The following is a 230,686-nucleotide window of genomic DNA, read 5'->3' as shown; positions in this document are numbered from 1 at the left end:
TCGAGGGCAAGGCCTGGCTCGAGGTCGGCAACAACACCACCTACGGCAAGACCCGTGCGGTGGTGAACTTCGGGACGGTCACCTCCGCCATCCCGGCCGGCTCCACGATTCTGGACGCCAAGCTGGGCCTGTGGAAGGCGCACTACGAGGGCACCGCCGCTCAGCTCAACGCCCACGCCTTGAGCAAGACCATCGTCGAGTCGACGACGACCTGGCAGCGGGCGAGCACGGCCACTGCCTGGACCACGCCGGGCGGTGACTTCGGTGCGTCGCTCGACTACGTGCCGGCCGGCAACATGGGGCCTGACCCGACCTGGCACTGGTGGCAGGCGAAAACCGCGGTGCAGAGCTGGGTGAATTCGCCGGGCACCGAGAACGGCTTCCTGGTGAAGCAGGCCACCGAGACCACCTCCGGGCACGCGTTGTTCCTCAGCGCCGAGGCCGCCGAGCCGCTGCTGCGCCCGATGCTCAAGGTGACGTACCTGGCCAAGACGCCGGATTCGGCGTACCACGCGCCGAAGACTCCGCAGCGCCAGGAGCCGGCGGCGACGTACCCGGTGGACGTCACGGTCACCAACACGCAGGCCTTTGCGCTGAAGGCGACCGACTACGCCCTGTCGTACCACTGGGCCCTGCCCGACGGGACCGAGGTGACGTCGGCGGCCAACCGGCTCGACACCGCGCTGCCGGCCGACCTCGCCCCGGGGGCGGCGGTCAAGGTGAGCGCGCAGGTGAAGAGCCCGGTCGCGGCCGACCCCAGCAACAAGCGCGAGGACTTCGTCCTGCAGTGGGACCTGCGCAACAAGGTGACCGGAGCCTGGTTGTCGAAGACGACCGGTGGCGTCGGGGCGCTCGCCCAGAACGCGGCCGTCGAGGACCCCACGTCGGACCAGCTCGGGCTGGAGAAGTTCTACCAGTACGCCGGGAAGAACACCGGCTCCGGATCGTCGGCGATGGTGAACCTCGCCACCGGCAACGTTGCCTTCGGCTACAACGCGCTGACCAACCCGAGCCGGGGCGCGTCGACGTTCGTCCGGATGACGTACAACAGCCTCGACACCTCCGCCTCGTCGATGGGCTACGGCTGGTCGCTGTCCACCTCGACGCTGAACCGGCTCGGCTCGGCTCGGCGCTCGACTTCCACCCGCGCGGCCAGCGGTGGCCGACCGACATCACGCTGACCGACGGGGACGGCACCAGCCACACGTTCGCGCTGAACAAGCACGGCACGACCGACGAGACCAAGTGGGACTACGACCACCCCAAGGGTGTGCACCTGTACCTGCAGAAGGTCGCCGATCCGCCGGACAACAAGACCTCGGTGAACCGCGCGTGGATGCTGACCCGGCCGGACCGGACCCAGTTCTTCTTCGACGACCAGGGCTTCCAGTCGGTGATCCGGGACAAGAACGGCAACGAGATGCTGTTCACCTACGAAGAGCGCAAGAGCGCCAACAAGCCGGTCAAGTTCCTCGACTACATCACCGACGCGGCCGGGCGCCGGACGCTGACGCTGGACTACTTCGAGAAGGGCCAGGCGTACAGCTACATCAACGACGCCGGCGTGAAGACGGCGGCGACGAACCTGACCAACCCGAAGATCATCGACCAGGTCGAGTCGATCACCGACATCTCCGGCCGGAAGGTGACGTTCACCTACTCCGACAAGGGCCTGATGGCCGAAATGGTGGACGGCGCCGGGGCGACCGGGGCGAAAACGTTCAAGTTCGTCTACGACGCGACCAACACGAACAAGAACACCAAGCTGGTCCGGATCACCGATCCGCGCGGCAAGTCGACGGACCTGTCGTACTTCGCGGCGACCACCGACCCGAAGGACAAGTGGAAGCTCGAGAAGCTGACCGACCGGCTCGGCAAGACGACGACGTTCGGCTACGTCCCGGGCACCGGCACGGGCGAGACGACGGTCACCGACGCCACGCCGCGGGCCACGAAGTACGTGACCGACAGCTTCGGCCGGCCGGTGCAGACGACCAACGCCAAGAACGAGACCACCAAGCTGGGCTGGGACACCGACCACAACGTCACCCGGCTGGAAGAGCCCAACGGCGCTGTCAGCACCTGGACGTACGACCCGAAAACCGGTTTCCCGCTGACCATCAAGGACGCCGAGGCGAACGCCAACGGCACTCCCGCGACCGTGCTGAGCTACAACGTCAGCGCGAACGGCTTCTACGGTGAGATCGGCCGCAAGGTCAGCCCGGAGGGGCGCACCTGGACCTTCGGTTACGACCCGCTCGGCAACCTCACGTCGGTCACGGACCCGAAGGGCAACGCGACCGCGACGGCCGGCGACTACACGACCAAGTACACCTACGACGCGTTGGGGCAGCTCAAGACCTCGACCGACGCGAACAACAACACCACGACCTACCCGGCGTACGACGCCACGGGCTATCCCACGCGGATCACCGACGCACTGACGAAGTCGACCGACTTCGACTACGACGTGCGCGGCAACGTGCTGAGCGTCACCGACGCGAAGTCGAAGACCAGCACGTACACGTACGACGTGTTCGGCCGCCCGCTGACCAGCAAGGTGCCGAAGGACCAGACCGCGAACCTGTTCGTCACCACGCCGGCCCCGGTGTACGACGGCAACGACAACGTCACGCAGGCGACCGCTCCGAACGGTGCCGTGTCCGTCAACGCCTACGACGACGCCGACCAGCTGATCTCCTCGAAGGCGCCGAAGGACGTCGCGACCGATCCCGACCGGGAGACCAAGTACGAGTACGACGTGGTCGGCAACCTTTCTCGGCAGATCGAGCCGAAGGGTGTCCTGACCCCGGACCCGGCGGACTTCGTCACGTCGTACGCCTACGACGCGGTCTACCAGCTGCTGTCGGTCACCAACGCGCAGAACGACAAGATCAGCTACGAGTACGACAACGTCGGCAACGTGATCACCGTGGTGGACCCGCGCAAGTCGAAGTCCGCCGACCCGGCCGACTACACCACGAAGACGACGTACGACAAGGCGCACCGGCCGAAGACGGCCACCGACGCGGCCGGCAAGTCGACCTCGCAGGACTACGACCGCGACGGCAACGTGATCGCCACGACGGATGCCGACGGCAACAAGACGCTGATCACGCTGGACGAGCGCGGCAAGACCGTGCAGGTCAAGGTCCCGCACACCAAGGACGGCGCCGGCAACCCGGTCTACCGGACCACGCAGGTCGAGTACGACCAGGTCGGCAACCAGACCAAGGTGATCAGCCCGCGCGGCGTCGAGACCGCCGACGACCCCGACGACTTCGCCCAGGTCACCGTGTACGACGCGCTGAACCGGCCGAAGGAGAAGGTGGCGCCGTACGACAAGGACGACGCGCGCTACAACACGCCGGACAAGACGGTGATGACGTACGACGAGATCGGCAACGTGACGAAGGTCAGCGCGCCGGCCTCGGAGGGCCAGACGGTCCGCAACGACACGTCGTACTCGTACTTCGACAACGGCTGGGTGAAGTCGAGCACGGACCCGTGGGAGATCGCGGCGACGTACGGCTACAACGACCTCGGCCAGCAGACCGCGCGGACGCTGACGAGCGCGGGTGGGTCGTCGTCGCGGACGATGACCTGGGACTTCTTCCCGGACGGCAAGCTGAAGTCGCGCAGTGACGACGGTGTGCCGGTCGGCCTGCACGTCTCCCTGGTGGACAACTCCGACACGGGTGATGTGTCGGTCGCGGGGACCTGGCCGCTGTCGGCTACCGGGACCGGTTACCAGGGCACCAACTACCGCACGCACGCGGCGGCGACTGGGAGCACGGACAAGCACACCTGGAATCTGAACGTGCCGGCGGACGGCAAGTACACCGTCTACGTGCGCTACCCGTCCGTGGCCGGCGCGTCGACCGCGGCGCCGTACGCGGTGAGCACGGGTGCGGCGGGCTCGACGCCGGTTGCGAAGCCGGTCAACCAGACGACCGGCGCCGGCACCTGGGTCAGCCTCGGGGAGTTCACGTTCACGGAGGCCACGACCGGCTCGGTGACGCTGTCTCCCGCCGCTGTTGGCACTGTCGCCGCCGACGCGGTGAAGGTCGTGCGCGACAACACCGGTGAGGCGGACACGGAGAAGAAGGACTTCACCTACCGCTACGACACCAACGGCAACCTGCTGCAGATCACCGATACCCAGCCGGGCGCCAAGGTCAGCGACTACGTCGTCGGCTACAACGGCCTCAACCAGGTCGCGAAGGTCGAGGAGAAGAAGGGCACCACGCTCCTCAAGACCACGACGTACACCTACAACGAGAACGGCGCGCCCGTCACCCGCACCTTCGACGACGCGGCCGACAAGGACGACCAGTTCTCGGCGTACACCTACGACGCGCGGGACCTCGTCGAACAGGTCAAGAACGCCAAGTCGGCCACCGACACGGCACCGAAAACGTCGGCCTACACCTACACCGCCCGCGGCGAAACCGACGTGGAAACCAAGGCCAACGGCAACACCGTCGACTTCGACTACTACCTCGACGGCCTGGTCGCGTCCCAAATCGAGAAGAAGTCCAACGGCACGCTGGTCTCGCAACACGCGATGGAGTACTCCGCCAACGGCGACCGGGTGAAGGACACCGCGAAGGTCCAGAACGCCGACAACCACGCGGCGTACCTGGAGAACGTGTTCGCGTACACGTTCGACCCGCTCGACCGCGTCGCCAAGGTGGAGAAGAAGGACGCCGCCGGGACGACGGTGCAGTCGACGGAGACGTACACGCATGATGCCGCGGGCAACGTGGTGTCGCAGGTGGTGAAGAACGCCGCGACGACGTACACGTACGACCGCAACCGGCTGCTCACCGCCACCAGCGACGGCACGTCGGCGTCGTACACCTACGACCCGTTCGGCCGGCTCTCGCAGGTCTCGGCCGCAGGCAAGGTGATCGAGCGCAACACCTACGACGGCTACGACCGCATCATCAAGCACCGCAAGCTGCAGACCGACGGCACCACCAAGACGACCGACACGTCGTACGACGCCCTCGACCGCACCAGCTCCAAGGTCGAAGGCGCGAAGACCACCAACTTCAGCTACCTCGGTCTGTCGGGCGAGGTGCTGTCCGAAGAGGTCGCCGGCAAGGTCACCGAGTCGTACCAGTACTCGCCCTGGGGTTCCCGCCTTTCCCAGGTCAAGTTCAAGGCCGACGGAACCACCGAAGACTCCTACTACGGCTACAACCCACACTCCGACGTGGAGACGCTGACCACGGAGGGCGGCGACACCCGCTCGACGTACGGCTACACGGCCTACGGCAAGAACGACGAGGACCGCTTCACCGGTGTCGACAAGCCCGACGCCCAGAACCCGGGCAAGGAGCCGTACAACGTCTACCGCTTCAACGCCAAGCGCTGGGACCAGTCCTCGGAGTCCTACGACATGGGATTCCGTGACTATTCGCCGGGGCTGAACCGCTTCCTGACCAGGGACTCCTACAACGGCGCCCTGGGAGACCTCAATCTCTCCACCGACCCGTGGAACTCCAACCGCTACGCCTTCGCCGGCGGCAACCCGATCAGCCGGGTCGAGATCGACGGCCACATCAACGAGTCGATGGCCGACGGCGGGATCTTGGAAGACGCGGTCGAGACCACCATCGGCAACCGCGAGGTGGTCGCGGAGAAGGAGACGTACGAGAAGGCCTACGCGGCCGTGAAGTCGAAGCGAGTCGGCAGCGGCGGCGGTCAGGGGCCCGAGTATGCGGTCGGCTGCAATGACGGCTACACGCACGTCAGCACGAGCGACGGCGACCACACCTGCGGCGGATCGGACGTCCAGTTCTCGAAGCACTTCGCCGAAGATCTGTGCCAGCAGTCTGGAATCATTTGCGGTCCCTACAGCCCGGCCGAAGTACCCGGCGCAGAACTCGGCCACGACGGCGGTGGTATCCGGATCGGTGGTGGACCGGAGACGGTCCCGGGCGGCATCGGGACTCGTGCTGGTGGAGGCGCTTGCAGTTTTAGTGGCGAGACGCTGGTCGAGATGGCCGACGGGTCGCGCAAACCGATCTCGCAGGTGGAAGAAGGCGACGAGGTCCTCGCCACCGACCCGGAAACTGGCGAGCGTGGTCCCCGCCTGGTGACGAAGCTTTGGGTCCACACGGACACGCTCTTGGAGTTGGATACCGACAGCGGAACCCTCACCACCACCGAGGACCACCCGTTCTGGAACGCCACCGACGGCGAGTTCCAGCGAGCCGACGAACTCGAGCCTGGCGACCAACTCATCGCCGCTGACGGGCGCGACGTGCGCGTGGTCGGTTTTCGCCCGGGGTCGCAACGAGTGGCCACCGCCTACAACCTCACCGTTGACGACATCCACACCTACTATGTGGTGGCTGGCGAGACGCCGGTTCTCGTGCACAACACCGGGCCGTGCAAGAATCCACTGACCCCGGATCAGCAGAAGAACATCGCGAGTTGGTACAAGGGTATGACCAAGGTCAAAGGCAACTACGGCAAGGGGACGGTGTACGAGCTCAGGAAGCCCGGTCCAGGACTGCCGCGCTATTACAGCCCTGACATCGACCAGCACACCGGCGGAATCTTCAAGGGTGCGAACCGAATCGAAGACCTGTGGAGCGATAAGACTCGCTCAGGAACCTATGGCCTTGATATCGATGACGCCGGTGTGGTAATTGGCCTCGTCAGGACGGGTAAATGAAGTGATCTATCACTGGTGGAGGGTTTCCGCTGCTGGCGGTCGACTGTCGGAAGAGATGACCGTTGTACTAGGGCGTCTCTTCGGGTCCCGCGCGGATTCGTATGTCGCCGTGCGCGAGCCGGAGGTCTGGAGTAGGGCCGGGCGTTGGCCGGCGTCCGAGTACTATGACGGGCGTCTTCTCACGGGAGCCGAAGCCGTCGTTCTGAGCAAAACGATGCTCGCTGGTGCCGAATTCTGGTGTCGCCTCGTCACCGACATCATTGAGGTGCACGTGGCGGAAGAGGCAATCTATGTAGGCACGGCCGAGCCGGAACTGGGGAACTTGCTCTCGCTGGTTGCGGAACGGGTTGATTCATCGCCTTATGTTATTGACCGAAGGAATTTCCCGTATTACATGCCGGCCGACGAGACGTTCTGGAGCGAACTGCGACGAGGCCTAAGCTCCGGAATGCAGGAAATGCTCATCCTTCAGCAGTGGGCGGCCGGGCCGGCCGGCGAGCGCTGGTACCGGGTTGTTTCGACCGGCGATTTGGAGACCGTACGGCGGAACGTAATCCCCAGAGCCGTTTACGCGGTCTTCCGAAGCCCTGGGCTGGTCCGCCGGCGGGAAGCCTTGAATCAGCCGGCATCGACGGTTGTCGCCGAGGAAGCGTTACTGGCCAATGTACGGATCTTCCACGACCTGAGCGAGTCGCCGCTGATGGTGGACAACGTCGCGAACGAAGCGGAGTTGGAGCACATCTGGGGATCGCTGGATGATCGTGGTGCGCTCTTCCTCTGGACTGACGACGCCGTGGTCTCCTACGCTGCCCAGCCCGACGCTGACGGCCAAGTCCGGGCTGCAGTCTCCTTCCAGTGAGGGCCAGCAGTGGCAATGAGGTGGCTAGCTGTTAGGGATGGCTCGTCGGGTGAGTGCCGGAGGATCTCCGCGTCGTACATCACGCTCGACAAGGCGCTGAACGACAACGGGATCAAGCTGCCGGAAGCCGCGGATGGGGATCGGTTCGGTGTGTACCTCGGACAGAGTGAAAGTTTCCATCTCGTGTTCGATACCGACTGGGGCTCGGTGCCCCGCTCCTCGAGGACGGTTCGATGAGGAGCCGACTCGAGCGTTCGGTGTTGCTTCCGTCGCTGGTGCGGACCGCTGGTCACGAACATGATTGGAACATCGAGAGCTTCCGCGGGCATCGAGGGCGATCGCTGTTGGTGCGGGTGACGGATCTGCCTGCGTTTCTGGTCGACCTCTTTCCGAAGTCACGGAAGGAGGCTGCTCGGATCCGCGGGGATTACTGGGACACTCCGGGCATCGCGGCGTACGCGTATGTGTCGGAGGCGTTCTGGTCGCGGGCGTTCCAGCCTACGTTGGCGTCAGGCGATGAGGTGTCCATCGCGAAGTGCTTCGACGCGTTGGAGCGAATGCTGGAGTGCCCGGATCAGACTGTTCGGAATGCGGCTGGCATTCACATCACGCCGTACTTGCTCGGGCTCCCATTGGAGATGGTGCGGAAGTTCGCGGGGCCTGGTCACCTTGATGGACCTACGACGGGCCGCCGGGCCGTGATTTTCCGGGTGCTTTCGTTGCCTAAGCAACAAGGTGGCGAGGTGTCAGGGAGAGACCGGCGAAGGTGCCGTGCTGACCTTCGGGAGTGTCTCGGAGTGCTCTTGGTGGGGTGTCTTCGAGCCAGCGCTTCGTGGGCATGACGTAGACCTGATAGAGCGCTGCTTGCAGCCACCGAACGCCTCCTCGGTGAAGGCGACCAGGTGATCCAGGATGCCTTGTCGGCAAGAGCTCTGGATTACTTGCTCGTCCGTTCTGGCAAGGAGTTGTCCGACGATACTCCGGCCCCGAACCGCGAAGAATCCTCACCGGCCCCAACTCTTCGTGAGCTTACTCCGGCAGCGACCTTAGCTCGCGACCGGCTGACCTGCTCTCTGATCGTTGAGTGGATGCTGGTCCATCCGGCGGTCGGTTCCTCGTCAGGTGACCTTAAATGCCTTGAGCAACAAGGTGAAGAGGTGGTCGGGGGCGGTTGCGGTGGGGTCCAGGGCCTGGGTGATCAGGGACTGGTCGGTGGGGAGGGTGGCTGAGGTTGCCCAGTCGGTGAAGGTCGGGAATTCGGGCGGCCAGGACGGGGTGGTCGGTGGCGGCGGCGAGGCATCGAGCGCCGAGCAGGGGGTTGTCGTTGGCGCCGGCAACCCAGGCTTGTTGCCAGCCGTTCGCCAGAAGTTTCACCTCGACGTACTCCTCGCCGAAGGCGGACAGTCCGGCGCGAGGCTGGTCAGAACAAAAGGGCACATGAGGTATTGCCAGCGCTACTAACGGTCGCTTACCTTTCTCCTGCGGCTGGGGGGTCGCCCACTGCGCACCTAGGGGGGAGCGCGGGCCCGGGGCCGCGGGGGTGAAGTGATGGGTCTACTGCGTCCTGCCCAGGTACTGGTCCGCGCTCGGTTGACGGCGGTGTTCACCGCTTTCTCGTTGCTGATCGGTCTGCTTGTCTACTCGCCGATGCCGGCGCGGGCTGCCGACAACGGTGTGAACCAGTTGCTCGGGTTCCTCGGAGCCGGCGGTGAGGCGGACAGCCTCTCGGCCTGGACGACGGGGCTCGCCTCCGTCGACAAGTTGAAAGAACCGCTGCCGCTGGTCGGGGCCAGTCCAGGGGGACTGCTCGGGCTCGACGACCTGTTCCTGGAGGCGGTGGCCAAGCAGTTGCAGTCGGCCACGGACTTCGGGGACCTCGAGGTCGACAAGGACATCACCGTCGCGGGTGGGCGGACCGGGCATCTGAAGACCTCGGTCAGCGACCTGGGTGACGGCAAGAAGCTCGACATCGTCGTGACGGTCGACAAGACCGTGACCGGGCAGGACCTGCGGCTGACCAACGCCAGCCCGAAGGTGGAGCTGTCGGTCGCCGACGGCGCCACCGTCGCGCTGAAGGCGCGCCTCGGGCTGAGCGCGGTGTGGACCGGTGCCGGCGACAACAAGGTTTACCTCGTGCACGACGCGGCCACCCCGCGCGTGGACGTCGACGCCCACGCGAGCATCGACAACGCGACCGCCAAGGCGGCCATCGGCATCCTCGGGGTTTCGCTGACCGGCTCCTCGCTCGACGTCGACGCGCACTTCGCGGGCAAGCTCAACGACCCCAACAACGACGGCAAGCTGTTCTTCGGCGCCACCGGCGAGCTCGGTCAGCCGGGTTCGCTCGATGGTCTGCTGAGCGTCGGCCTGGACGCCGAGGGCTCGCTGCCCACCGACAACACCGACCCGAACAGCCGGGGCTCGGTGCACGGCACGTTCCAGCTCGGCGCCGCGGCGTCCGGCGTACCGGGGCTTTCGCTGCCGGGCGGCATCAGTACGACGATCAAGGTCGACTGGGACGACATCGGCACCGGTACGCCGACCGTCAGCGCGCCCGACCTGGCCGCGACCGTCGGCAAGTTCCAGAACATGAGCCTGCAGGACCTCGCCGAGGGCCTGGCCCAGGTGATCGCCACGCTGACCGCCGTGCAGAAGGCGAAGTTCGACCCGGACGGCGACGGGCCGCTGCAGCCGGTCGGCGACCTGGACCTGCCGTTCATGAAGGGCACGCTGGCCGACGCGATCCAGGTCAACGAGGTGCTGAAGAAGTTCCTCGCCGACAACACCGTCGCCGCGCCCGGCCAGCCGGGTTACGTCCCGGGCACCGACCCGGCGCAGTACGGCAAGCCGAAGTTCGCTTCGCTGCAGGAGCTGATCGCCCTGCTGGAGCAGGCGTCCGACATGGATCTCGGCGACCTCGTCTGGGACGCCGGCAACAGCAAGCTCGTGCTCCCGCTCAGCATGTCGAAGACCGCCCCGGCCGACCCGGTCGAGCTCGACCCGGTCAGCATCGAGGCCTCGGGCAAGGTCGCCGACTACGAGGCGAAGACCCTGACCGTCGTCGGCGCCGGCTGGCAGCCGAACCAGTGGCTCGGCCGGCGCGTGGTCGCCGGTACGTCGGCCGGCGAGGTGGTCGGCAACGACGCCAAGACCATCACGCTCAAGCAGGACTGGATCGGCGGTGTGCCGACCGACAACACGCCGTACGTGATCGCCGGGCCCGAGCCGCACGTCGGCGCGGTCACCTTCGCCAACAAGATCGACTCCGACGGCCACGGCATCGTGAACGCGAACGCCGACCAGACCTTCGCCAAGGTCAAGCCGTCGTTCTCGGCCGCGCTGACGCTCGTGCTCGACCTGCAGGACCCGAAGACCGGCGACGCCTGCATCGGCTTCCTGGGCAACACGCAGGCCTGCCCGTTCACCCAGCACAACGGCCCGCTCGACACGGTCGTGCCGTCGCTGCCGCTGAACACCGACCGGGTGCTGATCCGCACCGGCTCCAACCTGTTCTCGGCCGACTTCCCGGTCGAGACCGGCATCGACCTGACCGCGAACGCCGGCTTCTTCAAGGTGAAGCTGGCCGGCCAGCTCAAGGTCTGCCACTCCGGCCTCGGCGACACCTGCGCAGCCGGTACGCCGTCCGGACACATGGTGTCCGTCGGTCTCAAGCAGCAGGGTGACGCCCAGCACGACCTGCGGTTGTCCCAGCTGTTCAAGCAGCTGGTGGACGCCCCGGCCCAGTTGCTCGACGTCGACGTGAACGTCCGCGCGTACGCCGACGCCACGGTCAGCATCCCGGACGCCGAGCAGTTCCTCCCGGCCGGCGCGACGACCAAGTTCACCGCGAAGTGGACCGACCTGACCGATCCGGACACCGTCCAGCTGGACACCGGCGACCTGGCCGAGATCTTCAAGCTCGACTTCGACGCCGACGACCCGAAGGCGCTGTTCACCGCGCTGATCAAAACCCTGCAGACGCTGTCGAAGCAGCTCGCGCAGGCCGACACCTCGGCCGGCTCCGGCGTGTTCGACAAGGACGTGCCGGGCCTCGGCAAGTCGCTGCGTGACCTGCTGGTCAGCGACGAGTCCAACAGCGGCAAGGACGTCAGCTACGGCGCGAACACCGTCGTCGACGGGACACGGGCCGAAGGCAACTTGTTCACCGACGCGCTGATCGGCCGAACCGTTGTCGTCGGCACCCAGGTCGGGATCGTCAAGGACGCGTCCGACGACGGCAAGACGCTGACCCTGACCCAGCCGTGGGCCTCACCACCAGCACCCGGTACGGCGTACAGCATGCGCTCGGCGCTCGACGACGCCACCGACCGGCTGCTCGCCAACACCCCGGACAGCCTGCAGGACGCGGTGGAGCTGCTGAACGATGCGCTCGGCACCGACAGCGTGAAGTTCCGCTACCTGGACAAGGACGGCAAGCCGAACCTCGTGCTGGCCGTGGACTGGAAGCGCGACTATCGCACCGCCGCGCCGATCAAGCTCTCGCTGGGCAGCCTGAACGGCGGCGACCAGAGCTTCGCCGGCGCGCAGGCGACGGGCCAGGCGCAGGTCGATGTCACCGGCCAGGTGAAGGTCGGCCTGGTGATCCCGCTGGAGGCCGGCGACGGCCCGGCGGACGCGACGGCACTGAAGGTGCTCGAGGACTCCTCGATCAGCGTCGGCGCCAAGGCCAAGCTCGAGAACGGCGTCGTGCAGGGTGTCGTCGGCCCGCTGTCGGTGTCGCTCGGCAACCCGGCCGCGGACGCTCCGGCCGCGGAGAAGGCCCAGGCGCGGGCGGACCTGAGCATCGCTCTGGCCAAGTCCGGCGCGGCGGCCGACACCCCGGTGTCGTTCAGCGACTTCCTCGGCGCGGTCGGCGTGAACTTCAACGCCACGAACGGCACGGTGACCTGCGGCGAGACGCTGGAGACCCCGCTGATGATCTGCGGCAACCTGCCGATCTACCTCAACAACACCGGGACCGACGCCGGGTGGGCGCCGATCGGCACGATCGCGCTGCGGGTGCCCGATTCCACCAACCCGGCCGACCTGGCTGACCTCGACGACAACCTTCCGGCTCCGGACGCGGCGAAGAAGGAGCTGCAACTGCCCGACAACCTGGGCACCAAGCTGGCCGAGGCGCTGCTCGACTTCGGCAACTTCGGCGACGGCCTGGAGAGCTACCTCGCGCAGATCGAGCAGGCGTTCCGTACGGCGAGTCTGGGCGGCAAGCTGCCCCTGGTCGGCGAGGACCTGCAGCAGGGCGCGGACTTCATCGGCGACCTGCGGACCCAGTTGCGGAACTCGATCTGGAACGAGCTGCCTGGCGCGGGCCGGCCGGCCAACTCCCAAGAGTTCGCCGACTTCATCAACGGCAAGCTCGCCACCGAGCTGGCGAAGGTGAAGATCGCCGCGACCGACGTGAAGGTCGAGTTCGACTGCACCGCGACGCTGGCCAAGGCGGCCGCGCCGACCGTGACGGCCAACCCGGCCGACGCGGGCACGGCGACATACGAGTACAAGGTGGTCGCGTACCAGGGCTCGGGCGAGGGGACCAGTGGGGACACGATCCCCAGCGATCCCGGCCAGACCACGAAGGGCGCCGCCACACTCGGCGGCGAGAACTTCAACAAGCTGACCTGGACCCCGGTCGACAAGGCGGCGGGCTACAAGATCCTGCGCAAGGGACCCGGCGAGACCGAGTTCCAGCTGGTCAAGAAGCTGCCGGGCAACACGCTGAGCCACGAAGACCACGGCGACACCGGTACGGCGTACGTGGCGGTGGAGCAGGAGCCCGACCTGGCGCTGTGCCCGCTCGACCAGATCGCCGGCGCGTACCTCGACTTCACCGCGCAGCGCGGCAAGGTCAGCATCGACAAGGGCTGTGAGAGCGCGGGTGCGCCGCAGGCCTGCTTCACCAAGGATCTTCCGCTCGACATCGGCATCCCCGGCCTCGCGCTGCGTGGGGTGCAGAAGGACGAGGGGCAGTCCAAGGCGAAGGGCGTCTCGGTCGCGGCCGGGTTCGCGCTGCACTTCCGGCTCGGTCTGACCAAGGCGGACGGCTTCTTCGTCAACACGCGGGACGGCTGGGGCCCCGACGACAAGGCCCTGCCCGAGCTGCAGGTGGGCCTCGCGTTCGACCTGCAGCAGAACACGAAGCTGCTGGCCGAACTGGCCTTCATCAAGGTCGACATCACCAAGGCGACCGGGACCGGGCACACGCCCGAGGTGCCGCTGTTCCACGGCGCGTTCCAGATCGACTTGAAGGCACCGGGGCAGACCGAGAGCTGCTTCAAGGGCACCGAGGAGGTCTGTCAGAAGGACGACAACGCCAAGGTGACCTTCGCCGAGCTCGGGGACGCCGGCAACCTCTTCGGCGTCTCGCTGGCCGGCGGCTTCCACCTGGACTGGAACCTGGAGGCCAAGGTCGACTCGGCCTTCCCGGGCGTCCGGGCGAACTTCCAGCTGAAGTGGGACTTCGACAACAACGCGCCGGACGCGGCGGGTGCGCCGTACATCGCGTTCAAGGACGTCGGGATCAGTGCGGGCAGCTTCTTCGAGGGGCTGCTCGGGGACGCGGTCAAGGAGATCAAGCGGGTCACCGGTCCGCTGCAGCCGGTCGTCGACACCTTGTACGCGCCGATTCCGGTGCTGTCCGACCTGAGCCGGATGGCCGGTGGTGACGACGTCACGCTGATGACGCTGGCCAAGTCGTTCAGCACGCTGACCGACGGACCCCAGCTGGAGTTCGTGGACAAGATCAAGGCGGTCATCGAGTTCATCAACCGGCTGCCCAGTTGCAGTCCGGACGCGGAGAACGACTGCTACGTACCGCTCGGCAGCTTCGAGCTGTCGGGGGAGAAGGCGCTGGCGACCAGCAACTCGCCGACCACCGCGGACTCGATGTACAGCAAGGTCCTCGACAAGGACGGCGGCGAGCTGACCGAGGCCGACGGCGACGCGGTCAAGGCGGCGCTGAACGACGCGAACGAGACCGGTGGCGACGCCGCGAAGGACGTCTTCGGCACCGGCAACGGGCTGGCCGAGAACAAGGGCGACGCGGAGAAGTCCGGGTTCAGCTTCCCGATCCTCGACAACCCGGCGAACGCGTTCAACCTGCTGATGGGCGGCGACGTCACACTGGTCGAGTTCGACTCCGGCCCGCTGACGCTGGGCTTCAGTTGGCGGCAGTCCTTCGGCCCGGTCTACGCGCCGCCGCCGGTGTTCGTGACGCTGGCCGGCTCGGCTTCGGTGAGCCTGCGGATGGTCGCGGGCCTGGACACCTACGGCATCCGCAAGGCGGTCGAGGCAGTGCAGAACGGCGGCCCGGTCACGGCGATCGACGTACTGGACGGGTTGTTCTTCAAGACCGTCGACAAGAACGGCGCGCCGCTGCCGGTGGTGCAGCTGACCGGTGAGATCGCGGCCGGTGCCGCGGTCAGCGCGGTGATCATCACCGTCGGCATCGAGGGCGGGTTGCGGCTGACGATCAACTTCAGCTGGAACGATCCGAACGACGACGGCAAGTTCCGGGTCAGCGAGTTCCTGCACGCGGCGCTGAACAACCCGCTGTGCCTGTTCACCACCAGCGGCCGGCTGTCGCTGTTCCTGCGGGTCTACATCACCATCGGGGTGAGCATCTTCTCGGTGTCGTTCAGCTTCACGCTGGCCGACGTGACCCTGCTCGACTTCGAGCTGGCACCGGACTGCTCGCCGCCACCGCCGAAACTCGGCGGCACGGTGGACGACACGCTCGTGGTGTTCGCGGGCAAGTTCGGCAAGACCGCGCAGCGCGGTGATCCGTGGAGCAACGACGAGGCGGCGGTCGAGAAGGACACCGTCAAGGTGATCTCGCTGCACTACGCGCAGACCAAGGACGACCCGGCCGGTGACAACGGCGGCTTCGACGGCTTCGCGGTCGAGATGCTCGGCGAACGGCGCGAGTACCACGACCCGAACCTGAAGCGGGTGGTCGTGGACGGCGAGGGCTACAGCAAGCCGATGGCGATCACGTTCACCGGTGACGGCAAGAAGACCACCGGCGACGACGCGGGCGACACTCCGGCCGAGTTCGACAAGGACGCGGTGGTGATCGGTGGCAAGGGCAACGACGTGATCACCACCGGCCGCGGGCTGTCGTACGTCGACGGACGCGAGGGCGACGACATCATCGCGACCGGCGACACCGGGGGTGCGGCGTCCAAGGCGACCGTGGCCGGCGGCCCGGGCACCGACACCATCACGGTCGGCAACGGTGACGCCAAGGTGGCCGGTGACGCCTCGCTCGGGGCGGACCGCGATGCCCAGGTGGTGACGCACAACCCGCAGGACTCCGAGGACGGCGACAAGACCACGGAGCTGAGCGGCGTCTTCAACTGGAAGTCGATCCCGGATCCGACCGGTCTGGCCGACGGCCCGGCGCCGGGTGACGACACGATCAGCCTGGGTCTGGGCACCAACACGGCGGTCGGCAACGCGGGCAACGACAAGCTCGCGGTGGCCGCGGACGTGCCGGACGGTTCGAAGAAGGCCGGCGTCAACACGCTGGTCGGCAACGGCGGCAGCGACCGGATCACCGGCGGCACCAACGCCGACCGGATCTTCACCGCGGCGGCCGACGAGTTCGGTGTCGACGCGGCCGGCCCGGCCGACAGCGACCCGAGCGCCGACGAGGGCGTCGCCACGAACGTGGTCGACACCGGCACCGGTAGCGACCAGGTCTGGGGCAGCACCGGCATCGAGGCGGTCACCAGCCACTCGCAGGGCGACCAGGGAGCGACCATCCGCGGTGGTGGCGCGAACGACGTCCTCACCGGTGGGTACGGAACCGACGCGGTGTACGGCGGCCCCGGCGACGACTACGTGATCGCCGAGCCGGCCGAGGTCGGTCCGGTCAAGGGCGTCGACAAGCCGGGCACGGTGTCCTACGGACCGCTTCGGGACGTGGTCAAGCTGGCACTGCCCGCGGGAGTTCCGTCGAACGCCAAGACGCTGGTCGGTGGCCTCGGCAACGACCACGTCGTCGGCGGCGACGGCCCGGCCACCGTGTTCGGTGACCAGCGGATCGACGCGGAGAAGTGCGTCACCGGTACGCCGGTGACGTCGGACCCGGTCGGCGAGAGCACCAGCCAGGCGACCGGCGACGGCAACGACCGCATCACCGGCGGCGCCGGTGTCGACACGGTCTCGGCCGGTGGCGCGAGCGACCTGGCTGAACTTGCCGGAGGCAATGACCTGGTCTGCGGCCAGGAAGGGGTCGACACCCTGCGCGGTGGCGGCGACGCGGACAAGGTCTTCGGCGGCTCCGACGGCGACGTCCTGTACGGCGACGCCGGCCTGGACCAGGTCTTCGGCAACACCGGGGACGACGTCGGCTACGGCGGCAGCGAGGCCGACGTCGTCGAGGGCAACAACGGCAAGGACTGGATCACCGGTGGCGTCGGCAACGACCTGATCTACGGCGGAACCCGCGCCGCGGATCGTGCGGACAACGGTGACGACGACCTGTCCGGTGACCTCGGCGACGACCGGCTGATCGGCGACAACGGCACCGTGGACGACCCGGCCAACCCGGGCGACCCGGTCGCCGTACCGCTCGACCTCGACGGTGCCACGCCGACGGCCGGTGCGGGTGACCGGATCAACGGCGGCGACGACCAGGACACGGCCTACGGCGGTCTTGGCGCCGACCTGGTCAACGGCAACGGCGGCGACGACCACCTGGAGGGCAACAACGCCGCGGACGTCGTACACGGCAACGACGGCGAGGACGCGATCGCCGGTGGCTCGTTCGAGCAGGCTGCGGCCGGCGTCGGACGGCCGGACACCGGAGACCAGTTGTTCGGCGACGCCGGGCCCGACCTGCTGACCGGCGACAACGCCGTACTGACGCTGACGACCGATCCGGCGGCGACCACGCCGGTGACGAGGCAGCGTGGGTTCGCCCACGGGCACACGGTCGCGCTGCTCGACCTGGGCGCGGCTCCGGTCGCCAACACGTCCGGCAACGACCAGATGTCCGGTGGCGACGGGCAGGACGTGCTGTACGGCCAGGGCGGCGAGGACCGCGCCAAGGGTGACGGTGACGACGACTACGTCGAGGGTGGTCAGGCGAGCGACTGGGTCGAGGGTGACCTGGCCGACGACGACCTGGTCGGCGGCAGCTCGACTCCGCTGAGCGGGACCGGCGCGGACACCGCCGGGCAGCCGGACACCGCGGACGCGATCTTCGGTGGACCGGGTGACGACGTGGTGGCCGGTGACAACGGTCGTGTACTGCGGCCCGCGGCCGGGCAGACGCCGACCCGGGTGACGGTCCGGCTGGGCACTGAGCCCGGTGTGCCGATGGCCACCCGGATCGTCGACCGGTACGACCTCGGCAGCAACCGGCTGGCGGTTCCGCCGGCTGACAGGTTCGGCGCTGACCGGGTGTCCGGTGGCGACGGCGTGGACGTGATCTACGGCCAGGACGGCACCGACTACCTGTCCGGTGGCGCCCGGGCGGACTACGTCGAGGGCAACGGCGGCGCGGACGTGCTCCGCGGCGACCTGTCGCTCGGCGGCGACTCACCGCTCACCACCGTGCAGCCGCTGGCCGACCCGGGCTGGCCCGGTACGCCGAGCGCGGCTGCCGTGCTGGAGGGCCCAACCGGTCCGGATGGTCAGGACGACCTGATCGGCGGCAGCTCGGCCAAGGGGTTCCGCGACACCGGTGACACGATCGAGGCCGACGGAGCCGACGACGTGGTGCTCGGTGACAACGGCTCACTGGTCCGGACCGTCACCGGCCAGACCGAGCGGGTGTACGCCGACCGCTACCCGAACGGCACCCCGCCGGCCGGTGCGACGGTGGCCCGCACACACGACCCGGACCTCGGCGAGCCGAGCACCCGGTTCTGCACCGAGGCCCAGGCGACGTGTGAGGTGGCCGGTGCGTTCGGCGCCGACACCCTCTACGGCGAGGCCGGCGACGACGGAGTCTGGGGCCAGGACGGCAACGACACGATCCTGGGCGGCTCCGACGACGACGACCTGTACGGCGAGCTCGGTGACGACACCGTGTCCGGCGAGACGGGCGAGGACGCGATCCTCGGCGACCGCGGCGGCGTGGTGAACCAGCACCTCGACACCGGCGACGCCCCGGCGCAGTTCAGCGTCTCGCTGAACTCGCCACCGGCCGAGACCTACGTCGGGTTCCGGCGCGGCGGCTACGACCGCCGGGTCGACCTCGAGCACGACGTGGACGGCGACCAGTGGATCGGCACCTCGACCGGCGCGGAGATGCCGCACGACGGCATCGCCGAGGGTGGCCGGGACCGGCTGCGCGGCGGCCCGGGCGCGGACAACCTGCACGCCGGCTTCGGCGACGACCTGGCCAACGGCGACAGCGGCGGCGACCAGGTCTTCGGGGCCGACGGTGAGGACGTGCTGTGGGGCGGCCGGGGCTGTGACCCGGTGCTCGACGCGGCCACGGCCGACTGCCTGACCAACGGCGCCTTCGACGCCGACGCGCGGGGCACGAACGACCGGTTCGTGGACCACGTGTTCGGCGGGGTGGGCGAGTCCGACCCGGCCAAGCAGGACGTCATCGGGTCCGACCTGCTCGACTTCAACCCGCGCGGCACCTTCCCGGGCAACTGCGCACCGGGCGACTGGCCGGTGACCACCAACGGGGTGACGGTCGACCCGTGCCTGTGGTTCGAGCTGACCGGCAAGGACGACGACAGCGCGGCACCGGCGTCGCTGGCCAACAACCAGCACCACCACGGCACCGACTGGATCTACGGCGGCTGGGACCGCGACGTGATGCAGGCCGACGTCGCCCAGAACGGCCCGAACACCGGTGACCGGCTGATGGACTGGAACGGTGCTTACAACCTGTACAGCCACTGCAACGCGGCGTACGGCGGGTTCAACGACATCCGGCAGCACTCTCCGGCGATGCACACCTTCCTCACGTCGGTCGCGTGGGGATCGGGGGCCGGCCGGGCCGTGACGGATGTCACCACCGCGGGCACCTCGGCGTACCGGGAACTGGCGTTCGCGTACAACCCGGACTACAACACCCACGCGGTCGGCCCGGCGTACCCGGGCACTCCGGGGCATTTCGAGGACCCGGTGGCCTGCGCGGACTGAGCTGGTCAGGAGCGGGCCGCCGGCCGGCGGCCCGCTCCGCCGGGTGAATTCTGAGTGCCGGAACACGCCGTCGTTCTCTGTCGACGTGTGGTGGTGGGTACCTTCGTCGAGTGCAGAAATGGCCTGGTCGTCCCTATCCCCTCGGAGCCACGTACGACGGCTCCGGTACGAACTTCGCGCTGTTCTCGGAGGTTGCCGAACAAGTTGACCTGGCATTGATCGCTGACGACGGATCGGAGCAGCTGATCCAGCTGACCGAAGTGGACGGGTTCGTCTGGCACGCGTTCCTGCCCTCGGTGCAGCCGGGGCAGCGCTACGGCTACCGGGTGCACGGACCGTACGACCCGGCCGCCGGGCACCGGTGCAACCCGTCCAAGCTGCTGCTGGACCCGTACGCGAAAGCCATCGACGGGCAGATCGACGCCGACGAGTCGCTGTTCAGCTACCGGTTCGCCAAACCCGACGAGCTGAACACGATGGACAACCGCGAGCACACCATGCTCTCGGTGGTCACCAACCCGTTCTTCGACTGGGGCAACGACCGTCCGCCGGGGCACGCCTACCACGAGACCGTGATCTACGAGGCCCATGTCAAGGGCCTGACCAAGACCCATCCGGCGCTGCCGGAGGAGATTCGCGGCACCTACGCCGGGATGGCGCACCCGGCCATCATCGAGCACCTCAAGGGACTCGGGGTGACCGCGGTCGAGCTGATGCCGGTGCACCAGTTCGCCCAGGACGGGCACCTGCAGGAGCGTGGCCTGTCCAACTACTGGGGCTACAACACCATCGGCTTCTTCGCCCCGCACAACGCCTACTCCTCGACCGGGACCCGCGGGCAGCAGGTGACCGAGTTCAAGACGATGGTCCAGGCGCTGCACGAGGCGAACATCGAGGTGATCCTCGACGTGGTCTACAACCACACCGCCGAGGGCAACGAGATGGGCCCGACCCTGTCGTTCAAGGGCATCGACAACGCGGCGTACTACCGGCTGGTGGACGAGGACAAGCGGCACTACTACGACACCACCGGCACCGGGAACAGCCTGCTGATGCGGCACCCGCACGTGCTGCAGCTGATCATGGACTCGCTGCGCTACTGGGTCACCGAGATGCACGTGGACGGGTTCCGGTTCGACCTGGCCGCCACGCTGGCCCGCCAGTTCCACGAGGTGGACCGGCTGTCGGCGTTCTTCGACCTGGTCCAGCAGGACCCGGTGGTCAGCCAGGTGAAGCTGATCGCCGAGCCGTGGGACGTGGGCGACGGCGGCTACCAGGTGGGCAACTTCCCGCCGCTGTGGACGGAGTGGAACGGCAAGTACCGCGACACCGTCCGGGACTTCTGGCGGGGCGAGAAGTACACGCTGGCCGAGTTCGCCTCCCGGCTGACCGGCTCGTCGGACCTGTACCAGGACGACAGCCGCCGCCCGCTGGCCAGCATCAACTTCGTCACCGCGCACGACGGCTTCACGTTGCGTGACCTGGTCTCGTACAACGACAAGCACAACGACGCCAACGGCGAAGGCGGCAACGACGGCGAGAGCCACAACCGGTCCTGGAACTGCGGCGTGGAGGGTGAGACCGACGAGCCCGCCGTGCGGGTGCTGCGGGCCAAGCAGCAGCGCAACTTCCTGACCACGCTGCTGATCTCACAGGGCGTGCCGATGCTCGCGCACGGCGACGAGCTGGGCCGCAGTCAGCAGGGCAACAACAACGTCTACTGCCAGGACAACGAGCTCGCCTGGGTGAACTGGGAGCTCACCGAGGAGCAGGAGGACCTGCTGGAGTTCACGCGCGACCTCGTCCGGCTGCGCAACGAGCACCCGGTACTGCGCCGCCGGCGCTTCTTCCACGGCGACCAGGGCATCGACGGGCTGGGCGACCTGGTCTGGTTCACCCCCGAAGGCCGCGAGATGCAGGACGGCGACTGGAGCCGGGACGACGCCCGCGCGGTAGCCGTGTTCCTCAACGGCGACGCGATCTCCGAGCCGGACCCGCGGGGCGAGCCGGTGGTCGACGACTCGTTCCTGATCCTGCTGAACAGCAACCACGAGCCGCAGGAGTTCCTCCTGCCCGGCAAGGAGTACGGCGACATCTGGTCGGTCGTGGTGGACACCATCCGGCCCACCGGCCGCGCCGAAGAGGGCGAGCACCCGGCCGGGAGCACGATCCGGATCGAGGCCCACGGCACGATCGTCCTGACCCGCCCCCGGCAGGCCAACGGATGACGGCCGTTCCGCAGTCGACGTACCGGCTGCAGATCAACGCGGGGTTCGGGTTCGACGCGGCCGCCGAGGTCGTCGGGTACCTGCACGACCTGGGCGTTTCGCACGCCTACCTGTCGCCGATCCTGCAGGCCGCGCCCGGCTCGATGCACGGGTACGACGTGGTCGACCACAGCCGGGTGTCGGAGCCGGCCGGTGGGCGCGCGGCGTTCGACCGGCTGACGGACAAGCTGACCGAGTACCGGATGGGCGCGATCGCGGACGTCGTACCGAACCATGTCGCCGTGCCGACGCCCGCGCGGCTCAACAAGGCGCTCTGGTCGGTGCTGCGGGACGGGCCCGGTTCGCCGTACGCGGACTGGTTCGACGTGGACTGGGGGTCGGGGAACCAGCCGCTGCTGATGGCCGTGCTCGGCAACCGGATCGGCAAGGTGCTGGCCGACGACGAGCTGTCGGTCGACCGGAGCGGTGACGAGCCGGTGCTGCGCTACTACGAGCACGAGTACCCGCTGCGGCCCGGGACCGAGCACCTGCCGATCGACGAGCTGGTCACCGCGCAGTGGTACCGGCTGGCGCACTGGCGGGTCGCCGACGAGGAGCTGAACTACCGGCGCTTCTTCGACGTCGACACCCTGGCGGCTGTCCGGGTGGAGACGCAGGAGGTCTTCGAGGCCACCCACGAGCTCCTGTTCGCCCTGCTGCACGAGGGCAGGCTGCACGGCTTCCGGATCGACCACCCGGACGGTCTGGCCGATCCCCGTGGCTACCTGCGGCGCCTGGCCGAGCGGACCGGCGGTGCGTGGGTCGTGGTGGAGAAGATCCTCGAGGGCGACGAGGAGCTGCCCAGCGACTGGCCCTGCGCCGGTACGACGGGGTACGACGCGTTGCTGCGGGTCGGCGGGCTGTTCGTCGACCCGGCCGGCGCCGCGCCGCTCGCGGCGTACCACTCCGAACTGACCGGTCAGCCGGCCGACTTCGGGCCGGTGGTGGAGGAGGCCAAGCGGGAGATCGTCGAGCACGGCCAGTACGCCGAGGTGCACCGGCTGGTCGAGCTGCTGGCCCGGATCTGCCAGGACGACGTCCGGCTGCGCGACCACACCCGCCGGGCCTTCCACGAGGTCGTCGTCGAGCTGCTGGTGAACTTCGACCGGTACCGCGCGTACGTCGTACCGGGGGAGCGGGCGCCGGCCGAGGCGGTCGAGGTGCTGGAGCACGTGGCCGAGCTGGCCCGGCGCAACCTGGACGAGGAGCAGCAGGAGACGCTCGACCTGGTCCGCGACCTGCTGCTCGGCCGGGAGGCCGGGACCGCGAGCCGGATCGACGAGCAGGCCCGGCACGAGCTGATCGTGCGGTTCCAGCAGACCTGCGGGCCGGTGATGGCCAAGGGCGTCGAGGACACCGCGTTCTACCGCTGGTTCCGGCTCAGCTCGCTGAACGAGGTCGGCGGCGACCCGGAGCACTTCGGCGTCTCGCCGGAGGAGTTCCACGCCTACGCCGGCCGCGCGAACGAGAACTGGCCGCGCACGATGACCACGCTGTCGACGCACGACACGAAGCGGTCCGAGGACGTCCGGGCCCGACTGAGCGTGCTGTCCGAGCAGCCCACCGCCTGGATCGAGGCGGTCCGGTCGTGGCGGACCAAAACCGAGGACCACCGGGGACCGCTGCTCGACGGCAGCACGGAGTACTTGATCTGGCAGACCCTGCTCGGCACCTGGGACGACGGGCCGCTGGCCGAGGACCGGCTGCAGGCCTACCTGCAGAAGGCGATCCGCGAGGGCAAGCGGCACACCAGCTGGACGTCGCCCGACGGCGAGTACGAGGAGGCCGTGGCTGCCTTCGCGACCGCCGTCCTGGCCGACGACGCAGTGCTGGAGTCCGTACGCCGGTTCGCCGACGCGCAGGCGCCGTACGTGCGGGCGGCGACGCTCGGGCAGAAGCTGGTCCAGCTGACGATGCCCGGCGTACCGGATGTGTACCAGGGCAGCGAGCTGGTCGACCTGTCGCTCGTCGACCCGGACAACCGGCGTCCGGTCGACTACCAGGAGCGGATCCAGCGGCTGGCCCGGCTGGACGACGGCAAGCAGCCGGCCGACCTGGCGGACGAGAAGCTGCTGGTCACCTCCCGGGCGCTGCGGCTGCGCAGGCAGAACCCGGAGGCCTTCGCGGGCAGCTACACCCCGCTGCCGACGTCCAACGGGCATGCGGTGGCCTTCGCCCGTGGGGACGCGGTGATCACCCTGGCAACCCGGTTGCCGGTCGCGCTGCACCGGCTGGGGGGCTGGGGCGACTCAACTGTCGTCCTGCCGTCCGGGGAGTGGAAGGACGTGTTGACCGGCCGGACGCTGGGTAGTGGGGCGGCCCGGATCGACGAGCTGCTGGCTGACCTGCCAGTGGCCCTGCTCGCGAGGAGCTGAGATGCACACCTTCACCGTCTGGGCGCCTGACGCCTCCACCGTCTCCCTGGTGCTGTCCACCGAGTCGGTGGAGCTGACCCGCGCCGACGACGGCTGGTGGTCGGCGGCGGTGGAGGACGCCGGCCACGGGACCGACTACGCCTTCTCGGTCGACGGCAGCGACCCGATGCCCGACCCGCGCAGCGCCTGGCAGCCGTTCGGCGTCCACGGGACCAGCAGGGTGTTCGACGCGTCCCGCTTCGAGTGGGGCGACACCGAATGGGCTGGGCGGGACGTGCGCGGTGCGGTGTTCTACGAGCTGCACCTGGGGACCTTCACGCCAGAGGGCACCCTGGACGCGGCTGCAGAACACCTGGACTACCTGGTGGCGCTCGGCGTCCAGGTGGTGTCGCTGCTGCCGGTGGCGGCGTTCCCCGGCAAGCACGGCTGGGGCTACGACGGTGTCGACCTGTACGCCGTCCACGAGCCGTACGGCGGGCCGGAAGCGCTGCAGCGGTTCGTCGACCGGTGTCACGCCGTCGGGCTGGCGGTCTGCCTGGACGTCGTCTACAACCACCTCGGACCGTCCGGCAACTACCTCGACTCCTTCGGCCCGTACTTCACCGACAAGCACTCGACCCCTTGGGGTCCGGCGGTCAACCTGGACGACAAGGGGTCGGTCGAGGTCCGGCGGTGGATCTGCGACAACGCGCTGCGCTGGTTCCGCGACTTCCACCTGGACGCGCTGCGCCTGGACGCCGTACACGCCCTGCAGGACGACAGCCCGCAGCACGTGCTCGCCCAGCTCTCCGAGGAGACCGCAGCGCTCTCGGCGGAGCTCGGACGGCCGCTGGGGCTGGTGGCCGAGTCCGACCTCAACGACCCGCGCATGGTCGAGCCGGTGGCCGAGGGCGGGCTGGGCATGACCGCGCAGTGGAGCGACGACTTCCACCACGCGCTGCACACCCTGCTGACCGGTGAGAGCGCCGGGTACTACGAGGACTTCGCCAAGCCCGGGGTGTTCGAGAAGACGCTCACCCAGGTGTTCCTGCACGACGGGTCGTACTCGTCGTTCCGGGGCAAGGACTGGGGGCGGCCGGTCGATCCGGCCCGGCACCGCGGCTCGGCGTTCCTGGCCTACACCTCCAACCACGACCAGGTCGGCAACCGCGCGCTGGGCGACCGGCCGGCGCTCACGCCGGGCCAGCTGGCGATCGGGGCCGCACTGGTGATCACTTCGCCGTACACGCCGATGCTGTTCATGGGCGAGGAGTGGGGCGCGTCGACGCCGTGGCGGTTCTTCACCGACCACGAGGAGCCGGAACTGGCCGAAGCGGTCCGGAACGGGCGCCGGGAGGAGTTCGGCGCGCACGGGTGGACCGCGTCGGAGATCCCCGATCCGCAGGACCCGGAGACGTGGCGGTCGTCGGTGCTGGACTGGACCGAGGTGGACCAGCCGCCGCATCGCGAGCTGCTCGCCTGGTACCGCGACCTGCTGGCGCTCCGGGCCCGCAGCGACGACCTGCGCGACGACCGGCTCGGCTCGGTCTCGGTGACGTCCGACGTGGATGGCGACTGGCTGGTTGTCGGCCGGGGTGCGCTGCGGGTCGTGGTGAACCTGAGCGAGGCCGAGCGGGTCGTGCCGGTGGGCGGGCGGCCGTCGTACGAGGTGATGGCTTTCGGTGCGGCCGAAGTGGTGGAAGACGGGGTGCGCCTGGCCGGGCACTCGGTGGCGGTCTACGCGATCTGAGATCTCCCGGAGACCGCACTGTCGCACTCTTGACGCCGAAACAGGTCTGGACAAAGTCGGGCAAATCTGGCGTCGGAGTCCGGATCCCGGTAGCTCCGGCCCGAATCCCTTGTGCTGTTGGGGTCTGGTGACCGACTGTGGACTGTACCGGCCTGTTGAGCAGCAGCAGGAGGGGGGTCACCGGGGGGTGACAGGGAGGACAGTTGTGACCGTTGGAGGAGTTGACACCTACTACGACTACGACGACAAGCAGTGGAAGAGCAGGAGACTGGGCGGCGGTCCGATCCGTCGTGGCCCGGTCTGCCCGGCGCCACGGACCGTCGACCACCAGCCGGCCGAGCGGCGTACCGCCGGCCGGGAGTACAAAGCCCGGGACGAGACGGCCAAGCCGGTCCTGAGCTGATCCACCACCCACCGGCCGGCTCCGCCAGATCCTGCCGGTAGTTCTGACCGACACATCCAGCCGTCGGCGCCCTCGGCGCCGGCGGCTTCGGTCTGCCTCCGGGCCGCTGCACGTGGTCGTCGCTGAAAGGATGACAGAAGGACTTGTCATCTTTACGATGACGCGGTAGAACAGTAGTGCGTGTTGACACCGAAGCAACTGTCGACGCCAGGAGGTGGAAAACGATGTTGATGCGCACCGATCCCTTCCGTGAGCTGGACAGGCTGACCCAGCAGTTGCTCGGCGGGCCGTCGTCCGGCACCTGGTCCCGGCCCGCGTCGCTGCCGATGGACGCCTTCCGCAGCGGCGACGAGTACGTCATCGCCTTCGATCTTCCGGGCGTCACGCCCGACGCGATCGAGCTGAACGTCGAGCGCAACGTCCTGACGGTCAAGGCCGAACGGCGCCCCGTGCAGACGCCCGAGGGCGTCGAGCTGCAGATCGCGGAACGGCCGCTGGGGGTCTTCTCCCGCCAGCTGTTCCTGGGCGACTCGCTCGACACCGACCGGATCCAGGCGGCCTACGCCGACGGCGTGCTGACGCTGAAGATCCCGGTCGCCGAACAGGCCAAACCGCGCAAGATCGAGATCGGTGCCGCCGAGGGCCACAAGCAGCTGAACAGCTGACGGCCTGTCCCGGCCCCGGTCGCCGGAAGGTGGTGATGCCCTGAGAGTCGGTCGAGTTCCACGTTCCACGAAGACCAGGACGGCTGCCCGGCGGCGACGAGGCGGTGCACGACGGCACCGCAGCCGCACCCGGGCGAACGGGCTGCCGCCGGCAGCCGTCCGTTCTCCTCCGTCGTAGTTTCGTCACACCAGGAAGGATGTTTTGCACCCCGTGACCGTCGCCCCGCCACCCCGGACGCTGCCGACTCCGATGCTGGCGCGGGCCTTCCATCCGATGTTCGCCCTGTACGCCGGTGTGCTGGCCGGCGCGGCCCTGATCTTCGACCTGCTCTACCTGATGGTCGGTGGCGGTGTCTTGATGGCCGCCCTCTACACGTTGCCGGTGACGGCCGGTCTGGTCGCCTGCCTGGTCGCCGCGGCGGACGAGCTGCGGCTCGACCGGACCGCCGTGCGCGCCGCCGTACTGCTGGCCGGCGGAGCAGGACTGACCAACGCTCTGTACCTGGGCGCGATCGGCAGCATGCGAGCGACGGACCCGTCCAACTGGGCCATGGGTGCCGCCTCGGTCGTGCTGAGCTGCGTCGCTGTGCTCTCCGCCGCCCTGACCCTCCAGCAGACCCGCCGCGTGGTCGCGCTGGCCACTCCGGCGCCGCCTACCGTGCCTACCGATCCGCTGGCTCCCGCGCTGACCTGGACCGCCTCGGTTGCGCCGGCCACGCGCCCGGCGTACGTCGAGCGGGTCAATCCAGGCCTCGCCGCGCTGGTCAACCAGACCTTGGTCGACCAACCCGCGGCCGAACAAACCCTGGTCGACCCCGTCGGCCAGACCCTGGTCCTGACCGCCGACCGACCGGCGGCCGCCTGAACTTCCGTCCCGGTGGAACCCCCCCGGCCAGTATTTGCCGCCACCGAAGAGGCAGCGATCTGCTGCGCTGCCTGGCGACCCGGGCACCTGCCCCTGACCCCCTCGACCCCGGTGCCCGGGTCGCCGCCCCCTGTTCAGGGGCCTTCGGCCACCGCCTGGAGGCCGCAGGCTGAGAGCACGTCGTCGGCGAGCAGGCAACGGAGTTCCTGCGTGGTGGGCATCCGGCCGAGGGTCCGCAGACGCTGGGACTGCGCCTTGCGCATCCCTTCGACCAACCGGCGGGCCTCGCGGGCGTTGCCGAAGTTCGCACCGTGGGCGATCCGGTGGTAGTACGCCGTGAGTGGTCCGGTGGCCGCCGGGTCGAGCAGGTAGTCCCCGCCGATCACCATCCGCTCGGTGATCAGGACGAGCTGATCGGCGGAGTAGTTCTCGAACTCGACGGTCTTGCCGAAGCGGGACGCCAGACCGGGGTTGGCGGCCAGGAAGTCGTTCATCTCGCCGGTGTAGCCGGCCACGATGATCGCGATCTCGTCGCGGTGGTCCTCCATCAGCTTCACCAGCGCGTCGATCGCCTCCTGGCCGAAGTCGCCGCCGCTGCCGGCCGAGCGGGACAGCGTGTAGGCCTCGTCGATGAACAGCACCCCACCGAGGGACTTCTCGAACACCGTCGCGGTCTTCTCGGCGGTGTGGCCGATGTACTGGCCGACCAGGTCACGGCGCGACACCTCGGTGAACTCGCCGTGCGGAAGGACGCCGAGCGCCTTCAGCAGCTTGCCGTACAAGCGCGCGACGGTCGTCTTCCCGGTACCCGGCGCCCCGGCGAAGATCAGGTGCTGGCCGGCCGCGCCGACCGACAGGCCGGCCGCCCGCCGCCATTCGTTCACCTGGATCTCGTCGACCAGCGCGTGCACCTCCGCCTTCACGCCGGGCAGCCCGACCATCTCGTCCAGGTCGTCGAGCAACTGCTCCAGCGGGCCGCCGTTGCCGGCCGGCCGGACGGCAGCCTCGGCAGTCACCTCGACCTCGGCGCCTTCGGCCACCAGGATTCCGGCCAGTCCGGTGTTGCCGGTCCGGCAGCCTTCGACCGTGCCGCCGCAGTCCGAGGTGAACGCGATCCCCGCTCCGCGAGTGTCCTCGACGGTCACCCGGCGGATCGCCGGAGCGCTGCCGTGCGCGACAGCGATCCCGTCGGCGCCGGTGCGGGACACCGCCGTGTCGGTCAGTTCGGGCCGGCTGTACTGGTACACGTAGATCCCGCGCCCGCCGCAGCCGGACACCGTGCAGCCGCGGATCAGCGGATCGGAGCCCAGGGCAACGACCATCCCGTCGCCGGAGACGTCGCGGACCGTGGTGTCGAGGATCTGGCCGCCCGCCCCCTCGACCACGATCCCGGTCTCGGCGCCGGTGATCGTGCACCGGTCGAGGGTGAACGCCGTACTGGCGTGCAGGCTGATCGCCGGCCGGGTGCGGCCGCGGACCTCGCACTGCTCGAGCGTGAGCACGGTGCGCTCGACCGACACGGCCAGGTTGTCGCCGGCCCGGATGTCCAGGCCGCGCACCGTCAGCTCGCCGTCGACCGCGCGCAGTGCCGGCCGGTCCGCACCGGCAGCGTCCAGTACGACGGTCCCGCCGGCCTCGGCCTGCAGGGTGATCGACCGTCCGCTCAGCTCGAGCGTCTCCGCGTACGTCCCGGTGGCGATCGCGACCACGGCGCCGTCGGGCGCCTCGAGCAGCGCGGAGCCGATGGTCGGGTACGCGCCGGGACGGTCCGCGGCGACGGTCAGAACCCGCATCAGCTGGCCCGGTCCAGCAGCCAGCCCCGGTCGGCGGCCTTCACACCGGCCTGGAACCGGCTGCGCGCGCCCAGCCGGCCCATGATCTGCGCGACCATCCGGCGCACGGTCCGCACCGAGACGCCGAGCTGGGCCGCCGCGACCTCGTCGGTGACCCCGAGCGCGAGCAGCCGCAGGATCTCCAGGTTCCGCTCGTCCAGATCGGCGTCGCCCGGGAGGTCTGACCCGGTCAGTGGGACGGCGCCGGGCCAGACCCGCTCGAACAGTTCCGTCGTGCTGGTCACGACGCTGCTCAGCCGCAGTACGGCGACACTGCCGTGGGACGTGTCCGCGGGCAGCACCGCGACGGCGCCGTCGATGATCAGTGCGTTCAGCGGGACCTGTGGCACGGTCCGGACCGCCACACCGGCGGCGGACATCGCCACGAGGTGACGGCACGACGCCGGCGCGGTCCGCGCGGTGTCGGGGTAGATCGCCCGGTAGCGCAGCCCGGGACGGACGTCGCGCGGTCCGAAGGCCGGTCCGGTCGGCGTCAGGTCGCTCATCGCGATCACCTCGTCGCGGGCGTTCGCCAGGAGGGCGGCGACGCCGTCGTGGGCGGGCACGTGGTGGAAGCCGGTGGGACGGTTCAGCACGGTGACAGTCATCGAACCTCCTGGTCTGGACTGAGGAGTGGACAAAGCGATGCGACTGGAGCGACGAGGGAAGACCAGGAGTTCAAGCTCCATGGCCCGCCGAGCCGGCGGCGAGGCATGAGTACAGTCATGAGAGAGGGACCCCCAGAGGTAGCGTGGCGGCGACACCAGCGGTGTGCCGCCCGTCGAGGCGTTCCGGCTCCACTCCGAAGGAGCGGGCCAGTGAGGTGAGAACGGTGGTCGCCGCGTCGAGCGTGGCCGGATGCGAAGCGGCCACCCTCAGGACGGCGTCGTGCCGGGCGGGTTCAGGGCCGTCGGCCGGAGCCGTGACGGTGATGGCGAGGGTTTGGGCGCCGCCGGTCGCCGTACCGAGCAGGGTCTCGACCAGGGACTGCGCGAGCGGGTCCGGCAGGGCGGCGTACCCGGTGAGCCGGATGCAGACCTGCAGGACCGGTCCGGCGGCCCAGGTGGACCAGCGCTCGCGGAGCTGACCACGGCCGGCGTTCGCGTGCGCCAGCGCTCCGATCGAGGCCAGTACGCCGGACTCGTCCAGCGGCATGCAGTCGACGTACTCGCGGTCGAACCGGCGTACCAGGCGGCGGACGGTGTTGGTGAGGACCTGGTTGACCTGCTCGTCGGTGGCGATCTCCGACGTCCGCTGGGCGGCAACGGCGATCCAGGTCCGCGGCGGCCTGCTCTGCTTGATCCCGGTGTGCAGGACGAGCTGGAGCGAGACGGCGACGGGCTGCTCGTCGGCGGACTCGGTCAGCGTGGGTAGGCGACGCAGCAGCTCGTGCGCGTCAGCACCGACCCGAAGAGCGAGCAGGACTCCACCAGGATGACTCAGTACGCCGTACTGCTGGTCGCGGATGGGCAGAGTGCTCACGGTCGTCCGGCCGAGGAAGGCGCTCGTGAGGTCGAGCGCGGTGTCGCCTGTCAGCTCGAACCGGCGGCGGCGCAGCAGAAACGTGAGCAGGACGCCGGCCCAGCGGTACAGCCAGAGTCCGCGCACGCGCACGGCAGTCAGGAGGACCAGCGTCACAGCGGCGAGACTGGTGGCGACGAGCATCAGTCGGGAGCCCGCGGTGGCCGCGCCGACGGCGACCACGGCGAACTGCCAGCACATGACCTGACCGACCCGGAGCCCTCGCTCGGACATCTCCACCCGGTGGACCACCGGCGTCGGTGCGGGCGGCCGGTCGACCAGGTAGGAGCGGTTGGCCGCCGGAGCGGCCGTCAGGGTCGTCTGTACGGCGACGCGTTGCGGCGCGGGGTGCTGCGGAGCCGTGCCGACGCGGGCGATCGGCGTACCGACGGAGGTTGCTTGAGGGACGGCTGGTGCGGTCCGCGGGTGGACGGTCTGCTGCTGGGGAACGGCGGCGGCCGCTGCGGACCTCATGCGACCCTCGGGCCGTCAGGAGCGACCAGTTCCAGCTCGGCGCGGCCGCTGATCCGTTGCGTAGCGGAGACCAGCTCGTCGGGCGAATCGGTGGCGATCAGCAGCCCGTGGGCGTGGTCGCGGACGACCGGGTGCAGGCTGAGGCAGCCGGGCGCGGGTTCGGTGACGAGGTGCTGGTCGAGCAACTCGTCGATCATCGGGTCCACCTCCTGCTGCGTGACACCGAGCAGCCGGGCCGCCCGACGTCCGTCGAACCGAGGCGTCAACCCGAGCAGGCGGTAGAGCCGGCGAACCGGTGCCGGCAGCAACTGGTACGTCGCGTCGATCCGCTCGTGCAGACCCGCGAGAACGCGCCGACGGGTCGACTCGTCGTCCAGCCGGTGGGCCAGCCTCGCAGCGGTCCACGGCTCCCGAGCGGCCAGGAACTCGGTGAACCTGCGCAGGGCTTCGGGATGACCGGCGCTCCAGCGCAACACCTGCTCGCAGGTGGTCAGCTGCTCCGCCTCGTCGGGGCGCAGCGGGCCGAGCGCGATGCGGACGTCGCAGTCGAGCCCGAAGAGACGGTGGCGGCTGGTCACGATCACCAGCGAGCCAGGGGCGTTCGGCAGCAGCTGCCGGACCTGCTCCGCGTCAGCCACGTCGTCCAGAATCAGGAGGACCGGCCGGCCGGCCGAGCGCCACAGCGCGGTTCGCCGAACGGTTGCCGTGGGCAATGAAGCTTCCGATCGGGCGGCCTGGACCAGCGCCCCGAGTCCGTCGAAGACACTGACCGCACCGTCCCGGTGGGCCCTCAGATCGACCTGGTGACGCCAGTCGAACGCCGCGACCGCAGCGGCGGCCTCCACCGCGAAGGCGGTCTTGCCGATCCCTGGCATCCCCTCGACCGCCACGACGGTCACCCGCTCGGAGCTCACCGCCGCCCGAACGGCAGCGATCTCGGCGGCCCGGCCGACGAAACCGGTGGTGCGTGGCGGAAGGTCGCAGTACGCGGGCGTCCGGACGGCCTCTTCCGCGGGGGCGTCCTCCTGCCCAACCGTTGCCCGCGCAGCGTCCGCTGTCAGGATCTGCTGGTGCAAGGCGGTGAGCTCGGCGCCCGGCTCGATACCGAGGTCGCGGATCAGCACGCTTCGCGCCCGCTGGTACGCCGCCAGCGCGTCGTGCCGGCGACCGGTCTGCCACAGAGCGGTCATCAGCCGCGTCCAGGCCAGCTCGCGTAGCGGGTCCTCGTCGGTCAGCTCGCGCAGCAGAGCGATCGCGTCGGCCGAGCGGCCCAGCGCCAGCTGGGCATCGGCCAGGTCCTCTCGCAGCGCACGGTGCAGCTCGGTCAACCGGTCGACGGCGGAGGAGGCGTCGACGGTCAGTCCGTCGTACGGGCAACCGCGCCACAACCCGAGTGCCCGCTCCACCAGCTCGGCCGCCTGCGCTGCCGCCTGCTCGGAGCACGGGCGGTCCGAGACCAGCAGCTTGTGAGCGGCGTCGGCCGACTCGGCCGCCTCGTCGGCGTCGAGCTCACCGGGCAGCACGCGCACGCGGTAAGCACCGGGACGGCTGTCGATCCGCTCCTCCGGCAGGACCCGGCGCAGCTGCCAGACGTAGGTCTTCAGGTTCCGCCGCGCGGACGCGGGGGCGTCGCGGCCGGACCAGACCGCGTCGATCAGCTGGTCGGTGCTGACCCAGGCGTTGCGGTGCAGCAGCAGGAGCGTCAGCACCGTCGCGGGCTTGCCGCCGCACAGGTCGAGCGGCTGCCCATCGGGGCCGTCCACCTCCAGCGGACCGAGCACGCGGAACGCGAGCCGGGCCGGTGTGTGCGTTGAGTGACCGTTCATGACACATACGATCCGTAGGCGACGATGACATTTCGATGACACGTGAGGCCCCGAGTGCGCGTACTGGTGGTAGAGGACGACGAGGACCTGCGGATCGCGGTCTCGGCCGGGCTCCGGTCGGCCGCGCTGGCGGTGGACAGCGCCGGTGACATCGCGACCGCGGACGAGGCGTTGTTCGTGAACTCCTACGACTGCGTGGTGTTCGACCGGATGCTGCCGGACGGCGATTCGGTCGGCTACGTGCGGACCCGGCGGCGCGAGGGCTGGGCGGTGCCTGTCCTGTTCCTGACCGCGCGGGACACGCTGGCCGACCGGGTGGAAGGCTTCGAGCACGGCGGTGACGACTACCTGGTCAAGCCGTTCGCGGTGGCCGAACTGACCGCCCGGGTGCTCAGCCTGTGCCGCCGGGCCGGTACCGGACGACCGCCGGTTCTGCGGTACGACGACGTGGAGCTGGACACCGGGCGCCGGGAGGTCCGCCGGGCCGGAGTGCTGCTGACCCTGACAGCGAAGGAGTTCTCGGTGCTGGAGTATCTGATCAGCCGGGCCGAGCAGGTGGTCTCCCGGACCGACCTGATCGAGCACTGCTGGGACTCGGCGGCCGACCCGATGTCCAACGTCGTGGACGTGACGATCAAGCGGTTGCGGACCAAGCTGCGCCGGCCCGAGCTGGTGCACGCCGTCCGCGGCCAGGGGTACCGGCTGGTCAGGACCGCGGAGTGAAGGGCCGGTCGGTCGAGCGGCTGCGCCGCCTGCGCTGGCGGCTGACCGTGCTCTTCACCGTGATGAACACCCTCGGCCTGGTGGTGCTGGCACCGCTGCTGATCGTGCTGGACGGCACGCGGACCGACGACCGGGTCAACCACGACCTCGAGGTGGTCACCGAGTCGATGGTCCGGCTGATCCGGGACGATCGAGCGCTCGGACTCAACCTGTTGCCGAACGATCCGCGCTTCGGCCTGTGCCCCTCGTTCGCCGTCCTGCCCGGTGGCGCGCCGCACTTCCAGGCCGTCCGCAGCGGCAAGGTCTGTGCCCCGGTCGATCAGGCCGTGCTGGACCAGGCGGCCACCGACGCGGTCTCCTCAGGCGTCCGCGTCGGCGGCGACCGCGAGGGGAGCGACGGCCGCACCGTGCGGGTGCTCGCGCTGCCGTTCAAGGACGCCAGCGGCCGGTACGCCGGTGCGGTGGTCGCCTGGGACGGCACCTTCGACGAGGAGAAGCGGCACCGCAACCTCGTGCTCACCGTGACGGCCAGTTGTGCCGTCCTGATCGCCGCCGCGGCGTTGCTCGGCTACTGGCTGTCGGGCAGGGCGATCCGGCCGGCCATGGCCGCGCTGGAGCAGCAGGAAATCCTGCTGGCCGAAACCGCACACGACCTCCGTACGCCGGTCGCGGCGCTCCGGGCGCTGGCCGAGACAGCGGCGCAGAACCCGGACCAGCGGGCCGAGCTGCTGCCTCGCACGGTCCGGCTGGCCGGGCGGATGGGCGACATCATCGACGGCCTGCTGGTCCGGGCCCGGCTGGCCGCCGGAGTCGAGCAGCTGTCCATGCAGCTGATCTGGCTGGACCAGCTGGTGGCCGGAGTCGTCGAGGACACCCCCGCCGGGTCGGCCCAGGTTTCGGTGGTGACCGTGCCGACGATGGTGCGAGCCGACCCGACGCTGGTGATGCGCGCGATCGGGAACCTGCTCAGCAACGCCCTGCGGCACGGCCGCGGGCCGAACGGACAGGCCGTCGTGACGGTGACGGTCGCCGACGGCCGGGTCACGGTGGCCGATCAAGGGCCAGGGGTGGACCCCTCGCTGAGCGACGAGCTGTTCGAGCGGTTCCACAGCCCCGGCGGCTCGTCCGGCCTCGGGCTCTCGATCGTGCGGTGGGTCGCGCTGTCCCACGGCGGCGACCTGAAGGTCTACAACGGCGACGAGGGCGGGGCGATCTTCGAGTTCTCCCTGCCGGTCACCCAGCCGGAGGCGTAACCGATCGCTGAGACTGGACCGGATCTGGATTGGCCCTGGACTAGGCCTCGCCTAGCCTTCGGTGTGTGAAGCCGCTCACGGAGATGCGCCGACGCCTCACCCAGCGTGAGAACGGCGAGCAGCGAGCCCGGGCCGAGGTGTGGCGGCCGCGGGCCGCGCTGGCCGCGGTCGTGGCCGGCTGCGTGGCCGTGACCGGCATCGCGGTGGCCGGCGCGGGCAGCGCCGCGCCCGGCGTCCAGTTCAACCAGTCCGGCCGCTACGTCTACAACGCCACCCTGGGCAAGATCTTCCACGTCAACGGCGGGACCAAGCACGTCGACCAGCAGATCCCCCTGCCGGACGCCGGTCCGGGCACCCGGGTGGTCGAGTCCGACCAGAACGGCTACGTCCTGGCGCAGGGCCGGACGTGGGAGTTCGGCAAGTCGACGCTGGAGGTCGCCGACCCACAGCCCGCTGGGGTGAACGAGCTGCCGGTCGGCCTGGAGGGCGGCGGCGCGGCGTTCGCGGTCTACCAGAAGGCCGGCCGGATCGTGCGGTTCGACCGGACCCCCGTGGTGGCGGTGGCCGGCGTACCGCTCGGGACGCCTGTGGTGACGTCGAGCGGCACGGTCTGGGTGCACCGCCCGGACAACGGTCAGCTCTGCCTGCTGCCGCTGGACGCGGACCGGTTGGCCTGTCCCGCGCAGGTGCCGGTCGGGCACAGCGGCGCGCTGACGGTGGTCGGTGACGACCAAGTGGCCTTCGTGGACACGACCGCGCGTGAGGTGGTCGCTGTCGACGACGGTGGGCTCGGTCGTCAGGTGCCGCTCCCGGTCACCGACCTTCCGAGCAGCGCGATCGTGGCGGCGAACGACGTGGACGGACGACTGGCCATCGTCGACCCGCAGCGCAATCTGCTGCACCTGGTCGGAACCAGCGAGCTGACCACCGGAACGCCGGACACCGAGCCGGTGCGCCAGTCGCTGCGCAAGGGCCGGTACGAGCGGATCGTTTCGTCCGGCAGGAGCCTGGCCCTGGTCGACGAGAGCAACAACACCCTGGTCACGCTGGACCGTGACGGGCGAGAACGGTCCGTCCGCCAGATCCCGCCACCGTCCAAGCCGGCCAAGGCCGACCCGTTGGCCCGGACCGAGATCTACCGCGGCGGCGACGCGCGGCTGTACGTCGTGGGGCGTACCGGCGAGCAGGTGATGGTCGTCGACGACACCGGTGACGTGACCGCGGTCGACACCAACGCCACCGACCTGCCGGTCAAGCCGGGCGACGATCCCACTCCCGGCGACCGGCCGTCGTCCAAGCCGACGCACCGCCCGAGCCCGCCACCGGACAAGCCGACCCCACCGGTCAAGCCGACTCCACCGGTCTCCACGTCCGAGCGCCCGACCGGCCGGCCCGAGGACCCCAGGACAAATCGACCGGGCGACGAACGCACCACGCAACGGCCGGAGCCGCCCGCCACCAAGCCCACGCCTCCGCCGGACAAGCCCGCGGTCCGGGCCGGCCGTCCGGGCGCGCCCCGATCGGTGTCGGGCACGACCGGCGACGGCACTGCCCGCATCAGCTGGGAAGCCGCACCGGCCAACGGCGCCGCGGTCACGCAGTACCGGGTGACCTGGGCGGGTGGCAGCAAGACCCTGCCCGCCTCAGCCCGCCGGTACGACGTCACCGGCCTGGCCAACGGCAGCGGTTACACGTTCACCGTCCGCGCAGTGAACCGGGTTGGCACCGGCCCCGCCAGTAGTACCGGCCGGCTCGTTCCCACCGGCGGCGCCGCGGACGCCCCGCCGAACCTCCGGCTCACCGGTGGCGACGGCAGGATCACCGTGACGTGGTCGCGGCCCGACCTGCAGGGCAACACCCTGCGCGGCTACCAGGTCGAGACCGCCGCCAGCAGTACGACGGTCACCGCCACCCGGCACACCATCACCGGCCTGAAGAACGGTTCGACGTACCGGGTCAGTGTCCGGGCGGTCACCACCGACCCGTCCGGCCGGCAGATCTTCGGTCGCGCGGCGGCCAAGTCGATCACGCTGGGCGGCGGCGTGACCGAGCCGGCGCTGACCGCCTCGCGCGGCGCGGCCACCAGCCACGGCTCCGGTGACGACGCGTGCGAACCGCCGGGCTGCGCGTTCATCCGGATCGTCGGCCGCGGGCTGAAGCCGAACACGCCCTACACGTTCACGCCGTACACGACCAAGTGGCAGCCGTCGAACGGCGGCGCAACACTGACCAGCGAGGCGGACGGCAGCATCCTGATCGACGACCGGTTCGCCACCGACGCGACCGGCCAGCAGGTCTGGGTGATCGCGACCGGTCCGGACGGCGAGACGATCAGATCCAACACCTTCTCCTGGGGAACCCGATGAGCGCGACGATCCCGCCCGGCGAGGCGTACCGGCTGGTGGCCGACAACCTGCAGCGGGTGATGCACGGCAAGCCCGAGGTGGTCCGGCTGGCGCTGACCGCGCTGTTCGCGGAGGGCCACCTGCTGATCGAGGACGTGCCCGGGCTGGGCAAGACCACGCTGGCCCGCTGCATCGCGCGCAGCATCGACGCGAGCTGGAACCGGATCCAGTTCACTCCCGATCTGCTGCCCGGCGACATCACCGGCGTGATGGTCTACCACCAGGGCAGCGAGACGTTCGAGTTCCACCCCGGCGGCATCTTCGCCAACGTGGTGGTCGCCGACGAGATCAACCGGGGTACGCCGAAGACGCAGTCCGCACTGCTCGAGGTGATGGCCGAGCGCCGGGTCACGGTCGACTCGGTGACCCGCGCGGTGCCGGACCCGTTCCTGGTGATCGGCACCCAGAACCCGATCGAGATGGAGGGCACCTACCGGCTGCCCGAGGCGCAGCTGGACCGGTTCCTGATGCGGATCGAGGTCGGCTACCCCGACCACGACGCCGAGGTCCGGATCGTGCTCGGCGACACCGGCCGGATCGGGCCCGACTCGCTGAGCCCGGTGATCGACGTACCGGCCCTGCGCAACGCGATCGCCGCCGTCCGGTCGGTGCACGTCGACCCCGCGATCAGCTCGTACGCCGTGAAGCTGGTCGCCGCGACCCGCGAGCACACCGCCGTCCGGTACGGCGCCAGCCCGCGCGGCAGCATCGCGCTGGTCCGCGCGGCCCGGGCCTTCGCGGCCACCGACGGCCGGGCCTTCACCACTCCCGACGACGTCAAGCAGGTCGCGCAGCCCGTGCTGGCCCACCGGCTGGTGCTGACGCCGGACGCGGAGCTGAGCCAGCGACCGCCGTCCTCGGTGGTCGACGAGGTGCTGGCCGCCATCCCTGCCCCCACCGCCGGCGTCGGCACGCTCTGACTGGCCGGTCGATGGGTGAGCGATGCGACTGACCGGGCGCGGCGTCGCCGTCCTGGCGGGTGCCGTGGTGGCGTACCTGCTCGGTGAGCTGGCCGGGTACGCCCTGTTCCGGGCACTGGCCGGCATCGGGCTGGGAGCGTTGCTGGCGGCAACCTTCTTGACCGCGCGCCGGCCACAGGTCGAGGTGCGGCGTGACCTGTCACCGGACCGGGTCGAGCGCGGCCGCCCAGCGCTGGCCACGCTGCGGGTGCGCAATGCCGGCACCCGGTGGCAGCCGGGCTTCGCCGCGCACGACTCGGCCGGGGACGAGCGGCAGCACGTCCGCATCCGCCGGCTCGGCCCGGGCGGCGAGGCGACGTACCGGTACGAGTTGCCGACCGTACGCCGGGGGCGGCTCGAGGTCGGGCCGCTGGTGCTGGAGCGCAGCGACCCGCTCGGTCTGGCCCGCAACCGGCTCGCGACCGGTGAGACCGCCACGCTCTGGGTGCACCCGAAGCGGCACCCGACCCGCACCGTGGTCGCCGGGCGGCCGCGGCACCACCACGTCGGCCGGACCGCCGACGACTCGCTGCGCGGCTCGGCCGATCTGCGCGACGTCCGCCCGTACGTCGTCGGTGACGAGGTGCGGCACCTGCACTGGAAGGCGACCGCGCGCACCGGCCGGCTGATGGTGCGTGAATTCGTCGACCCGGACCAGCCGCGGCTCACCGTGCTGCTCGACACCCGGCCCGCATCATTGCCTTCAGCAAGTTTCGAGGAAGCGGTGGAGGTGGCTGCCTCCATCCTGTTCGCGGCGTCGATGGCCGGTCACCGGTGCCGGCTGCTGACGTCGGCCGGCGCGGACCTGGCCGCGCCCGGTGGCCCGCTGGCCGCTCGGCGGTTCCTGGACGAGCTGTGCTTGGTGGAGCAGAACGACGACCGATCGGCACTGTTGCCCAGGGCATTGACCACTGGACCGTCGAGTGGCGGCGCGATCGTGGTCGTCACCGGTGTGCGCGGCACAGCCAGTGACCTGGCGCCGTTGCTGGTGCGGTACAGCTCGGTGACGGTGCTGGGGATCGGACCGGTGCACGGTGTCGCACCGATTCTCGGCGCGCGGGTGATCCTGGCGGCCGACGCTCCGGAAGCCTTGCAGCAGTGGAGCGGGGTGATCCGGTGAACAGCCGCCGCAGGGTTCTGGCTGTCGTCGCTGCCGCCGTGCTCGGTGGCTTCTGCTTCGCACCGGTCTTCGGTCTGACCGCGCTGCTGCTTCCGGTGCTGGCCGTGGGCGCGGCCGCGTACGCCGTCACCGAGCTCTGCCGGCTGCGTGCCGGCTTGGTTCCATGGCGGCCGCTGCTGGTCGTCGTGGCCGGACTGCTCGCAGTGGTGGAGACGGTGTTGCGGGCGACGACGCAGGTCGGTGTGCCAACCGTCGAGTCGCTGCGGGCACTCGGGCGAGGGCTGACGGCCTGGCAGTCGACGTTGGAGTCGACCTGGCCTGCGCGACCCGACCCGGCCCTGGTGGTGTTCGTTCCGTTGCTGGTGCTGTTGGCCTGCCTGCTCGCTGTGGAGCTGCTCGACCGAGCTCCACCGATGGTCGCCGTACTGCCCGGGCTGGTGGTGGCTGGTGTCGCTCAGCTCTACATCGCTCTGAGCGGAGCGGCAGCACTGGTCGTTGCCCTGGGCTACGGTCTCGTCCTGGCCGCCGTGCTGGCTCCGGATCGGCAGCCGCGCCGCCAGGCGACAGTCACTCGGTCGTTCGCGCCAGTCGTGGCGGCCGCAGTCCTGACCGTGCTGGCAGTCGTGGGTTCGGTGGCTCTGAGCGCGCTCGACCCGGTGGGGCGATCCCCGTACACGCTGCAGCAGGTCCAGAGCGCCGCGGCGCCGACCGCACGGTACGCCAACCCCCTGGACGAGCTGGCGAGCCGCATCTCCCCGCGGAACGCGCGCACCGTGGTCTTCCGCTACCAGTCACCGCAGCCGGTCGCGCGCTGGCGTCAAATCGCCCTGGACGACTTCGACGGCGTCAACTGGACCACCGGTCATCCGTTCCTGCGCCTAGGCTCCGACCTCCGACCCGGGCCGGACGTCCGCGTGGACACGACGCCGCAGGAGGCAGTGGTCGAGCCCAAGGCGCTGTCCGGTCCCTGGTTGCCGGGGCAGTTGCTGCCGTCGTCCGTGCGCGGTGCCGAGGATCCGCAGATCGAGCCGATCGGCGGGACGCTGGTCAGCGCGAAGGTGCCGGACCGGTACGAGCTGACCTGGTCGAAGCCGACGGTCGACGCGAACCTGCTGCTGCGCGCGGGCGTCGACCCGCAGCCACAGCTGGGTGAGCTCGGCGCCATTCCCAACGAGGTGTCCGCGCTCGCGACACAGGCGCTCGCCGACCGGCGCGCGACCTTCGAGACCGCGCTGGTGCTCGAGTCGTTCCTGCGGAAGCGCTACAAGCTGGCCGGCGACGATCCACTGCCGACCGGCCACGGCTGGCCGCAACTGCGGCGCTTCCTGCTCGACGGCGAGCCGGGGACGAGCGAACAGTTCGCCGCGGCGTACGTCGTACTCGCGCGGGCCAACGGCATCCCGGCGCGGCTGGTGGTCGGCTTCCGCGCTCCGGTGAAGCCCGACCCGGACGGTTGGTACACGGTGCGGAACGGTGACGCGTTCGCCTGGCCCGAGGTGGCGGTCGACGGCGTCGGCTGGTGGCCGCTGGATCCGGCCGGCCGCGCCACGACCGGCAGGTCCGCGATCGGCGGGACCGAGGCCGAAGTCACCGACGAGGCCCGCGCCGCGGTTCCGCCGGCCAACGAGGTCGAGGATCCGGAGGTGGCGCCACCGGCCGCGGGGGAGGAAGGGCGCGGCTGGGACGGGTTCGACGTACCGATGCTGGGCGTCTTCGGGTTCTCGGCGGGGCTGCTGGTGCTGTGGCTGGCCGGAGTGCCGCTGCTGAAGTTCTTGCGGGCGCTGCGGCGCAGACGCCGGCCGGGTGACGCCGCGGTGGTCGGGGCGTGGGCGGAGGTCCGCGACCGGCTCCGGGCGCACGGCGTGCCCGTCACGCGCGGTATGACCGTGCGGGACCTGGCCGCCGCGGCCGCGGACGTTACCGACGCCCGGGCGGACGCCGGCCTCGCAACGGTCGCGAACAGCGTCGACCGGGCGCTGTGGTCCGGTGGGTCCGCTGGACCTGAGATCGCCAAGCAGGCTTGGGACGGCGTCCGCGAAGTACGCCGGGGACTGCGGTCGCGGCCGTGGCTGGTGCGCCTGCAGGCGGCGTTGGAGTTCCGCAGTCTCTTTTAGCGCCGGCGGCAGGTTGCTCCGCGCAACGGTTGTGGAGCACTGACGTAGACCGCCGTGCCCTCCGACCCGTACACCTCGACGCAGTACTTGAGGCCAGGTGTGACCTGCATCGTCACCGCGGTGCCGGTGCCCTGGTAGACCGTGCGCGGCTCGGCTTCCCCCTGCAGCGCGACCCTGACGACGTAGGTGAGCGGTTTGGAGCTGCTCCACTTCAACCCCACCGAGGTCCCGTTGTCCTGCGGCCGTTCGAGCCGCAGTTGCACGGCGCTGGTGGCGGTGACCGTCGGCGTGGGCTGCACTGACGGCGCCGAGGGCACCGGCGTGGCAGCAGTCCGGTCCGGGGACGGCGCCCCCCACGGCACCAGTACGACGGCCAGCACTGCTGCCACCGCCGCGAATGCTCCAGCGCCGATCAGCAGTCCCTTCGACGGCCGCCACGTCGTACGGGGACGTGCTGCGGCGACCGGTCGTGGCGACGTCCGCGGTGCTGCCTGGACGTAGTGGTGCTGGGTCTGCCGGGCCGCTGCCAGCTCGTCGCGGAAGTCGTCGAAGTCCACGTCGTCGGTCTGCGGCTCGTCCGGCTGCGCCAGCAAGGCCTCGAACACGGCCAGCACCTCGGCTGCCTCCGGCCGGTCGTCGGGGTCCTTGGCCATCATCCGCTGCAGCACCGCGGCCAGCGCCGGTGGCACGTCCCGCCCCGCCACCTCGGGCACCGGCTCGCGCAGGACTCGCAGGACGACGTCCTCGGGTGTCTCGCCGGTCCGCAACGGGAAGGGCGGCTGCCCGGTCAGCGCGAGGTGAAGCACCGCGGCCAGCCCGTAGACGTCGGCCTGAGCCGACAGCTCACCGTCCCGCAGTACCTCTGGCGCCGTGTACGCCGCCTGCGCGGTCAGGTCCCGCGGAAACCGCAGCCGGAGCGCCAGGCCGAAGTCGGTGAGCGCCGGCTGGCCGCTGGCGCGCTCCACCACGTTCGAGGGAGTCACGCCACCGTGGACGATGCCCAGCTCGTGCGCCTCGGAGAGGACCGACGACAGCACCTGCCCGAGCACGATCACGTCGCCGATCGGCAGGGGGCCTCCGGCCACCAGGTCCGGCAGCGCCTGCGGACAGAACTCCGTCCGTACGCCGGTCCGCCCGTCCGGCAGCTCGTCGAGCGACTCCGCCAGCACGATCGACGCCGCGGAGCGCAGCCCCGCCAGCTTCGCCTGCTCCACCTCGACCGCGTTGTAGGTCCGCCGGTCCAGCGGCTGCGGGTAGACCTTCAGCACCGCGGTCCGGCCGCCGGACACGGCGGGCGCGAGCAGATGCACGGTGGCGACCGGACCGGTCGCGCGCAGCACCAGCGCCTCCAACGGAATCTCAGCCATCGCGGTACTCATTCTCGCACCGCCACGGATGATCGGCTGCTCATCGGTCCTCCTCGGTCCCTTGCTCAGCGTAGGAGCTGCTGCTGCCGTGGCCGGCCGGCGGCAGGAAGCTGTCGCCGGCGGCTGCGCATGCCGGTGGAACGCCAGGGTGGAAGGGTCCTGCCGCCCGCGCGCGGTGGACCGGACAAGGAGGAGACGATGAGAACGACCGGCCTGGTCCGGGTGACGGTCGCCGCACCGCACCGCCGGATCGACGTCGCACTGCCCGAGCACTCGCCGGTGGCCGAGCTGCTGCCGGGACTGGTGCAGTACGCGGGTGACCATCTGGCCGACGAGGGCGCGCTGCACGGCGGCTGGGTCCTGCGGCGTGCCGACGGCCTGATGCTGGATCCCGGGCAGACGCTCGGCTCGCATCGGGTGCGCGACGGCGAGGTGCTGCACCTGGTCCCGCGCTCGACCGAGTGGCCGGAGATGGAGTACGACGACATCGTCGACGCCATCGCCCGAGGAGCCGGCCGGACCGGACGCGCCTGGACGCCCCGGCAGACCCGGTACGCCGGACTGACCGGTGGCGCCTTCTGCGTGGCGCTGATCCTGGTGGCGCTGCTGCGTTCCACCTGGACGGCGGAGCCGGGCAACGCCTCGTGGTGGTCCCTCGGCGTCGCGTTCGGGTTGCTGTTCGCCGGGACCGCGGCGTCGCGCGCGCTGGGCGACGCGTCGCTCGGTGCGGTGCTCGGAGCCGTTGCGTTGCCCTGCGCAACGATCGGTGGGGCGCTCCTGGTCGGCGCGCCGCTGGCCGACTCCGGAGTCCCGCAGCTGCTGACCGCAAGCGCGGTCCTGGCGCTGGCCGGACTGGTCGGCCTGGTCGGCATCGCGGATCGCCAGGCGTTGTTCGCCGGGGCGGTGACGGCCGGACTGCTGGGAGTCCTCGGCGGCTGGCTGGCGTCGACCGACGCGCTGGACGCTCACCATGCGGCCGCCGTACTCGCCGGTGCGTTGCTGGCGTTCTCGCCGCTGTTCGGCTCGCTGTCGATCCGGCTCGGGCGCGTGCCGATGCCGGCGCTGCCGCTGACCACGGCCGATCTCGTCCGTGACGATCCCCAACCGCCTCGCTCGATGGTCTACCAGGCCGTCGTACGGGCTGACTCGTTGCTGACCGGCCTGTTGACCGGGTCCGCCGTGGTGGCGGCCATCTGCCAGCTCGTGCTGATCCGAAGCGAGCAGACGTCGGCGTACTGGTACGTCGGACTGCTCGCTGTCGGGTATCTCCTGCGCGGGCGGCTTTACCCGGTGGTGCGTCACCGACTGCCGATGGCTGCGGTCGGGGTGGCCGGTCTGGTCGGGCTGGCGGTCGGTCCGCTGATGTCGACTCACGGGCTGTCGTTCGTCGTGCCGCTGCTCCTGGTTGGCTGCGCGCTCGTCGTGGTGGCGGGGATCCAGGCCAGCACGCGCCGGTTGAGTCCCTACCTGGGACGGGCCGCCGAGCTGCTGGAGATCGTGGTCGTGCTGGCCGTCGTACCGGTGTGTTGCGCGGTGCTCGGCCTGTACGCCGTACTGCGTGGGCTGGGCGGTTGAGATGGCGTCCAAGCGGGACCAGCTGCAGTCGTACCAGTTCCTCGTCCAGCGGGTGGTGTCGGCGCTCGTCGTCCGGGAGACCGATCCCGAGCAGCCGCCGTTCCGCAAGCCGGCCGCCGCGGCGCTCGGCAGCGTCGCGCTGGCGATCCTGGTGCTGGCCGGGTTCGGCATCTTCGGACTGATCTCGCCCGGCGGCAAGAACGGGTGGCGCGACGGTGAGTCGATCATCGTCGAGAAGGAGACCGGCACGCGGTTCGTGTACGCCGAGGGGCGGCTGCACCCGGTCACCAACTACGTGTCCGCGCTGCTGGCGCTGAACCGGAACGCGGCGCTGACCACCGTGTCGCGCAAGTCGCTCGCGGACGTCCCGCGCGGCCCCCGGATCGGTATCGGTGACGCGCCGGACTCGCTGCCGGGACCGTCCGGGGTGCTCACCGGGAGCTGGTCGATCTGCTCGGTTCCGGACACCGACGAGACCGGTGCGCCGGTGGCGGAGTCCGTGCTGATGGTGGGGACGGCGCCCGGCGGCGGCCGGCAGCTCGGCGGCCAGAAGGTGGGCGACGCGCTGCTGGTGGCTGTGCGGGGAAGCGGCGACCAGTACCTGCTGTGGAACGGGTACCGGCACCGGATCGCTGCGGCCGACGCGGTGACGCTCGGCCCGGTCCTGAGATCGGAGCCCTGGGCAACGATCGGTTCTGAGCTGGTCGACGCGCTGCCCCTGGGCGAGCCGCTCCGGCCGATCCGCGTCGCCGAGGTGGGACAGCCGTCGCGGGCGGTGCCGTCGAAGGCGGTCAGAGCCGGACAGGTGCTGGTGATGACGGCGGCCGGCGGGAGCGCGCAGTACTTCCTGGCCGAGCGCGACGCGCTGCGGCCGATCAGCGAGCTGCAGTACGAGATCCAGCTGGCCTTCGCTCCGACGGCGACGGCGTACGGCGGCCGGCAGCCGGTCGGCGTACCGCTGGGGTTGATGGAGGCGGGCCGGGCGAAGCGGTCCGACCCGGTGCGGCCCACCGTCGGCCAGCTGCCGGACAACCGCCCGGAGTTCGTCACCCCTCCGGATGCCGGTCCGACGATGTGCGCGACCTTCGAGCCGGGGCAGAGCGTGCCGCGGCTCTCGGTCGACGTCGCGCTGCCGGCTCGCGACGAACGCACGGCGACAGCGGTCAGCACGTCCCGCGGGACCCGCCTGGCCGATCGGGTGGTCGTCCCGCCCGGTCGCGTCGCGCTCGTCGAAACGATGTCGGCCGACAGCACGCCTGCGCCAGGTCTGGGCCTGGTCAGCGACCTCGGCATCTACTACCCGCTCGCGGGCGCCGACGTCCTGGAGACCCTCGGCTACGCGGGTTCCCAGCCCGTCCGCATGCCCGCCTCGCTGGTGGCTCGTCTGCCGACCGGGAGCCCGCTGGATCCGAGCACTGCCCGCCGGCCCGTCCCGACCAGCCTCGGCTGAGATTCCTGCACAAGCAGGCCCGCCCCTGTGCATCAGGGGCGGGCCTTGGTGCGGGTGTCGTCAGAGACCTGAGCGACGCGGGCGGCGAGGTGGGGGTGCCGTTGCCGCCGCCGGAGCCGGTGGCGTGGGAGCCTCGTCCACCTGCCACAGCTCCTCGTCCAGCAGTTGAACCGTGCGCTGCTCGGTCTCCTGCCGTCGCTGTGTCCGTGCGGTGACCGGCGCCGCGGCGTCCGGCCGGACAGCCCGCCCCCGCAACTTCGCCGGTACGCCGGGAACGCCGCCGACCGGCTTGACCCGTCCGGGCGGCTGCCGATCCGCCGTGCCGGGGCGTGGGGCACCGGGCGAACTCTGGCCGAGCGCACCCGGCGGCGGCATCATCGGCGGGGTCATCCGGCCGGAACCGTTGCCCTGGGCATTGGTCGGGACGTACGGCGCCGGTGGCACCGGTGCCTCGGCCGCGGGCAGCATGGGACGGCCGCCGAGCCCGCGCGTCGCCTGCGCCGTACCGCCTTCGAGCCGGCCGACCTCCTTGAGGTGACCGAGTCCCTCGAGCCGTCCCAGCTCCGGCCGGACCGGACCGCGCGACCCGCCACCACCGCCGCCACTTGCGATACCCGGCAGGTTGACGGCGGTGCGGGGCGGGAGCGGAGTCAGCGGCGGCAGGTTGGTTTGCGGCGGCAGTGGCGGCAACGGTGGCAGCGGCGGTGGGAGCAGGGGACGCGGGGTGACCGGCGGCGGAGGAGTGACGGCCGGCGGGGTGACCGGAGTCGGCGTCGGCAGCCCGGACAGCGACGGGCCATCAGGGAGTCCACTCGGTCCGCCTGGAGCGCCAGCGGGTCCACCAGGCGCACCACCGGGGGCACCGCCAGGCGCGCCACTGGGAGCACCGCCAGGCGCTCCACCGGGCGTACCCGCGGGTGCACCGCCCGGCAGACCGGCTGGTCCACCCGGCGCACCGCCAGGAGGACCACCCGGAGCGCCACCGGGCGCACCACCGGGCGCACCGCCCGGAATCGCTGCGGGAGCACCGCCCGGCGTACCGGCGGGCCCGGCGGCAGCAGGACCAGCGGCCGACGGCGTCGTGGCCGCTGTGACACCACCGTCGCTCATCGGTCCCGTCCACGGCACGCTGGGCGCACTCGCGGCGATCGATCGGCCTGCTTCACCGAGCTGCGCACCGAGCGTCTTCAGGATTCCGGCCGAGATCTGCGGGATCTCCTGCAGCCGGCCCGCCACACTGCCGGCGATCTCGGCGGAGGTGCCGGACAAGGCCAGCAGCTGGTTGAACTCGTCCCGCAGAGCCTGGATGTCGTTCCGGGCCGTTTCGAGGTTCGTCTTCAGGGACTCCAGCGTCGGACCGATGTCCGGCGCGGCGGCCCAGCTCTCCAGCGATCCCCGCGCCCCCTCGGACCGCTGCGCGAACGCGTCACCGGCGTCGTCCATCCACTCACCGTGCAGTGCGGCGGTCGCGCCGTGCAGGCCCTCGGACGCCGCGCGGACCTCGGCCTTGAAGGCGTTCCAGCCCGCGACGACGTCGGCGTAGGTGGCGGCATGGTCGAGCTCGGTCTGCACCAGCTGCAGGTGTTCGTCGAGCACGGTCATCGATTGCCTCCTTCGTTCCCGGCGGTCAGCAGCGGCTCCAGTACGCCGGCCATCCCGTCCTGTTCCGTGCCGGTGTCTCCGGCCGGGCTCGCGGTTCCGGCCAGACCGGGCAGCCAGTCCTCGCCGGCGGTGTGGTGCTCGGTCGCGGCGATCTTCTCGGTCTGGGTCGTGTCGTTGGCCTGGTAGTCGTTGTGGCACTGCATGACGATGTCCTTGAAGGCGGTGAAGCCACGGTCCGCCTCGGTGAGGAACGCGAGCCCCTTCGCGAACAACTCGTTCACCCCGGCCGCCAGCGCGCCGCACTCGGGCAGGCCGCCGCAGGCCGTCATCGGGTTCGCGGTGATCACCGCCAGGTTCGGATTCTTCAGGCTCAAGGCGAACGTGCTCATCGCCTGGGTCTCCTCGATCCACATCTGTCCGCTCATCAGATCTCCACTCGGTCGGGGACGGGTACTAGGTGTCCTGGGCTGGTGGCAGCCAGGCCAGCTGGATCAGTTCGGGAGCGGCCCGGTGGCGCACCAGCCGGCCGCGGCCAGGGGGCAGCGACTCGGGCTTCACGCCGCCCAGCAACGGGCCCTCGAGCTTGTCGCCGGACAGCATCAGGCCGGGTGAGCCGACGTCGCGCATCCGCGCGATGAACGGCTCGTACAGCGCTCGCCCGGCGCCGTTCATCCGGCGCGTGACGATCAGGTGCAGACCGATGTCCCGGCCGTGCTGCACGTAGTCGAGCAGCGGCAGGAACGGGTTGTCCATGGTCGTCGCGACCAGGTCGTAGTCGTCGACCAGTACGAACAGCTCGGGACCCGACCACCAGCTGCGCCGGCGCAGCTGGGCGGGCGTGATGTCCTTGGGCGGCAGCCGGTCGGCCATGCCGCGCGCGGCCTCCCGCATCAGCTCCGTGGTCAGGCCGCGGTCGGTTCCGTACCCGAGCAGGTAGGGGCGGTCGACGACGCCGAGCAGTGCGCGCCGGTGGTCCACCAGCAGGATCCGGGCCTCGGACGGCTGGTAGCTCGCGGTGATCCGGCGGGCCAGCACGCGCAGCAGATCGGTCTTGCCCGACTCGGCGTCGCCGAACACCAGCAGATGGGGCTCGGTCAGGAAGTCCAGCTGGACCGGTCCGAGGTCGTTCTCCGAGACGCCGATCGTCAGGCGGTGGCCCTGACCGTCGGGCCGGTCGCGCACCGCCAGTTCGTCGTACGGGAGCTCGGCGGGCAGCAGCCGGATCCGCGGTGCCGGCGTGCCCGGCCACGCCTGGGCGACCGCGCTGACGAGTTCGGCCGGCCCCTCGGTGAGCTGCGGCAGTGCGATCAGCAGGTGATGCTTGGCGCTGGTCACACCGCGACCCGGCCGGCCCTCGGGCACGCTCAGCGCGGTGATCCGGTCCGTCATCGAGTCGAGCGGATCGCCGAGCCGCAGCTCGAGCCGGGTTCCGAGTAGGTCGCGGATGTTGAGTTTCAGCTCGTACGGACGGGCGCAGCTCAGCACCACGTGCACCCCGTACGACAGGCCGCGGGCGGCGAGGTCGGCGACCGTCGCCTCGAGGTCCTCGAAGTCGGTCCGCAGCGATCCCCAGCCGTCGATCACCAGGAACACGTCGCCGTACGGGTCGTCGGCGAACTGCCCGGCAGCGCGGCGCCGCCGGTAGTCCGCGATCCCGTCGATCTCGTGCTCGGCGAACTGCCTTTCCCGGCGAGCGAGCACCCCCGCGACCTCGGCCACGGTCCGGCGTACGGCGCCGGTGCTCTGCCGGGCGGCGACCCCACCGACGTGGGGGAGACCGCGCAGCGTGGACAGCGAGCCGCCACCGAAGTCGAGGCAGTAGAACTGGACCTCGGCCGGCGTGTGGGTGAGCGCGAGCGAGGTCACGATCGCCTGCAGGGCGGTGCTCTTGCCACTCTGCGGACCACCGATCACCACGACGTGCCCCGCTCCGCCGGACAGGTCGAGGACCAGCGAGTCCCGCCGTTGGTCGAGCGGCCGATCGACCAGTCCGACCACGGCGTGCAGCCGGCCGCGCAGCTGCGGATCCGCCGGAGTCAGACCACGCGCCGGATCGACGACCAGGTCACCCAGCAACTCCCCGACCGAGGCGGACTCGTCCAGCGGCGGCAGCCAGACCTGATGGGCCGGCGTGCCCTGGCCGGCCAGCCGGTCGACCAGGATGTCGAGCAGGCTCTCGCCCACGGCGTCGTCGTCGGGCTCGGCCAGGGCCGCTTCAGGCTGCTCCTCCACGACCGGAGCCCGGTAGCTGGTCGAGTACTCCATCGGTTCCAGCACGGACTCCAACAGTCGTCCGCCGAAGCCGCGGCGGGGCCGGACATGCACCCCCGAGACGTACGCCGAACGGAACCGCACCAGGGGCTCCGTGCCCGACTTGATGAACCCGTGTCCCGGCGGCCTCGGCAGGTGGAAGGCGTCGCCGTTGCCGAGCACCGAGCGGCTGTCGGACTCCGAGAAGGTCCGCAGGGCGATCCGGTACGACAGGTGGGCGTCGAGCCCGCGCAGCCGTCCTTCCTCCAGGCGCTGGCTGGCCAGCAGCAGGTGGACGCCGAGCGAGCGTCCGACCCGGCCGATCTGCACGAACGTCTCGATGAAATCCGGCTTGGCGCTCAGCAGCTCGCTGAACTCGTCCACGATCACCAGCAGACTGGGAACCTCCGGCAACGGCACGCCGGCCGTCCGGGCCTTCTCGTAGTCGCGCAGCGACGAGTAGTTGCCTGCAGCCCGTAACAGCTCCTGACGGCGGAGCAGTTCGCCGTTCAGCGCGTCGGTCATCCGGTCGACCAGGTGCAACTCGTCGGCGAGGTTGGTGATCACCGCGCTGGTGTGGGGCAGCGCGTCCAGCCGGGTGAAGGTCGCACCACCCTTGAAGTCCACCAGGGCGAAGTTGAGCGAGCGCGGTGGATGCGTGACGGCCAGGCCGAGCACCAGCGTGCGCAGCAGTTCGCTCTTGCCGGAGCCGGTCGCGCCGATCAGCAAACCGTGCGGCCCCATGCCGTCCTGCGCCGACTCCTTGAGGTCGATCTCGATCGGCGTACCGTCCGGACGGATCCCGAACCGCAGCCGCAGCCGGTCCCGGTTGGGACGCTGCACCCAGGTGGAGGCCGGGTCGAACGCGTACGGATCGCCGAGCTCCAGCAGCTCGGCCAGACCCAGCTCGGTGCTCAGCGGCTGCTCGCCGACCGGTTGGGCGGTCAGCCGCAGTGGCGCCAATTGCCGGGCCAGCGCCTCGGCCAGCTCGATCGTGAGCTCGTCGGCGCGCCCCAGTTCGGTCTGGCCGTCCACGGTCTCGCTGCTCAACGTCCCGTCGGCGGTGACGTTCAGTACGACGCAGGACGGTTCCAGGATGCGTGGGGGCGGCGTGGTCAGGTCGACCACCGTCACGCCCTCGACCCCGCCGCCGGTCATCAGATGGTCCGACCCTTCGACCGCGCCGCCGTCCAGTACGACGACCAGCTGGGCGCCGGTGCCGCGCGGATCGTTGCCGGGATCGAACCGCGGCCGGTTGGCCAGCAGGTCGTCCAGCATGGCCTCCACCCCGGTGATCGAGGAGGCCACCAGCCGCAGCGGGCCGAGGGCATCGGTCTTCACCGGGTGCAGTGCGTGCGGCAACCACTTCAGCCAGTCCCAGTCCGGCCGGCTGCGAGGTGCCGCGCTGACCGCGACCCGCAGGTCGTCGGGCGCCTGAAGCGTGGCCAGCTGGCCGAGCAGCGCGCGGACCAGTCCCAGCGACCGCTGGTGATCACCCCGGACGTAGATCCGGCTGAAGCCGTTGACCGCGATCGCGAGCGGCAGCTCGGGCACCGACGCGTACGTCGCGACGAACCGCCGCAAGGCCGACGCGGACAGGGGTTCCAGCCGTTCGAGCGGCTGCGTGTCCGGCGGGACCAGTTTCACCGGCGTGCTCTGGGCGCCGGTGCCGATCCGCGCGACCGCGAAGTCCGGGTCGTCGCGGCGGCGTTCCCACAACCGGAAGCTCTGGGCCAGCACCCACAGCGACGCCGGGTCCGGGTGCAGGTAGTGCATCGCGGCACGCTGGCGGTCGATCGAGCGGCGCAGCCGGATCCGGTGCTGGGCCAGCTGCCGCAGATAGGTGCGCCGGGCAACGGCCATTTCCCGCCGGTTCGCTCCGCCGGACTGGACCACCGACACGATCACCATGCCGATCACCGCGGCGCCGAACAGACCGAACACGACCAGCCGCAGACCGCCGCGCAGGGTGCCGGAGAAGGTCAGCAGCATCGCGCCCATGATCGCCACCATCGGCAGCATCATCAGCGCCTGCGTCCACTGCCGGCCGGTCGCCGCCGGGATCTCGGGTGGTGCTTCCAGCAACAACTCGCCGGACGGCAGGTCCGGCGCGGGCCGGCGGTGCGGCCGGCGCACGATCATCGTGGCCACGTCGGCGTCTCCTCGGCTCGGTGCGGCGGGAACTCGAACCTAGAGCGGGCGAGCGGCGCCCGGACGGGTATGGCAGGAACGTGACGCGGAGCCCGGAGGCCCGCGCGCACTGCCTACGTTCGGCAACGACGGTCCAGGAGACCTCACTCCCGGCCGACGCGACGTACGAGAGGAGCACCATGGCAATCGGCGACCAGATGGATCTGGTGACAGAGTCCGCGCAACACGCTCATGCGATGTCGACGACGGTCTCGTCGGGACTGCAGGGCAGTGCCACCTCGCTGGCCGGACAGGTCGGCGCGGTCATCCCGGCGCGCTGGGACATGGACCAGTCGGTGGCGTTCAGCCGCGCCCACGACAAGTGGCAGGCGGGCATGGCGCAGCTCGTCACCGCGCTGGACAAGCTCGGCACCGACACCAGGTCGGCCGAGGGCGACTACACCAACACCGACATGGCGCAGGCGACCGTGTTCAACGGCGTCGAGGCACCGGCGTTCAACGGCCAGCTGGCCTGACCCGAGAGGATTCGAGAGATGCCACGCAAACTGTGTGACTTCACCGCGGTCGGCGGCCTGGCCGACCAGGTCGCCGCGACCCACCGCAAGGTCGAGGCGGACATGGAGAGCTGGGCCCGCACCGCCGGGCTCACCGAGGCGGACTGGCAGGACGGCGCCGGTACCAAGTTCGGCGAGGTGAGCCGGGCCTGGGGCGTGGTCGCCGCGGCGCACCAGGAGATGCAGATGGCGATCCGGCAGGCCACCGTGCAGGCCGTCGCCGAGAACGCCGCGACGGTGGCTCGCAGCGCCGCCCGGTTCGGCTGAACCACGCGGCACCGAGAACGGCCCCGGGAGCTCCTCAGCTCCCGGGGCCGTTGTCCGTGCCGGTTCAGCGTTCCGCCGGTGGGGCGGGCAGCAGGAAGAGCTGGTCCGGCGGATCGTCCCGCTCGCGGTCGGCTCGGGGCTGGGCACCCCGGGCGGGTACCCAGCCCCGGCGTACGCCGTGGGGCAGCACGAGCGCCAGGGCGAGGACGACGAGCGCAGCCGCGCCGACGAACAGGCTCTTGCCCCAGGCAACAGACATCAGCCGGTGGCGTTCGGCGGCGGCCTGCACGACGGCCGGTTCCGGTGCCGGCGACGCCACCGCGACCGCGATCCGCGGGCGAGTCGTGCTCAGCCCCTCACCGACAGCGCGATAGGGATCGACCACCCCGGCGCCGTACTGCCATCGTGCTCCTCCTCCGCGGGCGGGCGACGCGGTGGCGATCAGTCGTTGCTGCACCTGTCGCGCGGTCAGCCGCGGCCAGGCAGCACGCACCAGCGCCGCCGTTCCGCTGACGAAGGGCGTGGCGAAGCTCGTACCGGTCACGTAGGTGTGACCACCGCGCCGGGTCGGTGCGAGTACCTGGCCACCGGGCGCGACCAGGTCGACGTACGGGCCGGCCTGCGAACTACTCGTCCGTTGCCCGTCGATGTCGATCGCGCCGACGCCGAGCACGCCGTCGTACGCCGCCGGGTACGACGGCAGGCTGACCCCGTCCTCGCGCTGGTTGTTGCCCACGGCAGCGATCACCAGGACGTCGCGCGCTTGTGCGTAGGCGACGGCCGACCGGACCGCCGGATAGTCGACCGTGCCCGCGATCGACAGATTGAGCACCTTCACGCGCTGGTCGGCGGCGTACCGGATGCCCTCGGCCAGCGCGACCGGCGAGATCTGGTTCGGGTCCGTGCCGTTGGCCGCTCGCTCGGTGACGCGGACCGGCAGGATGCGAGCGTCCGGAGCGACACCGTGGAACCCGATCCCACCGGTGGGCGTGGCCGCGATGATGCCGGCGACCGCCGTACCGTGGGAGTCGCAGTCGAAATCGGCCCGCAGCGTTCCGCTCGCGGAGTAGAAGTCCTCGCCGCGCCGGACCTTGCCGCGCAGTTGCGGGTGGTCCGCGTCCACACCGCTGTCGACCACACCGACGAGCACTCCGCTGCCGGTACTGCGCGCCCAGACCCGATCGGCGTCGAGCATCTGCTGCGCCCACGGAAGCTGGCGGACGACCGGCCGGCCGGGGTCCGCGTTCGGGCACAGTCCAGACGGTGGCGCCGCCGAGGCCGGGAGCGCGGCCACCAGCGGCATCAGCAGTCCGATCGCCGTCAAACCTTGTCGCAACACCCAGCCATCTTCCGGAGGACCGGCGCGCCGGACGCGGTGCTGTCCTCTAGCGGCCACCACCATCGCAGGCGGTTGCCGGCGCCCGAGACTCACTGCCATCGACATCGAGGGGGACAGGAGGACCAGGATGGCAGTGGCCGAACCGTCCAACGACTTCGGCCTGTGGGCCGAGGTGAAGGCCATCACCGGCTGGCCGGACACCGACGAGGACCGCGTCCAGGGGCTGGCCGAAGCGTGGACCGCGTCCGCGGGCCACTTCGCCACCGCGGCCGCGGCGGATCCGAGCGCGGGAGGCTGGCAGGACGAGGCCGGTACGGCGTACGCACAGCGGGCCGGTCAAGCGGTGACCACTGCCGCGACGATGGACCAAGGGATGCAGGTCCTGGCCTCGGGCGCGGAGCTGTTCGCCGCCGAGGTGCGGCAGACCAAGCAGGCGATCGCGGACTACATCGACCAGTGTGTGGCCCTGTACGGCGCTGCCGCGAGTCTGCCGGGCGGCGTGGACGCGGCGTTCCGGCAGACGTTCGTCAGCCAGGTCGCTGCGGAGGTGCGGCAGCTCCTGCAGGACACCGCGGACAGGATCCGCACGACCCTCGCTCCCTTTCAGGAGCTGATCAGCGGCGGGACGGCCGGCGTCGAGACGTACTCCGCCCTCAACCGCACCATCCGCGGTGGGCTGGCGCTGAGCGCCGATGTGGCGAACGCCCGCGCGCAGAACCTCTACCGCGGCATCGAAGGCCTGATCACCGCGCACCTGACGGCCCTCGGCAAGAGCCCGAGCGAGATCAACCGCGCTCTGGCCGGCATCGAGCAGCGCAATCTCCTGCAGGCGCGGGGCGTCGCCGACGCCGCTCAGCAGCTCGCCGACAGCCGGTACGCCGACTTCGCCAAGGCGGTCGTACCGGCGTCGAAGTTCATGAAGTCCGTGGCCGGGGTCGGGGTGGTCAGCGACGCGTACGACCTGATCAAGAACCCGGACGGGGAGACCGGAGTGCGCCGCGGAATCTCGGTGGCCGCGGACCTGGCCGGGATCGGCGCGGGAGGTGCGGCGCTCGCCGCGGGCGCGGGGCTGGTGGCGCTGACCCCGGTCGGCCTGGGGCTGGTCGCCGCCGGATTGGTGTTCTCCGGCGGCTGGGCAGCCGGGGAGTACGTCTACGACCACTGGGACGACATCACCCACGGCGCGCAGGTCGCGGGTGACTGGGTAGGAGGGCTGGTGTCATGACCGTGCACGGACGTGAGGTGCTGACCAGCTTCACCGACGAGGAACTGGCCGCGATCGCCGGCCCGGACCAGGAAGTGGTCGCGCCGATGCCGTGGCTCGACCAGCAACCGGTCGAGCAGCGCGAGCTGACGCTGTCGGTCGCGTTGCGCGGGCTCGTGGCCCGCGGCGTGGTCGAGCAGGTGGACCACGACCGCGAGACCGACTCCCTCGTCCTCTCGCTGTCCGCGCAAACCCAAGCCCTGCTGACGATGCGCCACACCGTGTCGGCGGTCGTGATCGCCGAACGTCAGACCGCACGCGGCAAGCATGCGATCGTGCAGTACTTCGGCGACGGTGTGCTCGAGGAGGACGTCGACCAGTCCGGGCTGCACACGTTCAGCGTCTGCTCGGACCAGCACGCTCTGGACGGCCTCGTCGAGCTGTGCGATCCGGCCGATGTGGCCGGCGATCACACCGGGGAGGCCGAGGTGCTCACCGACCACGCCGTACCGGCGTCGCTGGACGACGCGGTCGCGGTCACGGTGTTCGCCGGGGTCACCCAGGGACCGTACGGCGAACCTCGGCAGGAGCGGCTGGCCGTGTACGCGTTCGCCGATCACGTGCTGCTCGCGCACCGTCCGCTGCATGCCACCGACCTGGTGCTGCGCCGGGTGAGCAGCCAGTCGCTGCGGAGGGCGATCGGCGCGCTGACAGGAAGAGGTCAGCCGGATCGCTGGTGAGTTGCGACGAGCCACACTCGAGCCACCCTGCCGCGACGAGACGAGGAGACACCGATGCAGGATCTGGACAGCGGTCCACGGCCGCCTCGCCTGGACCACGAGAGGTTGCGGACGAATCTGCTGACCGTCCAGCAGGAGCTGGGCCGGGTCCGTGCCACCGCGGACTCCGACGACGGTCTGGTCAGCGCGACGGTCGGCGGCCGCGGCGAGTTGCTCGACCTGGTGCTGGACCCGAGGATCTATCGCAGTACCGATTCCACCGCGCTGGCCGAGACGATCCTCGGCACCGTCCGCGACGCCGTCGAGCTCGCGGCCGACGAGGCGTTCGAGCTCACTCGCGATGTGCTGTCCGCCAAGGCGACCCGCGACCGCGCCGACCTGGCCTTCGACCCCTTGCTGGAGCAACTCGATCGCGGAGGCAGGCCATGACCGCCGGCGGAATGATGGACATGGTCCCCGAGCAGGTGGAACCGCGGATCAAGGCCCTCGCGGACACCGGTACCACGCTGGCCTCCGGCTGGGAGGGCGCCAAAGCAGCGATCGCGGCCGCCGAGGGCGGGATCGGCAGCGGTCCGCTGGCCGAGGCGTTCCGGGCCAACTACGCGCCCGCGACACAAGCCGTGCGCACTGCGGCCGACCCGGTCCCGGGCGAGTTCCAGTACGTCGCGTCGGCCGGCTCGCAGGGCGTCGCGGACTACCGGTCCGTCGATCAGCCCGGCCTGTTCGGCTTCCCCAGCTGAGCCGCGGAGGCTGACGATGCCCGTTCCCGAACCACCGAGTGATCTGGGCCTGTGGCCGGCAGTGAAGGCCCTCAGCAGCTGGCCCGAAACCGATGAGGACGCCGTCCGGGCTCTGGGCGACGGCTGGCAGCAGGCCGCGGCGGGCTTCGAGGCCGCCGCCGGGTACGACGTCGGCAGCGTGCTGGGCAGTTGGGCCGACACTGCGGGCGTCGCCATGGTCGACCGCACCGGCCAGGCCCTGATCGCGGCTCAGCAGAGCGCGCGGTCGATGCAGCAGCTCGCAGGCCAGGCCAGCCACTTCGCCGACGCGGTCACGCAGACCAAAACGGCTGTCAGCAACCTGATCCGCGACAACCTCGGCCGGTACGCCGCCCTGATGGCGCTGCCGAGCGGCACCGCCGAGGCGTTCCAGACCTCGTTCGTGAACGAGCTGGCGAACGCCGTCAACACCTACACCGCTCAGATGGCCGCGAAGGTCGCCGCAGACAGCTCCACCCTTGCCGCCGGCCTTACCCCCGCTGCGGTGACTGCTCCGCCTCCCGGTGCGTCACCCGACCAGGTCAAGGCCTGGTGGGACAGCCTGACCGACGAGCAACGCGCCACCGTGCTGCGCGATTCACCGGACCAGATCGGCAACCTCGACGGCATCCCCGCCACCATCCGCGACGCGGCGAACCGGTCGATGCTCGACCAGCAGCTCGCCGCGCTGCAGGCCGAGCGGGGTGCCCTGGCGCAGAAGCTGGAGACGCAGAACAAGACCCCGGCCGGGCCGTTGTACACCGACATCCTGGAACTTCGCGAGCTCGACGAGAAGATCGCCGGGGTGGGGCAGATCCAGCAGCGCCTGGCCGAGGCACCGGCGGGGCAGCCGCCCGCGTTCCTGCTCGGCCTCGACCCGACCGGCGACGGACAAGCGATCGTTGCCATCGGCAACCCGGACACCGCGGGCAACGTCGCGACGATGGTGCCGGGAACCACCGCCAGGCTGGGCACGTTCGGCGGCGAGATGGCCAGGGCCGACCTGCTCTGGCAGTCGGCGCAACGGGCCGGATCGCCGTCCACCTCGGTGGTCGCGTGGCTCGGCTACGACGCGCCGGACGAGATTCCCAACGCCTCGAGCGCGAGCTACGCCGACGGGGCGGTCAAACCGCTGCAGGACTTCCAGAACGGGCTGCGGTCCACCCACGAGGGCCCGCGGTCGCTGAACACCGTGGTCGGGCACAGCTACGGCACCACGGCGATCGGTCACGCCGCGGTGAAGGGCAGCCTGGACGCCGACCAGATCGAGTTCGTCGCCAGTCCCGGCGTGCTGGCCGAGACGGTGACCGACCTGCACCTCGACGGTGTGCCGGCGGCCGACGTGGGGCGCCGGGTGTTCTCCACCGTCTCGGCGACCGACCCGATCAACGTCACCAACCTGCCCGGCGTCGACGCCCTCGGCCCCGATCCGGCCGGGCCGAGTTTCGGCGGGCGTACCTTCGAGTCGCCGCGCGGCGGTGACCTGCACATCCCGGTCGAGGGCGGTGGTGAGTTCGTGATCCCGCAACTGGAGAACCACTGGCACAGCTCGTACTTCGAGGGCAGCCTGGACCCGGCGCAGCCGCGCAATCCCACCCTGGACGAGACAGGTCAGATCATCGCGGGCAACCGCCGGTGAATCGTCACCCGTGATCTTCGGCGATCTCCGGTGTCAGTTGGTCCCAGTCCGTCACGATCGGGGCCAGCTCCCCGCGCAACCACAACGGCAGCTGGTCGTGGTGATGCTCGTCGCCCAGTACGCCGGACGCTCCCAGCGGCACGCACCATCCGCTCTTCGTGCGGTCGCCGAGGTCCCACGCGTATCGGGCCACCGACGCCCGGACGCACACGTCCGTCACGCCGGGAACGCTCGTCGTGGACAGCACGCAGTGGTGGTCGCCGGACAGTGCGAGATCGATCGGCTCCTCACCGCGCGCGAACAGCGGACCCCGGATCACCTGCAGCGGCGACAGCTGATGGGTCTCACCCCACGGTCCCCGCGGCTTCTTCGCGGCGACCTCCTCCAGCGCGTCGCGGGCGAGGGCAGGAACGTCGATCGGCAGCAGGTCTGTCGCCAGCAGGTTCTCCAGAGCGAACGCGACATGCGTCAGCAGGTCGAGGTACGGCTGGAACATCTCCGGCGCGTCGACCTCCTCGAGCGCGGCCAGCGCCGGATGCTCGGCGATGCGCCGGCTGAGCGACCGCCGGACCGCGGCGAAGCTCGACGCCGTCGTACTGTTCGCGTCCATCCGCCGGTCCCAGGCCGACAAGCGGTCACGCAGCTCGACCGCCTCGGCGGACAGGTCGGGCAGATCAAGCAGCAGGTCGAGGATGCTGCCGGCCGATCCCAACCAGCTGTCGGTGTGCACGGTCGGCATGTCCTCGACCGTCCATCCGGCCCGCGCGGTGAGCAGCTCGCGGATTCGGCGGGACCGGTGCGGCGCGGCGAACTCGACCCCCAGCGGCGCGGCCAGTTCCCGCGCGTTCGCCATCACGGCGACCCCGTCGACCGTTGCCCTCGGCATCGGATGGATCCAGCCGTCCCACTCGTGTTCGCGCTCCCAGCCCGGTACGACGCGCAGCCCGTTCTCCGCGTCACGCAGCGGAACCAGTCCCGCCGTTCGGTGCAACAGCCCGCCTGACGTGTCCGCGGCGAGCACGACGTTGACCGGTTCGATCCACTCGTCGAACGCCGTGTCGATCCCGCCGACAGTAGTTGCCCGCAGCAACTGCGGAAGGGCCGTGAAGCCGAGCCGGCCGGTGACCCGCGGGGGATACCGCAGGCTGACCGCGCGATCCGCGTCCGGCCCACCGATCACCACCGGCCCGCGCGCGGTCTCGATCACCTCGACCTGCACCGCGTCCCCGCCCCGGACCTCGACCGTCTCCGGGTGCCTCTCGGCGACCTGCCACCCGTCGGGCCCGAGCGCCTCCACGCCGTCGGCGGTCCGCCGAAGTCGTTCGTCGTAGAGATCCTGGTAGTCGGCCGACGCGTTGGTGATCGCCCACGCGACCTCACCGGCATGCCCGAAGTGCGCCACCCCGGGAACACCGGGCACCGCCAGCCCCAGTACGTCGTACTCCGGGCAGGCGAGCCGGATCTGCTGGTAAACACCCGGGCTCTCGACGTACCGGTGCGGGTCACCCGCGACCAGCGCCGTACCGGTCGCGGTCAGCTCGCCCGGGATCAGCCAGCCGTTGCTGCCCGACGTCCGCGGTCCTTCGCTGGTGAACAGGTTCATCGCCGCGTCACCAAGATGTCGCGCGACGTGCTCCCGCCAGAGCTTGGAGGGGAAGCCGGTGAACAGGATGTGCGCCGCCGCCCAGATCCCGAGCGGTGCCCACGGCTCCCACCTCCCCGGTACGACGCCGGCCGCCGCGAACTCGGGAGCCCGCGCCGCTCCCGCCGGCAGGCCCGCGTTGACCCCGTCGACGTACGCCTCGACCCACTCCCGGGTCGCGTCGTCCAGCTCGCGGAAACACCGTTGCGCCGTGTCGGCCAGCCGGGCCTGCCGGGCGAAGGTGTCCCAGGCGACTGCTTCCGGCCCGAGAAAGGCTGCCGTCTCGCCGAGCATCCGGCGGCGCGCCGCTTCGATCTGCCAGGCGCGGTCGGCCGCCACGTTGCGTCCTTGCAGGCGAGCCAGTTCGAGATGGTCGCCGGCCCGCAGATGCGGCACTCCCCAGGCGTCCCGGTAGACCGTGGCGTTCACGCGTGTCCTTTCGGGCGGACCGACAGCTCAGCGGCTGTGCAGTGGTCGACTGCCCGTCCATTCTCGGCGACGGGCGTGTCTGACACCCGTTCCGGGTTAGCTTGGTCAGGTGATCCGTCCGATCAATCCGGCCGACCCCGGGCTCGCTCCGCGGTTGCTCGACGTCCAGCACCGCGCGTACGCCGTCGAGGCCGCTCTGATCGGCTTCGACGGCATCCCACCACTGCAGGAGGACCTGGCCGGCCTGATGGCGTCGACCGAGCACTGGCTCGGCTGCTTCGAGGACGACCAGCTGGTCGCCGCGGTCGCCTACGAGTTCCCCGACCACGAGACCGTCGACATCACCCGCCTGGTCGTCGACCCGGCGTACGCGCGCCGCGGGCACGCGCGGGCGCTGCTCGACGCCCTCGACGACCTGGAACCCCGCGGCGTCTCGCTGGTCTCCACCGGCACCGCGAACACCCCGGCCGTCAACCTCTACCTCGGCCGGGGCTACCGGGAGACCGAGCAGGTCGAGGTCGGGCCGGGGGTCCGCATCACCAAGTTCCGCCGCGAACGCGTGCTCTGATCAGTCCGCCGACAGGCTCAGCGCGGTCCACGAGACGGCCGGCAGCGTGACCGTCAGCTGTCCGTCCTCGAGCTTGACGGTGTCGTTGGCCTGCGGGACCACGCGGTCCGGCTGGGCGGCCGAGTTCACCGCGAGGCGGTCGTCGTCGGCCATCGTCAGCGCCTCCCGGACCGAGGTCACCCCGGCGCGGCCGAGGTCGACGGTGACGGTGATCGGCGTGTCCAGCGACCGGTTGACCAGGAAGACCGCCAGCTTGCCCTCGTCGTACGTCGCCACCGCGTCCACCGCGGGCACGTCGCCGAACTTCTCGGTGGGCACGGTCGGCGACGACGTCTCCACTCGGAGCACCTGACCGGCGGCCAGCCGGGAGGTGATCGCGAACGGGTGGAACGTCGGCTGCCGCCAGGCGGGGCCGTCCGGCTCGGTCATGATCGGCGCGATCACGTTCGCCAGTTGCGCCAGGCATGCGACCGCGACCCGGTCGCTGTGCCGCAACAACGAGATCAGTAAGTTGCCGACGACCACGGCGTCGGTGAGGTTGTACTCGTCCTCGATCCGCCGCGGCGCCACCTCCCAGGCGTCGGCCGGGCCGTCGGTCAGCCGGGAACGGTCCTTGTACCAGACGTTCCACTCGTCGAACGAGATGTCGATCCGCCGGTCGCTCTTCAGCTCGGCCCCGACGTGGTCCGCGCTGGCGACCACCGCGTCGATGAAGCGGTCCATGTCGACGGCCGACGCCAGGAACGACGCCGGGTCGTTGTCGTCGTCGCCGTAGTAGGCGTGGCAGGAGATGTGGTCGACCAGCTCGTAGCACTCCTGCAGCACCTCACGTTCCCAGGTGCCGAAGGTCTTCATCCCGGAGCCGGACGAGCCGCAGGCGACCAGTTCGAGGTCGGGCTCGACCATCCGCATCGCCCGCGCCGTCTCGGCCGCGATCCGGCCGTACTCGGTGGCCGTCTTGTGCCCGATCTGCCAGGGCCCGTCCAGCTCGTTGCCCAGGCACCACAGTTTGATCCCGTACGGCGACGCGGTGCCGTGCTCGGCGCGCAGGTCCGACAGCGCCGTACCGCCGGGGTGGTTGGCGTACTCCTGCAGGTCGAGGGCTTCCTGGACGCCGCGGGTGCCGAGGTTGATCGCCATCATCGGCTCCACCCCGGCCTTCGCGCACCAGCGGATGAACTCGTCCAGGCCGAACTGGTTGGTCTCGATGCTGTGCCAGGCCAGCTCGAGCCGGCGCGGGCGGTCGGCCTGCGGGCCGACCCCGTCCTCCCAGCGGTAGCCGGAGACGAAGTTGCCGCCGGGGTAGCGGACCAGCGAGACGCCGAGCTCGCGGGTCAGCTCCAGCACGTCCTTGCGGAAGCCGTCCTCGTCGGCGGTCGGGTGGCCGGGCTCGTAGATCCCGGTGTAGACGCAACGGCCCATGTGCTCGACGAAGGTGCCGAAGGTGCGCCGGCTGACCGGGGCGACGGTGAACGAGGGATCGATGGACAGTGAGGCAGAAAGCACGAGGGAATGCTCCTTGGTGGTAGACCGCGGTGAGGTGGTGCGGTGGTTCAGCCCTTGATGCCGGCGTCGCCGACACCACGGACGACGTGCCGCTGGAACAGCGCGTAGACGATCAGCAGCGGCAGTCCGCCGAGCAGGGCCGAGGCCATGATCTGGGCGTAGCGCAGGCCGTAGGAGCCCTGCACATTGGCGAGTCCGACCGGGATCGTCATCATCGACGGGTCGGTGGTCACGATGAAGGGCCACAGGAAGTTGTTCCAGGCCCCGATGAAGGTGAAGATGCCGACGGCCACCAGGATCGGGCGCGACATCGGCACCATCACGGCCCAGACGATCCGCCAGCGGGTCGCGCCGTCGACCCGGGCGGCGTCCTCGTAGTCGCGGGAGATGCCGTCGAAAAACTTCTTCAGCACGAACACCATCACCGGCGCGACCACCTGCGGCAGCACGATGCCCCAGTAGGTGTCGACCAGCCGCAGGGCGGTCATCTCCTGGAACAGCGGCACGATCAGCACCTGCGGCGGGACCAGGATGCCGGCGATCAGCAGGCCGAACATCACCTTCCGGCCCGGGAACGTCGTGCGCGAGAACCCGTACGCCGCCAGCACCGAGACCAGCAGGGTCAACCCGGTCACCAGCACCGCGACGATCGTGCTGTTGAAGAACCAGCGCAGCAGCGAACCCTGCTCGATCACGCTGCGGTACGCGTCGACGGTGGGATCCGCGGGCAACCAGGTGATCGGCGTCCGGGTGGTCTCCGGCTCGGGCTTCAGCGACGTGTCGAGGGCCCACAGCAACGGAGCCAGCCAGACGACGGCCAGCAGCAGGGCGCCGACCGCGATCGCGACCTTCGGATAGCTGAGCCGGTTCGTCATCGGTCCGCCTCCTTCCGGCCGGCGAAGAGCTTGAACTGGGCCACCGAGACGATCACGACGATCAGGAAGAACAGGTACGAGACCGCCGAGGCGTAACCGATCCGGTAGCTGGTGAAGCCGCTCTCGTAGATGTACTGGATGATCGGCCGGGTCGCGTGGTTCGGGCCGCCCTCGGTCATCAGGTAGATCTGGTCGAAGATCGTCAGCGACGCGACCAGTTGCAGGACGACGATCAGGCCGGTGGTCCGGCTGAGCATCGGCAGCGTGATCCGGAACAGTTGCTGCGGGCCACTGGCGCCGTCGATCGAGGCCGCCTCGTACAGCTGCGCCGGAATGCCCTGCAGCGCGGCCAGGTAGAGCAGGAAGTTGAACCCGACGGTCCACCAGACCGTCGTGATCACCACCGCCAGCATCGCCCGGTTCTCGGTGTTCAGCCAGTCGATCTCGGCGAACCCGCCGGACGTCAGCAGCCCGTTCACCAGGCCGAAGCCGGGCTGGTAGATCCACACCCAGATCAGCGTCACGACGGTGGCCGGCAGCACGAACGGCGCGAAGTACGCGAACCGCAGGAACCAGCCGAACACCCCGCGCCGGTTCGCCAGCAGCGCCATCACCAGGGCGGTCAGGACCAGCGGCGGCGTACTCATCGCGGTGAAGACCAGCGTGTTCTTCAGCGAGTCCCAGACCGCGGGATCGCCGAACAGCTCGCGCCAGTTCGCCAGGCCGAGGAATTCCTGCTTCACCCCGGCCAGACTCGTGTTGAAGAAGGAGTTCCACAGCCCGGCCAGGGTCGGCCAGAGCAGGAAGAACAGGAAGAACAGCCCGAACGGCGCGACGAAGAACAGTCCGCCCCAGCGCTCGGTCCAGGGTGGACCGCTACGTGGTGGCGACGACGTGGTGTCCGGCGTACGGGGGCGGGCGGGTGTCTGCACGGCCATCGGGTCAGCTCCTGTCAGACCGGGGACGGGGTGTCGAGCAGCTTCCGGGTGGCGGCCTTGAACTGGTCGAGCGCCTGCCGCGGCGTCGAGGTGCCCGAGTACACCCCCGAGAACGCGGCCCCCGCTTCGTTCTGCAGCTGCGCGCCCGAGCCGCTGAACCACGCGTCCGGGTCGTACAGCACGTCCGGCGCGACCGAGCGGTACTCGGCCTGCGGCTTCAGCGCCAGGTACTCCGGGCTCGCGACCACCGGCTGGTACGCCGGGATGTGGCCGCCGGCGGCCCAGTCCGCGCTGTTCTTCAGCATCCAGGCGATGTACTCGACCGTCGCCGCGGTGTCCTCGGCGCGGCGGTTCGCCTGGTGCGGCAGCACGAAAGTGTGCGCGTCACCGGCGAACTTCGGCACGTCGTACACGACCGGGAACGGCGCCATGCTGAACGGCATCTTCGCGGCCTGGTACGTCGTGACCTCCCACTCGCCGTTGAAGCTCAGCCCGGCGTCGCCGTTGCTGAACTGCGCGACCAGTGCGGCGTAGTCGGCCGACTTCGGGGTCAGGCCGTCGGCGGCCAGTTTCGCCATCAGTTGCAGGGCTTCCAGCGCCTTGGCGTCGTCCAGCACCAGCTCGCCGGACTCGTCGAGGAACTGGCCTTCGAGCTGGCCGTAGAGCGTCCACCACAGCCGCCACGGGTTGGTCGTCTCGACCGACGCGGCGAACTTGCCGGTGACGTCCTTGACCGCCTTCAGCATCTCGAGGAAGGCGTCGACGCCCTTGACGGTCGTGATCCGGCCGTCGGGTCCGAGCAGCCCGGCCTTCTGGCAGATCTCGGTGTTGTAGTAGAGCACGAACGGATGCTGGTCCAGCGGTACGGCGTACAGCTGACCGTCGACCAGACAGCGCTGCCAGGTCTCGGGCAGGAAGTCCTGCTCGGTGATCCCGGCCTTGGTCAGCAGGTCGAGCGGGATCGGGTCGAGCATCGTGGTCGGGCTGAAGCCGCGCAGCCGGGACAGGTGCAGGGTGGCGACCTCGGGTGCCCGGCCGCCGGCGGCGGACATCGCCAGCTTGGTGTAGAACGGCGGGCCCCAGGCCAGGGTGTGCGCCTCGAACGCGATGTCCTTGTGCTCGGCAACGAACTTGTCGTGGATCTGCAGCAGCCGGGCGCCGTCGCCGCCGCCGAACAGGTTCCACTCGCGGACCCGGGCGCCGGAGCTGCCGATCGAACCGCAGCCGGTGAGTGCGGTCGCGCCCGCGAGGCCCAGAGCACCGGCCAGCAGCGTCCGGCGCGTTGGTTTGTGAACGGTCATGGTCGTCTCCCCTGAGGGCGGTGGAGCACGCTGTGACATCGATGATCTACATCGGTGATCTACATCGGTGTAGAAGGATGATGCCCGTGGTCCTCAGGGGCGTCAAGACCTCGCCGCGGTCAGTGTCCGGATGTGGACTCGCGCACGTGCAGCGCGTACCGCGCGACCACCTCGCGATGCTCGGTGTCGTCGCCGTTCATCCGGCCGACCAGGATGTCCACCGCGGTGGCGGCGATCTGGCGGCGGCCCGGGTTGACCGTGGTCAGGCTCGGGATGCTGTAGCTGGCCTCGTCGATGTCGTCGAACCCGGCGACGGCCACGTCGTCAGGAACCCGGACGCCGTGCTGGATGAGCACCCGCAGCGCCCCGAGTGCGAGCGTGTCGTTGAGTGCGAGCACCGCGTCGAACTTCTCGCCGGAGGCGATCAGCGCTTCCATCGCCTCCGCGCCGGTCCGGCGCTGCCAGGGATCGGCGGGCATCGCGAGCCGGTCGATCGGCTCCAGGCCGGCGTCCGTCAGCGCGGACGCGAAGGCGCCGTACCGGATCGCGGCGGTGCCGACCCGTTCGCCCGGATGGATGCCGAGCACGGCGATCCGGCGGCGGCCGAGCGCGAGCAGATGCTCGGTGACGGCCCGGGTGCCGGCGACGTTGTCGATCATCACGTGGTCGGCCGGGCCGTGGAACATCCGTTCGCCGAGCAGGACCATCGGGGTCGCGGTGCGCAGGTGCTCGATGTCCTCCTGCCCGAGGGCGAGCGGGCTGAACAGCAGACCGTCGACGAGGTGGCCGCGCGGCCGGTGCAGAGTGGTGAGCTCGCGGTCGCGGAGGGCGTTGGTCTGCTCGATCACCACGGTCAGGCCGTGCGTCTCCGCCGCGGTGATCACGGCGTCGGCGAGCTCGGCGAAGTACGGCTGGCTGAGCTCGGGCACGGCCAGCCCGATGATGCCGGTGCGGCCGGACTTGAGGTTCCGGGCGGAGATGTTCATCTGGTAGCCGAGGGCCTCGATCGAGGCGAGCACCCGGGTGCGGGTCTCCTCGCGGATGAACGGGTAGCCGTTCATCACGTTGGACACCGTCTTCGGCGACACCCCGGCATGCTGTGCCACGTCCCGCATGGTCACTGCCACAAGCTGCCCTCCGTGTCGTCGATGCTCCTCCGACACGGTAGTCGACAGCTTGGACGTGAGCTGTGCAGCGACTCGGAGCTTCGGGTACGCCCGGTCTGCCGCATTCCGGTGGCGAGCGCCGAATCAGCGCTCGCAGCTCATCACGCGTCCTTCGTCCCGGGCGCCACACCGTACGGCGGGCGGTTCAACGGGGTCAGCTTGACGCCGGACCGGCGGGCCTTGTCGACGATCGCGTCCTCCGGGCGGCCGAGACGCAGGCCGATCACGCACGGCGGGATGTTGTCCGCTGCCAGCTCCTCGAGTTCGGCCAGTTCCTGCGTCGTCCAGGGTTCACCGGCGTTCCGGATCGACTGCGGCAATGCCATCTGTCTCACTTCTTCGCTGGTCGGGGGATCTCTCTTTTCCGGTTCCCGCGCGCGCGGTGGATAAAAGTGTTCGGGGGAAGAAACACGCTCCGTAAGTTCACTACCACTCTTACTGATTGAACTTCGAACGGCTTGTGGAGGAATTAGTGGGGGTCAACCAACGATTGGTCCGCCCCTACAATGGCCTGTCATGGGGACGCTCCTGGGGATGACCACGTTCGTGCTGCACAAAGTCGGTGTGGCCGGACGGCGGGAGATCGCGGAGCGCCTGGCGATCCGCCCGGGCATCACCGTGTGGCAGTTCGCCGCCCTCGCCGAGCTGGCCGATCAGGGCCCGATGGCCCAGAACACCCTCGCGGGCGGACTGGGCCTCGACCCGAGCGACACGGTCCGGCTGATGGACGAGCTGCTGGCGGACGGCCTGGTCTCCCGCGAACGCGACCCGGACGACCGTCGCCGCTACCGCATCGCCCTCACCTCGCTGGGCCGGCGGACCTTCACCACCGCCCGCGGTGTGGTGACCAAGGTGGAGAACTCGACCCTGGCCCCACTCACCCCCAACGAGCGGGCCCAGCTGCTCAAACTGGCGGGTAAGGTCCATGCGGCCCTCAACTCCAGCAAGTAGGCCCGTCGGCCTCGACGCCATCAAGGAGGACGGTGGGATGCGTTCGATTCCACCCTCGGTTCAGCTGGCGGCGCGATCCGCGAGGGGACGCCGGCGGCGGCCCGGATCGACGATCGAGATCGGCTTCCACGCGCCGTCCGGCGGATAGAGATCGGTGCCGGGCGGGACGATCTCGTCGATGCGGTCGAGGACGTCGTCGTCCAGCGTCAGATCGGCGGCCTTGAGCGTGCTCTCCAGGTGCTCCATCGTGCGCGGCCCGGTGATCACCGACGTGACGGCGGGGTGCGAGACGACGAAGGCGAGCGCAAGCTCGGGCAGCGTCCGGCCGAGCCCGTCGGCCACCTCGATCAGCTGCTCGAGCGCGTCGAACTTCGCCGCGTTGCCAGGGATCGCCGGGTCGAACCGGAACGGCGTGAGCGCCGCCCGGCCCGCGGTCAGATCCACTGGCCGGCCCTTCCGGATCCTGCCCGACAGGAAGCCCGACGCCAGTGGGCTCCAGGTCAGTACGCCCATGTTCAGCCGCTGCGCCGTCGGCAGCAACGACCGTTCGATCCCGCGCGCGATCAGCGAGTACGGCGGCTGCTCGGTCCGGAACTTGCCGAAGCCCCGCCGTTCGGCCACGTGGTAGGCCTCGACGATGTCCTCGGCCGGGAACGTCGAGCACCCGAACGCGCGGATCTTGCCGGCCCGGACCAGGTCGGTGAGCACCGACAGCGTCTCCTCGACGTCCGTGCGGTGGTCCGGCCGGTGCACCTGGTACAGGTCGATCCAGTCGGTGCCGAGCCGGCGCAGGCTGTTCTCGACCTCGGTGGTGATCCAGCGCCGCGAGTTGCCGCCGCGGTTCGGGCCCTCGCCCATCGGGAAGTGCACCTTCGTGGCCAGGACGACGTCGTCGCGGCGGCCCTTCAGCGCCTTGCCGACGATCTGCTCCGACTCGCCCGCGGAGTACATGTCCGCGGTGTCGACGAAGTTGATGCCCTGGTCGAGCGCGGCGTGAATGATCCGCGCGCTGTCGTCGTGGTCCGGGTTGCCGACCGCGCCGAACATCATCGTGCCCAGGCAGTGCACGCTGACCTCGATCCCGGTCGCGCCAAGAGTGCGGTAACGCATGCGGCAAACTCCTCAGTCCGTGGGGTATGCCCGAAACCTAGGAGCTAGACCTCGCTCTAGGTCAACCTGCGCAACGAAGGAGCAAGTCCATGGCGGTCGCCGACTACGCCCATCTGTGGGAACCCCGGCCGGGCTGGCTGAACACCGCGTCGTACGGGCTGCCGCCCCGGCCGGCCTGGGAGGCGCTGCAGGTGGCGCTCGCCGACTGGCATGTCGGCGCGACCAGTTGGGAGCCCTGGGACGCGTCGACGGTCCGGGCGCGGGAGTCGTTCGCGCGGCTGATCGGCGCACCGGCCGCGGACGTCTTCGTCGGCAGCACGGTCTCGGCGGCGCTCGCGCCGATCGCGGCGGCGCTGCCCGACGGAGCGAAGGTGCTGACCGACTCGGTGGAGTTCACCTCGAACGTGTTCCCGTGGCAGGTGCACGCCGACCGCGGGATCGAGGTGGTGACGGCGCCGAGCGAGGACTTCGTCGCCGCCATCCGGCCGGGTGTGGACGTGGTCGCGGTCAGCGTCGTCCAGTCGGCGACCGGTACGGTGCTCGACCTTCCGGCGGTGGTTGCCGCCGGCCGGCGGATCGGTGCGTTGGTGGTGCTGGACGCGAGCCAGGCCGTCGGCTGGCTGCCGCTCGACGTCACCGGCGTCGACGCTTTGGTTGCCCACAGCTACAAGTGGATGATGGCGCCGCGCGGCGCGACGTTCGGCTACCTGTCGCCCGCGCTCCGTGACCGCTGCCGGCCGCTGCACGCCAACTGGTACGCCGGTTCGTCGTACTACGGCGCCACGATGGAACTGCCCGCCGACGCCAGGGCCTTCGACCAGTCACCGGCCTGGTTCAGCTTCGTCGGCGCCGCGCCGGCGCTGGAGCTGCTGGAGGAAATCGGGATCGCGGAGATCCACCGCCACAACGTCGCCTTGGCCAACGAGTTCCGCGCTGGGCTCGGGCTCCCGCCCAGCGACTCCGCGATCGTCAGTGCGGACGTCCCCGGCGCCGACGAGGCGTTCAAGGCGGCCGGCGTACGGGCCGCCGTACGGGACGGTCGGCTGCGGGCGTCGTTCCACGTGTACTCGACGCGGGCCGACGTCCAGCTCGCGCTCGACGCGCTCAGCTGACCGCTGTCCTCGAGTCCGCCGGCTGGTCGTCGGTCGAGTGGGCGACCGGGATCGTCCAGAGACAGTCGGCAGTGCCCTGGCTGAGGTGCTGCTGGTAGATCTCGACCTTGTGGGTGATCACGTCGAGGCAGGCGGTGAGCGCGGCCAGCTGCTGCTCGACGTGCTGCTGGTGGCTCTGCAGCAGCGCCAGCCGCTCGGACTCGTTGCCGGGACCCTGCCGGACCAGGTCGGTGTAGCGACGGATCGTGTCCAACGGCATCCCGGACGAGCGGAACCGGATGCACATCTCCAGCCAGTCGACGTCGTCCTCGCTGTAGACCCGGCGGCCGTTCGACTCCCGCCGGACCGGCTCGGCGAGGATGCCTTCGCGCTCGTAGAAGCGCAGGGCGTGCACGCTCAACCCGGTCCGCTCCGACACCTGCCCGATGCTCAGCCCGTCGTTCATCTGGTCAGGGTAACCGCGGCGGGGGAGCGGGCGGGTCGCATTTTCGATGGGGTCAGAACGGCCAGACGCAGACCCCGGGGTCGAGTGGCAGGAGGCGAGCGGTGATCGCGGTGGGGCCGGGCTCGATGATCGCCAGAGCGTCGGCGGCGGCCGCGCCTCGGAGCATCGCGGATCCGGCGTGGCCGACCGGTACGGCGCCGTCGCGGGTGATCCGGACCGGGACCAGGCGGGTTCTGGCCGGGTGTCCGGCCAGGCCGCCCTGGATCGGGGCCACGGGCAACCTGGGGAGGGCGAGCCCGCGCATTCGGTGCAGCACGGCGATGCTCAGGGTGAGGAAGGCGGTCAGCGCGGCGAACGGATTGCCTGGTAGGCCGATCACCAGTCGACCGTCGGTGAGGCGGGCCAACGCTTGCGGGTGCCCTGGTCGGCAGGCGACTCCGTCGATCACCATCTCGGCGTCCAGCCCCGACAGCGCCGCCCGCAGGTGATCAGCCGGGCCGGCCGCTGACGACCCGGAGACGAGAATCAGCTCGGCTTCGCACGCTTCCAAGGCATTTCGCAGAGCCTGCCGGGAATCGGCCAGGTGAGTCACCCCGCAACAGCTCGCCTCCGCCCGTTCGATCAGCCCGGGCAGCATCGGCCCGATCGCGTCCCGCACCCGTCCAGGTCCCGAAGCCCCACGGCGCACCAGCTCGTCACCGGTGACAAACGCGGCGACCCGCGGCTTGGGAATCACCGTCAGCCGATCCAGCCCGACCGCAGCCGCCAGCCCGAGCACCGACGGCTCGATCCGGACACCCGCCGGCAGTAACAGTTCCCCAGCAGCACACTCCTCACCCGCCCGCCGGATGTTCCGCCCGCCCCCACCTGGGGCGTCGAGGGGGGAGGGGGAGCCGAGCGCGCCCGGTCCCGGCTCGGAGCGGGCGCTGGGGCTGTGGAAAGGGGAGCCTCCCTTGTCCACCTCGGGTCCGGCTGGGGCAGGGGCCACTCGCACGATGCCGTGTTCGATGCGCGCTTCCTCGTCGGGCAGCACCTCCGTCGTCCCCGCGGGGACCGTGGCGCCGGTGACTACCGCGTAGGCCTGGCCGTCGGCCAGTTCCGGTCGCTGGTCGGAGCCGGCCAGAACTGTGCCTACCAGTTGCCAAGGGCCCACACCGGACACGGCGTAGCCGTCCATGGCGGAGCGGTCCACCGGAGGCACCGCGCCCGGGGCCACGAGCGGCGTGGCCAGTGTAGTTCCGGCGGTCGCCGACAGGGGCAGTGAACGTGGCGCCAGCGGGACCGCGGTTGCGTGGGCGAGGGCGCGGGCTACGTCCCAGGCCAGAGGTGTCGCCGCCTGCCAGTGGCTGGGATCAGGCACCAGGCGCCTTCAGGCGTTCGGCAGCGAGCGCGGCGACGGGGTCCAAATCCTCGGCGCCCGCCTCGACGTGGGCCACCAACGCGGCTTTCATGCGTGGGTCCCACACCGCGCGGATGTGGTTGACGATCGCGAGCGCCGCCACGTCGGCCGGTTGGTGGGCGAACTGCCGGGCGATCTCGTTCGCGAGCCGGACGTGCGGCGGCAGCGTGGTCGCGCTCATCGCCGGCCCACCGCGACGGTTGCGGGGGCGGCGCCCGACGGCTCGACGATCAGATCGACCTGGACCGCGGTCACCTTGTACTCCGGGCAGTTCGTGGCCCAGTCGGAGTTGTCGGTGGTGATCACGTTCGCGCCGGTCACCGGGTGGTGGAAGGTGGTGTAGCAAACCCCGACCGGCATCCGGTCCGACAGCTTCGCGCGCAACGTCGTCCGCCCGACTCGGCTGGCCAGTGCCACGACCGAGCCGTCGACGATTCCGCGGACCTCCGCGTCGTGCGGATGCAGCTCCAGCACGTCCTCCGGATGCCAGGCGACGTTCGCCGTACGCCGGGTCTGTGCACCCACGTTGTACTGCGACAGGATCCGTCCGGTGGTGAGGATCAACGGGTACTTGCGCGTCGACCGCTCGGTCGTCGGCACGTACACGGTCTCCATGAACCGGCCCTTGCCCCGGGTGAACTCGGCCGCGTGCATGATCGGCGTACCGTCGGGTTTGTCCAGGTTGCAGGGCCACTGGATCGAGCCGGCCTCGTCGAGCCGGGCGAACGACACTCCCATGAACGTCGGCGTGGTGAGCGCGATCTCGTCCATGATCTGGCTGGACGACGCATAGTGCATCGGGTAGCCCATCGCCTGGGAGAGCTCGCAGATGATCTCCCACTCCTGCTTGCCGGTGCGCGGCGCCATCACCGGCCGGACCCGGTTGATCCGCCGTTCGGCGTTGGTGAACGTGCCGTCCTTTTCCAGGAACGATGTCCCCGGCAACAACACGTGCGCGAACTTGGCCGTCTCGTTGACGAACAGGTCCTGGACGACGAGCAGCTCGAGTGCGCCCAGGGCGGCGAACACGTGCGCGGTATTCGGATCGGACTGTGCGATGTCCTCGCCCTGCACGAACAATGCCCGGAACGATCCGTCGATCGCGGCGTCGAACATGTTCGGGATCCGCAGCCCCGGTTCGTTCAGCAGCGGCGTACCCCAGAGCTGCTCGTAGACCTCACGAGCACCGTCGTCGGAGACGTGCCGGTAGCCGGGCAGCTCGTGCGGGAACGAGCCCATGTCGCAGGAGCCTTGTACGTTGTTCTGGCCGCGCAGCGGGTTCACCCCGACGCCCGGCCGCCCGATGTTGCCGGTCGCCATCGCCAGGTTGGCCATCGCCATCACGGTGGTCGAACCCTGGCTGTGCTCGGTGACGCCGAGACCGTAGTAGATCGCGCCGTTGCCGCCGGTCGCGTACAACCGGGCCGCCGCGCGGATCTCGCTCGCCGGTACCCCGGTGATCTGCTCGACCGCCTCCGGGCTGTGTTCCGGCTGCGCGATGAACGTTTCCCACTCGTCGAATCCCTCGCACCGGGACTCCACGAACGCGCGGTCCACCAGCCCTTCGGTGACCACCACGTGCCCGATGGCGTTGACGACGGCGACGTTCGTGCCAGGCGCCAGCGCCAGGTGGTGGGCCGCCTCGATGTGCGGTGACCGGACCAGATCGGTACGCCGCGGGTCGATGACGATCAGCTGGGCACCTTGGCGGATCCTCTTCTTCATCCGCGAACCGAACACCGGGTGCGCGTCGGTCGGGTTGGCGCCGATCACGAGGATCACGTCGGCGTCGTCGACCGACTTGAAGTCCTGCGTCCCGGCCGATTCGCCGAAGGTCTGCTTCAGTCCGTATCCGGTCGGCGAGTGGCAGACCCGGGCGCAGGTGTCGACGTTGTTGTTGCCGAAGACCGCGCGGACCATCTTCTGGACCACGTAGACCTCTTCATTGGTGGTCCGCGAGGAGGTGATCCCGCCGATCGAGCCCGGCCCGTGCTGTGCCTGGATCTCGCGCAGCCGGCGCGCGGTGAAGCCGATCGCCTCGTCCCAGGACACGGTTCGCCACTCGTCCTCGATCGAGTCGCGCACCATCGGCGCCAGCACCCGGTCGGGATGGTCGGCGTATCCGAAGGCGAACCGGCCCTTCACGCAGGAGTGGCCTTCGTTCGCCCCGCCGTTCTTGTACGGCACCATCCGGACCAGCTCGTCGCCCCGCAGCTCGGCCTTGAACGAGCAGCCGACCCCGCAGTACGCGCAAGTGGTGATCACCGAGCGGGTCGGTATACCGAGCTCGATCACCGACTTCTCCTGCAGGGTGGCGGTCGGGCACGCCTGGACGCAGGCGCCGCAGGAGACGCAGTCGGACTCCATGAACGAGACCCCGGCGCCGGCCGCGACCTTGGAGTCGAAGCCGCGGCCCTCGATGGTCAGCGCGAGTGTGCCCTGCACCTCGTCGCACGCCCGGACGCAGCGCGAGCAGGAGATGCACTTGCACGCCTCGAAGTCGAAGTACGGGTTGGAGGTGTCGGTCGGCAGCTCCAGGTGGTTCGCGCCGGCGCCCACGCCCGAGCCGTACCGGACCTCGCGCAGGCCGGTGACGCCGGCCATGTCCTGCAGCTCGCAGTCGCCGTTCGCCGAACAGGTCAGGCAGTCCAGCGGGTGATCGGAGATGTACAGCTCCATCACGCCGCGGCGCAGCTTGCCGAGCTTCTCGTTCTGGGTGCGCACGACCATGCCCGGAGCGACCGGGGTGGTGCAGGAGGCCGGCGTACCGCGGGCACCGTCGATCTCGACCACGCACAGCCGGCAGGAGCCGAAGGCCTCCAGGTTGTCGGTGGCGCACAGCTTCGGGATGTCGACGCCGGCCTGTTTCGCCGCGCGCATCACCGACGTCCCTGGTGGCACGGTGACGGCGATGCCGTCGACGGTCAGCTCGACGGTGGCGTCGCCGGGGCGGGCCGGCGTACCGAAGTCAGGTTCCTTGAGCAATGTCATGCGTGGAAGTCCTCTCCGAAGTGGCGGACAGCGCTGCGGACCGGCAGTGGCGTGAGGCCGCCCATCGCGCACAGGGAGCCGTCGGTCATCAGGTCGCACAGGTCGTCCAGCAGGACGAGGTTCTTGCGCCGGTTGTCGCCGGCCACGATCCGGTCGATGGTCTCCACGCCGCGGACCGCGCCGACCCGGCAGGGCGTGCACTTGCCGCACGACTCCTCGGCGCAGAACTCGAACGCGAACCGGGCCATCGCGGCCATGTCCACGGTGTCGTCGAACACCACGATCCCGCCGTGGCCGACCATCGCGCCGGCTGCCGCGAACGCCTCGTAGTCCATCGGCAGTTCGAACTGGTCGACCGGCAGGTAGGCCCCCAGCGGCCCACCGACCTGGACGGCGCGCACCGGCCGGCCCGACGCGCTGCCGCCGCCGAGGTCGTTCACCAGCTCGCCGAGCGTGATCCCGAACGCCGTCTCGACGACCCCGCCGCGGGCCACGTTGCCTCCGAGCTGGAACACGCTGGTGCCGAGCGATCGCCCCACTCCGTACGCCGCGTACGCCGCGGCGCCGTGGGCCAGGATCGTCGGGATCGTTGCCAGCGACAACACGTTGTTGACCACGGTCGGGCGGCCGAAAAGCCCTTCGAGTGCTGGGATCGGCGGCTTCGCGCGGACCATGCCGCGTTTGCCCTCGAGGCTTTCCAGCATGCTGGTCTCCTCGCCACAGATGTAGGCGCCCGCGCCGACCCGGACGTGCAGGTCGAAGGTGAGGCCGGAGCCCAGGATGTCCCGGCCGAGCCAGCCGTGCTCGCGGGCGGTGGCGATCGCGGCGTTCAGCGCCTCGACGGCGTCGGGGTACTCCGAGCGCAGGTACACGTAGCCCTCGGTCGCGCCGACGGCGTACGCGGCGATCGTCATGCCCTCGATCAGCACGAACGGGTCGCCCTCGATCAGCATCCGGTCGGCGAACGTGCCGGAGTCGCCCTCGTCGGCGTTGCAGCAGACGAACTTGAGGTCGGACTCGGCACCGAGCACCGTGCGCCACTTGATCCCGGTCGGGAAGCCGGCGCCACCACGGCCGCGCAGGCCGGACGTGACGACCTCCTCGACCACCTCGGCCGGCGTCATGGTGAGCGCACGCCGCAGTCCCTGGAAGCCGTCGTGCTCGGTGAAGTCGCCGACCGACCGTGGATCGACCACGCCGACGCGGGCGAACGTCAGCCGCTGCTGCTTGCGCATCCACGGCAGTTGCTCGGTCAGGCCGAGATAGGCGGGCTCGGCGCGGGCGCTGCCGGTCAGCATGCCGGCGGCGACCAGTCCGTCCACGTCCTCGGGCGCGACCGAGCCGTAGCCGACGCGTCCGGCCGGGGTCTCCACCTCGACCAGTGGCTCCAGCCAGAGCATGCCGCGCGAACCGGTCCGTACCAGGTCGAGCTCGAGGCCGGCCGTGCGAGCCGCCGCGACGATCCGCTCGGCGACCTCATCGGCGCCGACCGATTTCGCCGCCATGTCCCGCGGTACGAACACCCTGGCCGGGCGAGGCTTCCGCGTCATCGGGCGTCCCCGAGGATCGCGTCGAGGCGAGCCGGAGTGACACGGCCGTGGATCCTGCCGCCCACCTGGACCGCCGGACCGAGGGCACAGTTGCCCAGGCAGAACACCTCGTCGACGGTCAGCCGGCCGTCGTACGTCGTCTCGCCGAAGCCCAGCCCGGTGGTGCGTTCGGCGTGATCGGCGAGTGCGACACCGCCGACGGCCCGGCACGCCTCGGCCTGACAGATCCGCACGGTGGTGCGCCCGCCCGGCTCACGCCGGAAGTCGCGGTAGAAGGTGACCACGCCGTGCACCTCGGCCACCGACAGGTTGAGCACGTCGGCGATCACCGGTACGTCGGTCTGGCTGATCCAGCCGAATTCCGCCTGGACAGCGTGCAGGATCGGCATCAGCGCACCCCGCAGTTCGCGAAGCTCTGTGGCGATCGCGCGGACGCGATGCGGACGCCCGGCGCCGGGCACTGGGGCGGAGTCCGTGGCGGGGATCGTCATGTCTCAACGGTCGCGGCCCGATCACCACCGGTCAAAGCGATCCTCCCTATGGGGCGATAGGCAAGCACTATCAGGCTGCGGTCCACCGGGGCTGGAGTCGATGCGCGATGGGTTCAATCGGCGCCGCGCGTGGGACTCCCGAGCAGGACGGCGAATCCGTCGAGGTGGCGGGCCAGGCTGTACTCGAACATCCGGTCCAGATCGGCGGCGATACCGGCCGGGGTGGTGGCGAGCAGCGGGAAGCGGCCGAGCAGCTCGTCGGCCCGCTCCCGCTGGTTGAGCCACCACAGGTCGAGCGTCACGCCGGTCTCCTGTTCCGCTTCGATCTCGTTCGCCCGGGAGAGAGCGGCGGTGACGACGAGGGTGTGCAGCGTCAACGCCTCCCGCGTCATGGTGGTGATGGACAGTCCGAGTCCGTCCAGCGCTCTCAAGGTCCATTCGGTCTGGGCCATCAGGTTCGGCAGCAGGACCGGCCGGGTGAACGAGATCGCCCGGGGCAGCCAGTTGTGTCGCCGGCACAGCTCCCACTGCAGCCGGGAGATCAGTTCGAGCTTGGCGCGCCAGCCTTCCGGTCCCGGGTCGGGCAGTTCGATGTCGCCGAACACCTCGTCGGCCAACTGGGCCAGGAGTTCGTCCTTGCCGTCGATGTGCCGGTAGAGCGACATCGGTCCGACACCGAGCTCGACGGCGAGGCGGCGCATGGAGACCGCTTCCAGTCCTTCGCGGTCGGCGATCGCGATCGCTGCCCTCAGGACTCGCCTTCTCGTCAGTCCTTGCCGGGGCCCGCGGGCCGGCTGCCGTACCTGCTTGCTGACCACGGTGCCCGAGCCGACCTTCGTCTCCACCAGTCCGTCGTCCCGCAGGCCGGCGAGCACCTTGGTCGCGGTGGCGATCGCGACGCCTTCGTTCTGCGCGAGCTGCCGCACCGACGGCACCCGGTCACCGGCTCGCAGCTCGCCGGTCAGGATCCGCGCCCGCAGCTCGTCGAGGATTCGTTCGGAGGGAGACGTCATGGCTGAAGTGTACTAGTTCACTGGTGACACTTCATCTTCTTGTAAAGGCGATTCGGGGGATCAGACGGCGAGTGGTCGATACGGTGTACGCATGATCAGACAAGCCACCGGCATCGAGTCGACCACCGTGGTGGACATCCTCACCGAGGCGTTCACGGACGATCCGCTCGTCGGCTGGCTCTTCCCCGAGCCGGCCGGCCGGGCACAGTTGCAAGCGCGCTTCTACTACTTCCAGCTCGCCGACCCGGCCGCCGAGGCGTACCTGATCGGCGGCAACCAGGGTGCGTCGTTGTGGAAAGCAACAAACGCGGCGACGGACGCTTCCGCTCCGGCGGTGGACCTGGAGGCGGTCTTCGGGGCGGCCGGTGATCGGTTGCGGGCCCTCGGGCAGGCGCTCGCGCGAGTGCGGCCGGCGCAGCAACACCTCTACCTGTCCTGCATGGGCGTGGTCGGCGACCGGCGGGGCGCCGGCCTCGGGTCGACCCTGCTCCGGCACCGGCTGGACCGCGCGAACGTGGCGGCGTACCTGGAGGCGAGCTCGCCGCGCAGCCGTGCCCTCTACCTCCGGCACGGATTCGAAGATCTCGGCGCTCCGGTGCAGGTGGCGGACAGCCCGCTGCTGTGGCCGATGTGGCACCCGGCAACGAAGGAGAACAACTGATGACCTCACCGACGGTGATTGTTGTGCACGGCACCAACTCGTCCTCGCTGTGGTGCGCGGGGCTGGTCCGGGAACTGACGCTGCGGGGTGTGCGCAGCGTCGCGCTCGACCTGCCCGGGCACGGCGAGGAGGCGTTCTACCCACGCTCGTACCAGGCCCCGCAGGATCTCGGCGCGCTGGCGACGGAGCCCTCGCCGCTCGCGAAGTTCACCATCGACGACTATGTCGAGCGGGTGGTCGACGTCGTACGACGGGCCCGTCGGCAGGGTCCGGTGATCCTCGCCGGGGCGAGCCAGGGCGGGATCACCCTGAGCCGCGTCGGGAACGCCGTACCGGAACTGCTGGACCGGGTGGTGTACATGGCGGCGTACTGCTGCGTCGACCTGCCGAACCTCACGGCGTACCTGGAGACGCCGGAGAACAGCGAGAGCCTGCTGCACCTGGTGCAGGCGGCGATCGTCGCCGACCCCGCGGTGCTGGGGGTCACGCGGCTCAACTGGCGCTCCGCCGATCCGGCGATCTTCGAAGGGGTGCGGCAGTGCCTGGCCGGTGACTTCACCGACGAGGAGGTGAGCCGGCTGCTCAACCGGCTCGAGCCCGACGAGTCCGCCACGATCCCGCTCGCCGACGGCCGCGGGCGGGCGGAGACCTGGGGCCGGATTCCCCGGACCTACGTGCGGTTCACCCAGGACCGGTTGATCCCGCTCGCGCTGCAGGACCGCTTCATCGCCGAGGCCGACCGGCTCACCCCGGACAACCCGACCGACGTGCGCAGCATCGACGCACCGCACGTCGGGCCGTTCGACCGGCCCGACCTCGTCGACATCCTGGCCGGTCTCGCTCAGCCGTGAGTGGACAGCACCGGGCGCACGACCGGTCCGTAGATCGCGTGCGCCTGGTGCTCGGTGAAGGCCCAGTAGCGGTCGCCGAACGACCAGTGCCACCACTCGGTCGGATAGTTCACCAGCCCGGCAGCGGTCAGTACGTCGGCCAGCAGCGCGCGGTTGGTTCTCGCCTCCCGGCTGATGTTGGCCGCGTCGAAGAAGCAGGCGCCGTTGGACTGCTCCGGCGTCGCGTCGATCGGCGTCCCGAGGTCGAACGGGCCGTGCTCGCCGATCAGGGTCAGGTCGACGGCCGCGCCCGCGACGTGCGGTGCGACCTCGACCGGCGAGACGAAGCGGCTGGCCAGGACGTGTGCCTCGTCGTCAGGGATGCCGGGGTTGAGCTCGGCCAGTTCGGCGCGGTAGGCGTCGTAGATCTGCTGCTGCAGCGCGAGGTCCCGCAAACCCTCCACGACGTACAGGCGGACGCCGGTCGGCAGGAAGCTGTCCGCGATCGCGAGCCGGTCCGCCAATCCCTCGCGGACGAACTGGCGATCGCGCGCGAGCACGCCGCGCCCGTACAGGTCGACCAGCGGCTCGCCGCTCTCGATCGCGGGGATCCGGGTGATCCGGTCGTCACTCAGCAGCACGGGCATGCGCGGTCTCCAGCAAGTTCTGTACGACGTCGGGGTAGGACAGCCCGGCGGTCGCCCACATCCGGGGAAACTGCGAGGCGGGAGTGAAACCGGGGAAGGTGTTGATCTCGTTGACGACCGGGTCACCGTCGGCCGGGAGGAAGAAGTCCACCCGGGCGAGTCCGGCACAGCCCAGCGTCTCGAACACCTCGATCGCCGTCCGCCGTAAGGTCGCGGCCAGTTCGGCCTCCAGCGGTGCCGGTACGACGAACTGGTCCCCGGCGCCCTTCGCGTACTTGGCGGTGGTGTTGAAGAACGGCTGATCCGGATCGCTGTGGATCTCCAGCGCGGGCGCGGCCTCGACCCGGCCGTCGGGGAACTCCATCACCGCGAGGTCGATCTCGCGGCCGAGCATCTCCTGCTCGACCAGGACCTGGCGGTCCAGCGCGGCCGCCGTGGCGATCGCGTCGGCCAGCGCGGCTGGCTCGGTCACCCGGGTGACGCCGAAGCTCGAACCACCGTTGCCGGGCTTGACGAAGACCGGGAAGTCCAGGCTGGCCGCCTTCAACTGCTGGTGAGCGGCCTCGGGATCACGCAGGTCGGCGCCGCGCAGCGTGATCCCGGGCGTCACGGGCAGACCGTGGGCGCGCAGGACGGCCTTGGCCAGGTGCTTGTCGAGGCCGACGGCGCTCGCCGCGACGCCGCTGCCGACGTACGGGACCTTCAGCTGCTCGAGGAATCCCTGGATGACGCCGTCTTCGCCGCCTTGTCCGTGCAATGCCGGTACGGCGACGTCGCAGGCCTGGAGCAGCTCGATCGCCTCGTGCTGCCCGTCGCGCCAGGTGCCGTCGGCGTCGATCACCAGCGCGATCACGGTGTGGCCGAGTTCGGCGGCCGCGTCGGCGATGCCCTGGCCACTGGCCAGCGACACGTCGTGCTCGGGGCTCGCGCCGCCACTGATCACTGCGACCTTCACCGGGATGCCTCCTCGTAGCGGCGCGGCACCCGGGATCCGAGGCCGCAGTAGATCTCGTGCGGGATGGTGCCGGCCCACTGCGCCCAGTCGGCTGCGGTGGGCTCCCCGTGGTCGCCGGGACCGAAGACGATGACGGGTTCCCCGGGCTCGACCGGGATGTCCCCGGCATCGACCAGGAACTGGTCCATGGCGATCCGCCCACGGACGGGCATCCGGACGCCCCGGATCAGCACGCTCGCGGCGGGCGATGCCGGGTTAGCGCTCGCCCTCGCGGGGTGCGCCGGGTTCGCGCGCCCGCTCGCGGGGTGCGTGCCTCTGCCCGCGCCCACCGACCCACCCCCCGTCCCCGCGGAGCGGGGGATCCCGTCGGCATACCCGAGCGGGATCAACGCGATCGTCGTGTCCGTCGGCGTCACGTAGTCGTGGTTGTACGAGACTCCTTCGCCGGCGCGGATCCGGCGGACCTGCGCGACCTTGGTGACCAGCCGCATCGCCGGCCGCAGTCCGGTGCCCAGCTCGTCGATGCCGTAGAGGCCGGCGCCGATCCGGACCAGGTTGCAGTCCGGGGCGTCGAGGGTGAGGGTGCCGGCGGAGTTGGCCAGGTGGATCACGGACGGCTCGAGCCCCGCGCGCCGGGCCAGAGCGACCCCGGTGCGCAGGAGCCCGAGCTGGCGACGGCTGTGCGTCGCGTCGAGCTCGTCCCCGTGCGACAGGTGCGACCAGATGCCGCGGACCTTGACCGCGCCGAGCGCCTCGTAGTGCGCGGCCGCCCGGGTCAGCTCGATCCACTGGTCCGGCGTACTGCCCCCTCGGTGCAGGCCGGTGTCCAGCTTGAGGTGAACGTGATGCACGCTCGGCGCGGACACCACCTGCTGCAGCTCGGCGACGGTCGCCACGCTGACGTCGACGTCGGACAGCCACATCAGCTCGGTCGCGTCGTACAGCCAGGCCAGGATCGGGACGGTCAGGCCGGCCGCGCGCAGTTCGAGTGCCTCGTCGGCGCGGGCGACGCCCAGCCAGGTGGCGCCGGCGTCGACGGCCGCCTTGGCGATCTGCACCGCGCCGTGCCCGAAACCGTTGGCCTTGACGACGGCCAGCACTTCGGTGCCGGGCCGCAGTCGTTGCCGGAAGCCGCGGACGTTCGCCTTGACCGCGCCGAGATCGACCGTCGCCTCCGCCAGACCGAGGCAGGCACGGGCCGGACTCTGGACCAGGTTCATACCGGTCATTGTTGTTTCCGGCAACGAGGTACCACATCGGATCAAGGGCGGATGTTGCCGGTGGCCCGCGTACGACCGTGGTAGCACGCCGGCCGGCGGCCGGCCATCCCTTAGGACGACCGGTTCGCCGCGCGGGGCCGCTGTCATCGTTCGTTCGTCGTGGATCGGCGAGCGGGCCAGTATCCCGGCGCCGGCACCGGGGATACTGGGCCGGTGGAGGCAACCGATCACCTGCGCGACTCCCTGGCCGCCGCCGTCGCGCTGGCCAACACCTTCGGTGGCGAGTTCGCCCAGGGCCGGATCCGTCCGGCCGGTGACGAGGCCGGAGTCGAGGCTTCGCTTCGGCTGACCACGCGGCGGATCCCCACGATCGACCTGCCCACCTTCGCCGCCGGCGGACGCGACCTGTACGCCGTACTGCGGCTGCTGCTCGACGGCGACACCGATGCCGCCGCCGACGGGGTGAACGCGTTGCTCGAGAGCACCCGTGCTGCTCCTCGTCTGGTCCGCGAAGGAGATGCGCTCTGGCATCTGCACTTCGTGGGCCCGGGCGTCTCGGCGGCCACCGGATGGATCGCCGAGCTGGCGACCGCGGTCGCGATGCTGGTGGGCAGCGATGCCTCCCGGCTGCGGAGCTGCGGTGCCGATCGGTGCGACAACCTGTTCCTGGACACCACGCGCAGCCGGACCCAGCGCTTCTGCTCGACGTCCTGCCAGAACCGCAGCAAGGTCGCCGCGCACCGGGCTAGGCGGCTCTAGCCGTCAGCATTGTTGCTAGAGGCACCCAACCGAGCGTGCGGTAGAGCCTGGCTCCATCAGCCGTGGCCATCAGCAACCCCGTCGTCGCATCCCGGGCCAGCGCGCGCTCAGCCAACGCGTGCATCACCACACTGCCCAGGCCCTGGCGCCGAAACGACGGGCTGGTGTGCACGTCATGCACCACCGCGTCCTCGCCGATCACCGCGGCCATCCCTCGAGCGGCCTCCGCTGCGCTGACGGGCGCCCGGACCGCGACGCGCTCCAACGGCCCTTCCGTTGCCGTCACCACCGCGTGCTGGGTCGGAGGGGCGGGATGATCGCGCAGGTCGGCCGTCATCAGGAGGTTGCGTTCCGTGAAGAGTTCAAGACCGGCTGACTCCAGCTCGGCGGCGACCTCGTCCGGCTCCTGGGTGGTGACGGTGAGCCAGGTCGGCCGCGCGGCGTGCAGGACCTCGTCGATCCACGGGGCGAGCGCCGTACCGGGCAGGGTGAAGAGCTCGCGGTGGCGGTCGGGCAGGCCGAGGGTGACGTCGAGGGCGGCGTGGCGGTCGACGGCCGGGGAGAGGCCGCGGCACAGCCCCCAGCCGTACTGCCAGCGGCGGAGCAGTTCATCCATGGGTAACTGTCTATCACGAGATAGAAAGTTACTGAGAACTTAGCTGCCCAGCACGAAGGTCTGGATCGCGATCACCGCGGCGCCGCGGGCCCACTCGTGGAAGTCGGGGTCGAGCAGCACGATCGGGGGATCGGTCGACTCCGGATGCCGGTCGGTCCGTAGTCCGGCCTGCAGCGCGTCGTGAGCGACCTCGACCAGCCGGACGCCCTCGCCGCCGAGCACGACCCGGTCGGGCAGCGTGAAGTTGGCGGCGGCCGCGATCAGGTGCCCGAGCGCCTGGCCGGCGCGGTCGATCACCCGGCGGGCGGCGGGCTCGCCCTCGACCGCCAGGTCCAGGCATTCGTCGTACGTGACCTCGCGGCCGAGGGCATCGCCGATCTCGCGGGTGATGCCCTGCGTGGTGAGCAAAGTGCTGGCGCAGCCGACGTGGCCGCGCTCGCAGCGCACGCCGTCGGACAGCAGGGGGTGGTGGCCGATCAGGCCGAGGCTGGAGTCCGGGCTGTCGACGATCTGGTCGTGCACGACCAGGCCGTAGCCGACGCCGGCGCCGATGGTGATCAGGCAGAACCGGTCGGCGCCGCGTCCGGCCCCGAACCAGTGGGTCGCCGCGGTGAGCGCGGTGAGGTCGTTGGCGACCACCACCGGCACGTCGCTGTGCGCGCTCATCAGCTCGCCGAGCGGGACGTCCGTCCAGTCGAGGAACGACGCGTGTCGCACGTTGTTCTTGCCGGTGACCTGGCCGCCGAGCGAGATGCCGAGGCCGCTGAGCTCACCGTCCGGGCGGTGAGCGGCGAGGGTCTTGGTCAGCTCCGTGATCGTGGCGGCGACCGCGGCCGGGCTGTGGTCGGGCAGCGGCAGCTCGGCGGTGGCGATCACCTCGGCCCGCAGCGTCGTCAGTACGCCGACCGCGTCGTCTCCGGTCAGCTTGATCCCGACGAAGTGGTGCGCTGCCGGAACGATGTCGAGCGGCTGCGACGGCCGTCCCACCCGCGGATCGGTCGGTCCCGCGGTGACCTCGACGAGCAGGCCCGACTCCAGCATCGGTTTCGTGATCCGGGTCAGGCTGCCCGGCGACAACCCGACCCGCCGCGACAACTCGGCGCGCGACAGCGGCCCGTCCAGCAGGATCTCCAGCGCGACCCGGTGAGCCGGCCCCGCCAGCGGCTGCCACCCACCTGTCACCCGATGTCCCCCGTTCGCGCCGATTCCACTGCGACGCAGAATACGCAATCCGCACCGCCGGCCCGGGAGGCTGCCGGGCCCACGCGGGGTGCGGCGTCGTCCTAGTGCGGGAGCTTGCGGGTGTCGATGAGCTGCTGTGCCACGTCGCGCAGCTTGGTGTTGTTGTCCTGCGAATAGCGCTTGAGGATCGCGAAGGCGCGGTCGCCGTCCACGTCGAAGCGCTCCATCAGGATGCCCATCGCCTGGCCGACCAGTTTGCGGGCGTCGACGGCCTGGGCCATCGTCTCCTCGTGCCGGGCGGTGGCCACCGCGACCGACGCGTGCCGGGCCAGGATGTGCGCGATCGCTTCGTCGTCCGGGCCGAACGCGTCCGGCTCGGGGCTGTACAGGCCGAGCACACCGACCGACGCCGTCGAGCCGGCCCCGGTCGTCAGCGGCACGTCGAGCACCGACCGGACGCCGAGCTGGGCCACCTTCGCCGCCCACAGCGGCCAGCGGGCCTCGGTCATGGTGTCGCGGATCAGGATGTTCGACCGTTCCCGCAACACGGTGACCAGCGGACCGTCCTGGTGGTCGATCTGCAGTTCGAACACCTCGGCGACCACCGGGTCGGTCACCGCGGCGATCTCCGGCCGGGACCCCCGGCGGTGCAGCGCGACGCCGGCGTACGAGCAGTTCAGGGCCTGCAGAGCGAACTGGACGACCGCGTCGATCGTCTCCTCGACACCCGGGGCGTCGTGCATCTCGATCGCAAGCCTGGCGAACGCGTCGGCCGACGTCGGCGCAGCAAGGTCGAAGTCAGCCATCAGGGCTCCAGACATGGTTCAGTGTCAGCGCACCCCGTGGCTGGAGTGATCCTCAGTGCACATCATGCAGGCTCCGGCGGCGGAACTGTTAGCCGGTCCGGTGTCAAATACCGATCAAACCTTCGACGAACCCGGTACGGAGACGTCGCCGCCGGGTCCGCAAGAGCGCGGAATGTCGATTCGGTGACGGTTGGGTGACGGGTCAGAAGGCGAGTGACGAGGTCACCTCGGCGAGTGACGAAAGTGTCCGGTCAGTCTTCGGAGCCTCCCGCGGACTCGATCCGGCAGCGGAATCCGGCCGGGCCCGGTTCGCAGATCAGCACCTCGTCGCCCTGACGCTCGGGGTGGTGCCACGGCATCACGGCCTCGCCGGCGAGCAGCGCGTCGAGGGTCTGCAGTTCGGGGTCGCGGGTCTCGGGGTGGTGCTGGTAGCCGGCGGCGCCGAGGGCGAGCGCCACCGCCATGCCGAGCAGGTTGACCTCGGTCGGCTGATCGGGCCTCACGGACCCTTCGGCCGGCTCGAGCCGCAGGCCACTGCCGGGGACGTCCACGATCCGCGCGACGTACTGTCCGTCTGTCATGACGTGAGCCTAGACCGGTTGTTCTGGGTTGTGTGTCCCAGTTTGTCGCGTACGCTGCGAGCATGAGGCTGGAGCTGGGCTGCACGGGGGGCTGCCGGTTCGGCTCATTGGCGGAGAGTGATCCGCGACCGCTCGCGGTGACGCTGGATGCGATGCTGAGCCATGTGGAGTCCTACGCCACCGACCAGCGCGCCGTACGGCGGACGTCCGGTTCCAGCGACTCAGGGCGAGGCGGCGCTGACGCCGTACGGCGCCTGAATGATCGGGAAGGCTGACGTGTCCGAGTCGACCGCCGGGCTGACCGGGCGCTCGCGCTGGACCCGCGGGGTCGCCGCGCCGATGCGGGCGTTCCTGCGCACCGAGGCGGGCAGTTCCGGCGTCCTGGCGGCGGCGATCGTGCTCGCGCTGCTCTGGGCCAACCTGTCGCCGGACTCGTACGAGAGCTTCTGGCACACCGAGTTCTCGCTGCGGTTCGGCGCGGAGGAACTGGGCCTCGACCTGCGCGAGTGGATCAACAGCGGGCTGATGACGTTGTTCTTCCTGGTCGTCGGGCTGGAGGCCCGGCGGGAGTTCGACCTGGGCGACCTGCGCGAGCGCAGCCGGTTCGTGCTGCCGGTGATCGCCGGAGTGGCGGGCATGATCCTGCCGGTCCTGATCTTCCTGTCCTTCAACGCCGGTGGGTCGGGCGCGCACGGCTGGGGCGTCGCGATGTCGACCGACACCGCGCTCGCGCTCGGTCTGCTGGCGCTGGTCGGTCGCGGCGTACCGGACCGGGTCCGGGTGTTCCTGCTCACCGTCTTCGTGGTAGACGACCTGATCGCCCTGCTGGTGATCGCGGTGGTCTACAGCGAGAACATCTCGTTCATGCCGTTGCTGATGGCAATTGTTTCCTTCGGCGTGCTGTTCGGGCTGGCGCTGGCGGGCGTCCGCAAGCCGTGGGTCTATGTGCTGCTCGGCGTGCTCACCTGGGCGTCGCTGCTGACGTCCGGCGTCGATCCGGTGGTGGCCGGCCTGGCGATCGGGTTGACCGCACCGGCGTACTCACCGGGGCGGGACGATCTGGAGCAGGCGAGCGGGCTGTTCCGGCTGTTCCGCGAGCAGCCGACGCCGGAGCTGGCGCGCAGCGCGTCCCTCGGGCTGAACTTCTCCCTGTCGCCGAACGACCGGCTGCAGCACTTCTACCACCCGTGGACCAGCTACCTGATCGTCCCGCTGTTCGGCCTGGCCAACGCGGGCATCCCCATCGACCTGGACTTTCTGGGTCAGGCCTACACGTCGCCGATCACGCTCGGCATCATCGTCGGTTACGCCATCGGCAAGCCGCTCGCGGTCACGATCACGTCGTGGGCGCTGGCCCGGTTCACCCGCGGCCGGGTCGTGCCGCTGGTCGGCTGGGTCGGCGTCCTGGGCAGCGGCACGATCGCCGGCATCGGCTTCACCGTGTCGTTGCTGATCGCAACGTTGGCGTTCGACGGCCCGGAGCTGGCCGAGGCGAAGCTCGGACTGCTGACCACGCTCGTGATCGCGACGGCGGTGACCTGGACGGTGTTCCGGGCCGCGAAACTGCTCTCACCGCCGCAGAAGGCGGCCGCCCTGCTGGGCAGCGCCGAGCAACTGGTCGACCTCGTCGACCCCGTCGACCAGCAGTGCGACCACGTCCGCGGCCCGGAGAACGCGTCCGTGACGGTGGTCGAGTACGGCGACTTCGAGTGCCCGTACTGCGGACTGGCGGAGAGCGTGGTGCGCGACCTGCTCAAGGACAACGACCTTCGCTACGTCTGGCGGCACCTCCCGCTGACCGATGTGCACCCGCGCGCGCAGATCGCGGCCGAGGTCGCCGAAGCCGCGGCGGCGCAGGGCCGGTTCTGGGAGATGCACGACCTGCTGCTCGCCAACCAGGACAAGCTCCAGCCCGCCGACCTGATGCGGTACGCCGAACAGCTCGGCCTGGACCTCGAGCGCCTGCACGACGACGTGAAGCATCACGTAGCCGCCGGCCGGGTCGCCCGCGACGTCGAGACCGCCGACCTGAGCGGCGTCTCCGGGACGCCGACGTTTTTCATCAACGGGCAACGGCACTACGGCGCCTACGACATCGAGACGCTCACCAAGGCGATCAAAACCGCGCGGGCCCGCGCGCTGGTCGCCGAGCGCAATGGCGGTAATTAGTCTTAGAAGGTCGTTTCTGCCACTTCTCTGGTGGGGGCGCGGTCCGCGACGCTGGGGACTCCTCGAACCACAAGGAGATCCCATGTCCGCAGTGCTCCAGGTCCCGCCGGCGTCGGCCGAACTCGCCGTCGCCCACTTCGCCGCCCGCCTGGCTTTCGAGACCGATTGCTCCGACGTCGCCGCGGACCTCGGTGCCGGCGTCGACGGCTGGGTGCTGATCGACACCCGCAGCCAGGAGAGCTGGGACCAGGGCCACGTGCCCGGTGCTATCCACCTGCCCACCCGCGAGATCGCCGCCCGCGCGGCGACCGTCGTACCGGCCGGTGCCGCGGTTGTCACCTACTGCTGGGGCCCGGCCTGCAACGGCGCCACCAAGGCCGCGCTCGAGTTCGCCCGCCTCGGCCATCCGGTCAAGGAGATGCTCGGCGGCTTCGAGTACTGGAGCCGCGAAGGCCTCCCGGTCGAGACCGCCGACGGAGTCACTCGCCGCCCGGTGGACCCGCTGGTCGCCCCTCGCGGCGTGGCCTGCGCGTGCTGAGCCCTCCGGGACTCAGCGCGAGTACAGGTAGTCCGCGTTGCCGCGAATGGCCGCTTCGTAGCGTTTGAGCTCCGGGGCGTCGACGCGGTCGGCGATGACGAGCAGAAGGGTCGCGAGGGCCTTGTCCTTGCGACCCGCGGCGTTCAGCGTGAGAGCCTTGAAGACGCGCAGCGCGTCCGATTCGGGGAACTCCTGGCAGGCCTTGGTGAACACCGCCAGCGACTCGTCGTACCGGCCGAGGTTGCGCAAGGTGCTGCCGTACTGCAACAGGCAGCGGCGCAAGGTGTCGCCACTCAGACCGGGCAGCGCGCGCTCGTAGTACACCAGCGCCTTCTCCTCCTGCCCGTCGGTGTCGTACGAGCCGCCGACCTCGTACAGCACGTACGGGTTGCCGGGATGCTTGCGCAGCAGGTCCTCGAAGAAGGCGATCGTCGGCGCCATGTTCGCCCGGTCGCGGCGCGCGAACGCCGCCTCGATGGTCGCCGCGAGTTCCGGCGTCAGCGTTTCACTCACAGCGACCATCATGCCTCGTCCGCGCAACGCCGGCCGCTCGTCACGCCTCCCGGTGATCAAGCGGACCCGGTCAGTATTGACCGGACCGGAGTGAACCGGACAGCGCGACCTGTCTCGGTCGGGGCGTCCCAGTCGATCGTCGCGGTTCCGGACAGGTGCAGCGAGGCTCCGGTCGAGAAGTCGACGAACAGCAGCGCGGCCTCCGGATCGGCGACCAGGTTGCCGAGGCTGTTGAACATGTTGTTGCCGGGCTTGTCGGCCCACCACAGCTCGTCGCCGTCGACATGCACCGTGCCACCTTTGTGCGACGTGTCCGCGCCGCGCTCGTGATGGGTCGTGCCGAGGAAGAACGTGTCCGATCGTTCGATCAGCGCGCGGCCGAGCAGGCCGTCGGCGGTCCGGGTCTCCGCGGGTGTGCTGGTTGCTGGGGGCAATGGACGGGGGTGGATGTACTGCGGGCAGTTGCCGTAGGCCTGCTCGGCGGTGAGTACGAGCGTGTTCGGCGTACTTGCGGTGAGGGTGCCGTTGACCCGGACGCGGCGGCGGATCGCGAACTCGATCACGATCAGCCCGGCGGGCTGGTCGGCCGGCATCAGGTGCAGGGGATCGCCCTCGGGCAGACCCGCGTGCACGGTGAGCGTCGTACCGGCCGCGTCGAGGAAGCCGGCCGGGCCGCGCAGCGGTGAGGTCCAGAGGCGTCCTTCGGCGTCCCGTCCGGTGATGACGGCGAACTGACGCTGCGCCAGGAAGTTCTGCGCACCGCCGTCGAGCAGCGGAGGCCGCAGCATCCCCTCCAGCCGGGAGGCGTCGTGCTGTACGCCGGCCCGTCGCTGCACCGCCAACTCACCTTCGTGAAATCCGACGGCCGGCCTGGCCCGTACGGTTGGCGGGACCGGCCGATCGACTGCGGTCATGCGTGCCTCCGGGTCTTGTCGTAGTGACGGGCGACGCGCGTGCGGTTGCCGCAGATGCTGCCGACGCACCACTGGCGGCGTTTGTGCTCGGCGAGGAAGAGCATCGAGCACTGGGAATTGGCGCAGCGCCGCAGCAGCGTCAGTCGTTCCGGATCGGCCAGCAGCTCGATCGTTTCGCGAGCGATCGCGGCCAGCTTGGCGTTGCCGCCGTACTCGGGGTGGTAGCGCGTCTGGAGCTGGCCGTCCGGGCCGAGCCGGACACTGTACGGAGCCGCTGCCGTGGCCGCGTTCAGGTCCTCGATCGCGGTCGCTCGCGGTCGCCGGTCGGTGAGTTGGGCGTCGAGCACCTCACGCACCGCCGATCGCAGTCGCCGCGTCGCCACGACGTCCGGGAGGGGCCCTTCCGGGAGCCGGCCCGCCTGCAATTGCCACCAGGTGGTGTGCTGCTCGTCGGTCCGGAGCAGGTCGGTCACCGGGTCGGTCACGAGGATCTCGGTGTCGGCGAGGTCGAGGGCGACCAACGCCTCACCGCCCATGGCGAAGCCCGCGTCGAGCAACTGTGTGACGGTCGGCCTGATGGGCATGGGTCCACTGTACGCGTTAGTTCAAGCCGAGTTCGTTCACGATGCTAATGGGTGGCTGGGTGATTTAACTGACGCAACGGTCGCGCCACTGATGATGACCCGTGACCGCCAAAGGTCCCGGGTGACAAACTTCCGTGTCCCGCAGGCCAACCATCCGCCGCCCAGGCTCACTCTCACCTGATGTGACCGATCAAGTGGCGTCCTGGACGGAGCCCGCGGAGCAGGCGCGAACCGCGAGCGACGCGGACTTCGCCGGCTTCGTGGCGGCCCGGCACCGCTCGCTGATCCAGATGGCCTACCTGCTCACCCAGGACCGGCATCACGCCGAGGACCTGGTGCAGATCGCACTGGTCAAGAGCTGGGAGTCGTGGCATCGCATCCACGGGGACGACCCGGCGCCGTACGTTCGACGGGTGCTCCTGAACACCTACTTCGCCTGGTGGCGACGCCGAAGAAGCCGGCCCGAGCAGGTCGTCGACGAGCTCTTCGAAACCGCCGGTACGCCGTACCAGCAGGTGACCGAGAACACCGATCTGTTCGCCGCCCTGCGCCGGCTGCCGAAGCGGATGCGCGCGATCGTCGTGCTGCGCTACTTCGAGGACCTCACCGAGATCGAGACCGCGGCGGCGCTCGGCTGCTCGGTCGGCACGGTGAAGAGTCAGTCGCACCGGGCGCTGGCCAAACTGCGGGTCGATCCCGCACTCGTTGTGACGGAGGAGGAGTGATGGACACCGACGAGTTCAGCGAACTGCTGAGGCGCAAGGCCGAGGAGGTTCCGGAATCGGTGTCGGTGGATCCGATGCCCGCGTTGGTGGCGGTCAGGCGGACCCGGCGTCGTCGGCGGCGAGCTCTCACCGGGGTGGCCGCGGGTGCGGTGCTGATCGCCGGGCTCGGTGTGGTCGACAGGCACGCGACCGAGGCCCCGGCGGCCGAGAGGATCGACCTGAATACCTTCGTCACCGCGGAAACGCTGACGGTGCCGATCCGGATCGGGGCACTGGTCGACGGACAACCGATCGCTGCGGAGCTGGGGCGGAACCGAACCTCCCTCACGGTCGATCTGCCGAAGGGATCCGTCGTACGGGTGGGTCTGGTGTGTGACACCACCGAGACGCTGACGGCGAGGTTCGACGCAAAGCCCGGCCCCACGATCAGCCGGCAGGGCGTCACCACCGAGCTGGCCTGCACGGCAACACCTTCGTACAAGGACTGGACCGTCCCGATCTCCGGGCGCTTCGTCCTGACGCTTCAGCTGCGCAAGGCGGACGGCAGCCGTCCGGCTGATCCGGTGAACGGCCGGTTGCTGATCGCGCCTTTCGTTCCCCCGAAGTAGGCGAGACCCCGGTGCGAGTGAGAATCGGCAGATGAGCGAGCAGATCAAACAACTGCGACTGGTGGTCACCGCGCCCGACTACGCCGAGGCGGTCGCGTTCTACCGCGACGTCCTCGGCCTGACCGAGGAGGAGGCCTACACCTCCGAGAACGGCAGCGTGACGATCCTGAACGCCGGCCGTGCCACCCTGGAGATCACCGACCCCAACCACGCCGCCTACATCGACGACGTCGAGGTCGGCCGCCGCGTCGCCGGCCAGTTCCGCGTTGCCCTTGAGGTCACCGACGCCACCGGCACCACCCACACCCTCACCGAAGCCGGCGCGAACCTGATCGCCCCACCCACCCGCACACCGTGGAACTCCCTCAACGCCCGCCTGGAAACGCCCGGCGGCATCCAACTCACGCTTTTCGAGGAACTAGGCGAGTAACCGAACGATATCCCACGGTCGAGGCCCGCCGGGTCAAGTGAAGTCTGCTCGTGAAGCGCCGCCTACTGCCTCGGGGGAGACGGCGGCCGGCGCGGCGGAGGTCAGAAGTCCCGGTTCTCGTTCCACTGGACCGGGTCGCAGATCTCCGATCCGCCGACGGGCGTGCGGCAGATCTGGATACGGATCCGGTCGATCCCGCCCGGCAGGTCGGGGTTGCCGATCGTGAAACGGAACGAGACGGGAGCCGTGTCCGACACCTTCGCCGTACGGGTCTCACTGTCGACCTTCACGCTGCCCTGAAAGGCGTCGAAGTAGACGGTGGTCTGCTGGTTCGCGATGTCGTCCTGGACCGAACCCCCCACCGTTGCCGTGCGGTTGGCCCACACGATCCAGCCATCGGCCTTGCTGGTGCAACCACCGGGAGAGCAGATCGGCCCCCACTGGTCGTCGGCGTACTGGACACTCGCCTGGGCCGGTGCCTGGACGACGGCGGCGAGACCGGCCGCCGCACCCGCCAATGCGATGGTCTTGCGCACGTAACCCATCATCGAACTCCGCTCTCGGGGGGAATATCAGGTCCGAGTCTGGGCGCAGGGGGCTGCTGTGACCATCGGGTTGCAGCAAGTGACAAGTGCAGCAAGCTGCAGATCAGCCGGCGAGCGGGACGACCGATCAGCTGTTGATTGCCGCCAGCAACTGTTGTAGTCCGGCGCGGGTCATCGGGCGGTCCAGCAGGTCGAGGGTGCCGCGTTCGGAGACGTCGGCCTGGTCGGCGTCCGCGGGGTCAATGGCTTCGCAGATCGTGTTGTACGTCCAGTTCAGGTACGCCGTCGTGGCGACGGCGAAGGATGACAGGTCCACGTCCGGCCACGAGCCGGCGGCCTCGGTGTAGCCGCGCCGGAAGGCCTTCGCTGCTTCGACGTTGAGGGGTGGGCGCAGAGCCCACTGCCCCAGGGCGACGCCGACTTCCTGCGTGGCAGGCAGGGAGCCGGCGAAGTCCCACTCGGTGATCACGAGTTGGTCCCGGTGGCCGATCCGGACGTGCTCGGGGATGAGGTTGCTGTTGCACAGGATCAGATCGGCCTCGAGATCGGCATCGATCGTGCCGAGCTCCGCCAGGACCGGCAGGGTCCGCGCGAGTTGTTCGGCCCAAGGCTTGCCCGCGGCTCGCGCCCTGCTCAGCAGGTCCTGCCATTCGGCGTCCGACCTCCGCGTGGACACGTACCAGTGGACCGGAGCGTCCCCCGGAAGCCCGAGCGAGTGCAACGTCCCGTACGCCGAACCGACCTGACGGGCGATCGCGGCAGGCGCCGGAAGGACCGGCGCCGGCCCGACCTCGATCCACTCGTGGACCCGCCAGTTCCCGTCCTGGACGGATTCGATCAGGCGGCCGGAAGGGCTGCGGACCGGCGTCGGCGCGCACAGCCCGGCGGCGACCGCGGCATCGCGGAGGCGTGCTCCCCGCTCGGCCTGCTCGTTGGTGATCCAGGGGTGCACGGTGATGGCCAGCCAGCGCCCCCGATCGGTGGTCAGCGACCAGGAGCGGCCCATCGGCGTGAAGGAAACCGGCGCCGCCGGGGCCGTCAGCGGTCCGAGACCGAAGGTGTCGGCCAAGGCTTCGGCAAGTCCCTCCGGCGCCACCGGTACGTCGGCCACCCGCCGCTCGACTTCGCTTCTCAGCTCGGCCCAGTCGCGCAGCCCGTACTCGACGGCCAGCGCCCGCTGCGCGTCGGCCAGTGTCGCCGAGGGCGACGATTCGCGCAGCGCGGCCAGCAGGTCTTTGGCCTCGCGACGCAGGAATCCCAAGCTCGGCTTGTCAGGCAGATATCTCACAGCGCGTCCTCTCGCGCCCGGACTCGCACGGGCCAAGGAGCGCGGTGGACTCCGCAGTGGGGTGGCTTCCAGCCTTCCGGCGAGTCTCGACGCGGCCCCGGCCACGTACGAACGACCGTACCGGACGCCCCACCGCGAAGTCCATCAACCCGTCAGAGGTCCTTGCGGCTGAACGACAACGCGGCCAGCGACCACAGCATCGCGACCCAGACAGCGACCCAGACTAGGTAGGCGGGCGTCAGCGGAGCGGCGCCCAGGAACGGGAAGGCCTCGCCGTCGCCGTCGCCGAACTGCATCAGCGCCGACGGGTCCTGGAAGGCGTGCATCGCGCCGCGCCACAGGCCGTCGGTGGGCAGGAAGATGCGCGACAGCGTGCCGATCCGGGCGATCGCTTCGTTGCCGAGAGACGCGCCGAGGCCACCGACCACGCCGGCCACCCACGTCGTACCGAAGAGGCCTACGGCAACGACTCCCGACGCCATGGGGGAGATCGCTGTCGAGAGCAGCACGGCCAGCGTCAGCAGCACGGTGGTCTGCGCGGCCAGCAAGGCGAGCGCGCCGGCGGGGTTGGGTGGCCAGTAGCCGACCGTGAGCCAGACGACCAGACACTGCGCCAGCCCCGCCAGTACGACGAACCCGCCGCCGAAGGTGACCAGTCCGAGCCATTTGCCCAGCAGGAAGGCGGATCGGCGTACCGGTCGGGCCAGGACGGTCAAGGCGATCCCGGACTCGGTCTCGCCCGCCAAGGTCGGACCGGTGAGGAAGGCGGTGCCCAGCGCGGCGATCAGGCTGAACCCGAACATCACCAGATTGAGCAGGATCGACGCCGTCAGACGCGCCTCGCCGGAGGTCATCGTGCCGCCGGACTCCGCCGCCAGGCGCGAGAAACCCCAAGCGGACAACGCGAGCAGCAGAACAGTGAGGATGCCGAGGGCAAGCATCACCCGGCGGCGCGAGGCCTCGCGCAGGGTCAGGCCGGTGATGGTGAGGACAGTGCTCATTGGTCCGCCTTGCGCAGGATTCCGAGGAGACGTTCTTCCAGGGTGATGCGGCCCGGTTCGACGGCGTGGATCTGGACGCCCAGGCCGGCCAGATCGCTGATCAGCGCGGGAACGATGGCGTCGTCGTCGGCGGGCAGGGCGACGGTGATCCAGTCGCCGGTGTGGTCGAGCACGGTGGTCTCGGCCAATCTCGCGGTGGCCGCCGGAGTCACCCCGGTCAGGTGGAGACGAAGCTCGCGCTGACCGAGCAGCTCGGCCAGTGAGCCGGCCGCGGCGACGTTGCCCCGGTCAAGGATGACCACCCGGTCACAGACCCGCTCGACCTCGCCGATCAGATGCGAGTTGAGCAGTACGGCGACCTGCCGCGATTTCAGCTCCAGGACGATGTCGCGGACGTCGGCCCGGCCGAGCGGGTCGAGAGCGCTGGTCGGTTCGTCCAGGATCACGAACTCCGGCCGCGCGACGAGCGCGACGGCCAGGCCGAGGCGTTGCTGCATGCCCTTGGAGAAGCCGCCGACGCGATCGCGAACTCGTTGCCCCAGGCCCACGAGTTCGAGGCACTCCTGTCGCTCCTGCGCGGAGACGTCGGCGCGAGCGAGCTTGACGTGCAGGGAGAGGACTTCGGCCGCACTCAGCCAGGGCTGGTAGCGGAACAGCTCGGGCAGGTAACCGACGCGCGCCCGGGCGGCGGGATCACCGGCGGGCCGGCCGAGCAGGAGTGCCTCCCCGGCGTCCGGCGTGACCAGGCCGAGCATCATCTTGATCACGGTCGTCTTGCCGGCACCGTTCGGGCCGAGCAGGCCGACGATCTCGCCGCGGGAGACCTCCAGCGACACGTTCTCGACCGCCGTGCGCTTCCCGTACCGCTTGCGCAACCCCGAACACCGGACGACCGGCTGCGCGGCCGGCTCGACCGGCGTACGGGTTTCGTTGCTCACGGCATCGATGGCGTTCAGCGCAGGCTCCGGGCGACGTCCACGACCTCGTCCTTGTCCAGCGAACCGGCCACGGCGGTGACCACTCCGTCGGACACCCACACGACCGCCGAGACGGCCCGGTCACGAGTAGTCAGAACCGTTGCCTGATGCCCGTTCACCTTCGCCGTCGAGCTGTTCACCTGCTCAGCGGGGACCGGCAGCGGCAACGTCGAGCCGTCCCCACCGAACGCCCGCAGCTTTGTCGCAACCTCCACCGGGATGCCCGGCAACGACAGCAGGTAGTCGCGCGCCGTCGCGAACTCGATGCCCGTGGAGTGTGCCGTCGGCGCGATCGCGCGGCCGACCAGCAGCCCCGGCGCACCGCTCGCCGACTTCCACACCTGTGCGACGCCTGGGCCCGCGTCGAGCCGGATCGGCTGACCGTCCAGCCCCGCGGGCGGTGCCGGCAACTTCTCCCCGGCCTTCTCCGCCGCCTGTGCGGCGCGGGCCGCCGAGAAGGTGAAGCTCACGCTCACCTTCCCACCCACCTGGTACGACGGGTTGCCGGTCACCCCGCTCGGCAGCTTGCTGACCTCCGGCACGTCCAGACCCGACTGCACCCCGGCGGCAGTCGCGTCCTTCACCTCGCGGACGCCGTTGGCGCCCGTCACGGCGACGTCGCCGTACGCCCGGAGGTCGGGCAGGGCGACCAGATCGGCCGCGCTCAGGCTCACCGGTGCCACCTGCTGGGTCTGGAAGATCGGCAGCCAGTCCTTGGCGGCCGCCGTACCGGCGCCGGCGATCACCACCGTGACAGCCAGTACGGCGACCAGTGGCCGCGTGACAAGGGTCGTCAGTCTGCGAGGAAGCGTCGTCATGCATTGAAGATCGCTCACTATCGATCGAAAGTCAATAGATAGCGCTCGGGTGTTGCTGGATCGAACAGGGGTCAGGCCACGAGTCGGCCGTCCCGCAGTTCGAGCGTCTCGCCCTGGAAGCGGCGAGCGAGCATGCGGTCGTGGGACACGATGACCAGGGCTCCCCGGTAGGTGGACAGGGCGTTTTCCAGGTCTTCGACCAATGCCGGGGACAGGTGGTTGGTGGGTTCGTCCAGCAGCATCAGGTCGACGGGACGACGCAGCAGCCGGGCGAGGTCGAGGCGGCGGAGCTGACCGGTCGACAGGTTGCCGACCGGGGTGTGCAGGTCGTGCGGGCGGAACAGGCCGAGGCCGAGCAGCGCGCCGCGGTGTTCGTCCGGCGTACCGGGGAGGCCTTGGGCGTAGGCCTTCAGCAGCGGTTCGTCCGGCTTGGTGACAACTGTTTGCTGCGGGAGCCAGCCGATCCGGGCGGGACGTCGTACGTCGCCTCGGTCCGGGGTGAGATCGCCGGCCAGGACGCGCAGCAGCGTGGTCTTGCCGGCGCCGTTCGGGCCGACGATGTGCAGGCGATCGCCGGTCTTGATCTCCAGGCTGCGGACCTCGAGACGGCCGTCGACGCGGACCTGGTGGAGGTCGGCAAGCGTTCCCTTGGCGCCGCCGCCCTGGGGCTTCGCTGTGAACCGCATCGGCGCCGGTGGGCGGGGCACCGGGTTCTCCTCCAATCGCCGGAGCCGCTCCTTGGCCTGGCGGACGCGCGCGGAGATCTGCTTCTCCACGCTGCGCTGATGACGCCCGGCCGCCTCGGCGTCCGGGCGCGGTCCCGAGGCCAGGGTGTTCGCGGCCTTGCGGGCCAGGTCCTTCTGCCGAGCCGTCTCCTGCTGCCACTCCTCGTACTCCTGCTCCCAGCGCAGCCGCGCCGCCTGCCTGGCCTGCAGGAATCCCGCGTAGCCGTTGCCGTGCCGTACGACGGTGTGCTGCTCGGCCTCCACCTCCCACAGGGCGGTGGTGACCCGTTCGAGGAAAACGCGGTCGTGGGAAACCACAACCACGCTGCCGGGATGCGCCCGCAGCCGCTCCTCCAGCCACTCGAGCGCGGCGGCGTCGAGGTGGTTGGTCGGCTCGTCGAGCAGAAGCAACTGCGGCGACGCCGCGAGAATGCAGGCCAGACCCAGCCGGCACTGCTCGCCGCCGGACAGCGATCCCAGCAACCGGTCACGCCCGATGCCGGCCAGGCCGAGCCCGTGCATCGCCGCCTCGACCCGCGCGTCGGCCGCGTAGCCGTCACGCGCTTCGAAGGCTTCCACCAGGTCGCCGTACCGCTGGAGTACTTCGTCCAGATCGGCCGGCTCCGCGGTGAGTTCCTCCTCCGCGGCGCGCATCTGCGCTTCGAGCGCACGCAATTCCGCCAAAGCGTCGTCGACGGCGTCCTGGACGGTGTCGCCGGGCGGCAGGTCCGGAGTCTGCGGCAGGTAGCCGATCCCGCCGGGCACGTGCGTGCGCACCTGCCCGCCGTCAGGAACGTCGACCCCGGCGAGCACCCTCAGTAGGGTCGACTTGCCCGACCCGTTCTCGCCGATCACTCCGATCCGTTCGCCCAGCGCAACGGACTGAGTGACGCCGTCCAGCACGGTCCGTCCGCCCGGAGCCCGCACCACATCAACCAGGACAGCCTGAAAACCAGACGTGTTCTTCATCAGATTCCACTTCTCGGTCGCGATGACAGATGAACACCGAGACAGGAGTCGCAGCAGCACACGTCAGCGCGCGAAAGAAGGCACCACTGACACGGCCCGGGCGCGGCCAGAACGCCGACAACCCGCGACTCCCCGGAGAATCAGACGAAGAACAGATAGTGCATGCGTCCACTCTATCGACCGCCGGGGACACCCGCCGCTGATTTTCCCGGTAGCTTTCGGGTATGCGCCGTGCGTTGATCGTGGACCTGTTCAGCACTCTCGTTCCTGGTGGTCACGCCGAGCGCGAGGTGGTGCACCAGGAGATGGCGCGGGTTCTCGGCGTGGAGCCAGAGGTGTTCGCGGGTGCGTTCGGGGCGACGGCGTACGAGCGTTTCACCGGTGCGTTCGGGGATCTGCCCAGCACCCTGCGGGAGATCGCGCGCCGGAGCGGAGGGCAGCCGAGCGACGAGCAGATTCTCCAGGCGACCGAGCTGCGCCGTGCCCTTGCGCGCCGGCTCATCGCGGCCGCACCCGCCTCGACGTTGAGCGCCCTCGCCGAGCTGCGGGCTCTGGGGTGGCGCACCGGATTGGTCAGCAACATCACCTCCGAGACGCAGCTGCACTGGCCCAACAGCGGTCTTTCGCAGTACTTCGAGACGACTGCCTTCTCCGCCGAGGTCGGTGCCGCCAAGCCGGAAGCCGCGATCTACCTGGCGGCCTGCGAAGCGCTCGGCGTCGATCCCTCCGAGTGCGTCTATGTCGCGGACGGCTGCGACGAGGAACTGCCGGCAGCGGCGTCGCTCGGCATGCACGTCATCCGCACGACCGAACACGCCGACAGCGACCCGACCTGGACGGGCCCGACCATCAAGTCGTTCGCCGAACTGCCCACACTGCTCGGAGCAGCCTGAGAGATCGAGGTGTGACCCATGGACTCCGGACCTGCTGGTACTGATCCGATCGCGGGCGAGCTCGTCACCGAGACGTTCGAGTACGACGGCGGCCGGCAGGTCACGGTCTATGTGCCACCGGCGCCGCCCGAGGCTGTCGTGTTCGCGGGCGACGGCCAGCTGATCTCGCAGTGGGGCGGCTACCTCGAGGCGGCCGACGTACCGCCCACGATGATCGTCGCCGCGCACCGCACGGACGATCCGGACGAGATGGCGCGCATCCGGGAGTACTCGCCGTCGTTCGACGAGCAACGGTTCGCGGCCCATGAAAGCTTCGTGGTCAACGACGTTCGCAGCTGGGTGAGCTCGCGCTTCAGCGTCGCGCTGCCCGCCGAACGCACGGCGGTGTACGGCGTATCGGCCGGCGCCGAACTCGCGTTGGCCCTGGGGCTTCGGCATCCGGAGGTGTACGGCGCGATCTTCGCCGCCTCGCCGGGCGGCGGCTATCGCCCGCCGGAGGAGCTGCCGAGCCGTCTTCCGCGGACCTATCTGGTCGGCGGTACTCAAGAGCCGTGGTTCCTCGAAAACGCGACCCGGTGGGCGGACGCTTTGCGCGACGCCGGTGCGGACGTCGTGTTGACCGAGCGCGTCGGAGACCACGGCGACCCGTTCTGGCAGGCGGAGTTCCCGCTGATGGTCGGCTGGGCGTTCGGGGGCTGAGCGGTACCCGGCGCCCCGCGTGTCGCCCGCCTTCCAGCGGTAGGATTTTCACCGTGACCGAGGGAACAGGCGCCCACGCCCAGCGCACGCAGACGTGCGGCCAGACGTCCGAGATGACGCTGCAGGGCGTCAGCGCCCACGACCAGCACATCTGCCGCCGCCCCGCGGGCCACGGTCCCGAGCACCGGTGCTCTGTGTGCCCGTTCGTGTGGGAAGCCCACTAGCGGACCTCCTTGCGCGCGGATCACTGTCGTACGTGATCCTTCGGTCCGGATTGGCGAATCGTCCTCCGGCCTGAGCCCGTCTTTCCTGCCCGGATGACATCAGCTGATCGGGCGTCGCCGAGCCATGTTTGGCTCGGGCCTCGGTCCGTCGCGTCCCGGCGTTTGCCGCGAATTCCGACGCCGATGCAACCAACTTCTCCCTCGCAGGCGTGTCTAACCCGGTACCAGGGATGGGGAGAGCAGATGAGCGACCGGGACGCCGCCTTCGAGGCCTACTTCGCGGCGCGTTCCGACGCGATGCGCGGCACGGCCTACCTGCTGTGCGGAGACTGGCATCGCGCGGAAGACCTGGTGCAGCAGACGTTCACGAAGATCTACCTGGTCTGGCGCCGGATCCAGCGGCACGAGTCGATGGACAACTACACCCGGCAGACCCTCGTGCGTACGTTCCTGTCCGAGCGGCGCCGGGGGTGGTTCCGGCACGAGTCGGTCGGCTCCCCGCCGGCCGATCGGGTGGCGCCGTCGGCCGACTTCGCCGACGAACGGCTCGTGTTGCTCGAAGCGCTCGTGAAAGTGCCGCCGCGGCAACGCGCCGTACTGGTGCTGCGGTACTGGGAGGACCAGTCCGTCGAGCAGACGGCCGCGCTGCTCGACTGCTCGACCGGAAACGTGAAGAGCCAGGCCGCGCGCGGGCTGGCGACGCTGCGGGGGCTGCTCGAAGAGGAGAGTGTTCGATGAAGGAAGAAGACCTCAACGAGGCACTGCGCGACGTGATGGTGCGCAGCAGTCCACCGCCGTCGATGGATCCCGCGCGTGCTCTCGACCAGGCCCGCCGGACCCGCAAGCGGCGCAGGGTGGCGTGGGCCGGAGTCGGCGTCGCGACGCTGGTGGCCGGCGTCGGAGTCGGTCCTGTACTGATCACGAACTACGTCAACCAGTCGACGGACTCGGCGGTCGCGAGCGGCACGACGCAGCCGGTTTCCAGCGTGGCGCCGACGACGACGCGCAAGTCCGGTGACCCGTGGCCGGAGGGCCAGACGGACCGTACGGCGACCGCGGGTCCTCGCGCGGATCGGTCCGTGACGCTGATGAACGACCTGAGTTCGGCAGTACCGCCAGGCTTCAGTACGCCGGACCTGAAGTACCCCGACGGTCGCGCGATGAGATGGCCGCAGACCCAATACGCATCGAGCGACGGCGAGCAGGACTACTGGGAGTACAGGGCCATCATCCCGGTGCAGAAGGACGACCGGGTCGGCCAATTGCTGGCGCAGTCGATCACGCCCGACGGGAAACCGGCGACGGACCCGTGCAAGCTGGCGCAGAAGTTCTGGGGTGGGGCCGGTAGCTGCAGCATCGTGGACGTCGACGGCAAGAAGGTCGGCGTCGTGACCACCAAGGGCCGCGGCGACTACGACCAGTTGGCGGCGTACCGGCACGGCGACGGCACCGTCGTGTATCTCGCGCAGGCCAAGAAGAGCGACAACCCGGGACGAGCGCCGCTGAGGCAACCGGTGTTCACCACCCAGCAGCTGGCCGAGCTCGTGACGTCGGAGGAGCTCAAGATCAGCACCTAGCGCGCAGGGGGTCGAAGTGTCCGTGCACGAGAACAAGGCGATCGTGCGGGACTCGTACGAGGTGATGTTCAACCAGCGCGAGATGCATCGCGTCGACGAGTTCTACGCCGCGGACTACTCCGACCCTGGTGTCGTACCGCCGCTAGGCATCCAGCAGAGCTGGGCGTCGACCATCGCCGGCATTCCCGATCTGCGGGTCAGCATCGTGGAGCTGGTCGCGGAGGCAGACAAGGTCGCGGTCGCGTGGACGGTGCAGGGCACTCACCGAGCGGAGCTGTCCGGTGTTCCGGCGAACGGGCTGCCTGTTCGCCGCCGGGGCGTGGCCCTCTATCGCCTTGCCGCAGGCAGGATCGTCGATCTGGTGGCCGGTACGTCGCCGATGTGGTCTTTGCGCGTCGGCATCCCCGGGGCCTCGAGCGTCGACAGCTCGACGGAGGGATCGAGAGCTTTGCTGCAAGAGGTCGTACGGCTGATCCCGGAGCTCGACGACCGGGCCCGGTTGTTCGACTTCGAGTACGCGCTCGGACAGGTAGGACGCCGGGTGACAGCCGGCGCCGACCGGACGTACCCCGGCATCGGTCAGATCACGGTGCACATCGCGGTCAGCTCTCCCGGTGCTTGGCGACTGCCCTGCACTCCCGGAAGCAGCGGCGACCCGTGCACCCGGATCGAGCAGTTCCCGGACGGTTCGACCGCGTACCTGCGCAGCTCCATCGTTCCGGACACTGTCGGCCACTGCTACGCCGTCACCCTGGTCAAGCCCGACGGCAACGGCGTCTCTGTTACCAGTGTCGCGTACCGTCCGGAACACGCAGACATGCCCGACGCCCCGCTGTCCCTGGACCGAGTCCTGGAGATCGCGCGGCAGATCACTGTCGTTCCCTGAACGAACCTGCCCGGGATGCCACCAGGCGGCTGATCGGTGACCACCGGCTCACCGGGAGCCCAGGGCCTCCACGAGCACGCCCGAGCCAGCGAGAGTTGCGTTGCCTGCGGCAAGCGCTTCGGAAAGCGTGGTCTGGGCGGTGAGGATCGCTTCGGCGATCGTGGCCGGGAGAGTGAGCGTGGCATCGGCCGGGGTAGGGCTGTGGACGATCACCGGCCGCTGAGAGGTCAGCTCGATCAGTTGCTGGGTCGAGTCGACGTGGAGGTCCACGATGCCCGTCGTACCGCGGGCGGTGGCGTGGAGGAGAGCGGCCAGCGGCAGGACGTACCAGTGGCTGCGGAGCGCATCCGTGGTGCGCCGGCTGTCCAGCAGGTCCGCGTGCAGGTCGGTGTACCGACGGGGATCGAGCGCCAGCTCGCGCACGGCTGGACGTACGCCGACTTGGCGGACCACATCCTCCACCTCGGAACGCCTCACCGGCCCTAGGGGCAGAACCCGCTCCCACGACATCGCAACTTCTGGTGGTTCGCCCGCATCGAGCTGGATAGCCGACTTTTCGGCGACAGCGTTATGGGGGGCTCCATATGAACAAACGATTGGCTCCTGCCTGCCCGCAGACCAAAGCCGTTGCCTCGGTCAACAAGCTCGTCGGGGGACGCCACCGGCCGGCGCGCCACCACAAACGAGCCGCGGCCTCCGTCTCAGCCCTGGCCCTGTTCGTCTCGATGCTGAGCGCCGCGACCACCAGCTCCGCCGTCGAAGCGGCCGTCGTACCGCCGGCTCCAGCGCCGGCCACGCGAGGGGTCACCTGCAACACGACCCCGGCCGCCGAGCTCGGCGCGTGCATCAGCCGCATGCTGACGGACCCGAACGGCGCCTACTCGCCCGAGCACGTCCACACCGCCGCCGAGAAAGAACCGGTGCGCGCCACCCGGCAGGCCGCCGCGGCCGCCACCGCTGGGTCGTGGTCGGTGGTCGCCGACTGCACCGTGAACAACTACAAGGTCAATCCGATCCACGCCAGCATGACGAAGTCCGGCAAGGTCCTGATGACCGCCGGATCGGGCAACAGCAGGACGTTCTTCGAGCAGAAGGTTTTCAAGACCTGGCTGTGGGATCCCACCACCCCGGGGACATGTCCCCGGGAGATCCCCATGCCGGTCGGGATCGACCTGTTCTGTTCAGGTCACTCCCACCTGCCTGACGGCCGGGTGCTGTTCTTCGGCGGCACCGGCCGCTACGCCGGCGGTGGCCTGTACTACACGGGGATTCGCGATTCCTACGCATTCGACGAAGCCACCGGGACGTTCACGTCCACCGGCCTGATGAGCGTCGCCCGCTGGTACCCGAACGGACCGGTCAGCGCCGTCGGCAACCCGGTCGTCGTCAGCGGCCTGGACGCCAACGGCAAAGTCACCGCGACCAACGAGCTCTACAACGCCGCCACCGGCGCCTGGAGCAAGTTACCCGGCAGCCGGATCTTCCCCCTGTACGCCGGAATGGTGCTCCGCAAGAACGGCACCCTGTGCTACTTCGGCGCGAACATGGGCGGCCGCGCGGGCGCCGTACCGGGATGCTGGAACTGGGCGACCAACGCGTACTACCCGATCCCCGGCCTGATCTACCCGGACTGCCGGGACCAGGCCAGCACCCTGCTTCTCCACCCCGCCCAGGCGCAGAAGGTGATGATCATCGGCGGCGGCTGCGGAGCCGGCACCACCGGAACCACCGCCACCGTCGACATGAACGCGGCAAGCCACAAGTTCACCACCGGTCCGTACCTGGGCTTCGCCGCCATGCACAGCTGCGCGACGATCCTGCCCGACCGCTCCGCGTTCGTTGCCGGTGGCGCCGACCACAACACGAAACCACGCCTGCAAGCAGCCCGTCTCCCGGCCGGCGCCACCGCCTGGGAACAGCTCGCCAGCCCCACCGTGCCCCGCATGTACCACAACTCGTGCGTGCTCCTGAAGGACGGCTCGGTCCTCACCATGGGCACCACCGCACCACCCGGAGACCTGGTCGAGACCCGCTTCGAGATCTACAAGCCCTGGTACCTCCAGGCCGGCGTCAGCCGCCCGACCATCACGAATCTCCCCGCGACGATGAAGCTCGGCGTCACCTACGGCGTGGACTTCACCGGCCCGGCCTCGGTCACAGGCGCCATGCTGCAACGCCTCACCTCCGTCACCCACTCCTCGGACCCCAATCAGCGCTCGGTCGAGATCCCGGTGGTGGCAACAACAAATTGGAACCGCAAACACCTCACCATCGAACCCAACCGCGGCATCCTCCCGCCCGGCATGTATTTGCTCACGCTTCGGGACTGGCGCAACATTCCGTCGAAGTCCCTCATGGTCCGGATCGTCGAGAACACCCCGCTCGCGTCGGCGGGCTCGCCGTCGGCCGGCGTACCGTGTTGTTGCTGCTGATTGCTGTCAGCAACTATCCTCGGAGCGCCGTCCCACGCACGCTGTCGGTCACGCTCCGAGATTGTTGACCAAGCACGTCGCCGATGGAGGTGCAAAAAGTCGTTGCGGCTGGTTGGACGAGATGGTTTGTTGAGAGGCAACCAACCACGGGACGGAAGATGACGCTGCCTACCCCCACGCTCCTGACCCCTCGCCTTCGGCTGCGTCCGTTCGATGGAGCGGATGCGAACGACCTCTTCGCGATGCACAGCAACGCGTATGTGCTGCGCTACTGGGATTCACCGCCGTGGAGCGACCGCGCTCGCGCCGAGCGGTTCGTCGCGGTGTGCCGGCAGATGGCAGCCGAAGGTACCGGGGCGAGGCTGGCCATCGATCGCCTTTCCGACGGAGCGTTCATCGGCTGGTGCGGCCTGACCCAGTGGAATCCGGACTACCGCAGCGCATCGCTGGGCTACTGCTTCAACGAAGCGGCGTGGGGCCACGGCTACGCGACCGAGGCCGCGCGCGCCGTGCTGGGGTGGGCCTTCGACACCCTGGACCTGAATCGCGTTCAGGCTGAGGCCGACACACGCAACGGGGCATCCGCCCGCGTGCTGGAGAAACTCGGGTTCGTGCGTGAAGGAACGTTGCGGGAAGACTGCGTCGTGAACGGCGAGGTCTCCGACTCGTGGGTCTACGGGCTGATCAGGCGTGAATGGCAGCCGTCGCCCGAGCCGGTTCCCGCCGTCTGAGTCCTCGCTGTCTCTTTGCTCGCCACCCGGCCGCCGGCGGCCACGAGGTTGTCAGGACCAATCGCCGTCGTTTGTGCCCAGGCGTGCACGGCCCAGTTCGGTGATCGGGATGGCTGCCAGGCTGGTGAAGCCGATGTCGAGGAGCGTCGCGCGGGGTATACCCGTTGCGCCGAGGGTGCCCATGCCCTCGATCACCGCGCAGAAGAACGCGCCGAGCGAGTCGGCATCGGCGGCGCCGTCGATCTCGCCGGCCTCCTGCGCCTCCGCGATACACGCGGCGTAGTGCGTCCGCATCGTCTCGAAGGCTGCCGCGGCCGTCGAGGCCACTTCAGGGTCCCGCGCTGAGAGCTCGACAGCGGCTTTCGTGAACAGCGACGGCGGCGCCTGGGCCGCGCCGTGCGCCACGGCCATCTTGACCAGTTGCGCGCGGATCCGGGTGATCGGGCTGTCGGATCCGTGCCGGATCGACTCCACGGCCTCGATCGCCTCCGCGGTGTCGCTCAGGAACGCCCGGATGAAGAGTTCCTTCTTCCCACCGAAGGCGTTGTAGAGGCTTTGGCGCGCGAGGCCGGTCGCTTCGAGCAAGGTGTCGAGCGACGTCCCGGCGAAGCCCGTCTCGGCGAACGCCTCGCGTGCGCGGGCGACGACGTCCGCCTCGTCGAAGGAGCGGGGTCTTGCCATCATGGGCCTCCTGATCGAGTTATTGACCGATTCGTCCATTATGCCGTACGGTTCTAGACCAAGCAGTCAATAACGTTTCTGGAGGATGATCATGGCTCAGGTACTGGCCGGGAAGACGGCGCTCGTGACCGGCGGGACGTCGGGGATCGGGCTGGCAGTTGTCCGCCGGTTCGTGGACGAGGGGGCGCACGTCGTACTGACCGGGCGTCGGCAGGAAGCGCTCGACGCGGTCGCTGCGGAGTTCGGCGACCGCGTGACAGCGGTGCGGGCGGACGCGTCGAATCCGACGGACGTGGCGGGGCTCTTCGAGGCCGTCGCCGCGCGGGGTGCCGGGCTCGACGCGGTGCACGCGAACGCCGGCATCGGCGAGTTCGGGTCTTTGACAGAGGTGACGGCGGAGGACATCGACACCGCCTTCGCGACGAACGTGCGCGGGACGGCACTGACGGTGCAGGGAGCGCTGCCGTTCCTGAACGAGGGTGCGGCGATCGTCGTGACCGGATCCACCTCCGCGTCCGGAACCGAGCGAGGCTTCGGCATCTACGGCGGGTCGAAAGCGGCGGTCGCGGCGATGACACGCACGTGGGCCGTCGAACTGGCGCCGCGGGGCATCCGGATCAACACCGTCGTGCCCGGGCCGACCGAGACGTCGGGGCTGAAGGGGCTCGCCCCGAGCGACCCCGACGCGCTCCTGCAGCAGATCGCGGGTGGCATGCCACTTGGCCGCCTTCTCCGCCCCGAGGAGATCGCCGCCGCCGTACTGTTCCTGGTCTCCGACGAGAGTTCGGGGATGACGGGAAGCGAATTGTTCGTCGACGGCGGCAGCACCCTCGTCTGACGACGAGCACGGGTGCCACCGGAGTGCTCTCGACGATTCGGACGACGAGCGACCTCGACGGGATGTTGCGCCTCGCCAGCTGCCTGACGGCGCGGTCGTCGACGGCGAGCTGGTGATCATCCTCGACGGCCGGCTCAGCTTGGATGCGCGCCAGCGCCTCCTGCGAGGACACGGGCAGCATCCTACGGGCTGCGCACAGTCACCGGAATCGTGACCGTTGCCGAGGGCCACTGTCCTGGCCGCGGTACGGGCGGAGTACGGGCAGTGGAACGACAGCGGTGGTCGCCACACTCGACCTTTGGCTGTTTTACCCGAGCCTTCCTGGAGGACCTTTCCTATGCGTAAGTCCATCGTCGCCACCGCGACGGCGCTGACCCTCGTCGCGGCCGGTATCGCCGTGGCCGGAGTCAACCTCACCGCCCGGCCCGCGAGCGCCGCGCTCAGCGACGTCCCCGCCGACTGCGGTGTCTTCGCCACGGCGTACCGCTCCGACGGCCACCGGCTCGGCTACTCGTACGTCGACCGCAAGACCAACACCAGCGCGTACACCAACGACATGCTCGGCTGGGTGCCGTCGGCGCTGCAGAACATGGGTGGCGCCGGGGGCGAGGACCAGTTCCGCAGCCGGGAGTACGCCGCCCACCCGACCAACGGCTGGCTCTACAAGGTCGTCCGCCACGGCGAGCGGGTCAACGGGAGCTGGCGAATCACGTCGTTGACCGCCGACCAGCACACGAGTGGTTTCGGCGGCACCCGCATCCTCGCCTACGGCTACCCGTACCTCTACCGGGTCGCCGGGAACTCGCTCTACCGCTACACCATCTCGTCGTCCACCGGCGCGCTCTCGGGAAAGGTGAAGCTGCCAGGTACTGGCTGGGACACGGTCAACACACTCATCTTCGAGCGCAGCGGTGGAACGGGCAGTGCGGCCGTGGACGTGCTGACCGGCACCAAGACCAACGGAGAGCTCAAGGAGTGGCGGATCAACCGGGCCACGCCGAGTCAGGTCAGCTGGAGGATTCTGAAGACGAGTGGGTGGGCGGGGATCGCCACGCTCAGCGCCGGCCCTTGCACCGCGCATCCCAACGGTCGGGTGCTGCTCGGCATCACCGCCACAGGCACGGCCTCGGTGCACTTCGACGCCAAAGTGACGGACGGCATCGGCACTGACATCAAGGGAGGATCGCTCGGCAACCTCGGCTGGACCGCCAAGTCCTACGGCCAGTAGCAGCGCGTCAGGAGCCGGCCGTGCTCAAGCAGGACGAGCACGGCCGCAGGACGTGATGGAGATCTGCTGACGCGGCGTCAGGCCTGTACTCCACCGCTGTTCACGTTCACGGGGGAACGTGCCAAGGGAGTGCCGGGATGCGCCGCGTTCTGTTCATCGTCGGCTGGGCGATCGCCGGTGCGCTCGGGTGGGCGATCATCTTCGGGTTCGCCCTGTTGCTGGGATCCGACGATCCCGACGACTTCTTCGAGCACGCGACGTTCCGCACCGAGAAGGTGGTCGGAGTCGCCGGTGCCCCCGTGGCCGATGGCCCTTGCGGCGAGAGCAAAGACGACAAGGGGATTCGGCGCACCCACGGCACGTCGTACGAGGTCGGCCTGACCTGGACGGACGCGGACGGAGACACGCACCACGGCGTGATGACGACCTGCAACCGTCCGGACGAGGGCGAGCACGTGACGGTCTGGGTCACATCGCACGACGCGGTCTTCAACAGGTCGCCGCTGGCGATGTACAGCTCCGTCCCCATCGCCGCCGTGTTGTTCGCTCTCGGCGCGTGGGGATGGACCTGGCTGACGAAGGACGAGCGTCGCCGGCGTGGGACCGAGAGCCTGCGCCAGCGTCTCCGCCGGCTCAGGCTCCGTCGACTCAGACTCCGCGAGCTCAGACGAGCGAAGGGCAGGACCTGAGCCCAGCACTGCCAGTCGGCGAGCTGTGAAGCTAACCAGGGGTCATCCACGTGATCGCTTCTTCGGGGGCACGCCCCAAGCGCACTCATTGTCAGTGCCATGGACAGGCGTCGAGTCCGCGAGAGCCGATTCCAGCAAACCTGCAGGTCAGATGCGGTAGGCCCCGTGGGACTCGAACCCACAACCCGCGGATTAAAAGGGGCAATGATGCCCTATCAACCAGCCCCTCCAGGCGTCAGACATTCCGGTTTGAAGGGACACTAGCCTCGTTAGTTGACTCCCTTTGACGCGATTTCGCACCACGTTTGATCCCACGGCACTAACCGTCAGCTGGGTGCGCTCACGGTCCCCGGAGCGGGTGTGGCGTGCTGTCTGCGCGGGAGTTTCGGCTGCACGCGTCGCCGAGCTGGCAGGAAGGCTCCGCATAGTGGCCGCCAGGCCGGGATCGAAGCCTGCGTTGAGCTCGCCGCTGACGGGTTCCCCGCCTGCGCTCGGGATCTCCCAAGCTGCAGGGCTTCAGTCTAGTCGTGCGTGTGCAGGTGCAGCCAGGCCACAAAAGAGAGATGCTGGCCCGCGCGGGCGGGGTACCACGTGAGATCGGGGCCTCGAGCGACGAGTCTGCGTGGCGGTGAGCGGATACGCGACCTGGCTCGTCACGAAGCCATGACCATCGCCCCTCGCGACGTCGGGGATAATCGCACTGTGTCAGACCGTCAATACAACTCCGTCGAGGAGGCGCTTGTCGCCCTCACCGATGACAATGTCTTGGAACGGGTGGCCTTTCACGTCTTTAGGAAGGACCACCCCTACCTCCGGTTGACCGCACCGACCGGTGACACCGGCAGAGACCTGGTCGCGCGTCGACTGTTCTCCGATCAAGGTGAACTCCGCGTCATCGTGTCCCTGCAGACCAGGTGGACGACGAAGCTCGCCGAGGAACTCAAGAAGATTGAGAAGGAGGACCCGGCCAAGCGCGAGCAGAAGGCCATCTTCCTGACTACCCAATCGGCACCGGAGAGGTACCACCACAAGTTCATCGACCAGGCGAAGAGACTCGGGGTCTCCCTCGAGATATGCGGTCGCTCGACCCTGAGGGTCGCACTCGAGACCGATGAGCTGCGTCACATTGCCGAACTCGAGCTCGGCGTCCGACCTCGGTTGCCGCGGACCTTCGTCGGTCCCGCTGCGTTCCGTGAACAGCTGGCAGTCTCGGTCCCAGGAATCGACGACGACATGGTCGGCACCGCCACGCATGTCGACGAGATCGTGTCGTTCATCATCGACGACACGCCTGGGGCCGCACGACTACTGCTCGTGCTTGGCGCGGGCGGCCTGGGGAAGACCCGCTCGGTGGTCGAAGCGACTGGCCGGTCCGCGACGACCACCCTTCTTGCCCGGGCCGGAGCCAGCATCGACGTCGCCGCGCTCGCCGGCGTCCCCGTCGATGCGCCAGTGGTCATCGTGGTTGACGATGCCCACCAGAGCCCCGACTTGTCCGGGATCGCGACCCTTCTGGGCGATCCCCGGTATGCGAACGTGAAGATCGTTGTGACACTCCGTCCCGACGGCAGGGAACCTGTCCTTTCCGGCATCGGGATCGGCGCGTTGCCGACGAGGTCGGTGCTGGTGTCGGAACTGGACCGCTCTGACATCGTCGCCATCGTCAGGGGCCACGGCATTGAGGACGATGCCTTCACCGTCGCTGTGATCGCCCTGTCCGAGGGCTCCCCACTGCTCGCCCATACAGCCTGCAGCGTCGCTCTACGAGACCATTCCTTCACAGCTGCATCAGCCCGCGATGTCCTGAGCCGCCACGTCACGCAACGTCTCATGCAGCTGCAGACGCCAGCCGCCCGCGCGACTGCTGTGGCGCTGGCACTCATAGGTTCCGCCGCTAGCGGAGGAGAAATCTGCGCGCTCACCGGCGCCGTCCGCCACCTCCCCGGAGCAGTCCAGGAGGTCGAGGAGCTCCTGGACCGTCTTTGCGACACCGGCCTTGTCACGGCGACCGTCCAGGAGCATTCCCAACATACCGTCCGCTACTCGATCAAGCCCGACCTCTTGGCCCCGGTTCTTGTCGCCGAGGCGCTGGACCTCACCCAGCACGTCCGGATCGATCGGAGCACCGTCCTGAATCGTCTCGGCGAGTTGTCCATCGGTGCCGCGGCCACCGGTGCCACGGCCGTCGACAGCGCTGAGTCGAGGTCCGCTGGCTCAGCAATCCAGTCCCGACGCGGCGTGTTCGGCATCAACGAGCTCACCTCGATATCTGACCCAAGTCCCCACGTCGACACAACCTGGCTGGCGCGCGCCCTCGGGGTGCTCAGTCAAGCCTGCCGCATCGCCGGCGAGCAGCAGTTCGTGCGCGTGATCGAGCGTGGCGTCTACGGGCTGTGGCCAGCCGACGCCGACGGGGACACCTGGCGCGCGCTGGTGGCGCTCCTGGAACCCGTGGCAGGTGCATTACCTGCCACGCTCGACCGACTGCGAGTAGAGGTAGCGCGACGGTGGCCTCCGCGTCCGTCGCTCTCGTTGTCCTGGACCGAGGATGACCGTGAGGTCGACGAGGCACGCTTCGTGCTGCAGGCGCTCAATGACATGACTGTCCGGACGGCCGCGGTGACCGAGGACATCGCGGGCGCAATACGACTCCTGATGGACCTTGCGTTGCTCGCGGCCATGAATCCCGGACGGGGCCCAGACCCGGTCACTGGGTTCGCAGCTGTTGTCGCGGCACGGCAGGGCGACACCTGGAACGACCTGTTTGAGCGGCGCCAACGTGCCCTGAGGGCGATCGAGCGCTGGTTCAAGCAACAGACGGGCGCGGCGCAGCCACCGCGGTCGCCCGAACCGGCCGAGGCAACGGAGCGAGCGCACGTCGCCGGCGTCGTCGTGACCGCCACCGTGCCTCTCTTGAGTCCGGTACTAGAGATCGCGCGGTGGGGGACACCCAGCAGCGCAGACGAGCTGAGTCTCTCATCGAGCATCATGCCGGCACGGCAGCCGACCGCACGCGACCTCGCCGATGCCGCTCGGCTCGCGGCGTCCGTCCTCGACACGATGGACCTGGGAGCTGAGGCGTCGAGGGACGTTGTGAACCGAGTCGTTCGGCTGCAGTGGGAGATCTGGGCGATCGGGAAACGGTCCCTTCCCTTCGATGGGGGACCGGTCCCCGGGTACCACCGGCGCGCCCTTGCAGCTGCGGCGAAGCCCGTCTCGGCTGCCCTGGCCGCTCACTGGGACGAGTTGCCACTCTGGGCTCGTCACCAAACCTTGGCGTGGCATCTGCGTACGACGGGCCGCGCCACCCTGACGACGTTGGCTAATCGAGGTGACCCACTGGCGACCCGGGCGATAGCCGACGCGGCGCTCACCCACTTGATGATGTTGGTGCCGCTCGAGCGTGAAGACGGTTCTGATGTGCGCGGGGACGAGATGGCCGCGACCGTGTTGGCGAACCGGCTGGGGATCGTCGAGAGCGTGGAGCTGTTGTTTCAGGCCGGACTACTCGGCGAACAGAACTGGGATGGGCTCCCAGAGGTGTTCGCCCGAGAGGTCGGACGTGTCACCGTGGCCCAGAGCGACATCGAATGGTGCCTGGAACGGCTCATCGGGGACCCTCCCGGCGCCGGTGTCCGCGACCTTCTCCTGGGCCTTCTCGATGCTGACACCGACCGTGTTACCGAATGGCTCCTCAGAATCGGCGCAAGCGGCCAGGGGGCCAGGCTCGCCGCCCTGGTCCTCGACGACGTCGGCGACCCGGTTAGGAGAGCGCGCCTCATCGAGGTGATCTACGAGTACGTCGTCATCGGCGACCAGGGCAGACGCGACTCGGCCAAGACCGCCGCTTCGGTGTCGCCGCTGCCTGCCGAGCGCAGGACGGAGGCGTTAGGACGCGCTGCACGTCCCTTTGGTGCTCTCATGTCCCGCCTGCCCGGCGGGCGGCTGCTCGGTCGCATGGTTACGACCGGGGCGCGTGCCGTCGCCGCTCGTTCGGGCCGGATGATCCGCGGGGCCGCCGCTCTCCGGCCCGGCGGCGGCGTGGACCGAAGCTCCACCGAAGTGGGTCCCGACGCAGCCGGCGAAGAGAACTACACTCTCGAGCACGCAGACCTGATGGAGAGACTGCAGGCCGGACGCGCGCTGGCGATGGCGCTCGCGCGTTCACGCGAGACGACGACGGAGGAGCTCGATCGCGTCGTCGAACTCGCCGCCGCAGGCCCAATCGCGCTCGTCCCAGAGATCTTGCAATGGGTGACCTTCCGGGACCGACGTGCGACGAGAATGGCGCATGGCGCTGCCGACTGGGTGAGCCTGAGCTCCGACCAGGTTCTCGGCCTCGTTACCGGTCTCGGTCGCTACCTCGACGCTGTTGCTGAGAGCGAGAACTACTCCGCGCTCCACGCCGATCACCACCTCGCCATGGCCGTCTCCTTCATCGCCCGCGACCAGCCGGAGGCCCTGGCCTCGTTGCTCGGGCCATGGCTCGCGGAGGACAACCCGATCAATGCGTGGCCGATTGCCTGGGAACATGAGTTCGAAAGCATGACTCCTGAGGAACGTGCACCGTTCGCCTTCGCCCTCGCGGCCGAGCTGGACACCATCCGCGCCACGACCGAACTGGACGAACGGACCCGGTTCAGCCTCGACCAGTGCATTTCGATCCTGTTGGCTGGCACCCTCGGTTGGGCAGACACCGTGCTCGGGTGGGCCCAAGGGGATTCCGCCTCCAAGCAGCGTGCGCTCGCGGCCGTCGCGAGCGAATGGCAAGACCCGTCGTGGGCTCCGACAGTGACTGCTCTGCTGGCGGGAGGTCTGGGCGACCGCGAGCAGGGCGAGCTGCTGACGGGCTTGATGCCCATGAGCATTGGGGATGGCTTCGAGAAGCGGATCAAGAAACGGATAGAGGCCGTGCACGGCCTCGATATTTCGAAGCCTGAGGTGGCGGCGTTTCGTGATCGCGCCCTAACGGCCCTTGAGGCCGTTCTCGAGGAGGAGAACCGGGATCGCCGGCGCCGCCGACGTGGCTACGGCAACTGAACCGGGCGATGACAACTCAGTCATCCCGCGTCGGCCTCGCCGGCCGGGACAGTAAGTCTTCAGCTCGAACGCCTATGCCTGGGCCTCGGGCAGCAACGCGTGCACCGAGCGTCCGATCCCGATGCGGATCACCACTGCCGAGAAGTAGCGCAGGCAGTACACCGATCACCGCCCATTCGAGACGAGACACTCGGGCAGGCGACTTCGTCGACCAGCCGCAGGTACCCAACCGCGGGGAGCTCGTAGGATCACGCCGGATCGACCACGAATACCCGGCCCTCTGGCGGCAGCTGGTTGAACCCGACGTCCATGACCACGGGGAACACGGTGCCCCACTCGTCCTGGGATCCTGCCGGGATCACCGCCACGCCCCACCTGCCAAGCGCCTCGGTGCGCACCTCGACGCCGGAGTCCTCGACACCTGCCCGCTCGCGTAGCACCGCGTCCGCCACTGGCCCGGCGTCATCGCGCGTCACCCAGAGCACGTAGTGCGTCGCAGAACTCGTCATGCGACGACGTTACGAGCCCGCTCGGCGTTGCGTCTACCGCTTGTCCCGTCGCCGCGACTCGTGCGTCCACAGTCCAGATCACATGGCGGGCGAGTGTCGCGCATCAGTGACGGAGGGCACAAGGACTCGAGGACAGTGACGCGCGGATTAGGAAACCGACGCAGCGCATCGACAGGAGCATCTCCAGGCGTAGCAGGCCGATCCCATTCGGCTGGTCGTGACTCCAGTTGACTTGGTTTGACTGCTCCTTATTCCCACGCTGAACTGCCTGAGCGTGGGGACTGATGTTGGGCCCGTCGATTTCTGAGCTGGCGAAGACGAACTGGTGTCCCGCCGAACCAGGGAAGGGTTGTCGGCGGTCGGTCCCGCGCCAGAGACCTGCCTTACGGATGCCGGTACCGCTCAGGGCCGGGGCAAGCATCACAGGCCCGCCAGCCGCCCGGCCTCAGCATTCACTTCCGGGTGCAGGGGAGCGCAATCCAACCTCTGCTCTGCGGGCGACGCAGGCCTCACTCTCGCCCTCACTAGCCGGCCTTCTCTTCCAGCCACCACGGCGGCGACCTCATTACGGCCGTCGTCGGCGCGGCGGCTCGATCCCTTGCGGCGGCCAGCAGCGCTCATGGTTGAGCGGGAACCTTAGAAGCGGCTGCGAGCGGAGGTCACGCTTGAATTTCAGCCCAACTGACGATTCCATCATGGCGCCGAGTACGGCACACTAGGCGCATACTTGCGGCTGATATGGAAATGCCGACCGGGGGGGGGCTAGGTGGGTGAGAGGCATGCGCGGCGTATGCGGGCGATATTGTTTGGCGTCGCGATATTCGGGATCATTTGCATTGCATGGCGATGGGTTGGATCGGGGGTGGCCCAAGCTGTGACGGAGTACCTGAATGCCGATGTATCGCTCCGTGATCAATTGAGTAGCACCTATTCTCTGTCTGTCGGGATTGCCTCCTTGATCCTTTCGGTCATCGGCCTATTATGGCAACGCCGTCGGCCGCCGACCACCTCGGCGGGTGGTGATTTCCCGCCTAACGGCGGAGTCGCACGGGATGCCAGTCCAGATAATGCGTCGTTCGGCGAAGGCGCCTCTACGTCTAAATCATTGAGTATCACCCCGTTCCCAGCCGGGGCGCAACCGATCTACGTCAATATGATGGTCATCACCATCTTGATGAAGGAACGCTGTGTCCATCGTCGTATAACCGAGCGCCTCATCACGGCCTATTCAGATAATGTTGCCGGGTATCGAATCTCCGCCAGCTCTTTCACCCCAAAAGGTGCAAGTCGGCTCAGCTTCCGATCACTCTGGGGTTGCAGCATTGAATCAATTCGCGACCTTCGCGCAGTCGATACCTCGGGGGAGGTCCTGCTTCGGTTTCCGCGGCCTTTGCGAGCGGGGGAGAAGCATTACTTCTCGTCGGAAACAGTGAATCACCACACAGCCCTGCTTGACCACTACTATGTCAATGTAGAGATCGATCATCTAGGCATCGCTGCGGGCGAACTTTCGGACGGCCATCTTCCAGTGAACGGATTGACCGTACGTATCCGATTCGAGGACCGCGACGTGCCAGCGGCCTGCTGGTGGTACGACGATCGGACGAGTCGTGACGGCTCACTACCCCGGGCCGGTGATCCGCACATGCTGACCATCTCGGGCGGCGCCGTTTCACATACGTTCACTCAAGAGTGTCAGCCGCACGGCAATTACGGAATAGCGTTCCGATGGGGGAAGTGATTGCGTCTCCGCTTTTGTTGAAGCCTCTTAGTTCCAGGAGTGTTCCACGGCCATGTGAGCGAATTGCTCAACCATGCCTCCGAAGAACCGACGACCGAGCCGCCACGGACTCGGGTTGTAGACCCTGCGGCTTAAAGGGGCCATGAACACCTATCAAGTGGCCTCATCAGGCGTCAGAACCCGCTCCTGGAACGGTTCTCGGCCTCACCAGCCGACTTGGGTTGACCCCTTTCGTACCACGATTGATCCCACGCCGATCGTCAGCAAGGGTGCGGCGGTTCGCCCCCTCAGCGCTTCGACGCTGATGGCCGCCGGCCATCGAGGGGCGCTCGCCAAAGAGGGAGCTGGATACCTCAGCTGCGCCATGTGGTCCCTGCCGCTAACCAGAGACCGACGGTCGGCGGGCGGCACCCGCGGTTCCGCGCAGCGACCTTTCATATTCAGTTCGCCTAATCGCTCTAGGCCTCCGGCAGTTCCGCGCATCCCTTCACCTTGCGGTCCTGGCGAAACCCCACTCATCCGGCGGAGTGAGCATTACTGCACGCTCAGACGCAACCGTTCGCCGAGGTCTCTCAGGCGCTCGTAATCCAAGCTGGTTAGTCCCGAACTAAACAACTCCAATTGCGCTTCGTCACCTATCTGGTCTGACACATTCTCCCACTCGTCGCCGCATTCACGAGCAACAAAGACGGCTCCGCCGCGAGTCAGATGCCCTCTCGTGATGAGCTGAGCGGCCGCTTCGCTTTGGACGCCATACTCGATCGAGCTCTTCACAAACGCTGGAATATCGAGGCCATGCTCCTTGCCCACAATCACCGCTCCGGACCAGACCCAGGCGGCAGGGTACGTAAGTTTGCCGACATATTCGGCAGCATCCGACGTCCGCTTTGTCTCGTTGGAACCGCCGAAAAGCGAGTTCGCATTTTTGAAGATAGGTGCCTTGTTCGCAAGTTGCATGTAACTGTCGCCAGCAATCCAGCTACTAAATAATGCAATGTCCGCCGCAAATGTGTCTGACTCGGTTCGCCGATGCCGTGACTCTGAGTTGAAGCGGAGCATAGTCGACAGTTTTCCTGCCTGACTAGAGCCTGCTTCGCGCCTAAACCAAAGCGAATGCTGGATGACCTCGCTCGCCTCAAAGACCAGTTGTGCGATCTGAGCGGCCATGCCTGGATCCAGCGTCCTCAACCCGGCCAAATCCTGCATCCAACTGTCCGCGCCGAGTGCCACCGCTTCGCTCACTCGGGCGGCGCTCGCCGGGCTGAGTCCTGTGAGCCGTGCAGTGGCGCCTCGTTCGGTCAATCTGTATGGACTGGCGGCGAGGGCGAACCCGTCACGTTCCAAGTCTGATAGTGCGCGGTCGATCAACGAAACGACTGCCTGTTTCTCGCTAGAATCTCCAGCATCAAAACTCAAGGTCGACCGTGCAAGCGCTTCGGCTTGCAGAGGGACGTAGTTGTCGGCGTCGCCAAGCCAGGCCATGACCTGGCTCTGGATCTCCATATAGGCGTTGAGGTCGTCTAGGTCTGTCGCGTTAGGATCGATGTACGGAACGCGCCCACGAATCCGATCGCCGGCGGTTGTTGTCCATAGCGACTGACTGATGTAGTTACGCAATGTTGGGGCGTCCGATCCCAGCAAGAACATACAGTTACCCATACAAACAGTTGCATGACCTGCCGCAGGCGTGGGGAGCCAGCGATGACTGCCTCAATGGGCAGGACAGGGTGGGCAAGGTTCTCCGCCAGAGACGCATGGCGTCCGCCTATTTCCGCCCAGCTCGCGGACGATCCGGACAAGATCGTTGCCTATCGCACCAGTACCCGACTCCGTCGATCCTTCGCCGTGACGAACTCGGCGTTACTCATCAGCGTCGGCTCAGCGCATCGTGGAGAGCGCGACCCGGAACGCCGCCGCCGCGCAATGGCGACGCGACGGCGCCGCCGAGCAGCTCGCCCGATTCAGCAGCTGACAGTCCCGCCGAGCACTACGGCGTAGGGCGACTGCCGGGCGCTCCACCCGGAGGTGACGGGCCGGGAAGCACCGCCCCATCCGCTGGCCGGACGGGTCAGTGCTCACCACCGTCACAGTGGGCTCACTGTCGCGGGAGGTGCCCGAGGTGGACCTCGGTGTCGCATTGCTCCGGCGCCCAGCTCTGGACGTCAGCGTCTCCGGGTCAAGGGTGATCCCGGCGCTCGGCGGCATCCGGTCGACCTCCTGCCGGGCCCGCCATGATGGTCGGCGTACCGTGACCTCCACACCACTCTGCCGTGGGAGAGCGGCCCGAATGCTGTCGGTATCGGGAACAGCCCGAAGTGCGCCGTCGAAGCATGACCCAGGCCGTGCTTTGCACTACCCAGTGCGAGTTGTCCAGAGGGCTACGGGTCCGTGGTGCGGATCGTGGTGCGAAACCCTAGCGATCTATGGAGTCCGTGGTTGTGAGGCGAACATCCGCGTGGAGGGTGACGCTCATGAAAGAGGGCGACACGCTGAGCGTCCTCCTCGTAATGAGAAGGTCGTCGACGTAGCCACGCCGGTTGACGTCGGGTCCTGAATGCCCCCTATGCACGCACTGCGTCGAATAGCTAGGTGGCGCACGAGCCGCTGGCCACTGGCGATCGAAGGAGGACGGTCGTGTCCGTGTAAGCGGAGAGTGATTTACTCGGGGAATGACTGGTCAAACGCAGATCTGGAACGTTGCCGATACCACCCGCAAGCTGACCGGATCCGTGGATCTAACACTGAGGCGGCCAACTGTCAGTGTGGATGGCGAGCTCACCCCAGCCTACGAAGAACGGGCGACGAACCTGCCAGGCGAGACTGAGGTTGTCGACCTACCGTTCGGCCCCGAGCAAGAACAGATTTTCGTGCACGCGGAGGCACCTGATATCGGTGCGATCACCATTGCCGAGGGATACACCAGCGGACGGAATTTTGATCCGAACGCCCAGATCATTACTGGGAGATGGGCGCTTGTCGGTGGGCACGTAGACGCCGAGACTAAGTATGTGTCCGCCCGTGTTCGGATTCAGAATTTCGACTTTTGGCGGCGAGCATACATTGCTGGTCTGGATCCAGAAACTCGCAGACCCATCATAGTGAAGACGGCCGAGGAGCCCCCGTGTCCGGTGCCGCATTTGGGTGGTAATGCCGAAATCCGGTTGGAAGAGACATCGGATGGTGGCGAGGATTACTGGATTGTTCTCGATGGAGTACAGCTCAATCTGGAGAGAATACTGAAGGACTTCGTGAAACCTTTGAGTGATCTGGCAACCATCGCAATCGGCAGTCAGAGTTGGTCCGTCAGTATCCAGTTGAGAACCTCTGCGGATTCTCCGTGGAGCATTCTGTGTCACCCACTATTAGATACTCCGCATCCGGTGCCGCCGAAGGCAAAGCGCGAACATCAGGTCGTGCATTATGCCGATGTACGCCTGCAAGGCCTTGCGGCATGGCTCGCGAACTCTGTCTCGCTTGATGTGATCCCTACCCTGGTTGCGGGCCAGGTGGGCAGAACCGGGCCATCATTGGAGATCCGCCTACTTGTCTTGGCAAGCGCTGCTGAGGGATATCATCGCCGCATACATCCGCATGAGCGTCGACTGAGTCCAGAGCAAATTGAGAAGATCCCGCCGGCCATCAGTTCGCTGAAAGATAGACTTGACTCTGAAACTCGCGCTGCTATGCATGAGTCGACCGGGTACCTCGATGAGCCGGTATTTCGAAAGCGTATGCACAGCCTAGCCGAAGTGGTCGAAACTATCCTTCCAGGATTGACTGGCGTGACTGACAACTGGACAAAGGTTGTCGCTAAGCACCGCAACCGGTACGCTCATCGGCTGCCAGTCGAAGATGAGGATGCGACGAAGCTCTTTTTCGAAATGCTCGCGATCCAGCAGTCGCTGCGCTGGCTGCTAACCGTGCTTCTGCTCATAAAAGCCGGGATTTCATCGGAGATATTGGCAATACGGGCGACGCGCAATCACGAATGGTCGAGCTTCGTCTTGACGAGAACTCAGTACTTGCCGTCAGTCTATCGTCGGATTTGAGTGGACTGGTATTCGTTCAGGGATCGGACTATGGGTGCTGAGCCATGCGATTGTGCAGCCTCTCTGTCTCCGTGCGCTGGACGGGTTCAGCAGTCGTGCTCGACCAGAACGAATGCAGCGCTGAGGTTCCTCCTCGTATGAGAAGGTCGTCGGCCCGATGCGAAGACCCGCTCCGCACGGAGCACGGAGAACCCCAGGTCGGGGGCACTTGACCTGGGGCTCTGCATGTCGGGCCGCCTTCGCCGCGAGGTCCTCGTCCTCCGCCGCCGGGGTGTTAACAGGCACGGTCATGCCCCCCACCCCACCGAATGGACACCAGTTCGGCCAGATCGGGTTGATGGTCGCCGTCGCGGCCATGAAGAGTGCGATCTGCCCAACCCATCCGGCCGCCACGCAGCCGTGCCCCACATGCAATGGCAAGGGCTGGACTAGCGTCAGATACCCGCATCAAGGACCGCTCGATGAGTACCCAGCCTGAGCCGGATGGGGCGAGCGACCCGAACGGGCGGCTGGCCGAGTTGACCACGCTGCGGATCGCGTCAATCCCGCACGCCAAGGCTTTGGCGGCACGCATCCTGGAATCGGCCGCACGCCTCGCCGAGTTCGACGAGCTGGGGAACGTCGGAAGGCACCCCGTCATAGCCGGCGTCCGGGTGCCCAATGTGAGAGTAGCTCTCCTGCATCTCCCAAACGAAGTTCGCTTCCGCGTTCAGAAGCTTTGCCCAGGCGTCACGAACTTGTTTATGTGCGATCAACTGCATGCGTCCTGTCGTCGCATCAGGAATCTTCCAGAGCTCGCCGTACTGCTTGCGTCTGCTCTCCACAGTCCCCGGAGCGTTCATCGGATCGATGGCCCAGTCCAGCCGCCGCGTGATGAAGTGGACATATAACATCGCTTCGGAGTACAAGGCCCTCCGCTCGTTGCGCAGACTGGCGCGATCGGCTAGGCGCCCTTGAAGTAGCGGCGCCCCAAGCGACCCTACGACCGCGCCAACTAAGGCCGTTGCCGCACCCACAACACTGTCGCATCCATCCGTGGATCGTAGGCGCGCCTGCGGTCCAGGAGAGCATGTGGGCCTGGCGTCTGCGCTGTGATCCGCCAGGCTCCGAGCCGTCCGTGACTCTCGCAGCGGTGCGCTCTGGAACCAGCCGTCCGACATCTCAATTATTCACAGCCCTCTGCCATGCGGAGTGCAGGCCCGGCTGTCGGTAGGTCAACCAAGCCTGCACCTGCCGCGGCTGCCCGGGGCCTGCTTGTGGTGCGGGACATGGTGCCAAACTGCGACGAAGCATGAGAATCTTCGCCGGTGTGACAGTGACCGCGCAACCAGAAGTGCCTCATGGAAGCGCACAACACGCTGAGCATCCTCCTCGTAATGTGAAGGTCCGCGGTCCAGTCTGCGAGCGATGGGTAGTGCCCCACTGAGTGCCGATTGTCGCCGTTGGCGCGACAGATCGGCCGCGAGGTGCGGGATCGTGTCGCGTGGACCCGGATCGAGCGCTGGCCGGCGTGCCCAGATTCGATTGGTAGAGCCATCGCCCGACGCTTGAACCGCTCGGCTCCGTGCTTACTCCGTGGGTGGCGATCGAGGATCTTCGCCGCGACAGGTGTGTGGCTAATCGATCGGCACCAACCACACACGTGTCAGCACGACACTGACAGCTGATGCACGTTGGATGTCGCGGCGGCGGCCATCGACAGTTCTAGAGTCGACGTAGCCGGAAGCTACCAGTGAGCACTTCAAGCATGGAGATGCCGGCAGTAAAGAGGGCGGCTCCCCGTTGGAGTCGGAGAGCCGCTCGGGTTGACCCCGTCCACAGTCCCAACTGTTGAAAGGGAGTCGAGATGACTCTAACCCCTCCGCGACGCGGTGTCCGGTCCCAGCTCAAGCTTGCGGCTGAAGTGCCCCCCGAAAGCGAAGGCTTAATGTCTGCTCGGGCGCTGGCAATCGCGACGTGGTCCCTCGTGATCGCTGTGATCGCCGGCGCCGGAGCTGGTATTCCAGCCGGCCTTGCGGTGGCGGCCGACACAAGCGGCCAGACCCTGCCAATCCTTGTGGGTATCCTCAGCGGACTCGCGGCGGCAAGCCTGGCTGGTCTGACCGTCGTGGGCGGCCTACACAGCCTGGTCCCGAAGCGGTGACTGCGATGAATTCGCCTGCGGCCAGCCTGAAGCACGCAGTCGAGCAACGTCTCGCCAACACGGCCGAGATTGGCCTCAATCACGCTATCGAGCACCACATGGCGTTGTGCCTCAACATGGCCGTGACTTCCTTGGAGCTCATCACCCTTGAGCCGCCATACACGGAGCATGTCACCACCCTTCGCGACCTGATTGAACAGGTTGAAGTGAGTGCTGTGGCACTGACGGTTGAATCTGGTGTCTCGTGGAGCGCTATGGCTTCCGACTACGGCGTCGCCCGCCAGACACTAAACCGTCGCCTTAGCCGCAAGACGACCAAGTGGCTCCGTGCAATGCACGCAGCAAACGATGCCGAGATCTCTGGACGAAGCCGTGTTTGGCGCCACCAGATGACGAAGCTACGGGAGCTGGCCCAAGAGCTGTTGGGACAGAGCGATGGCACCAATCTGGCGGCTGCTCGTGAACGCTTGAAGCTTCAGCACCTGAATGCGATCAGGCCTGATCGCGGACCAAGGTCGCGACAGTGAGGTAACCGCGGTGGGCTACCCCCATGTGCGGTCGACGCGGACAGACACACAACCTGTCGGGTTTCGGAGTCGGCACGACGCCCCAGCCGCTAAATCTGGCCCTCGTAACGAACTTCGCGGCCGCCATGAGCCGGAGCGTGCAGGGTGGCTTTGCGCTTTATGCATCGTGCGTTGCTCGTGCTCCTGTTCAGCACTTTGATCCCCGGAGTCAGGTGGAGCGGGCGGAGGTGAACCGGGAAATGGCGCAGATTCTTGATGTTGAGCCGGATGCGTTCGCGGCCGCGTTCGAGGCGACGGCGTACGAGCGCTTCACCGGCCTGTACGGCGACCTGCCCAGCACACTGCGGGAGATCGCCCGTCGGAGTGGTCGGCAGCCGAGCGACGATCAGCTGGAGCAGGCGACCGCGGCGCGGCGGAGGCTCGCACACACCAGCTCATCGGAGGCGCTCCCGAGACGACGTTGAATGCACTGGCGCAGATGCGAGCTCTCGGATGGCGCACCGGCCTGATCAGCAACATCACCTCCGAGACGCAGCTGCAGTGGCAGGGCAGCGATCTCTCGCAGTACTTCGACGTAACCGCGTTCTCCGCCGAGGTCGGGTCCGCAAAACCCGAGGCAGCGATTTACCTGGCCGCTTGTCGCTGCCGTCCGCCCCATAGACGCATTCAGCGACACCGCTCCTGGCAGCTCGTTGTCGGCCGGGTCGACGCCGAATCCTCTGCACATGCCAACAGTGGTCCAGCCTGGACGGGCCCGACCATCATTCGTCCGCCGAACTCCCTGCTCTGCACGGGAGCGCCGGCCTAGCGTTCCCGCGCTGTGCCAGGTGCCGGCGGAGGCCTTCGGCGTACGGCATTGGGATTGGTGTCACGGTTAGCTGGCCTGATGCCGAGTTATCCACAGGCAGCTCGACGCCAGATCGCACGTATGGCCCGCGGCCGGATCTCGTAGCTCCGACCGGCCAATCAATCCGTCCAACCCCTGGTGCCTGTGGATTCTGCCTGCGTGGCATCACTCGTGGCACGAAGTGGCGGATACCTATGGGGGATCCCGCGCCCGGTGGGGGCTGCCGCGCAACAAAAACCCCTGGTAGAGAGCGGATGCGACCCTGTCGTTCCTCCTCGTAATGACAAGGCCGTCGGCCCGATTCCGGCAGGCGGCGTCATCTAGTTCGATACATCGGCGACACTCGAACGCAAGGTTCGGGCTCGGGTGTTGCAGTCGACACATGTGGGCCGTTGCGTAGCGCTTGTCAGGGCCGTGGACCGATGTCGAGGACGAAGACCTCGACGCATCTATCCGGTCCATGACGACGTGCCTGCGTGCGCAGCTCGTCGGCGAGTAGCGACGGATCCGGGTGGTTGCGCTTCCAGGAGGAGGGTCGCAGCGCAGGAGCGGTCCAGTAGACGATGTAGATTCCGTGGGTGAGGTCTGCTGGTTGCATGTACCGGCCGATGAGCTGGTGGTCGATGGCTGTGAGCAGGTCACGATTCTGGACGTGTTTGGCTTCGAACACCACGCGACCCAGTTGGATTCCTCCCGAGGTCGCGGTGATGTCGATGCGGGTGCCGACCCCGCTTGCGGCCGTGCGACGGACCTGAATCTCGCGGTCGATGATGACGTGAGGTGTCAACCGCAGTTCGAGTTGCTGAGCCAGCCAGTCCGAGATGTCGTCTTCCATCTTGGGCGAAGCGGCATTCGCTCCGGGGTCACCGTTCCAAAGACTGCGGAAGCCCGCGCGTTCGCGAACGTAATGCTGAATCTGATCAAGTTGCTCAAGCAGTACCGTGATGAGCCCGGCGCTGTCGCGGATCACGCGAGCGTCGCCGCGGGCTACCAACGCCATCATCGTGTCCGGTGTCAGTGGGCGCCACAGCGATAGAGCCTCGTGAGCGCGTGCTTGTTGCAGCAGGTGGTTGATTTGCTCTTGGTCTTCTGCTGGCCGCTCCGTCCTAAGTGATGCCAGATGCGAGGCCATGCCGCGGCGAGCCATCGTTTGAAGCAGATTCATGCGCAGCCGACGGGCCTCCGACTCCGGAGTGCTTCGGGCGAAGTCGTCGGCACGTTCCGGATCGCCCGCGAAGGGTAGTCGGTCGAGGAGCAAGCGACTCAGCGCGGCCAGCGAAGAATCGGAGAGCTGGATGGGGTCTATCTCACGTAGGTGTTCAAGCGGTCCCAGTTGCCCAGCTGCGAGCCACGGGGTGAGTAGCTCCTCTGGCGCGAGCTTGGCCAGCGCCTCAATGGCCCCCGCCGGCGCCGGCTCTTCGGCTCTGGTCGCGCGAGCATTGTCCAATGCGACGCTTGGTGCATGCTCGACCAGTACCTCGAAGGACGCGTCTCGGCGGGCTAATGGCTGCCGGGGGTCGCGAGCGATTGCCGCGACGACGTCTAGCAGGAGGGGATCTGTGAAGTCAGCGAGGGGGTGATGCGGAAACGCTACTGTCGGGGCGGTCCGCACGTGGTCGCGCAGTGCAGCGGACAGGGCGGCGCGGCCCCGCGGCGGTGCCGACGCTCCGAGTCGCCGCTTCTTCTGTTCCTCGTTCATGAATGCTGGTGTCACCACGATCGTCTCCGCCCACGAATCCCATACCCGCTGAGGGACGCGGCGAAGCAGGTCAGGGCGGTGTTCGGCGAGCGTGGCTAGGAGGTAGACCGCTGCCCAATCAGGCATAATCTCTTGGTAGGTCCACCTGTCGCGACTGGCCCAGCTGCCGGGCTCGGGCTGCCGTGCTGAGAGGTACGCGATCCCGATTTGCCAGAATTCTTCTTGTTCCTCAGCGTCCAGCAGCGGCCACAGGGGCCGCTCCGTGAGATCCCATCCAAATGCAGCCTTCGGGTCCGCAGCATGGAGGTCCCCGGCGAGCGCCAACGCCGCCTCCCACCACTGATCGCGCTGCGCGCGGACGCGACTCAACGTCTGCCGCAGGACGGCGAGGTGTCGCTCAGGTCCTGGCCGTTGGTGGTCGCTGATCCGTCTGCGCACCCCCCAGTCGGGTCGAGCGCCGATGTCTCGATATCCCTGGAACTGCGACAGGATCGAATAGGCCGGATGGTCTTCGCTCACTGTCAGGATTCGGTCAGCGGTGACGCGGTCGGCGACGTTCCATGCCAGTTGCCTCAGTACGACTTCGGCCGCAGCCAGCGCCTGTGCTGGTGCACTCGGGATCCAGTCGATCAGCCATGTCAGGTCCTGAGGCGTGAGGATGCGCAGGTCCAAGACGGCCATGAAGGCGTTGTGGTGCACCGACAGCATGGCAGCGGCCATGGCGCGACGCAGGTCAGGGTTGTCGTCGACTTCCCACGGGTGCTCGCCGCGATCGAACTCCACTTGCCCACCGAGTCGTTCCTGACCAAGCAGCCCCCCGACCTCGGCCGCGATAGAGGGTTCATGCATGGTCCACGCTCGCGCCAGCAGGCCACCGAGCAGTCGGTCGAACGCGTAGTCCCTGTGGTTCGGGCGACGGCCTACTGCGTACCTGAGCACAGGCAGCACGTGATCGGCGTCCAAGAGCGAGGGCAGCTCATCGAGTAGGCGTGAGTAGCTGCCGATGTAGCTCGGCGAGCGTCGCGGCCTCAGCGCGGCCGTCAATCGGTCGAGATCCACAGTTCTTGTAAGAAGTGCCCGCAACGCGGCAGCCAGGATCTCGTCCTGAGGATCCTCTTCTGAACTTAGGAAGAGAAGGGGCGCGAGTTCGTCGACTCGGACGGGTGCCGCGACTGCTGCGAACGATGCCACCGCTTCAGCGCGTACGAAGGAGGGCCAAGTGAGGTTGAATGCGATCGCGAGTAGGTCATCGGCCGCGTCACTGACCCTGCAGTGCCGGGTGATGCGACAGATCCAGAAGATCTCCCAGTGGTTGGCCGCCCGCTGGACCGCCTCGTGGATTTGATCGCCAATATCGGGATGAGCAAGCGGGGAGGTATCGAGGTTCCAGCCCTCGTCGATGGAGCCATTGGCGGCACCACGTAGAAGCGCGTCGACGACGCGCCGGCGCATCTTGTCGTCTGCCAACTCGAGCCCCGTTGTACTTAATAGTTGCTTCGCGTTGTCTGCGATGAGGTCGGCCGGGATAGACGCGCCGAGCGGTAACAGCCAGCCGAGCACCTCGATCATCGGGCCGGGCGCTAGGCCGTTAGCGTCTGCCCCGAGGAGGGACAGGAGCCGTCGTCCACTGACGCCTCGGCGAGCAAGGTACGCCGCGGCGAGGAACTCCGCATAGGACTGGTGGGCGAAGCGGACGCTGCCCTGGCCGGCTGCGGAGAACAGCGTCGTGTTGAGAACCTCGTGGAGGTCCTCAACGGTCATTTGTCCGGCGAGGTCGGGCTCGTGGTCGGTGGGTACGGCGGTGACAGGCAGCAGTGCGCTGTCTGCCGAGCCGTCTGAGGGATTGTTGACCTGTCCAAGCCCGAAGCGCCCCACGCCGCAGAAGATGGTCACCGCCGCCAGGCGTTCGGCGAGGAGCGCCATCCGCCTGTCGTCATGAACCCTGCGCGGCCGAAATCGACCAGTTTCGAGCAACAGATTGCTGACGGTGTGGCGCATCGCTTCGGAGCGGCCGGCGGGCAGCTCCCTCGTCGTACGCCACTGGTCGAGCAGGGCGCGGGCGTGTTGAGGCTGGGCAAGCAGACGCGTCAGACGAGCGTCGGCTACGGCAGTCAGGAACGCGTCAGCGTCGGAGCCCGCCATCTCCTCGATGCCGTGCAGGTCCAGAGGGAGGAGTTCCAGCTCCTGGAAGCCAGGCAGCGCGGCGCGAAGCCCCTCAGCCAGGTCAACCGTCCACAAGCCAGGCCGACATGCCAGTCGCCACGACGCCCTCTTCGCCGTTCGCTCGCTGAGAAGCTGGACCAACACGTAGCCGATATTCGGGTCGAGCTGCACGGCCTCGTCGATGGCGTCGATGAATACGGCGGCAGCATCGCGGCTGAGCTGCCTGATCTGCTCCACCAACGACTCGCGACCGTGCATGCGTAGATCGATCGATGTACTGTCGGGTTCGCGCCGTTGTAGGTCCCTGACCAGCGTGGTCTTGCCTGCACCGCCTGGCGCGAGCAGTACGTAAGACCGCTCGCTGCCGACCAAGTCCTCAGCCCTTCGCGGACGGCTACCTGAGTACCAGTCGCTGCTCAGCGTCGCCGTATCGAGCAGTCCGTGCTGGGTCCGTGGGACCTCGCTATTTAGCGTCGCCACCCACCGGGCCGCATCCGGCGCAGAATGTCGGGACGTGTCCTCGGCCGAGCCGAGAGATCCGTCCTCAGCCGAGGCAGCTGTCTCGTGCGTCATGGTGGGCCAAGCCTAGGACGTTGCAGCCGCAACGTCGCGCTGCGGGCAGGGCGGTCCAGCGTGTTCGACGGCCGAGCGAGATCACCCTGAGTTTGACACAGCCGCCGCCGATTCGCACCACTCCTAGCCTACGGATTAGGCCGGACCTCGACCCCGAGGCCGTCGTGACCATCCAATGCACGGCGGCACTCGTCCACTACGCGGAGCAACTCCACGAACCGCCCCGACTCGACCAGTTCCTCACCGACGGCGAATGCCGAGAAGTCGCCGCCTACATCGACTCCCTAGGCCCGACCCCCGAGCGTGCCAACGAGTTCTTCACCCGCCGCTCCGCCCTCGGCGACCTTCAGCGCAACCCCTCCACCGGCTGGAACGCCGACGACGTCCGCGAAGCTCATCAAGCCGCCAAACAACACCCCGCCGGCAACGACCTCCCCGACTACGCCCAGCAGACCTCCGTCGTGCTGCGAATCCTGGTGGACTACCTCAAAAGTTCCAGGCTCGTCAGATTGTGGGAGGTTCTGACCCCCGACGCGCGAATGACGTTGACACCTTCGTCAGCTGGCTGCCCAGCAACCCGCCAAACGACTAGGTCGAGTCGCCCTGGTGGGCTATCCCGCATGTGCGGGTCGTGGTGCGAAATCCTGGAGACCTATGACGAATCCAGGGCTTCGTGCGGGATGCCATGTGAACGAAAGCGCTGGTAGAGAGCGGATGCGACGCTGAGCGTCCTCCTCGTAATGAGACGCTCGTTAGTCCGACGTTCACGATGCCACGCCGCCAACCGTCCTGTGCTGACGCAAACTCTCAGACAGGTCGCGCCGGTTCGGACCTCGTCACCTGACGTTCAGGTGCATCTAACGTGCTCCGCCGCTCCTGACACGCCAATTGCGTTCCCGAGTGCTGCGGGTGCGCGGGCGCTACCGCACGTTCAACCGGGATGCCGATTGAAGGTCAGTCCCCTGACACCGCGTACTCAAAGCAGTCGCTGCACACTGACATGCCCGAGTCGGTGAACTCTCCGCACGATCCGCACTCGTCGAGGTCCAGCCGAGTGCCGAGATAGCTGCAAGAAAAGCACCCGAACACAGGAGGAAGATATGGGTCGTGCAGGTCGGCCAGGGCCTTGCCGGAGTCCTTCAGGACCTCGATGCCGTGGACCAACGCACGGTCACCGCAGTTCAGGCACGAGTGGACTGGCCAGGTGCCCCCGTCTTTGATCACTTGGTAATGGGAATAGCTCAGGACCGATGAGACGTACTCGTCTGCACCACCTTCGCCGATCGAAGCCCAAAAGCAGAAGAGGCACTTGGGCGCTTCGCCCTCAGGCATCGTTAGCGTCGCCTGCTCGCAGCGTGGGCAGGCTAGGAGAACACCGGCGGCTTCTAGGTCGCCGGCAAGCGACTCTAAACGCTCCTTGACGAAACCCTTGATCGCTGTAAGCGCCCCGGTGATGTCATCCATGACCTGGTCAATCGCTTCAGCCTCGTCGCCGGGCGCACCTGGGCGGATGTGATTGCCAAGGAACCACAGTGCAAAATCGAGGCCGCGACCCAACACAGTGCGAACCGCGATCTCATCCTCGTGGACGAATGCGAAGTGTGCCGCTCTGTTCCGCAGACGCCTGACTGAGTCCACATTGCTCGTCTGCTGGCCAGAGATGGTCAGGCCGACGACGCTCTGAAGCCTCTTCAGACCTTGCATCGGGTCGACAGTCACCACATCACCGGCCGCGAAGCTCGCCTGAGTCGCTCCGTCCGGCTTTGAACAGGCCAGTGTCCAGTGCTCGCGGATGAGGCGCGCCTTGATCAGGACTTCGATCGCACTGCAGAGGTGAAGCGCCGCGTACTTGTTGTCCGGCGGACTCTCAGCCAGCTCGCCAACGGCACGTTCCAAGAAGTCTAGACCGTTGTCGACCACTGCCCAGCTTACGTTCTTCGTCACCGATCAAGTCTCCCAGCCGTGGCAACCGCTTATAGTCAGCCTGCGGATTCAGGTTGGCCGGCCGCCGCACTACGAACGGCGCGCGATGCGCTGTTTTCCCAGTCGTACCCCAACGGCGGCAGCTACCACCGCCAGAAGCACCTTCAGTTTGCCAGTGTGAGTCACTCACCACGCCTGGCCGGGATGCAGGTTCGGGCTAGCATGCATCTGGGGATTAGAAGGCTGGCGTGGTGGCCAACTCCGGCGGGGACGCGACACGACTTTGGCGCACCAAAGAGCCGGTAGCTATCAGGTGGTCCTTAGCCGGCGGGATTCGTCGAGGCGATTCCAGGCCCGCAACAGGTCGAGAGCGCGCCGGATGGTTCCCTCTGAGACCCCGTGTTGCTGGGCAAGTTGCTTCGTAGTCGGCAGGATGCTGCCTTCCGGCAGCAGGCCGGACTCGATCGCTGCGCATAGCTTGGCCGCGATCGCCTCGTAGGGTGCGTGCGGGTCGCTCAGGATCCGTTCGCGCCCACCGAGCGGTTGCGGGCGGGTCGGGAGACGCTCGAAAAGCGCCGAAGCGGCTCGTTGGTCAGCCTCCGAGACGAACGCGGTGTAAACGCGAAGCGTGGTAGTGCCCCCGCCTCCATGGCCGAGGCGGCCAGCGACGGTTCGGATGTCGACCCCAGCGGCGATGAGTTCCGTAGCGGAGTAGTGGCGAAGGTTGTGTAGGTGGGTATCGATGTCCAGCCGAGCCGCCATTTTGCTGTATCGCTGCGACACACTGTCGGGGATGAGGTGCTCGCTGTTGTCTGGAGCAAGGGAGAACACGAACGCATCAGGCCCGAGTTTCGTCTTCAGTTTGGTGGCGGTTTCGTCGCAGGCCGCCCGGTGCTCGCGCAGGAGAGCGACAGTCCCGGTGTCCAGCGTCAGGCGGCGGTGCTGATGAGTCTTGGTGTCCTTGAGCCACTTCTTGCCGCTGTTTTGGGCCACGCTGGTGTCGATGACGATGGCGCCCTGGTCGAGTTCGACCTTGGACCAGCGCAGGCCGCACAGTTCGCCGCGCCGGGCGCCGGTGACCATCGCAAGCCAGACGAAGGTCCCCCACGCCGGGTCGTTGAAGGCCTCGTTCAGAATCCGGGCGGCCTCGTCGGCCGTCGGAGGACGGGGATTGGGCCTCGGCGCGGATGGGGGCTTGCCGGTGGGCATTGGGCTGACCGATATCCACTTCCATCGGACTGCCTGGCGGAAGGCGCCGCTCAGGATGAAGTGGATCTGGCGAATGGTGGATGCGCCGAGTGGCCGGCACTCATGAGGACGGCATCGGTGGTCGCACTCGTGAGCGGTCTTGGTGCGGTGTTCTATGAACGGCCGTCGGTCGCAGTGACGGCGGCAGCGACGGAGTTCGGCGTAGTAGGAGTCGAGCACATCGGCGTCGACAGCGCCGACCTTGACGTGCCCGATGAGCGGATCGAGGTGGTTGCGGACGTACCCGCGGTAGGTCCGCAGAGTGGTCTCGTCTAGCTCGGCGATTTTCAGATGCCGCTCGATCAGTTGGCTCAGGCTCGCGTTCGTCCGGGGTTGCCGCCGTTCATCGACCTGGGTCTGCAGCCGCCGGATAGCTCTCTCGGCCTCCTCGGCAGCCTTCGGCGTGTTGGCCGGCATGGTCTCGCGGAGGTAGTGACGGCGTTTCGTGACCGGATCGATGCCGGCGTAGACCACGACCCGGAGTGCGCCGCTGGGCAGCTCCTCGACGTAGCCGCGCGCACGCTGACGCCGCTTCGAAGCCTTTGCCATGGCATCGATTGTAGAGGCTCGCACCATATTTGATCCCACGAGTCGTGCCGCTTGACCTAACGTAGCGCGTCAGTCGGCTACAAAGGCCCTTATTTCAAAGGGATCTAAATGAGTAGGCCCCGTGGGACTCGAACCCACAACCCGCGGATTAAAAGTCCGCTGCTCTGCCAGTTGAGCTAGAGGCCCTGGCGTGGGGAACAGTGTGGCAGGTGTGGGGGGTGGGTGGCCAACTGGATCTGGTAAGGGGCCGGGGGAAGTAGCCTCTTGGGTGGGCTGGTGGATGCTGGGTGGGACGGGTCGCGACGGACGGGGCGGGAGTGCCGATGGGTGAGGATCGGGCGGCGCTTTTGCGGGAGTTGCATGATGTGCATGCTTCCTCGTTGTGGCGGTTCGTGGTGCGGTTGACGGGGGACGACCGGCTGGCCGAGGACGTGGTGCAGGAGACGTTGTTGCGGGCTTGGCGGCGGCCGCAGATTCTGAGTGAGGACGAGGCGGGGGCGCGGGCCTGGTTGTTCACGGTGGCGCGGAATCTGGTGATCGACGATCGGCGGAGTGCTCGGGTCAACCGGGAGGTGGCCAGTGGCGACCTGCCGGAGCGGCCGAGTGCTGATCATGCGAACGCCGTACTGGACGCGTGGCTGGTGGCGGACTCGCTGGCGCAGCTGTCGGAGGACCACCGGCAGGTGATCGTCCGGGCGTACTACGGCCGGCGGACGGTGACGGACATCGCCAAGGAGCTCGGGATTCCGCCGGGCACGGTGAAGTCGCGGCTGCACTACGGGATGCGGGCGTTGAAGCTCGCGCTGCAGGAGAGGGGGGTGACGCAGGGATGAGTGACCCGTACCGGGAGTGGGACGCGGCCTACCTGCTCGGCGCGTTGTCCGCCGAGGAGCGGCGCGCCTACGAGGACCACCTGCGGACGTGCAAGGAATGCTCGGCCGAGCTGGCGTCGCTGGAGGGTGTTCCCGAGGCTCTGTGGATGCTGCCGAAGGATCAGGCGCTGGCCACGCTCGACCCCAGCCCGCCGAATCTGCTGCCCGGCCTGGTCAAGGCCGCTGAGCGTGATCGGCGCAGGCAGCGGTTCCGGCTCGCCGGGATCGTTGCGGCGACAGCGGCCACGGCTGCGGCGATCGGCGCGGTGGTGGCGGTCCCCCTGGCCCGTGAGGAGCCGGAGGGGGACTACGTCGTACTGGCGCAGACCGTCGCCAGCAAGCTGAGCGCCGACGCCCGGCTGGTCGAGGAGCGGTGGGGGACGACGATCGAGATCAGCTGCCGGTACGACGACCTGGCGACCCCGAGCGAACGCGCCCGCGGCTACGAGCTGTTCGTCACCGACCGGTCCGGCAAGTCGACGCTGATCGCCAGCTGGACCGCCTCACCCGGTACGACGGTCCGCCCGGCCGCGACCACGAAGCTGCACCGCAGCGAGATCCGCGCGCTCGACATCCGCAGCTCGGAGACAGGCCGGATCCTGCTCGCCGTGCACTTCTGAGAACCGGGTGTGAGCAGTCCGGCAGTCCGAAAGCGCATGGGGGGTGCCGGATGGGGCACCTGATGGCCAGGAAGGGCAAGTCGCTCGAGAGGCAAGTCGTTCCAGGCCCCGGTGTTCAGACCCGACGCACCGGGGTCGCCTGCTGCCCGGGTGGGAGGCGCGTGGAAGCGCGTCCGGTCGGTGTTAAAGTTCATCGCGGTTGGGAAGTCAGCCGGTGGCGCAGCATGCCGCCAGCGGTGACTTTCGACCTCTGAGGACGCAGCCGGTGAGATCAGACTCCCTGCCTTTGGGCGCGGGGGCGCGGTGAGCGACGAGTTCGCCCAGGAGCTGGCCCGGATGGCCCAGGTCCTGCACGAGCAGCCCGATGTGGAACAGACAGCCGAACGGTTCCTGGAGTTCGTGCTGCCCCGGATCGGTACCACTCACGCCAGCCTGCTGCTGGTGCACCGCGGCGGCCGGCTGGAGTCGGCGACCGCGACCGACGCGCTGGTCGAGGAAGCCGACCGGGTACAGATGGAGACCGGCGAGGGCCCGAGCTTCAGCGTCGTCCAGGTCGAGAAGAGCGTGGTCAGCGGACGCGTGCCCGAGGATCCGCGCTGGCCGCGCTGGGCGGACGGGATCGCCGACGTCGGGCTGCGCAGCGTGCTCAGCGTCCGGCTCCGGACGCCGACCACGACGGTCGGCGTGCTGAACCTGTACGACCGGGAGACCGACCGCTTCGACCCCAACGACGACGTGATCGCGCAGGTGTTCGCCGACCACGCGGCGGTCGCCGTCTCCAACGCCCGGAGCGAGTCGACGCTGTGGCAGGCGATCGATGCCCGCAAGCTGATCGGCCAGGCGCAGGGGATCCTGATGGAACGCTTCGACCTGACCGACGAGCAGGCGTTCGCCGTCCTGCGCCGGTACTCCCAGGACAACAACGTCAAGCTGCGCGACGTCGCCCAGCGGCTGATCGCGACCCGCAAACTGTCCTGACCAGCTGCCGGCGCAGAAAAAGTCGCTGACGCGTGTAACACCGGCCGTGGCGCCACCGATACAGAGGGTGTAACGCTGGCTCTCGCCCCAGGTCAACCGCCCGAAGGGCCTGGGGCGAGATCCGCTTTCGCGCGAGGCGCCCCGAAACAGGCCGTTACACAGCAAGGCCCCCGAGGAAGTCTCCCCGGGGGCCTCGTTGTGGTCGTTCCTCCTACGACGCTGGCTCAGTCGGTCGGTCCGGCTCCGGCGCCGCGATCCGGTCGGCCGGAAGCCGCTCGGTCCGCTCGACGCCGTCGTCGCCCTCGTACTGCACCATGCCGGTCCATCCCGCGTCCTCGTGCTCCCGGCCGATCAGCCAAGCGCGGCGCCAGGCGCCGTCGACCTCGACGATGACATGGCTGGGCAGTGGGAGGCGGGACACCAGCTCGGTGTCGGGCTCGATTCCAGTCATGGCCGAAGGCTAGGCGCTCCCGCCGACATGTGCGCGCCGAGTGCGTGTTCCCGGGCAAGAATCTCACCGGTTGGATGCCAGCTCCCGGACCACACCGGTGGGCAGGCCGAGAGCGGTCAGCGATTCCGTCGCCTTCAGGGCGCGTCCGCCGGGGATCCGCCGGACCCAGCCCTGCTCCAGCGCGTGCCGGCACAAGGCCGAGCCGACCGCGCCCGCCAGGTGGGGACGGCGCTCGGTCACGTCGAGGCAGGGGCGAACGAGCGGCCGGCCGCGCCCGGTCTTGACCACGACTCCGAGATCCTCCAGCCAGCGTGTCCCGTCGGGGGTCAACGCGAGCCCGTCGGACCAGTCGAGCAGTCCGCGCTCGGTCATCGTGTCGATGACGGCGACACCGAGCCGGCCGGCCAGGTGGTCGTAGCAGGTGCGGGCGCGCGCGAAGGCGTCGCGGCGGCTGACGGCCTTGAGGCTGTTCGCGATCTCCGTACGCCGGGGAGCCAGCGCGGACAGTCCCTCCAGCAGCTGCGCGGTCTCCGGCCCGGCCAGTTCGACGTACCGGTGGCGGCCCTGGCGGACCTCGGCCAGCAGGCCGCCTTCGACCAGCAGATTCAGGTGCTCACTGATCGTCGGGCGGGAGACTCCGGCCAGCATGGCGAGTTCCGTCGCGGTCCACGCGCGGCCGTCCAGCAGCGCGAGGCAGACGGTGGCGCGGGTGCCGTCGGCCAGCATCCGGGCCCAGGTGGCGAGCTCCTGCCCTTCGGTCGATGTCACCCACCCATCGTGCCTCACGCTCGGTTCGGCCGGGACCGAAGTCTTCCGGTCCTAGTTTCGCCGGCATGACGCATCTCACCATCGAGCCCTCCATCCTGTACGCCGGTACGCCGGTCGCGCTGCTCAGCACCGACAACGGTGACGGCACCTGCAACCTGGCGCCGATGTCGTCGGCGTGGGCGCTCGGCGACGTCGTCGTGCTCGGCCTCGGCCCCGACGGCCGGACCGGGACGAACCTGCGCAGCCGGCCCGAACTGGTCGTCAACTACCCGTCGCCCGCGCAGTGGCGAGCCGTCGAGCGACTGGCCGCCCTGACCGGAAGCGATCCCGTGCCGGAGCACAAGCGCGACCGCTTTCGCCACGAGCCGCGCAAGTTCGAGGCGGCCGGCCTGACCGCGCAGGCGTCCGAGCTGGTCGCGCCGCCGAGGGTGGCCGAGTGCCCACTCCAGTTCGAGGCCGTCGCCGTCCGAGCCGAGCTGGATGCCGGCGGCAACTTTCTCGTCGTGCAGGCGACGGTGCTCCGGGTGCACGCGGCCGCGGAGATCGTCGTACCGGGTACGTCGTACGTCGATCCCCGGGCCTGGTCCCCGCTGATCTACAACTTCCGCCACTACTTCGGGCTCGGTGAGCAGCTAGGGGAGAGCTTCCGGACGGAAACGCCTAGCGCCGCAGTTGCAGCCGGTCCAGCTCCTCGTCGTTGAGGACGACGTCGAGCGCGGCCAGTGCCTCGCCGAGCTCGTCGGCGGCGAGCGTGCGGTGCTCGGTCCGGCCGTCGGCGTACTCGGTGGTGAGGTCGGTGCCGACCAGGCGGCGGCTGACGCCGTCGTCGAGGCGCATCACCACGAGCTTGTGCGAGAACGGCGAACGCGGGTGGGTCGCGACGTAGTGGTGGTAGACCTCGTAGTCGATCAGGCGCTGCGGTTCGTCGGTCGTCGCGTGCTGCGGCTCCCAGCCGTCCGGAGTCCGCTTCGACAGCGTCCAGGTCCGGCCGTCCTGCGTCAGCCGGTGATCCCAGCCGCCCTGGTCGACGATCGCTCCGTCTTCCAGCGGCATCGGGTGCAGGACGCCGGCACCGAAGCCGACGTCGGCGAGCCACTCCTCCCCGTCCACCCGGACCAGCAGGTTCATGTGGGTCCGCGGCCCGGACAGATGCGGCTGGACCCTGGCGACCCGGCGCTCGACCTCGAAGCCCAGTGTTTCCAGTACGGCGGCGAACAGCAGCGCGTGCTCGTAGCAGTAGCCCCCGCGTTGCCGCCCGACCAGCTTGGCCTGGACGACGTCGAGCTCCAGGCCGGGATGCGTGCCCAGAATGACGTCGACGTTCTCGAACGGGATGGCCCGGACGTGCGCCGCGTGCAGGTCCTGCAGCGTCTTGGCCGATACGTCGAGTTGCGCGCCGGTCCGGCCGACGCGGTTCAGGTACGCGGCCAGGTCGAGCCGCTCGATGCCCCAGTCGTTCATGATCGACATCTCAGCAGTTCGAGTGCACTTGAAGTCAAAGGCCGGCGCGGAGACCAGGTGCCGCCGATGATTTCGAGCCATGGTTCGCGACGGTGGCAGGATGGAGGCCCGGTCAGATCTCAGGAGGAGTCTTGTGAGTCAGCTTTCCTATCCGACGCCGCAGGGTGTTGCCGCAGGCAACGGGTACAGCCATGTCGTGACCGGCACCGGGCGGTGGGTCGCGATCGCCGGGCAGGTCGCGCTCGACGCCGCGGGAGAGGTCGTCGGTGCGGGGGATCCGGCGGCGCAGGCGCGGCAGGTGTTCGCGAACCTGGACGCCTGCCTGGCCGCGGCCGGCGCTACCTTCGCCGACGTGGTCAAGCTCAACTTCTACGTCACCGACCTGGCGATCCTGCCCGCCGTCCGGGTGGCCCGCGACGAGCACGTCGACACCGCGAACCCACCGGCCAGTACGGCGGTCCAGGTGGTCGGGCTCTTCCGTCCCGAGCTGCTGCTCGAGGTCGAGGCGTACGCCGTGGTGACCGACTGAGACCGGATCAGCGCAGGCGGTCGACGGCGTACCGGGTGGCCTGGCCGATCGCCGCGTCGACCCGCGGCAGGCGCCGGTCGGCGCGCGCGGCCCGGGTGAACACGGCGACCGCGACGGTCGGGCCGCCGGGCAGTTCGACGACGCCGACCTCGTGGCGCAGCGCGCCGAAGGTCCCGGTCTTGCCGTAGACGCGGACGGCGTCGTGCGGGAACGCCGACGCGATCCGTTGGGTGAAGATCTGGAGGGACATCAGCCGTTGCACGAAGGCGGTCTGGTCCGGGGACAGCAACTCGCCGGACCAGAGCGCTCGCAGCAGCGTCGTCATGTCCCGCGCGGTGGTCGCCGAGGCGTTGGCGGCCTCGTAGACGCCGGACGGGTCGGTGGTGTCGTTGTCCGCCAGGACGGCGAGTGCGGCGTCGGCGTCGTCGGCCCGCGTACGGCGTACCAGCTCGCGCAGGTTGCCGGCCGTGCCGCGCCGGATCCGGGTGTCAGCGAGGCCTTGACGCCGGAGGAAGTCCGCGACGCGGTCGAGCCCGACGATCTCCAGCAGCGCGTCGGCGGCGGCGTTGTCGGACAGGGTCATCGTCGACGCGGCCAGGTCGCGCAGGGACATCGTGACCGGGTCGCTGAAGATCGAAAGGCCGGTGGGGCCGGGCGTACGATCTTCCGGCCGGAGCGTGATGGGCTCTCGCGGGTCCAGCTCGCCGCGGTCGACCAGTTCGGCGAACGCGATCACCAGCGGGAGTTTGTACACCGACGCCATCGGTACGACGTGGTCGGCGTCCAGGGCGATCGCCTCGTCGGGCCGGTCGAGCGAGGTCGCGTGCAGCCAGCCGCGGGCGCCGGCGTCGTCGAAGATGCCGCGGAGCTGGGCGTTCACGAGCTCGGCTCCGCCAAGGCGCGGGCGATCCGGTGCAGGGCGTCGGGCAGCAGGGCGGACGGCGTACGGGCGGCGGGCCAGACGAGTCGGAGCCGGACCGGCAGTGGGTCATCGACGATCGGGTGGCGGCCGAGTCCGGCCGCGTGAAGTGAGGAGTCGGGTGTCACGACGATGGCCTGGCCCGCAGCGGCCATGGCCAGGGCTGCCCGCTCGTCAGTGACGACGACAGTGCCGCCGGTGGGCCGGTGCAGATCCAGCGTGTCCAGCACGAGGTCTCTGGCGGCCGGTGCTTCAGCGCGCGGCCGTACGGCGATCGGCAGCCCGTCCAGCTCGCGCAACGTCAGCGGTACGCCGTCGTCCGGGTGCAACGTGGTCGGTACGAGGGCTTCGGTCGGCAGGAGAGTGATCGGCCCGGCCTCCAACCCGTCCAGCACAGCAGGGTGGAGTACGACGGCCAGGTGCAAGCGCGTCGAGGTCAGCTGCGGCAGGAGCTGGCTGGTCGGAGCAGTGACGACTGTGACTCGGCCACTTGGCAGTGCAGCGGCTACGGCAGCACCAAGAGCGGGTGGGACCTCTGGAGTGAGGCCAAGACGTAGCTCGGGGCCCTCTGGGTCCTGAGCGCCGGCAGCGTGATGGAACTCCTCCAGCGAGCCCAGAGCGCGTCGGGCGTACGGCAGCAGCGCCGCGCCGGCAGGAGTGAGCTGCACTCGGCCGGGTCCGCGTTCGAAGAGCTTGGCGCCGACCAGGGCCTCCAAGCGGCGCAGGCCCTGGGAGAGCGGTGGCTGGGTGATCCCGATGACCCGGGCCGCGTCGCCGAAGTGCTGCTCGTCGGCGAGCGCCACAAAGATTTGCAGGTGTCGTTCAGTGAGCATGACTCGGCTGACCTGGGCTGATATGTGCAGGCAATCGGATCATGTGTAAGAGCATATTCGACATCGTCTCGGTCCCTAGCTTTGACTGAAGGCAGTCGAGGTGAGGAGACCTAGGGATGACAGTGAGCCGGAGAGGCGTTCTCAGAGGCGCCGCGGTCGCGGCGGTGGGTGTTGCCGGCAGTGCGGCCGGACTACGGGCGGCGACAGCGGACGAGCGGGCGGCCGAACGGCAGCCGGTGGAGCTGACCTGGTGGGGCAATCACGCGTGGCAGATCCGGTGTGGGGACTCGGTCGTGCTCACCGATCCGTGGCTGACCCGGTTCCGCACCGGGACCTACGCGCCGGAGGGTGCCGACGCGTCGACGCGGATCGTCAGCAAGCCGAGCGTGATCGACAAGTACGTGACCAAGGCCGACGCGATCCTCGTGCATCACGGGCACTACGACCACCTGCCCGACGTCCCGTACGTCGCCCGGCGGACGAAGGCGACGGTGTTCGGCAACGAGACGCATCTCAACCTGCTACGGGCGTTGCGGGCGCCGGAAGACCAGCTGTCGCAGGTGGTCGGGGGTGAGTACCTGCCGTTCAGCGGATTCACGATCGAGGTGTTCCGCTCGCTGCACTCATGTGGCGGGGCGCGGCACCAGTTCGCGTTCCCGGGGACGCGGCCGGGCGCCGTACCGGCCAAGCCGCGGACGATCGCCGATCTGGTCGAGGGCGGCACGCTCGCGTACGTGATCACGATCGGTGGGCTGCGGATCCTCAGCCTGAGCACGGCCGGGTTCGATCCGGTGGCGATGAAGGACTTGCAGGTGGACGTCGTGCTGGCGGCTCCTGGCGGGGAGCCCGGCGTGACCGATCGCCTGCTGGCCACGCTGAAACCGGTGCCGCTGGTGATCGCGACGCACTGGGACGACTTCGACGAACCGCTCGACGAGCCGGCGGTCGACTGGGGTGGGTTGGCAAAGCTGCGGGCGTCAGTAGTTGCTTCTGGCGCCGAGTTCCGGACCGTGGATCACCTGCAGTCGATCACCTTGTAGAAGCTTCACGCCGGGCGCGTCCCAGCGGCCAACGCGCCCGGCGTGAACCGGTCAGGCCAGGTTGCTGCCGGTCGCCGAGGTGAGCCGGTAGCCCTGGTGGGCCGAGAACTCGGCGGCCAGCGCGAAACGGTCGCCCCGGACGACGGTGTGCCGCCACTCGAGCGGACGGCCCTGGGCATGGGCGAGGCGGTTGATGGAGAAGACCGCGGCTCCGGCGGGGCAGTGCAGCAGGGCTCGCTCGGCCGGGGTGGGGTTGACGGCGCGGATGTCCTCGCGGCCGTGGTCGAGACGGAGGCCGGTGCGGGCCGCCAGCTCGGCGTACAGGCTGGTGTGGCTGAAGTCGGCGTCGAGCAGGCTTTCGGCGACGGCGGCGGGAAGCCAGACGCGGTCGAGGGCGAGCGGTTCGTCACCGGCGAACCGGACGCGTTCGAGATAAACGAGCGGGATCGACGCCTCCAGGTCGAGCCGGCTGGCGATCACGCCGTCGGCGCGGATGTCGAGCGCGCGGACGACGCTGTGCTGGGTCAGGCCGGACGCCTCGACCGAGGAGAACAAGCTGTAGAGGGCGCCCATCGGCTGGCGGATCTCCGGGGCGGTCGCGACGCGCGGCTGGCGGCCGCGTTCGGCCACGATCAGGCCGTCGGCGCGGAGCTGGCTGAGCGCCTGGCGGACGGTGTGGCGGCTGACCTGGTAGTCCTCCACCAGCGCGAGCTCGCCGGGGAAGACGTCGTCGAACTCCCCGGCGCGCAGCCGGCGGACCAGCTCCTCCTGGAGCTGCTTCCACAGCGGGCGGCCGCCGCCGCGCTGGAGCCTGCGCTCGGTCATCGGCGCCTTCCTGTCGAGCCGTCGCGATGACGGCTTGCCAAATGTCCGGTCATCTCTTAGCTTAAATGTGCGTACATTTAAGAGCGAGGGGTTCCGGCGTGCAGGTCGAGGTTAGGTCACCGGCGTCGTCGCAGGCGGCGGCGAAACCTGCTTTCGTCGAGCGCTTGCCGGGGTTGCTGGTGGTGCTCGCGCTCGCGATGGCCGCTGTGCCGCTCGGCCGGCTGGTCCCCGTCGTCGGCGGTCCGGTGTTCGGGCTGGTGCTGGGCGTTCTGGTCGGCTCGGCGGTGCCGGTGTTGCGCGGTGAGTGGTCCCGGCCGGGGTACGAGTTCGCGTCGAAGTTCCTGCTGCAGGTGTCGATCGTCGTCCTGGGGACCGGACTGTCGCTGCAGCAGGTCGCGAAGGTCGGCGTCGGGTCCCTGCCGGTGATGCTCGGGACACTGGCGATCGCGCTCGGGGGAGCGTGGCTGTTCGGGCGGTTGCTCGGGGTGCGGGGTGACACGCAGATCCTGATCGGCGTCGGTACGGCGATCTGCGGCGCGTCCGCGATCGCGGCGACGACGGCGGCGATCGAGGCGAAGAAGTCGTCGGTCGCCTATGCGCTGGCGACGATCTTCACGTTCAACGTCGTGGCGGTGCTGGCTTTTCCGCCGCTCGGGCATCTGATGGGGCTCGGGCCGGAAGCGTTCGGGCTGTGGGCCGGTACGGCGGTGAACGACACGTCGTCGGTGGTTGCCGCGGGCTACGCGTACAGCCAGCAGGCGGGGGATCATGCGCTGGTCGTGAAGCTGACGCGGTCGCTGATGCTGGTGCCGATCGTGATCGGGTTGGTTGTTCTCAAGTCCCGGCGTGATGCCGTGAAGACCCCCTCGCGACGCAAACTTCCCTGGCGGCGGATGCTTCCGCTGTTCCTCGTCGGATTCCTCGTGGCGGCCGGGTTGCGGACCGCGGGCCTGGTGCCGGACGAGCGGCAGGCCGACCTCGCGCTGGTCGGCACCTTCCTGATCACCAGCGCGCTGGTCGCGATCGGGCTGTCGTTACGCGTGGGGGAGCTGCGCAAGGCCGGGCCCCGGCCCCTGCTGCTCGGCGCGATCCTGTGGGTCTGCGTGACTCTCGGCAGCCTCGGGCTGCAACTGGCGACCGGCACGCTCTGAAAAGCACCGTAGGTTCTTGATCCCCGCTCAGCACAGCGGGGATCAAGAACCTACCGGCGATCAGTCCTGCTGCTCGTACGCCGCCGGCCGGACCTGCGCCTTGCGGATCCGCTCGACGTCCAGCTTGGTCGAGCGGTCGAAGCGGTAGATGCCGTTCTCCTCCTGGAAGACGTCGGTCAGCTGCGTGTAGCAGTAGCCGAACATCAGCGGGTCGTCGAGCAGTACGTCGACCAGCCCGGTGAAGCGCTCGTAGAACTCCGCCTCGTCCCGCACCCGCTGGCCGTAGCCCCACGACTCGGCCCGGTTGTCACCGGCGAGCTGGATCGCGTCCGGGTTCCACCAGATGCCACCGAACTCGCTGCAGAAGTACGGCTGCCCGTTGTACGGCTGCGAGATCGGCCGGTCGTCGGCTCCGCCGGTGTTCCCGTACGGCGCGTTGTCGGCCAGCCCGGCCATCTGCTTGCCGAACTCGACCGGGTCCTGCTCGTAGTTGTGCGAGTCCCAGATGTCGGTCTCCGGCACGCGGTGCGAGTAGCCGGAGGCGTCCAGCACCGGCCGGCTGGTGTCGGCCGCCTTGGTGGCCAGGAACATCGCCCGCGTCACGTCGTCCAGCTGGGTGATCCGGTCGTGCAGCAGCTGGTGGGTCTCGTTCAGCGGGCACCAGCCGATGATCGACGGGTGGCTGTAGTCCCGCTCGACCGCCTCCAGCCACTGCGTCACGAACGACGCCGTCGGCTGCTGGTTGTCCTGCTGGGTGCCGTCGGCGACTCCCGCGCCCCAGTCCCCGAACTCGCCCCAGACCAGGTAGCCCATCCGGTCCGCGTGGTAGAGGAACCGCTCCTCGAACACCTTCTGGTGCAGCCGGGCGCCGTTGAAGCCGGCCGCCAGGCTCAGCTCGATGTCCGCGACCAGCGCCTCCTCGGAGGGAGCGGTCATCAGGCTCTCCGGCCAGTAGCCCTGGTCCAGCACGAGCCGCTGGAAGACGTGCTTGCCGTTGATCAGCACGGCCTTGCCATTGATCGAGACCGACCGCAGGCCGGCGTAGCTGGTGGCCTGGTCGACCACGGTGCCGTCGGCGTCGACCAGCTCCAGCCGGAGGTCGTACAGGTGCGGGTCGGTGGTGTCCCAGAGCCGGACCCGCTCAGCCGGTACGGCGAGCACCAGGCGCGGTGCCAGGTCCAGGTCGGCGCGCACCTCGGCGGTGACGATCTCGCCGTCGCCGTCGGACAGCACGGCGCGGACCTTCCAGCCGGGCTTGTTCGCCGACACCGGGACGGCCAGGTGGAAGGCCGAGCCGGCGACGTCCGGGGTGATCCGCGGCCGCCCGAGGTGGACCGGCGGCACGGCCTCCAGCCAGACGGTCTGCCAGATGCCGGTGGTCCGGGTGTAGTGGCAGTCGCGGTTGAAGTACAGCGTGCTCTGCTTGCCGCGCGCCTGCGGGCCGTACCGGCTGTCGCGGGCGCGGACCACGATCAGCGCCTCCTCGCCCGGTCCGGCGACACCGGCCAGGTTGGCGCTGAACGGCGTGAAGCCGCCGCGGTGGCGGACCACCTCGACGCCGTTCACCCAGACGGTGGCGTCGTGGTCGACGGCCTGGAAGTGCAGGACCGCGTCGAGACCGGTCCAGTCGGCCGGAATCGTCACGGTCGTCCGGTACCAGACGGCCTCGGAGAAGTCGACGTCCTCGATCCCGGACAACTCGGACTCCGGGGCGAACGGAACGAGGATCCGGCGCTCGAGCTCGCGGTCGCGCAGGCCGCGCTCGAGTCCGGAGTCGGACTTGTCCGCCTCGAACTGCCACTCGCCGTTGAGGTTGAGCCAGTGGGGGCGGACGAACTGTGGCCGGGGGTGCTCGGGGCGGGGCGAACTGCTGGGCATCGAGGGGCTCCCGTGGGATGTGCCGGTCAGGTCGCCGACGACTTTACAACGATGGAATAGGCGCGGCAACGGCTTGGACACCAGGTGAACAGCGGCCCGGCGCACGACCGGGCAACGTTGTCAACGGTTTGCGCCAGCACGCGGTGTCAGCAACCTGTCAGGCCGAGCGTGCAACCCTTTCGGCGCCGGATCGTTCTTTGTCAGAAGAGGCAAGAACGGGCCGGGCCCAACAAACCGACGGCCTGTGGCGTCATGCTGGTGAGCAGGGCTGTGGAAGCGGGGAGAGGGAGAGGTCGATGGGTGGGAACTGAGCGCACCGCCGAGGTCCGGGAGTTGCGGCTGCGGGTGCCGCAGGCCGACCTCGACGCGCTGTACGACCGGCTTCGCGCGTTCCGCGACGGAGGTGGCTACATCGCCGCGGGCCTGGACCGGGTGGTGCCGGCCGCGTACGCCGACGAGCTGCTCGACTACTGGCTCGGCGGCTACGACTGGCGCGTGCACGAGACCCGGCTGAGCGCCTACCACCACTACGGCACCGAGATCGCCGGCCAGTTCGTCCACTTCCTGCACCTGCGGTCCCCGAATCCGGCGGCTCGGCCCGCTCTGCTGACGCATGCCTGGCCGAGCGGAGTGATGGACGTGCTGGACGCCGCCCTGCCCTTGCAGGCCGCCGGTACTCATCATCTGGTCATCCCGTCGATCGCCTGGACCGCTCTGACCGGCCCTGCCGGCGGTTCGCCGAGCAGCCGCGCGGCAGCGGGCTGGGACGAGCTGATGCGCCGCTTGGGCTACGAGGACTACCAGGTCGGCGACGACCGCGAGGGGCTCGGCGCCACCCCGGCGTACACGGCGGTGTCGGAGGCGGTGGCGCAGCAGCGCGGGCTGGACGCTGCGGAGCTGGCGGAGGTCCGCTGGTTCAACGAGAACCTCACGGCGTTCCACCAGGGTCAGCAGATCTCCGCGCTGGTGCTGAGCACCGCACTGCTCGCCTGGAATGCGCAGCTGGTCAGTCTGGAGATCGACCGCGACGCCCTGCTCACCGGGCTCACGCTGGCCTGGTTCGCCTCGCAGCTACCCGTCGAGGAGCCGTAGGCCGTTCTCCCAACAGACAGCGCGCAGCCAGTCGTCGCCCAGGTCCAGGCGTTCCAGGGCTTCCAGCTGGACGGCGTACTCGTACGGGATGTTGGGGAAGTCCGAGCCGAGCACGACCCTGTCCTGCAGAGCGGCCATCCGCGGCCGCAGCTCACGCGGGTACGGCGCCAGTGACTCGGTGAACGGCGTCAGCGCCATCGTCGTGTCCAGGTGCACGTTGGGATAGGTCTCCGCGAGGGCCAGGTGTTCGGCGTACTCCGGCATGCCGAGGTGCGCGATGACGGCCGTGAGCCGCGGGTGCTTGCGCAGCACTTCGCCGAACGGGCCGGGACCGGTGTGGCGTCCTGGGATCGGCCCGGACCCGCAGTGCACCACCACCGGTACGCCGGCCTCGGCCAGTGCGCCCCAGACCGCGTCGAGCTCCTCGTCGCGCGGGTCGTAGTCGCCGACCTGGACGTGCACCTTGAAGATCCGCGTGCCGAGCTCCAGCGCCTCCTTCACGTACTGCGCGGCGCCGGGCTCTGGGTAGAACGTCCCGCTCGGGACACAGTCGGGGGTCGCGGCGGCGAAGTCCCGCGCCCAGCTGTTCAGCCAGGCCGCCATGCCGGGCTTGTGTGGGTAGACCAGCGCGGAGAACCGGCGTACGCCGAGCGCTCGCAGGGTCTGGACCCGTTCAGCGGCCGGAGTCCGGTACTGGACCGGCCAGGCGACGCCGTAGTGCTGCTCAGCCTGGTCGAAGTACGCCCAGACCGCGTTCATCACCGGGTCGGGCAAGAAGTGGACGTGCACGTCCACCAGACCGTCGAGTCCCAGTCGCTGCCACCAGCCAGGCACCTCGTCGTCACGCATTCGAACACTCTAGACACGCTGACGCTTGGTGGAAGCTACGTAGCTACGTACTATCCACAGTGTGGAAGAATCTGTGGATAACCGGCTCGCGGAGCTGGAGCGGCGGGTCGCCGCGCTGGAGTCCGCCCGGCTGGATCCACCGCAACGGTCGGGGCCGAGCAACGACGTGGACCCGGCTGACGCCATCCTGGAAACGGACTGGACCGCGCGAGCGTCGGCACTGGCGGCGCTTGGGCACCCGGTCCGGCTCACGCTGCTCCGCGAGATCCTGCGCGGACGAACGACGGTCAGCGCGCTCAGCGAGGTCGAGGGCCTCGGCACGAGCGGGCAGATCTACCACCACCTGCGGCACCTGACGGCCGAGGGCTGGCTGCACACACCCAGCCGCGGCGTCTTCGCCGTCCCCCCGGCCCGAGTGGGCGCGCTACTCGCGATCCTGGTCGCGCTGGAGAGGTGAGAAATGAACGAGCAATTGGCCCGAGCCTGGGACGACGCCGCCGCCGGGTACGAGAAGTTCTGGGTCCCGCGGTTCCGGCCGTGGGTGGAGGCGGCCGTCGCGGCGGTGGACGAGCTGCCGCCCGGTCCTGTCCTCGTGCCGTGCTGCGGCACCTTTCCGGAGCTCGAGCTGTTGCTGGAGCGCTTCCCCGACCGCGAGATCGTCGGGATCGACCTGTCGCCGGGGATGGTGGAACTCGCGCACGAGCGAATCGACGGCCGCGACCAGGCACAAGCGATCGTGGGTGACGCGGCAGTGCTCGACGCCAAGTGGCGTGGAGCGTGTGCCGCCGTCGTATCGGTTTTCGGTCTGCAGCAACTCCCGGAGCCGGCGCAAGCAATCAGCTCCTGGTACGACGCACTGCGCCCGGGCGGGCGGTTGTCGGTGGTCTTCTGGCCCTCGACCGTCGAGCAGGACGGGCCTTTCGCCCTCATGCGGGACCTGCTCAGCCCCGGCCCGGCCGACCCCGAGCCGGCCAACCCCGAGCCGGACTTAGCCGGCGTGCTGGGCGACGCGCTCGACCGTGACGAGCCGGCGGTGTTCGGAATCAGCTACGCCGACGCCGCGACGTTCTTCGACGCGTACTCCCGGTCCGGGCCGATGCGGGCGACCGCGATCGCCCGCGGCGACGCCTTCGTCGACGAGATCCGCCGCCGCTTCCTGGAGCGGGCGCCGGAAGGTGAGTGGACCCACCACCCGGCGGCCCGGCTGATCACCGCGACTGGTCGCTGACCCACAGGCCGGTCAGGCCGCGGAAGTGAGCCAGGAACTTCTCCTGCTCGTGGGCGGGATAGGTGGCCGCGACCGTCTCGGTCAGGATGCGGTCGAAGTCGGGACCGGCGGCCCACTCGACCAGTTGCTCGTTGAAATGCGGCAGGTTCTCGGCGCACCACTCGTGGTACTTGGCGGTCTCGAAGTACTCGTCGGCCAGCGCCAGGTAGGCGTTGATCTTGGCGTCGTAGTCGAGCGAGTCGTCGTCGGCGATCGCGAAGTAGCGCTCGGTGTGCAGGTCGACCTTGGTCCGCCGGCCGGTGGCCAGCGAGTAGACCGACCACTTCACCAGTGCGCCGATCGCCCACGGGAAGTAGTAGTGCAGCGAGGTGATCGCCACGTCGGGGCAGGCGTTGGCGTAGTCGATCGGGTGCACCGAATCGCCCTTGACCAGCATCTCGCAGGAGTTGAACTCCCAGCCGAAGAAGGCGTTCACGATCCGGCTGATCGCGACCGCCTGGTGGCCGGCCGACGGGCTGAGGAAGTCGTGCGAGACGGCGTACCGGTTGTGCATCGGCTCGTCGGGCTGGAAGTCCATCACCATCGTCTCGGCGCCGATCGACAGCGCCCGGGCGAACTTGTCGTACTCGACCGTGGCCTGCAGGTGCATCAGCATCTCGCCGGACTCGTCGTAGGCCGCGTGCAGGTCGTCTCGGTTGTTGATCCGCGACACCCCGCGCCAGCCACCGCCGTCGAACGGCTTCATGTACATCGGGTAGCCGAGGTCGTCGGCGATCGCGTCCAGATCGAACGGCTTGTTGTAGCGCGCCGAGGTGTAGGCCCAGCGCACGTTGTCGACCGGGTTCTTGTACGGCACCAGCACCGTGCGCGGGATCTTCAGCCCGAGCCGCAGCATCGCGCAGTACGCCGAGTGCTTCTCCATCGACTGGAAGGTGAACGGCGAGTTCAGCAGGTACGTGCCGTTCATCAGCGCGGCCTTCTTCAGCCACTCGCGCGGGTGGTAGTACCAGTACGCCAGCCGGTCGATCACCAGGCCGACGCGGACCGGGTCGGTCAGGTCGAACGGCTCGATCGTCAGCCGCTCGGTGCCGAACTCGTGGGTCCGGCCGCCGGCCTCGATCGGCCCGACCCGGCGCAGCAACGCCTCGAACGCCTGCGGCCAGTCCTCCTCGGCGCCGAGCAACAACCCGATCAGATGCTGTGAGCGGTCAGCCACGGTCAAACTCCCAAGAACGAAACGATGGTCAGCAGAAGCGGGGCAAGTGGTGCGCGAGTTGCTTGCGCCACCACGGCCAGTCGTGCGCGACGTCGTGTCCCCACAGATCGAGCTCGTGCGGGATGCCCTTGGCGGCCAGCAGTGCGGCCGTCGCGCGCGCCGACGGCAGCGAACCGGTCGGGTGGGTCTCCCAGTCGCCCTGCCCGACGGTGAGCAGCAGGAACACCCGGTTGCGCAGCCACTCCAGGTGATCGCCGTTCAGGTTCGGCAGGTAGTCGGCCGGGTTGCTGAAGTACGTCGCGTCGCCGCGATCGCCCCAGGCATGCCAGCTGGACGCGTCGTAGTTGCCGGACTGGCAGATCGCGATCGGGAACAGGTCGGCCCGCTTGAGCGCGAAGTTCAGCGCGTGGAAGGCGCCCAGGCTGCAGCCGGTGGTGATGATGTCGGAGGCGCCCGGAGTGTCCCGGCCGATCGCCGGCACCACCTGATCGAGGATCCACGACTCGTACAGGCGGTGCCTGCTCGCCCGCTCCTCCAGCGGGATGCCGCGGTCCGACCAGCTGACGTGGTCGAAGGAGTCGACGCAGTACAGCTTGACCCGGCCCGCTTCGATCAGGTCCGCGACGGCGCCGACCATCCCGTTGTTCTCGTAGTCCCAGGCCCGTCCCTGCTCGCTGGGGAACACCAGCATCGGCCGCCCGTAGTGGCCGTAGCGGATCAGCGTGCCGGGCCGGTCGAGCCCCGGCGCGTCCAGCTCCACCTGTTCACGGTCCACGCGGCCTCACTCCTTCGTGGCTAGTGTCCTGCCGGTAACCCTTGCATGTTCTTACGTTCGTTGTCTGGTCGCCGCGCGTCCCGCCACGGGCCCGAGGGCCGCCACGACCACAGCGAGTACGGCGACCCCGGCCAGGGCGGTGGGCAACGACCAGACGCTGGAGGCGGCGCCGACCGCGGCCGGGCCGAGCAGGAAGCCCAGGTAGGCGATCGTGGTGACGGTGGAGATCGCACCGGCTCGTCCCTCGGGCCCGGCCCAGGCACCGGCCATGCTGATGATCGTCGGCGCGCAGACCGACGTACCGAGGCCTGCGATGCCGATGCCGACCAGTGCCACCCAGGGGTTGCCCGCTGTGGCGGCCAGCAGCGAGCCGACCGCGGCAACGGCGCCTCCGGCAACCAGTAGCTGCGCCGGACGGAGTCGGGCGAGCAGGGCGTTGCCGCTGATCCGCCCGGTCGCGGCAGCGGCGGCGAAGACCGCTGGTGCGCTCGATGCGAGACCAGGGGCCGCGCCGAGCGAGGTGTCGAGGTGTACGGCGCTCCAGCTCTGCCAGGCGTTCTCCACGACGTACGCGAGGGCGCAGAGGCCGCCGAAGACGAGCAGTGCAGGTTCCAGCCGCCGCTTCGGCTTGTCGGTCGGCCGGACTGCAACCGACTGCCCTGAGCCGGGGAACAGCAGCAGGACGGCGATCAGCACGATCACCGCGAACACACCGCCCAGCACGAGCAAGGCCCCCGCGCCGGCCGAGCGCAGCCCGGCGGTGCCGAGGCTGGAGACCACCACGGCGATCGAGAACAGGCCGTGGGCCAGGTTCATCAGCGGCTTGCTGGTGTCGGCCTCGGCTGCTGTGCCGGTCGCGTTGATCGCGACGTCGGTGGCGCCGGACGTGACGCCCAGCAAGAAGAGCGCCGCGCCCAGCGAGACCGCCGAGCCCGCGAAGGCGGGCAGCACTCCACAGGCGCCGAACAGGACGACGACCACCGGCAGCACCACACCGCCGTACCGGTCGATCAGGTAGCCGGTGAAGCGCATCGAGACGAGTGCACCGAGTCCGACCATCAGCAGGGCGCCGCCGAGTTGCGCGTCGCTGACGCCCGCCTCGGCGCGGACCGCGGGCAAAACCGCACCCCAGGCGCCCCAGAAAAGACCGAACGCGGTGAATCCAGCGAGTGTCCTGAGCACCCGCTCGAGCTTAGGCCCAGACGCGGTTCAGCAAGTCGGTCAGCGTCGGGTCGAGCACGTCGCGCCAAGCGGTGAAGTTGTGCATGTCGGGGGTTTCGGTGAAGTCGACGTCGAGGCCGAGCGTGGCCAGGTGGGCGGCCATCACGCGGTTGTTGTGCACGTTCTCCTCGGGCGTCCCGGAGGTCATCGCGATCTGCGGGGTGCTGGGCGCGGAGGTGGCCGCGAGCACCTCGTTCACGAAGGCGGTGACCTCGGCGTAGTACTCGAAGCCGGACTCCTGCGGATCCGTGGTCGGCGTGAAGAACGAACCCGACTGGAGAAAGAGCCCGGCGAAGGTGCCCGGATGGCGCCACTCGGCGTACAGGGCGGCGAGGGCGCCGAGGCTCGCGCCCATCAGGACCGGCTGCTTGCTCCGGAACTGCGTGGTGATCGCGGGCAGGACGTGGCCGGTCAGCGCCTCCGCGTACGCCGGGTTGGCGGCGTACCAGAGATTGCGCGAGCCCGGCCGGACCAGCGCCAGCCGGAACGGCGGAAGCGTGCCCTGGGCCACCATCGCGCCGGCGTAGTGCGTGAGGCCGGCGTACAGCGCGAACTCGGGGCCGTCGTGCGCCAGCAGCAGCGGCAGCTCGAACGACGGGGCGATGCCTTCCGGGGACCAGACCTGGACGTCGACCGGTCCGACCGGCGAGGTCTCCACCGGGACCGGCGCCGGTACGCCGGGGATCGGCTCGACCGCGATCCACGCGGGCTCGACGTACCCGGGCAGCGGCAGCCAGGAGTGCTCGCCGAACGCGCCGCCGACCACGCGCGGGTTGGTCGGATCGGTCCGCATCCCCTCGTCGGCCACGTCGAACAGGTACTCCATGCGATGCACCGAGGGACGCGGCAGCCGTAGCTCCCAGCCGTACTCGACCGGCTTGAACTCCAGGTGCTCAGCCGCCAGCCCGAGCTCCTCCCAGAGCCGTACGCCGGGCAGCGTGTGCTCGGGGTCGGCGAGGCGGAACACCACCTCGGCCCCTTCGACCGCGCTCTTCACCTCGTCAGGCATCAGACCACGGTACGGGTCGCTGCCCGGAACCCGGCAATCCCGCCGCCAAACCGATGCATCGGGAATCACTGACAGCCAGTTGTCAGTGTTCGGCGCTACCGTCGCCAGTGAGGAGGCTGACATGGTCGATCTGAGTGACATCCGCGCGGCGACCGACGGACTGCCGCGCAGCTACGAGGTGCTGGTCCGCGACCAGGTCAAGTTCCGGGTCGGCCAGCTGGTGTACCTCGCGGTGTCCCGCGACGAGCGGTCGATGGGCATCGCGTTCCCGAAGGAGGAGCGGGACGCGGCGATCGCCGCCGAGCCGCACAAGTTCTTCCGCCCGGCGCCGTCCGACGAGCGGTTCCGCTGGATCCAGGTGCACCTGGACGCGCTCGACGCCACCGAGCTGCGCGAGCTGGTCCTGGACGCCTGGGCGATGTGCGTGCCGAAGAAGGTCCGGGCGGAGGTCTTCGGCGACGACCGGTGACCGTGCGTACGGCGTACGGTGCCTAGGGCAACGATCTCCTCCCGGAGGATGAGCCGGCTGCGACCGGGGGGGCGACTTCCGTCACAGCGCAATCGTTCCGGCGGCCGATGGCTGAACGCGCTGGGCCCAGCAGGCTTGAGCTATGACCGGAGACTTCCTACCCCGCCGCCGTCAGGCGTCGGTGCTCAGCCAGATCCTGACCGTCCTGCTCGTGCTCGCCGCCGTCGCGGCCGGGATCTGGTTGTCCTTCTAGGACTCCCAGCGCGCTTCGGCTTCGCCGGGCCGGACCACACCGGCCTCGTAGGCGACCACGACGGCCTGGACCCGGCTGGACAGGCCGAGCTTCGAGAGCACGCTGCTGACGTGGGTTTTCACCGTCGTCTCGCTGACGAACAACTTCGCGGCGAGGTCGCGGTTCGACAGCCCGCGCGCCATCCAGACCAGCACGTCGCGCTCACGCTCGCTCAGCTGTGCCAGGACGCCGGTCCACCGCCCGGCGTCGTTGGGCGCGGGCACCGGCGTACCGCCACCGTTGCCCACCTGGCGCTCCAGCTCCACGCACCGCTCGAGCAGAACTCGCGTCGACGCCGGGTCGACCAGCGAGTCGCCCCGGTGCACGGCCCGCACGGCCGACACCAGCAGGTCCGGGTCGGTGTCCTTCAGCAGGAACCCCGACGCCCCGGCCCGGACGGCGCTCAGCACGTACGCCTCGTCGTCGAACGTCGTCAGCACCAGTACGGCGGGCCGGCTGCGCCCGGCGGCCTGGTTGGCCCGGGTGATCCGCTCGGTCGCGACCAGCCCGTCCATCACCGGCATCCGGATGTCCATCAGCACGACGTCCGGGTCGAACCGGTCGATCAGCCGCAGCGCCTCCTCGCCGTCCCCGGCCTGCGCGACCGTGGTCAGGTCCGGTTCGTGGTCGAGAATCATCGCCAGCCCGGTCCGGATCACCCCCTGGTCGTCGGCGACCAGCACCCGGATCTGCTCCGTCATCTCTGCTCCGTCACCGTTGGGGTGGCAACCATGCCTGAACTCTCCATCCTCCGAGGGGTCCGGCCGCGACGGCCAAGGTGCCGCCGACGGCCAGCGCGCGCTCGCGCATCCCGATCAGTCCGTTGCCGCGGCCGCTCTCGTTGCGGCGGGCGGACTCCAGCACGTTCACCGGTGGCGGACCACCGCGTCCGTTGTCGTCGATGGTGAGCAGCTCGCCCTGCGGCCCACTCTGCCAGGTCACCTGGGCCGCGGTCGCCTTCGCGTGCACCATCACGTTGGTCAGTGCCTCCTGGATGATCCGTACGGCGGTCAGGTCGGTGGCACTGGTCAGCTGCCGGCTGCGGGTCGGCAGCGTCATCGTGACGTCCACCCCGACGGCCTTGAGCCGGTCGCCCATCCGGGCCACGTCGGCCAGGTCCGGCACCGGGGTGGTCTCGGCGCCGCTGCCCGGCGAGGCCGTGTTCAGCACGCGCACGGTCTCTCGCATCGCGGTCAGCGCCTCCTTGCCGCTGGTGATGATCCAGCGGACCGCCTCGCGCAGGGCGGCCGGGTTCTGGTCGGCCACCCGGTCGGCGGCCTGGGCCCGGATCACCACCGCGCTCATGTGGTGCGAGACCACGTCGTGCAGGTCCCGGGCGATCCTGGTCCGCTCGGCGGCCGCGACCCGCTCGGCCTCGATCTTGCGCAGCCGGACCAGCTCGGCGTTGCGGTTCTCCAGCACGAGCATGCTCTTGCGCCGGCGCAGGGCGTTCGCGCCGAGCAGCACCATGCCGGCGATCAGCGCCTCGGCGAACACGAACAACGAGAGGTCGATGTAGCCGTACAGGCTGTACAGATCGGTCGGCAGGTTGCGGTAGCGCCGGCTGATCACGATGTCGGAGTTGGCCAGCACGATCGCGACCACGGTCGGCAGTCCGATCATCAGCCCGGCCAGGCTGCCCATCGTGAAGAACAGACAGGTGAACCGGCGTACGCCGCTGGCCGCCGCGACGTACCCGACGACCAGCAGCGGGACGAGGTGGATCTCGGACTGCAGCGCGGCGTTGCTGATCTGCGGCTGCCCGAAGACGTGGATCCCGGCCTGCGAGGCCAGGCCCGTGCCCGCCGCGGCGTACACGAAGGGGTAGAGCAAGGAGACGAAGACCAAGGTAATGCGCGGCAGGCTGCGCCCGGTGGCGACGGTGATCACCAGGAACAGACCGGTCACCACCGAAACGCTCGGGTTGGCGGGCCGCAGCGAACTGTCGCTGACCACGGCCAGCGCCAGGAACCACCCGGCGCCGATCAATGCCGCCAGCAGCACGTCCCGCTGCACCTGCGACATCCGCTTCCACACCTTGCCCAGCGTAGTCGTGGCACTCATTTACCGAATCGGTCGCCCGAACGGGCAATTCCTCCAACTTTAGGACGAGGCCCCGCGTCCGACCTGCTACCCAGGTCCGACTTCCGGGTGTGAAGGACAGTCCTTGGGGCCGATGTGATCGACGCGGTGAACCGAGAGGCTGTTCCCCATGACAAACGACGAGCCACCGCGGCGGAGCCTTTCGGTCCGGGCCCGGTTGCTGTCCGTGACCGGACTCGCAGTCGTCGCGTCGTTGCTGGTCTGGCACGCACAGATCGCCGACTTCGTCGGCCTCGGCTCCGCCGGTGACAAGGCCCCGGTCGTCGCCGCCTCGGGAGCGGCCGGCGACGACGTGCCGGCCCCACCGGTCCGCACCGCGACGGTGAAGCCGAAGCAACCCCCGACCAAGCCACCCCGCAAGACCCCGAAGTCCGAGCGCACCCCCACCGCCGACGCCAGCACGCCGTCCGGCGAGAACGGGCGGTACGACGAGGAGTCGACCGAGGGGATGTCGACCAAGCTGCGGTCCCGGTTGCTGAAGGCAATGGCAGCCGCGAAGGCCGACGGTGTCGTCATCACGATCACCTCCGGACGGCGCAGTGCGGCCAAGCAGCAACGGCTGTTCGACGACGCGGTCCGCAAGTACGGGTCGTACCGGCTGGCAGCGCGCTGGGTGCTGCCGCCGGAGTACTCCGAACACGTCAAGGGCCGCGCGGTCGACATCGGTCCGGCGGCCGGCATGGCGTGGCTGAACCGGAACGGCTACCGCTACGGCATCTGCCGCCGCTACGACAACGAACCGTGGCACTTCGAGGCCACCACCACCCCGGGCCGCAAGTGCCCGCCCCGCGAGCCCTACGCGGTCGCGAAGCGATGACCACCCACGCAACCAGGAGCGCCGCCATGACCACGACCTTGTCCACGACCAGCCACCGGCCGTCCGCCCAGCACCCGGGACGGCGCCGGAACCGCCCGGTCGTCCCGGCGCTGTGGCGTCAGGTCGTCCGCGGCGGCGCGAGGGGAGAGGAACACGCTGTGCAGCCCGAGCCCGACCGGTCGGCGTACACCCAGCTGGAGATCTACGAGGCGGTGCTGTCCGCCTTCGACCGGCGCGACGAGGTGCTGGACGTGATCGCCGCGGCGCCGGACCGGGAGACCGCCGTACGGCGGGTGCGCGGTCTGCTCGACGTGAGCCAGGGGCAGGCGGTCGCGATCGTGGACCTGCCGCTGCACCGCTTCACCGCCGGGACGCGCGACCGGGTCCGGCTGCGCGCGACGGAGCTGCGCAAGGCGCTGACCCGCTGAAGGCTGCCCGCTGGGTTCGGACTCGCCTCGAGAGGTGGAGATTTGAATCAGTGGGGAGGATGGAACCGTGATCACGGTGGAGCAGGCGAAGCGGTTACGCAAGGCCGGCGCGCTCTGGGTGCCCGGGCCGGGAGACCGGTTCGTGGTGCCGGACCGGGAGATGGACGACGACGTGTTCGTGGTCAGCGACATGACCGTCGAGGTGCACGACTATCCCGGTGGCAAGGTGATCGGCTTCAACGGCACCACCGAGTGGGCGCTGGACAGCATCGAGCAGCGCGAGGTGATCTGGCTGCCGCGTGAGGAGCAGCTGCGCACGCTGCTGGGCGAGAACTTCGTCAGCCTGGAAGCCACCGAGGGCGGGTTCACCGTGCATACGAAGGCCGGCAGCACGACGGCTGCCGACGCCGAGCAGGCGTACGCCGAGGCGCTGCTCGACCTGCTCGAAGGCTGAGCTTTTCGATCAGCGGGCGGCTGGGCGCCAGTACTGCTTCTTGTTTTCGTCCCGGACCACGAAGCCCAGCTTGGCGATCTCCGCGCGGAGCTCTCGCAGATCCGCCGCCTCGGAGGCCTTCGCCCTCGCGCGCAGCACAGCGTTGACCGCAGGCGGCAGCTCCGGGTCGTCGTCGACCCAGCGGCGGAAGCGATCGGCGTACGGATCCCCGTCGTCCGACCACGGGTAGCCGTGCGCCCGGAACGCCGCGCCGATCTTCGCGGTGTCGCCCTTGAGCTGGTCGTGCTTCTCGCGCACCAGCTCGGCCGAGTCCCGGTCCTGGATGACCAGCTCCTTGCCGTCCAGAAACACCGCCGCCACCTTGTCGCGGGCGACGACGGTCGTCTTCTCGTTCTTCAGCAACTCGACGTCGTGGTTCGTCACCGTGATGCGCAGCGAGTCGTCCATCGCGATCGCGCCCAGCACCCAACCGGCGACCAGCCCGACCGCGACCATGATCACCTGGGTCCACCACACGTCCCAGCCCGACACCAGCTCGAACAACCATTTCCACGGCACCCACCGCTGGTCGACCGCCCAGTCGGCGATCCGCGGCAGGAAGTAACCCAGCAGTCCACCGACCAGCGGCAGTCCGCCGTACAGCAGGATCTTGTCGGTCGCCGAGTGCCCGACCACCGTCCTGGTGTCCGTCCGCATTCCAGGGCTCCTTCTGCCGGCCTGCACAGCTCACCGACCGTAACAGCGCGCGACGCCGGGGGTCAGCCGTTGAGACGGTTCGCGATACCGAAGTCGGTGCCTGCGAGGCTGGTCGAGACCAAAGTCGCACTGGCGAAGGGAGATCCGCATGGCCGAGGGAATCTGGTTGCGCTTCCTGTCCGGGCCCGAGATCGCGTCGCTCGGACTGACCCGGACGGAGATCGTGGACGCCGTCGAGGAGGCGGTCCGCGACCACGGTGAGGGGCAGACCAGCTTCGAGCCGCGGGTGCACCTGATCCCGGACAACGGCGGGATCGGGCACTTCAACGTCCTGCGTGGGCATCTCAACCGGCTCGGCGAACACGGGGTCAGCGGCGTCAAGGTGGTCGGCGACTTCGTGCCCAATTACCAGGTCGGCCTGCCGAGCGAGCTGGCGGTGGCGACGCTGTTCGACCCGACCACCGGCGTACCGCTGGCGATCCTGGACGCGACGATGATCACCGCGGCGCGGACCGGGGCGATGACGACGGTCGGCGCGCGGCACCTGGCCCGCAAGGACAGCAAGATCCTCGGGCACGCGGGCTCCCGCGGTACGGCGTGGTGGAACGTGACGATGCTCGACGATCTGTTCGACCTGGAGGAGATCCGGGTGACGTCGCGCCGCCCGGAGTCGCGGGAGAAGTTCGCGGAGGAGCTGTCGGCCGAGCTGGAGACGCCGGTGCGAGTCGTCGCCACGGCCGAGGAGGCGTTCGACGGCGCCGACGTACTGGTCGAGGCGACGCGGCTGAACGAGCCGGAGGTGCTGCTGCGGACCGCGGCGGTGAAGCCGGGGGCGTTCGTCGTTCCGTACGGGACGGTGAGCGCGGTCGAGCTGGATCTGCTGGACGTGATCGACAAGGTCGTCGTGGACGACTGGCGGGAGGCGCAGTCCGGCCGCTTCGGTTCGTTGCGGCGGCAGGTCGACACGGGCCGGTTGTCGCCGGAGACTCTGCACGCCGAGCTGGGGCAGATCGTCGCCGGTCAGAAGCCCGGCCGGGAGAACGATGCCGAGCGCACCTTGTTGTGGCATCGCGGTCTGTCGCTGCTCGACGTGGCCATCGCGCACCTCATCCTGCGCCGGGCCGAGCAGGCCGAGGTCGGCACGATGCTCAGGTTCCACTGATGCCGACGGTGGTCGAACGGCCCGAGGATCTGAGTATTACCTCACCCGGCCCGATCGAGCTCTCGCCCGCTCTCCTGGAGACTCTTCGCGCGAATCGCGAGCGCCTGCTGAGCGCTCTGGCTTCAGGAGACCCGGTTTACGGCGTCAACACCGGCATGGGCGCGATGAGCAAACGCCGCCTCGACGACGCCGAACAACGCGTGCACCAACACAACCTGCTGCTGGGCCGCGCCGCCGGCGGGCCACCGTGGCTCCCGTACGCCGAAGCCCGCGCCGTCGTGCTCGCCCGCCTGCGCACGTTCCTCACCGGCGACGCGGGGGCCTCGCCGGAGCTGTGCCTGCAACTGGTTGACCTTCTCAACAGCGGCTACGTTCCCGCGATCCCGCTGGGAGGTGCAGGTTCGGCCGGCGAGATCATCCCGCTGGCCCACGCCTTCGGCCCGCTGGTCGGCATCGGAACCCTGATCGACGCCGACGGCAACCAGCATCCGCCCACGAACACTTCGTTCGAGCTCGGACCCAAGGAGGGAATCGCCTTGCTGGCCGGGATTCCCGGCGCGACCGGACGGGCCTGGTTGCAGCTCGAACTACTTCGGCGCTTGGTGGACCGGATGGGCGAAGCAGCCGCGGGCGCGATCGCCGTGGTGGGCGCGAACCGGGATCCGTACGACCCGCGCGTCGGCCGCGCGGACGAACTGCTGGCCGCCGAGCAGGCGAGGATTCTTCAACTTGCCGGAACCGAAACCTCACCTCGCGCGCTGCAGGCCCCGGTGTCGTTTCGCGTGGCGGGACAGGTGATCTCGCATGGCAGGCGAACGGTTGCGCGGTTGGCGGCGGCGGTCGACCGTGGATTGAACGGGGTCACCGACTCACCCGCGTTCCTGGACGGCGAGTTCCTGGGAACGGCGGGTTTCCACGGCATCGATCTCGCGGCGCACTGCGATCAGGTGGTGGCCGCGCTGACGCATGCCGCGGAGGTGTCGACGGCCCGGATGCACCGCCTGCTCGATCCGGCGGTGACCGGACTGCCGGCGCAACTGGCCCGAGTGCCCGGCCCGCAGGCGGGACTGGTCTCGGTCCACAAGCGCGCGGTGGCGACCACACATGCGCTGCGACGGTTGTCGTTGCCTGCGGCAATCGGTGCGATGGAGACCTCCAACGGCCAGGAAGATGTGCAGACCTTCTCCTGGGAAGCGGCGGGCAACCTCACGGAAGCTGTTCGATGGACGCGCGAAGTTGTTGCGGCTGAGTTGCTGGTCGTTCACCAGGCCTTCGCCTTGTCCGACCGGTCCGTCCCGGACGGGCTGCGCGAACTGCACGCCGCAATCGGCGAAGTCGTGCCGCCGATCAGCGTGGACCGGCCGTTCGGGCTTGATCTGCAGGCGATTCTCGACCACGTGCTCTGAGTGCCGATGGCAACGACCGGTGTCGTGACGGGGTGTTTGCCCTTGGTGACGCCGGGTACCCGGCCGACGTACGCAAGTTGCCCTCAACAAGCGAACGGGGATGGAACCAGATGAGCACCGCACAGGAACTGGAACGCACCATCGGCCAGGACGTCTACGACGTCGAGGGCCAGAAGGTCGGCACCGCGGCGAACCTGTACGCCTCTGACCTGTCCGGCGAGCCGGAGTGGGTGACAGTGAAGACCGGCCTGTTCGGCAGCAAGGAGTCGTTCGTGCCGCTGGCCGGTGCGCACGCGGAGGCCGACGGGCTGCACGTCGGCGCGCCGAAGGATTTGATCAAGGACGCGCCGCGGATCGACGACCAGGGACACCTGTCCGAGGCCGAGGCGGCTGAGCTGTACCGCCACTACAACCTGCGGTCGACGCCGCGCAACGCGCCGGACGGGCGCGGCACGGCCGGGCGGAACCAGGACATGGCCGCTGACCCGGGCACGATGGCCGGCAAGACCAAGGACCGCAAGGGCTCCGGCCGCGAGGAGATGATCCGCTCGGAGGAGCGCCTGCGGGCCGGCACCGAGACGGTCGAGACCGGCAAGGTCCGGCTGCACAAGCGGGTGGTGACCGAGGACCAGCAGGTCACCGTGCCGGTCAGCCACGAAGAGGTCCGCGTGGTCCGCGAACCGATCGAGGGCGGCCGGCCCGGCGCCGAGATCGGGGACCAGGACGTCGAGGTGACGCTGCACGAGGAGCGCCCGGTGGTGGCCAAGGAGACCGTCGCGGTCGAGCGGGTCGGCCTGGACACCGAGACCGTGCGCGAGCAGCAGCAGGTGCACGACAAGGTCCGCAAGGAGCAGGTCGAGGTCGTCGACATGGACGCCGAGGCCAAGCACCGCAAGCACTGAGGTGCCCCTGACACGGGGCCGAGGGCGCTTGGACAGGCGCCCTCGGCCCCGTTGCCGTCGGTCGAGGTGCCGTCAGCTGTGGGTCACGGTCAGGTTGTAGAGCGTGGTCTGCCCGTAGTTGCTGGTGTCACAGGGCGACGAGTTCGTGCAGTTGGCTTGCGTGTAGACGCCGGCCTTGAAGTAGCCGGTGCTGAAGCTGACCGGGATCGTGGTCTGCAGAACGCCGTTGTAGTACGCCTTGATCGACCCGTTGCTGACCACGAACTTGGCCTGGAACCGGGTGCCGAGCACGTAGTTGCTGGTGACCAGCTTGTACCGGGTGTCGTTGTCACGGGTGATGTAGAGGCTGGATCCGTCGATCCGGAACGTCGCCCGGTCGTTGCCGTCGTGGATCTGGCCGGCGATCAGCTGGCGTTTGGTGTTCGGCAGATGGTCGATCGACTGGTCGATCACCATCGTGTGGGTGCCGGAGTTCGACGACCACTTGATCTCGCTGGTGCCGTTGCTCTCCATCTCGCGCAGCTCGGACCGCGCGTAGCTGGTGTTCGGCGTCGTCACGCCGTTGACGGCGTTACGGAACTGGACGCCGGTGCAGGACGAGTTCGGCTTGAACCACGGGTTGACCACGTACGTGCTCAGCCGCGGCCGGGTGATCTGCAGGACCTGCGTGCCGGACTGGTTCGGGTCGTCCAGCGGCAGCTGGAGCTTCCACCGGCTCAGGTTGAGCACCTCGGCCGGATAAGTGCAGGTGGGGGTGGCGGCGGCCGGGCCGGCGCCGGCGCCGGTGAGCACGGCAGCGCTCGCGGCGAGGGCGGAAAGAAGGGCAAGGGGGCGGGTACCACGCATCGTCGAACTCCTTCTTCGGGGCGGGTTATGAGGCGTTGCAGAACCTCCGGTTCAGAACCACTTGGTCTTGTCCACGACGTTGATCAGTTCCTGGCCGGCGACGAACCGCCGGCAGTTCTCCACCAGTACGGCGTACCGGCGCTCGTCCGTGTGCGGGCCGGCGCCGGCGACGTGGGGGGTGAGCAGGACGCCTGGCCGGTGCCAGAGCGGGTGCTCGGCGGGCAGCGGCTCGATCTCGAAGACGTCCAGCGCGGCGCCACGCAGCTCACCGGCGGCCAGGGCGGCGTCGAGGTCGTCGAGCCGCACGGTCGGTCCGCGTCCGACGTTGACGAAGAGCGCGGATCGCTTGCACCGCTGCAGAAACTGCCGGTTGACCATGCCCTCGGTGTCCGGCGTGTGCGGCACGGTGAGGATCACCAGGTCCGCAGTCGGCAGCTGCTCGTCGAGCGCATCGACCGGCAGGACCTCGGCGAAGCCCGGGGCCTCCGAGCGGCGGGCGTCGACGCCGATCACCTTTGTGCCGAAGGCCGCCAGCAACCGGCCTACCTCGGCGCCGACGGCACCGACGCCGATCACCAGCGCGGTGGTCTCCGACAGCGGCACCACTGCGGTCGGCTCCCAGTTGGGATTCCAGGCCGCGTGCTGCTGGTCCTGCACGTACTGCGGAAGCCCGCGGGTCAGCGCGAGGACCATCGCCAGCGTGTGCTCGGCGACATGATCCGTGTACGTCGCGCGCATGTTCGTCACCTGGACGGGATGGGCGACGAGTTCGGGATGGTAGAAGCCCGGCGGTGGTCCGGCCTGCGGTGCTTGCAGCCATCGCAGGCGAGTGGTCGCCGCGAGCAGCTCCGCCGGTAGTACGCCGTACGCCGCGTCGGCCGTGCGGAGCGCTTCGGCGACGTTCGGCTCGTCGGGGCTGAGAACGGTCAGGCCCGGGACGTCCTTGGTCAGCCGCTCCGCCCAGCCGGCGGCGCTCGCGCGCTGCGGCGGGAGCAGCACGAGGGTCGCCTGCCCGCCGGACGGCGCGGCACCGCCTGACACGGCTGGCGCCGGGCCCATGCTGCCTGCGCCTGTCGCGCCTGACGCGGGGCTCATGCCGACCTCGCCTGGCCGGCCTCGAAAACCTCGTGCTGCAAGGGTTCTCCGGCGACGTACCGCGCCAGTTCCTCCGCCATCAAACGGCCGTGGCGGCGTCGTTCGGTGTTGAGCGTCCCGGCCAGGTGCGGAGTCACCACCACGTTCGGCAGCGTGAACAGCGGCGACCCGGACAACGGCGGCTCCGGATCGGTCACGTCGAGTACGGCGAACAGATCCGCCCGCTCCTGCAGTACGGCGATCAGCGCGTCCTCGTCGATCAGTGCGCCGCGGGCCGTGTTGATCAGCGTCGCGTCGTGCTTCATCGACCGCAGCAGGTCGGTCCCGACCACCTTGCGGGTCGCGGGCAACACCGGCGCGTGCAGGCTGACCACGTCGGAGGTCGCGAACAGGTCCTCCAGCGACACCAGTCGAACGCCCAACGCCGAGGCGACCGCGGGGTCGACGTACGGGTCGTAGGCCTGCAGGAGCAGCTCGTGCCGCGCCAACAGCCGGGCCGTCGCCCGGCCGGTCGCGCCGAGCGACATCAGTCCGACCACCGAGCCGTTGGCGCCGGGTTCATCCGATGCCCGCGGCAACGACTCGGAGCGGGCGCGGGAGCCGAGCACGTACCGCCAGCCGTGCTTGAGCGCGTAGAGCACCTGCGCCAGCGTGAACTCGGCGACCGAGGCGGCGATCACCTCGTTGGCCGTGGTCACCCGGACGCCACGCGCCCACGACTCCGGGGTCACGATCGAGCGCACGGAACCGGCGCCGTACAGGACGAGTTGCAGCCGGGGTGCGGAGGCCAGGAGTTCGGCGGTGAGCTGCGGCCCGCCCCAGGACGTGACGAGGACGTCGACGTCCGCGAGCAGATCGGGCGTCAGCTCGGCGGGCGTCAGGGGAGGGGCCGTGATGCGCAGGTGCTTCTCGATCGCGGCGCGCTCGTCGTCGCCGTACACGTCGGGGAACCGGGCGAGGTCCATCGCGTAGAGGCCGTTGAGCATCACTTCACCTCCTGGACGGCGGCGCGGATCGCCGCCCGACGGGCCGGTGACGCCAGGCCGGCGTGGTAGTAGCGCAGTTGCTGGGCACCGGCCGTCACGAGCCGGCCCGCCAGCGACGGCAGCTCGGCCGGGCGGTCTCCGAGGGCGTTGACGTTGGCAACCAACGGCACCTCGGTCCGTGCGGCGGCCGCCTTGAGCCGGGCGATCGCGGACTCCTCGTCGTCCCAGCACTTCACCGTGTACGCCGTGGGCGGGCTCGCGAAGGCGGCCAGATCGATGCCGACGTCCGGTCCGGTGACCTGCGGGTCGTCGGTGGCCATCAGCAAGATCTCACGTCCGCCGGCCGCCGCGGTGATGTCGCGGACCAGGCCACTGATCACGGCCGAGCGATGGTTGTGCAACGCCTGTGTGCGCTCAATGCCGAGGGCATCGACCAGTTGGTCCCCGACCTGGACGCCGTGCTGCAGCTCGCGGTCGAGCAGTCGCCTGATGTCCGCGGACAGTTCGTCGACATCCAGCTGCAGCGCCTGGGAGCAGGCAGGGCAAAGACAAATTGACAGCAGGTCCCGCGCGCCTGGCGACAGGTCGGCGCCGCCGGTCTTCTCATGGGCACTCAGATGGTCGAACCCGAGCCAGCCGCACGCCTCGAGCATCAGCGCCGGGACGTCGTACTGGTCGCAGATCTCCTGAACCAGCCTCAGCGCGTACTCGCGGACGTCGGGCTGCGCCGGGCACAACGCGTGCGCGAACCGTTCGCCGTACGCGTTGCGGACGACGAGCTCGGGGGCCGACCGGCCGAGCACCGAGGAGTGGGTCAGCACGATCCACGCCTCGGTGCGCAACCCGGCAGCGGTCAGCGCGGCGAGCGCCGTCCCGAAGCGATCGTCGTCGTCGACCGCCCAACTCGGCGCCGGCGGCTGGAGTCGCAGGTCTCGCCAGCGATCCGGCCGGAGCCGGAAGTACGCCGCGGCGTGCTCGGCGTGCACGATCCGGTGCCGCGGGTGCCACGCGGTCGTTGCCCGCACCGAGTGGTACGCCGCCTGCAGTGTGACGGTGTCGACGCCGAGCTCCGCGATCCGGGTCACTGCTGCCGGATCGCCGACCAGGTCCCACGTGTAGGCGAAGGCGCCGTGCCTCACCACCGCGGGATCACCGGATCCCAGTCCGGCTGGACGGCGCGCATCGGCGTGATGTCGTCGCGGGTGTCGAAGCCGCACTTCTCGTACTGCTCGGCCAGCCGGGCCAGCGAGTCCACGTCGAGCTCGACCCCGAGTCCGGGGCCGTCGGGCACCCGGACGGCGCCGTCGGTGAAGGTCAACGCACCTTCGATGACGACGTCCTCGACCAGGTACGGGTAGTGCGTGTCGCAGTCGTAGGTCAGCTCGGGTGTCGCGCCGGCCAGGTGGGTCATCGCGGCCAGGCTGATGCCCAGATGCGAGTTCGAGTGCATCGACAGGCCGATTCCGAACGTCCGGCAGATCCCGGCCAGTTCGCGGGACCGCCGCAGGCCGCCCCAGAAGTGGTGGTCGGACAGGATCACCTGGACCGCGTCGACGAGTACCGCGGGCTTCACGTGCGCGAACTCGGTCACGCACATGTTGGTTGCCAAGGGCATCGAAACTTCGCGGGCGACCGCGGCCATCCCGGCGATCCCGCCGGTCGGGTCCTCGAGATACTCCAGGACGCCGTCGAGCTTCCGGCCGACGGCGATGCTGCTCTCGACCGTCCAGCCGGCGTTCGGATCCAGCCGCAGCGGGTGATCCGGGAACTCGGCGCGCAGCGCGAGAATCACGTCGGCCTCATCTTGCGGAGGCAGCACGCCGCCCTTCAGCTTGAGCGACTTGAAACCCCAGCCGTCGACCATCCGGCGCGCCTGCGCGACGATGCCGTCGGCGTCCATCGCCTCGCCCCACGCGTCGGTCGGGTAGTCCGGCAACGGCGTGTGCTCGGCCGGCTTGAAGAACAGGTAGCCGCTGTACGGAACGGCGTCGCGGACCTTGCCGCCGAGCAGGTCGACGACCGGCCGCCCGAGTGCCTTGCCCTGCAGGTCCCAGCAAGGAATCTCGAACGCCGACAGCACCGTGGAAATGGTCTTCTCGTCGCTCGCTTCGCCGACCAGGCCGTGGGTCGCCAGTCCGGCGCCGGCGCCGAGCGTCTCGCGGATGATTCGCTCGAGCCCGTTGAGGTCGAGTACGTCGAGTCCGGTCAGTCGCGGGGCGACCTTGCGCAGGGCGGTGAGGACCGCGAGGTCGCCGTACGTCTCGCCGAGGCCGGTCAGGCCCTCGTCGGTGTGCACCTGCAGGACCGAGCGCAGCGCGTACGGCTGGTGCACGCCGTGGATGTTGCGCAGCGGCGGGTCCTTCATCGCGATCGGCGTGATGTTCACGTCGGTGATCTTCATGCGGCGGCCTTCCGGACGACGGTCAGTCCTTGCTCGAGGAGCTGGTCGAGCTCTTCCAAGTGCTCGGGCAGTGGATCGGTCAACGGCGACCGGACCGATCCGACGTCGACCCCGCGCCGGCGTACGGCGGCCTTGACGAGCGAGACGGCGTACCCGGCGCCCTGGTCGCGGAGCTTGACCAGTGGGAGATAGAACTCGGTGAGCAGCTCGTCGAGCCCGGCTTCGTAGGCGTGCGCGATCTCGGGCGCGAAGCAGTGCACGGCCGACGAGTACGCCTTGACGCCGATCGCGGCGTAGGAGCGAGCGGTCACCTCGGCGGTCGGCAGGCCGTTGAAATAGGTGAGATCAGGGGCGACGGCCATCATCCGCTGCAGCAGGTCGAGATCGCCGACGCCGTCCTTGAAGCCCTTGACGCCGGGGATGCGGGCCAGCTCGGCGACCGAGTCCGGGGTGAAGACGGCGTTGTCGCGCTGGTAGGCGATCAGCGGCAGGTCGGTCGACGCCGCCAGGGCGCGGAAGTGGTCGAGCAGGCCCTGCTGTGACGGCTTGATCAAGTACGGCGGGAGGACCAGCAAGCCGTCGGCGCCGGCTTCGCGGGCCGCGGCGGCGTACTGCTTGGCCATCGCGGTGCCGTAGCCGGTGCCGGCGAAGACCGGCAGCGCGCCGGCGGTCTCGGCGACCGCGGTGCGGACCGCGGCGGCGTACTCGTCGAGCGTCAGCGAGAAGAACTCGCCGGTGCCGCAGCACGCGAAGATCGCGGCCGGGCCGGCGTCGATCTGCCGGCGCAGGTGCTCGCGGTACGGGCCGAGCGCGAGTTCGCCGTCGGCGTCGAAGGCCGTGACCGGGAAGGACGAGAGACGGTCCAGCTGCATGGAATCACCCTGCCTGGTTCGGTAAGCGCTTGCCGATCGACGGTAGTCGCCGGGTGGGACGGTGGCAAGAGGTGGTCTGAAAGCGATTTCAGATCGGCTGGAGGATTCCGCCAGGCGGAGTCCGGCAGTACCGTGGCGTCAGCGAGCAAGCGCTTTCTCAACGAGGAGGACCCGCCGTGCCGCACCGTCCCGGCCGGTCGCCACGGATCACGATCAGCGATGTGAGCACAGCGGCCGGCGTCTCCGCCGCCACCGTGTCCCGCGTGCTCAACGGGACCGCTCGGGTGGATCAGTCACTGGTCGACCGGGTGCGCGCAGCGGTCGCCTCGCTCGGGTATCGGCCGAACGCGGCGGCCCAGGGCCTCGCGCGCGGCGAGTGGGGCACGATCGGCGTCCTGGTTCCCGACCTGGCGAACCCGTACTTTCCCGATGTCCTGAAGGCGGTCTCCGCGGTCGCCCGGGCACACGGCCGCCGGATGATGGTGATGGAGTCCGACGAGGACCCGGCCGTCGAGCACGACCTGGTCGAGGACCTGATGCGCTGCTGCGACGGCGTCCTGCTGTGCTCGCCACGGATGCCGCGCGCCGACCTGGCCGAGCTGATCGGGCGCAAGCATCCGGTGGTGCTGTTCAACCGGATGGTGCCGGGACTGCCGGTGCCGTCGATCTCGGTCGACTTCCACGGCGGGATGACGCAGGTCTGCGGGCATCTGGCGCAGCTCGGGCATCGGCGGGCGGCGTACCTGAGTGGGCCGTCGGCCTCGTGGGCGAACACGGAACGGATCCGCGCCTTCGAGGCCGCACGCGCTTTCGGGCTCGAGGTCGAGCTGGTGGAGTGTGGTGCGACCAGCCAGGCCGGGTACGACGCGGTGATGCCGGTGCTGGAGTCCTCGGACGCGACCGCGATTCTCGGCTACAACGACCTGGTCGCGCTGGGCGCGTTGGCGCGGATGCGGGAGCTCGGGGTCGCGGTGCCGGCGTCGTACTCGGTGGTGGGATTCGACGACATCTCGCTGGACCTGGTCGCGCACTCCAAGCTGACCACGGTCTCGGTGCCGCGGGACGAACTCGGCCGGCGCGCCGGTGAGCTGCTGGAACAGTTGCTGGTGAACGGCGCCGACGCGGAGCCGGCGTACCTGCCGATGACACTTCACGTGCGCGACACGAGCGGTCCACCGCGGGGATGATCGGCGCCGTACGCTCTGCGCATGACTTCGACGCCTGGTGAAGAAGCGGCGGCCCGGTACCCCGATCTCTACCAGGCCGCGACGCACGGCCCGGCGACGTTCCGGCATCTCGTCCAGGCGCACCAACTGGCGGCCTCGACCGACCAAGTGGCCAGTACGGCGGGCTTCTGGCTGATCCCGGCGGTGGCCGCGAAGTTCTCCGAGCTGCACGGCGGGATCGAGAAGGAGTACTACTGCAGCGCGGTCGTCGGTGGCTGCCTGCTGGCCAAGGACCGCACGGTCTACTCGATCCTCAACTCGCCGCCGCCCGAGCTGGTCGACGCGGAGATCGCGTGCAAGGTGATCGCGAAGGAAGCCGGGTACGGGTTGCGCGGCAAGCACGTGGTGCAGCAGTTGGAGGAGGCTACCGATCATGCGTACTCCGGGCTGACGCGGGTGATGGTCGCGGCCGATCTGGTCGCGAGCGGCGCGCCCGCCGAGGAGATCGCCACCGCGGTCGCCGCGGCGAGGAACGAGGTCAAGGTCGTCACGGCCCGGGTCGAGGTCCTGCTGCAACGACAGGCTCGGCTGGAGTACTTCCAGGGCGTACTCGCCGGCATCGTCCCGACGTTCCTGCTGGTGATCCTCTTCGGAGTCGCCGCGAACGCCTGGTGGCGCAGCGCTTTGGTCCCGTCGGCGCTGGTTGCCGCGATCGCGATGTCCGCTCTCGGTGCCACCATCAGCGTCGTCCAGCGAATGTCCAAAGGCTCGCTGATCATCGACCACAGCGCTTCCCGCCGGCACCGCACGCTGCTCGGCGCCTTCCGCCCCGGCGTCGGGGCCATCTTCGGTTCCCTCGCCTACTTCACCCTCCTGGCCGGCATCCTCGCCGGCGGCTCCGCCGTCGGAACCCCCGCCTCGGTCGCCGTCTTCGCCGTCACCGGCTTCGCCGCGGGCTTCAGCGAACGCTACGCCACCGACATGCTCGACTCGGCCGCCAAGCTGATCCGCAAGTAGCCGCGCGGTCCGTGGACCTGGGGATATCCGGCAGCAGCTGTAGCTTTTCGGGGGTCTGGGTCGTTGGGGGTGTGAAGTCCTCACCGGGTGTTGGCTCGGGTGGGGTTTCTGAGGGTCTGCGGATCCATTAGCCTGGGTCGGGTTTTCGTCGGCGAGGTGGAGGTTGTGTGAAGCGGTTCGTGGTACCGCCGAACTGGCCCACGCCGCCTCGCCGGAGCTGGGTGCCGCCGAAGACCTGGCAGCCGGATCCGACCTGGCCGCCGGCGCCGGAGGACTGGAACTTCTGGGTCGACGGCAAGGGCAACGCGGTGCGCGGCCCGATCGGCCTGTACGGCGGTCCGCCGCGGCGCAGGGTCGTCGCCGGAGCCGGCGCCGCGGCGGCCGTGCTGGTGCTCGGGCTGTGGGGACTGTCGACGATCGACAGCGAGCCGCCGCAGTCGCAGGCCGCGCCGATCCTGGACGACCGCACCCCGACCCCGACCCCGTCGGCCACGGTCACGCTGACGCCGTCCGCGCCGCCGCCGACCGTGCGCCCGACCGCGCCCCCGCCGTCGAAGACGACGACCAGGCCGACGGTCAGACCCACCAAGACCCGGACGACCAGGACCCCGGAGCGCGCCGAGGAGCGGGACCCGACGCCCACGAAAACCACCCCCAGCGTCACCAGGACACCTCGTCCGCCGCGCATCACGCCGACCCGCACGATGACCCGCGAGGAACTTCTCGCGGAGTACTGCCGCCAGCGCGGCTGGGACCCGGAGTGGTGCGACCCGGACAACTGGCAGGACCCCCGGGACCCCCAAGCCCCGCCGACGACCCAGCGCTGACCAGCTTCCCGGGGGTTGACACCCCTCGACGTGCGCAGATCCTTGACCACATGGTTCTGCCGAGCCCGGCGTACCGCTGGTGCTTGTCCCCGACTGTAGGAGGAGCCGTGCGGGAGTTGATCGTGGACTACTTCAGCACCCTGGACGGGTTCGGCGACGGCGGGCCGCAGCCGTCGGCCTACTGGGGATACGACGGACCCGGGCTGCAGGAGTGGCTGGGGCGGAAGCTGGCCGAGGATCACATCCTGGTGATGGGCGCGACGTCGTACCGGATGATGGCGGAGTTCGTCGCGGAGGGCGACGACCCGTCGTTCCAGCGGATGACGGAGCTGCCGAAGCTGGTGTTCTCGAAGACGTTGCAGCCGCCGTTGAGCTGGGCGAACACCACGATCGTCGACGAGCCGGTGGAGATCGCCGTGCCGGCGTTGAAGCAGCTGGACGATCTGCCGATGGTCACGCTGGGCAGTCCGACGCTGGTGCGCAGCCTGTTCGAGCACGGGCTGGTGGATCGGCTGCGGGTGACGCTGTTCCCGGCCATGCACGGGCGCGAGGGCGAAGGCCCCCTGTTCACCAAGCTGCCGTACAAGCAGCTGGAGCTGATCGGCACCGAGGTGATCGACGATCGCCTGGTGTCGCTCGAGTACCGGGTCAGCTGAGGAAGTCGATCGTCCGGCCGACGCCGGTGGCGCGAGCGGCCTGGTAGACGGGCCAGGCGATCGCCAGGTCCTGCCAGGGCAGACCGACCGGGGCGTAGACCGTCACCTGCGCGGCGGATTCCCTGCCTGGCTTGGCGTTCGACAGCACCTCGCCGAGCGTTGCGCAGATCGACGCCTCGCTCAGGCCGACGTTGCCAACGGCCCCCATCGACGCCGCCAGGCGGACGTCGTCGACCACGACGCGAGCGCCGCAGAGCAGATCCGCGCCGAGCTCGACCTTGCCCGGCTCGTCGGCGCCGAGCGTGGTGAAGTGCCGGCCGGGCCGCACGTCGGCCGCGGTCAGCAACGGCTCGCGCGACCAGGTCGCCAGGACGACGATCTCCGCCCGCGCCGCGACGCCCGTCGCGCTGTCGACCATCGCGCCGGGAATCCCCGCCTCCGCGACAAACTTCTCGGCCCGCGGGCGATCGACGTCGTACCCGACCAGATACTCCACCGCGCGCAGCGTGCGCAGGCCGCGCACCACCATCGCCGCCTGGGCTCCCGTCCCGATCACTCCGACCGTGCGCGCCGTCTTCGCCGCCAGCGCGTCGGTCGCCAGCGCCGCGGCGAGCCCGGTCCGCCACGCGGTGATCGTCGCCGAGTCGAGCAGGGCGAGCAGTGACCCGTCGGTCAGGTCGTGCAGGCAGACCACCCCGCGCAGCGCCGGCGACGCCTGCGGGAACTTCGCGTTCACCTTCACCGTGTACGCCGGAATGCCCGCGATGGTGCCCGGCAGCAGCGTCGTCGCCGTGCCCGGTCCGGGCAGTTCGGTCCGGTTCCGCTGGGGCTCGATCCCCACGGCCGCGGTGAATCCGGCCCGGAGCGTGCGCAGGACGGCCGGGACGTCGAGCAGTCCGAGAACGTCGGACCGGGTGAGCAGCAGTGTCATGTCAGACCACGTTGAATTCCGTACGGGCCGCCGCGTCGCGGAAGCGTCGGGCGTGCAGTGGGGAGATGTCGACGAACGGCGGACGCTCGAGCCAGAGGTCCCGGATCACCTCACCGACGGCAGGTCCCTGCAGGAAGCCGTGGCCGGAAAACCCGGTGGCGTAGAGGAATCGGCTGACCTCGTCGGCCTCGCCGATCAGCGCGTTGTGATCGGGTGTGTTCTCGTAGAGGCCGGCCCAGCCGCCGGTCAGGCCGACGTCGAGCAGGCTCGGCGCGCGCCGTTGCATCGCCGCGGTCAACGCGGGCAGCCAGGCGTCCGAGCGGTCGAGGTGGAAGCCGGGCTGCTCCGCCGGGTCGGACATGCCGACCAGCAGGCCGGGCCCTTCACGGTGGAAGTAGAACGTGCTGTCGAAGTCGATCGTCATCGGCAGGTCGTCGCTCAGCCCGTCGATCGCCTCGGTGACGACGATCTGCCGGCGCAGCGGTGTCACCGGCAGATCGACCCCGGCGTACTGGCCGATCCGGGCCGACCAGGCACCGGCGGCGCAGATCACCGCCGAGGTCCGCACCGTTCCGCGACTGGTCCGGACGCCCCGGATGTTGTTGCCCTCGACATCGATCCCGACGACCTCGCAGCCGGTCGTCAGCTGGGCGCCGAGATGACGGGCGGCGGTGGCGTAGCCGAGCACCACCGACTCCGGCGTACAGTGCCCGGCGTCCGGCGAGAAGCACGCGCCGACGAGTCCGTCGGGCGAAATGAGTGGTGCCAGGGCAACGGCTTCGTCGACGCTGATCATCCGCGTCGGTCCGCCGAGCGCGTTCTGCAGGCGGGTGCTCTGCTCGAACGACGCGACCTGCTCGTCGGTCGACAGCAGGAACAAGTAGCCGACCTGGTGCAGGTCGATCTGCTGGCCCGGCCGGTCGGCGAAGTTCGCGAACGCCTGCAGGCTGCGAGCACCGAGCGCGACGTTCACCTCGTCGGAGAAGTTCGCGCGCACTCCACCGGCCGCCTTGGACGTCGAGCCCGCGCCGAGGCTGTCCTTCTCCAGCAGCAGCACCCGCCGTACGCCGGCCTCGGCGAGATGGAACGCGATGCTGGTGCCCATCACGCCGCCGCCGACGATCACCACGTCGGCGGACTCGGGCAACGCGGTCGGGCTCAAGGCAGCAGGAACCCGAAGTCGGCCTCGACGGTGACGGTGTCCATCTGGGCCTTCTGCAGCTTGCCGGAGTAGTCCCAGTTCAGCGACTGCCAGCGAGTGAACTGGTCCAGCACCCAGATGCCACTCTGCCGCGAACCGTTGCCCGACTTGCCGTTGCCGCCGAACGGCAGGTGCGCCTCGGCGCCGGAGGTCGAGTTGTTCACGCTCACCATGCCGGCTGAAATGCCCTGCGCGAACTGGAAGGCCTGCTGCGGGTCGGTGGTGTAGATCGAGCTGGACAGGCCGTAGCCAGACTTGTTGCCCAGAGCAATTGCTTCCGGCAGGTCGGTGTACGTGGTGACGCCGACCACCGGCCCGAACGTCTCGTGCAGGAACAGCTCGTCGTCCGGCTGCACGCCATCGACGATCGTCGGGTGGTAGAACAGCCCGGTCGCGGGATCGCCGACGAAGCCGTCGCGCGGGTTGTCCGCGGTGACCCGGCCGGTGCGGCCGATCACCCGGTGGTGGTCGCCGATCCAGCCGAGCGACTTCTCGAACCCGGCGGCGAACTTCTCGTCCAGCAACGGGCCGAACAGCACGTCCTGGGTCGGATCACCCATTCGTGCCGCCGCGACGGCCGCGGCGAACAGCTCGACGAAGTCGGAGTGCACGGCCTCCTGCACAATCACCGTGCCGAGCGAGGTGCAGCGCTGGCCCGCCGTACCGAAGCCGGAGAACAGGGCGCCCTCGACGGCCAGGTCGAGATCGGCGTTCTCGGTGATCACCATCGGGTTCTTGCCGCCGAGCTCCAGGCACGGGGTCTGCAGGTGCCGGCCGCACAGCTCGCCGATCCGGCTCCCGACCTCGGTCGATCCGGTGAACCCGACCTTGTCGACCAGCCCGGCGACCAGCGCCTGCTCCAGCCCGACGAAGGTGTCCGGGCCGTCGGCGTGCACGACGTTGAAGACCCCGGCCGGTACGCCGGAGTGCGCGAAGATCTCGTAGAACGCGTCGGAGACGACCGCGCTGTACTCGGCCGGCTTCCAGACCACGGTGTTGCCGCAGAGCAACGCCGGCACGATGTACCAGGACGGGACCGCGACCGGGAAGTTGCCGGCCGAGATCACCGCGACCGTGCCGACCGGGCGGCGGAAGGTGAACAGCTGCTTGTCCGGCATCTCCGACGGCACGGTCTGCCCGTACAGCCGCCTGCCCTCGCCGAGGAAGAAGTCGCAGGTGTCGATGATCTCCTGGACCTCGCCGAGCGCCTCCGCGAGCGGCTTGCCGATCTCGCGGGTGACCAAGGCGGCCAGGCGGGTCTTGTTCGCGGTCATCAGGCGGCCGACGTTCGCGATCACCTGGCCGCGCTGCGGGGCCGGCAGGGCGGCCCATCCGGTCTGCGCGTCCGTGGCCGCCCGGGCCGCCTCGACGAAGACCTCCGGACCGGCCAGGCCGATCTCACCGACCACGTCGGCGGTGTTCGCCGGGTTGGTCGAGACGGTGGTCCGGAGCGGATTCGGGACTCGCCGGCCGGCGACGACGGACAGGATGGCAGACGACACAGGTGGGTCCTCTCGCTTCGGAGCTCGGTATCGGTCAGCCTCTCATGTGAGCATGCACTGTGAGTGGCGTGCGGGTGACCGATGAGCAGATCGCGGCGATGTCCCTGCAGGAGCGGCGGGAGCTGATCTTGCGGCTGGCGCCGGTACCGGCGGGAGTGCTGCCTGCCCGGCGGATGCTCGAGCGGATCCGGCGATGGCGGCTGGTGCTGATGCTGCTGTGCGTGGCGGCGCTGATCCCGTGGACGATCTACCTGTCGGTGACGCTGCCGAACCGGTACGAGGCGCGCAACTGGGTGGCGACCTGGGTCGGCTTCGACATCGTGCTGACGATCATGCTGTTGCTGACCGCGATCTTCGGGTACCGGCGGCGCCAGTTGCTGTTCCCGACGGCGTTCGCGTCCGGGGTGCTGCTGCTGTGCGACGCGTGGTTCGACGTACTGACCAGCCATCCGGGAGCGGATCTGTGGCAGGCGGTGGTGAGCGCGGTGGTGATCGAGCTGCCGTTGGCGTTCGTGCTGATCGCCGGGCCGCTGCGGCTGTTGCGGTACGTCGCGATCCGGAACGGGCTGGTCGATCCGGAGCTGAAGATCTGGCGGATGCCGATCCCGCTGCCGGAGCTGTGGCCGGACCGGAAAGATGGCTTGTGAAGGCATTCACAATATGATTGAGTAGATGGTGACCCGGGCAAGGTCCCGGGCGTACAGCGACCCCGAACAACGGGAGGTGCGGTACATGACCGAGCGCAAACCGCCCGGGATGACGACCCAGGACTGGGTCGAGCTGCAGATCCGGCAGGCCCAGGAGCGCGGCGAGTTCGACGGGCTGTCCGGCGAGGGCAAGCCGATCCCGAAGCTGGCCGATCCGCACGACCCGGACTGGTGGGTCAAGGACTTCATGCGCCGGGAGAAGATCGAGGCCGACGTCCTGCTGCCGCCGTCGGTGCAGCTGCGCAAGGAGAAGGCGCAGGTGCCCGAGAAGGTCGCGAAGATGCGCACCGAGACCGAGGTCCGCGACTACCTGGCCGACCTGAACGAGCGGATCCGGATCCAGATCCGCGACGCCACCGGAGTGGTGATCCCGGTCGGATTCGTGGAGACCGAAGCCGTCGTCGAGCAGTGGCAGCGGGACCGCCCGGCCCCGGCGCCGCAACCGGCCCGGTCCGAGCACCACGAACACCAGGGACGCCGCCGCAGGTCTGTCTGGCAGCGCTTGTTCAGTTAGAGGGTTCGGTCAGCCGAGCAGGTCCCGGACGGCCTTCTCGACGGTCGCCTCGCTGAGCAGGACGTGCTGGGCCGCGGCGCCGAGCGGGACGAAGCTGTCCTCGCTGGTCACGCGGGCCAACTGGCCGGTGAAGCCCGCGTCGACCAGGGCCGCCAGCACGCCTTCGGAGACACCGCCCGTACGACGGGTCTCGTCGACGACCAGGACGCGGCCGGTGGCTTCGGCCTCGCGGAGCAGATCCTCGGTCGGCAGCGGCGCGAGCCAGCGCAGGTCGAGCACCCGGACGCCGGGAACACGCGCGGCGACGCGCAGGCTCATCGGCACGCCGTTGCCGAAGGACACCAGCGTGAGCTGGTCGCCGTCGCCGTACGTGCGACCGCGGCCGATCGGGACGTGCCCGGTCGGAGTCTGCTCGCTCGGTTCGTGCTCGCCCGGACCGTGTGTGCTGGGATAGGGCGCCAGCCAGCCGCCGTCGCCGTCCTCGTGCAGGTCGCGCCGGTGGTAGAGCGCGATCGGCTCGAGGTACACGCAGACCGCGCCGTCGTCGCGGGCGGCGGCCGCGCAGGTGTGCAGCATCGCGGCCGCGTCGTCCGGGCGCGACGGTGAGGCGATCACCAGCCCGGGGATGTCACGCAGTACGCCGATCGCGTCGTCGTTGTGGAAGTGCCCGCCGAAGCCCTTCTGGTAGCCGTAGCCGGCGATCCGCAGCACCATCGGGTTGCGGTACTGGCCCTGGGAGAAGAACTTCAGCGACGCCGCCTCGCCGCGCAGCTGGTCCTCGGCGTTGTGCAGGTAGGCGAGGTACTGGATCTCCGGCAACGGCAGCAGCCCGGAGACCCCGGCGCCGAGACCGAGCCCGAGGATCGACTGCTCGTCGAGCAACGTGTCGAACACCCGCGCCGGCCCGAACGCCTTCTGCAGCCCGCGCGTCACGCCGTACACGCCACCCTTGCGACCCACGTCCTCGCCGAACACGATCGACTCCGGGTACGCCGCCAGCACGTCGGTCAGCGCGCGGTTGATCGACTGGCTGAGCGTCAGCGGCGTCGGGTCTTCGCTCGTCCTGCGGGGCAGGGACTTCTCCGAGACCTCGGAGAGTCGCAGGGGAGCCGCGACCGCCTCGGCGGAGGCGAGCTGGGGGAGACCGGCCACCTCGCGGGCGAGGGCCATCACCTCGGCGCGCTTCGCCTCGTACCGGTCGATCACCTCGCTCGCGGTGCGGCCGGCGCCGAGCAGGAGCCGCGCGGTGCCGAGCAGCGGGTCGAGCTCCTCGTCGGCGAGCAGCTCGGCCGGCGTCCGGTACGCCGCCTCGACGTCGGAGCCCGCGTGGCCGAGCAGCCGGACGGTCCGCAGCCGGAGGAACGCCGGGCGCCGGTTGCGTCGTACGAAGGTCGCGGCTTCGGTCGCCATCGTCAGCGTCGCGTCCAGGTCGGTGCCGTCGGCATCGAAGTACCGCAGGCCCGGACGTTGCCCGTAGGCCTGCTTGATCCAGCCGTCCGGGGTGCGCACGCTGATGCCGATCCCGTTGTCCTCGCAGACCAGCAGCAACGGCATCGGCAACCCCTGGTACGACGCGTGCAGGGCGGCGTTGATCGCGCCGGTCGCGGTCGAGTGGTTCGCCGAGGCGTCGCCGAAGCTGGTCACCACGACGGCGTCCGCCGGCCACGGGGACTCGACGCCGAGCTTGCCCGCGCGGGCGATCGAGAACGCCACGCCCATCGCCCGCGGCAGGTGCGAGGCGATCGTCGAGGTCTGCGGGATCACCGCCAGGTCGTGCCGGCCGAACACCTTGTGCCGGCCACCCGCGATCGGTTCGGTGGTCGCCGCGGTGACGCCGAGCAGGATGTCGCGCAGCGCGGTCGTGTCACCGTGCTGAGCGGCCCGGGCCAGGTAGAAGGCGCCGGAGCGGTAGTGCAGGAGGGCCGGGTCGGTGGGGCGGAGCGCGGCGGCGACGCCGGCGTTGCCCTCGTGGCCCGAGGAGCCGATCGTGTAGAAGCCGTGGCCCTCCGACTGGAGCCAGCGGGCGGCGAGATCGGCGTGCCGGCTGCCGAGCTGGGCGTCGTACAGGGTGCTGATCAGGTCGGCGGGGTGGGCGGACGGTGCGGGTTTCAGCCCGAGCACCCGCTCGGCGAACAGCTTGTCGACCTGACTCACCGCGCCACCTCCGGCGGCTCAGAGGCCGCAGTCGAAGCCGTCGTCGTTGGGGTTCGCGTCGGCCAGGCGGTCCAGGATCCGGGCTGCGCGTCGAAGCTCCTCACCCGGAACATGATCCGCGAAGAACGTCGCCACCACCGCATCGACCACGGGTTGGGCAGTTTTCAGCGCCTCCCGTCCGGCCGGGGTGAGCTCGGCCCAGGTGGCCCGGCGGTCGGTCGGCGACGTGGTCCGGACGACCCAGCCGTCCTTGTCCTCGAGCTTGGTCACCAGCCGGGTCCCGCCGCTGCGGGAGATCATCAGCTTCTCGGCCAGTGGGGCCATCCGCAGTTTGCCACCGGCCTCGTCGAGCGCGCGCAGCACCTCGTGCTCGAAGTACGTCATCTTGGCGACACTGCGCAGGGTGTTGTCGAGATGGGTGAACAGCAGCGTGTCGGCGCGGTAGAGCGCGCGCCACGCGTCCAGCTGTTCGGTGCTCATCCGGGTCGCCATGTTTTGAGTATACGGATAAACGGTTGACACGTGAACTGTTCATCCAGGAAGGTGTTGGGAGAATAGTTTCGCTGTCAACTCTTGAGGTGTGCATCGTGAGCGAGCTCCGCTGGAAGGCAGTACGGCCGCTGCGGCATCGCGACTACCGGCTGCTCTGGACCGGGCTGGCCGTCGCGCTGCTCGGCAGCGGTCTGTGGTTGGTCGCCTTGGCCTGGCAGGTGATCGAGCTCGGCGGCGGTCCCGTGCAGCTGTCCGTCGTCACCACGGCGTACAGCATCGGGCTGCTGATCTGTGTGCTGTTCGGCGGGATCGCGGCCGACCGGCTGCCTCAGCGCACGGTGATCGTCGTCGCCGACTCGGTTCGAGGAGTGGTGCTGCTCGGTCTCGCGGCGCTCGCGCTGGTCGGGGTGCTGGAGATCTGGCACCTGGCGGCGGCCGCGGTGCTGGTCGGGGCCGGGGAGGCGTTCCTGATTCCGGCGTACACGGCGTTGGTGCCTCGGCTGCTGCCGGCCGACGAACTGCTCGCGGCCAACGGGCTGGAGGGCACGCTGCGGCCGCTGGCACAGCAGGCGACCGGGCCGGTGATCGGCGGTCTGGTGATCGCCGCGATCTCGCCCGGGGTCGCGATTCTGGTGGCGGGGCTGACGTACCTGTTCTCGGCGGCGTGTGTGTTGGCGATGAACCTGCGGCACGAGCCGGCTTCTTCGGATGGCGCGGATGAGGCGGCGCCGACCGGCGTACGGGCGATGGTGGCGGATCTGCGGGAGGGCTGGAGCTACGTACGGCGTACGCGGTGGTTGCTGGCGTCGTTGTTGTTCGGGACGGTGTTCGTGCTGCTGATCCTCGGGCCGCTGGAGGTGCTCTTGCCGTTCGCGATCCGGGACCAGCTGGGTGGGGACGCGCGGGAGTTCGGGCTGGTGATGGCGGCGTTCGGGATCGGTGGGGCGGCCGGGGCGTTGGTGATCTCGTCGCGGTCGCTGCCGCGGCGGTACCTGACCGTGATGACGCTGATGTGGGGCCTGGGATCGGTGCCGTTCGTGGTGCTCGGGTTCGCGCAGGACCTGTGGCTGATGATGGCCGGCGCCGCGGTGGTCGGCGCGACCGGATCGGCGGCGATGGTGATCTGGGGGACGCTGCTGCAACGCCGGGTCCCGGACCACCTGCGCGGGCGGATCGCCAGCCTGGACTTTTTCGTCTCGCTGCTGCTGATGCCGGTGTCGATGGCGCTGGCCGGGCCGGCGGGCTCGTGGTTCGGGGTGACCGCGGTCTTCGTCGTCGCGGGAGTCGGGCCGGCGGTGGTGTCGTTCGTGGTGATCTGGTTCGGGCGGATGCGCTCGGACGAGCTCGCGCACCCGCTCGATCAGGACGAGGGCGCGGAGAAGCTGATCACGGCCGAGGCCTGATCGCCGCCCCAGTCGATCGGCGTACGGGCGGTCTCGCGCCAGCCGGCTCGGCGGTAGAGGGCGATCGCGGCGGTGCAGTTGTCGGCGACTTCGAGGGTGAGGTCGAGGTGGTGCTCGGCGGCGGTGCGGCGGGCGTGGTCGAGGAGTTTGCGGCCGAGGCCTTGGCCGGTTTGCTGGGGGTCGACGAAGAGTCGCTCGACGAGGGCTGCGCTGTCGGTTTGGGTGACGGCTAGGTGGCCGGCTACTTCGTTGTTCACGGTGATGACCCAGCAGCTGAGGGCGTTGGGTGGGGTCAGCCAGAGCTGGGGGTCGGCCGGCCAGTTGACGGGGTAGCCGGAGGCTTCGTGGACGTGGCGGAGCAGGGTCACGCAGGTGATGAGGTCGTGGGTGGTTCTGGGTCTGATGGTGGGGGGCACTTGGTTATCTGATCATGCTGGTTCGGGGCCTTGGCCGGGGCCGGGGCCTTGGCCGGGGCCGGGGCCTTGACCGGAGCCGGAGCCGGGGCCTTGACCGGGGCCCTGGCCGGGGCCGGGATCCGGGCCGGTGTGTGGGTCGGAGTCTGAGCCGGGGCGCGCGAGGAAGTAGGCGCCGGCGTCGGCCGGAGCGCCGGCTTCGAGCCACTGGTGGAAGCCGGTGGGATTGCGGCGTTCGAACTCGTCGAGGCAGATCCGCCGGACCTCCGCGACGGCCTGGCGGTCGCGCAGTCCGGCGTCGGCGGCGAGGGTCGCGGAGGTTTCGCTCCAGACGGCGCAGAGTTCCTCGATGCTGAGCGGGCAGCGCAGGGACGCGATCAGCGCTTCGTCGTCCAGCTCCTCGTCCGGGCCTTCGTGCAAAGCGGCTTCGGCTTCCTCCGGGCCGAGACCGGGGTGATCTTCAGGTCTGTGAAGGCTGGTACCGAGCTCGCGAAGGAACCTGCGGTTCTGCCGCTCGCGCCGGCTCGCGACCAGCAGGTCGACGCCCACAAAGACAGCCGCCACCAGCACCGCGATCGAAAAACCAACCGCACCCCAAGTGATCAGCCGCACCACGCCCGGCAGACACAACACAGCCCCCGCGGCGTAGGCGGCGATGCTCGCCGACGAGTGAGGAATCGGCTCATCGGCTAGGTGCTTGATCACCGCGGCAAGCGGCCAGACCAACGCAAAGACAATCCCGAGCAGAGCCACCGCCGCAACAGGCCCGAGCAGCAACACCGCCGCCAGAGCACCGGCCGTGCCGACCCCCACGCCGGCCGCCACCGCCGCACGCCGCGCCCTGGGAAAACGTGTCATCGCCGAACTCACTCGACCTTCGCACCACGGAAAACCAGCCCGATCCCCAGCCGGTCACCACCAATCTCCACCCGCAGCGCCGACAAGACCAGAACGAACGAGCAACTACTGCGGTTCCTGACATCGCAGAACCTGGCCTGTGGCACATCACCTGAGCGCCGTTGCGGCGACGGCAAACGCTCACCGTGACCACGCCGTACCAGCGCATCACCGCCGCAGCGTCCCTGCCTGTCTCCCAGTCGCCACAGCCGTCCCTCGCAACACAAGCCTCGAAGCGCCTGACCGCTTCCGGACATCAACCCAATTTCTCTTGTAAATAAGCGCTTTCCGGCCAGAAACTGTCGGTGCCTTCCTGGAGACTGTTCTCCATGGGCCTTTGCGACGAGCGACCGATCTGGTCGATGAGTGGCAGCGAGATGCTGTCGACGCTCGACGCTGTCCACGCCCAGATCGCCCACCTGCAGACCTACCGGCTGCAGCTCCTGGCCGCCCTGGACGCGAACGGTCATGCTGCTGACGTGGGTGCCCGAGACACCATCCAACTCATCGCGCTATGCCACCGCCTGGACCCCACCGAGGTCCGCCGAGACCTCCGCCTGGCCACCGCACTCCCGAAGTACTCCGACGTCGAGGCGGCCCTTCACCAGACCTCACCCGGCGCCACCGATCCAGCGAACATCGCTGCCCCGACCGCCCCGCCTGCCGCGACCGCCCCGGGCGCCGCGACCGCCGCCCTCGCCGCCACCGATCCCGCCCCGACGCCCGCAGCCGATGCCTCCCTCACGCCCAAGGCCGTGACCCCAGGCTCTGCTGTTGCCAGGCACCTAGTGCTGCATCCCGGCCAGGCGGAGGCGATTGTCACCGCCCTGGAACGAATCCCCACCACCGCGATGGTCCCGGTCGCCGACCTCCAAGTCGCCGAACGCGCAATGGTCCGCGCCGCTCAACTACTGTCGCCGGCCGAACTCCGCAAACTCGGCAAACGAGTCCGCGACACCCTCGACACCGACGGCCCCGAACCCGCCGAAGTGCGCGCCATGACCGCCGAAACCCTCTGGCTCAAACGCGGCGACTACGGCGTCGAGTTCGGCGGCTACCTAGCCGGCGAACACGCCGAACTCCTGCAAACCCTGATCTTCGCCGGCGCCAAACCCCACCTCGCCCCCGACGGCACCCGCGACCCCCGCAGCCGCGGCAAACGCCAAGCCGACGCCCTCACCACCATCCTCACCGCTGCCGCGTCCACCGGCACCGCGGCACCCGCCCACGGCGACATCAAACCCCACATCACCGTCACCATCGACCTCAACGACCTGACCGCCGGCACCGGCGTCGGCACCCTCGCCTCCGGCGCCACCCTGTCCACCGCCACCATCCGCCGCCTCGCCTGCGACGCCGGCATCATCCCCCTGGTCCTCGGCTCAGCCTCCGAACCCCTCGACGTCGGCACCGAACACCGCTTCGTCACCCGAGCCATCCGCCAAGCCCTGAACACCCGCGACCGGGGCTGCATCATCTGCCAAGCCCCACCCGCAATGTGCGAAGCCCACCACCTCATCCACTGGGCCGACGGCGGCCCCACCAACCTCACCAACCTCGCCCTGCTCTGCAAGGCCCACCACATCGACGTCCACCAAGGCCACTGGACCATCACCACCCACCACGGCCACCCCCACCCCAACCGACCCACCTGGGCCAGCCCGGACAAACCCCCGTGACACCACACCGCCCACAGACACCTGCGCCGAGACGAGTCGGGTCGCTTCGGGTGCTCGGCTCCGTGCTGCTCGCCAGACCATAGATCTGGTGGACGCAACGGCCGCTGCTCCGGTGCTCTCGAACGAGCCGGATCTCGCGGTCTCGGCGGCAGCCGTCGTGTCGTGGAGCTTCCAGCCTCGGAGCGGTATCACCAGGTGCTGCACGAGATGACGGCGTCCCGCGACGCGATGCTGTCCGGACGTCCCAGCGCCGCCTGAACCGGGCTCGGCTTACTACACCAACCAGTCGGACGTCGGGAGTTGCCCGTGGTGCTCCCGCCGAGCCGCGCACTGCCGGCACAGAAAGGTGGGCGACCGCCGGCGGCGCGCTCGAGGCGCAACGGCGTCGTGTGCTGGACGCCTTGTCCCTCCACGGGCAGTGCACCATGCCGTCACGCCGTGGGACCGATTCACCGCACCGAGCGGCCGCCTACGGCGGAGGTTGCGCCTGCAGGCGATCCACCGCCTCCGCGGCGACCCGTGCTCGATGAACCGTTGTTCGGTGGTCCCCGTCATCACCCCGTACATCGAGCGGGGCCGGCTGGCGTCAGGTCGTAGCCCAGCGCCTCCAGCGAGATGCCGTGGTTGCGGGCGGCGAGCTGGAGCTCGTCGGTGGTGATGCCTTCTCCGGTGTCAGCCAGGCGGGCATTCGTCGATCAGCACGCGAAGCGGGGCGGTGCCCGACGCGAAACGACGGTGCTGACGCGTGCGGTGTTCCTGTGCCTTCACCAGCAGGTCGCGCCTGGGGATCGGCTCACCGCGACGAGCGGTCGTCTACGTCGGATGCCGCGCCTGCGCGGCGATCACCGACCGCGCGGGGCCCGTTCTCGGTGAACCGCTCGGTGGTCCATCACCACTTCGTCCACCGGCGAGCCGTGGTCGGTGACCGGCGATCGGTGGTCCCGCCCCACTTCCTGCATCCAGTGCGCCTGCCTCGTCGATCAGTGCGCGGATCGGAGCGGCGGTGCCCGAGACGACGCCGCTGACGCGTGCGGTGTTCCTGTGCCTTCACCAGCAGGTCGCGCCTGGGGATCGACTCACCGCGACGAGCGGTCGTCTACGCCGGGTGGCGCGCCTGCACGGCGATCACCGACTGCGCGGGGTCCGTTCTCGGTGAACCGCTCGGTTGTCCCGTCACCGCTTCGTCCATTGGGGAGCCGTAATCGGTGAACGGCATTCGCTGGTCCCGTCCCTTCCTCCGACGAGTGCGGCAGGCTCGTCGATCAGCGCGATTCGGGCGGTGCCCGAGACGATGGCGGCTGACGCGTGCGGTGTTCCCGTGCCTTCACCGCAGGTCACCCATAGGGATTGATTCACCGCGACGAGCGGTCGTCCACGGCGGATGCCGCGCCTGCGCGTCGATCACCGACTTCTCGGTGAGCCGTTCTCGGTGAACCGCTCGGTGGTCCGTCACCACTTCGTTCACCGGCGAGCCGTGCTCGGTGATCGGCGTTCGGGGGGTCCCGCCCACTTCCTCCATCGAGTGCGCCTGCCTCGTCGATCAGCGCGCGGATCGGGGTGGTGCCCGAGACGATGCTGCTGACGCGTGCCCGTGATCCGTGCCTTGCACGCGAAGCAGGCGGCGCTGTGCCTGGCTTGTGTGGATCTTGGCCAGTACGAGGTGGTCGATGCTGCTGACAGATCGTTCGCCTCGGCATATTCGGAAATGGCAACCTTGGCGCCGGATCGGCCCGTGCCGATGTGCACTGGGGTGACCGCTGATCGTTGGCGGCCAGTGGCGGCCAGTGGCGGCCAGTGGCGTGCTGGGTGGCGATGTGGGCGGCCCTTGGCGAAGGCTGCGACGGCGTCGCGGACGGAGATGCGGGCGCGGCGGTCTTCGTCGTGGTTACGCCAGTCCTGCTGAAGGCCAGCGCTGGCTGGTAGTACTCGCCCCGCCAGAACGACGTCCAGCACGATCGCCTGATCGTTCTCCCAGTTGCGGCGAATCCGTCGTTGGTGCGGCTGCTCTGGGGATGGCAAGCTGCGCATCGACCTCGAGACGGCGCCGGCTACGCGGCCTTCTTCTTGGTGGTTGATTTCTTCGTGGTGCTCTTTTTCGTGGTGGTTTTCTTGGCCGCGGTTTTCTTGGTGGCCGACTTCTTGGCGGCGGACTTCTTCGCCGTGGTTTTCTTGGCGGCGGTCTTCTTGGCGGCGCCGCCGCCGGCGCGGCGGGCTCGGGCGGCTTCTACGCTGGCGCGCAGGGCGGAGACCAGGTCGGTGCTCGAGGTCGCCTCCGGCTCCTCCTCGGTGAAGACGACTTCCTTGCCCTTGCGCTTGGACTCCACCAGCTTCTTCACGCGTTCGGTGTAGCTGTCCTTGTAGTCCTTCGGGCGCCACTTGCCGCTCATCGCCTCGATCAGGTCGGTGGCCATCTTGAGTTGCTTGCCCGAGGTCTTGGCCGGCAGGTCGCCGACCTCCTTGGCGGGGTCGCGGATCTCGTCGGCGAAGAACATCGTTTCCAGCACGAGCACCTTGCCGTCGGCCCGGATCGTTGCCAGGTACTCCTTGCTGCGCATCACGAACGTCGCGATGCCGGCGCGGTTGGTCTTGGCCAGGGCGTCCCGCAGCAGCGCGTACGACGACGCGTTCTCGGAGTCCGAGGGCGCCAGGTAGTAGCTCTTCTGGAAGTGGATCGGGTCGATCTCGTCCAGGTCGACGAAGTCGGAGATCTCCAGCGAGCGGGACTTGCCGGGCGCGATGTCCTCCAGCTCCTCGCGTTCGACGATCACGTACTCGCCGCCGCCGACGTCGTGGCCCTTGACGATCTTGTCGTAGTCGACCTCGCGGCCGGTCCGTTCGTTGACCCGCTTGTAGCGGATCCGGTCCGACGTCCCACGCTGGAACTGGTGGAAGTCGAGCTCGTGCTCCTCGGTCGCGCTGTACAGCCCGACCGGTACCGACACCAGCCCGAAGTTGATGTACCCGCTCCAGATCGACCTCGCCATCACCAGCTCCTCTCCGGTACCGCAAGTACCCAGCTACAACCGGTTGTAGCGCTTCCGCGCCTCGCGGCTCTCCTTCTGCGCCTCCCGGGCGACCTTCTTCGCCTCGTCGAGCTCCGCGGTCAGCCGGCGGACCTCCTCGCGGGCGTGCTCCAGCGCCTCCTGGGCGTCGGTCAGCTGCGCGTCCAGCTCCTCGACGGTCGCCTCGGCGCTCTCCGCCGCCTTGACCGCGGCCTCGAACTCGCGCTGGGCGGCGGCCTTGCGCTTCTCCTCCTCGCGCTCCGCCTTCTCCCGCGCCGCTTTCTCGGCCGCCGACTCCTTCGCGGAGTCCTCGACCTCCCGCGTCTTCGACCGCCGTTCCTTCGCGCGCTGCCGGCGCTCGTCGGTCAGCGGCGTGACGTTCGACGGCTCACCGTTCTCGTCCACCACGCCGAATCCGACGTGCCGCAGCGCGCTGCTCAGCCGCGCCTCCCGTACGGCGTCGCCCGCCGCCGGGTCGACCAGGGCGGCGTCCAGCGTCTCGCGCAGCTTCTGCCCGACGTCCGCGCTGATCTTCTGACCGTGCTCGGTGGCGAGCTCGTTGGCGGCCTTGACCAGGGCGTCGATCGCCTTGTGCCGCTTCGGGGTCAGCTCGCGCAACCGTTCGCCGTCGAGGTCCGCGGTCGCCTCGCGGAACTCGTCGCCGAGCGCCAGCAGGTCGTCGATCTCGTCCGGGCGCTCGCGGCTGACCAGATTGGTCAGCCAGGCGGCGACGGTCGGTTTGCGCAACGCCTTCAGCCGGGTCGACCCCAGCTGGTCGCCGTCGGCCTTCAGCTGCTTGGCCAGCTCGTTGCGGGTAGCAATGAAGTCGGCCGCCGGCGCCGCGTACAGCGCGTCCGCCGCCTCCTCGAAGTCCACGCAGGCGACGCTACAGGGCAGACCTGCCGAAAGGCCACAGTGTCACTGCGAGGACAGACCGAGGATCCGGCGGTCTGCCGGAGCCAGGCGCGACCACCGGTCAGGCGTCCCGCAGGAAGTCCACCAAGCTCTTCACCAGCTCACCCGGAGCGTTCTCGGCGACATGGTGAGTCGAATCGATACCGTGCCCGACGATCTGCGGGCACCACGGCCGCCACACCTCCAGCGGATCGCCGTACACCTCCTCCATGTCGTCCCGCGTCGACCACAGCATCATCGCCGGGCACCGGATCTGCCGTCCGGCGGCGCGATCGTCCTCGTCGGCCCGGCGATCCACCCCGAGCCCGGCCCGGTAGTCCTCGAGCATCGCGTGCACGGTCGCGGGGTTGCGGATCGCGGCCAGGAAGTCGGCATGGTTCTCCGGTCCGAGCGCCTCGGGCGAGTTCGACGTCCAGGCTTCGTACCAGGTTTCCGGGTCGGCGCAGATCACCCGCTCGGCCGGTTTCGCGCTCTGGGCGAAGAACCACCAGTGCCACCACATCGCCGCGAACTTCGCGTCGGTGCGTTCCAGTGCCTCGACCGCCGGTACGCCGTCCATCACCACCAGCTTGCTGACCCGGTCCGGGTGGTCGAGGGCGGTCCGGTACGCGACGTACGTACCCCGGTCGTGCCCGGCGACGGCGAACGTGTCGTGGCCCAGGGCATCCATCAGTCCGACGACGTCGCCCGCCATCGCGCGTTTCGAGTACGGCGTGTGGTCGGCGTCGGTGACGGGTTTGCTCGATTCGCCGTAGCCGCGCAGATCGGGGCAGACGACGGTGAACCCGGCATCGGCCAGGGCCGGGGCGACGGCGTACCAGGTGGTGTGCGTGCGGGGATGCCCGTGCAGCAGGACGACGGCCGGCCCCGAGCCGCCGTACCGGACGCGCAGGGTGATGTCACCGACGGTGATCCGGTCCAGGGTGAAGTCTTCGAACATGGCCGGCCGGTACCCGGACAGAGCGGATCCCCACCACCAGACCTTCAGCGGCGGGGATCCGTGGAGCTCAGAGGCGGACGGTCACTCGCGGAAGGCGTCCTTGGCCTTCTCGCCGGCCTGCTTCAGATCGGCCTTGGTCTTGTCGACCTGGCCCTCGGCCTGCAGGTCTTCGTTGTCGGTCGCGTCGCCGGTGCGCTCCTTCATCTTGCCCTTGGCGCTCTCGGCCGCGTTCTTCATCTTGTCGCCGATACCCATCGGTGCCTCCTCTGTGGTGCCCCGTTGCGTCGGTAGCACAGCATGCGTCGATCGCACGACATGCCTTGCTCGCAGGGCATGTGCTGGTCGGACAGCCGCCCGGTGCCCCTCGGGTGCCCATTCATGCATGCGGCCGGGGTACCGACCGGTATGCGTCTGAGGCGTTCCAAACCCGATGAACCCGGCCTGTCCCGCAAGGGCCGCGGCCGGGGCTTCAGCTACCACGACGAGGACGGGAAGCGGATCGACGATCCCGACATCCTCGAACGGATCCGGACCCTGGCGATCCCGCCGGCCTGGAAGGACGTCTGGATCTGCCCGTACCCGAACGGCCACATCCAGGCGATCGGCACCGACGAGGCCGGCCGGCGCCAGTACCTGTACCACGACGACTGGCGCACCTCCCAGGACGCGGACAAGCACGACCGCGTACGCCAGCTGGCGCGCAAGCTGCCGGCGTTCCGGGAGGCGATCGACAAAGACCTGTGCGCCCAAGGCCTCGGCCGGGACAAGGTGCTCGCGGTCGCGTTGCGCATGCTCGACTACGGCGTCTTCCGGACCGGCAACACCCGGTACGCCGAGGAGTACGGCAGCCGCGGCGCCGCGACCCTGCTGCGCGACGACGTGAAGGTGCAGCGCGGCAAGCTGGTCTTCGACTTCGTCGCCAAGGGTGGGATCGAACGGAAGCTGGAGCTGGACGACGAACGCCTCACCGCCGCGGTCCGATCGCTGAAGCGCGGTAAGCACGACAACCCGCGGCTGCTGGTCTACCGCGAAGGTTCGGCGTACAAGGAGATCGACGCGTCGATGATCAACCAGCGGTTCCACGAGCTGGTCGGCGACGACTACACGGTCAAGGACCTGCGCACCTGGACGGCCACCGTGCACGCCGCGGTGGACCTGGCCCAGGCCGATCCGCCGAGCACCAAGAAGGCCCTGAACGCGGCCGTGAAGGACATGCTCACGGAGGTCTCCGAACACCTCGGCAACACCCCGACGGTGGCCAAGGCGTCGTACGTCGATCCACGGGTGGTGGACCAGTACGAGCGCGGCCGGACCATCCCGGAGAACGTGGCGGACGTCGACGATCTCGACGACCCCGAGATCCGGGCGAAGGTCGAGCGATCGGTCAACAAGCTCCTGGACCAGGACTCTCGCGAGTAGCCGGGCGGACCGCCCGGCGAACGCGGTGCCGGCTCCACTGGACTGACCCACCGGAGGTGATTGCTCGCGGACCCATGGGGTACCGGGCGATCAGTGCACGAAAGGAGCCAGCCATGCCCGCAGGTTCGAACAAAAAGCGTGAGCGGCAGTACGAGCACATCAAGGCCGGACTGAAGAAGCGTGGTCGCAGCGAGGACACCGCTGAGGAGATCGCCGCCCGGACGGTCAACAAGGAACGGGCCCGCTCCGGTGAGGCGAAGCAGAAGAGCCGCAGTTCCACCCAGGACATGTCGTCGTCGCGGCGCGGTGGCCTGCGCTCGCACAAGGGCTCGGGCGGCCGGACGAAGGACCAGCTCTACAACGAGGCCAAGCAGAAGAACATCAAGGGCCGTTCGAAGATGACGAAGGCCGAGCTGGAAAAGGCCGTCGGCCGCTAAGGAGTCCCGCGTGAAGGCACTGACCTGGCAGGGCAAGCGCAAGATCGAGTACGGCGAGGTGCCGGACCCGACGATCGAGCAGCCGACCGACGCGATCATCAAGGTCACGTCGACCGGGATCTGCGGGTCCGACCTGCACCTGTACGAGGTGCTGGCGCCGTACCTGGATCCAGGGGACATCCTCGGGCACGAGGCGATGGGCGTGGTCGCGGAGGTCGGATCCGCGGTGACGAACCTGAAGCCGGGTGACCGGGTGGTGGTGCCCTTCCAGATCGCCTGCGGCAGTTGCTACATGTGCGACCAGAACCTGCAGACCCAGTGCGAGACCACGCAGGTCCGCGAGCAGGGAATGGGCGCAGCGCTGTTCGGCTACACGAAGCTGTACGGGCAGGTCCCCGGCGGCCAGGCCGAGTACCTGCGCGTCCCGCAGGCGCAGTACGGGCCGATCAAGGTCCCGGACGGCCCGCGGGACGACCGATTCGTCTACCTGTCCGACGTGCTGCCGACGGCCTGGCAGGCGGTCGAGTACGCCGCGGTGCCGGACGGCGGCACGCTGCTCGTGCTGGGCCTCGGCCCGATCGGCGACATGGCGACCCGGATCGCGATGCACCGCGGTCTGCGGGTGATCGGGGTCGACCTGGTCGCCGAGCGGCTGGAACGCGCGCGCCGCAACGGTGTCGAGACGCTGGAGTACTCCGACGACGTCGCCGAGGCGATCCGGACGCTGACCGACGGCCGCGGCCCGGACTCGGTGATCGACGCGGTGGGCATGGAGGCGCACGGTTCGCCGAAGGCCAAGTTCGCCCAGCAGGCGGTCGGTCTGCTGCCGGACGCGCTCCAGCGCAAGATGATGGAGACCATCGGCGTCGAGCAGCTCGCCGCGGTCTACCTGGCGATCGACGTGGTCCGCCGCGGCGGCACGATCTCGCTCAGCGGCGTGTACGGCGGTGGCGCGGACCCGCTGCCGATGATGACGATGTTCGACAAGCAGATCCAGCTCCGGATGGGACAGGCCAACGTGCACCGTTGGTCGGACCAGATCCTGCCGCTGCTGGACGAGACCGACGTCCTGGGCGTGGAGAGCTTCGCGACCCACCACCTCGACCTGAGCGAGGGCCCCGCGGCGTACGAGATGTTCCAGAAGAAGCAGGACGGCGCGGTCAAGATACTGCTGAAGCCCTAGGAGGGTCGCGTGCAACAAGTCGACGCCACACCGTTGAGCGACGAGGAGTTGCAGGGCCTCGACGCGTACTGGCGAGCTGCCAACTACCTGTCCGTGGGCCAGATCTACCTCCTGGCCAACCCCTTGCTGCGGGAGCCGCTGCGGCCGGAGCACATCAAGCCACGCCTGCTCGGCCACTGGGGCACGACACCCGGGCTGAACCTCGTCTACACCCACCTCAACCGGGTGATCCGCCAGCGCGAGCGCGAGCTGATGTACGTGATCGGGCCGGGCCACGGCGGGCCGGCGATCGTCGCGAACACCTGGCTGGAGGGCAGCTGGACCGCTACGTACCCGAACACCACGCAGGACGAGCCGGGGATGGCGCGGTTGTTCAAGCAGTTCTCGTTCCCCGGCGGGATCCCGAGTCACGTCGCACCCGAGGTGCCCGGTTCGATCAACGAGGGCGGCGAGCTGGGCTACTCGCTGAGTCACGCGTACGGCGCGGCCGCCGACAACCCCGACCTGGTCGTCGCCTGCGTGATCGGCGACGGCGAGGCCGAGACCGGGCCGCTGGCCACGTCCTGGCACTCGAACAAGTTCCTCGACCCGCGCCGCGACGGCGCGGTGCTGCCGATTCTGCACCTGAACGGCTACAAGATCGCCAACCCCGCGGTGCTGGCGCGGATCGGCGACGAGGAGCTGACCGCGTTCCTGCGCGGCGTCGGCCACGAGCCGTACCTGGTCGAGGGATCGGATCCGGCAACCGTGCACCAAGCACTGGCGGCGACGCTGGACAGGTGCCTGGACCGGATCGACGAGATCCAGCTCGAGGCACGCACAGCCGGCAGCTCGACGCCGGCCCGGTCGGCCTGGCCGATGATCGTGCTGAAAACGCCGAAGGGCTGGACCGGTCCGCACACCGTCGACGGCGAGCCGGTCGAGGACACCTGGCGGTCCCACCAGGTCCCGTTGTCGGGGGTACGGACGAACGGAGATCATCTTCGGCAGCTGGAGGACTGGCTGCGCAGCTATCGGCCCGACGAGCTCTTCGACGCCGATGGGCGTCCGGTGGCGAGCGTGCTCGAACTGGCCCCGAACCCGTCGCTGCGGATGGGGTCGAGCCCGCACGCGAACGGCGGCGTGCTGACCCGCGACCTGGAACTGCCGGACCCCGCCGAGTACGCCGTACCGGTGAAGCTGCCGGGGGCCGAGGACGGGGAGCCGACGAAGGTGTTCGGGCAGTACCTGCGGGACGCGTTCGTGCTGAACGAGTCGCACCACAACCTGCGGTTATTCGGGCCGGACGAGACCGAGTCGAACCGGCTGGGCGCCGTGTACGACGTGACCGGCAAGGCGTGGCTCGGCGAGACGCGGGACACCGATCAGCATCTCGCGGCGGACGGCCGGGTCCTGGAGATGCTGAGCGAACACACCTGCCAGGGCTGGCTCGAGGGTTATCTGCTGACCGGGCGGCACGGGCTGTTCTCGTCGTACGAGGCGTTCGTGCACATCGTCGACTCGATGGTCAACCAGCACGCGAAGTGGCTGAAGACGATCAACCGGCTGGAGTGGCGGCGCAAGATCCCGTCGCTGAACTACCTGCTCACCTCGCACGTCTGGCGCCAGGACCACAACGGGTTCTCGCACCAGGATCCCGGGTTCATCGACCACGTGATGAACAAGAAGGCCGAGGTGGTCCGGGTCTACCTGCCGCCGGACACCAACACCCTGCTGTCCACCATGCACCACTGCCTGCGGACCCGGAACTACGTCAACGTCGTTGTCGCCGGCAAGCAACCCCAGCCGAACTGGCTGGACTGGGAGGCGGCCGCGCTGCACTGCGCGCGCGGGATCGGGGTCTGGGACTTCGCGTCCAACGACAACGGTGACCCGGACGTGGTGATGGCGTGCGCGGGCGACGTCCCGACGCTGGAGACGCTCGCCGCCGTCGACCTGTTGCGCGAGCACCTGCCGGAGCTGAAGATCCGGGTCGTCAACGTGGTCGACCTGATGCGGCTGCCCGACTCCACCGAGCACCCGCACGGGCTGTCCGGTCCGGAGTTCGACGCGTTGTTCACCACCGACAAGCCGGTGATCTTCGCGTACCACGGCTACCCGTGGCTGATCCACCGGTTGACCTACCGGCGGACCGGGCACGACAACCTGCACGTGCGCGGGTACATCGAGGAGGGCACCACGACCACGCCGTTCGACATGGTCGTGCTGAACAACCTCGACCGGTACCACCTGGCGATGGACGTGATCGACCGGGTGCCGACGCTGGGGACGCGGGCGGTGAAGGCCCGGCAGTACTTCGCCGACCAGCGCGTACGGCACCGCGCCCACACGACGACGTACGGCGAGGACCTTCCGGAGGTCCGTGACTGGCGCTGGGGTCGCCGCGGCTGAGCGTTTTCTCATCTCCCAGCTCTGGCCGGGAGCGGGACGGGTCTGCACAATGACCCCTTATGGCCGTTTCCACGACGATTCCCAGCCGCTTGGCGCCGGCAGCGCTCGGGCCGACGCAGCTGGTGATCGGGCTGCTGGTCTGCACCGACCTGGTGATGCTCGTGCTGCATCTGGCCCACCGCAGCGTCCAGGTCGGCCTGCGGGTTCCCGTGGTGAAGTCGGCGGCCTTCAACATCTCCAGCGACCACGGCATCGCGGAGAGCTTCGGCTACGTGCAGCTGTTCTGGGCCGTCCTGCTGCTGGTCTGGCTCGGGTTGTTCGGCCGGCGGCGGTCGTACCTGCCGTGGGCGCTGCTGTTCGGATACCTGCTGGTCGATGACTTCTTCGGCCTGCACGAAGCTGCCGGTACGGCGCTGGTCGGCGCGACGGGCCGCTCGCCCGAGCAGCTGGTGTTCGCCGGAGTGCGGTTGCAGGATCTCGGCGAGCTGGGCTTCGCGTTGTCGGTCGGACTGGTGCTGCTGGCCCTACTGGTGTGGGGCTATCTGCGCGGCACCGCGCGGACGCGGGCGACGTACCGGCGGCTGTTCGGGCTGAGTTTGCTGCTGGCGGTGTTCGGGATGCTCGTCGACGGACTGGCGACGGGCGTCGGCGACAGCGGGTTGCAGCTCCTGCATCTGCTCGAGGACGGCGGCGAGCTGCTCGCGATGACCGCTGTGCTCGGGTACGTCGTCAGCCTTGTGGTTGGGGAGCGCTGAGCTCGGCGCGCAGGCGTTCGAGGATGCCGCGCAGCAGGCGGGAGACCTGCATCTGGCTGACGCCGAGCTCGTTGCCGATCTCCTCCTGGGTGAAGCCGTTGCAGAACCGCAGCTCGAGGATGCGGCGTTCACGGTCGTCCAGGTCGGAGACGACGGGAGTCAGGGTGTGCACGTTCTCGACCAGCTCGTAGCCCTGTTCGGCGTCGGCGACGGTCTCCATCAGCGTCACGCCGCCGTCGGCTGAACCGGGAGCGTCCAGCGACAGGGTGCTGAAGCAGTTGCGGACCGACATCGCCTCCGCGACCTCGTCCGGTGCGGTGCCCAGCGCCTCGGCGGTCTCGCGGTCCGAAGGCAGGTGCCCGAGTTTCTGGGTCAGCTCCGGCTCGGCGGCCGCGATCGTGCCCTGCATCTCCTGGACCCGGCGCGGCGGACGCACGGTCCAGGCGCAGTCGCGGAAGTAGCGTTTGAGCTCGCCGCGGATCGTCGGTACGGCGTACGCGAGAAAGGTGCTCGACTCGTCCGGGCGGTAGCCGTTGGCGGCCTTGACCAGCCCGAGGCAGGCGACCTGCTCGAGGTCGTCGGCGTCGACGCCCTTGCGGCGGTAGCGGGAGGCGATCGAGCGAGCGATCGGAGCGTTCAGGAGGACGACCTGGTCGAGCAGGTCCTGGCGTTGGGGTTCCGGCAGGCCGGCGGCCCGCTCCAGCAGTTCCTGGGTCTGATCGGCGATCTGCTGCTTGGTTCCGGCCGGTTGTACAGGTGCGATCGTCACGGGGCAAACCTCGTCGTGTCGTTCCTGCGGAGGTGGCGTCATGGCTGAGCCCCTCGGCTCCACCAGACCAAACCTGCTGGACCGACGCAACCCCTCCTGCGTTACAGGTGTTTGAAACCTGACCGGCGCCCGCCTGGGAATAGGCTTGCCGCCGCCCGGGAACCAGGTGGACTGTGAACGACTTCACTGGTGCCGAGAAGTTCGTCCCGGATCGCGGTGGGCTGCGGGCGTTGCGGGCCGCGCTGCCGACGTGCCGCGGCTGCGACCTGTGGCAGGACGCGGAGCACGTCGTACCGGGGGAGGGGCCGGCGCGGGCCCGGATGATGCTGATCGGTGAGCAGCCGGGCGACGTCGAGGACAAGGAAGGGCACGTGTTCGTCGGGCCCGCCGGACGGTTGCTGGACAAGGCACTGGTGGCCGCGGGCATCGAACGCGACGACGTGTACCTGACCAACGCGGTCAAGCACTTCCGGTTCGAGCGGCAGGGCAAGCGGCGGATCCACAAGACGCCGGCCGTCGGTCATATCGTTGCCTGCAGCCCCTGGTTGCGATCCGAGCTGGGCATCGTGAAGCCCGCGCTGGTGGTCGTGCTCGGCTCGATCGCGGCGCGGGCGGTGCTCGGGACCGGCTTCAAGGTGACCCAGCACCGAGGCGAGCCGGTCGAACTGCCCGACGGGACGCCGGCCACCGCCACCGTGCATCCGTCCTCGGTGGTGCGGTCGCGGGAGTATCGCCGGGACTTCGAGCTGTTCGTCGACGACCTGCGCGCTGCCGCGGCGATGCTGTAGCCCTCACGTGCGGTGGCCGCCGCGGCCAGGGTGTGGCCCGGCTGCGGCGGCGCGCACGTACGGCGAGCTACTTGGCGCGGCGCAGCTCGGGCAGGATCTCGTCGCGGTACAGGTTCATCATGTCGATCGTGTGCGGCCCCATGTTGGCCACGTACACCTCGTCGAACCCGGCCTCGAGGTACGGCTTGAAGGCCTCCAGGTGCGTGTCGGCCTTGGGCCCCGCGGCGATCGACTCGGCGGTCGACTCCTTGGTGACCAGCTGAGAGGCCTGCTCGAAGTGACGCGGCGACGGCAGCACCTGGGCGAGCTCGCCGGGCAGCCCCGAGTTGGCCCAGATCCGGTGCGCCTGCTCGACGCCTTCCTCCTCGGTCGGGGCGTAGCTGACCTTGAAGCCCGCTTGAGCCGGCTTGGCGCCACCGCCGTTGGTGCGGAAGCGGTTGAGCAGTTCCTGGTCTGGTGAGGTGGTGATGTAGCCGTCCGCGATCCGCGCGGCCACGTCGGTCGCCTGCGGTCCGAAACCGGACATGTAGATCGGCAGCGGGCTGTCCGGCCGGGTGTAGATCCGCGCGGTGTCGACGGTGTAGTGCTTGCCGCGGTGCGACACGAAGCCGTCCTCGGTCCAGAGCCGGCGCATGATCTCGACGGCTTCTTCCAGCATTTCCAGCCGGACGTCGACGGTCGGCCAGACGTCGCCGAGCACGTGCTCGTTCAGCGCCTCGCCGGTCCCGATGCCGAGCGTGAACCGGCCGTTCAGCAGCACGGCGCTGGTCGCGGCCGCCTGCGCGATCACCACGGGATGGATCCGGACCGTCGGGCAGGTGACCGCCGTGGTGACCGGCAGCTCACAGACCTGGGAGATCGCGCCGATCGTCGACCAGACGAACGCGCTCTGGCCCTGCTCGTCGTTCCACGGGTGGAAGTGGTCACTGATCCACAGCCCGTCGAACCCGGCCTCCTCGGCCAGCCGGGCCTGCTCGATCAGCTGGGCCGGCGTGTACTCCTCGCTGGACAGGAAATAGCCGATCTTCACAACGTCTCCTCCACTCGCGGGCGTTTCGGGATGTGTCTGCCCGGTGCCCGGCGGGCGGCCGGGCATTCACCCCTGCGCACTGCCGAGCCGCTCAGCGGTGCCGGTTGCTGTCCGTGGCCGGTCGTGTCGGGAAACGGTTGCCCGGAAATCGGATCGAATTGTGACCGTTTGACCTGTTGGGGGCCGGGCACATGATGTGAGGCGGGAAACCGCTGCAAGACCAACGGGGTACAGCCGCCGGGCAGGTCGCCCGGCCGTCGAGAAAGGAACGACCATGGGCTTGGTGCTCTGGATCATCGCGGCGATCCTCGTCATTTCAGGAATCGTCTCGCTCGTTCGCGGCCAGCTCCTGATGGGCGCCGCACTGATCGTCGTAGGCCTGCTGGTCGGGCCCGGCGGTGTCAGCATCTTCACCTGATCCTCTGAACGACCGAGGGCCGCGGCATCCGCCGCGGCCCTCGGCCCGTCCGGGGGTGGATCACGGCAAGGGCTCAGCCCGAGTGCGGAAAACCCGGTCCGCCGCGCGCATCCGTAATTGCTCCAGCTCCTCGAGCTGTTGTTGCGCGTCGGCCAGTAACCCGTCCAGCTCGACGGGGTCGAACCCCTTCTCCTCCGTCGACAGCGATCGCAGTACCCGCCAGCCGGCCGCTTTGCCCTCGACGGTGATGCGCAGCATCTCCAGCTCCGTCACGTCGCTCAACGGCGATCGCCGGACCAGTTCGCCGTTCGGCTTGAACCGGCCGAGCTTCTCCGCCACCCAAGCACTGGCGTTCTTCACCGGATCCGGCTTCGCGTCGACGACGGCCAGGTACTTGGCCAGCACGGTCCGCTCGTGCTCGATCCGCTCCGACATCGCGGTCAGCGCGGTCCGGGTGACCGGTCGCTCTGCTGGTCGGCGGCCCGCCGGAACAGTTCGATCGCGGCGGAGGATCCGGCGTAGTGATCCTGCAGGTAGGTCGCAAGGCGCTTCTGGTCGATCATCAGGCTCCCCAGAGTCGACTCTGCCTGGTCCCCAGGCCGGTACCCACGGTGGCGCGGACGAACCGGCCGGCCGATCACTGACAGCGGTTGTCAGGTTTCGGCGCTTGACTGGGGTTCTCACCGACCTGGAGGAAACGCTCGATGGACTGTTGCGCCGTACTCGACCTGCGTCAGTACACCCTGTACGACGGCCGCCGCGACGACCTGATCACGCTGTTCGACCGCGAGTTCGTCGAGGGGCAGGAGGCGTACGGCATGCACGTGTGCGGGCAGTTCCGCGACCTCGACGACGAGAACCAGTTCGTGTGGTTGCGCGGGTTCGCCAGTCTGGACGCGCGGGCCGAGGCGTTGCGGGGGTTCTACTCCGGGCCGGTCTGGAAGGCGCACTCCGCCGAGGCGAACGCCACGATGAAGGACTCCGACAACGCGCTGCTGCTTCGTCCGCTCGCGCTCGGGGCGGACTGGCCGGCGCTCGACTCGCCACGGCTGCCGGTCAACGCTGTGCCGGAGGACGCTGTGGAGGCCCGCGACACGGTGGTCGCCGGCGCGGTCTACCACCGGGTGCCGAATGACGACGGGTTCGTCGAGTTCTTCACCGAGCGGGTTGAGCCGGCCCTGGCCGACGCCGGCGTGCGGTTCGCTGGGATCTTCGAGACCTTGCCGGTCGAGAACAACTTCCCCGCGTTGCCCTTGCGCGACGAGACCGTGCTCGTTTGGGTTGCGGTGTTCGCCGACGACACGGCGTACCAGCAGCACCGGGCGCGCTTGGCCAAGTCGGCGTCCTGGGCGGAGATCGCCGCCGAGCTGGAACGCCGCTGCAGCAAGCCGACCCAGGAGCTGCGGCTCCGCCCGACCACGCGTTCGCAGCTGGGCCGACAAAAGCTGGGCCGATAAATCAATTGCATTGCCCGGTAGGGCCGTGCATCCTGAGCATGCTCGTGCAGCGAGAAGCGCTGCCTGGACCTGAGGAGGGCTGACGAATGGCCATCACTGTGCTGCGGCTTGCCCGCGTCAGACTCACCTCTAGCTCCAGGAGCACATCAGATGTCTTCCGACGTCTTCCGCACCACGCACGAACTTTCTGACCTCAACTGGACCGACCTGCCCGAGCAGCGGTCCACCGACGACCAGGCCGTCGACGAAGCCTTCGTCTTCGAGTTCTCGGCCGTCGACGAACGCCTGGGTCCCGATCAGCGCTGGTCGACCTGGCTGGACGTCGAGCGCAGCGCGCGCGGCCCCAAGCCACGCCCTGACTGGGTCGTGACCGAAGAAGCCGCGATCGACACCGAGCTCGGCATTCTCAAGACCGGCAAGGAAGCCGACGTCTTCCTGCTCGAACGCGCCGTCGACGCCATCGGCGGCAACCCGGCCCGCTCGTCGCTGCTCGCGGCCAAGCGGTACCGGACCGAGGAACACCGGACGTTCCACCGCAGTACGGCGTACGTCGAAGGCCGCCGGACCCGCAACAGCCGCGACAGTCGCGCGATGGCGAAAAAGACCTCGCACGGCCGCAGCGTCGCCGCCGGCCAGTGGGCCTACGCGGAGTGGGAAGCGCTGTGCCGGCTGTGGAAGGCCGGAGTCCCGGTCCCGTATCCCGTGCAGGTCGACGGCACCGAACTCCTGATGGAGTTCATCGACGACGGCGAAGGCGGCGCCGCACCCCGGCTCGCCCAGGTCCGGCCGTCCAGGCAGGTGCTCGAGCTGTACTTCGAGCAGGTCCGCGACGGGATGCGCGAACTGGCCCGGGCCGGGCTGGCCCACGGCGACCTCTCGCCGTTCAACGTGCTCGCCCAGCCCGACCGGATCGTGATGATCGACCTGCCGCAGGTGCTCGACATCGTCGGCAATCCCAAAGGCATGGACTTCCTGCTCAGGGACTGCCACAACATGGCGACCTGGTTCACCAACCGCGGACTGGAGGTCGACGAGCAGGAGTTGTTCGCCGACCTGCTGTCGATGGTCTTCTAGGGTCGGGCTGCTAGATCGCCTTGCGCAACAGGGGAACCAGCGGGACCAGCCGGTCGGGGTAGGCGTCGACGAGACCGTCGACATGATTGCCCGCCTCGACCCGCTGGTACCGGAACAGGTGCTCGCGACCGGCGCGACGCACCATCGCGGCGTAAACGTCGGAGTCCTGCGTGATCGGCAGCAGGCTGTCGAAGGTGCCGTGAATGGTGGTCAGCGGCTTGCCGATCTTGCCGGTGAGCGCGATACGCCGTACTGCCTGCTGGGCTTGGGGTCTTGCGCTGTAGTCGTAGGCGGCTTCGGTGCCGGTGTAGGTCGGGTCGAGCTCGGCGGCGTAGATCCGCTGGGTGAGCTTCCAGTAGACGGTGTAGTGGTAGTCCCACAGGAAGCTCGACTTCGCGTTGAAGCCGGCTTTCTCGATCAGGCTCGGGTTTTGTTGCTCGTAGCCCCTGATCGCCGGTGGCAGGAAGCTGAGCAGGTTAGGCCCGTCGGCCTTCCACAGGGTGCCTTCGAGATCGACGCCGCGGGTGTAGAGCTCGGGGTGGTTCTCGAGCTGCCACCGCACCAGGTACCCACCGTTGGAGATGCCGGCGGCAACCACTTCACGCGGCGCGCGATGGTAGTACCGGGTCACCGCCTTGCGTGCGGCTCTGGTCAGCTCCGTCATCCGATGGTTCCACTCGACGATCGCGTCGCCGGGCTTGGTCCCGTCGCGATAGAACTCCGCACCGGTGTTGCCCTTGTCGGTCGCCGCGTACGCATATCCCTTGGCCAGTACGTCGTCCGAGATCGCGCGATCGTTGGCGTACTGCGCCCGGACCCCCGGCGATCCGGCGACCACCAGCCCACCGTTCCACCGATGGGGGAGACGGAGCACGAACTGGGAGTCGTGGTTCCACCCGTTGTTGGCGTTGGTCCGCGAGGTGTCGGGAAAGTAGCCGTCCACCTGGATCCCCGGGACGGCCTCAGGCTGCGGCAGCGCGGAGTGGGTGAGTCCCGCGTAGTCCGCCGGGTTAGTCCGGCCGCCGACGGTCGTCAGGTCGTCCAGGCAGGTGACTTCGGCGTACTCGGCGCCTGGAACCCGCACCTGTGGACAGCCTCCGGCGTCGGCGGGGAGCGCGAGGGTGGACGTCACAAGGACGATGGCGAGCGAGGCGGCGAGGCGGCGCATGAACCCTCCTGGAGTCGGATGCGCGCCAAGCTACGAGGCGGCCGGACCGTTGTGGAGGTGTGCGGGGGCCACAACCACTGCAGGCCGGGTGGGCCGGCGCCACACGGTGCCCGCGTGCGTTGGCGACAGCCCGTTCACGTACGGCGCCGACCGCGCCAGGGCCCGTCAGACCCTCCGCCCGCTAGCGAGGGGAGGGCCTGCATGGGGGAACGTTCAGCTGACCGCCCTCGCCGCCGCGCGACCGGCTGTGCGGCCGGAAAACAGGCAGCCGCCGAGGAAGGTGCCTTCCAGGGAGCGGTAGCCGTGGACTCCGCCGCCGCCGAAGCCGGCGACCTCGCCGGCTGCGTACACGCCGGGGAGCGGAGTGCCGTCGGGGCGGAGGACTCGGGAGTCGAGGTCGGTCTGGAGGCCGCCGAGGGACTTGCGGGTGAGGATGTTGAGTTTGACGGCGATGAGCGGGCCGGCTTTGGGGTCGAGGATGCGGTGCGGGGTGGCGACCCGGATCAGCTTGTCGCCACGGTAGTTGCGGGCGCCGCGCAGGGCGGTGATCTGCAGGTCCTTGGTGAAGGTGTTGGCGAGCTCGCGGTCCCGCGCGACGATCTGCTGTTCCAGCGACGCGAGGTCGATCAGGTTCTCACCGGTCATCGCGTTCATGCCGCGCACCAGGTCGGCCAGGTTGTCCTTGACGACGAAGTCGGCGCCCTTGTCCATGAACGCCCGGACCGGCACCGTCGCCCCGCCGCGCGCGCGGCCGAGCACGCCGCGGATGTCCTTACCGGTGAGGTCGGGGTTCTGCTCCTGGCCCGAGAGCGCGAACTCCTTCTCGATGATCTTCTGGGTCAGCACGAACCAGCTGTAGTCGTAGCCGGTGCTCATGATGTGTTCGAGCGTGCCGAGCGTGTCGAAGCCCGGGAACAGCGGCACCGGCAGCCGCTTCCCGGTCGCGTCGAACCACAGCGACGACGGCCCGGGCAGGATCCGGATGCCGTGCATGGGCCAGATCGGGTCCCAGTTCTGGATGCCCTCGACGTAGTGCCACATCCGGTCGCGGTTCACGTACCGGCCGCCGGCCGCCTCGGTGATCGCGAGCATGCGGCCGTCGACGTGCGCCGGTACGCCGCTGATCATGTTCTTGGGCGGGTTTCCCATCCGGGCCGGCCACTGCTCGCGGACCAGGTCGTGGTTGCCGCCGATCCCGCCGGAGGTGACGATCACCGCCTGCGCCGTCAGCGCGAAGTCCTCCAGCTCGACCCGCGAACTCGGCACCGCGCGAGCGGACTCACTCGGCTCCAGAACCTTGCCGGCGACCCCGACGACGACTCCGCCGGTGACAGTCAGCTCGTCGACCCGGTGCCGGAACCGCAGCTCCACCAGGCCTTTCGCGACCGCTTCCCGGACCCGCCGCTCGAACGGTGCGACCAGCCCCGGCCCGGTGCCCCACGTGATGTGGAACCGCGGCACCGAGTTGCCGTGCCCGTCCGCGTTGTACCCCCCACGCTCGGCCCAGCCGACGACCGGGAACCAGCGCACCCCCTGCGCGTGCAGCCAGGGCCGCTTCTCGCCGGCCGCGAAGTCGACGTACGCCTCGGCCCACTGCCGCGCCCAGAAGTCCTCGTCGTCCAACCGGTCGAACCCGGCCGATCCGAGCCAGTCCTGCAGCGCGAGGTCGTGGGAGTCCTTGATCCCCATCCGGCGCTGCTCGGGGGAGTCGACGAACATCAGACCGCCGAAGGACCAGTGCGCCTGCCCACCGAGCGACGCTTCGGGCTCCTGGTCGAGCAGCAGCACCTTGCGTCCCGCGTCGGCCAGCTCGGCGGTGGCGGCCAGCCCGGCCAGCCCCGCTCCCACGACGATCACATCTGCATCCATCGGACCCGTCTCCTCGCGTCGGTCGTCCATGGATACCAGACAACCCGACCGGTAGACCGTAGCTGCGCGGTGTTGCAAGAATCGAGACCGTGACGACCCTTTCCGCGCAGACTCTGACCCTGCCCGTCGCCGACCTCGGTCCGGAGAACCCGCTCCCACCGCTGCGCGGACACCGCGACCTGCACCGCGTCGAGAACCTCGACGCCCTCCCGCCCGACCTCGCCGAGAACATCCGGTACGGCGGACTGCGCAGCGTCCTGCCCTGCCTCGACCAGGACGGCTACGGCCGGACCCTCGTCGAGCAGCCGCTGCCGACGCTCGTCCTGGAGAACGACCACCTGCGCGCGACCGTCCTTCCGACACTCGGCGGCCGGCTCTACTCGCTCGTCCATCGACCGGCCGGCCAGGAGCTGCTCTACCGCAACCCGGTGATCCAGCCCGCGAACCTTGCCCTGCGCAACGCCTGGTTCGCCGGCGGCGTCGAGTGGAACCTCGGCAGCACCGGTCATTGGACCGGCACGTGCTCCCCGCTGCACGCCGCCCGCGTCGAAGGCCCCGACGGTAGGCCGGTCCTGCGGCTGTGGGAGTGGGAACGCAGCCGCAACCTCGTCGTCCAGCTCGACTTCTGGCTCCCGGACGGCTCCGACCTGCTGTACGTCGGCGTGCGCATCCAGAACCCGTCGCCGGACGTCGTCCCGGCGTACTGGTGGTCGAACATCGCGGTCGAGCAGTCGCCGGGGACGCGAGTGCTGGTTCCGGCCGACCAGGCCTGGCGGTTCGGCTACGGCAACAAGCTCGACCTGGTCGGCGTGCCGGAGTACGAGGGCATCGACCTGACCTATCCGATGCGGCACCGGCGCGCGGTCGACTTCTTTTTCGAACCGTTGCCGGAGCAACGGCCGTGGATCGCCGCAGTGGATGCCGAAGGCAACGGATTGCTGCAGGCATCAACCGCGAGGCTTCGCGGGCGCAAGCTGTTCGTCTGGGGCGAGGGTCGCGGAGGACGGCGCTGGCAGGAGTGGTTGTCGCCGGGCTTGCAAGGTCCGGGCTACTGCGAGATCCAGGCCGGCCTGGCGCGCACCCAGCTCGAGCACCTTAAGTTGCCTGGAGCAACCAGTTGGACCTGGCTGGAAGCGTACGGCCGCCTGTCGGTGGACCCGGCCATCGCGCACGGCCCGTGGAACGAGGCGCGGACCGGCACGGACGCCGTACTGGCCGATCGGGTGGCCGACCTGGAAGAGCGCGAGCAGGCCTGGCTCGGGATCGCGGACGCGAAGCCGGGTGAGCAGTTGGCGGCCGGGTCGGGCTGGGGCGCCCTGGAGTTGGCCCGAACCGGCTGGACGGTGTCAGCGGGAACGCCGTTCGCGGAGTCGACGATGGGCGAGCGGGAGCGAGCCTGGCTGCCGGTACTGCACGGAGAGGCGCCCGGCGCGATGGACGGGACGCTGGTCGGCTGGAAGGACCTGCTGGAGGCGGCGGAGGACAGCTGGCTGACCTGGTACCACCGAGGTGTCGCGCGGTGGTTCGCGGACGACGAAGCCGGCGCGGTCGAAGCGTGGCGCCGATCGGGCGACAACCCGTGGGCGCTGCGGAACCTGGCCGTGGTGACCGGCGACCTGGCGGCGTACGAGCGGGCGACCGAGTTGCTGCCCGAGCTCGTGCCGCTGGTGGTCGAGGCGGTGACCGCTGCGGTGGAGACCGAGCCGGAACGAGCCGGCCGAATCCTCGACCGCGCTCCGGACGACGACCAGCGGATCCGGCTCGCGAAGGTCCGGTACCTGCTGCGGATCGGTGACGGAGCCGGCGCCGAGCGATTGCTCGACGAGGGGATCGAGCCAGCCGGCGTACGTGAAGGGGAGAACCCGCTCGCCGACTACTGGCGGCAGGCGCAGGCATTGCTGGGCACGGATCGGCCGGTGCCGGCGCGGTACGAGTTCGGCATGTTCGGCGACTGACGGCACCCGGCCGGTCACCGGCGGCAACTTTGTCAGGACTTGGGAACCGAGTCCTTCCTGGCAGCGTCTCACCGTCGTGCGGCGAAGGCCGCCGCAGGAAGGAACGACAACGCGGAGAGCGTGGTCGGGGGTGAGTGCCATGGTGACGATCGTCGTACTGGTCGGGTTCGGCCTGGTGCTGCTGGTCGCGGCGTGCATCATGTCGGACGTCTTCGCGGGCGCCTCGCGGCGGCGCGAAGTGGGTGAGGAACGGACCGCCGGCCGGGTGGTCCGGATCCGCGGACCGATCCGCGGGCAGGTCGAGGGCGGAGTCCCGACGGAGTACGTCGAGGTCGTCGTCGAGTACTACACGCGGCGCGGCGAAGGGCCGTTCGAGGTCCACCGCCGGCTGCCGATGGGCAGCAGGAACCTGTACGCCCCGGAGGACCGGGTGATCGTCCGGTACGACGCGCGCAGCCCGCGCCGTGGCCGGATCGAGGGCCGGGTCAGCCACTGGCCGCAGCTGGGACCGAGATCGTCCGAGACGGTCCCGCAGCCCTAGGGCGCCGTTGCTACGGCAGGTAAGGCTCCAGCAGCCGATGAAGGGTCGGGCGCCCCTGGGCCAGGACGTGGTCGGCGTCCTCGGGAGGCAGGCGCTCGGCCAGGTGGGACAGCGCCTCGCCCATCGTGATGGTCAGCGTGACGGTGAGCCGGAACTCGTGGCTGTCGGTGGCGCCGAAGCGCTGGGCGAGCAGCTCGGCGAACTCCCCGGCGTGCTGGTCGTCGAACTCACCGGGCGTCGCCTCCAGCTGCGGATCGCCCAGCCCGCTGAGTACGACGGCCCGGAAGCCCGGGTCGGTCCGGTGCATCTCGCGGAAGGTGTCCAGCGTGACATCGACGGCTTCGCGCCAGTCCGCCACCACGGCGAGCCGCTCGCGGACCGCCTCGGTGTAGCGGTGCTGGTTGCGGCGCTCGATCGCCTGGATCAGCGTGCGCTTGTCCGGGAAGTACCGGTAGACGCTGCCGACCGCGATCTGGGCCCGCTTGGCGATGCTGCTGGTCGAGGCCGCGTCGTAGCCGCGCTCGACCACCTCGGCGCAGGCCGCGTCGAGAATGCGTTCGACCTGGCGGCTGGCCCGGTCCTGGGTCGGCATCCGCCGCAGCGGATAGGCGCCCGGCTCCTCAGCGGTAGTGGAGACCATGAGTTCATTGTGCCCCGCCGAGGGGGACAACGTTGCCATCCGCTGCCGTTCAGTTCGATGACAGCTTCTCGCTGCCCCGCGGTGACCTCTGCCCGGACAGAATCGTGTCCAGCAGGACCGCCCAGATCGACGAGGGGAACTTCAGCATGCGGATCAGCAGCAAACTCACCGCCGGGCTCGCGTCCGCGGCGGTCGCGGCCGCCGGCCTGGCCGGTGCCTCACTCGGCAGCGGCTCGGGTGCGGCCGAGCAGCCCGCGGCGAACGGCGTACAGGCTCCCGCGAACGGCGTACAGGCTCCCGCGAACGACTCGGCCGCGCTGCGGCAGACCCGGTCGGGCTTGCGGATGAACCAGATCCAGACCCTCGGCGCGCACAACGCCTACCACCGCGAGCTGAGCGCGGCCGAGAAGCAGGTCCAGCAGGCGCAGGACCCGAACGCGTTGAACATCTGGTACTCGCACGCCTCGATCCCGCAGCAGTTGCAGGACCAGAACATCCGCACGCTCGAGCTCGACCTGTTCCCGGACCCGGCCGGCGGCCTCTACACCTACCCGCTGATCCGGAAGCTGACCGGTCAGGGCCCGCTCACCGACCCGGCGCTGGCCAAGCCCGGCATCAAGGTGATGCACGTCGTCGACTTCGACTACAACACCAGCTGCCGGACCTTCGTGCTCTGCCTGCAGCAGGTGAAGACCTGGTCCGACCAGCACCCCGACCACGCGCCGGTGACGATCCAGCTGGAGCTGAAGCAGTCCGACCCGCGGCTGGTCGCGGCCGGCGGCGTCAAGGCTCCGCCGTGGGACCTGGCCAACCTGAACAGCATCGACACCGAGATCCGGTCGGTCTTCGGCGAGCGGCAGCTGCTGTCGCCGGACGACGTCCGCAAGCCCGGCCTGACGCTCGAGCAGTCGGTGCTCAGCAAGGGCTGGCCGACGCTCGACCAGGCCCGCGGCAAGGTGATGTTCTTCTTCGACAACGGCGGCGAGGGCCAGATCCGCGACCTCTACCGGACCGGCAAGCCGAACCTCGAAGGTCGCGCGGTCTTCACCCGCGGTCCGGAGGGCCAGCCCGACGCCGCCGTGACGATGGTGAACGACCCGCGCGGCGCGAACCAGGCGGAGATCCAGCGGCTGGTCCGCAAGGGCTACCTGGTCCGGACCCGGTCCGACGAGCCGATGTCGACGGTGCTGGCCAACGAGACCAGCCGGGTGGGAATCGCGCTGGAAAGCGGCGCCCAGTTCGTCACCACCGACTTCCCGGTGGCCGGGATGGCCGCCCGGTACGACAGCGACTTCGTCGCGCAGTTGCCCGGCGGGGTCGCAGTACGCTGCAATCCGGTCTCCTCACCGGCCTGGTGCAGGGGCAACATCTCGGAGAGGTGAGTTCGTGTCGGAGCACGTGGTCGACGTCAGTTGGAGCCGTGGTGAGCACGAATTCACCTACCAGACCTACAGCCGCGACCACGAGTGGCGGTTCGACGGTGGGGTGACGGTGCCGGGGTCGGCCAATCCGGCGTACCTGGGCAGTCCGGGGCCGGTCGACCCCGAGGAGGCGTTCGTGGCGGCGCTGTCGTCGTGCCACATGCTCACGTTCCTCTCGATCGCGGCGAAGAAGCGGCTGGTGGTCGACTCCTACGACGACCACGCCGTCGGGCTGATGGCCAAGAACGAGCGCGGCAAACTGGCGATCACCCAGGTGAGGCTGCACCCGAAGATCGTTTTCGCCGGCGAGCAGCCCGACGCGGCGACGCTGGAGCGGATCCACCACCTGGCGCACGAGGAGTGCTTCATCGCGAACTCGGTGACCACCGAGATCACCGTCGCCTGAGTCCGGACTGCAGAAAACCACCCGGCCCGACTGGCCTGAGCCTCGCGCAAGCGGCGTCAGGACAGTCGGGCGGGTGGTTCTGTGTGCGCCGCTGTGGCGGTGCACTGACGGGTCCGGCGGCGCCTCGCATGGGCGCCTCTGCGGTGTGCGACTTCCGTGCGGTCTACCTCGGTGGGGAAGACCGTCCGGGCGCGCCGCCGGACTCCGTCCGTCCGGTGCGCGCCTAGTGGTGCTCGGCGGCGGCGTTCATCCGGTCGTCGGGGGTCTGGGTGGGCTCGCCCTCGCCGCGCAGGACAATCTGCTCGGTCGCGATGGCTGCCATCAGTCGGTGGATCGTCATGCCGGTGAGACGCACCGACTCACCGGGTATGACGGCGATTTCGAAAAACTTCTGGATGTGACCTACTTCTCATCCAGCCCGTCGGCCCGCAACGGCACCAGCGCGCGGGCTTCGTCGTACGTCGTACCGGTCAGCTCGAGCAGGTCCACGACCGTTGAGCGGATCTGGCCGAGGACGACGACGCCGGACAGCGAGCCGGGGATCGGCATCACGGCGGTCCGGCGGCCGAGCTCGCCGAGCACGCGGTGGGCGGCGACGTCGGCGTGCGGTTCGAACAGGGACTCGGCGATCAGCCGGGTGCCGTCGGCGAGACGTTCGAGCAGCATCGGGTACTCGGCGGGCATCTTCTCGTCCCGCCAGACCGACACCGCGCAGCGCCGGACCAGGACCCGGATGTTGCGGATCGCCCGGTCCAGCGGGACGACCAGGTCGGCGATCTCCTGCACGCGGCCGCGGTGCCGGCGCCGGAACGGCGAGAGCCGGACGACCGCGACGCCCTCGTCGGCGGCGCTGCGCAGGTCGTCGAGCATGGTCTCACTGGCCCGGGCCCGGCGCAGGGCGTCGGTCACGGCGTCCTCGTCGCTGTGCCGCAGGCCTTCGGCGGTCTCGGTCAGGATCGCCGCCAGTTCGTTCAGTACGCCGGACGCTTGTTGCCTAGGACGACGAATCGCCGCCGCCGGGGCGATCGTGGCGGCGGCGAGCGCGACGGCGCCACCGAGCGCGGCGTCCAGCCAGCGGCTGAATCCCGCGCCGGGATCGGGCAGCAGCGTCGTGACGATCGCCGCCTGGACACCCGCCTGGGTGGTCATCAGCGTGCCGGCACCGAGCAGGACGGCGACGCTCATCGCGAGCGCGATCACGAACACGATCTGGACCACACCGGTACCGAAGAAGCGGACGAACAGGTCTCCGACGCCCACCCCGACCGCGACGCCGACCATCACCTCGGCGACCCGGCGCAGGCGCTGGCCGAAGCTGAACCCGAGACACACCATCGCGGCGACCGGGGCGAAGAACGGTTGCTGATGGCCCACGACGTACCGGGCCAGCGCCCAGGCGACACCGGCGGCCAACGCGCACTGGACGATGAAGAAGGCCCGGTTCTGCCACCGGTCGACGCGGCGACGGACCGAGGCGCGGGACCGCTCGGCGGCGTGCGGTGCGATGTCGTCGCGGAGCTCACGCAGCTGATCCAGCGTCAGTCGGACCGGGTCCATGGCCCCATCATCCAGGACACGGTGCCGGTCTGCCTTGATTCACCCCGGCCGGACAGTCAGGGTGGGGCCATGACCGAGAACAACCGTGAGGACTACGGCAGCTACAGCGTCGACGACGAGGACCAGTTGCAGCCGGAGGACACGCTGAACGACCGTGGCGTCGACGACCTGCTGGACGAGGGCTACTCGCCCCCGGAGAAGTGGTCGGCCGGTGAGGGCTTCGGCACCACGGCGGACGAGGCGCTGCAGGGCGAGACGCTGGACCAGCGGCTCGCGCAGGAGGAGCCCGAGCCGGACCCGTACGCCGAGGAGGGCGAGAACGTCGGCGGCCCGGAGGTCGGCAGTCGGCGGTCCGGCCGGCTGGTCGCGCCGGACGAGGGTGCGCACGAGGACGAGGAGAAGGACCTGATCGCCTCCGACGTCGGCTTCGACGGCGCCGCCGCGAGCGCCGAGGAGGCCGCCGTGCACGTGGTCGACGACGACGAGCCGTTCCAGCTCGACGACGAGGACGAGACCGACCTGCAGGACGTCCGCGACGTGGACCTCGGCGACGTCGGCGACCCGGAGGACTGAGCCAAGGCCTTTACCCGATGCCCCCACGCCTGTGGCGTGGGGGCATCGGTCTGTTCAGCGGCGGCTGACGACGACCTCGCAGCCTCGCGAGGGGACCAGCGTGACGTTGCGCGGACGCGCCGGCTCGGGCTCCGGACGGACCGGGTGGACGTCGTACCGGGTGAGGGCGGCGCGGAGGATCTCGGTGGCCTCCATCAGCGTGAAGCCGGCGCCGATGCAGCGCCGGGCGCCACCGCCGAACGGGATCCAGCTGCCCGCTGCGGGCGGGTCCTCGGACAGGAACCGGTCCGGGCGGAACTCGCCGGGCGCCGGGTAGTGCTCGCCGTCGGCGTGTACCAGCCCCAGCGCGGCCATGATCGTGGTGCCGCGCGGCAACCGGTAGCCGGCCAGATCGACCGTCTCGGTCAGCCTGCGGCCCACTTGGTAGACCACCGGGTGCAGTCGCAGCGACTCCTTGGTGATCGCCTCCAGCCGCTCGTCGTCGCCGGTGTCCGCGGCCCGCTGCCCCGCGGCCAGCTCGTCGGGCCGCCGGGCCAGCTCGTGGAACGCCCAGGCCAGCCCGGTCGCGGTGGTCTCGTGGCCGGCCAGCAGCAAGGTGACCAGCTGGTCGCGCAGCTCCACATCCGACCAGCTGCCCGCGGCCAGCAACCGGCTCAGCACGTCGTTGCGCCCGGCAACGTCTCCACGGCGGCGGGCGATCTCGTCGTACAGGATCTCGTCGACCCGGCGCTGGGTCTCCAGATACGTGCGCCACGGCGGCAGCCGGAGCAGCCGCGGGTAGAAGCCGCCGAGCATGATGATCGGCCGGACCGAGACGATCCGGTCGACCAGCGGCCGCAGCTCGGCCAGCCGGTCCGAGTCCGTCACGCCGAACACGACCTGGAGGATCACCTCCAGCGTGAGATCGCGCACCCGGTCGTGCAGCCGGAAGGGCTTGCCGACCGGCCAGGACTCGACCTCCGCGCGGGCCAGGTCGGCGATCATCCCGGCGTACCCACGCAGGGCGTTGCCGAGGAACGCCGGCATCAGCTGACGGCGCATCCGGGCGTGGTCCTCGTCGTCGACCAGCAGCAGCGAATGGTCGCCCATGATCGGCCTGAGCACCTCGTTGCCCTCGCCCGCGTGCATCACCGCCGGCGGCGTCGTGAACACGTCGCGGATGTCCTCGGGCCGGCTCAGCACCACCACCACGCGGCTGGACGGGACCAGCCGGATCGTGAAGACGTCGCCGTACCTGGCCCGCATCCGCGGGAAGAAGGACTTGCGATGGCCGGCGAACAGCACGGTCTGCACCAGCGTCGGCAGCTTCGGCCCCGGCGGCAGCGTGCGCGCGGTCTGCCGATCGAGCGTGCGGGACCCGAGCAAGGGTGTCGGCGTCATGCCACCTCCCGGATGCGGCTGAGGCCACCCACGCTACGACAGCGCGGCGAACGGCGGGTGTCGCGCTCGCGTCGTCCGGCGGACAACGGCAGGGGCCCCGGACGACGTCGCGTCCGGGGCCCCTTGGTGGTGCTGACTCAGCTGCGGGTGAAGCGCAGCGTGAGGATCTGGAACGGACGCAGCGCGATCGCCACGCCGCCCTCGGTCAGCTCACGGTCGGCCAGGTGCCGCTCGAGCAGGTCGACCTCGGTGACCGAGCCGGCCGCGAAGCCCGGCGTGACGGTCGCCTTGGACTGACCGCCGCTGGACTCGTAGAGCCGGACGACGACGTCGCCGGACTTGTCGTCGGCCAGCTTGACCGCCTCGACGATCACGTTGCCGTTGCTCACCTCGACGATCGGCGCGACGCCCTCGGCGCCGGTGACGACCCGCTCCGGCAGGTTGATCCGGTAGCCCTCCTCGATCGCCTCCGGGATCCCGGCGCCGACCACCAGCGCGTGGTTGACCACGTGCAGGCCCTGGTCGGTCTTCGGGTCGGGGAAGCGCGGCGCGCGGATCAGCGACGTACGGATGGTGGTCGTGGTGCCACCGTCCTCCCGAGCGGTCCGGTTCACGTCGTGCCCGTACGTCGAGTCGTTGACCACGGCCACGCCGTAGCCCGGCTCGCCGACGTGCACCCAGCGGTGCGCCGCGATCTCGAACTTCGCCGCGTCCCACGAGGTGTTGGTGTGGGTCGGCCGGAAGATGTGCCCGAACTGGGTCTCCGACGCGGACCGGTCGGCGTGCACGTCGACCGGGTAGGCGGCCTTGAGGAACTTCTCCGACTCGTGCCAGTCCATCGCGGTCTCGATGTCGAGCCGCTTGGTGCCCGGCCGCAGCCGCAGCGTCTGGGTGACGGTGGAGCGGTTGAAGGACCGCTTCACCACCACGGTCGCGACGCCGTCGACGGTGCTGAAGTCGACCGTGTCGACCTCGGTGACGTCGCGCACGTTGTTCTTGTAGAACGAGTCGACGTCCCAGGCGTCCCAGTGGTTCGGGGTGTCGACGTGCAGCTGCAGCAGGTTCGCCACGGTGCCGGGGGCAACGACCTCGCGGTCGGCGGCCACGTCGTACAGGGACGTGATCAGGCCGCGCTCGTCGACGGTGACCCGGATCAGGCCGTTGTCGAGCACGTTGCCGTCGATCGTCGCGGCCTGGCCCTCGCCCGCGGCGATGCCCGCGCCGAGGGCGGCGACGCCACCGCGGTTGTGCGGCGCCGCGTTGAAGACGATCTGCGCGTCACCGGAACCGGCCAGCGCCTGCTGCGCCTTGGCGATGATCGCCTCGAGCTCCTCGGCCAGCGCCGCGTACGTCGCCTCGGCCTCGCGGTGCACCCAGGAGATCGACGAGCCGGGCAGGATGTCGTGGAACTGGTTCAGCAGCACGGCCTTCCAGATCCGGTCCAGGTCCTCGTACGGGTAGGCGTCCAGCTTGCCCGCGACGACGGCCGCCGCCGACCACAGCTCGGCCTCGCGCAGCAGGTGCTCGCTGCGCCGGTTGCCCTGCTTGGTCTTGGCCTGCGAGGTGTACGTCGCCCGGTGGATCTCCAGGTAGAGCTCGCCGGACCACACCGGCGCGTGCTCGGCGTACTCCTCCTCGGCGGCGCTGAAGAACTCGGTCGGCGATTCGATCGTCACCCGCGGCGAGGACTCCAGGTTGGCCACCCGGCGGGCGGTCGCGACGAACTCGCGGGTGGGGCCGCCACCGCCGTCGCCGTAACCGAACGGCACCAGCGAGCGGGTCGCCGCGCCGTTCTCGGCGAAGTTGCGCTGCGCGTGCGCGAGCTCACGGCCGGACAGGTCGGAGTTGTAGGTGTCGATCGGCGGGAAGTGGGTGAAGATCCGGGTGCCGTCGAGACCTTCCCAGTTGAAGGTGTGGTGCGGGAAGCGGTTCTCCTTGTTCCAGGAGATCTTCTGGGTCAGGAACCACTTCGAGCCGGACAGCTTGACCAGCTGCGGCAGCGCGGCGGTGTAGCCGAACGAGTCCGGCAGCCAGACCTCCTGGGTGTCGATGCCGTACTCGTCCAGGAAGAAGCGCTTGCCGTGCACGAACTGCCGGGCCAGCGCCTCGCCGCCGGGCAGGTTGGTGTCGGACTCGACCCACATGCCGCCCACCGGAACGATGGTGCCGTCGGCAACGGCCTTCTTCAGTCGCTCCCAGACCTCGGGGTAGTTGTCCTTCACCCAGGCGTGCTGCTGGGCCTGCGAGAACGCGAAGACCAGCTCGGGGTACTCCTCCGCCAGCGTGGCGACGTTGGAGACGGTCCGGGCGACCTTGCGGCGGGTCTCGCGCAGCGGCCAGAGCCAGGCCGAGTCGATGTGCGCGTGCCCGACCGCGGACAGCTGGTGCGCGCTGGCGTGCGCGGGACGGCTCAGTACGTCGGTGAGCTGGGCGCGGGCCTCGGTGGCGGTGCCGGCGACGTCCTCGTAGTCCAGCGCGTCCAGGGCCCGGCTGAGCGCGCGCAGGATCTCGCGGCGGCGGGGCTCCTGCGGGGTCAGCTCCCGCTGCAGGCCGTCGAGGGCCTCCAGGTCCAGGATCAGGTTCCACACCTCGGCGTTGAACACGGCCAGGTCGGCGCGGGTCAGCGTGTAGATCGGCGTCTCGCCGCGCTTGGCGCCGATGTCGACCTTCGCGTAGGCGTTGTCGAGCGGGATCTCCGGGTTCGCGGCTGCCTCGACGTAGAAGCTGATCTGGTCGCCCGGCGCGGCAGCGGTGCCGTCGGGGCCGAGGATCGACAGCGGTGCGTAGGTCTGCCGCGGGTGCAGGCCCTTCAGCGGTACGCCGGAAGTGGTGTGGATCAGGCCCTCGGCGGAGAAGCCCGGGCCGCCGCTGAAGCCGAGGTCGATCACGGCCTCGATCTCGGAGCCGGCCCACTCGGCCGGCACCTGGCCGCTGAACTTGAACCAGGCGGTGCCCCAGGCCGGACCCCAGGGCAGGCCGATCTCGGCCGGCTCGTAGCTCTGGGCCAGGGCCTCGGCGGGACTCACCGGCTCGCCCGGGGCGTGCCACACCTCGATGGACAGCGGGACGGAGGCGCCGTAGACCGCGGGGCGGATCCGCTCCCGCAGGGCGCGCTTGAGCCGCTCCTCGATCAGTTGTCGGTCGTCGTGCACGAAATCATCCTCCGCTGACGGGGTTCCGCGGCCATCCAGGCCGACTGTGTTGACAACGCTGTCACATGTTGGCCGGGCCCGTCCAGACGCAAGCTCGCCGTCCCACCGTCCGGCGGCGGTTCTCCGACCGCCGGACGCCTCGAGGTGAGCACGCCGTAAGGGGTCGTGACCGGACCGCGATGGCATCCGCACCCCGGGCCCTCTAAGTTGTCCCTCATGGATCGTCCCCGCCTGCTGACCCGCCGCCACGCGCTGGGACTGGGGGCCGCGGCCACCGGGTCCCTGCTCATCCCGGGCTGCTCCCGCGGCCGCTCCGACGAAGCGGCGCCGGACGGCCCCGCCAAGATCGCCACCGGCAACGAGGGCGGTGTGTACGACATCTACGGCAGCGGGCTGGCCAGGCTGGCCAGCGAGCAGACCGGGGTGTCGATGACGCCGATCCGCACCGAGGGGTCGGTGCAGAACCTGAAGATGCTGGCCGCCGGCAAGGCCGACATCGCCTTCAGCCTGTCCGACTCGGCACTGGACGCCTGGGAGGGCGCGCCGGACACCGCGTTCAGCTCCGGTGCCCTGCGGTTCTCCGCGCTGGCCCGGACCTACGACAACTACGTGCACGTGGTGGTGCCCACGTCGTCGAACATCTTCGAGCTGAAGCACCTGAAGGACCGGATCGTCAACCTCGGCCCGATGAACTCCGGCACCCGGGTGGTCGCGAACCGGATCCTGCAGACCGCGGGGATCAAGGTGGTGCCGAAGAACCTCGGGCTGGAAGCCGCGGTGAAGGCGCTGGCGGTCGGGATCGACAAACCGCGCGAAGGGATCGCCGCCCTGATCTGGAGCGGCGGTCTGCCGACCAAGCCGATCCTCGACCTCCAGGCGACGATCGGCTTCCGGCTGGTCGACATCGGCGCCGCCGCCCAGCAGCTGGCGAACCGGCGGTTCGGTGGCTACGTGCTGTCGTCGATCCCGCCCTCGGTCTACAAGCTGGCCAACGCGGTCCCCACGCTGGCGGTGCCGAACTACCTGCTGGCCCGCCGCGACCTGTCCGCGCCCTGGGCGTGGTGGACGGTGAACACGATGTTCCGCCGACAGGCCGAGCTGCGGGAGATCCACCCCGAGGCCGGTTCGCTGGACGCCCGGTCGGCGATCGCGACCATGCCGATCCCGCTGCACGAGGCCGCGAAGCGCTGGTACCAGGAAAACCACGTCTGACGCACGTCGGGTGGTGAAGGCCGTTGCCCCACCACCCAAGAGGTCGAGCGGGCTCACCACTCGGTCGTGTGTCTCACCCGTCGGTCGTGCGGAGCTCAGTCCTCGTAGTCGTCGATCAGCGGGACGCGGACCTCGATCACCAGGCCGCCGCCGATCGGCGGGCGAGCCACCACCCGGCCGCCGACCCGGGCCGCCTCGGACCGGACGATCGCCAGGCCGAGTCCGGTACCGGGCATCTCCCGGTGGTGCGCGCTGCGCCAGAACCGCTCGCCGACCTTCTTCAGGTCCCGCGACCCGAGCCCGAGCCCGTGGTCGCGGACCGACAGCACGACCTCGGTGCCGTCGCGGGTGACCGAGACCTCGACCGGCGGCGCGCCGTACTTGCTGGCGTTGTCGAGCAGTACGTCGAGGATGTCGTCGACCTCGAGCTCGGCCGCGACGCCGCCGGGCACCATCTCGCCGATGACCAGCTCGAGGTCGTCCGCGGCGTACACGGCCTTCCAGCCGACCAGGCGCTCCTTGACGGCCTGGGCCAGGTCCAGCGGCTCCTCGCTGCCCTCGACGTCGCCCGGGCGGTCCGAGCCGGCCAGCCGGGACAGCCGCTGCACGATCCGGCCGAGCCGGTCGATGTCGCTGAGCGCGAACCGCGCGGTCGGCGACAGCCGGGACAGACCTTCGATGTGGATCCGGGCCGACGTCAACGGCGTCCGGAGCTGGTGCGACGCGTCGGCGACGAACTCGCGCTCACGCTGACGCGCCTGGTGCAGGCTGAGCGCCATCGAGTTGAAGCTGTCGCCGAGCCGGCGCAGCTCCGGCGCCCGGCCGTCGGTCGACACCCGGGTGTCCAGCGCGCCCCGGGTGACCTGGTGGGTGGCGTTGTCGAGGTCGTTGAGCGGCCGCAGCACCCAGCGGGTGACCGGCTGGACGATGCCGATGACAACGGCTCCGACCGCCATCAGCAGACCGCCGAGCAGCAGGAGCAGGCCGTTCTGGACGTCCTGGCGGCCCTTCTCGGTCGGCACGCGCAGCACCGAGGCGCCGAGCACGCGGCCGTTGTTCACCACCGGACGGGAGACCACCATGTCGCCGGACTGCCACGGCCACAGGGCCTTCGGCTCGCTCGGCAGCCGGCCGGACAGCGTGCTGTCCAGGACCAGCTTGATGGCGGGCTCCTGGACGTCGACGCCGGACCGGGAGGTGGCGATCACCCGGCGGTCCACGTCGACGACGAACACCGGCGTGTTGTAGAGCTCGTGGTAGCGGACCGCGAGCTCGCGCAGGCTGGCGATGTCACCGGACTGCAGCGGCGACTCGGCCATCGTGGCGAACCAGTCGGCGTCGTTGCTGCGGGACAGGAACAGGTTGCGGGTGGTGTTGGTGGCGATGAAGTTCGCCAGCGGTACCGCCGCGAGGATCGCCAGTACGGCGACCAGGGGGACGAGGGACTGCAGCAGGCGACGGCGCAACGGTCAGTCCGAACCCAGGCGGTAGCCGACGCCGCGGATGGTCTGCACCAGCTCCGGACGGCCGAGCTTGGCCCGCAGGCTGGCGACGTGCACGTCCATCGTCCGCGACGACGCCTCGAACACGGACTGCCAGGCGTACAGCGCCACTTGCTCGCGCGGCACCACCCGGCCGTGGTGCGCGGCCAGCACAGCCAGCACGTCGAACTCCTTGCGGGTCAGACTGATGGGTTTGTCGGCGACCTGGACGGTGCGGGCCTCGATGTCCACGGTCAGATCGCCGACGGTCACCCGGGGGCGGGGTTGCAGCAGGCCGGTCCGGCGCAGGACGGCGTCGATCCGGGCCAGCAGCTCGGAGATCGCGAACGGCTTCACCACGTAGTCGTCGGCGCCGCTGCGCAGACCGCGGACCCGGTCGGCCGCCTCGCCCCGGGCGGTCACCGCGATCACCGGTACGTCCGACACGGTCCGGATCTGTCGGCACACGTTGATGCCGTCGCCGTCGGGCAGGCCGAGGTCCAGCAGGACCAGGTCGCCGGGGTCGGCGGCGAGCGCGTCCGCGGCGGTGCGGACGTGCGTCACCATCAGCCCGTACCGGCGCAAGGCAGGTATCAGAGCGTTGGCGATATCGAGATCGTCTTCGACCAACAGAATCCTCACCGCGCCGCTCATGCCGTGATCGTAGGGCAGGAGACGCTCACCTGTGTCAGATCTTGGTAAAGACGTAATCACGCGACTCCAGGCCGTGGTCGGCGACACTAGTCTCCGACCACGGGAGGGAGCCGATACATGACTGTGGGTGTTGGTGCGGGGGGTGGCACCGCCGCGCTCTCCGAAGCCGACCTGGCCGAGTACGAGCAGGAGAAACCAGCTCGGCGGCTGCGGCCTGCCCTCAATCTGGTGATCTCGGCCTGGTGCGCGATCGTCAGCGTGGGCGTCCTGCTCCAGGTCTTCTTCCCGTTGTCGGCCGGCACGCAGTACTACTTAGTGATCTTTCTCGCAGCCGTCCTCCCGATCACTTTGTTGTGCTACCGGGGCTGGAAGGTGCCGGCGTTCCTGAATCCGTTCAAGGCCCGGACGCACGACGACCCCGGCGTGCTGGACTGGCTGCTCGCGGCCGTGGCGCTGGTTGTCTGCCTCTACCCGCTGCTCGACTTCGACGGGTTCCTGGAGCGTCGCCAGGCGCCGACCGGGACGGATGTCCTGATCGGCGCGCTGCTGCTGGTTCTGCTGCTCGAGGCCTGCCGCCGTACGACGGGGTGGGTGCTGCCGGCGTTCAGCCTGCTGTTCATCGCCTACGCCTACTACGGCGGCTACCTGCCCTACACCTGGTCGCTGGCCCACCAGGGCTTCAACTTCGACGCGATCATCGCCCAGTTCACGATGGGCACGGCCGGCTTCTACGGGACGCCGCTGGCGGTTGCCGCGAGCTACATCGTGCTGTTCACCATCTACGGCGCCGTGCTGGACTACTCCGGCGCCGGCAAGTTCTTCATCGACCTGTCCTTCGCCGCGTTCAAGCGCAGCCGCACCGCACCCGGCCGGACCGTGACGATGGCCGGCTTCCTGCTCGGCACCGTGTCCGGCTCCGGTACGGCGACCGCGGTGTCGCTGGGCACGGTCTCCTGGCCGATCCTGCGCCGCGCGGGCTACCCGGCCGAACCGGCGGGCGGCATGCTCGCCGCCGCGGGCATCGGGGCGATCCTGTCGCCGCCGACGCTCGGCGCGGCCGCGTTCATCATCGCCGAGTTCCTCCAGGTCTCGTACCTGACCGTGCTCGGCTACGCGGTGATCCCGACGATCCTGTACTACCTCGGCATCCTGCTCGCGATCGAGATCGACGCCCGCCGGCACGGCACCACGTCCGGGGAGACGTCGGATCTGTCGGCCCGCCGGCTGCTGCTGCGGTTCAGCTACCACTTCCTGTCGCTGTTCGTGATCATCGGCTTCATGGCGGTCGGCGTCCCGCCGTTCAAGGCCGTCGTGTACGCCGTGCTGATCCAGTTCGCGCTGTCGTTCCTGGACCGCGAGCACCGGCTCACCGCCGGGCCGCTGTTCAAAGCGCTTGCCCAGGGCACCCGATCGGTGCTGCCGGTGGTGGCGACCTGCGCGACCGCGGGCGTGATCGTCGCGGTGACCACCCAGACCGGCCTCGGGCTGAACCTGGCCGAGATCATCGTCGACGCCGGTCAGGGGGTGACCGACAACCCGACCGTCGTGCTGATCCTGACCGTGGCGCTGTCGGCGATCGCCGTCCTGATCCTCGGTCTGGCCGTGCCGGTCACGGCGTCGTTCATCATCGCCGCGGTGATCATCGCGCCGGCGCTGGTGCAGCTCGGCGTCACCCCGGCCGAGGCGTACATGTTCATCTTCTACTACGCCGTGCTGTCCGAGGTGTCGCCGCCGACCGCGCTGGCCGCCGTGGCCACCTCGGCGATCACCGGCGGCCGGACGATGGCCACCATGTGGCAGGCGTGGAAGTACACGCTGCCGGCCTTCCTGGTGCCGTTCGCGTTCGTGCTGACCGAGAACGGCGCGCACCTGCTCGGCCAGGGCAGCCTGCTCGGCATGGTCTGGACGCTGGCGGTGTCGATGCTGGCCGTCGCGGCGCTGGCCGTGGTGACCGGCGGCTGGATCCTGGTGGCCACCACATGGGTCGAGCGGGCGCTCTGCGTCCCGGCCGCGCTGCTGCTCCTGTACCTGGCGCCCGTAACCATCGCGGCCGGAATCGGTTTGCTACTTGTTGCCGTCGTCATCAACCTGGTCCGGCGGCAACGCCAGGCCGGACAACCGGAAGGATCCGTCACTTCATGAGAACCCGACGCCTCCCCGCCGCCGTACTCGCGCTCGTCGCCGCCGTCTCCCTGGTGGCCTGCGGTGGGCAGCGTGAGCCCGAGGCCGGTGGCACCGGTACCGACGGCGGCCGGCTGACGATTGCCACCGGCAACACCACCGGCGTGTACTACCAGCTCGGCGGCGCGCTCGCCTCGGTGATCTCGGACAAGGTCGAGGGCTACCGGGCCACCGCCAGCGAGACCGGCGCCTCGGTACAGAACATCCAGGGCCTGACGGCGGGCAACTACGACATCGCCTTCTCGCTCGGCGACACCGCCAGCGACGCGGTCAAGGGCCAGAACAGCTTCCAGCAGCCGCAGGACGTGGTCGCGCTGACCCGCCTCTACCCGAACTACACCCAGGTCGCGGTCCGCGCCTCGGCCGGGGTGACCAAGTTCGCCGACCTGAAGGGCAAGCGGATCTCCACCGGTTCGCCGAACTCCGGTACCGAGGTGATCGCCCGGCGGCTGCTCACGGCGGCCGGCCTCGACCCGGCCCGCGACGTCACCACCCAGCGGCTCGGTCTGCCCGAGTCGGTCGACGCGATGAAGAGCGGCTCGATCGACGCGCTGGTGTGGTCCGGCGGCGTCCCGACCGGTGGCATCACCGACCTGACCACCAGCCTCGGCAAGGACGTCAAACTGATCCCGATCACCGACCTGCTGCCGGCGCTGAACACCAAGTACGGCACCATTTACGCCGAGGGCACGATCCCGGCCGCGGCGTACAAGCAGCCGGGGGACGTCAAGACGATCATCGTGCCGAACGTGCTGCTGGTCCGCAAGAACATGCCGGACGAGCTGGCCGAGAAGCTGACCAAGGTGATTTTCGACAACAAGGACGCCCTGGTCCAGGTGAACGCGGCGGCCAAGGACATCACCTTGGAGACCGCGGCGCAGACCGACCCGGTGCCGTTGCACCCGGGCGCCAAGAAGGCGCTCGACGCACTGAAATAACCGCACAGCTCGCTCTCCTCCGCACACCAGGCGCAGCGGGGGAGGGTGGCGGATCCCATCTCCGGTCGTAGGCGCGACGGAGGCGGGAACCATCTCTTCTCCACCACCAGACGCAGTGGGGAAGAGACCAACGCCCCGGCCACAACCAGGCGCAGTGGCAGGGGCAGGCCGGGCCGGCCCGCGGAGGCATCCGCGGGTTGGTCCGGCCACCTGGTTGTTCGGTGGCGCGGGTCAGCTCATCGTCGGTTGCTGCTCCTGGGCGTCCGGCATCTTCGCGCCGCGCAGGTAGTGGGACAACGCGGAGTCGCGCTTGGGATGAGCGTGGTAGTGCGTCGGTACGACGCGACCCTCGGCGCTGTCCCAGGCGGTGTCGGCGAGCCGCCACATCCGGTGCGCCATCCGTCCGGCCATCCCGGTGTGCGGGGAGTACGGGTGCGCCCTGGTCGGCGCGAGCTCCTCGGCACCGAGCAGCCGCGACGTCAGCGCGCTGACGTCCTCGCCGTCCATCGTCTCGCAGATCCGGCGGCTGCAGTCGGCCTCGATCCGCTCGTGCTCGTCGAACTGGCGGTCGATCACCTCCCACACCTGCTCGGGCCGCAGGTGCTGGACCCGGCTGTCGCCGTACTGCGTGGCCTTGAGGAACCGCAGGGACCGCTCGAGCTGCTTGGCGTTGCCGACGTACGTGGCGACCAGTTCGCGGCCGTCCGGCAGCCGGCGAACCCGCGGGAGCAGGATGTCCTCGGCGGCGGCCAGGTGCTGGGCGGCGATCGCGTAGAACCAGTCGGTTTCGTGCCGGCGATGCGGAAGGGCGGCGTCCGGCGCGTGGGCCGGCGCGGCGAGCTCGCGGATCTTGGTGTGCTCGTAGCTGAGAGCCACTTCGAGAGTAGAAGCGGTCATCGTAACCACCTCCTGGGGGTTGACCCCAGGTTGCGCCTTCGTCGCGGCAGGTGCAACCGGTCCGGCACCGTGCGTGAGGGGACGTGATGTCCGCTCCGGCGTCGCGGGCCCCGATCTGCTCACCGCACGCCCGCAGCCGGTGTGGGCGAATGCGAAGGGCTCCCCGGGCGCGATGCCCGGGGAGCCCTTCGATCAGTTGGTGGAGCGGCTGCTCGGCCCGGCGATCAGTGGTCCGAGCTCTTCTTCCACAGGTTGATCCCGGCCTCGACGGCGTCGGCGTCGATCGCGTCCAGCTCGTCCTGGCTGAAGCCGAGGTTCTTCACCGCGGCCAGGTTGTCCTCGAGCTGAGCGACGCTGGAGGCGCCGATCAGCGCGCTGGTGACCCGCTCGTCGCGCAGCGTCCAGGCGAGCGCCAGCTGGGCGACGGACTGGCCGCGCTGCTTGGCGATCTCGCTCAGCGCGCGCACGTGCTTGAGGGTCTCCTCGGTCAGCATGTCCGTGCTCAGCGACTTGCCCTGCGCGGCGCGGGAGTCCTCCGGGATGCCGTTGAGGTAGCGGTCGGTCAGCATGCCCTGCGCCAGCGGCGAGAACGCGATCACGCCGACCCCGAGCTCACCGACGGCGTCGAGCAGGTCCTCCTCGATCCACCGGTTCAGCATCGAGTACGACGGCTGGTGGATCAGCAGCGGCGTACCGAGCTCGTCGAGGATCCGGGCCGCCTCGCGCGTCTTCTCCGCCGAGTACGACGAGATGCCGGCGTACAGGGCCTTGCCGGAGCGCACGGCGGCGTCCAGCGCGCCCATCGTCTCCTCGAGCGGGGTGTCGGGGTCGAAGCGGTGGGAGTAGAAGATGTCGACGTAGTCCAGGCCCATCCGGTCCAGCGACTGGTCGAGCGAGGCGAGCAGGTACTTGCGCGAGCCGCCGCCCTGGCCGTACGGGCCCGGCCACATGTCGTAGCCGGCCTTGGTGGAGATGATCAGCTCGTCGCGGTACTTGGCGAAGTCGCGGGCGAAGTGGGTGCCGAAGTTGGTCTCCGCCGAGCCGTACGGCGGGCCGTAGTTGTTCGCCAGGTCGAAGTGGGTGACGCCGAGGTCGAACGCCCGGCGCAGGATGTCGCGCTGGGTCGCGAACGGCTTGTCGTCGCCGAAGTTGTGCCACAGACCGAGCGAGATGGCCGGCAGCTGCAGACCGCTGCGTCCCGTCCGCCGATAGGCCATCTGGTCGTCGTACCGGTTCTCAGCTGCTGTGTAGTCAGTCACGAACGCCAGTGTGCACCATGTCGTGACAAGTCCGCGAACCCCTTGTAATACAGCAGAACCGGCGTCGATCAGACCCAGAGATCCACCTTCTTGATCAGCTTGTCCCAGGGCTCGGGCGGCCCCGAGGCAACGAACCGCAGGACTCCCATCAGCCGGCCGGCCGGCGGCGCCGTCCAGTGCCGCTCACCCGGACGCGGCGGGCCCATCAGGTTGGACAGCCCCCACTGCAGGTGAAACCACAGCACCGCCGCCTCCAGCTCGCCGGGCGCGAACCGCACGCCCACGACGTCCTTGTACGCCGGCAGCACGCGTACGACGTCTTCCAGCCGGAGCTTGGCGAACTCCATCGCCCGCGGTCCCCAGGCGGCGTCACCCCAGTCGATCAGCGCCGCGAACCGCCCGGCGTCGTCGACCATGATGTTCTGCGGCGCGAGGTCGCCGTGCAGGAGAACCGCTGGCGCTTCGCGGTCGAACCGCTCGCCCAGTTCCTCGATCCATCCGGCGAGCCACTCTGCGGTCCTGGCATCCAGGTATCCCTGCTCGACCGGCCCGTCCACCGGCCGCCCGTCCGCGCCTGCGTCGACCGGCACGCCTTTGATTTCTTGTGGCTCGATCCGATGCAACAACCCGATCTCGCGTCCGACCTCCGCCCAGGCTCCGGTGGCGTTGTGCTCGACGAGATCGTTGCCTTCGACCCGTTCCATCACGACGTACGGCGAATCTGCCTGACCGCGCGCCGCACCACCTCGCCGCTCGGCCGCGCCGAGCATGCTCTGAGCCACGATGGCCGGCGTCCTGACCCCGGCATCGCGGACGACGGGAATGACAGCGATCTCCTTGCGAAGGTCTTCAGCGAACGCCGCAGACCGCGGCAACCTCAGAACCAGGCGCGGTCCCAGCCGAAAGACATAGTTCGCGACGCCACCCGAGATCTCGGTGACGCCGGTCGGTTCGATGCCGTGCTCGACGGCAATTGCTCGCGCTGTGCTCGCTGGATCCAAGGTCATCGATCCCAGTCTGCTGGGTGAACCACGTGCGACCCCAACGGTTTTCGCCAGCGATACTGGGCGCGTGCGAGTCGATCTCGATCCAGAAGCCGTCAGCAGCAGAGAGTTCTACGCGACCCTGAACTCGGTGGTGGTACCTCGGCCGATCGCCTGGGTCTCCACCATCTCGGCCGACGGCGTCCTGAACCTCGCGCCCCACTCCTTCTTCACCGTCTCCTGTGTCCAGCCCCCGATGGTCCAGTTCACCTCGGTCGGCCGCAAGGACAGCCTCAACAACGTCGAAGCCACCCGCGAGTTCGTCGTCAACTTCGCCACCGAACCCCTCTTCGAACAGATCAACGCCACCGGCACCAACTTCCCCGCCGGCATCTCCGAGTTCGAAGCAGTAGGCCTGACCACCGAACCGTCCCGAACCGTCACGGTCCCCCGAGTCGCCGAATCCCCGGTCGCCCTCGAATGCACCCTCCACACCACCCTCGAACTGGGCGACTCCACCGTAGTCATCGGCCAAGTCCGCCACCTCGCGATCGCCCCCGAGGTGATGGACGGCAACCACCCCGACATCCACCGCCTACGCCCCCTCGCCCGCCTCGGCAGGAACGAGTGGTCCACCATCGGCGAAGTCCTCAACATCTCCAGAATCCGCTACGACGACTGGCCGGGGAACTACCAGCCCGAGAAGTAGCCCGCGCGGCGGTCTTACAGCAGCACCCCGGTGCCTCACCCCCCGGGAAACCCCGCATCCTGAGCATCGACACCTCGAATCCCGGCACCGCGAACCCGCAGCACACACCTCGAACCCTCAGCACCCGAACCTCCGGCACCCCGCCCCTCGGGTATCCCGAGCGCCGGTTCGGCGCACACCCGGGGGCTCGCCGCCGGATATCCCGAGCCCCGGTCCCGCGCACGCCTGGCATCCCCGCCCCTGGCATCCCCGCCCCTGGCATCCCAACCCGCAGTCCCGCGACGTCTGGCACGCCCGGGCATCCCGAACGCGCCCCATCCCGCGAACGCCCGACATCCCGAGCCCCAGGGCCGGCGGACGCCTGGCATCCCCGCCGAGGGCATCCCGATCCCCGGTCGCGCGAACGCCTGGCAACCCGCACATGCAGCACGAAAGCGACCGCCGGCCCGGTGTAGACGACGCCGTACACCCAGCCCTCCAGGCCGTCGATGGGGTTGTCCGCCACCGAGCTGGTGCCCGCGCCCCCGGGCATCCCCGAACGCCAATCCCGCGACCGCCAGGCATCCCGACCCTGGGTGCGGCGGACGCCTGGCATCCCCGCCCCCGGGCATCCCGCGAACGCCTGGCATCCCCGCCCCCCGGGCATCCCGCGTACGCCTGGGGGTCCGCTGCCGGGTATCCCGCCCCCGGTCCCGCGTACGCCCGGCATCCCGCCGCCGGGCATCCCGAGCACCGGCCCCGCGAACGCCCGGCCTTCGAACACCCCGGGCCGCCGGTAAGCCCGCGGCGGGCGCGAGCGATGCCCCACTCCCGTCCGCTGCTCGCTTCCGGACGCCGCGAACCAGGACTGAGGCGGCGCCCTAGAAGCGAGCGCACGTGGGCGATCGCGCCGTACGGCCGGCGGCACACCGCCAACAGACCATCACGGTCAAACCCCCACCGGTGCGGGCCACCTTGCGACCCAGCGCGGAGGGCAAGGGGCGAGTGGGGTGCCGGCGGCTGACCGTTGGCGGATGTCGGGGAGGGGTCACTGGTGACATACTCGCCGCCACCGCCCGGATGTCGGCGGTCGCGCACGTCCGCAGCGGGCGGTCGCCGATTGGGTGGAACTTGTCCGGCGCGGGCACGGGCAAGGGTGCCGGTGTACGGGTACGCCGTCAGCCGGGCGGGAGACGACGCGACTGAGGTGACACCGCCTGAGTCCGCGGGACGGCTCGCGGGCGCCGGTCTGCTGGAGGTGGAGCGGGGCTGCGAGCGCGTCCGGCGGAATCGCGCTGTCCGCGCGTGATGGTCGAGCGGCTGGTGATTTGGGCCGACGCGTCCGGAGTATGGGGAGTGTCGGCGCACTGGCCGGCTGGATTGGCGTGCTGGTGATCGGTGCGGGACTGCCGGCGACTGCGCGCCGCTCTGGCAGGAGAGCAGGAGGGTCGCCGATGGGCCGGCTGGAAGCAACGGGGTCGGGCTGAAGTGCGCGGGTTTCAGATTGTTTGGTGGTTGACCCATCCGGACCGTGCAGTGGGTCCGAAGTCCGGGCATGACTTCGCACAAGCGGGTTTCTGCAGCGGTGGGTGGCTTGGTGGCCGCCGGGGCCGGTCTTGGCCTGGGTGAGTTGACTGCCGCGCTCGCGGGCGGCACCTCGCCGGTGGTCGGGGTCGGGACTCAACTGATCGATCTGGCGCCTGGGCCTGCGAAGGACTGGGCGGTGAAGAACCTCGGGACGGCTGACAAGCCGATCCTGGTCGGGGGCGTGCTGGCTGCCGTCGCGGTGTTCGCGCTGGTGGCGGGTGTGGTCGGGGTGAAGCGGCCCCGGGTTGCACTGGGCATGACGGTGGTCCTCGGGTTGCTGGCGATTCTCGCCGCGGCGACCGGGCGGTCGCTGGCTGTCAATCCGGTGGTCCGGGTTCTGCCCGGCGTCATCACGTTGCTGGTGGCAACTATTGGGATGTACTTGGTGCTGCGGGCGCGGGGCTACTCGTTGCGGGGCAAGCCGCAGGAGGTGCCAAGGGCGGCGACCCCCGAGCAGGTGAGGCAAGCATCTGGGGGCGGCGCGACCGCGGGCGACGTAAGTGGCGAGGCCGAGAAGCCTGACGGGTTCGATCGTCGGAAGTTCCTGGTGACGACGTTCGCGCTGGGGGCGGCCGGGGTCGGTGGAGTGGCTGCCTCCCGGGTCCTGCCGGGTGGCGTGGACGACGCGACGCGTCGGGCCATCAAGCTGCCGATTCCGGCCAGCCGGGCAAAGGCTCTGCCGGCCGGTGTCGCCGCCGATGTGGCCGGGATCAGCCCGTTCACGACGTCGAACAAGTCCTTCTACCGCGTCGACACGCTGCTCACCGTGCCCAAGGTGGATCCGCGCAACTGGGAACTGCGGGTGCACGGCATGGTCGACCGGGAGTTGCGGCTGAACTTCGCCGACCTGCTCGAACGGCGGCTGGTCGAGCGGGACATCACCTTGACCTGTGTCTCCAACGAAGTCGGCGGCCCGTACGTCGGCAACGCACGCTGGATCGGCGTACCGATCGCGGAGATCCTGCGTGAGGCCGGGGTCCAGGCCGGTGCGGACGCGGTGAAGTCGACCAGTGTCGACGGGCTCACCATCGGCACTCCGCTGGCCGCGCTGACCGACGGGCGGGACGCGATCTTCGCGGTCGGCATGAACGGGGAACCGTTGCCGTTCGACCACGGGTTCCCGGTCCGGATGGTTGTGCCGGGACTGTACGGCTACGTGTCGGCCACCAAGTGGATCGTGGACTTCGAGGTCACCCGGTTCGAGGACTTCAGCGCCTACTGGACCGACCGCGGATGGGCCGTCGAGGCACCGATCAAGACGGCGTCGCGGATCGACGTCCCGAAGGGATTCGCCCGGATCAAGCCCGGTCCGGCCGTCGCCGCGGGAGTCGCCTGGGCGCAGCACCGAGGCATCGCCAAGGTCGAGGTGCAGGTCGACGGCGGGCCCTGGCAGGAGGCGAAGCTCGCCGACGAGGCCGGCATCGACATCTGGCGCCAGTGGACCTTCCGCTGGGACGCGACCTCCGGCAACCACACCCTCACCGTCCGTGCGACGGACCACACCGGACAGGTCCAGACCGCCGACCGTGCCGCACCACGACCGAACGGGTCGAGCGGGCTGCACAACACGGTGGTGATGGTCGAGTAACGAGTGTCGCGAACGGACCTCCGGCACCAGATCCTCCAGCACCACGCACTCCAGCAAGACACCTTTCATCACCACCTCAGCACCACCATCACAAGGAGACCGATTCTCATGTCGAACACCCTCAAGCGCGTCACGCTCGCCGCCTCTGCCGTTTCGTTGCTCTTCGCCACGGCTGCCTGTGGTGGCAGCAGCGACGACGCCGGGACTCCTGCGGCTGGTACGACGACGTCGACCACGGCGCCGGCCGAGACCCCGAGCACCACTCCCTCGATGGACAACGCTGCCGGCCTGGTCGGCCCGGGTTGTGCCGACTACGCCAAGGCCAACCCCTCCGGTGCCGGTTCGGTCGACGGCATGGCCGCCGAGCCGGTCGCCACCGCCGCGTCGGGTAACCCGCTGCTGAAGACGCTGGTGGCGTCGGTGTCGGGCAAGCTGAACCCGAAGGTCGACCTGGTCTCGACCCTCAACGGTGGTGAGTTCACCGTGTTCGCGCCGGTCGACTCGGCGTTCGCCAAGATTCCGGCCGCGACGATCAACACGCTGAAGACCGACAGTGCGCTGCTGACCAAGATCCTGACCTACCACGTTGTCGCGGGCCAGCTCGACCCGGCCGCGGTGGTCGGCAAGCAGACCACCGTCCAGAAGGGCTCGGTCACCATCACCGGCTCGGGCGACAACCTGATGGTCAACAACGCCAAGGTCATCTGCGGTGGCGTCAAGACCGCCAACGCGACCGTCTACCTGATCGACACCGTGCTGATGCCCCAGGCCTGATCGCCGAAGCTTCACACAAGCCCGGGCGGTGCCACCTTTCATGGGTGGCGCCGCCCGCTGTTGTTGTCCGCAGCAACAATCGCCGCGACGGACGCACTGACGTCGGCCTCCGTGGTGAGGTGGTTGGAGACCGAGATCCGCATGAAGCGCCGGCCGCGCCAGGTCGTACCGCCCATCCAGCAGACGCCTGACCGCTGCACGGCGGCGATCAACCGGTCGGTCTGCTCGTCCGAACCGAACGAGACAAGGACTTGGTTCAGCACCACCTCGTTCCCGATCTCGTAGCCGGCGTCGGCGAGCTGCTCCGCGAACGAACGCGCCAGCGAGCAGCAGCGCTCGACGAGATCGCGCACACCGGTGCGGCCGAGTTCCTGCAGACCGGCCCACACGGCCAGCCCTCGAGCCCTGCGGGACGACTCGAGGGCGTAGTCACCCGGCTCGGACTCGCCCGAAGCGACCAGGTACGACGCGCTGTAGGCGAGCGCGTGATGATGGACCTCGGGATGGGCGGTGAACACGAACCCGCTGTCGTACGGAAGATTCAGCCACTTGTGCCCGTCGCAGCCCCACGAGTCGGCCCGCTCCAGCCCGCTCACCTGGTCGCGCAGCGCAGGACTGACCGCCGCCCAGAGCCCGAAGGCGCCGTCGACGTGCACCCAGCCGTCGTACTGGTGGACGAGGTCGCACGCCGCGCCGAGGGCGTCCGAGGCGCCGGTGTTCACGTTGCCGGCTTGCAGGCAGACGATCAGCGGGCCGGTGTGGCCGGTCAGCCGGGCCCGGAGATCGTCGAGGTCGATGGTCCCGTTGGGGCCGGAGCGCACGAGCTCCAGGCTGCGCGAGCCGAAGCCGAGGAGTCGTAGCGAGCGGTCGATGGTGGCATGACGTTCCTCTCCGGCCAGGATCCGGACTCGGGGTGCTCCTGTCAGGCCGTCGGCTTCGACGTCCCACCCGGCCCGGGCGAGGACGTGATTTCTGGCCGCGGCCAGCGCGACGGTGTTGGCCGACTGCGCGCCGGTGGTGAAACCGGCCGACGCCGTCGCCGGAAGGCCGAGCAGTTCCTTCAGCCACTCGCCGGCCGCCTGCTCGGCTGCGGCGGCGGTGGGGGAGAGCACGCTGTTCCAGGCATTCTGGTCCCAGCCGGCGGCGAGGATCTCCGCGGCGGAAGCGGCCGGAAGTGCGCCGCCGACAACAAAGCCGAAGTAGCGCGGACCCGCACTCGCGACGATCCCCGGATCGGCCACGGCGATCAGGTCGTCGATCACATCGGAGGGCGGTCGGCCGGCGTCGTCCAGCGGACGACGGAAACCGGTCCGCACGTCTGGGTACGACGCAGCGGCGCGAACCGGTCGCTCGGAGAGCGAGTCGCGGAAGGCGGCGGCGTGCGAGGCGGCGCGGGAGAAGAGCTCGTGCGTGGGTGACGAAGGCTGCATGGTCCGACTGTCCCATCCGGTCGTG

General features: G+C 69.4%; 196 protein-coding genes and 1 tRNA gene (1 of these 197 only partly in view). 100 read left to right on the top strand and 97 right to left on the bottom strand.

Translation table 11 applies throughout. The annotated features are described in order from the left end of the window. The 12 genes from BWI15_RS40250 to BWI15_RS28630 form a co-directional block, all read left to right on the top strand. Nucleotides 1-1,181: the final stretch of a DNRLRE domain-containing protein gene (locus BWI15_RS40250; RefSeq protein WP_237771502.1), read on the top strand. It extends 1,861 nt beyond the left edge of the window; 1,181 of the gene's 3,042 nt are visible here — the last part of the coding sequence; its start codon lies beyond the left edge, outside the window; it ends in the stop codon at nt 1,179-1,181. Nucleotides 1,182-1,270: 89 nt separating this feature from the next. Further along, on the top strand, nt 1,271-6,691 hold the full coding sequence (locus BWI15_RS40245) for a golvesin C-terminal-like domain-containing protein (RefSeq protein ID WP_237771501.1): 5,421 nt from the start codon (nt 1,271-1,273) through the stop codon (nt 6,689-6,691). A gap of 109 nt (nt 6,692-6,800) precedes the next feature. Continuing rightward, nucleotides 6,801-7,550, top strand: a complete 750-nt coding sequence (locus BWI15_RS28680) for a hypothetical protein (protein WP_143465933.1) — start codon at nt 6,801-6,803, stop codon at nt 7,548-7,550. Nucleotides 7,551-7,783: 233 nt separating this feature from the next. Next, complete coding sequence (locus tag BWI15_RS40770) at nt 7,784-8,392, top strand: DUF7674 family protein (RefSeq protein ID WP_077017669.1); 609 nt, start codon at nt 7,784-7,786, stop codon at nt 8,390-8,392. A 295-nt stretch (nt 8,393-8,687) separates the two neighbouring features. Further along, nucleotides 8,688-9,011, top strand: a complete 324-nt coding sequence (locus BWI15_RS28665; protein WP_143465931.1) for a hypothetical protein — start codon at nt 8,688-8,690, stop codon at nt 9,009-9,011. Between the two features lie 87 nt (nt 9,012-9,098). Next, a complete protein-coding gene (locus tag BWI15_RS28660) occupies nt 9,099-19,682 on the top strand; it encodes a calcium-binding protein (protein WP_237771500.1) in 10,584 nt (3,527 codons plus the stop codon). 110 nt (nt 19,683-19,792) lie between these two features. Further along, a complete protein-coding gene (gene glgX, locus BWI15_RS28655; protein ID WP_077017667.1) occupies nt 19,793-21,910 on the top strand; it encodes a glycogen debranching protein GlgX in 2,118 nt (705 codons plus the stop codon). Further along, nucleotides 21,907-24,324: a malto-oligosyltrehalose synthase gene (gene treY / locus BWI15_RS28650; RefSeq protein ID WP_077017666.1), complete on the top strand. Its 2,418-nt coding sequence runs from the start codon at nt 21,907-21,909 to the stop codon at nt 24,322-24,324. Before glgX ends, treY begins: the two co-directional genes overlap by 4 nt. Before the next feature lies 1 nt (nt 24,325). Then, nucleotides 24,326-26,053, top strand: a complete 1,728-nt coding sequence (gene treZ, locus BWI15_RS28645; protein ID WP_077017665.1) for a malto-oligosyltrehalose trehalohydrolase — start codon at nt 24,326-24,328, stop codon at nt 26,051-26,053. Between the two features lie 205 nt (nt 26,054-26,258). Beyond that, on the top strand, nt 26,259-26,456 hold the full coding sequence (locus tag BWI15_RS28640) for a hypothetical protein (RefSeq protein ID WP_077017664.1): 198 nt from the start codon (nt 26,259-26,261) through the stop codon (nt 26,454-26,456). Nucleotides 26,457-26,680: 224 nt separating this feature from the next. Beyond that, nucleotides 26,681-27,121 carry an Hsp20/alpha crystallin family protein gene (locus tag BWI15_RS28635; protein WP_077017663.1) on the top strand — a complete coding sequence of 147 codons (441 nt, stop codon included), beginning with the start codon at nt 26,681-26,683 and terminating at the stop codon, nt 27,119-27,121. A 211-nt stretch (nt 27,122-27,332) separates the two neighbouring features. Then, nucleotides 27,333-27,986 (top strand): hypothetical protein, encoded by a 654-nt coding sequence (locus BWI15_RS28630; RefSeq protein ID WP_077017662.1) that lies wholly within the window; start codon nt 27,333-27,335, stop codon nt 27,984-27,986. Nucleotides 27,987-28,120: 134 nt separating this feature from the next. Here the strand turns inward: BWI15_RS28630 and BWI15_RS28625 are convergent, their stop codons facing one another. The 4 genes from BWI15_RS28625 to BWI15_RS28610 all read right to left on the bottom strand — a co-directional run bounded on the left by BWI15_RS28625 (nt 28,121) and on the right by BWI15_RS28610 (nt 33,639). Beyond that, a complete protein-coding gene (locus BWI15_RS28625; RefSeq protein WP_077017661.1) occupies nt 28,121-29,779 on the bottom strand; it encodes a right-handed parallel beta-helix repeat-containing protein in 1,659 nt (552 codons plus the stop codon). Next, nucleotides 29,779-30,426 carry a helix-turn-helix transcriptional regulator gene (locus BWI15_RS28620; protein WP_077017660.1) on the bottom strand — a complete coding sequence of 216 codons (648 nt, stop codon included), beginning with the start codon at nt 30,424-30,426 and terminating at the stop codon, nt 29,779-29,781. Before BWI15_RS28620 ends, BWI15_RS28625 begins: the two co-directional genes overlap by 1 nt. A 115-nt stretch (nt 30,427-30,541) precedes the next feature. Beyond that, on the bottom strand, nt 30,542-31,813 hold the full coding sequence (locus BWI15_RS28615; protein WP_077017659.1) for a hypothetical protein: 1,272 nt from the start codon (nt 31,811-31,813) through the stop codon (nt 30,542-30,544). Continuing rightward, nucleotides 31,810-33,639 (bottom strand): BTAD domain-containing putative transcriptional regulator, encoded by a 1,830-nt coding sequence (locus BWI15_RS28610; RefSeq protein WP_077017658.1) that lies wholly within the window; start codon nt 33,637-33,639, stop codon nt 31,810-31,812. The genes BWI15_RS28615 and BWI15_RS28610 overlap by 4 nt, the downstream gene beginning before the upstream one ends. A gap of 54 nt (nt 33,640-33,693) precedes the next feature. On the opposite strand from BWI15_RS28610, the gene BWI15_RS28605 reads away from it, so the two are divergent. The 6 genes from BWI15_RS28605 (at nt 33,694) to BWI15_RS28580 (ending at nt 42,213) form a co-directional block, all read left to right on the top strand. Continuing rightward, nucleotides 33,694-34,362 carry a response regulator transcription factor gene (locus BWI15_RS28605; RefSeq protein ID WP_193432202.1) on the top strand — a complete coding sequence of 223 codons (669 nt, stop codon included), beginning with the start codon at nt 33,694-33,696 and terminating at the stop codon, nt 34,360-34,362. After that, the gene (locus BWI15_RS28600) at nt 34,359-35,615 is read left to right on the top strand and encodes a sensor histidine kinase (protein WP_077017657.1); all 1,257 of its coding nucleotides are present in this window, start codon (nt 34,359-34,361) and stop codon (nt 35,613-35,615) included. The genes BWI15_RS28605 and BWI15_RS28600 overlap by 4 nt, the downstream gene beginning before the upstream one ends. 65 nt (nt 35,616-35,680) lie before the next feature. Then, entirely contained in the window at nt 35,681-37,981 is a 2,301-nt protein-coding gene (locus BWI15_RS28595) for a fibronectin type III domain-containing protein (RefSeq protein ID WP_077017656.1), read from the top strand. Further along, nucleotides 37,978-38,940: an AAA family ATPase gene (locus BWI15_RS28590; protein WP_077017655.1), complete on the top strand. Its 963-nt coding sequence runs from the start codon at nt 37,978-37,980 to the stop codon at nt 38,938-38,940. The genes BWI15_RS28595 and BWI15_RS28590 overlap by 4 nt, the downstream gene beginning before the upstream one ends. 22 nt (nt 38,941-38,962) lie before the next feature. Further along, nucleotides 38,963-40,099, top strand: a complete 1,137-nt coding sequence (locus BWI15_RS28585; RefSeq protein ID WP_077017654.1) for a DUF58 domain-containing protein — start codon at nt 38,963-38,965, stop codon at nt 40,097-40,099. Further along, complete coding sequence (locus tag BWI15_RS28580) at nt 40,096-42,213, top strand: transglutaminase family protein (RefSeq protein ID WP_077019365.1); 2,118 nt, start codon at nt 40,096-40,098, stop codon at nt 42,211-42,213. Before BWI15_RS28585 ends, BWI15_RS28580 begins: the two co-directional genes overlap by 4 nt. Here the strand turns inward: BWI15_RS28580 and BWI15_RS28575 are convergent. Continuing rightward, nucleotides 42,210-43,580, bottom strand: a complete 1,371-nt coding sequence (locus tag BWI15_RS28575; RefSeq protein WP_077017653.1) for a protein kinase domain-containing protein — start codon at nt 43,578-43,580, stop codon at nt 42,210-42,212. The two genes, BWI15_RS28580 and BWI15_RS28575, sit on opposite strands and share 4 nt — an antisense overlap. 198 nt (nt 43,581-43,778) lie before the next feature. On the opposite strand from BWI15_RS28575, the gene eccD reads away from it, so the two are divergent. Together eccD and eccB are read left to right on the top strand one after the other, a co-directional pair. After that, nucleotides 43,779-45,155 carry a type VII secretion integral membrane protein EccD gene (eccD, locus tag BWI15_RS28570; RefSeq protein ID WP_077017652.1) on the top strand — a complete coding sequence of 459 codons (1,377 nt, stop codon included), beginning with the start codon at nt 43,779-43,781 and terminating at the stop codon, nt 45,153-45,155. A 1-nt stretch (nt 45,156) separates the two neighbouring features. Beyond that, the gene (gene eccB / locus BWI15_RS28565; RefSeq protein ID WP_077017651.1) at nt 45,157-46,605 is read left to right on the top strand and encodes a type VII secretion protein EccB; all 1,449 of its coding nucleotides are present in this window, start codon (nt 45,157-45,159) and stop codon (nt 46,603-46,605) included. Nucleotides 46,606-46,665: 60 nt separating this feature from the next. Here eccB and BWI15_RS39550 read toward each other — a convergent pair whose 3' ends face one another. From BWI15_RS39550 to eccCa, 3 genes are read right to left on the bottom strand one after another with little or no spacing between them, the layout of a single operon-like run. Then, nucleotides 46,666-48,207 (bottom strand): hypothetical protein, encoded by a 1,542-nt coding sequence (locus BWI15_RS39550; protein ID WP_168197389.1) that lies wholly within the window; start codon nt 48,205-48,207, stop codon nt 46,666-46,668. Next, nucleotides 48,204-48,632 carry a hypothetical protein gene (locus BWI15_RS28555; RefSeq protein ID WP_143465925.1) on the bottom strand — a complete coding sequence of 143 codons (429 nt, stop codon included), beginning with the start codon at nt 48,630-48,632 and terminating at the stop codon, nt 48,204-48,206. The genes BWI15_RS39550 and BWI15_RS28555 overlap by 4 nt, the downstream gene beginning before the upstream one ends. Before the next feature lie 28 nt (nt 48,633-48,660). Beyond that, nucleotides 48,661-52,599 carry a type VII secretion protein EccCa gene (eccCa, locus tag BWI15_RS28550; RefSeq protein WP_237771634.1) on the bottom strand — a complete coding sequence of 1,313 codons (3,939 nt, stop codon included), beginning with the start codon at nt 52,597-52,599 and terminating at the stop codon, nt 48,661-48,663. 188 nt (nt 52,600-52,787) lie between these two features. Between eccCa and BWI15_RS28545 the strand changes: the two genes are divergently transcribed. Both BWI15_RS28545 and BWI15_RS28540 read left to right on the top strand, forming a co-directional pair. Continuing rightward, nucleotides 52,788-53,123 (top strand): WXG100 family type VII secretion target, encoded by a 336-nt coding sequence (locus tag BWI15_RS28545; protein WP_077017648.1) that lies wholly within the window; start codon nt 52,788-52,790, stop codon nt 53,121-53,123. Between the two features lie 18 nt (nt 53,124-53,141). Beyond that, on the top strand, nt 53,142-53,429 hold the full coding sequence (locus tag BWI15_RS28540; RefSeq protein ID WP_077017647.1) for a hypothetical protein: 288 nt from the start codon (nt 53,142-53,144) through the stop codon (nt 53,427-53,429). A gap of 64 nt (nt 53,430-53,493) precedes the next feature. Here the strand turns inward: BWI15_RS28540 and mycP are convergent, their stop codons facing one another. Continuing rightward, nucleotides 53,494-54,768 carry a type VII secretion-associated serine protease mycosin gene (gene mycP, locus BWI15_RS28535; protein WP_237771499.1) on the bottom strand — a complete coding sequence of 425 codons (1,275 nt, stop codon included), beginning with the start codon at nt 54,766-54,768 and terminating at the stop codon, nt 53,494-53,496. Nucleotides 54,769-54,895: 127 nt separating this feature from the next. Between mycP and BWI15_RS28530 the strand changes: the two genes are divergently transcribed. Genes BWI15_RS28530 through BWI15_RS28510 form a run of 5 tightly spaced genes read left to right on the top strand, consistent with a single transcriptional unit; the run spans nt 54,896 to nt 59,109 of the window. After that, nucleotides 54,896-55,993 (top strand): WXG100-like domain-containing protein, encoded by a 1,098-nt coding sequence (locus BWI15_RS28530; protein WP_077017646.1) that lies wholly within the window; start codon nt 54,896-54,898, stop codon nt 55,991-55,993. Next, nucleotides 55,990-56,712 (top strand): hypothetical protein, encoded by a 723-nt coding sequence (locus tag BWI15_RS28525; RefSeq protein ID WP_077017645.1) that lies wholly within the window; start codon nt 55,990-55,992, stop codon nt 56,710-56,712. Before BWI15_RS28530 ends, BWI15_RS28525 begins: the two co-directional genes overlap by 4 nt. 54 nt (nt 56,713-56,766) lie before the next feature. Then, the gene (locus BWI15_RS28520) at nt 56,767-57,141 is read left to right on the top strand and encodes a YbaB/EbfC family nucleoid-associated protein (protein ID WP_077017644.1); all 375 of its coding nucleotides are present in this window, start codon (nt 56,767-56,769) and stop codon (nt 57,139-57,141) included. Next, nucleotides 57,138-57,452: a hypothetical protein gene (locus BWI15_RS28515; protein WP_077017643.1), complete on the top strand. Its 315-nt coding sequence runs from the start codon at nt 57,138-57,140 to the stop codon at nt 57,450-57,452. Before BWI15_RS28520 ends, BWI15_RS28515 begins: the two co-directional genes overlap by 4 nt. A 16-nt stretch (nt 57,453-57,468) precedes the next feature. Continuing rightward, complete coding sequence (locus tag BWI15_RS28510; protein ID WP_083751080.1) at nt 57,469-59,109, top strand: WXG100-like domain-containing protein; 1,641 nt, start codon at nt 57,469-57,471, stop codon at nt 59,107-59,109. A 4-nt stretch (nt 59,110-59,113) separates the two neighbouring features. On the opposite strand, the gene BWI15_RS28505 is transcribed toward BWI15_RS28510, so the two are convergent. Continuing rightward, nucleotides 59,114-61,180 (bottom strand): penicillin acylase family protein, encoded by a 2,067-nt coding sequence (locus BWI15_RS28505; protein ID WP_077017641.1) that lies wholly within the window; start codon nt 61,178-61,180, stop codon nt 59,114-59,116. Nucleotides 61,181-61,289: 109 nt separating this feature from the next. Here BWI15_RS28505 and BWI15_RS28500 point away from each other — a divergent pair, with 109 nt between their 5' ends. Beyond that, nucleotides 61,290-61,748: a GNAT family N-acetyltransferase gene (locus BWI15_RS28500; RefSeq protein ID WP_077017640.1), complete on the top strand. Its 459-nt coding sequence runs from the start codon at nt 61,290-61,292 to the stop codon at nt 61,746-61,748. Here the strand turns inward: BWI15_RS28500 and arfA are convergent, their stop codons facing one another. The 6 genes from arfA to BWI15_RS28470 form a co-directional block, all read right to left on the bottom strand. Continuing rightward, nucleotides 61,749-63,254, bottom strand: coding sequence for an arabinosylfuranosidase ArfA (gene arfA, locus BWI15_RS28495; protein ID WP_077017639.1), 1,506 nt, complete (start codon nt 63,252-63,254; stop codon nt 61,749-61,751). A gap of 47 nt (nt 63,255-63,301) precedes the next feature. After that, nucleotides 63,302-64,129 carry a carbohydrate ABC transporter permease gene (locus BWI15_RS28490; protein WP_077017638.1) on the bottom strand — a complete coding sequence of 276 codons (828 nt, stop codon included), beginning with the start codon at nt 64,127-64,129 and terminating at the stop codon, nt 63,302-63,304. Next, nucleotides 64,126-65,067 carry a carbohydrate ABC transporter permease gene (locus BWI15_RS28485; RefSeq protein ID WP_077017637.1) on the bottom strand — a complete coding sequence of 314 codons (942 nt, stop codon included), beginning with the start codon at nt 65,065-65,067 and terminating at the stop codon, nt 64,126-64,128. Before BWI15_RS28485 ends, BWI15_RS28490 begins: the two co-directional genes overlap by 4 nt. A gap of 14 nt (nt 65,068-65,081) precedes the next feature. Then, nucleotides 65,082-66,368, bottom strand: a complete 1,287-nt coding sequence (locus tag BWI15_RS28480) for an extracellular solute-binding protein (RefSeq protein ID WP_077017636.1) — start codon at nt 66,366-66,368, stop codon at nt 65,082-65,084. Nucleotides 66,369-66,487: 119 nt separating this feature from the next. Further along, nucleotides 66,488-67,483 carry a LacI family DNA-binding transcriptional regulator gene (locus BWI15_RS28475; RefSeq protein ID WP_077019363.1) on the bottom strand — a complete coding sequence of 332 codons (996 nt, stop codon included), beginning with the start codon at nt 67,481-67,483 and terminating at the stop codon, nt 66,488-66,490. Between the two features lie 152 nt (nt 67,484-67,635). Beyond that, nucleotides 67,636-67,860, bottom strand: coding sequence for a hypothetical protein (locus BWI15_RS28470; RefSeq protein WP_077017635.1), 225 nt, complete (start codon nt 67,858-67,860; stop codon nt 67,636-67,638). A gap of 190 nt (nt 67,861-68,050) precedes the next feature. On the opposite strand from BWI15_RS28470, the gene BWI15_RS28465 reads away from it, so the two are divergent. Further along, the gene (locus BWI15_RS28465) at nt 68,051-68,485 is read left to right on the top strand and encodes a MarR family winged helix-turn-helix transcriptional regulator (RefSeq protein ID WP_083751078.1); all 435 of its coding nucleotides are present in this window, start codon (nt 68,051-68,053) and stop codon (nt 68,483-68,485) included. 60 nt (nt 68,486-68,545) lie between these two features. On the opposite strand, the gene BWI15_RS28460 is transcribed toward BWI15_RS28465, so the two are convergent. Further along, on the bottom strand, nt 68,546-69,595 hold the full coding sequence (locus BWI15_RS28460) for an aldo/keto reductase (RefSeq protein ID WP_077017634.1): 1,050 nt from the start codon (nt 69,593-69,595) through the stop codon (nt 68,546-68,548). An 89-nt stretch (nt 69,596-69,684) separates the two neighbouring features. On the opposite strand from BWI15_RS28460, the gene BWI15_RS28455 reads away from it, so the two are divergent. Next, nucleotides 69,685-70,707: an aminotransferase class V-fold PLP-dependent enzyme gene (locus BWI15_RS28455; RefSeq protein WP_077017633.1), complete on the top strand. Its 1,023-nt coding sequence runs from the start codon at nt 69,685-69,687 to the stop codon at nt 70,705-70,707. Here the strand turns inward: BWI15_RS28455 and BWI15_RS28450 are convergent. From BWI15_RS28450 to BWI15_RS28420, 7 genes are all read right to left on the bottom strand, one after another. Continuing rightward, entirely contained in the window at nt 70,700-71,152 is a 453-nt protein-coding gene (locus BWI15_RS28450; RefSeq protein WP_077017632.1) for a MerR family transcriptional regulator, read from the bottom strand. The genes BWI15_RS28455 and BWI15_RS28450 overlap by 8 nt on opposite strands. A 52-nt stretch (nt 71,153-71,204) precedes the next feature. Beyond that, nucleotides 71,205-72,512, bottom strand: a complete 1,308-nt coding sequence (locus tag BWI15_RS28445) for a molybdopterin molybdotransferase MoeA (protein ID WP_077017631.1) — start codon at nt 72,510-72,512, stop codon at nt 71,205-71,207. After that, nucleotides 72,505-72,732 carry a formate dehydrogenase subunit delta gene (locus BWI15_RS28440; RefSeq protein ID WP_077017630.1) on the bottom strand — a complete coding sequence of 76 codons (228 nt, stop codon included), beginning with the start codon at nt 72,730-72,732 and terminating at the stop codon, nt 72,505-72,507. The genes BWI15_RS28445 and BWI15_RS28440 overlap by 8 nt, the downstream gene beginning before the upstream one ends. Continuing rightward, entirely contained in the window at nt 72,729-75,542 is a 2,814-nt protein-coding gene (fdhF, locus tag BWI15_RS28435) for a formate dehydrogenase subunit alpha (RefSeq protein ID WP_077017629.1), read from the bottom strand. The genes BWI15_RS28440 and fdhF overlap by 4 nt, the downstream gene beginning before the upstream one ends. After that, nucleotides 75,539-77,092: a formate dehydrogenase beta subunit gene (locus BWI15_RS28430; RefSeq protein WP_077017628.1), complete on the bottom strand. Its 1,554-nt coding sequence runs from the start codon at nt 77,090-77,092 to the stop codon at nt 75,539-75,541. Before BWI15_RS28430 ends, fdhF begins: the two co-directional genes overlap by 4 nt. Further along, nucleotides 77,089-77,583 (bottom strand): NADH-quinone oxidoreductase subunit NuoE family protein, encoded by a 495-nt coding sequence (locus BWI15_RS28425; RefSeq protein ID WP_077017627.1) that lies wholly within the window; start codon nt 77,581-77,583, stop codon nt 77,089-77,091. Before BWI15_RS28425 ends, BWI15_RS28430 begins: the two co-directional genes overlap by 4 nt. Nucleotides 77,584-77,696: 113 nt before the next feature. Continuing rightward, nucleotides 77,697-78,596: a GntR family transcriptional regulator gene (locus BWI15_RS28420; RefSeq protein WP_077017626.1), complete on the bottom strand. Its 900-nt coding sequence runs from the start codon at nt 78,594-78,596 to the stop codon at nt 77,697-77,699. Between the two features lie 91 nt (nt 78,597-78,687). Here BWI15_RS28420 and BWI15_RS28415 point away from each other — a divergent pair, with 91 nt between their 5' ends. Both BWI15_RS28415 and BWI15_RS28410 read left to right on the top strand, forming a co-directional pair. Continuing rightward, the gene (locus BWI15_RS28415) at nt 78,688-79,257 is read left to right on the top strand and encodes a GNAT family N-acetyltransferase (protein ID WP_077017625.1); all 570 of its coding nucleotides are present in this window, start codon (nt 78,688-78,690) and stop codon (nt 79,255-79,257) included. Further along, nucleotides 79,257-80,108, top strand: coding sequence for an alpha/beta hydrolase (locus BWI15_RS28410; protein WP_077017624.1), 852 nt, complete (start codon nt 79,257-79,259; stop codon nt 80,106-80,108). The genes BWI15_RS28415 and BWI15_RS28410 overlap by 1 nt, the downstream gene beginning before the upstream one ends. On the opposite strand, the gene BWI15_RS28405 is transcribed toward BWI15_RS28410, so the two are convergent. From BWI15_RS28405 to alr, 3 genes are read right to left on the bottom strand one after another with little or no spacing between them, the layout of a single operon-like run. Beyond that, complete coding sequence (locus BWI15_RS28405) at nt 80,099-80,734, bottom strand: M15 family metallopeptidase (protein WP_077017623.1); 636 nt, start codon at nt 80,732-80,734, stop codon at nt 80,099-80,101. The genes BWI15_RS28410 and BWI15_RS28405 overlap by 10 nt on opposite strands. Further along, nucleotides 80,715-81,689, bottom strand: a complete 975-nt coding sequence (locus BWI15_RS28400; RefSeq protein WP_168197387.1) for a D-alanine--D-alanine ligase family protein — start codon at nt 81,687-81,689, stop codon at nt 80,715-80,717. Before BWI15_RS28400 ends, BWI15_RS28405 begins: the two co-directional genes overlap by 20 nt. Continuing rightward, complete coding sequence (gene alr / locus BWI15_RS28395; RefSeq protein ID WP_168197386.1) at nt 81,686-82,909, bottom strand: alanine racemase; 1,224 nt, start codon at nt 82,907-82,909, stop codon at nt 81,686-81,688. Before alr ends, BWI15_RS28400 begins: the two co-directional genes overlap by 4 nt. 213 nt (nt 82,910-83,122) lie before the next feature. Between alr and BWI15_RS39545 the strand changes: the two genes are divergently transcribed. Continuing rightward, complete coding sequence (locus BWI15_RS39545) at nt 83,123-83,668, top strand: CGNR zinc finger domain-containing protein (RefSeq protein ID WP_077017622.1); 546 nt, start codon at nt 83,123-83,125, stop codon at nt 83,666-83,668. Here BWI15_RS39545 and BWI15_RS28385 read toward each other — a convergent pair. From BWI15_RS28385 to BWI15_RS28370, 4 genes are all read right to left on the bottom strand, one after another. Further along, the gene (locus BWI15_RS28385) at nt 83,655-84,284 is read right to left on the bottom strand and encodes a GNAT family N-acetyltransferase (protein ID WP_077017621.1); all 630 of its coding nucleotides are present in this window, start codon (nt 84,282-84,284) and stop codon (nt 83,655-83,657) included. The genes BWI15_RS39545 and BWI15_RS28385 overlap by 14 nt on opposite strands. Nucleotides 84,285-84,323: 39 nt before the next feature. Beyond that, complete coding sequence (locus BWI15_RS28380; RefSeq protein WP_077017620.1) at nt 84,324-85,466, bottom strand: ROK family transcriptional regulator; 1,143 nt, start codon at nt 85,464-85,466, stop codon at nt 84,324-84,326. Between the two features lie 101 nt (nt 85,467-85,567). Next, nucleotides 85,568-86,272 carry a GAF and ANTAR domain-containing protein gene (locus BWI15_RS28375; protein ID WP_077017619.1) on the bottom strand — a complete coding sequence of 235 codons (705 nt, stop codon included), beginning with the start codon at nt 86,270-86,272 and terminating at the stop codon, nt 85,568-85,570. 251 nt (nt 86,273-86,523) lie between these two features. After that, a complete protein-coding gene (locus tag BWI15_RS28370) occupies nt 86,524-86,853 on the bottom strand; it encodes a hypothetical protein (RefSeq protein ID WP_077017618.1) in 330 nt (109 codons plus the stop codon). Between the two features lie 62 nt (nt 86,854-86,915). On the opposite strand from BWI15_RS28370, the gene BWI15_RS38990 reads away from it, so the two are divergent. The 3 genes from BWI15_RS38990 (at nt 86,916) to BWI15_RS28355 (ending at nt 89,560) form a co-directional block, all read left to right on the top strand. Then, nucleotides 86,916-87,128 carry a hypothetical protein gene (locus BWI15_RS38990; protein WP_143465921.1) on the top strand — a complete coding sequence of 71 codons (213 nt, stop codon included), beginning with the start codon at nt 86,916-86,918 and terminating at the stop codon, nt 87,126-87,128. Next, nucleotides 87,112-89,022, top strand: coding sequence for a Na+/H+ antiporter NhaA (gene nhaA / locus BWI15_RS28360; protein ID WP_083751074.1), 1,911 nt, complete (start codon nt 87,112-87,114; stop codon nt 89,020-89,022). The genes BWI15_RS38990 and nhaA overlap by 17 nt, the downstream gene beginning before the upstream one ends. A gap of 82 nt (nt 89,023-89,104) precedes the next feature. Beyond that, nucleotides 89,105-89,560: a rhodanese-like domain-containing protein gene (locus tag BWI15_RS28355; RefSeq protein WP_077017615.1), complete on the top strand. Its 456-nt coding sequence runs from the start codon at nt 89,105-89,107 to the stop codon at nt 89,558-89,560. A 12-nt stretch (nt 89,561-89,572) separates the two neighbouring features. Here BWI15_RS28355 and BWI15_RS28350 read toward each other — a convergent pair whose 3' ends face one another. From BWI15_RS28350 to BWI15_RS28340, 3 genes are all read right to left on the bottom strand, one after another. Then, on the bottom strand, nt 89,573-90,082 hold the full coding sequence (locus tag BWI15_RS28350; RefSeq protein WP_083751234.1) for a tetratricopeptide repeat protein: 510 nt from the start codon (nt 90,080-90,082) through the stop codon (nt 89,573-89,575). A 47-nt stretch (nt 90,083-90,129) separates the two neighbouring features. After that, nucleotides 90,130-90,909 carry a pyridoxamine 5'-phosphate oxidase family protein gene (locus BWI15_RS28345; RefSeq protein WP_237771498.1) on the bottom strand — a complete coding sequence of 260 codons (780 nt, stop codon included), beginning with the start codon at nt 90,907-90,909 and terminating at the stop codon, nt 90,130-90,132. Nucleotides 90,910-90,983: 74 nt separating this feature from the next. After that, nucleotides 90,984-91,571 (bottom strand): CGNR zinc finger domain-containing protein, encoded by a 588-nt coding sequence (locus BWI15_RS28340; RefSeq protein WP_202817757.1) that lies wholly within the window; start codon nt 91,569-91,571, stop codon nt 90,984-90,986. 182 nt (nt 91,572-91,753) lie between these two features. Between BWI15_RS28340 and BWI15_RS28335 the strand changes: the two genes are divergently transcribed. From BWI15_RS28335 to BWI15_RS28325, 3 genes are read left to right on the top strand one after another with little or no spacing between them, the layout of a single operon-like run. Next, on the top strand, nt 91,754-92,296 hold the full coding sequence (locus BWI15_RS28335) for a SigE family RNA polymerase sigma factor (RefSeq protein WP_237771497.1): 543 nt from the start codon (nt 91,754-91,756) through the stop codon (nt 92,294-92,296). Continuing rightward, nucleotides 92,296-92,904 (top strand): hypothetical protein, encoded by a 609-nt coding sequence (locus BWI15_RS28330; RefSeq protein WP_077017612.1) that lies wholly within the window; start codon nt 92,296-92,298, stop codon nt 92,902-92,904. The genes BWI15_RS28335 and BWI15_RS28330 overlap by 1 nt, the downstream gene beginning before the upstream one ends. 31 nt (nt 92,905-92,935) lie before the next feature. Continuing rightward, nucleotides 92,936-93,334 carry a VOC family protein gene (locus tag BWI15_RS28325; protein WP_077017611.1) on the top strand — a complete coding sequence of 133 codons (399 nt, stop codon included), beginning with the start codon at nt 92,936-92,938 and terminating at the stop codon, nt 93,332-93,334. Between the two features lie 101 nt (nt 93,335-93,435). Here the strand turns inward: BWI15_RS28325 and BWI15_RS28320 are convergent, their stop codons facing one another. The 6 genes from BWI15_RS28320 to abc-f form a co-directional block, all read right to left on the bottom strand. Next, on the bottom strand, nt 93,436-93,870 hold the full coding sequence (locus BWI15_RS28320) for a hypothetical protein (RefSeq protein WP_143465916.1): 435 nt from the start codon (nt 93,868-93,870) through the stop codon (nt 93,436-93,438). A 136-nt stretch (nt 93,871-94,006) separates the two neighbouring features. Beyond that, nucleotides 94,007-95,167, bottom strand: coding sequence for a hypothetical protein (locus BWI15_RS28315; protein ID WP_143465914.1), 1,161 nt, complete (start codon nt 95,165-95,167; stop codon nt 94,007-94,009). 152 nt (nt 95,168-95,319) lie between these two features. Next, the gene (locus tag BWI15_RS28310; protein WP_077017608.1) at nt 95,320-96,168 is read right to left on the bottom strand and encodes an ABC transporter permease; all 849 of its coding nucleotides are present in this window, start codon (nt 96,166-96,168) and stop codon (nt 95,320-95,322) included. Further along, nucleotides 96,165-97,106, bottom strand: coding sequence for an ABC transporter ATP-binding protein (locus BWI15_RS28305; RefSeq protein WP_202817756.1), 942 nt, complete (start codon nt 97,104-97,106; stop codon nt 96,165-96,167). The genes BWI15_RS28310 and BWI15_RS28305 overlap by 4 nt, the downstream gene beginning before the upstream one ends. Before the next feature lie 14 nt (nt 97,107-97,120). Further along, nucleotides 97,121-97,963, bottom strand: coding sequence for a hypothetical protein (locus BWI15_RS28300; RefSeq protein WP_193432201.1), 843 nt, complete (start codon nt 97,961-97,963; stop codon nt 97,121-97,123). 71 nt (nt 97,964-98,034) lie between these two features. Next, nucleotides 98,035-99,657 (bottom strand): ribosomal protection-like ABC-F family protein, encoded by a 1,623-nt coding sequence (gene abc-f, locus BWI15_RS28295; protein ID WP_077017607.1) that lies wholly within the window; start codon nt 99,655-99,657, stop codon nt 98,035-98,037. A gap of 224 nt (nt 99,658-99,881) precedes the next feature. Here abc-f and BWI15_RS28290 point away from each other — a divergent pair, with 224 nt between their 5' ends. The 6 genes from BWI15_RS28290 (at nt 99,882) to BWI15_RS28270 (ending at nt 103,936) form a co-directional block, all read left to right on the top strand. Next, nucleotides 99,882-100,550: an HAD family hydrolase gene (locus BWI15_RS28290; RefSeq protein ID WP_077017606.1), complete on the top strand. Its 669-nt coding sequence runs from the start codon at nt 99,882-99,884 to the stop codon at nt 100,548-100,550. Between the two features lie 18 nt (nt 100,551-100,568). Then, the gene (locus BWI15_RS28285; RefSeq protein WP_077017605.1) at nt 100,569-101,249 is read left to right on the top strand and encodes an alpha/beta hydrolase; all 681 of its coding nucleotides are present in this window, start codon (nt 100,569-100,571) and stop codon (nt 101,247-101,249) included. A 53-nt stretch (nt 101,250-101,302) separates the two neighbouring features. Next, nucleotides 101,303-101,473 (top strand): hypothetical protein, encoded by a 171-nt coding sequence (locus BWI15_RS39540; protein WP_168197385.1) that lies wholly within the window; start codon nt 101,303-101,305, stop codon nt 101,471-101,473. Nucleotides 101,474-101,716: 243 nt separating this feature from the next. Further along, nucleotides 101,717-102,211, top strand: coding sequence for a SigE family RNA polymerase sigma factor (locus BWI15_RS28280; protein ID WP_077017604.1), 495 nt, complete (start codon nt 101,717-101,719; stop codon nt 102,209-102,211). Then, on the top strand, nt 102,208-103,050 hold the full coding sequence (locus tag BWI15_RS28275) for a hypothetical protein (protein ID WP_077017603.1): 843 nt from the start codon (nt 102,208-102,210) through the stop codon (nt 103,048-103,050). Before BWI15_RS28280 ends, BWI15_RS28275 begins: the two co-directional genes overlap by 4 nt. Nucleotides 103,051-103,066: 16 nt before the next feature. Next, nucleotides 103,067-103,936 (top strand): ester cyclase, encoded by an 870-nt coding sequence (locus BWI15_RS28270; protein WP_077017602.1) that lies wholly within the window; start codon nt 103,067-103,069, stop codon nt 103,934-103,936. 48 nt (nt 103,937-103,984) lie between these two features. On the opposite strand, the gene BWI15_RS28265 is transcribed toward BWI15_RS28270, so the two are convergent. Then, the gene (locus tag BWI15_RS28265; protein WP_077017601.1) at nt 103,985-104,359 is read right to left on the bottom strand and encodes a hypothetical protein; all 375 of its coding nucleotides are present in this window, start codon (nt 104,357-104,359) and stop codon (nt 103,985-103,987) included. A 161-nt stretch (nt 104,360-104,520) separates the two neighbouring features. Here BWI15_RS28265 and BWI15_RS28260 point away from each other — a divergent pair, with 161 nt between their 5' ends. Continuing rightward, entirely contained in the window at nt 104,521-106,368 is a 1,848-nt protein-coding gene (locus tag BWI15_RS28260) for a galactose oxidase early set domain-containing protein (protein ID WP_143465912.1), read from the top strand. A gap of 158 nt (nt 106,369-106,526) precedes the next feature. Then, the gene (locus BWI15_RS28255) at nt 106,527-107,099 is read left to right on the top strand and encodes a GNAT family N-acetyltransferase (protein WP_077017599.1); all 573 of its coding nucleotides are present in this window, start codon (nt 106,527-106,529) and stop codon (nt 107,097-107,099) included. Nucleotides 107,100-107,150: 51 nt separating this feature from the next. Here BWI15_RS28255 and BWI15_RS28250 read toward each other — a convergent pair whose 3' ends face one another. After that, nucleotides 107,151-107,819 (bottom strand): TetR/AcrR family transcriptional regulator, encoded by a 669-nt coding sequence (locus tag BWI15_RS28250; RefSeq protein WP_083751073.1) that lies wholly within the window; start codon nt 107,817-107,819, stop codon nt 107,151-107,153. A 52-nt stretch (nt 107,820-107,871) separates the two neighbouring features. Here BWI15_RS28250 and BWI15_RS28245 point away from each other — a divergent pair, with 52 nt between their 5' ends. From BWI15_RS28245 to BWI15_RS28230, 4 genes are all read left to right on the top strand, one after another. After that, nucleotides 107,872-108,618, top strand: a complete 747-nt coding sequence (locus BWI15_RS28245; protein ID WP_077017598.1) for an SDR family NAD(P)-dependent oxidoreductase — start codon at nt 107,872-107,874, stop codon at nt 108,616-108,618. Nucleotides 108,619-108,955: 337 nt separating this feature from the next. Further along, complete coding sequence (locus BWI15_RS28240) at nt 108,956-109,846, top strand: hypothetical protein (RefSeq protein WP_077017597.1); 891 nt, start codon at nt 108,956-108,958, stop codon at nt 109,844-109,846. A gap of 137 nt (nt 109,847-109,983) precedes the next feature. Beyond that, nucleotides 109,984-110,535: a hypothetical protein gene (locus tag BWI15_RS28235; RefSeq protein WP_077017596.1), complete on the top strand. Its 552-nt coding sequence runs from the start codon at nt 109,984-109,986 to the stop codon at nt 110,533-110,535. Between the two features lie 702 nt (nt 110,536-111,237). Continuing rightward, nucleotides 111,238-115,575 carry a hypothetical protein gene (locus tag BWI15_RS28230; RefSeq protein WP_143465908.1) on the top strand — a complete coding sequence of 1,446 codons (4,338 nt, stop codon included), beginning with the start codon at nt 111,238-111,240 and terminating at the stop codon, nt 115,573-115,575. 248 nt (nt 115,576-115,823) lie between these two features. Here the strand turns inward: BWI15_RS28230 and BWI15_RS28225 are convergent, their stop codons facing one another. Continuing rightward, nucleotides 115,824-116,084, bottom strand: coding sequence for a hypothetical protein (locus BWI15_RS28225; protein WP_077017594.1), 261 nt, complete (start codon nt 116,082-116,084; stop codon nt 115,824-115,826). A gap of 874 nt (nt 116,085-116,958) precedes the next feature. Here BWI15_RS28225 and BWI15_RS38985 point away from each other — a divergent pair. After that, nucleotides 116,959-117,825 carry a hypothetical protein gene (locus BWI15_RS38985; protein WP_143465906.1) on the top strand — a complete coding sequence of 289 codons (867 nt, stop codon included), beginning with the start codon at nt 116,959-116,961 and terminating at the stop codon, nt 117,823-117,825. 534 nt (nt 117,826-118,359) lie between these two features. Here the strand turns inward: BWI15_RS38985 and BWI15_RS38980 are convergent. Then, entirely contained in the window at nt 118,360-119,472 is a 1,113-nt protein-coding gene (locus tag BWI15_RS38980; protein WP_143465904.1) for a hypothetical protein, read from the bottom strand. Nucleotides 119,473-120,494: 1,022 nt separating this feature from the next. Here BWI15_RS38980 and BWI15_RS38975 point away from each other — a divergent pair. Beyond that, nucleotides 120,495-121,874, top strand: coding sequence for a HEPN domain-containing protein (locus BWI15_RS38975; protein WP_143465902.1), 1,380 nt, complete (start codon nt 120,495-120,497; stop codon nt 121,872-121,874). Nucleotides 121,875-122,413: 539 nt separating this feature from the next. Here BWI15_RS38975 and BWI15_RS28215 read toward each other — a convergent pair. After that, nucleotides 122,414-122,767 (bottom strand): hypothetical protein, encoded by a 354-nt coding sequence (locus tag BWI15_RS28215; protein WP_077017592.1) that lies wholly within the window; start codon nt 122,765-122,767, stop codon nt 122,414-122,416. Between the two features lie 1,255 nt (nt 122,768-124,022). On the opposite strand from BWI15_RS28215, the gene BWI15_RS38970 reads away from it, so the two are divergent. Then, nucleotides 124,023-124,544 carry a hypothetical protein gene (locus BWI15_RS38970; RefSeq protein ID WP_143465900.1) on the top strand — a complete coding sequence of 174 codons (522 nt, stop codon included), beginning with the start codon at nt 124,023-124,025 and terminating at the stop codon, nt 124,542-124,544. 239 nt (nt 124,545-124,783) lie between these two features. Further along, the gene (locus BWI15_RS28205) at nt 124,784-125,008 is read left to right on the top strand and encodes a hypothetical protein (protein ID WP_143465898.1); all 225 of its coding nucleotides are present in this window, start codon (nt 124,784-124,786) and stop codon (nt 125,006-125,008) included. Between the two features lie 789 nt (nt 125,009-125,797). Here BWI15_RS28205 and BWI15_RS28200 read toward each other — a convergent pair. The 4 genes from BWI15_RS28200 to BWI15_RS28185 all read right to left on the bottom strand — a co-directional run bounded on the left by BWI15_RS28200 (nt 125,798) and on the right by BWI15_RS28185 (nt 133,732). Beyond that, complete coding sequence (locus BWI15_RS28200) at nt 125,798-129,826, bottom strand: hypothetical protein (protein WP_143465896.1); 4,029 nt, start codon at nt 129,824-129,826, stop codon at nt 125,798-125,800. A gap of 954 nt (nt 129,827-130,780) precedes the next feature. After that, nucleotides 130,781-131,770 (bottom strand): hypothetical protein, encoded by a 990-nt coding sequence (locus BWI15_RS28195; RefSeq protein ID WP_143465894.1) that lies wholly within the window; start codon nt 131,768-131,770, stop codon nt 130,781-130,783. Between the two features lie 288 nt (nt 131,771-132,058). Then, entirely contained in the window at nt 132,059-133,546 is a 1,488-nt protein-coding gene (locus tag BWI15_RS28190) for a tyrosine-type recombinase/integrase (protein ID WP_077017587.1), read from the bottom strand. A 113-nt stretch (nt 133,547-133,659) separates the two neighbouring features. After that, nucleotides 133,660-133,732, bottom strand: a tRNA-Lys gene (locus BWI15_RS28185). A gap of 137 nt (nt 133,733-133,869) precedes the next feature. Here BWI15_RS28185 and BWI15_RS28180 point away from each other — a divergent pair. From BWI15_RS28180 to BWI15_RS28170, 3 genes are all read left to right on the top strand, one after another. Continuing rightward, nucleotides 133,870-134,379, top strand: a complete 510-nt coding sequence (locus BWI15_RS28180; RefSeq protein ID WP_077019355.1) for a sigma-70 family RNA polymerase sigma factor — start codon at nt 133,870-133,872, stop codon at nt 134,377-134,379. Further along, nucleotides 134,376-135,038 carry an anti-sigma factor family protein gene (locus BWI15_RS28175; protein ID WP_077017586.1) on the top strand — a complete coding sequence of 221 codons (663 nt, stop codon included), beginning with the start codon at nt 134,376-134,378 and terminating at the stop codon, nt 135,036-135,038. The genes BWI15_RS28180 and BWI15_RS28175 overlap by 4 nt, the downstream gene beginning before the upstream one ends. A gap of 303 nt (nt 135,039-135,341) precedes the next feature. Further along, nucleotides 135,342-136,016 carry a GAF and ANTAR domain-containing protein gene (locus tag BWI15_RS28170; RefSeq protein WP_083751072.1) on the top strand — a complete coding sequence of 225 codons (675 nt, stop codon included), beginning with the start codon at nt 135,342-135,344 and terminating at the stop codon, nt 136,014-136,016. Between the two features lie 211 nt (nt 136,017-136,227). Here BWI15_RS28170 and BWI15_RS28165 read toward each other — a convergent pair whose 3' ends face one another. Continuing rightward, nucleotides 136,228-136,467: a hypothetical protein gene (locus tag BWI15_RS28165; RefSeq protein WP_077017585.1), complete on the bottom strand. Its 240-nt coding sequence runs from the start codon at nt 136,465-136,467 to the stop codon at nt 136,228-136,230. Between the two features lie 63 nt (nt 136,468-136,530). Then, nucleotides 136,531-137,235, bottom strand: a complete 705-nt coding sequence (locus BWI15_RS28160) for an ArsR/SmtB family transcription factor (protein WP_237771496.1) — start codon at nt 137,233-137,235, stop codon at nt 136,531-136,533. Between the two features lie 65 nt (nt 137,236-137,300). Between BWI15_RS28160 and BWI15_RS28155 the strand changes: the two genes are divergently transcribed. Next, nucleotides 137,301-137,936 carry a flavin reductase family protein gene (locus BWI15_RS28155; protein WP_083751071.1) on the top strand — a complete coding sequence of 212 codons (636 nt, stop codon included), beginning with the start codon at nt 137,301-137,303 and terminating at the stop codon, nt 137,934-137,936. On the opposite strand, the gene BWI15_RS28150 is transcribed toward BWI15_RS28155, so the two are convergent. After that, entirely contained in the window at nt 137,896-138,705 is an 810-nt protein-coding gene (locus tag BWI15_RS28150) for an arylamine N-acetyltransferase family protein (RefSeq protein ID WP_077017582.1), read from the bottom strand. The two genes, BWI15_RS28155 and BWI15_RS28150, sit on opposite strands and share 41 nt — an antisense overlap. 124 nt (nt 138,706-138,829) lie before the next feature. Here BWI15_RS28150 and BWI15_RS28145 point away from each other — a divergent pair, with 124 nt between their 5' ends. Then, complete coding sequence (locus tag BWI15_RS28145; protein WP_237771495.1) at nt 138,830-139,225, top strand: RidA family protein; 396 nt, start codon at nt 138,830-138,832, stop codon at nt 139,223-139,225. 7 nt (nt 139,226-139,232) lie between these two features. Here BWI15_RS28145 and BWI15_RS28140 read toward each other — a convergent pair whose 3' ends face one another. Continuing rightward, on the bottom strand, nt 139,233-140,105 hold the full coding sequence (locus tag BWI15_RS28140) for a serine hydrolase (RefSeq protein WP_077017580.1): 873 nt from the start codon (nt 140,103-140,105) through the stop codon (nt 139,233-139,235). Next, the gene (locus BWI15_RS28135; protein ID WP_077017579.1) at nt 140,102-140,977 is read right to left on the bottom strand and encodes a LysR family transcriptional regulator; all 876 of its coding nucleotides are present in this window, start codon (nt 140,975-140,977) and stop codon (nt 140,102-140,104) included. Before BWI15_RS28135 ends, BWI15_RS28140 begins: the two co-directional genes overlap by 4 nt. 116 nt (nt 140,978-141,093) lie before the next feature. Between BWI15_RS28135 and BWI15_RS28130 the strand changes: the two genes are divergently transcribed. After that, nucleotides 141,094-142,017 (top strand): MBL fold metallo-hydrolase, encoded by a 924-nt coding sequence (locus tag BWI15_RS28130; RefSeq protein WP_077017578.1) that lies wholly within the window; start codon nt 141,094-141,096, stop codon nt 142,015-142,017. 51 nt (nt 142,018-142,068) lie between these two features. Here BWI15_RS28130 and BWI15_RS28125 read toward each other — a convergent pair whose 3' ends face one another. Continuing rightward, nucleotides 142,069-142,842 (bottom strand): GntR family transcriptional regulator, encoded by a 774-nt coding sequence (locus tag BWI15_RS28125; protein ID WP_077017577.1) that lies wholly within the window; start codon nt 142,840-142,842, stop codon nt 142,069-142,071. A 98-nt stretch (nt 142,843-142,940) separates the two neighbouring features. Here BWI15_RS28125 and BWI15_RS28120 point away from each other — a divergent pair, with 98 nt between their 5' ends. After that, entirely contained in the window at nt 142,941-143,993 is a 1,053-nt protein-coding gene (locus BWI15_RS28120; RefSeq protein ID WP_237771494.1) for a YeiH family protein, read from the top strand. A 60-nt stretch (nt 143,994-144,053) separates the two neighbouring features. On the opposite strand, the gene BWI15_RS28115 is transcribed toward BWI15_RS28120, so the two are convergent. Next, on the bottom strand, nt 144,054-145,871 hold the full coding sequence (locus BWI15_RS28115) for a glycoside hydrolase family 2 protein (RefSeq protein ID WP_077017575.1): 1,818 nt from the start codon (nt 145,869-145,871) through the stop codon (nt 144,054-144,056). Between the two features lie 300 nt (nt 145,872-146,171). On the opposite strand from BWI15_RS28115, the gene BWI15_RS28110 reads away from it, so the two are divergent. Further along, nucleotides 146,172-146,963 (top strand): epoxide hydrolase N-terminal domain-containing protein, encoded by a 792-nt coding sequence (locus BWI15_RS28110; RefSeq protein WP_077017574.1) that lies wholly within the window; start codon nt 146,172-146,174, stop codon nt 146,961-146,963. Here BWI15_RS28110 and BWI15_RS28105 read toward each other — a convergent pair. Continuing rightward, the gene (locus BWI15_RS28105; protein WP_077017573.1) at nt 146,943-147,812 is read right to left on the bottom strand and encodes an amidohydrolase family protein; all 870 of its coding nucleotides are present in this window, start codon (nt 147,810-147,812) and stop codon (nt 146,943-146,945) included. The two genes, BWI15_RS28110 and BWI15_RS28105, sit on opposite strands and share 21 nt — an antisense overlap. 61 nt (nt 147,813-147,873) lie before the next feature. Here BWI15_RS28105 and BWI15_RS28100 point away from each other — a divergent pair, with 61 nt between their 5' ends. Together BWI15_RS28100 and BWI15_RS28095 are read left to right on the top strand one after the other, a co-directional pair. After that, a complete protein-coding gene (locus tag BWI15_RS28100) occupies nt 147,874-148,269 on the top strand; it encodes an ArsR/SmtB family transcription factor (protein ID WP_237771493.1) in 396 nt (131 codons plus the stop codon). Nucleotides 148,270-148,272: 3 nt separating this feature from the next. Next, nucleotides 148,273-149,040, top strand: coding sequence for a class I SAM-dependent methyltransferase (locus tag BWI15_RS28095; RefSeq protein WP_077017571.1), 768 nt, complete (start codon nt 148,273-148,275; stop codon nt 149,038-149,040). On the opposite strand, the gene BWI15_RS28090 is transcribed toward BWI15_RS28095, so the two are convergent. Genes BWI15_RS28090 through BWI15_RS28075 form a run of 4 tightly spaced genes read right to left on the bottom strand, consistent with a single transcriptional unit; the run spans nt 149,021 to nt 153,261 of the window. Then, on the bottom strand, nt 149,021-150,256 hold the full coding sequence (locus BWI15_RS28090) for an ATP-grasp domain-containing protein (protein ID WP_077017570.1): 1,236 nt from the start codon (nt 150,254-150,256) through the stop codon (nt 149,021-149,023). The genes BWI15_RS28095 and BWI15_RS28090 overlap by 20 nt on opposite strands. Nucleotides 150,257-150,284: 28 nt before the next feature. Further along, on the bottom strand, nt 150,285-151,031 hold the full coding sequence (locus BWI15_RS28085) for an esterase family protein (RefSeq protein WP_077017569.1): 747 nt from the start codon (nt 151,029-151,031) through the stop codon (nt 150,285-150,287). Nucleotides 151,032-151,082: 51 nt separating this feature from the next. Beyond that, nucleotides 151,083-152,213, bottom strand: coding sequence for an MFS transporter (locus tag BWI15_RS28080; RefSeq protein ID WP_143465892.1), 1,131 nt, complete (start codon nt 152,211-152,213; stop codon nt 151,083-151,085). 10 nt (nt 152,214-152,223) lie between these two features. Next, on the bottom strand, nt 152,224-153,261 hold the full coding sequence (locus tag BWI15_RS28075; protein ID WP_077017567.1) for an alpha/beta hydrolase: 1,038 nt from the start codon (nt 153,259-153,261) through the stop codon (nt 152,224-152,226). A 121-nt stretch (nt 153,262-153,382) separates the two neighbouring features. Here BWI15_RS28075 and BWI15_RS28070 point away from each other — a divergent pair, with 121 nt between their 5' ends. Then, complete coding sequence (locus tag BWI15_RS28070; RefSeq protein ID WP_077017566.1) at nt 153,383-153,730, top strand: MmcQ/YjbR family DNA-binding protein; 348 nt, start codon at nt 153,383-153,385, stop codon at nt 153,728-153,730. Between the two features lie 249 nt (nt 153,731-153,979). On the opposite strand, the gene BWI15_RS28065 is transcribed toward BWI15_RS28070, so the two are convergent. Both BWI15_RS28065 and BWI15_RS28060 read right to left on the bottom strand, forming a co-directional pair. Then, on the bottom strand, nt 153,980-154,723 hold the full coding sequence (locus BWI15_RS28065) for a response regulator (protein ID WP_077017565.1): 744 nt from the start codon (nt 154,721-154,723) through the stop codon (nt 153,980-153,982). A 10-nt stretch (nt 154,724-154,733) separates the two neighbouring features. After that, nucleotides 154,734-156,086 (bottom strand): sensor histidine kinase, encoded by a 1,353-nt coding sequence (locus BWI15_RS28060; protein ID WP_077017564.1) that lies wholly within the window; start codon nt 156,084-156,086, stop codon nt 154,734-154,736. 148 nt (nt 156,087-156,234) lie between these two features. Here BWI15_RS28060 and BWI15_RS28055 point away from each other — a divergent pair, with 148 nt between their 5' ends. The 3 genes from BWI15_RS28055 (at nt 156,235) to BWI15_RS28045 (ending at nt 157,824) form a co-directional block, all read left to right on the top strand. Continuing rightward, nucleotides 156,235-156,942: a M15 family metallopeptidase gene (locus BWI15_RS28055; RefSeq protein WP_077017563.1), complete on the top strand. Its 708-nt coding sequence runs from the start codon at nt 156,235-156,237 to the stop codon at nt 156,940-156,942. Nucleotides 156,943-156,968: 26 nt separating this feature from the next. Next, the gene (locus tag BWI15_RS28050) at nt 156,969-157,370 is read left to right on the top strand and encodes a hypothetical protein (protein ID WP_143465889.1); all 402 of its coding nucleotides are present in this window, start codon (nt 156,969-156,971) and stop codon (nt 157,368-157,370) included. Between the two features lie 67 nt (nt 157,371-157,437). Next, complete coding sequence (locus tag BWI15_RS28045) at nt 157,438-157,824, top strand: pilus assembly protein CpaE (protein ID WP_077017562.1); 387 nt, start codon at nt 157,438-157,440, stop codon at nt 157,822-157,824. A gap of 9 nt (nt 157,825-157,833) precedes the next feature. Here the strand turns inward: BWI15_RS28045 and BWI15_RS28040 are convergent, their stop codons facing one another. Further along, entirely contained in the window at nt 157,834-158,520 is a 687-nt protein-coding gene (locus BWI15_RS28040; RefSeq protein ID WP_077017561.1) for a YqeB family protein, read from the bottom strand. 148 nt (nt 158,521-158,668) lie between these two features. On the opposite strand from BWI15_RS28040, the gene BWI15_RS28035 reads away from it, so the two are divergent. From BWI15_RS28035 to BWI15_RS28025, 3 genes are all read left to right on the top strand, one after another. Next, nucleotides 158,669-159,682 (top strand): ornithine cyclodeaminase family protein, encoded by a 1,014-nt coding sequence (locus BWI15_RS28035; protein ID WP_077017560.1) that lies wholly within the window; start codon nt 158,669-158,671, stop codon nt 159,680-159,682. After that, nucleotides 159,682-161,088: an aromatic amino acid lyase gene (locus BWI15_RS28030; protein WP_077017559.1), complete on the top strand. Its 1,407-nt coding sequence runs from the start codon at nt 159,682-159,684 to the stop codon at nt 161,086-161,088. The genes BWI15_RS28035 and BWI15_RS28030 overlap by 1 nt, the downstream gene beginning before the upstream one ends. Nucleotides 161,089-161,198: 110 nt before the next feature. Then, nucleotides 161,199-161,990: a DUF2382 domain-containing protein gene (locus tag BWI15_RS28025; RefSeq protein ID WP_077017558.1), complete on the top strand. Its 792-nt coding sequence runs from the start codon at nt 161,199-161,201 to the stop codon at nt 161,988-161,990. Nucleotides 161,991-162,062: 72 nt separating this feature from the next. Here BWI15_RS28025 and BWI15_RS28020 read toward each other — a convergent pair whose 3' ends face one another. From BWI15_RS28020 to BWI15_RS27995, 6 genes are read right to left on the bottom strand one after another with little or no spacing between them, the layout of a single operon-like run. Then, complete coding sequence (locus tag BWI15_RS28020) at nt 162,063-162,836, bottom strand: polysaccharide lyase family 7 protein (RefSeq protein WP_077017557.1); 774 nt, start codon at nt 162,834-162,836, stop codon at nt 162,063-162,065. A gap of 51 nt (nt 162,837-162,887) precedes the next feature. After that, nucleotides 162,888-163,895: a D-2-hydroxyacid dehydrogenase gene (locus BWI15_RS28015; protein WP_077017556.1), complete on the bottom strand. Its 1,008-nt coding sequence runs from the start codon at nt 163,893-163,895 to the stop codon at nt 162,888-162,890. 32 nt (nt 163,896-163,927) lie between these two features. Then, nucleotides 163,928-164,917, bottom strand: a complete 990-nt coding sequence (locus BWI15_RS28010; RefSeq protein ID WP_077017555.1) for a hydroxyacid dehydrogenase — start codon at nt 164,915-164,917, stop codon at nt 163,928-163,930. Then, on the bottom strand, nt 164,917-166,059 hold the full coding sequence (locus BWI15_RS28005; protein ID WP_237771492.1) for a hypothetical protein: 1,143 nt from the start codon (nt 166,057-166,059) through the stop codon (nt 164,917-164,919). Before BWI15_RS28005 ends, BWI15_RS28010 begins: the two co-directional genes overlap by 1 nt. Then, nucleotides 166,053-167,318 (bottom strand): glucarate dehydratase family protein, encoded by a 1,266-nt coding sequence (locus BWI15_RS28000; protein ID WP_077017554.1) that lies wholly within the window; start codon nt 167,316-167,318, stop codon nt 166,053-166,055. The genes BWI15_RS28005 and BWI15_RS28000 overlap by 7 nt, the downstream gene beginning before the upstream one ends. Beyond that, entirely contained in the window at nt 167,315-168,190 is an 876-nt protein-coding gene (locus BWI15_RS27995; protein WP_077017553.1) for a 5-dehydro-4-deoxyglucarate dehydratase, read from the bottom strand. The genes BWI15_RS28000 and BWI15_RS27995 overlap by 4 nt, the downstream gene beginning before the upstream one ends. A gap of 221 nt (nt 168,191-168,411) precedes the next feature. Between BWI15_RS27995 and BWI15_RS27990 the strand changes: the two genes are divergently transcribed. The 4 genes from BWI15_RS27990 (at nt 168,412) to BWI15_RS27975 (ending at nt 171,856) form a co-directional block, all read left to right on the top strand. Next, a complete protein-coding gene (locus BWI15_RS27990) occupies nt 168,412-169,377 on the top strand; it encodes a LacI family DNA-binding transcriptional regulator (RefSeq protein ID WP_202817755.1) in 966 nt (321 codons plus the stop codon). A 21-nt stretch (nt 169,378-169,398) separates the two neighbouring features. After that, nucleotides 169,399-170,373 carry a hypothetical protein gene (locus tag BWI15_RS27985; protein ID WP_077017552.1) on the top strand — a complete coding sequence of 325 codons (975 nt, stop codon included), beginning with the start codon at nt 169,399-169,401 and terminating at the stop codon, nt 170,371-170,373. Nucleotides 170,374-170,540: 167 nt separating this feature from the next. Beyond that, entirely contained in the window at nt 170,541-171,200 is a 660-nt protein-coding gene (locus tag BWI15_RS27980) for a hypothetical protein (RefSeq protein ID WP_077017551.1), read from the top strand. Nucleotides 171,201-171,307: 107 nt separating this feature from the next. Then, entirely contained in the window at nt 171,308-171,856 is a 549-nt protein-coding gene (locus tag BWI15_RS27975; protein ID WP_077017550.1) for a dihydrofolate reductase family protein, read from the top strand. Here BWI15_RS27975 and BWI15_RS27970 read toward each other — a convergent pair. From BWI15_RS27970 to BWI15_RS27960, 3 genes are read right to left on the bottom strand one after another with little or no spacing between them, the layout of a single operon-like run. Continuing rightward, entirely contained in the window at nt 171,849-172,787 is a 939-nt protein-coding gene (locus BWI15_RS27970) for an ornithine cyclodeaminase family protein (protein WP_077017549.1), read from the bottom strand. The two genes, BWI15_RS27975 and BWI15_RS27970, sit on opposite strands and share 8 nt — an antisense overlap. 1 nt (nt 172,788) lies before the next feature. Next, the gene (locus tag BWI15_RS27965; RefSeq protein WP_237771491.1) at nt 172,789-173,949 is read right to left on the bottom strand and encodes an NAD(P)/FAD-dependent oxidoreductase; all 1,161 of its coding nucleotides are present in this window, start codon (nt 173,947-173,949) and stop codon (nt 172,789-172,791) included. Beyond that, the gene (locus tag BWI15_RS27960) at nt 173,946-175,490 is read right to left on the bottom strand and encodes an aldehyde dehydrogenase family protein (protein ID WP_077017547.1); all 1,545 of its coding nucleotides are present in this window, start codon (nt 175,488-175,490) and stop codon (nt 173,946-173,948) included. Before BWI15_RS27960 ends, BWI15_RS27965 begins: the two co-directional genes overlap by 4 nt. 68 nt (nt 175,491-175,558) lie before the next feature. On the opposite strand from BWI15_RS27960, the gene BWI15_RS27955 reads away from it, so the two are divergent. Together BWI15_RS27955 and BWI15_RS27950 are read left to right on the top strand one after the other, a co-directional pair. Then, on the top strand, nt 175,559-176,137 hold the full coding sequence (locus BWI15_RS27955; protein WP_202817754.1) for a hypothetical protein: 579 nt from the start codon (nt 175,559-175,561) through the stop codon (nt 176,135-176,137). Nucleotides 176,138-176,222: 85 nt separating this feature from the next. Further along, nucleotides 176,223-176,711 (top strand): J-domain-containing protein, encoded by a 489-nt coding sequence (locus tag BWI15_RS27950; RefSeq protein WP_077017545.1) that lies wholly within the window; start codon nt 176,223-176,225, stop codon nt 176,709-176,711. Between the two features lie 9 nt (nt 176,712-176,720). Here the strand turns inward: BWI15_RS27950 and BWI15_RS27945 are convergent, their stop codons facing one another. After that, on the bottom strand, nt 176,721-178,865 hold the full coding sequence (locus BWI15_RS27945) for a thiamine pyrophosphate-dependent enzyme (RefSeq protein ID WP_077017544.1): 2,145 nt from the start codon (nt 178,863-178,865) through the stop codon (nt 176,721-176,723). An 18-nt stretch (nt 178,866-178,883) separates the two neighbouring features. Continuing rightward, a complete protein-coding gene (locus BWI15_RS27940; RefSeq protein WP_077017543.1) occupies nt 178,884-179,357 on the bottom strand; it encodes a MarR family winged helix-turn-helix transcriptional regulator in 474 nt (157 codons plus the stop codon). 95 nt (nt 179,358-179,452) lie between these two features. Here BWI15_RS27940 and BWI15_RS27935 point away from each other — a divergent pair, with 95 nt between their 5' ends. After that, nucleotides 179,453-180,760: an MFS transporter gene (locus tag BWI15_RS27935; protein WP_077017542.1), complete on the top strand. Its 1,308-nt coding sequence runs from the start codon at nt 179,453-179,455 to the stop codon at nt 180,758-180,760. Here BWI15_RS27935 and BWI15_RS27930 read toward each other — a convergent pair. Both BWI15_RS27930 and BWI15_RS27925 read right to left on the bottom strand, forming a co-directional pair. Then, the gene (locus tag BWI15_RS27930; protein ID WP_237771490.1) at nt 180,718-181,128 is read right to left on the bottom strand and encodes a GNAT family N-acetyltransferase; all 411 of its coding nucleotides are present in this window, start codon (nt 181,126-181,128) and stop codon (nt 180,718-180,720) included. The genes BWI15_RS27935 and BWI15_RS27930 overlap by 43 nt on opposite strands. 60 nt (nt 181,129-181,188) lie before the next feature. Next, nucleotides 181,189-182,043 (bottom strand): hypothetical protein, encoded by an 855-nt coding sequence (locus tag BWI15_RS27925; RefSeq protein WP_193432200.1) that lies wholly within the window; start codon nt 182,041-182,043, stop codon nt 181,189-181,191. 356 nt (nt 182,044-182,399) lie between these two features. Here BWI15_RS27925 and BWI15_RS39865 point away from each other — a divergent pair, with 356 nt between their 5' ends. Further along, the gene (locus BWI15_RS39865) at nt 182,400-183,749 is read left to right on the top strand and encodes an HNH endonuclease signature motif containing protein (protein WP_077017539.1); all 1,350 of its coding nucleotides are present in this window, start codon (nt 182,400-182,402) and stop codon (nt 183,747-183,749) included. Nucleotides 183,750-185,797: 2,048 nt separating this feature from the next. Here the strand turns inward: BWI15_RS39865 and ku are convergent. From ku to BWI15_RS27895, 4 genes are all read right to left on the bottom strand, one after another. Beyond that, nucleotides 185,798-186,733, bottom strand: a complete 936-nt coding sequence (ku, locus tag BWI15_RS27910; RefSeq protein ID WP_077017537.1) for a non-homologous end joining protein Ku — start codon at nt 186,731-186,733, stop codon at nt 185,798-185,800. Between the two features lie 33 nt (nt 186,734-186,766). After that, nucleotides 186,767-187,627: a hypothetical protein gene (locus tag BWI15_RS27905; protein WP_077017536.1), complete on the bottom strand. Its 861-nt coding sequence runs from the start codon at nt 187,625-187,627 to the stop codon at nt 186,767-186,769. Nucleotides 187,628-187,727: 100 nt separating this feature from the next. Beyond that, nucleotides 187,728-188,606: an alpha/beta fold hydrolase gene (locus BWI15_RS27900; RefSeq protein ID WP_077017535.1), complete on the bottom strand. Its 879-nt coding sequence runs from the start codon at nt 188,604-188,606 to the stop codon at nt 187,728-187,730. Nucleotides 188,607-188,687: 81 nt separating this feature from the next. Further along, a complete protein-coding gene (locus tag BWI15_RS27895; RefSeq protein ID WP_077017534.1) occupies nt 188,688-188,861 on the bottom strand; it encodes a CsbD family protein in 174 nt (57 codons plus the stop codon). A gap of 150 nt (nt 188,862-189,011) precedes the next feature. Here BWI15_RS27895 and BWI15_RS27890 point away from each other — a divergent pair, with 150 nt between their 5' ends. From BWI15_RS27890 to BWI15_RS27870, 5 genes are all read left to right on the top strand, one after another. After that, complete coding sequence (locus tag BWI15_RS27890; protein WP_077017533.1) at nt 189,012-190,025, top strand: DNA topoisomerase IB; 1,014 nt, start codon at nt 189,012-189,014, stop codon at nt 190,023-190,025. 113 nt (nt 190,026-190,138) lie between these two features. Continuing rightward, the gene (locus tag BWI15_RS27885; RefSeq protein WP_077017532.1) at nt 190,139-190,462 is read left to right on the top strand and encodes a plasmid stabilization protein; all 324 of its coding nucleotides are present in this window, start codon (nt 190,139-190,141) and stop codon (nt 190,460-190,462) included. A gap of 10 nt (nt 190,463-190,472) precedes the next feature. After that, nucleotides 190,473-191,645 carry an alcohol dehydrogenase catalytic domain-containing protein gene (locus BWI15_RS27880; RefSeq protein ID WP_077017531.1) on the top strand — a complete coding sequence of 391 codons (1,173 nt, stop codon included), beginning with the start codon at nt 190,473-190,475 and terminating at the stop codon, nt 191,643-191,645. 9 nt (nt 191,646-191,654) lie between these two features. Beyond that, on the top strand, nt 191,655-194,036 hold the full coding sequence (locus BWI15_RS27875) for a phosphoketolase family protein (protein WP_077017530.1): 2,382 nt from the start codon (nt 191,655-191,657) through the stop codon (nt 194,034-194,036). A gap of 59 nt (nt 194,037-194,095) precedes the next feature. Beyond that, nucleotides 194,096-194,791 (top strand): hypothetical protein, encoded by a 696-nt coding sequence (locus BWI15_RS27870; protein WP_077017529.1) that lies wholly within the window; start codon nt 194,096-194,098, stop codon nt 194,789-194,791. On the opposite strand, the gene BWI15_RS27865 is transcribed toward BWI15_RS27870, so the two are convergent. Then, complete coding sequence (locus tag BWI15_RS27865; RefSeq protein WP_077017528.1) at nt 194,766-195,560, bottom strand: sigma-70 family RNA polymerase sigma factor; 795 nt, start codon at nt 195,558-195,560, stop codon at nt 194,766-194,768. The genes BWI15_RS27870 and BWI15_RS27865 overlap by 26 nt on opposite strands. Before the next feature lie 173 nt (nt 195,561-195,733). Between BWI15_RS27865 and BWI15_RS27860 the strand changes: the two genes are divergently transcribed. Next, nucleotides 195,734-196,348, top strand: coding sequence for a UdgX family uracil-DNA binding protein (locus BWI15_RS27860; RefSeq protein WP_077017527.1), 615 nt, complete (start codon nt 195,734-195,736; stop codon nt 196,346-196,348). Between the two features lie 67 nt (nt 196,349-196,415). On the opposite strand, the gene BWI15_RS27855 is transcribed toward BWI15_RS27860, so the two are convergent. Continuing rightward, nucleotides 196,416-197,378 carry a TIGR03557 family F420-dependent LLM class oxidoreductase gene (locus tag BWI15_RS27855; protein ID WP_077017526.1) on the bottom strand — a complete coding sequence of 321 codons (963 nt, stop codon included), beginning with the start codon at nt 197,376-197,378 and terminating at the stop codon, nt 196,416-196,418. A gap of 274 nt (nt 197,379-197,652) precedes the next feature. On the opposite strand from BWI15_RS27855, the gene BWI15_RS39535 reads away from it, so the two are divergent. Continuing rightward, nucleotides 197,653-197,796: a GPGG-motif small membrane protein gene (locus tag BWI15_RS39535; protein ID WP_012918574.1), complete on the top strand. Its 144-nt coding sequence runs from the start codon at nt 197,653-197,655 to the stop codon at nt 197,794-197,796. A gap of 60 nt (nt 197,797-197,856) precedes the next feature. On the opposite strand, the gene BWI15_RS27850 is transcribed toward BWI15_RS39535, so the two are convergent. Together BWI15_RS27850 and BWI15_RS40495 are read right to left on the bottom strand one after the other, a co-directional pair. Beyond that, nucleotides 197,857-198,231 carry a hypothetical protein gene (locus tag BWI15_RS27850; protein WP_077017525.1) on the bottom strand — a complete coding sequence of 125 codons (375 nt, stop codon included), beginning with the start codon at nt 198,229-198,231 and terminating at the stop codon, nt 197,857-197,859. Between the two features lie 5 nt (nt 198,232-198,236). Further along, nucleotides 198,237-198,359 (bottom strand): hypothetical protein, encoded by a 123-nt coding sequence (locus tag BWI15_RS40495; protein WP_269087194.1) that lies wholly within the window; start codon nt 198,357-198,359, stop codon nt 198,237-198,239. 141 nt (nt 198,360-198,500) lie between these two features. Between BWI15_RS40495 and BWI15_RS27845 the strand changes: the two genes are divergently transcribed. Both BWI15_RS27845 and BWI15_RS27840 read left to right on the top strand, forming a co-directional pair. Further along, a complete protein-coding gene (locus BWI15_RS27845) occupies nt 198,501-199,253 on the top strand; it encodes an NIPSNAP family protein (protein ID WP_077017524.1) in 753 nt (250 codons plus the stop codon). 150 nt (nt 199,254-199,403) lie between these two features. Then, a complete protein-coding gene (locus BWI15_RS27840) occupies nt 199,404-200,327 on the top strand; it encodes a serine protein kinase RIO (protein WP_077017523.1) in 924 nt (307 codons plus the stop codon). A gap of 10 nt (nt 200,328-200,337) precedes the next feature. Here the strand turns inward: BWI15_RS27840 and BWI15_RS27835 are convergent, their stop codons facing one another. Together BWI15_RS27835 and BWI15_RS27830 are read right to left on the bottom strand one after the other, a co-directional pair. Next, nucleotides 200,338-201,495 carry a tannase/feruloyl esterase family alpha/beta hydrolase gene (locus BWI15_RS27835; RefSeq protein WP_077017522.1) on the bottom strand — a complete coding sequence of 386 codons (1,158 nt, stop codon included), beginning with the start codon at nt 201,493-201,495 and terminating at the stop codon, nt 200,338-200,340. A 213-nt stretch (nt 201,496-201,708) separates the two neighbouring features. Then, nucleotides 201,709-203,364: an FAD-binding dehydrogenase gene (locus BWI15_RS27830; protein ID WP_077017521.1), complete on the bottom strand. Its 1,656-nt coding sequence runs from the start codon at nt 203,362-203,364 to the stop codon at nt 201,709-201,711. An 89-nt stretch (nt 203,365-203,453) separates the two neighbouring features. Here BWI15_RS27830 and BWI15_RS27825 point away from each other — a divergent pair, with 89 nt between their 5' ends. Together BWI15_RS27825 and BWI15_RS27820 are read left to right on the top strand one after the other, a co-directional pair. Beyond that, complete coding sequence (locus BWI15_RS27825) at nt 203,454-205,319, top strand: DUF5107 domain-containing protein (RefSeq protein WP_077017520.1); 1,866 nt, start codon at nt 203,454-203,456, stop codon at nt 205,317-205,319. 139 nt (nt 205,320-205,458) lie between these two features. Then, complete coding sequence (locus BWI15_RS27820; RefSeq protein WP_237771489.1) at nt 205,459-205,860, top strand: DUF3592 domain-containing protein; 402 nt, start codon at nt 205,459-205,461, stop codon at nt 205,858-205,860. A 10-nt stretch (nt 205,861-205,870) separates the two neighbouring features. Here BWI15_RS27820 and BWI15_RS27815 read toward each other — a convergent pair whose 3' ends face one another. Beyond that, on the bottom strand, nt 205,871-206,500 hold the full coding sequence (locus BWI15_RS27815; RefSeq protein ID WP_077017519.1) for a TetR/AcrR family transcriptional regulator: 630 nt from the start codon (nt 206,498-206,500) through the stop codon (nt 205,871-205,873). A 104-nt stretch (nt 206,501-206,604) separates the two neighbouring features. Between BWI15_RS27815 and BWI15_RS27810 the strand changes: the two genes are divergently transcribed. After that, nucleotides 206,605-207,882: a phosphatidylinositol-specific phospholipase C1-like protein gene (locus BWI15_RS27810; RefSeq protein ID WP_237771488.1), complete on the top strand. Its 1,278-nt coding sequence runs from the start codon at nt 206,605-206,607 to the stop codon at nt 207,880-207,882. Nucleotides 207,883-207,886: 4 nt separating this feature from the next. After that, on the top strand, nt 207,887-208,327 hold the full coding sequence (locus BWI15_RS27805) for an OsmC family protein (RefSeq protein WP_077017517.1): 441 nt from the start codon (nt 207,887-207,889) through the stop codon (nt 208,325-208,327). A gap of 402 nt (nt 208,328-208,729) precedes the next feature. Here the strand turns inward: BWI15_RS27805 and BWI15_RS27800 are convergent, their stop codons facing one another. Then, complete coding sequence (locus BWI15_RS27800; RefSeq protein ID WP_077017516.1) at nt 208,730-209,884, bottom strand: FUSC family protein; 1,155 nt, start codon at nt 209,882-209,884, stop codon at nt 208,730-208,732. Between the two features lie 69 nt (nt 209,885-209,953). Between BWI15_RS27800 and BWI15_RS27795 the strand changes: the two genes are divergently transcribed. Beyond that, on the top strand, nt 209,954-210,457 hold the full coding sequence (locus BWI15_RS27795; RefSeq protein ID WP_077017515.1) for a DUF5709 domain-containing protein: 504 nt from the start codon (nt 209,954-209,956) through the stop codon (nt 210,455-210,457). A gap of 54 nt (nt 210,458-210,511) precedes the next feature. Here BWI15_RS27795 and BWI15_RS27790 read toward each other — a convergent pair whose 3' ends face one another. Further along, complete coding sequence (locus BWI15_RS27790; RefSeq protein WP_077017514.1) at nt 210,512-211,837, bottom strand: cytochrome P450; 1,326 nt, start codon at nt 211,835-211,837, stop codon at nt 210,512-210,514. Between the two features lie 137 nt (nt 211,838-211,974). Beyond that, entirely contained in the window at nt 211,975-214,989 is a 3,015-nt protein-coding gene (locus BWI15_RS27785; protein ID WP_077017513.1) for an alpha-mannosidase, read from the bottom strand. A gap of 216 nt (nt 214,990-215,205) precedes the next feature. Here BWI15_RS27785 and BWI15_RS27780 point away from each other — a divergent pair, with 216 nt between their 5' ends. Continuing rightward, the gene (locus tag BWI15_RS27780; protein ID WP_077017512.1) at nt 215,206-216,201 is read left to right on the top strand and encodes a TAXI family TRAP transporter solute-binding subunit; all 996 of its coding nucleotides are present in this window, start codon (nt 215,206-215,208) and stop codon (nt 216,199-216,201) included. Between the two features lie 95 nt (nt 216,202-216,296). Here BWI15_RS27780 and BWI15_RS27775 read toward each other — a convergent pair whose 3' ends face one another. Beyond that, nucleotides 216,297-217,667 (bottom strand): sensor histidine kinase, encoded by a 1,371-nt coding sequence (locus tag BWI15_RS27775; protein ID WP_077017511.1) that lies wholly within the window; start codon nt 217,665-217,667, stop codon nt 216,297-216,299. 3 nt (nt 217,668-217,670) lie between these two features. After that, a complete protein-coding gene (locus tag BWI15_RS27770; RefSeq protein ID WP_012918592.1) occupies nt 217,671-218,336 on the bottom strand; it encodes a response regulator transcription factor in 666 nt (221 codons plus the stop codon). Between the two features lie 117 nt (nt 218,337-218,453). Between BWI15_RS27770 and BWI15_RS27765 the strand changes: the two genes are divergently transcribed. Beyond that, a complete protein-coding gene (locus BWI15_RS27765; protein WP_077017510.1) occupies nt 218,454-220,478 on the top strand; it encodes a TRAP transporter permease in 2,025 nt (674 codons plus the stop codon). Continuing rightward, nucleotides 220,475-221,455: a TAXI family TRAP transporter solute-binding subunit gene (locus BWI15_RS27760; protein WP_077017509.1), complete on the top strand. Its 981-nt coding sequence runs from the start codon at nt 220,475-220,477 to the stop codon at nt 221,453-221,455. The genes BWI15_RS27765 and BWI15_RS27760 overlap by 4 nt, the downstream gene beginning before the upstream one ends. 231 nt (nt 221,456-221,686) lie before the next feature. Here the strand turns inward: BWI15_RS27760 and BWI15_RS27755 are convergent, their stop codons facing one another. From BWI15_RS27755 to BWI15_RS27745, 3 genes are all read right to left on the bottom strand, one after another. Next, the gene (locus BWI15_RS27755) at nt 221,687-222,352 is read right to left on the bottom strand and encodes a hypothetical protein (protein ID WP_077017508.1); all 666 of its coding nucleotides are present in this window, start codon (nt 222,350-222,352) and stop codon (nt 221,687-221,689) included. A 224-nt stretch (nt 222,353-222,576) separates the two neighbouring features. Beyond that, the gene (gene mgrA / locus BWI15_RS27750; protein WP_077017507.1) at nt 222,577-223,611 is read right to left on the bottom strand and encodes an L-glyceraldehyde 3-phosphate reductase; all 1,035 of its coding nucleotides are present in this window, start codon (nt 223,609-223,611) and stop codon (nt 222,577-222,579) included. Between the two features lie 68 nt (nt 223,612-223,679). After that, nucleotides 223,680-224,618 (bottom strand): aminoglycoside phosphotransferase family protein, encoded by a 939-nt coding sequence (locus BWI15_RS27745; RefSeq protein WP_077017506.1) that lies wholly within the window; start codon nt 224,616-224,618, stop codon nt 223,680-223,682. Nucleotides 224,619-224,682: 64 nt separating this feature from the next. Here BWI15_RS27745 and BWI15_RS27740 point away from each other — a divergent pair, with 64 nt between their 5' ends. The 3 genes from BWI15_RS27740 to BWI15_RS27730 all read left to right on the top strand — a co-directional run bounded on the left by BWI15_RS27740 (nt 224,683) and on the right by BWI15_RS27730 (nt 229,231). After that, the gene (locus tag BWI15_RS27740) at nt 224,683-225,303 is read left to right on the top strand and encodes a flavin reductase family protein (RefSeq protein ID WP_077017505.1); all 621 of its coding nucleotides are present in this window, start codon (nt 224,683-224,685) and stop codon (nt 225,301-225,303) included. Nucleotides 225,304-226,837: 1,534 nt separating this feature from the next. Further along, on the top strand, nt 226,838-228,457 hold the full coding sequence (locus tag BWI15_RS27735) for a molybdopterin-dependent oxidoreductase (RefSeq protein WP_077017504.1): 1,620 nt from the start codon (nt 226,838-226,840) through the stop codon (nt 228,455-228,457). A gap of 108 nt (nt 228,458-228,565) precedes the next feature. Then, complete coding sequence (locus BWI15_RS27730) at nt 228,566-229,231, top strand: fasciclin domain-containing protein (protein ID WP_077017503.1); 666 nt, start codon at nt 228,566-228,568, stop codon at nt 229,229-229,231. A 38-nt stretch (nt 229,232-229,269) separates the two neighbouring features. On the opposite strand, the gene BWI15_RS27725 is transcribed toward BWI15_RS27730, so the two are convergent. Next, complete coding sequence (locus BWI15_RS27725; protein WP_077017502.1) at nt 229,270-230,661, bottom strand: pyridoxal phosphate-dependent decarboxylase family protein; 1,392 nt, start codon at nt 230,659-230,661, stop codon at nt 229,270-229,272. Between the last annotated feature and the right edge of the window lie 25 nt (nt 230,662-230,686).

The organism is Kribbella sp. ALI-6-A, assembly GCF_001984195.1.
In the GTDB taxonomy this organism is placed as follows: Bacteria; Actinomycetota; Actinomycetes; order Propionibacteriales; family Kribbellaceae; genus Kribbella.
The sequence above is the reverse complement of the archived record's forward strand: the minus strand, read 5'-3'. Positions and strand labels throughout refer to the sequence as shown.

Bases quoted from the DNA above. Each gene is read 5' to 3' on its own strand.
- BWI15_RS40770 (WP_077017669.1), top strand. From the start codon at position 7,784: ATGAGGAGCCGACTCGAGCGTTCGGTGTTGCTTCCGTCGCTGGTGCGG.
- BWI15_RS28660 (WP_237771500.1), top strand. From the start codon at position 9,099: ATGGGTCTACTGCGTCCTGCCCAGGTACTGGTCCGCGCTCGGTTGACG.
- treY (WP_077017666.1), top strand. From the start codon at position 21,907: ATGACGGCCGTTCCGCAGTCGACGTACCGGCTGCAGATCAACGCGGGG.
- treZ (WP_077017665.1), top strand. From the start codon at position 24,326: ATGCACACCTTCACCGTCTGGGCGCCTGACGCCTCCACCGTCTCCCTG.
- BWI15_RS28635 (WP_077017663.1), top strand. From the start codon at position 26,681: ATGTTGATGCGCACCGATCCCTTCCGTGAGCTGGACAGGCTGACCCAG.
- BWI15_RS28625 (WP_077017661.1), bottom strand. From the start codon at position 29,779: ATGCGGGTTCTGACCGTCGCCGCGGACCGTCCCGGCGCGTACCCGACC.
- BWI15_RS28620 (WP_077017660.1), bottom strand. From the start codon at position 30,426: ATGACTGTCACCGTGCTGAACCGTCCCACCGGCTTCCACCACGTGCCC.
- BWI15_RS28615 (WP_077017659.1), bottom strand. From the start codon at position 31,813: ATGAGGTCCGCAGCGGCCGCCGCCGTTCCCCAGCAGCAGACCGTCCAC.
- BWI15_RS28610 (WP_077017658.1), bottom strand. From the start codon at position 33,639: ATGAACGGTCACTCAACGCACACACCGGCCCGGCTCGCGTTCCGCGTG.
- BWI15_RS28590 (WP_077017655.1), top strand. From the start codon at position 37,978: ATGAGCGCGACGATCCCGCCCGGCGAGGCGTACCGGCTGGTGGCCGAC.
- BWI15_RS28585 (WP_077017654.1), top strand. From the start codon at position 38,963: ATGCGACTGACCGGGCGCGGCGTCGCCGTCCTGGCGGGTGCCGTGGTG.
- BWI15_RS28575 (WP_077017653.1), bottom strand. From the start codon at position 43,580: ATGGCTGAGATTCCGTTGGAGGCGCTGGTGCTGCGCGCGACCGGTCCG.
- eccD (WP_077017652.1), top strand. From the start codon at position 43,779: ATGAGAACGACCGGCCTGGTCCGGGTGACGGTCGCCGCACCGCACCGC.
- eccB (WP_077017651.1), top strand. From the start codon at position 45,157: ATGGCGTCCAAGCGGGACCAGCTGCAGTCGTACCAGTTCCTCGTCCAG.
- BWI15_RS39550 (WP_168197389.1), bottom strand. From the start codon at position 48,207: ATGACCGTGCTCGACGAACACCTGCAGCTGGTGCAGACCGAGCTCGAC.
- BWI15_RS28555 (WP_143465925.1), bottom strand. From the start codon at position 48,632: ATGAGCGGACAGATGTGGATCGAGGAGACCCAGGCGATGAGCACGTTC.
- eccCa (WP_237771634.1), bottom strand. From the start codon at position 52,599: ATGATCGTGCGCCGGCCGCACCGCCGGCCCGCGCCGGACCTGCCGTCC.
- BWI15_RS28545 (WP_077017648.1), top strand. From the start codon at position 52,788: ATGGCAATCGGCGACCAGATGGATCTGGTGACAGAGTCCGCGCAACAC.
- BWI15_RS28540 (WP_077017647.1), top strand. From the start codon at position 53,142: ATGCCACGCAAACTGTGTGACTTCACCGCGGTCGGCGGCCTGGCCGAC.
- BWI15_RS28530 (WP_077017646.1), top strand. From the start codon at position 54,896: ATGGCAGTGGCCGAACCGTCCAACGACTTCGGCCTGTGGGCCGAGGTG.
- BWI15_RS28525 (WP_077017645.1), top strand. From the start codon at position 55,990: ATGACCGTGCACGGACGTGAGGTGCTGACCAGCTTCACCGACGAGGAA.
- BWI15_RS28520 (WP_077017644.1), top strand. From the start codon at position 56,767: ATGCAGGATCTGGACAGCGGTCCACGGCCGCCTCGCCTGGACCACGAG.
- BWI15_RS28515 (WP_077017643.1), top strand. From the start codon at position 57,138: ATGACCGCCGGCGGAATGATGGACATGGTCCCCGAGCAGGTGGAACCG.
- BWI15_RS28510 (WP_083751080.1), top strand. From the start codon at position 57,469: ATGCCCGTTCCCGAACCACCGAGTGATCTGGGCCTGTGGCCGGCAGTG.
- BWI15_RS28490 (WP_077017638.1), bottom strand. From the start codon at position 64,129: ATGACGAACCGGCTCAGCTATCCGAAGGTCGCGATCGCGGTCGGCGCC.
- BWI15_RS28485 (WP_077017637.1), bottom strand. From the start codon at position 65,067: ATGGCCGTGCAGACACCCGCCCGCCCCCGTACGCCGGACACCACGTCG.
- BWI15_RS28480 (WP_077017636.1), bottom strand. From the start codon at position 66,368: ATGACCGTTCACAAACCAACGCGCCGGACGCTGCTGGCCGGTGCTCTG.
- BWI15_RS28475 (WP_077019363.1), bottom strand. From the start codon at position 67,483: ATGCGGGACGTGGCACAGCATGCCGGGGTGTCGCCGAAGACGGTGTCC.
- BWI15_RS28470 (WP_077017635.1), bottom strand. From the start codon at position 67,860: ATGGCATTGCCGCAGTCGATCCGGAACGCCGGTGAACCCTGGACGACG.
- BWI15_RS28465 (WP_083751078.1), top strand. From the start codon at position 68,051: ATGGGGACGCTCCTGGGGATGACCACGTTCGTGCTGCACAAAGTCGGT.
- BWI15_RS28460 (WP_077017634.1), bottom strand. From the start codon at position 69,595: ATGCGTTACCGCACTCTTGGCGCGACCGGGATCGAGGTCAGCGTGCAC.
- BWI15_RS28455 (WP_077017633.1), top strand. From the start codon at position 69,685: ATGGCGGTCGCCGACTACGCCCATCTGTGGGAACCCCGGCCGGGCTGG.
- BWI15_RS28450 (WP_077017632.1), bottom strand. From the start codon at position 71,152: ATGAACGACGGGCTGAGCATCGGGCAGGTGTCGGAGCGGACCGGGTTG.
- BWI15_RS28440 (WP_077017630.1), bottom strand. From the start codon at position 72,732: ATGAGCGCGACCACGCTGCCGCCGCACGTCCGGCTCGCGAACGAGATC.
- fdhF (WP_077017629.1), bottom strand. From the start codon at position 75,542: ATGACATTGCTCAAGGAACCTGACTTCGGTACGCCGGCCCGCCCCGGC.
- BWI15_RS28430 (WP_077017628.1), bottom strand. From the start codon at position 77,092: ATGACGCGGAAGCCTCGCCCGGCCAGGGTGTTCGTACCGCGGGACATG.
- BWI15_RS28425 (WP_077017627.1), bottom strand. From the start codon at position 77,583: ATGACGATCCCCGCCACGGACTCCGCCCCAGTGCCCGGCGCCGGGCGT.
- BWI15_RS28420 (WP_077017626.1), bottom strand. From the start codon at position 78,596: ATGACGTCTCCCTCCGAACGAATCCTCGACGAGCTGCGGGCGCGGATC.
- BWI15_RS28415 (WP_077017625.1), top strand. From the start codon at position 78,688: ATGATCAGACAAGCCACCGGCATCGAGTCGACCACCGTGGTGGACATC.
- BWI15_RS28410 (WP_077017624.1), top strand. From the start codon at position 79,257: ATGACCTCACCGACGGTGATTGTTGTGCACGGCACCAACTCGTCCTCG.
- BWI15_RS28405 (WP_077017623.1), bottom strand. From the start codon at position 80,734: ATGCCCGTGCTGCTGAGTGACGACCGGATCACCCGGATCCCCGCGATC.
- alr (WP_168197386.1), bottom strand. From the start codon at position 82,909: ATGAACCTGGTCCAGAGTCCGGCCCGTGCCTGCCTCGGTCTGGCGGAG.
- BWI15_RS28385 (WP_077017621.1), bottom strand. From the start codon at position 84,284: ATGGATGAACTGCTCCGCCGCTGGCAGTACGGCTGGGGGCTGTGCCGC.
- BWI15_RS28375 (WP_077017619.1), bottom strand. From the start codon at position 86,272: ATGGCTGACTTCGACCTTGCTGCGCCGACGTCGGCCGACGCGTTCGCC.
- BWI15_RS28370 (WP_077017618.1), bottom strand. From the start codon at position 86,853: ATGACAGACGGACAGTACGTCGCGCGGATCGTGGACGTCCCCGGCAGT.
- BWI15_RS38990 (WP_143465921.1), top strand. From the start codon at position 86,916: ATGAGGCTGGAGCTGGGCTGCACGGGGGGCTGCCGGTTCGGCTCATTG.
- nhaA (WP_083751074.1), top strand. From the start codon at position 87,112: ATGATCGGGAAGGCTGACGTGTCCGAGTCGACCGCCGGGCTGACCGGG.
- BWI15_RS28355 (WP_077017615.1), top strand. From the start codon at position 89,105: ATGTCCGCAGTGCTCCAGGTCCCGCCGGCGTCGGCCGAACTCGCCGTC.
- BWI15_RS28350 (WP_083751234.1), bottom strand. From the start codon at position 90,082: ATGGTCGCTGTGAGTGAAACGCTGACGCCGGAACTCGCGGCGACCATC.
- BWI15_RS28340 (WP_202817757.1), bottom strand. From the start codon at position 91,571: ATGCCCATCAGGCCGACCGTCACACAGTTGCTCGACGCGGGCTTCGCC.
- BWI15_RS28330 (WP_077017612.1), top strand. From the start codon at position 92,296: ATGGACACCGACGAGTTCAGCGAACTGCTGAGGCGCAAGGCCGAGGAG.
- BWI15_RS28325 (WP_077017611.1), top strand. From the start codon at position 92,936: ATGAGCGAGCAGATCAAACAACTGCGACTGGTGGTCACCGCGCCCGAC.
- BWI15_RS28310 (WP_077017608.1), bottom strand. From the start codon at position 96,168: ATGAGCACTGTCCTCACCATCACCGGCCTGACCCTGCGCGAGGCCTCG.
- BWI15_RS28300 (WP_193432201.1), bottom strand. From the start codon at position 97,963: ATGACGACGCTTCCTCGCAGACTGACGACCCTTGTCACGCGGCCACTG.
- abc-f (WP_077017607.1), bottom strand. From the start codon at position 99,657: ATGAAGAACACGTCTGGTTTTCAGGCTGTCCTGGTTGATGTGGTGCGG.
- BWI15_RS28290 (WP_077017606.1), top strand. From the start codon at position 99,882: ATGCGCCGTGCGTTGATCGTGGACCTGTTCAGCACTCTCGTTCCTGGT.
- BWI15_RS28285 (WP_077017605.1), top strand. From the start codon at position 100,569: ATGGACTCCGGACCTGCTGGTACTGATCCGATCGCGGGCGAGCTCGTC.
- BWI15_RS28280 (WP_077017604.1), top strand. From the start codon at position 101,717: ATGAGCGACCGGGACGCCGCCTTCGAGGCCTACTTCGCGGCGCGTTCC.
- BWI15_RS28275 (WP_077017603.1), top strand. From the start codon at position 102,208: ATGAAGGAAGAAGACCTCAACGAGGCACTGCGCGACGTGATGGTGCGC.
- BWI15_RS28260 (WP_143465912.1), top strand. From the start codon at position 104,521: ATGAACAAACGATTGGCTCCTGCCTGCCCGCAGACCAAAGCCGTTGCC.
- BWI15_RS28255 (WP_077017599.1), top strand. From the start codon at position 106,527: ATGACGCTGCCTACCCCCACGCTCCTGACCCCTCGCCTTCGGCTGCGT.
- BWI15_RS28250 (WP_083751073.1), bottom strand. From the start codon at position 107,819: ATGGACGAATCGGTCAATAACTCGATCAGGAGGCCCATGATGGCAAGA.
- BWI15_RS28245 (WP_077017598.1), top strand. From the start codon at position 107,872: ATGGCTCAGGTACTGGCCGGGAAGACGGCGCTCGTGACCGGCGGGACG.
- BWI15_RS28240 (WP_077017597.1), top strand. From the start codon at position 108,956: ATGCGTAAGTCCATCGTCGCCACCGCGACGGCGCTGACCCTCGTCGCG.
- BWI15_RS28235 (WP_077017596.1), top strand. From the start codon at position 109,984: ATGCGCCGCGTTCTGTTCATCGTCGGCTGGGCGATCGCCGGTGCGCTC.
- BWI15_RS28225 (WP_077017594.1), bottom strand. From the start codon at position 116,084: ATGACGAGTTCTGCGACGCACTACGTGCTCTGGGTGACGCGCGATGAC.
- BWI15_RS38980 (WP_143465904.1), bottom strand. From the start codon at position 119,472: ATGTTCTTGCTGGGATCGGACGCCCCAACATTGCGTAACTACATCAGT.
- BWI15_RS38975 (WP_143465902.1), top strand. From the start codon at position 120,495: ATGACTGGTCAAACGCAGATCTGGAACGTTGCCGATACCACCCGCAAG.
- BWI15_RS28215 (WP_077017592.1), bottom strand. From the start codon at position 122,767: ATGTTATATGTCCACTTCATCACGCGGCGGCTGGACTGGGCCATCGAT.
- BWI15_RS38970 (WP_143465900.1), top strand. From the start codon at position 124,023: ATGAATTCGCCTGCGGCCAGCCTGAAGCACGCAGTCGAGCAACGTCTC.
- BWI15_RS28205 (WP_143465898.1), top strand. From the start codon at position 124,784: ATGGCGCAGATTCTTGATGTTGAGCCGGATGCGTTCGCGGCCGCGTTC.
- BWI15_RS28200 (WP_143465896.1), bottom strand. From the start codon at position 129,826: ATGACGCACGAGACAGCTGCCTCGGCTGAGGACGGATCTCTCGGCTCG.
- BWI15_RS28190 (WP_077017587.1), bottom strand. From the start codon at position 133,546: ATGGCAAAGGCTTCGAAGCGGCGTCAGCGTGCGCGCGGCTACGTCGAG.
- BWI15_RS28180 (WP_077019355.1), top strand. From the start codon at position 133,870: ATGGGTGAGGATCGGGCGGCGCTTTTGCGGGAGTTGCATGATGTGCAT.
- BWI15_RS28175 (WP_077017586.1), top strand. From the start codon at position 134,376: ATGAGTGACCCGTACCGGGAGTGGGACGCGGCCTACCTGCTCGGCGCG.
- BWI15_RS28165 (WP_077017585.1), bottom strand. From the start codon at position 136,467: ATGACTGGAATCGAGCCCGACACCGAGCTGGTGTCCCGCCTCCCACTG.
- BWI15_RS28155 (WP_083751071.1), top strand. From the start codon at position 137,301: ATGACGCATCTCACCATCGAGCCCTCCATCCTGTACGCCGGTACGCCG.
- BWI15_RS28150 (WP_077017582.1), bottom strand. From the start codon at position 138,705: ATGTCGATCATGAACGACTGGGGCATCGAGCGGCTCGACCTGGCCGCG.
- BWI15_RS28135 (WP_077017579.1), bottom strand. From the start codon at position 140,977: ATGCTCACTGAACGACACCTGCAAATCTTTGTGGCGCTCGCCGACGAG.
- BWI15_RS28130 (WP_077017578.1), top strand. From the start codon at position 141,094: ATGACAGTGAGCCGGAGAGGCGTTCTCAGAGGCGCCGCGGTCGCGGCG.
- BWI15_RS28125 (WP_077017577.1), bottom strand. From the start codon at position 142,842: ATGACCGAGCGCAGGCTCCAGCGCGGCGGCGGCCGCCCGCTGTGGAAG.
- BWI15_RS28115 (WP_077017575.1), bottom strand. From the start codon at position 145,871: ATGCCCAGCAGTTCGCCCCGCCCCGAGCACCCCCGGCCACAGTTCGTC.
- BWI15_RS28105 (WP_077017573.1), bottom strand. From the start codon at position 147,812: ATGCGTGACGACGAGGTGCCTGGCTGGTGGCAGCGACTGGGACTCGAC.
- BWI15_RS28095 (WP_077017571.1), top strand. From the start codon at position 148,273: ATGAACGAGCAATTGGCCCGAGCCTGGGACGACGCCGCCGCCGGGTAC.
- BWI15_RS28075 (WP_077017567.1), bottom strand. From the start codon at position 153,261: ATGCCTGACGAGGTGAAGAGCGCGGTCGAAGGGGCCGAGGTGGTGTTC.
- BWI15_RS28070 (WP_077017566.1), top strand. From the start codon at position 153,383: ATGGTCGATCTGAGTGACATCCGCGCGGCGACCGACGGACTGCCGCGC.
- BWI15_RS28065 (WP_077017565.1), bottom strand. From the start codon at position 154,723: ATGACGGAGCAGATCCGGGTGCTGGTCGCCGACGACCAGGGGGTGATC.
- BWI15_RS28060 (WP_077017564.1), bottom strand. From the start codon at position 156,086: ATGAGTGCCACGACTACGCTGGGCAAGGTGTGGAAGCGGATGTCGCAG.
- BWI15_RS28055 (WP_077017563.1), top strand. From the start codon at position 156,235: ATGACAAACGACGAGCCACCGCGGCGGAGCCTTTCGGTCCGGGCCCGG.
- BWI15_RS28050 (WP_143465889.1), top strand. From the start codon at position 156,969: ATGACCACGACCTTGTCCACGACCAGCCACCGGCCGTCCGCCCAGCAC.
- BWI15_RS28040 (WP_077017561.1), bottom strand. From the start codon at position 158,520: ATGCGGACGGACACCAGGACGGTGGTCGGGCACTCGGCGACCGACAAG.
- BWI15_RS28035 (WP_077017560.1), top strand. From the start codon at position 158,669: ATGGCCGAGGGAATCTGGTTGCGCTTCCTGTCCGGGCCCGAGATCGCG.
- BWI15_RS28030 (WP_077017559.1), top strand. From the start codon at position 159,682: ATGCCGACGGTGGTCGAACGGCCCGAGGATCTGAGTATTACCTCACCC.
- BWI15_RS28025 (WP_077017558.1), top strand. From the start codon at position 161,199: ATGAGCACCGCACAGGAACTGGAACGCACCATCGGCCAGGACGTCTAC.
- BWI15_RS28020 (WP_077017557.1), bottom strand. From the start codon at position 162,836: ATGCGTGGTACCCGCCCCCTTGCCCTTCTTTCCGCCCTCGCCGCGAGC.
- BWI15_RS28015 (WP_077017556.1), bottom strand. From the start codon at position 163,895: ATGGGCCCGGCGCCAGCCGTGTCAGGCGGTGCCGCGCCGTCCGGCGGG.
- BWI15_RS28010 (WP_077017555.1), bottom strand. From the start codon at position 164,917: ATGCTCAACGGCCTCTACGCGATGGACCTCGCCCGGTTCCCCGACGTG.
- BWI15_RS28000 (WP_077017554.1), bottom strand. From the start codon at position 167,318: ATGAAGATCACCGACGTGAACATCACGCCGATCGCGATGAAGGACCCG.
- BWI15_RS27995 (WP_077017553.1), bottom strand. From the start codon at position 168,190: ATGCAGCTGGACCGTCTCTCGTCCTTCCCGGTCACGGCCTTCGACGCC.
- BWI15_RS27985 (WP_077017552.1), top strand. From the start codon at position 169,399: ATGACTTCGACGCCTGGTGAAGAAGCGGCGGCCCGGTACCCCGATCTC.
- BWI15_RS27970 (WP_077017549.1), bottom strand. From the start codon at position 172,787: ATGACACTGCTGCTCACCCGGTCCGACGTTCTCGGACTGCTCGACGTC.
- BWI15_RS27950 (WP_077017545.1), top strand. From the start codon at position 176,223: ATGACCGAGCGCAAACCGCCCGGGATGACGACCCAGGACTGGGTCGAG.
- BWI15_RS27940 (WP_077017543.1), bottom strand. From the start codon at position 179,357: ATGGCGACCCGGATGAGCACCGAACAGCTGGACGCGTGGCGCGCGCTC.
- BWI15_RS39865 (WP_077017539.1), top strand. From the start codon at position 182,400: ATGGGCCTTTGCGACGAGCGACCGATCTGGTCGATGAGTGGCAGCGAG.
- ku (WP_077017537.1), bottom strand. From the start codon at position 186,733: ATGGCGAGGTCGATCTGGAGCGGGTACATCAACTTCGGGCTGGTGTCG.
- BWI15_RS27900 (WP_077017535.1), bottom strand. From the start codon at position 188,606: ATGTTCGAAGACTTCACCCTGGACCGGATCACCGTCGGTGACATCACC.
- BWI15_RS27895 (WP_077017534.1), bottom strand. From the start codon at position 188,861: ATGGGTATCGGCGACAAGATGAAGAACGCGGCCGAGAGCGCCAAGGGC.
- BWI15_RS27890 (WP_077017533.1), top strand. From the start codon at position 189,012: ATGCGTCTGAGGCGTTCCAAACCCGATGAACCCGGCCTGTCCCGCAAG.
- BWI15_RS27885 (WP_077017532.1), top strand. From the start codon at position 190,139: ATGCCCGCAGGTTCGAACAAAAAGCGTGAGCGGCAGTACGAGCACATC.
- BWI15_RS27870 (WP_077017529.1), top strand. From the start codon at position 194,096: ATGGCCGTTTCCACGACGATTCCCAGCCGCTTGGCGCCGGCAGCGCTC.
- BWI15_RS39535 (WP_012918574.1), top strand. From the start codon at position 197,653: ATGGGCTTGGTGCTCTGGATCATCGCGGCGATCCTCGTCATTTCAGGA.
- BWI15_RS27850 (WP_077017525.1), bottom strand. From the start codon at position 198,231: ATGTCGGAGCGGATCGAGCACGAGCGGACCGTGCTGGCCAAGTACCTG.
- BWI15_RS40495 (WP_269087194.1), bottom strand. From the start codon at position 198,359: ATGATCGACCAGAAGCGCCTTGCGACCTACCTGCAGGATCACTACGCC.
- BWI15_RS27845 (WP_077017524.1), top strand. From the start codon at position 198,501: ATGGACTGTTGCGCCGTACTCGACCTGCGTCAGTACACCCTGTACGAC.
- BWI15_RS27840 (WP_077017523.1), top strand. From the start codon at position 199,404: ATGTCTTCCGACGTCTTCCGCACCACGCACGAACTTTCTGACCTCAAC.
- BWI15_RS27835 (WP_077017522.1), bottom strand. From the start codon at position 201,495: ATGCGCCGCCTCGCCGCCTCGCTCGCCATCGTCCTTGTGACGTCCACC.
- BWI15_RS27830 (WP_077017521.1), bottom strand. From the start codon at position 203,364: ATGGATGCAGATGTGATCGTCGTGGGAGCGGGGCTGGCCGGGCTGGCC.
- BWI15_RS27820 (WP_237771489.1), top strand. From the start codon at position 205,459: ATGGTGACGATCGTCGTACTGGTCGGGTTCGGCCTGGTGCTGCTGGTC.
- BWI15_RS27815 (WP_077017519.1), bottom strand. From the start codon at position 206,500: ATGGTCTCCACTACCGCTGAGGAGCCGGGCGCCTATCCGCTGCGGCGG.
- BWI15_RS27800 (WP_077017516.1), bottom strand. From the start codon at position 209,884: ATGGACCCGGTCCGACTGACGCTGGATCAGCTGCGTGAGCTCCGCGAC.
- BWI15_RS27795 (WP_077017515.1), top strand. From the start codon at position 209,954: ATGACCGAGAACAACCGTGAGGACTACGGCAGCTACAGCGTCGACGAC.
- BWI15_RS27790 (WP_077017514.1), bottom strand. From the start codon at position 211,837: ATGACGCCGACACCCTTGCTCGGGTCCCGCACGCTCGATCGGCAGACC.
- BWI15_RS27780 (WP_077017512.1), top strand. From the start codon at position 215,206: ATGGATCGTCCCCGCCTGCTGACCCGCCGCCACGCGCTGGGACTGGGG.
- BWI15_RS27770 (WP_012918592.1), bottom strand. From the start codon at position 218,336: ATGAGCGGCGCGGTGAGGATTCTGTTGGTCGAAGACGATCTCGATATC.
- BWI15_RS27765 (WP_077017510.1), top strand. From the start codon at position 218,454: ATGACTGTGGGTGTTGGTGCGGGGGGTGGCACCGCCGCGCTCTCCGAA.
- BWI15_RS27760 (WP_077017509.1), top strand. From the start codon at position 220,475: ATGAGAACCCGACGCCTCCCCGCCGCCGTACTCGCGCTCGTCGCCGCC.
- BWI15_RS27755 (WP_077017508.1), bottom strand. From the start codon at position 222,352: ATGACCGCTTCTACTCTCGAAGTGGCTCTCAGCTACGAGCACACCAAG.
- BWI15_RS27745 (WP_077017506.1), bottom strand. From the start codon at position 224,618: ATGACCTTGGATCCAGCGAGCACAGCGCGAGCAATTGCCGTCGAGCAC.
- BWI15_RS27735 (WP_077017504.1), top strand. From the start codon at position 226,838: ATGACTTCGCACAAGCGGGTTTCTGCAGCGGTGGGTGGCTTGGTGGCC.
- BWI15_RS27730 (WP_077017503.1), top strand. From the start codon at position 228,566: ATGTCGAACACCCTCAAGCGCGTCACGCTCGCCGCCTCTGCCGTTTCG.
- BWI15_RS27725 (WP_077017502.1), bottom strand. From the start codon at position 230,661: ATGCAGCCTTCGTCACCCACGCACGAGCTCTTCTCCCGCGCCGCCTCG.